The sequence below is a fragment of the Streptomyces daqingensis genome (assembly GCF_014645895.1).
In the GTDB taxonomy this organism is placed as follows: domain Bacteria; phylum Actinomycetota; class Actinomycetes; order Streptomycetales; family Streptomycetaceae; genus Streptomyces; species Streptomyces daqingensis.
The window spans coordinates 1-192813 of sequence record NZ_BMMP01000015.1 but is presented as its reverse complement, the minus strand read 5'-3'; the positions used below and the strand labels follow the sequence as shown (position 1 = coordinate 192813).

139 protein-coding genes and 4 pseudogenes are annotated in these 192813 nt (G+C 71.6%); 98 read left to right on the top strand and 45 right to left on the bottom strand.

Translation table 11 applies throughout. The features are described 5' to 3' along the window. The first annotated feature begins 242 nt into the window (after positions 1–242). The 4 genes from IEY56_RS22025 (at position 243) to IEY56_RS22010 (ending at position 7464) form a co-directional block, all read left to right on the top strand. A complete protein-coding gene (locus IEY56_RS22025) occupies positions 243–3170 on the top strand; it encodes an ATP-binding cassette domain-containing protein (protein ID WP_189038992.1) in 2928 nt (975 codons plus the stop codon). Positions 3171–3341: 171 nt separating this feature from the next. Continuing rightward, on the top strand, positions 3342–4364 hold the full coding sequence (locus tag IEY56_RS22020) for a FadR/GntR family transcriptional regulator (protein ID WP_308424170.1): 1023 nt from the start codon (positions 3342–3344) through the stop codon (positions 4362–4364). A gap of 404 nt (positions 4365–4768) precedes the next feature. Then, entirely contained in the window at positions 4769–6370 is a 1602-nt protein-coding gene (locus IEY56_RS22015) for an RNA polymerase sigma factor (RefSeq protein WP_268241341.1), read from the top strand. A 155-nt stretch (positions 6371–6525) separates the two neighbouring features. Next, positions 6526–7464 carry a serine protease gene (locus IEY56_RS22010; protein ID WP_189038989.1) on the top strand — a complete coding sequence of 313 codons (939 nt, stop codon included), beginning with the start codon at positions 6526–6528 and terminating at the stop codon, positions 7462–7464. Positions 7465–7726: 262 nt separating this feature from the next. Here the strand turns inward: IEY56_RS22010 and IEY56_RS22005 are convergent, their stop codons facing one another. Further along, the gene (locus IEY56_RS22005; protein WP_045866205.1) at positions 7727–7954 is read right to left on the bottom strand and encodes a DUF7455 domain-containing protein; all 228 of its coding nucleotides are present in this window, start codon (positions 7952–7954) and stop codon (positions 7727–7729) included. A 427-nt stretch (positions 7955–8381) separates the two neighbouring features. Here IEY56_RS22005 and IEY56_RS22000 point away from each other — a divergent pair, with 427 nt between their 5' ends. From IEY56_RS22000 to IEY56_RS21985, 4 genes and pseudogenes are all read left to right on the top strand, one after another. Continuing rightward, a complete protein-coding gene (locus tag IEY56_RS22000; RefSeq protein ID WP_308424169.1) occupies positions 8382–10562 on the top strand; it encodes a DNA gyrase/topoisomerase IV subunit B in 2181 nt (726 codons plus the stop codon). A 108-nt stretch (positions 10563–10670) separates the two neighbouring features. Further along, positions 10671–11117 (top strand): annotated as a pseudogene (locus tag IEY56_RS21995) (DUF485 domain-containing protein); the annotation flags it as partial. A gap of 125 nt (positions 11118–11242) precedes the next feature. Beyond that, positions 11243–12847, top strand: coding sequence for a monocarboxylic acid transporter (locus tag IEY56_RS21990; protein ID WP_189038987.1), 1605 nt, complete (start codon positions 11243–11245; stop codon positions 12845–12847). Positions 12848–12974: 127 nt separating this feature from the next. After that, positions 12975–13829, top strand: coding sequence for a glycoside hydrolase family 16 protein (locus IEY56_RS21985; RefSeq protein WP_189038986.1), 855 nt, complete (start codon positions 12975–12977; stop codon positions 13827–13829). A 41-nt stretch (positions 13830–13870) separates the two neighbouring features. Here IEY56_RS21985 and IEY56_RS21980 read toward each other — a convergent pair whose 3' ends face one another. Beyond that, the gene (locus IEY56_RS21980) at positions 13871–15586 is read right to left on the bottom strand and encodes an ATP-binding protein (protein ID WP_189039021.1); all 1716 of its coding nucleotides are present in this window, start codon (positions 15584–15586) and stop codon (positions 13871–13873) included. A 401-nt stretch (positions 15587–15987) separates the two neighbouring features. Between IEY56_RS21980 and IEY56_RS21975 the strand changes: the two genes are divergently transcribed. Further along, on the top strand, positions 15988–17208 hold the full coding sequence (locus tag IEY56_RS21975; RefSeq protein WP_189038985.1) for a CobW family GTP-binding protein: 1221 nt from the start codon (positions 15988–15990) through the stop codon (positions 17206–17208). Between the two features lie 77 nt (positions 17209–17285). Here IEY56_RS21975 and IEY56_RS21970 read toward each other — a convergent pair whose 3' ends face one another. Then, positions 17286–19730, bottom strand: coding sequence for a DNA gyrase/topoisomerase IV subunit A (locus IEY56_RS21970; RefSeq protein ID WP_189038984.1), 2445 nt, complete (start codon positions 19728–19730; stop codon positions 17286–17288). Between the two features lie 294 nt (positions 19731–20024). On the opposite strand from IEY56_RS21970, the gene IEY56_RS21965 reads away from it, so the two are divergent. From IEY56_RS21965 to IEY56_RS21955, 3 genes are all read left to right on the top strand, one after another. Beyond that, complete coding sequence (locus IEY56_RS21965; protein ID WP_189038983.1) at positions 20025–21362, top strand: M16 family metallopeptidase; 1338 nt, start codon at positions 20025–20027, stop codon at positions 21360–21362. 62 nt (positions 21363–21424) lie between these two features. Further along, complete coding sequence (locus IEY56_RS21960; RefSeq protein WP_189039020.1) at positions 21425–22795, top strand: M16 family metallopeptidase; 1371 nt, start codon at positions 21425–21427, stop codon at positions 22793–22795. A 533-nt stretch (positions 22796–23328) separates the two neighbouring features. Continuing rightward, positions 23329–24156, top strand: coding sequence for a M23 family metallopeptidase (locus tag IEY56_RS21955; protein WP_189038982.1), 828 nt, complete (start codon positions 23329–23331; stop codon positions 24154–24156). A 314-nt stretch (positions 24157–24470) separates the two neighbouring features. Here the strand turns inward: IEY56_RS21955 and IEY56_RS21950 are convergent, their stop codons facing one another. After that, positions 24471–24755: an HPr family phosphocarrier protein gene (locus tag IEY56_RS21950; protein WP_045866196.1), complete on the bottom strand. Its 285-nt coding sequence runs from the start codon at positions 24753–24755 to the stop codon at positions 24471–24473. Positions 24756–24897: 142 nt separating this feature from the next. Between IEY56_RS21950 and IEY56_RS21945 the strand changes: the two genes are divergently transcribed. The 4 genes from IEY56_RS21945 (at position 24898) to IEY56_RS21930 (ending at position 30192) form a co-directional block, all read left to right on the top strand. After that, complete coding sequence (locus IEY56_RS21945) at positions 24898–27630, top strand: bifunctional acetate--CoA ligase family protein/GNAT family N-acetyltransferase (RefSeq protein ID WP_189038981.1); 2733 nt, start codon at positions 24898–24900, stop codon at positions 27628–27630. A gap of 28 nt (positions 27631–27658) precedes the next feature. Next, positions 27659–28243, top strand: coding sequence for a DUF5998 family protein (locus IEY56_RS21940; protein ID WP_045866281.1), 585 nt, complete (start codon positions 27659–27661; stop codon positions 28241–28243). Beyond that, positions 28243–29436 carry an alkaline phosphatase family protein gene (locus tag IEY56_RS21935; protein WP_189038980.1) on the top strand — a complete coding sequence of 398 codons (1194 nt, stop codon included), beginning with the start codon at positions 28243–28245 and terminating at the stop codon, positions 29434–29436. The genes IEY56_RS21940 and IEY56_RS21935 overlap by 1 nt, the downstream gene beginning before the upstream one ends. A 63-nt stretch (positions 29437–29499) precedes the next feature. Continuing rightward, entirely contained in the window at positions 29500–30192 is a 693-nt protein-coding gene (locus IEY56_RS21930) for a thymidine kinase (RefSeq protein ID WP_189038979.1), read from the top strand. A 47-nt stretch (positions 30193–30239) separates the two neighbouring features. Here IEY56_RS21930 and IEY56_RS21925 read toward each other — a convergent pair whose 3' ends face one another. Next, positions 30240–31052 (bottom strand): VOC family protein, encoded by an 813-nt coding sequence (locus IEY56_RS21925; protein ID WP_189038978.1) that lies wholly within the window; start codon positions 31050–31052, stop codon positions 30240–30242. Between the two features lie 181 nt (positions 31053–31233). Between IEY56_RS21925 and IEY56_RS21920 the strand changes: the two genes are divergently transcribed. Further along, positions 31234–32073, top strand: a complete 840-nt coding sequence (locus IEY56_RS21920; RefSeq protein WP_373292153.1) for a sulfurtransferase — start codon at positions 31234–31236, stop codon at positions 32071–32073. 101 nt (positions 32074–32174) lie between these two features. Here the strand turns inward: IEY56_RS21920 and sepH are convergent, their stop codons facing one another. Together sepH and IEY56_RS21910 are read right to left on the bottom strand one after the other, a co-directional pair. Next, on the bottom strand, positions 32175–33269 hold the full coding sequence (sepH, locus tag IEY56_RS21915) for a septation protein SepH (protein WP_189038977.1): 1095 nt from the start codon (positions 33267–33269) through the stop codon (positions 32175–32177). A 556-nt stretch (positions 33270–33825) separates the two neighbouring features. Further along, positions 33826–35172, bottom strand: a complete 1347-nt coding sequence (locus tag IEY56_RS21910) for a D-arabinono-1,4-lactone oxidase (RefSeq protein ID WP_189038976.1) — start codon at positions 35170–35172, stop codon at positions 33826–33828. Between the two features lie 131 nt (positions 35173–35303). Between IEY56_RS21910 and IEY56_RS21905 the strand changes: the two genes are divergently transcribed. Then, the gene (locus tag IEY56_RS21905) at positions 35304–36467 is read left to right on the top strand and encodes a ferrochelatase (protein ID WP_189038975.1); all 1164 of its coding nucleotides are present in this window, start codon (positions 35304–35306) and stop codon (positions 36465–36467) included. A gap of 75 nt (positions 36468–36542) precedes the next feature. After that, positions 36543–37352 carry an inositol monophosphatase family protein gene (locus IEY56_RS21900; protein WP_189038974.1) on the top strand — a complete coding sequence of 270 codons (810 nt, stop codon included), beginning with the start codon at positions 36543–36545 and terminating at the stop codon, positions 37350–37352. Between the two features lie 152 nt (positions 37353–37504). On the opposite strand, the gene IEY56_RS21895 is transcribed toward IEY56_RS21900, so the two are convergent. Next, positions 37505–37738, bottom strand: a complete 234-nt coding sequence (locus IEY56_RS21895; RefSeq protein WP_139131739.1) for a hypothetical protein — start codon at positions 37736–37738, stop codon at positions 37505–37507. Between the two features lie 270 nt (positions 37739–38008). Between IEY56_RS21895 and IEY56_RS21890 the strand changes: the two genes are divergently transcribed. The 4 genes from IEY56_RS21890 (at position 38009) to IEY56_RS21875 (ending at position 41539) form a co-directional block, all read left to right on the top strand. Then, positions 38009–38662 carry a response regulator transcription factor gene (locus IEY56_RS21890; RefSeq protein WP_045866185.1) on the top strand — a complete coding sequence of 218 codons (654 nt, stop codon included), beginning with the start codon at positions 38009–38011 and terminating at the stop codon, positions 38660–38662. A 5-nt stretch (positions 38663–38667) separates the two neighbouring features. Then, positions 38668–39945, top strand: a complete 1278-nt coding sequence (locus IEY56_RS21885) for a sensor histidine kinase (RefSeq protein ID WP_189038973.1) — start codon at positions 38668–38670, stop codon at positions 39943–39945. A gap of 404 nt (positions 39946–40349) precedes the next feature. Further along, positions 40350–40649: a DUF4193 domain-containing protein gene (locus tag IEY56_RS21880; protein ID WP_016470291.1), complete on the top strand. Its 300-nt coding sequence runs from the start codon at positions 40350–40352 to the stop codon at positions 40647–40649. Positions 40650–40669: 20 nt separating this feature from the next. Beyond that, a complete protein-coding gene (locus tag IEY56_RS21875) occupies positions 40670–41539 on the top strand; it encodes a hypothetical protein (protein ID WP_308424168.1) in 870 nt (289 codons plus the stop codon). A 49-nt stretch (positions 41540–41588) separates the two neighbouring features. Here IEY56_RS21875 and IEY56_RS21870 read toward each other — a convergent pair whose 3' ends face one another. Beyond that, on the bottom strand, positions 41589–42104 hold the full coding sequence (locus IEY56_RS21870; RefSeq protein WP_189038972.1) for a DUF3093 domain-containing protein: 516 nt from the start codon (positions 42102–42104) through the stop codon (positions 41589–41591). Positions 42105–42254: 150 nt separating this feature from the next. Here IEY56_RS21870 and IEY56_RS21865 point away from each other — a divergent pair, with 150 nt between their 5' ends. The 5 genes from IEY56_RS21865 to IEY56_RS21845 all read left to right on the top strand — a co-directional run bounded on the left by IEY56_RS21865 (position 42255) and on the right by IEY56_RS21845 (position 45559). After that, positions 42255–42827: a PaaI family thioesterase gene (locus tag IEY56_RS21865; RefSeq protein ID WP_189039016.1), complete on the top strand. Its 573-nt coding sequence runs from the start codon at positions 42255–42257 to the stop codon at positions 42825–42827. Next, positions 42824–43345, top strand: coding sequence for a dUTP diphosphatase (gene dut / locus IEY56_RS21860; protein ID WP_045866181.1), 522 nt, complete (start codon positions 42824–42826; stop codon positions 43343–43345). Before IEY56_RS21865 ends, dut begins: the two co-directional genes overlap by 4 nt. 1 nt (position 43346) lies before the next feature. Beyond that, positions 43347–44135 carry a DUF3710 domain-containing protein gene (locus IEY56_RS21855; protein WP_189038971.1) on the top strand — a complete coding sequence of 263 codons (789 nt, stop codon included), beginning with the start codon at positions 43347–43349 and terminating at the stop codon, positions 44133–44135. 128 nt (positions 44136–44263) lie between these two features. Then, positions 44264–44671: an OB-fold nucleic acid binding domain-containing protein gene (locus IEY56_RS21850; RefSeq protein WP_189038970.1), complete on the top strand. Its 408-nt coding sequence runs from the start codon at positions 44264–44266 to the stop codon at positions 44669–44671. A 3-nt stretch (positions 44672–44674) separates the two neighbouring features. Further along, positions 44675–45559, top strand: a complete 885-nt coding sequence (locus tag IEY56_RS21845; protein ID WP_189038969.1) for a DUF3159 domain-containing protein — start codon at positions 44675–44677, stop codon at positions 45557–45559. Positions 45560–45697: 138 nt separating this feature from the next. Here the strand turns inward: IEY56_RS21845 and IEY56_RS21840 are convergent, their stop codons facing one another. Further along, the gene (locus IEY56_RS21840; protein WP_074467975.1) at positions 45698–46363 is read right to left on the bottom strand and encodes a potassium channel family protein; all 666 of its coding nucleotides are present in this window, start codon (positions 46361–46363) and stop codon (positions 45698–45700) included. Positions 46364–46397: 34 nt separating this feature from the next. Next, entirely contained in the window at positions 46398–47066 is a 669-nt protein-coding gene (locus IEY56_RS21835) for a potassium channel family protein (protein ID WP_189038968.1), read from the bottom strand. A 69-nt stretch (positions 47067–47135) separates the two neighbouring features. Here IEY56_RS21835 and IEY56_RS21830 point away from each other — a divergent pair, with 69 nt between their 5' ends. Further along, positions 47136–49190 carry an APC family permease gene (locus IEY56_RS21830; protein ID WP_189038967.1) on the top strand — a complete coding sequence of 685 codons (2055 nt, stop codon included), beginning with the start codon at positions 47136–47138 and terminating at the stop codon, positions 49188–49190. A gap of 253 nt (positions 49191–49443) precedes the next feature. Here IEY56_RS21830 and IEY56_RS21825 read toward each other — a convergent pair whose 3' ends face one another. Together IEY56_RS21825 and IEY56_RS21820 are read right to left on the bottom strand one after the other, a co-directional pair. Next, positions 49444–50961: a class I adenylate-forming enzyme family protein gene (locus IEY56_RS21825; RefSeq protein ID WP_189038966.1), complete on the bottom strand. Its 1518-nt coding sequence runs from the start codon at positions 50959–50961 to the stop codon at positions 49444–49446. Positions 50962–51200: 239 nt separating this feature from the next. Continuing rightward, a complete protein-coding gene (locus tag IEY56_RS21820) occupies positions 51201–51542 on the bottom strand; it encodes a VOC family protein (protein ID WP_189038965.1) in 342 nt (113 codons plus the stop codon). Positions 51543–51857: 315 nt separating this feature from the next. Between IEY56_RS21820 and IEY56_RS21815 the strand changes: the two genes are divergently transcribed. Next, positions 51858–53120: an MFS transporter gene (locus IEY56_RS21815; protein WP_189039014.1), complete on the top strand. Its 1263-nt coding sequence runs from the start codon at positions 51858–51860 to the stop codon at positions 53118–53120. Between the two features lie 112 nt (positions 53121–53232). On the opposite strand, the gene IEY56_RS21810 is transcribed toward IEY56_RS21815, so the two are convergent. Further along, on the bottom strand, positions 53233–53565 hold the full coding sequence (locus IEY56_RS21810) for an antibiotic biosynthesis monooxygenase family protein (protein WP_189038964.1): 333 nt from the start codon (positions 53563–53565) through the stop codon (positions 53233–53235). A 248-nt stretch (positions 53566–53813) separates the two neighbouring features. On the opposite strand from IEY56_RS21810, the gene IEY56_RS21805 reads away from it, so the two are divergent. After that, a complete protein-coding gene (locus IEY56_RS21805) occupies positions 53814–55034 on the top strand; it encodes a Clp protease N-terminal domain-containing protein (protein WP_189038963.1) in 1221 nt (406 codons plus the stop codon). Positions 55035–55095: 61 nt separating this feature from the next. On the opposite strand, the gene IEY56_RS21800 is transcribed toward IEY56_RS21805, so the two are convergent. Continuing rightward, complete coding sequence (locus tag IEY56_RS21800; RefSeq protein ID WP_189038962.1) at positions 55096–55473, bottom strand: DUF4267 domain-containing protein; 378 nt, start codon at positions 55471–55473, stop codon at positions 55096–55098. Between the two features lie 114 nt (positions 55474–55587). Between IEY56_RS21800 and IEY56_RS21795 the strand changes: the two genes are divergently transcribed. Then, the gene (locus IEY56_RS21795; protein WP_189038961.1) at positions 55588–56172 is read left to right on the top strand and encodes a TetR/AcrR family transcriptional regulator; all 585 of its coding nucleotides are present in this window, start codon (positions 55588–55590) and stop codon (positions 56170–56172) included. Positions 56173–56193: 21 nt separating this feature from the next. On the opposite strand, the gene IEY56_RS21790 is transcribed toward IEY56_RS21795, so the two are convergent. Continuing rightward, positions 56194–56700, bottom strand: a complete 507-nt coding sequence (locus IEY56_RS21790) for an ATP-binding protein (protein WP_189038960.1) — start codon at positions 56698–56700, stop codon at positions 56194–56196. A gap of 160 nt (positions 56701–56860) precedes the next feature. Here IEY56_RS21790 and IEY56_RS21785 point away from each other — a divergent pair, with 160 nt between their 5' ends. The 14 genes and pseudogenes from IEY56_RS21785 (at position 56861) to IEY56_RS21720 (ending at position 71781) form a co-directional block, all read left to right on the top strand. Further along, positions 56861–57715 carry a helix-turn-helix domain-containing protein gene (locus tag IEY56_RS21785; RefSeq protein WP_189038959.1) on the top strand — a complete coding sequence of 285 codons (855 nt, stop codon included), beginning with the start codon at positions 56861–56863 and terminating at the stop codon, positions 57713–57715. Beyond that, positions 57712–57897, top strand: a complete 186-nt coding sequence (locus IEY56_RS21780) for a DUF397 domain-containing protein (RefSeq protein ID WP_189038958.1) — start codon at positions 57712–57714, stop codon at positions 57895–57897. The genes IEY56_RS21785 and IEY56_RS21780 overlap by 4 nt, the downstream gene beginning before the upstream one ends. A gap of 586 nt (positions 57898–58483) precedes the next feature. Continuing rightward, the gene (locus tag IEY56_RS21775) at positions 58484–59515 is read left to right on the top strand and encodes a 2,5-dihydroxypyridine 5,6-dioxygenase NicX family protein (protein ID WP_189038957.1); all 1032 of its coding nucleotides are present in this window, start codon (positions 58484–58486) and stop codon (positions 59513–59515) included. A gap of 57 nt (positions 59516–59572) precedes the next feature. Further along, positions 59573–60841 carry an FAD-dependent monooxygenase gene (locus tag IEY56_RS21770; RefSeq protein ID WP_189038956.1) on the top strand — a complete coding sequence of 423 codons (1269 nt, stop codon included), beginning with the start codon at positions 59573–59575 and terminating at the stop codon, positions 60839–60841. A 107-nt stretch (positions 60842–60948) separates the two neighbouring features. Then, positions 60949–62370 carry an MFS transporter gene (locus IEY56_RS21765; protein WP_189038955.1) on the top strand — a complete coding sequence of 474 codons (1422 nt, stop codon included), beginning with the start codon at positions 60949–60951 and terminating at the stop codon, positions 62368–62370. Positions 62371–62541: 171 nt separating this feature from the next. Next, positions 62542–63411 (top strand): FAD binding domain-containing protein, encoded by an 870-nt coding sequence (locus tag IEY56_RS21760; RefSeq protein WP_189038954.1) that lies wholly within the window; start codon positions 62542–62544, stop codon positions 63409–63411. Then, positions 63408–65777, top strand: a complete 2370-nt coding sequence (locus IEY56_RS21755) for a xanthine dehydrogenase family protein molybdopterin-binding subunit (protein ID WP_189038953.1) — start codon at positions 63408–63410, stop codon at positions 65775–65777. Before IEY56_RS21760 ends, IEY56_RS21755 begins: the two co-directional genes overlap by 4 nt. Beyond that, positions 65774–66277, top strand: a pseudogene (locus IEY56_RS21750) ((2Fe-2S)-binding protein); the annotation flags it as partial. The gene IEY56_RS21755 and the pseudogene IEY56_RS21750, both read left to right, overlap by 4 nt. Positions 66278–66387: 110 nt before the next feature. After that, positions 66388–67134, top strand: a complete 747-nt coding sequence (locus IEY56_RS21745) for an SRPBCC family protein (RefSeq protein ID WP_189038951.1) — start codon at positions 66388–66390, stop codon at positions 67132–67134. Further along, the gene (locus IEY56_RS21740; RefSeq protein ID WP_189038950.1) at positions 67131–67841 is read left to right on the top strand and encodes an isochorismatase family protein; all 711 of its coding nucleotides are present in this window, start codon (positions 67131–67133) and stop codon (positions 67839–67841) included. The genes IEY56_RS21745 and IEY56_RS21740 overlap by 4 nt, the downstream gene beginning before the upstream one ends. A 76-nt stretch (positions 67842–67917) precedes the next feature. Next, positions 67918–68772 (top strand): alpha/beta fold hydrolase, encoded by an 855-nt coding sequence (locus IEY56_RS21735; protein ID WP_189038949.1) that lies wholly within the window; start codon positions 67918–67920, stop codon positions 68770–68772. A 59-nt stretch (positions 68773–68831) separates the two neighbouring features. Continuing rightward, complete coding sequence (locus IEY56_RS21730; RefSeq protein ID WP_189038948.1) at positions 68832–69314, top strand: MarR family winged helix-turn-helix transcriptional regulator; 483 nt, start codon at positions 68832–68834, stop codon at positions 69312–69314. A gap of 147 nt (positions 69315–69461) precedes the next feature. Continuing rightward, positions 69462–70214, top strand: a complete 753-nt coding sequence (locus IEY56_RS21725) for a maleate cis-trans isomerase family protein (protein WP_308424167.1) — start codon at positions 69462–69464, stop codon at positions 70212–70214. Between the two features lie 217 nt (positions 70215–70431). Continuing rightward, on the top strand, positions 70432–71781 hold the full coding sequence (locus IEY56_RS21720) for a class I SAM-dependent RNA methyltransferase (protein WP_189038947.1): 1350 nt from the start codon (positions 70432–70434) through the stop codon (positions 71779–71781). Between the two features lie 176 nt (positions 71782–71957). Here the strand turns inward: IEY56_RS21720 and IEY56_RS28965 are convergent, their stop codons facing one another. Next, the gene (locus IEY56_RS28965) at positions 71958–74279 is read right to left on the bottom strand and encodes a DUF1996 domain-containing protein (protein ID WP_308424166.1); all 2322 of its coding nucleotides are present in this window, start codon (positions 74277–74279) and stop codon (positions 71958–71960) included. A 1136-nt stretch (positions 74280–75415) separates the two neighbouring features. Further along, positions 75416–76306, bottom strand: a complete 891-nt coding sequence (locus IEY56_RS21710) for a universal stress protein (RefSeq protein WP_189039009.1) — start codon at positions 76304–76306, stop codon at positions 75416–75418. A 785-nt stretch (positions 76307–77091) separates the two neighbouring features. Here IEY56_RS21710 and IEY56_RS21705 point away from each other — a divergent pair. Genes IEY56_RS21705 through IEY56_RS21690 form a run of 4 tightly spaced genes read left to right on the top strand, consistent with a single transcriptional unit; the run spans position 77092 to position 89427 of the window. Continuing rightward, complete coding sequence (locus tag IEY56_RS21705) at positions 77092–78384, top strand: MFS transporter (protein WP_189038946.1); 1293 nt, start codon at positions 77092–77094, stop codon at positions 78382–78384. Continuing rightward, the gene (locus tag IEY56_RS28900) at positions 78381–81764 is read left to right on the top strand and encodes a type I polyketide synthase (RefSeq protein WP_189038945.1); all 3384 of its coding nucleotides are present in this window, start codon (positions 78381–78383) and stop codon (positions 81762–81764) included. The genes IEY56_RS21705 and IEY56_RS28900 overlap by 4 nt, the downstream gene beginning before the upstream one ends. Beyond that, complete coding sequence (locus IEY56_RS21695) at positions 81761–87772, top strand: non-ribosomal peptide synthetase (RefSeq protein ID WP_189038944.1); 6012 nt, start codon at positions 81761–81763, stop codon at positions 87770–87772. Before IEY56_RS28900 ends, IEY56_RS21695 begins: the two co-directional genes overlap by 4 nt. Next, positions 87769–89427 (top strand): condensation domain-containing protein, encoded by a 1659-nt coding sequence (locus tag IEY56_RS21690; protein WP_189038943.1) that lies wholly within the window; start codon positions 87769–87771, stop codon positions 89425–89427. Before IEY56_RS21695 ends, IEY56_RS21690 begins: the two co-directional genes overlap by 4 nt. 15 nt (positions 89428–89442) lie before the next feature. On the opposite strand, the gene IEY56_RS21685 is transcribed toward IEY56_RS21690, so the two are convergent. Next, complete coding sequence (locus IEY56_RS21685) at positions 89443–90273, bottom strand: nucleotidyltransferase domain-containing protein (RefSeq protein WP_229712096.1); 831 nt, start codon at positions 90271–90273, stop codon at positions 89443–89445. Positions 90274–90464: 191 nt separating this feature from the next. Between IEY56_RS21685 and IEY56_RS21680 the strand changes: the two genes are divergently transcribed. Further along, entirely contained in the window at positions 90465–93353 is a 2889-nt protein-coding gene (locus IEY56_RS21680; protein ID WP_189038941.1) for an AfsR/SARP family transcriptional regulator, read from the top strand. A gap of 120 nt (positions 93354–93473) precedes the next feature. On the opposite strand, the gene IEY56_RS21675 is transcribed toward IEY56_RS21680, so the two are convergent. Next, positions 93474–94052: a M23 family metallopeptidase gene (locus IEY56_RS21675; protein ID WP_229712095.1), complete on the bottom strand. Its 579-nt coding sequence runs from the start codon at positions 94050–94052 to the stop codon at positions 93474–93476. Positions 94053–94355: 303 nt separating this feature from the next. Here IEY56_RS21675 and txtE point away from each other — a divergent pair, with 303 nt between their 5' ends. Beyond that, a complete protein-coding gene (gene txtE / locus IEY56_RS21670) occupies positions 94356–95585 on the top strand; it encodes a 4-nitrotryptophan synthase (protein ID WP_189038940.1) in 1230 nt (409 codons plus the stop codon). A 40-nt stretch (positions 95586–95625) separates the two neighbouring features. Here the strand turns inward: txtE and IEY56_RS21665 are convergent, their stop codons facing one another. After that, positions 95626–98364, bottom strand: coding sequence for a SpoIIE family protein phosphatase (locus IEY56_RS21665; RefSeq protein ID WP_189038939.1), 2739 nt, complete (start codon positions 98362–98364; stop codon positions 95626–95628). A 291-nt stretch (positions 98365–98655) separates the two neighbouring features. Between IEY56_RS21665 and IEY56_RS21660 the strand changes: the two genes are divergently transcribed. After that, complete coding sequence (locus IEY56_RS21660) at positions 98656–99321, top strand: HAD family acid phosphatase (RefSeq protein WP_189038938.1); 666 nt, start codon at positions 98656–98658, stop codon at positions 99319–99321. 218 nt (positions 99322–99539) lie between these two features. Here the strand turns inward: IEY56_RS21660 and IEY56_RS21655 are convergent, their stop codons facing one another. Further along, positions 99540–99980 carry a subtilase-type protease inhibitor gene (locus tag IEY56_RS21655; protein ID WP_189038937.1) on the bottom strand — a complete coding sequence of 147 codons (441 nt, stop codon included), beginning with the start codon at positions 99978–99980 and terminating at the stop codon, positions 99540–99542. Positions 99981–100457: 477 nt separating this feature from the next. On the opposite strand from IEY56_RS21655, the gene IEY56_RS21650 reads away from it, so the two are divergent. From IEY56_RS21650 to IEY56_RS21615, 8 genes are all read left to right on the top strand, one after another. After that, positions 100458–100715: a hypothetical protein gene (locus IEY56_RS21650; protein ID WP_189038936.1), complete on the top strand. Its 258-nt coding sequence runs from the start codon at positions 100458–100460 to the stop codon at positions 100713–100715. A gap of 359 nt (positions 100716–101074) precedes the next feature. After that, complete coding sequence (locus IEY56_RS21645) at positions 101075–101626, top strand: hypothetical protein (protein WP_189038935.1); 552 nt, start codon at positions 101075–101077, stop codon at positions 101624–101626. 196 nt (positions 101627–101822) lie between these two features. Next, the gene (locus IEY56_RS21640) at positions 101823–102608 is read left to right on the top strand and encodes a hypothetical protein (RefSeq protein WP_189038934.1); all 786 of its coding nucleotides are present in this window, start codon (positions 101823–101825) and stop codon (positions 102606–102608) included. A gap of 17 nt (positions 102609–102625) precedes the next feature. After that, positions 102626–103573, top strand: coding sequence for a transporter substrate-binding domain-containing protein (locus IEY56_RS21635; RefSeq protein ID WP_189038933.1), 948 nt, complete (start codon positions 102626–102628; stop codon positions 103571–103573). Positions 103574–103639: 66 nt separating this feature from the next. Continuing rightward, a complete protein-coding gene (locus IEY56_RS21630; RefSeq protein WP_189038932.1) occupies positions 103640–104230 on the top strand; it encodes a DedA family protein in 591 nt (196 codons plus the stop codon). A 331-nt stretch (positions 104231–104561) separates the two neighbouring features. Further along, positions 104562–105464, top strand: a complete 903-nt coding sequence (locus tag IEY56_RS21625; protein ID WP_373292152.1) for a S1 family peptidase — start codon at positions 104562–104564, stop codon at positions 105462–105464. Between the two features lie 445 nt (positions 105465–105909). Continuing rightward, complete coding sequence (locus IEY56_RS21620) at positions 105910–107121, top strand: molybdopterin-dependent oxidoreductase (protein ID WP_373292155.1); 1212 nt, start codon at positions 105910–105912, stop codon at positions 107119–107121. Beyond that, entirely contained in the window at positions 107085–107663 is a 579-nt protein-coding gene (locus IEY56_RS21615) for a hypothetical protein (RefSeq protein WP_373292151.1), read from the top strand. Before IEY56_RS21620 ends, IEY56_RS21615 begins: the two co-directional genes overlap by 37 nt. A 23-nt stretch (positions 107664–107686) precedes the next feature. Here the strand turns inward: IEY56_RS21615 and IEY56_RS21610 are convergent, their stop codons facing one another. After that, positions 107687–109765, bottom strand: a complete 2079-nt coding sequence (locus tag IEY56_RS21610; RefSeq protein ID WP_189038929.1) for a hypothetical protein — start codon at positions 109763–109765, stop codon at positions 107687–107689. A 395-nt stretch (positions 109766–110160) separates the two neighbouring features. Here IEY56_RS21610 and IEY56_RS21605 point away from each other — a divergent pair, with 395 nt between their 5' ends. From IEY56_RS21605 to IEY56_RS28635, 8 genes are all read left to right on the top strand, one after another. Further along, positions 110161–110667, top strand: a complete 507-nt coding sequence (locus IEY56_RS21605) for a DUF6328 family protein (RefSeq protein ID WP_229712103.1) — start codon at positions 110161–110163, stop codon at positions 110665–110667. 354 nt (positions 110668–111021) lie between these two features. Then, complete coding sequence (locus IEY56_RS21600) at positions 111022–111885, top strand: peptidoglycan DD-metalloendopeptidase family protein (protein WP_189038927.1); 864 nt, start codon at positions 111022–111024, stop codon at positions 111883–111885. A 403-nt stretch (positions 111886–112288) separates the two neighbouring features. Next, on the top strand, positions 112289–119491 hold the full coding sequence (locus IEY56_RS21595) for a type I polyketide synthase (RefSeq protein ID WP_189038926.1): 7203 nt from the start codon (positions 112289–112291) through the stop codon (positions 119489–119491). 5 nt (positions 119492–119496) lie between these two features. After that, complete coding sequence (locus tag IEY56_RS21590) at positions 119497–124089, top strand: type I polyketide synthase (RefSeq protein WP_189038925.1); 4593 nt, start codon at positions 119497–119499, stop codon at positions 124087–124089. Then, on the top strand, positions 124079–124429 hold the full coding sequence (locus IEY56_RS21585) for an acyl carrier protein (protein ID WP_189038924.1): 351 nt from the start codon (positions 124079–124081) through the stop codon (positions 124427–124429). The genes IEY56_RS21590 and IEY56_RS21585 overlap by 11 nt, the downstream gene beginning before the upstream one ends. Before the next feature lie 5 nt (positions 124430–124434). Then, positions 124435–125241: an alpha/beta fold hydrolase gene (locus IEY56_RS21580; RefSeq protein WP_189038923.1), complete on the top strand. Its 807-nt coding sequence runs from the start codon at positions 124435–124437 to the stop codon at positions 125239–125241. After that, complete coding sequence (locus IEY56_RS21575; RefSeq protein WP_189038922.1) at positions 125238–126434, top strand: nucleotide disphospho-sugar-binding domain-containing protein; 1197 nt, start codon at positions 125238–125240, stop codon at positions 126432–126434. Before IEY56_RS21580 ends, IEY56_RS21575 begins: the two co-directional genes overlap by 4 nt. A 31-nt stretch (positions 126435–126465) precedes the next feature. After that, entirely contained in the window at positions 126466–128568 is a 2103-nt protein-coding gene (locus tag IEY56_RS28635) for an ABC transporter ATP-binding protein (protein ID WP_229712093.1), read from the top strand. A 105-nt stretch (positions 128569–128673) separates the two neighbouring features. Here the strand turns inward: IEY56_RS28635 and IEY56_RS21565 are convergent, their stop codons facing one another. Together IEY56_RS21565 and IEY56_RS21560 are read right to left on the bottom strand one after the other, a co-directional pair. Continuing rightward, positions 128674–129474, bottom strand: coding sequence for an SGNH/GDSL hydrolase family protein (locus IEY56_RS21565; protein ID WP_189038921.1), 801 nt, complete (start codon positions 129472–129474; stop codon positions 128674–128676). 494 nt (positions 129475–129968) lie between these two features. Further along, positions 129969–131222, bottom strand: coding sequence for a PP2C family protein-serine/threonine phosphatase (locus tag IEY56_RS21560; RefSeq protein WP_229712092.1), 1254 nt, complete (start codon positions 131220–131222; stop codon positions 129969–129971). Between the two features lie 255 nt (positions 131223–131477). On the opposite strand from IEY56_RS21560, the gene IEY56_RS21555 reads away from it, so the two are divergent. The 7 genes from IEY56_RS21555 to argF all read left to right on the top strand — a co-directional run bounded on the left by IEY56_RS21555 (position 131478) and on the right by argF (position 138428). Then, the gene (locus tag IEY56_RS21555; protein WP_189038920.1) at positions 131478–132758 is read left to right on the top strand and encodes an AAA family ATPase; all 1281 of its coding nucleotides are present in this window, start codon (positions 131478–131480) and stop codon (positions 132756–132758) included. An 83-nt stretch (positions 132759–132841) separates the two neighbouring features. Next, the gene (locus IEY56_RS21550) at positions 132842–133177 is read left to right on the top strand and encodes a nucleotide pyrophosphohydrolase (RefSeq protein ID WP_229712100.1); all 336 of its coding nucleotides are present in this window, start codon (positions 132842–132844) and stop codon (positions 133175–133177) included. A gap of 119 nt (positions 133178–133296) precedes the next feature. Continuing rightward, positions 133297–133746 carry a DUF6099 family protein gene (locus tag IEY56_RS21545; protein ID WP_308424165.1) on the top strand — a complete coding sequence of 150 codons (450 nt, stop codon included), beginning with the start codon at positions 133297–133299 and terminating at the stop codon, positions 133744–133746. A gap of 116 nt (positions 133747–133862) precedes the next feature. Continuing rightward, positions 133863–134786 (top strand): LLM class F420-dependent oxidoreductase, encoded by a 924-nt coding sequence (locus IEY56_RS21540; RefSeq protein ID WP_189039003.1) that lies wholly within the window; start codon positions 133863–133865, stop codon positions 134784–134786. Between the two features lies 1 nt (position 134787). Further along, the gene (mmuM, locus tag IEY56_RS21535; protein ID WP_189038918.1) at positions 134788–135714 is read left to right on the top strand and encodes a homocysteine S-methyltransferase; all 927 of its coding nucleotides are present in this window, start codon (positions 134788–134790) and stop codon (positions 135712–135714) included. Between the two features lie 94 nt (positions 135715–135808). Continuing rightward, positions 135809–137041, top strand: coding sequence for an arginine deiminase (locus tag IEY56_RS21530; protein ID WP_189038917.1), 1233 nt, complete (start codon positions 135809–135811; stop codon positions 137039–137041). Positions 137042–137417: 376 nt separating this feature from the next. Then, a complete protein-coding gene (gene argF, locus IEY56_RS21525) occupies positions 137418–138428 on the top strand; it encodes an ornithine carbamoyltransferase (RefSeq protein WP_189038916.1) in 1011 nt (336 codons plus the stop codon). Positions 138429–138459: 31 nt separating this feature from the next. On the opposite strand, the gene IEY56_RS21520 is transcribed toward argF, so the two are convergent. Continuing rightward, positions 138460–139230 carry a sulfite exporter TauE/SafE family protein gene (locus IEY56_RS21520; RefSeq protein ID WP_189038915.1) on the bottom strand — a complete coding sequence of 257 codons (771 nt, stop codon included), beginning with the start codon at positions 139228–139230 and terminating at the stop codon, positions 138460–138462. A gap of 236 nt (positions 139231–139466) precedes the next feature. On the opposite strand from IEY56_RS21520, the gene IEY56_RS21515 reads away from it, so the two are divergent. Next, a complete protein-coding gene (locus IEY56_RS21515; RefSeq protein WP_189038914.1) occupies positions 139467–140294 on the top strand; it encodes an enoyl-CoA hydratase family protein in 828 nt (275 codons plus the stop codon). 31 nt (positions 140295–140325) lie between these two features. Beyond that, positions 140326–142614 (top strand): bifunctional salicylyl-CoA 5-hydroxylase/oxidoreductase, encoded by a 2289-nt coding sequence (locus IEY56_RS21510; protein ID WP_189039002.1) that lies wholly within the window; start codon positions 140326–140328, stop codon positions 142612–142614. Between the two features lie 47 nt (positions 142615–142661). Here the strand turns inward: IEY56_RS21510 and IEY56_RS28630 are convergent, their stop codons facing one another. Beyond that, a complete protein-coding gene (locus IEY56_RS28630; RefSeq protein WP_268241340.1) occupies positions 142662–143207 on the bottom strand; it encodes a DUF3099 domain-containing protein in 546 nt (181 codons plus the stop codon). 673 nt (positions 143208–143880) lie between these two features. Between IEY56_RS28630 and IEY56_RS21500 the strand changes: the two genes are divergently transcribed. Further along, a complete protein-coding gene (locus IEY56_RS21500) occupies positions 143881–145212 on the top strand; it encodes an HNH endonuclease signature motif containing protein (RefSeq protein WP_189038913.1) in 1332 nt (443 codons plus the stop codon). Between the two features lie 498 nt (positions 145213–145710). Here IEY56_RS21500 and IEY56_RS21495 read toward each other — a convergent pair whose 3' ends face one another. Further along, positions 145711–146574: a PaaX family transcriptional regulator gene (locus tag IEY56_RS21495; RefSeq protein ID WP_229712091.1), complete on the bottom strand. Its 864-nt coding sequence runs from the start codon at positions 146572–146574 to the stop codon at positions 145711–145713. A gap of 9 nt (positions 146575–146583) precedes the next feature. Continuing rightward, positions 146584–148458 (bottom strand): AMP-binding protein, encoded by a 1875-nt coding sequence (locus IEY56_RS21485; RefSeq protein ID WP_229712090.1) that lies wholly within the window; start codon positions 148456–148458, stop codon positions 146584–146586. A gap of 220 nt (positions 148459–148678) precedes the next feature. Here IEY56_RS21485 and IEY56_RS21480 point away from each other — a divergent pair, with 220 nt between their 5' ends. The 3 genes from IEY56_RS21480 (at position 148679) to IEY56_RS21470 (ending at position 151183) form a co-directional block, all read left to right on the top strand. Continuing rightward, entirely contained in the window at positions 148679–149806 is a 1128-nt protein-coding gene (locus IEY56_RS21480) for an acyl-CoA dehydrogenase family protein (RefSeq protein WP_189038912.1), read from the top strand. Continuing rightward, positions 149803–150246: a RidA family protein gene (locus IEY56_RS21475; protein WP_229712089.1), complete on the top strand. Its 444-nt coding sequence runs from the start codon at positions 149803–149805 to the stop codon at positions 150244–150246. The genes IEY56_RS21480 and IEY56_RS21475 overlap by 4 nt, the downstream gene beginning before the upstream one ends. Positions 150247–150355: 109 nt before the next feature. Further along, complete coding sequence (locus IEY56_RS21470) at positions 150356–151183, top strand: GNAT family N-acetyltransferase (RefSeq protein ID WP_189038911.1); 828 nt, start codon at positions 150356–150358, stop codon at positions 151181–151183. Here the strand turns inward: IEY56_RS21470 and IEY56_RS21465 are convergent. The 6 genes and pseudogenes from IEY56_RS21465 to IEY56_RS21440 form a co-directional block, all read right to left on the bottom strand. Next, positions 151131–151994, bottom strand: a complete 864-nt coding sequence (locus tag IEY56_RS21465; RefSeq protein ID WP_189038910.1) for an isocitrate lyase/PEP mutase family protein — start codon at positions 151992–151994, stop codon at positions 151131–151133. The two genes, IEY56_RS21470 and IEY56_RS21465, sit on opposite strands and share 53 nt — an antisense overlap. Next, positions 151991–152773, bottom strand: a complete 783-nt coding sequence (locus IEY56_RS21460) for a helix-turn-helix domain-containing protein (RefSeq protein ID WP_189038909.1) — start codon at positions 152771–152773, stop codon at positions 151991–151993. The genes IEY56_RS21465 and IEY56_RS21460 overlap by 4 nt, the downstream gene beginning before the upstream one ends. A 77-nt stretch (positions 152774–152850) precedes the next feature. Further along, complete coding sequence (locus IEY56_RS21455; RefSeq protein ID WP_189038908.1) at positions 152851–153636, bottom strand: ferritin-like domain-containing protein; 786 nt, start codon at positions 153634–153636, stop codon at positions 152851–152853. Between the two features lie 945 nt (positions 153637–154581). Then, a pseudogene (locus IEY56_RS21450) lies at positions 154582–155007 on the bottom strand (RNA polymerase sigma factor); the annotation flags it as partial. A gap of 34 nt (positions 155008–155041) precedes the next feature. Then, a complete protein-coding gene (locus IEY56_RS21445; protein WP_189038907.1) occupies positions 155042–156400 on the bottom strand; it encodes a hypothetical protein in 1359 nt (452 codons plus the stop codon). Between the two features lie 262 nt (positions 156401–156662). Further along, positions 156663–158192 carry a helix-turn-helix domain-containing protein gene (locus IEY56_RS21440; protein ID WP_189038906.1) on the bottom strand — a complete coding sequence of 510 codons (1530 nt, stop codon included), beginning with the start codon at positions 158190–158192 and terminating at the stop codon, positions 156663–156665. Between the two features lie 513 nt (positions 158193–158705). Between IEY56_RS21440 and IEY56_RS21435 the strand changes: the two genes are divergently transcribed. From IEY56_RS21435 to IEY56_RS21385, 11 genes are all read left to right on the top strand, one after another. Then, positions 158706–161546: an aconitate hydratase gene (locus IEY56_RS21435; protein ID WP_189038905.1), complete on the top strand. Its 2841-nt coding sequence runs from the start codon at positions 158706–158708 to the stop codon at positions 161544–161546. 332 nt (positions 161547–161878) lie between these two features. Beyond that, positions 161879–163300 carry an N-acetylglucosamine/diacetylchitobiose ABC transporter substrate-binding protein gene (gene ngcE, locus IEY56_RS21430; RefSeq protein WP_189038904.1) on the top strand — a complete coding sequence of 474 codons (1422 nt, stop codon included), beginning with the start codon at positions 161879–161881 and terminating at the stop codon, positions 163298–163300. Between the two features lie 47 nt (positions 163301–163347). Next, complete coding sequence (locus IEY56_RS21425; protein ID WP_189038903.1) at positions 163348–164271, top strand: carbohydrate ABC transporter permease; 924 nt, start codon at positions 163348–163350, stop codon at positions 164269–164271. 35 nt (positions 164272–164306) lie between these two features. Then, on the top strand, positions 164307–165215 hold the full coding sequence (locus tag IEY56_RS21420; RefSeq protein WP_189038997.1) for a carbohydrate ABC transporter permease: 909 nt from the start codon (positions 164307–164309) through the stop codon (positions 165213–165215). A 189-nt stretch (positions 165216–165404) separates the two neighbouring features. Next, positions 165405–166712, top strand: coding sequence for an ROK family transcriptional regulator (locus IEY56_RS21415; protein WP_189038996.1), 1308 nt, complete (start codon positions 165405–165407; stop codon positions 166710–166712). Positions 166713–166920: 208 nt separating this feature from the next. Next, positions 166921–168012 carry a substrate-binding domain-containing protein gene (locus tag IEY56_RS21410; protein WP_189038902.1) on the top strand — a complete coding sequence of 364 codons (1092 nt, stop codon included), beginning with the start codon at positions 166921–166923 and terminating at the stop codon, positions 168010–168012. A gap of 100 nt (positions 168013–168112) precedes the next feature. Then, the gene (locus tag IEY56_RS21405) at positions 168113–168910 is read left to right on the top strand and encodes an ATP-binding cassette domain-containing protein (RefSeq protein ID WP_045865694.1); all 798 of its coding nucleotides are present in this window, start codon (positions 168113–168115) and stop codon (positions 168908–168910) included. Continuing rightward, positions 168907–170217 (top strand): sugar ABC transporter permease, encoded by a 1311-nt coding sequence (locus tag IEY56_RS21400; RefSeq protein WP_189038901.1) that lies wholly within the window; start codon positions 168907–168909, stop codon positions 170215–170217. Before IEY56_RS21405 ends, IEY56_RS21400 begins: the two co-directional genes overlap by 4 nt. 412 nt (positions 170218–170629) lie before the next feature. After that, a complete protein-coding gene (gene dxs, locus IEY56_RS21395) occupies positions 170630–172540 on the top strand; it encodes a 1-deoxy-D-xylulose-5-phosphate synthase (protein ID WP_189038995.1) in 1911 nt (636 codons plus the stop codon). A 92-nt stretch (positions 172541–172632) separates the two neighbouring features. Further along, the gene (locus tag IEY56_RS21390; RefSeq protein ID WP_189038900.1) at positions 172633–174126 is read left to right on the top strand and encodes a glycosyltransferase family 39 protein; all 1494 of its coding nucleotides are present in this window, start codon (positions 172633–172635) and stop codon (positions 174124–174126) included. Positions 174127–174240: 114 nt separating this feature from the next. Further along, positions 174241–174906 (top strand): DedA family protein, encoded by a 666-nt coding sequence (locus tag IEY56_RS21385; protein ID WP_189038899.1) that lies wholly within the window; start codon positions 174241–174243, stop codon positions 174904–174906. A 101-nt stretch (positions 174907–175007) separates the two neighbouring features. Here IEY56_RS21385 and IEY56_RS21380 read toward each other — a convergent pair whose 3' ends face one another. From IEY56_RS21380 to IEY56_RS21355, 6 genes are all read right to left on the bottom strand, one after another. Next, a complete protein-coding gene (locus IEY56_RS21380) occupies positions 175008–177137 on the bottom strand; it encodes a 3-hydroxyacyl-CoA dehydrogenase NAD-binding domain-containing protein (RefSeq protein ID WP_189038898.1) in 2130 nt (709 codons plus the stop codon). Beyond that, positions 177134–178375 carry a thiolase family protein gene (locus IEY56_RS21375; protein WP_189038897.1) on the bottom strand — a complete coding sequence of 414 codons (1242 nt, stop codon included), beginning with the start codon at positions 178373–178375 and terminating at the stop codon, positions 177134–177136. Before IEY56_RS21375 ends, IEY56_RS21380 begins: the two co-directional genes overlap by 4 nt. Before the next feature lie 149 nt (positions 178376–178524). Then, positions 178525–178860: a hypothetical protein gene (locus IEY56_RS21370; RefSeq protein ID WP_229712088.1), complete on the bottom strand. Its 336-nt coding sequence runs from the start codon at positions 178858–178860 to the stop codon at positions 178525–178527. Between the two features lie 54 nt (positions 178861–178914). Further along, positions 178915–180219, bottom strand: coding sequence for an HRDC domain-containing protein (locus tag IEY56_RS21365; protein WP_189038896.1), 1305 nt, complete (start codon positions 180217–180219; stop codon positions 178915–178917). Positions 180220–180413: 194 nt separating this feature from the next. After that, positions 180414–181088 carry a response regulator transcription factor gene (locus IEY56_RS21360; RefSeq protein ID WP_045865701.1) on the bottom strand — a complete coding sequence of 225 codons (675 nt, stop codon included), beginning with the start codon at positions 181086–181088 and terminating at the stop codon, positions 180414–180416. Between the two features lie 184 nt (positions 181089–181272). Further along, a complete protein-coding gene (locus tag IEY56_RS21355; protein ID WP_189038895.1) occupies positions 181273–181956 on the bottom strand; it encodes a DUF3000 domain-containing protein in 684 nt (227 codons plus the stop codon). 228 nt (positions 181957–182184) lie between these two features. On the opposite strand from IEY56_RS21355, the gene hemE reads away from it, so the two are divergent. Beyond that, entirely contained in the window at positions 182185–183264 is a 1080-nt protein-coding gene (gene hemE / locus IEY56_RS21350) for a uroporphyrinogen decarboxylase (protein WP_189038894.1), read from the top strand. 12 nt (positions 183265–183276) lie between these two features. Here the strand turns inward: hemE and IEY56_RS21345 are convergent, their stop codons facing one another. Beyond that, entirely contained in the window at positions 183277–184683 is a 1407-nt protein-coding gene (locus IEY56_RS21345; protein WP_189038893.1) for an FAD-dependent oxidoreductase, read from the bottom strand. A 136-nt stretch (positions 184684–184819) separates the two neighbouring features. On the opposite strand from IEY56_RS21345, the gene hemG reads away from it, so the two are divergent. Continuing rightward, positions 184820–186268: a protoporphyrinogen oxidase gene (gene hemG, locus IEY56_RS21340; RefSeq protein WP_189038892.1), complete on the top strand. Its 1449-nt coding sequence runs from the start codon at positions 184820–184822 to the stop codon at positions 186266–186268. Positions 186269–186273: 5 nt separating this feature from the next. After that, a complete protein-coding gene (hemQ, locus tag IEY56_RS21335) occupies positions 186274–186990 on the top strand; it encodes a hydrogen peroxide-dependent heme synthase (RefSeq protein ID WP_189038891.1) in 717 nt (238 codons plus the stop codon). A 22-nt stretch (positions 186991–187012) separates the two neighbouring features. Here the strand turns inward: hemQ and IEY56_RS21330 are convergent, their stop codons facing one another. From IEY56_RS21330 to IEY56_RS21320, 3 genes and pseudogenes are all read right to left on the bottom strand, one after another. After that, a complete protein-coding gene (locus tag IEY56_RS21330; RefSeq protein WP_189038890.1) occupies positions 187013–188647 on the bottom strand; it encodes an alpha/beta hydrolase in 1635 nt (544 codons plus the stop codon). A 264-nt stretch (positions 188648–188911) separates the two neighbouring features. After that, positions 188912–190253, bottom strand: a pseudogene (locus IEY56_RS21325) (multinuclear nonheme iron-dependent oxidase). A gap of 185 nt (positions 190254–190438) precedes the next feature. Then, positions 190439–191170, bottom strand: a complete 732-nt coding sequence (locus tag IEY56_RS21320) for a peptidyl-tRNA hydrolase (protein WP_229712087.1) — start codon at positions 191168–191170, stop codon at positions 190439–190441. Between the two features lie 58 nt (positions 191171–191228). Between IEY56_RS21320 and IEY56_RS21315 the strand changes: the two genes are divergently transcribed. Further along, a complete protein-coding gene (locus IEY56_RS21315; protein WP_189038888.1) occupies positions 191229–192074 on the top strand; it encodes an ATP-binding cassette domain-containing protein in 846 nt (281 codons plus the stop codon). Continuing rightward, a complete protein-coding gene (locus tag IEY56_RS21310) occupies positions 192071–192739 on the top strand; it encodes an ABC transporter (RefSeq protein ID WP_189038887.1) in 669 nt (222 codons plus the stop codon). Before IEY56_RS21315 ends, IEY56_RS21310 begins: the two co-directional genes overlap by 4 nt. Positions 192740–192813 lie beyond the last annotated feature (74 nt).

Below are 192813 nucleotides of genomic sequence, written 5' to 3'. Positions count from 1 at the left end.
CGCTTGAAGCAGTGGCGAGGCATCGCCACCCGCTACGAGAAAACCGCCGAGTCCTACAAGGCAGCCGTCACCCTCGCGTCGCTCCTGATGTGGGCGTGACATTTGAAGACAACCCCTAGGGCACGGCCTCGGCGCAACCGCAGGAGAACGGACCTGGCCGGGTGGAGCGCATTGCCTGGAAAGCCTGGTATGTCGCGTTATGTTGCATCAATGCGTCCCCCAGGCGTCTCGCGGGAGAAGCGATGATCCAGGCCATCGGGCTGACCAGCCTGCCTCGCCGACACCAACTCAAGCCCACCGTCGACGACCTCACCTTCGAGGCACGTCCCGGCCGCGTCACCATCCTTCTCGGCCCCAGGGGTTCGGGAAAGACGACCGCCCTACGGCTCATGCTCCAGTTGCAGCCCGGTCGCGGCGTCGCCCTGTTCCGTGGACGGCCCGTGCAGAAGATCGTGCATCTCGCCCGCGAAGTGGGCACGTTGCTCGGCGACGTGCCGGGCCACCCGGCCCGCACGACACGGGGACACCTGCGCATGCTGTCCGCGGCCGCGGGCGTACCGGTGAGCCGCGCCGACGACGTGCTCGACGTCGTCGGGCTCAGCGGCCTCGCCGACAAGCGCATCGGGGAACTCTCGCGCGGAATGGACCGACGTCTCGCGGTGGCCTGCGCGTTGCTCGGCGACCCGCACACGCTGGTGCTGGACGAACCGGCGCAGGACCTGTCGCCACGCGAGACCAGTTGGCTCTACTCGCTGCTGCGCGGCTACGCGAATGAAGGCGGCACCGTCCTGGTGACGTCGCGCCGTGCCGATGAGGCGGCGGACCTGGCCGACCGGGTGGTGAGCGTCGACTCAGGCCGCCTGATGGCGGACCAGGAAGTCACGGACTTCGTACGCACTCGGCTGCGGCCCCGCGTCGCCGTCCGTACCCCGCACGCGGACCGCCTGGCGGCGGTCCTCACCGAGGAGGCCCGAAGGTCCGGCCCAGGGCGCGACAGCGGCCCTCTGAAAGTCGTCCGCGAGGACGGCAACCACCTGTCCGTGTACGGCAGCAGTTGCGCCGAAGTGGGTGAATACGCCTATCGGAACAACATCCTCGTCCATCAACTCACCGACGAGAACGGCGATGTGGGGGACGGCGGAAGTCCTGAGGCGCTCGTTCGAGCAGACGGTCGCCGGCCGGGCTGTTCGACGGCCTCGCTACGACGAACCGACCGGACCTCGGCCCTGTCGGCCTCGACCGACTCGCCGGCCGTTCCCGCCGCTGCCGATGCGGCGACTGTCGCCGTGGACTCGGGCGCCGCGTCGCAGGGCGGAAAGCCCGAGAAATTGCCGGAGGCGGGCATCGAACTGGAGGCAGATGGCGCCGCCCGCACGGCGTCCGGCACTCACGACGACGAGGCCCCGGCGTTGTCCGGCGAATCGATCTCGACGTCTGCGACTTGGGAAGAGGCGTCGCCGACCACCGACCCACGGCCCGGGGCGACACCGGAGCACGCCTCGAACGGACCCGGGACTGCGGCGGCCGCCTCCTCCGCCGTGAACGCCAACGCCCCGGCGCGTTCCGGCACCGGCCGCCCTCCCGCTTCCGACACCGAACCCAACCCCGAACCGGAACCCGACCCCGGACCCGAACCGAAACCCGAAACGGGACCGAACCCGGTCGAGGAACCGGACGACGACCACGAATCACAGCGCCAGGGGGAGTTCGCGGAAGCCGAACTCGCATCCGGCTCGAGGTCGATGTCCCAGCGGCGTTCCGAACCCGCCGCAACATCCTCGGACGACCACGCGGTGGCCGAGAGCTCCTCGCCGGAGCACGGCTCACTGGAGCGCTCTTCGGCGGACGCATCACCGGTAATGGCGCTGTCCGCAGCGCTCACCCCTGTCAGCCAGAGCGAGGGGAACCACTCGTCCGCGGAGGATCCGGGCCACCTTCACCTTCACGCCAACTCGACCCCGCCCCAAGCGGACGTCGACGTCGAGGCGCCCGCCCGCGCAGGGAAATCCGAGGCTGGTTCTTCCGGTGGCGTCGGTCCTTCCGGGACGTCTCCAACTCCGCACACATCTCCGGAAGATCCGACCGTCGTGATCAGTGTCGTCCCCCTAGTCGACCCTGATGCCGCGTCCAGCGGATCGAAACATCGCGCCGCGGCTGCCTCTGCCGCCCGCTCCGAGGCCGGCACAGCTACCGCGCCGTCCCCGAGTTCTGAGTCCGGCTGGTCCCCCTCGTGTCCTCCGGTGCCTGCTGCCGCGGAACTTCCGCCACCCCTCCACGCAGTCGCACGCCCAGGCCCTGTGGCTCCCCTGAGTTACGAGCTGCGCCGCCTCTTCGGCGTCCGCACCAGGTGGATCGCCGTGGCCGCGGCCGTAGCGGCTGCGCTCTGTCTCTCGCTCGTCATGGCCCGGACGGGCCTGGGCCTGCCCTCGGCTTCGAGCAGCACCGTCGCGCCCGCAGTGCGTCTCCTCTCCGGCTGGCCGTCGGGCGGCTTCTTCCTGCTCCCTCCTGTCGCCCTCGCGGTCGGGGTCCTCGGGGCGCTCTCGTTCGGCGAGGAGTTCCGGTTTCCGGCGCTCGTCCCCGCGCGTCCGGCCGTCCCTCACAAACTGAGCCTGCTCGCCTCGAAACTCGCGGTGTCGGCCGCTCTCTCCGTCGTTCTCTGCCTACTCGTGGCCGGGCTCAACGTGATGGCGCTGACTGTCCTCTTCGGTTCCGAGGTCTTCGCTTTCGATTCGTCGAACGCGGTGGATTCCTCTGCCGGTTCACTTTCCGGTTCACTGTTCGCGGGCGCGGGCGCACCGATCGGCGGCACTCCCTGGCAGCTGCACTCCGCAGCGCTCGTCGCTTTCACAGTGGGGTGTGGCTGGACGGGACTTCTCGCCGCAGGTGTCTTCCGTTCCGCAGCCGCCGGCGCGGCCGTGGTGCTGGCGGTGCCGCTGCTCGTCTCACCCGCGCTGCGCGAGTTGTTCAGTGAATCCGGCGGGCGGTCGCTCGACGGCCTTTCCGAGCGTCTGGAAGCCGCGCTGCTCGTCCCCTGGCCTCCCGGGTCCGAGCGCTGGGTGTCGGCCGCTGTCGAGCTGGTGTCCCAACCCGCGGGTCCCGCCTTGGGGTTGGTTCTCGTGGTGCTGTCGTTCGCCTATCTCGTCACCGCGGTACGCAGCCGCGCGCGCTGAGACTTGAGTGGACGCGGGTCCGGGACGCAGGGGGCCTCCGGCTTTGCGCGTCGGGCCACGCGCGGAGGGAGAAGTGCCAACATCTCGCATATGACAGGTAGATGGTCTCCGGGCATCGATGCCTTTCCGATAAGGCGTCAATTGCGAGGAGGTTAACGATCACCCTTTCGTGTGCTTTTCACCAAAGCCCTCAAGGCGCCGCGAAGCCCCGCCGACAAGAAATGCGTGACTACCCTTGCGCACACCATGATGACCGCGGCTCGTTCAGCCGACTCCGGGCTCACCGGCCCGGGAGAAATCGACCGTTACGCGTACGCCGAGTCCTCCGGCTCGGCACGCACGACCAGCAACGTCCCCGCCTGGCAAGGCTCCGAGGCCGACATCAACCGCGTCGGCCGCCGCGCCACCGGAAACCGGGGGCGCGGTCTGCACGGCCAACTCGTCCAGCAACTCGGCCAGATGATCGTCTCCGGCGACCTCGGAGCCGATCGTCCGCTGGTCCCCGAGGAGATCGGCCACCGCTTCGAGGTCTCCCGCACCGTCGTCCGCGAATCCCTCCGCGTCCTGGAGGCGAAGGGCCTCGTCAGCGCGAGGCCCAACGTGGGGACGAGGGTGCGTCCCGTCAGCGACTGGAACCTGCTGGACCCCGACATCATCGAATGGCGCGCCTTCGGGCCGCAGCGGGAGGACCAGCGGCGGGAGCTGCGTGAACTGCGCAGCACAATCGAGCCGTTGGCCGCCCGCCTCGCCGCCGGACAGGTGCGGGACGAGGTTCAGCAGCGCCTCGCGGACATGGTCGAGATCATGACGCACGCACTCGCCCAGGGTGACACCCTCACCTTCTCGCGTGCGGACGCGGAGTTCCACGGGCTGCTGCTGCAGGCGGCGGGGAACCGCATGCTCGAGCACCTCTCGGGGATCGTCTCCGCCGCCCTCCAGGTCTCGGGCGGCCCGGCCACCGGGTGCGACCGGGCGTCCGAGGCGTCGATCGCCCACCACAAGCGGGTCCTCGACGCACTCGCTTCGGGTGAGTCCGCGACCGCCGAGTCGGCGATGCGTCAGCTGCTGGGTGTACGCCCGGAGGCCGCGGCGGCACCCGCGGTGCCTCAGCCGGGCGGCAGTACGGCCGCCGGCACCGGCCCCGGTGGTACGGGCGGTACCGATCACGTCGTCCCGGCGCCCCGCGAGCACTGAGCGAAGTGCCCGAAGCTCCGCCGTCCCCGTACCCCGGGGGCGAGCCGGAGCGGGGGACGCGACCGACAAGCCGCGCCCGCGGCACATACGGATGCGCCGCCGGACATCGGCGGCGCATCCGTATCGCGTCCATAAGAGCGGTGCGGGGTCGCACAGGCGCCCCTCTTGTCCGTCTTTCAGGGATTTTTCACAGAATGCATGCGTGCAGGATGTGATCCGGGCCACGCGTATTGCCCGTAACGCTTCGCGGTGCAGCGCGATGACTCAAGAGGTGACAGCCGAGGAGGAATACGAAGCCCGAGCCCGGCGCTCAACCAGGCGCCGTATTCCTTCGATGCTCAGCCCGCGCCGTCGGTCCATCCCCACCGGCGGTTTGCCGTTTCCATCGTTCCGAGAGGTTGTTCGTGTCGGCCAGCACATCCCGTACGCTCCCTGCGGAGATCGCCGAATCCGAATCTGTGGTGGCGCTCATCGAGCGGGGAAAGGCTGAGGGGCAGATCGGCGGCGACGACGTGCGTCGGGCCTTCGAGGCTGACCAGATTCCGCCAACCCAGTGGAAGAACGTACTGCGCAGCCTCAACCAGATCCTCGACGAGGAGGGTGTGACGCTGATGGTGAGTGCCGCAGAAGCCCCCAAGCGCACCCGTAAGAGCGTCGCGGCGAAGACCCCGGCGAAGCGCACCGCCACGAAGACGGTTCCCGCCAAGACCGCTGCCGCGAAGCAGGTCAACGCCAAGCCGGAGACGGCCGCGGAGACCGGCGCGGTCCCCGCGGAGGTCGTCGACGCGGCCGCCGCCGAGACGGCGGCCGAGCCGGTCAAGAAGGCCGCGGCGAAGAAGACCGCAGCCAAGAAGACGGCCAAGAAGGCGACCGCCAAGAAGGCCACCGCCAAGAAGAGCGCAGGCAAGAAGTCCGTGGTCGACGAGCTCCTCGAGGGCTCGGACGAGGCCGCCGACGAGGCGCCGCCCAAGGTGGCGAACAAGCCCGGCGCGAACGACGGTCCCGCCGCGGAGGTGAAGAACGAGAACGAGGGTTTCGTCCTCTCCGACGACGACGAGGACGACGCGCCCGCGCAGCAGGTCGCGGCGGCCGGTGCCACGGCCGACCCCGTCAAGGACTACCTGAAGCAGATCGGCAAGGTGCCGCTCCTCAACGCGGAGCAGGAGGTCGAACTCGCCAAGCGGATCGAGGCCGGCCTGTTCGCGGAGGACAAGCTCGCCCCCGCGGCGGACAAGCTCGCACCGAAGCTCAAGCGCGAGCTGGAGATCATCGCCGAGGACGGCCGCCGGGCCAAGAATCACCTGCTGGAGGCCAACCTCCGTCTGGTGGTCTCCCTGGCCAAGCGCTACACGGGCCGCGGCATGCTCTTCCTGGACCTGATCCAGGAGGGCAACCTCGGTCTCATCCGCGCCGTCGAGAAGTTCGACTACACCAAGGGCTACAAGTTCTCGACGTACGCGACCTGGTGGATCCGGCAGGCGATCACCCGCGCGATGGCCGACCAGGCCCGCACCATCCGCATCCCGGTGCACATGGTCGAGGTCATCAACAAACTCGCGCGTGTCCAGCGGCAGATGCTCCAGGACCTGGGCCGCGAGCCCTCGCCGGAGGAGCTGGCCAAGGAGCTGGACATGACGCCCGAGAAGGTCGTCGAGGTCCAGAAGTACGGCCGCGAGCCGATCTCGCTCCACACGCCCCTCGGTGAGGACGGCGACAGCGAGTTCGGTGACCTCATCGAGGACTCCGAGGCGGTCGTTCCCGCCGACGCGGTCAGCTTCACGCTCCTCCAGGAGCAGCTGCACTCGGTTCTGGACACGCTCAGCGAGCGTGAGGCGGGCGTGGTGTCGATGCGCTTCGGCCTGACGGACGGTCAGCCGAAGACCCTGGACGAGATCGGCAAGGTATACGGCGTGACCCGTGAGCGGATCCGCCAGATCGAGTCCAAGACGATGTCCAAGCTGCGTCACCCCTCCCGGTCCCAGGTCCTGCGCGACTACCTGGACTGAGGCGGCCGCAGGCACGCGGTACGGCAGGGGCCGGCGATCCTTCCACGGATCGCCGGTCCCTGCCGCGTGTGCGCTGCACGTCTCCGGATGCGGGACTGCGCCATGCGGCTCACCCTTGGTGCTCCGGATAGCCGCTCCACGGGTCTGGAGGCTGCATGCGTCACCTGCGTGCGATCCCGCTGTTCCTGCTCACGGCTGCCCTGCTCGCCGGGCTGCCCGCGGCGTCTGAGCGGCGGCTCCCGGACGACGCCCCGCGTGACCAGGCGCGGGCGCCTGCGCGGGTCGCCGGCACAGCCGACAACCGGGCCGGCGGGCATGCCCCGGCCGCCCGTACCGGAGTGCGGGGCGGGGCGGTGGTCGGCGGGCATCCCGTCGACGCCGCGGATCATCCCTGGGCGGTCGCGCTCTCCAGCAGGGAGCGCTTCGGCCCGGAGCGCTCGGGGCAGTTCTGCGGGGGTGCGCTGGTGGACGTACGCACCGTGGTCACGGCGGCACACTGCCTCGGCCCGGAGGTGCTGGGCTCGGCCAATGGCGAGGTGCGGGATCTGCACGTCATATCGGGGCGAGGGGACCTGGGGTCCCGGTCGGGGCGCGAGGTGCCGGTGGCTTCGGTGTGGGTGGATCCGGCCTACGACTCCGCGACGAATGAGCGGGACATCGCTGTGCTCGCGCTCTCAGATCCGCTGCCGGAGGGCCACCCCGTACCCGTGGCAGCGGCTCAGGACGCCGCGTACGCCCCTGGGACCGCCGCGGAGGTCTACGGCTGGGGTGACACCAGCGGCAGCGGAGCGTACGCCTCAGGCCTGCGCGCAGCCGGTGTGGAGATGGTGGAGGACTCGGAGTGCGCCCGGGCGTATCCGCGCAGCGCCTCCGGCACCTTCGGAGGGGTCTTCGAGGAGCGGTCGATGGTGTGCGCGGGGACTCCGGCGGGCGGCAGGGACGCGTGCCAGGGCGACAGCGGCGGTCCGCTCGTCGCGAAGGGCCGTCTGGTGGGGCTGGTGTCCTGGGGCGTGGGGTGCGGAGAGGAGGGGCGTCCCGGGGTCTACACGCGGGTCTCCGCGATGACGGACGCCATACGGGCGCACAGCGGCTGAGCGGACCGCGGGGAAGTCCGCTCACCGGCTGCCGGGGGCGGAGGAAATTCGAAGGTTTGAAGCGGCCGGGAAATGGGTTGGAGGAAGTGGTTCGCTGAGAGCGAAATCCTTCGGCCACTTACCCGAGAAACCGGATCGGGCGCGGGACAGGGAAAGGCGGCCACCCGGTGTCACCGGGTGGCCGCCCACCGTTTCCGGCTCTGAGCCGGACCGAGCTCGTCGGTTCGGGACGTTGCTTGCGTCAGTTCCAGGACGCTCGGGATTACTCGCCGGTCTCCGCATTCGCGGGAGACGCGGTGAGCTTCTCCGTCTCGTCCTGTATCTCCGCGGCGATCTTCTTGAGCTCGGGCTCGAACTTACGGCCGTGGTGGGCGCAGAACAGCAGCTCTCCGCCGCTGAGCAGCACGACGCGCAGGTAGGCCTGAGCGTTGCAGCGGTCGCAGCGATCGGCGGCCGTCAACGGAGTCGCGGGGGTCAGAACAGTAGTCACGTCGCCTCTTCTCTAGCTCGACGAGCTGTCGTACCAGGGTCAACATCCAACCAGGTCGAAAACGTTCCCGCTCTCGACGATTCCCTTGGAGGTTTCTCCGCGGGGGCGGCTGCATGTTGCCGGGTGGCGGCGAATGAGCCGTATTACGTGGGTTGCTTCGTCGTCATGTCGCTTGGTTGCTGTTGTCCAGTTGTTGTCTGTGCAGTGTTCCCGTTGTTGAAGGGGACGTGCCCGGAGCCTAAATGGTTCATGCGCCAAAGGGAACGTGATGTGTGCGTCACCCGCTCGTGTTATCGAACACTCTATCGAGCATGGGCTAGCATGAACCCCCTTCCTGGGTGGCGCGGCGCGCCCTCTCCTGCACTCTCGGTACCCTCTGACGCGGCAGCCAGCCACCCCCAGCAGAATTCAGCGAGGAGCGAACCGCGTGACCGCCGAACCTTCCCTGGCCACCGGCACGGGGAACACCAAGCCGTCCGCCGCACTGCTCACCGGCGCAGACCGGGACGGCGGCTCCAACTACACCGCGCGGCACCTGCTGGTTCTCGAGGGGCTCGAGGCGGTGCGGAAGCGCCCCGGCATGTACATCGGCTCCACCGACAGCCGCGGGCTCATGCACTGCCTCTGGGAGATCATCGACAACTCCGTGGACGAAGCCCTCGGCGGCCACTGCGACCGCATCGAGGTGATCCTCCACGAGGACGGCTCGGTCGAGGTCCGCGACAACGGCCGGGGCATCCCCGTCGACGTCGAGCCCAAGACGGGCCTCTCCGGCGTCGAAGTCGTGATGACGAAGCTGCACGCCGGCGGCAAGTTCGGAGGCGGCTCCTACGCCGCCTCCGGCGGTCTGCACGGGGTCGGCGCCTCGGTCGTCAACGCACTGGCGTCGCGGCTCGACATCGAGGTCGACCGCGGGAGCCGCACGCACAGCATCAGCTTCCGCCGCGGCGTCCCCGGAATCTTCACCGAGTCGGGCCCCGACGCGCCGTTCGACCCCGCCAGCGGCCTGCGCAAGGGCAAGAAGCTGCCGAAGAACCGCACCGGTACGCGCGTGCGCTACTGGGCGGACCGCCAGATCTTCCTCAAGGACGCCAAGCTCTCGCTGGAGACGCTGTACGCCCGCGCCCGCCAGACCGCCTTCCTGGTCCCCGGGCTCACGCTGGTCGTACGGGACGAGCGCGGGCTGGAGCAGCCGGCGGGATCCGGGGGGCAGGACGCGTCCGGCTCCGGGGTCACGGAGGAGGTCTTCCACTACGACGGCGGCATCAGCGAGTTCTGCGAGTACCTCGCGCAGGACCGTCCCGTCTGCGACGTGCTGAGGCTGCAGGGCAAGGGCCAGTTCAAGGAGACGGTGCCCGTCCTCGACGACCGGGGCCACATGATCCCCACCGAGGTCCAGCGCGAGCTGGGCGTGGACATCGCGCTCCGCTGGGGCACGGGGTACGACACCACGCTGAAGTCCTTCGTCAACATCATCGCCACCCCCAAGGGCGGCACCCACGTGTCCGGGTTCGAACGCTCTGTCACCAGGACCGTCAACGAGGCGCTGCGGGCCACGAAGATCCTCCGGGTCGCCGAGGACGACGTCGCCAAGGACGACGCCCTCGAGGGCCTGACGGCGGTCGTGACGGTGCGGCTGGCCGAGCCGCAGTTCGAGGGGCAGACCAAGGAGGTGCTGGGCACATCGGCGGCCTCACGGATCGTCGCGCAGGTCGTCGCCTCGGAGCTGAAGACCTTCCTGACCTCGACGAAGCGGGACGCAAAGCAGCAGGCCCGTGCCGTCCTGGAGAAGATCGCGGCGGCGGCACGTACGCGCATCGCCGCCCGGCAGCACAAGGAGGCGCAGCGGCGGAAGACTGCCCTGGAATCGTCCGCGCTGCCCGCCAAGCTGGCCGACTGCCGTAGCGACGAGGTCGAGCGCAGCGAACTGTTCATCGTCGAGGGCGACTCGGCGCTCGGCACCGCGAAGCTGGCCCGGAACTCCGAGTTCCAGGCGCTGCTGCCGATCCGCGGCAAGATCCTCAACGTCCAGAAGTCCTCCGTCGCGGACATGCTGAAGAACGCCGAATGCGGCTCGATCATCCAGGTGATAGGAGCCGGGTCCGGGCGGACCTTCGACATCGACCAGGCGCGCTACGGCAAGGTCATCTTCCTCGCGGACGCGGACGTCGACGGCGCGCACATCCGCTGCCTGCTGCTCACCCTCTTCCAGCGCTACATGCGCCCCATGGTCGAGGAGGGCCGCGTCTTCTCCGCCGTGCCGCCGCTGCACCGGATCGAGCTGACCAGCCCCAAGAAGGGGCAGGCCAAGTACATCTACACCTACTCGGACAACGAGCTGCGGCAGACGCTGATGGACCTGCAGCGCAGGAACGTGCGGTACAAGGACTCGATTCAGCGCTACAAGGGGCTGGGCGAGATGGACGCCGACCAGCTCGCGGAGACGACGATGGACCCGCGGCACCGCACGCTGCGCCGGATCAACATCAGCGACCTGGAGTCCGCGGAGGCGGCGTTCGACCTGCTGATGGGCAGCGAAGTGGCGCCGCGCAGGGAGTTCATCAGCTCCTCCGCCGCGACGCTGGACCGCTCGCGGATCGACGTCTGACGGACAACGCCGCGCCGCCCGGACCTGGCTGTCTGGTACGTCACCTGAAGGGGTGAACAGTCCGGGATGCCCCATCCGTGATCTTCTGCGCGTGCCCATCCTTGGGCCATGCGCACCGAAGACCCCTGGTACGACGACGCCCTGACCTCAGGCTGGGGCGAGCACGACGGACTCCCCGCCGCACCGGGCCGCCCCGCGGAGGCACGGCCCGGGCGCGGTGAGCCCGGTGATCCGCACGCGGCCGTCTACCTCACCGTCCAGCGCAGTCCCGCGTTCCAGCAGGTGCGGCGCCGGTACCGGCGTTTCGTCCTCCCGGCCACCGCGGCGTTCCTCGTCTGGTACTTCGCGTACGTCGTGACGGCCACGGTCGCTCCGCAGCTGATGGCCCGGCCCCTGGTGGGGGTCTTCAACGTGGCGATGGCCGCCGGTCTCGCGCAGTTCGCCACCACCTTCCTGCTGACCTGGGCGTACGTCCGCCACGCCCGGTTGCGCAGGGACAGGCCGGCGCTCGAACTGCGGTGGGAGACGCAGGACATGGCCCGCACAGGTGCGGCGGCAGCGGGCCCCGGGCGTGATCGCGGCGACGCCCCCGCGCAGAGTCGCGGGGACGCCCGAAGCGGGCGGCGGGCCGAGGCCCTCGCCGATTTCCCGGGTCCGCGCACCGCTCGGGAGGGCACGCTGTGACTGGCGACCACCGGACACTGACGCTGCTGCTCTTCAGCGCCGTCATCGCCGTGACGCTGGGCATCACGAGCTGGGCGAGCCGGCGCCGGCAGGGGTCGCCCGAGGAGTTCTACGCGGGCGGCCGCCTCTTCAGCCCGATGGAGAACGGGTTCGCCATCGCGGGCGACTACATGTCGGCCGCGTCGTTCCTGGGCATCTCCGGGGTCATCGCGCTGTTCGGGTACGACGGCATCCTCTACGCCGTCGGCTTCCTCGTGGCGTGGCTGGTGGTGCTGCTCCTCGTCGCGGAACTCGTGCGCAACTGCGGCCGGTTCACGCTGGCAGACGTGGTCGCCGCGCGGATGCGCGAACGGCCGGTGCGGATCGCCTCGGGCATCTCCTCCGTCACCGTCTCGGTCCTCTACCTCGTCGCGCAGATGGTGGGCGCCGGCAGCCTCGTCGCGCTGCTGCTCGGCAGCGGAAGCGGGCAGGCGCGGTCGTGGACGGTGATCGGGGTCGGAGCACTGATGATCGTCTACGTCTCCTGCGGGGGCATGCGGGCGACGACGTGGATTCAGATCGTGAAGGCGGTGCTGCTCCTCGGAGGAGCCCTCTCGCTGACGGTGCTCGTGCTGCTGCGGTTCGGCGGCGACGTCGGCGCGCTGCTCAGCAGCGCCGCCGAAGGCAGCGGCCACGGGCGGGACTTCCTCGCCCCGGGGCTCCGGTACGGCGGGGAGTGGACTCACAGGCTGGACTTCGTCAGCCTGGGGCTCGCGCTCGTCCTGGGGACAGCGGGGCTGCCGCACATCCTCTCCCGCTTCTACACGGTGCCGACCGCGCGCGCCGCACGCCGCTCGGTGGTCTGGTCGATCGGTCTCATCGGCGGCTTCTACCTGATGACCGTCGTGTTGGGCTTCGGCGCCGCGGCGCTGCTGGGCAGCGATGCGGTACGGGCGTCCGACCCGGCGGGGAACACGGCGGTACCGCTGCTGTCGCTCGAACTGGGCGGGGGAGCCGAATCGGCGGGCGGGCAGGCGCTGTTCGCGATCGTGGCCGCCATCGCCTTCGCCACGATCCTGGCGGTGGTCGCCGGCATCACCCTCGCCTCCTCCGCGTCCGTCGCGCACGATCTCTACGCGTCGTTCAGCCGGCGTGCCCGGTCCGTCGGGGGCAAGGGGTGGAGTGAGGTCGGGGTGGCGCGGGTCGCCGCGGCCGTGGTGGGTGCGGCGGCAGTCGGACTCGGGCTGCTGGCTCAGCAGTTGAACGTGGCCTTCCTCGTCGGGCTCGCCTTCGCGGTCGCGGCGGCGGCCAACCTGCCCGTGCTGCTGTACGCGCTCTTCTGGCGCCGGTTCACGACGAGGGGTGCGGTCTGGTCGGTCTACGGGGGTCTGATTCCGGCCATCGCCCTGGTCGCCCTCTCGCCGGTGGTGTCAGGGGCGCCGGGGGCGCTGTTCCCTCATGCCGACTTCGCGGTCTTCCCCCTGGAGAACCCCGGGCTGGTGGCCATCCCGCTCGGTTTCCTGGCGGGCTGGCTCGGCACCGTCACGTCGCGCGAAGCGGCCGACGAGGCCAAGCACGCGGAGACGGAGGTCCGTTCACTTACCGGTGCGGGCGCTGTCTGAGTGCCGTCAGGGCGTGAAGAAGATGGTCCAGACCTATTGACATGTACGCGGTGACGCCGGACATTGTCTTCAACAAATTACGGCATGCCAGTTCCGTGTGATCCGTCCACAGGAAGGCAACCGCTCGATGAAACCCCGGAGTTCCTTCACAGCCGGCCTGCTCGCGGCCGTCGCCCTCGCCACCGCCCCCGTACTCGTGACGCCCGCAAGCGCGGCGGAGCCCCCGCAACCGGACCGCGCTGTGGCCTCGTTCAGCGACGACTTCGACGGCCCGGCGGGCAGCCCCGTCGACGGGTCGAAGTGGCAGCTGGAGACAGGCGACAACGTCAACAACCACGAGCGCCAGTGGTACACGAGCGGTACGGACAACGCCGCACTCGACGGCCAGGGCAACCTCGTGATCACCGCGAAGAAGGAGAACCCCGCCGGCTACCAGTGCTGGTACGGCGCTTGCGAGTACACCTCCGCCCGGCTGAACACCGCGAGCACGTTCAAGACGACCTACGGGCACGTCGAGACCCGCCTGAAGGTGCCCGAGGGGCAAGGCATGTGGCCCGCCTTCTGGATGCTGGGGGAGGACATCGGCAGCGTGGGATGGCCGGAGTGCGGCGAGATCGACGTCATGGAGAACGTCGGCTTCGAACCCGGGACGGTCCACGGCACGCTCCACGGGCCGGGCTACTCCGGGGGCGGCGGGATCGGTGCCGGATACACCCTGCCGGACGGGCAGAAGTTCTCCGACGGCTTCCACACCTTCGCCGTCGACTGGTCCCCGGAGAAGATCACGTGGTCGGTGGACGGCAACGTGTACCAGACCCGTACCCCCGCGGACCTCAACGGCAACCGGTGGGCGTTCGACCACCCCTTCTTCCTGATCCTGAATCTCGCGGTCGGCGGCGACTGGCCCGGCGATCCGGACGGCAGCACCAGCTTCCCGAAGCAGCTGGTGGTCGACTACGTCCGCGTCACCGGAGGCAACTGACCGGGGGAGGGGGCGGGGTCGCTCTGCTCGGCGCCCCGCCCCTACGCCCTCTCCCGCTCCGCCTTCTCCGGCGCGGACGCCTCGGCCGACCCGGGTGACGCCGCCCCTGCTGAGGCGGCGGCCGTCCCCGGGTGGAGGGCGTGCGGCAGTACGACAGTGAACTCCGCACCGCCCAGCTCGGCTTCGCCGACTCGGGCCGTGCCGCCGTGCCGCTCGGCGAGCCGCCGCACGAGGGCGAGTCCCAGCCCCCTCTGCCGGTGCGCGGGCGGTTCCTTCGTGGACCATCCCTCGGCGAAGACGAGATCGCGCTGGTCGGCGGGTACGCCCGGGCCGCTGTCGGCGACCCGCAGGACGATGCCGGTACCGGCGCCGTCGTCCTCCCTGCCGGCTGTGGACGCGCTGGCGCAGAGGAGCCCCTCCGGGCCCTCGCGTAGCCCCTCCCGGTCCTCCCCGTCCTGAGGGCGCAGCTCGACCGACACCCGGGGATCCGCTGAACCGGCCGCCGCGTCCACGGCGTTGTCGACGAGGTTGCCGAGCACGGTCGCAAGCTCCCGCGGGTCGACCAGCCGGTCCGGCAGCTGTGTGGCCGACGTGGTGTGCAGGACGACGCCGCGTTCGGCGGCCACCGTCGCCTTCCCCACGAGCAGCGCGGCCAGCAGCGGATCCCCCACGCGTTCGGTGATCTGCTCGGCTGTCGCGCGGTGCACTCCTACAGCGGCGCTGAGGTAGTCGACCGCTTCGTCGTACTGGCCGAGCTCCAGCAGCCCCAGCAGGATGTGCATCCGGTTGGCGTGCTCGTGGTCCTGGGCGCGGAGGGCGTCGATCAGGCCGCGGGAGCCGTCGAGTTCGCGCCCCAGCAGCTCGAGCTCTGTCCGGTCGCGCAGCGTGGCCACCGCGCCGCCGTCGCCCGTGGGCATGCGGTTGGCCACCAGTACGCGGCCGCCCCGGACGGTGAGCAGGTCCGAACCGGTGACACTCCCGCACAGAACATCCGCGGTGCGGCCCGGACCGAGGGCCTCCGCCAGGGGCCGTCCGGTGTCCTCGGGGCGGAGTTCGAGGAGCCGCTGCGCCTCGTCGTTGATCAGCCTGAGGCAGCCGCGAGCGTCGAGGGCGACGACGCCCTCGCGGATTCCGTGCAGCATGGCCTCCCGCTCGTCCAGCAGCGCGGAGATGTCGGAGAAGGCCAGGTCATGGGTCTGCCGCTGGAGCCGTCGGGAGACGAGCACCGCGGCGAGCACACCGACGGCCAGCGCCCCGCACGCGTACGCCAGCAGCTCCGGCACCGCGCCCAGCAGTCTGTCCTGTACGCCGTCGTAGGCGATGCCCACGGAGACCGCGCCGACGAGCCGGCCCCCCTCGTCGCGCAGCGGCACCTTCCCGCGTGCGGACCGGCCGAGGGTCCCCTCGTCGATGTGCCGTACCTCGCGTCCGGCCAGTACGGCGCCCGGATCGGTGGAGACGTGCTCGCCGACGCGGCGGCGCTCCGGGTGCGACCAGCGGATGCCGTCGGTGTCCATGACGACGACGTAGCCGGCGCCGGTGGACTTGCGTATGCGTTCCGCCTGGGCCTGCACCTGGCCGTCGGCGGAGGGCCCGGTCTCCGAGCCGAGCCGGCGGGCGAGACCGGGGCTGGCCGCCGTCGTCTGCGCGATGGCCAGGGCGCGGTCCATCGCGCGGTCGTCCAGTTCGTCGCTGAGCGGGGCGAGGAAGAAGGCCGTGACCAGCGCGGTGACGCCGGTCGCGATGGCCAGCTGCATCAGCAGGACCTGCGAGAACACGCGCTGCGGCCACCGGACCCGGCTCAGGGGGGCGCGCAGGCGTTGCCGCACATCGGTCGGGGCTGTGCCGGGGGCGGAGGCGTCGGGTGGGTTCACGGGGTCCTCGTTTGCGGTGCACGACGGGACGGGCGGGAGCCAACAGGGGGCCCGTACCGGGGCGGAGGGGGAGAGGCGGGCGGGGCCGCTCCCGTGCGTGTGTGCGAGACGGTAGCCCGTTCCGGGCGCTGTCCGCTGTGACGTGCGCGATCCCCGGGCAGCGCACCCCGAGGCCCGGCGCACCTGTCACCGTCACGTCCGGTCCGGACTCGCGGTGAGAGCACGCGCCGCCCTCCACTACGATCAACAGCCGTTCAGACGGCACCACGCTGGAGGCACCGCCCGTGACCACCCGCCGCGTCCCGGTCATCGTCCTGGCAGGGTTCCTCGGTTCCGGCAAGACGACCTTGCTCAACCATCTGCTGCGGAACAGCCGCGGCACCCGCATCGGCGCCGTCGTCAACGACTTCGGCAGCATCGGGATCGACGCCATGGCGGTGGCCGGCCAGGTCGACTCGATGGTCGCCCTCGGCGACGGCTGCCTGTGCTGCGCGGTGGACACCAGCGACCTGGACGAGGTTCTCGACAAGCTGGCCCGCCCGTCCGTGGACATGGACGTCATCGTCGTCGAGGCCAGCGGGCTCGCGGAGCCCGAGACGATGATCCGCATGATCCTCGCCGCGCGGAGCGAGCACACCGTCTACGGCGGGCTGACAGAGGTCGTCGACGCCGCCGAGTTCGACCGCACGCGCGAACGCCACCCGGAGCTGGACCGGCATGTGCGGGCCGCCGACCTCGTAGTGCTCAACAAGACCGACCGGGTCTCGGAGCCGGTACGGCAGGCGCTGCGAGAGGAACTGGCCAGGCTGAGCCCGGGCACGCCGGTCGTCACCGCGGCGCACGGACGGATCGATCCCTCGCTGCTCTTCGACCCGGCGCGGCGGGAACGTCCCCCAGTCGAACAGCTCTCCTTCGAAGACCTGCTGCGAGACGAGCGAGACGAGCGCGACGGGGCGAGCAGGGACGTCGCGGAAAGCAGCGACGGCGATGGCCCCGAGGGATGCGGGCAGGACGATCACACAGGGCATCTGCACGCCGCGTACGAGAGTGTGTCGTTCACCTCGGAGCGGCCGCTGCACCCCGGGCGCCTCATGGACTTCCTGGACAGCAGGCCGGCCGGTCTCTACCGCATCAAGGGCCACGTCGACCTGGGGCCGGCCGACCCCGCGAACCGCTACGGCGTGCACGCCGTCGGCGGCTTCCTGCGGTTCACGCCTGAGCGGTGGCCGCAGGACGAGGAGCGGCTCACCAGGCTGGTGCTGATCAGCGCGGGCGCCGACACGGCCGCACTGCGCGAGAAGCTGGAGGGCTGCGTCGCGGACGGGGCCGGGGACGACGATCCGAACGCGCTGTGGGGCGTGCTGCGTTACGTCGAGGAGCCCGGTGAGGGCGGCTCGGACGATGGCCGCACCGGCGACGGCTCCCTGGCTGACGGCGCGGAGGACGGCACGCCCTGGTACGAGCCCGACGCCGAGGACGAACCGGTCGCGGGGCCCGGTCTCTGACCCGACCGGGCCCGGCCGCCGGAACGCCCCGCCGCCCGGCGGAGCGTCCGCCAGCGGGTCTGTGCGCCGAACCGTGCCTACACAGGCCCCGCGACGACCGCCACCGGCTTCTGCAGCGGCACCCCCGACCCGTCGCGGCGCGGGTCGATCTCCGGAAGCTCCACCGGTGTGCCGTTCTTGGACGCCGCCTTTGCAGGCGCGGGACCGGCCCAGGCCAGCGCAAGGCAGTCCTCGCCCTTGAGGAACCGCTGGCAGCGCACGCCGCCTGTCGCGCGCCCCTTCCGCGGGAACTGGTCGAAGGGGGTGAGCTTCGCCGTGCTGATCGAGTCGTCCAGAGTGCCGTGCGAGCCGGAGAGCGTGAAGACCACCGCGTCCACGGACGGGTCGACGGCGGTGAAGGAGATGACCTTCGCCTCACCCGTCAGTTTGATCCCGGCCATGCCGCCCGCGCCCCGTCCCTGCGGACGGACCTGCCCGGCCGGATAACGCAGCAGCTGAGCCTCGTCGGTGATGAAGACCAGGTCCTCCTCGCCCGTCCGCAGCTCCGCGCCGCCCACGATGCGGTCGCCGTCGCGCAGCGAGATGACCTCCAACTCCTCCTTGTGAGCCGGGTAGTCGGGCACCACCCGCTTGACCACGCCCTGTTCGGTGCCCAGCGCCAGGCCGGGTGAGGACTCGTCGAGAGTGGTCAGGCAGATCAGGTCCTCGTCGTCTTCCAGGGAGAGGAACTCCGAGACCTGTGCGCCGCCCGCGAGATGGGGGGCGGAGGCCGACTCCGGAAGCTGCGGCAGGTCGACGACGGTGAGCCGCAGGAGCCTCCCGGCCGAGGTGACGGCGCCCACCTCGCCGCGCGTCGTCGCCGGCACGGCGGAGACGATCACATCGTGCTTGGCGCGCTTCGCGTCCTGGTCGAAGGCGGGTTCGCCGTTGGCGGTACGGGCGAGCAGGCCCGTCGAGGAGAGCAGCACCCGGCACGGGTCGTCGGCGACCTCCAGCGGGACAGCGGCCACCTGCGCGCCCGCCGACTCCAGCAGCTCCGTACGCCGGGGGGTGCCGTACTTCTTCGCGACGGCGGCGAGTTCGCCGGAGACGAGCTTGCGCAGCTCCGCGTCCGACTCCAGGATCCGCGTCAGATCCTCGATCTCGGAACGCAGCCGGTCCCGCTCGCTCTCCAGCTCGATGCGGTCGAACTTGGTGAGCCGGCGGAGCGGGGTGTCGAGGATGTACTGCGTCTGCACGTCGCTGAGCCCGAACCGGGCCATGAGCGATTCCTTGGCCTGCGCCGAGTTCTCACTCGACCTGATGATCCTGATGACCTCGTCGATGTCGATGAGGGCCACCAGCAGCCCCTCGACCAGGTGCAGCCGGTCCTTCCGCTTGGTGCGGCGGAACTCGCTGCGCCGGCGCACCACGGTGAACCGGTGGTCGACGTAGACCTCCAGGAGCTCCTTGAGGCCGAGCGTGAGCGGCTGGCCGTCGACGAGCGCGACGTTGTTGATGCCGAAGGACTCCTCCATCGGCGTCAACTTGTACAGCTGCTCCAGTACCGCTTCCGGGTTGAAACCGTTCTTGATCTCGATGACCAGGCGCAGCCCGTGGGCGCGGTCCGTGAGGTCCTTGACGTCCGCGATGCCCTGCAGGCGCTTGGAGTTGACCAGGTCCTTGATCTTGGAGATGACCTTCTCCGGGCCGACGGCGAAGGGCAGCTCCGTCACGACGAGGCCCTTGCGCCGGGGCGTGACCTGCTCGACGACGGCCGTGGCGCGCATCTTGAAGCTGCCGCGGCCGCCCGCGTAGGCGTCCTTGATCCCGTCCATGCCGACGATCCGGCCGCCCGTCGGCAGGTCCGGTCCCGGGACGAAGCGCATCAGCGTCTCCAGATCCGCACCGGGGTGCTTGATCAGGTGCCGTGCGGCGGCGATCACTTCGCCTAGGTTGTGCGGCGGCATGTTGGTGGCCATGCCGACCGCGATGCCCGAGGAGCCGTTGACCAGCAGGTTGGGATAGGCGGCCGGAAGCGCGCCCGGTTCCTGCTCGCTGCCGTCGTAGTTGGGTGCGAAGTCGACCGTCTCCTCGTCGATCGACTCGACCATCAGACCGGCCGCGGGCGCTGAGCGGCACTCCGTGTACCGCATCGCCGCGGGCGGGTCGTCGTTGCCCAGCGAACCGAAGTTGCCGTGCCCGTCGACCAGCGGCAGCCGCATGGAGAACGACTGCGCCATGCGCACGAGCGCGTCGTAGATGGCGCTGTCGCCGTGCGGGTGCAGCTTTCCCATCACCTCGCCGACGACCCGGGCGCACTTGACGTAGCTCCGCTCCGGACGGAGGCCCATCTCGTGCATCTGGTACAGGATGCGCCGCTGTACGGGCTTCATCCCGTCGCGGGCGTCGGGAAGCGCACGCGAGTAGATGACCGAGTAGGCGTACTCCAGGAAGGAGCCCTGCATCTCGTCGACGACGTCGATGTCGAGGATGCGCTCTTCGAAATCTTCCGGTGGAGTCTTCGTACTGCGGCGGGCCATCGCGGCTGGCTCTCCTTAGGGTGCGTACCGGTGCGGGCGGCTGCTGTCGAGCCGGGTACGGATGCGGAACTCGACGCGGACCATTGTGGACCGCGCCGCCGACAGCCGGTTCCCCGGCCCGTTCGGCCGGGGTGCCGCCGGGCGCCGCTCCGTCGGAGGACGGCCCGCAGCGGGCCGGGTCCCAGGGCGTACCGTACGGGAACTCCGCATGCTGTCGGCGCGGTTGCATAGGGTGACAGGACCGCTTGCCACGACGTGCACGCAACTGACGCGATCGAAGGGACTCCACAGCCCATGGGTCACACGGCCACGCCCCCGCCATCCGTCGGCGGGCTGACAGCGACCGAGCACAGGCTGGCCAACGGCCTGCGAGTGGTGCTCTCCGAGGACCACCTCACCCCCGTAGCGGCGGTCTGCCTCTGGTACGACGTCGGCTCGCGCCACGAGGTCGCCGGGCGCACGGGCCTCGCCCACCTCTTCGAGCACCTGATGTTCCAGGGCTCGGCGCAGGTGCAGGGCAACGGCCACTTCGAACTGGTCCAGGGCGCCGGCGGTTCGCTCAACGGCACCACCAGCTTCGAGCGCACCAACTACTACGAGACCATGCCCGCCCACGAGTTGGAGCTGGCTCTCTGGCTCGAGGCGGACCGCATGGGGTCGCTGCTCGCCGCCCTGGACGAGGAGTCCATGGAGAACCAGCGCGACGTCGTGAAGAACGAGCGCCGCCAGCGCTACGACAACGTGCCGTACGGCACCGCCTTCGAACGGCTGACGGCGATGGTCTTCCCGGAGGGCCACCCCTACCACCACACGCCGATCGGCTCGATGGCCGACCTGGACGCGGCCTCGCTCGAGGACGCCCGTGAGTTCTTCCGCACGTACTACGCGCCGAACAACGCCGTGCTGAGCGTCGTCGGCGACATCGATCCGGAGCAGACGCTGGCCTGGGTCGAGAAGTACTTCGGCTCCGTGCCGGGCCACGAGGGCAAGCGGCCGCCGCGCGACGGCACCCTGCCCGACGTGATCGGCGAGCAGAAGCGCGAGGTGATCGAGGAGGACGTCCCCGCCCGCGCGCTGATGGCCGCCTACCGGCTGCCGCACGACGGCACGCGCGAGTGCGACGCGGCCGACGTGGCGCTCACCGCGCTCGGCGGCGGCGAGTCCTCGCGTCTCAACAAGCGCCTCGTGCGCCGCGACCGGCTCGCTGTCGGTGCCGGCTTCGGGATCCTGCGCCTGGCGGGCGCGCCGTCGCTGGGATGGCTCGACGTGAAGGTCTCGGGCGGCGTCGAGGTCTCCGCCGTCGAGGAGGCCGTCGACGACGAACTGCGCCGTTTCGCCGAAGAGGGGCCCACGCCCGAGGAGATGGAGCGTGCGCAGGCCCAGCTGGAGCGCGAGTGGCTGGACCGGCTGGCGACAGTCGGGGGCCGTGCGGACGAACTGTGCCGCTACGCCGTGCTGTTCGGCGACCCGCAGCTCGCGCTGACCGCGGTGCAGCGCCTGCTGGAGGTCACCCCTGAGGAGGTCAGGGCCGTGGCCGCCGCCAGGCTCCGCCCGGAGAACCGCGCAGTGCTCGTCTACGAGCCCACCGAGCAGAGCGAGCCCACCGAGCAGAGCGAGGAGCCCGCCCAGTGAGCGACGCCCCCAACCCCGCACAGTCCACCGATCCGGGCACGACGAGTACGGCAGGTAAGTCGATGGAGTTCCACCCCCGGCCCCAGGGCGGACGGCCCAAGCCGTGGGCGTTCCCCGCCCCCGAGCGCAGCCGCCTCGACAACGGGTTGACGGTGCTGCGCTGCCACCGCCCGGGTCAGCAGGTCGTCGCGGTCGACGTCTCCCTGGAGGCCCCGCTGTACGCCGAGCCCAAGGGACTCGACGGCGTCGCGACGATCATGGCCCGGGCCTTCTCCGAGGGCACCGACAAGCTCGACGCGGAGCAGTTCGCCGACGAACTGGAGCGGTACGGCGCCTCGTTGGACGCCTACGCCGACCACGCCTCCGTGCGTGTCTCCCTGGAGGTCCCGGCGTCCCGGCTGCACAAGGCGCTGGGTCTGCTCTCGGACGCGCTGCGCGCTCCTGCCTTCCCCGAGGGGGAGATCGAGCGGCTGGTCGGCAACCGCCTGGACGAGATTCCGCTCGAAATGGCGAACCCGACCCGGCGAGCCGCCAAGGAACTCGCCCACGAGCTGTACCCGGCCGACGCGCGAATGTCGCGCCCGCGCCAGGGCACCGAGGAGACGGTGGCGCGCATCGACGCGCAGGCGGTGCGCGCGTTCTACGACGCGCACGTACGCCCCGCGACGGCCACGGCGGTCGTCGTCGGCGACCTGGAGGGCGTCGACCTGGACGCGGCTCTGGCCGGCACCCTCGGCACGTGGCAGGGCTCGGCGGCCGAACCGCGCCAGGCGCCGCCCGTCACGGCGGACGACACCGGGCGGGTGGTCATCGTGGACCGTCCCGGTTCCGTGCAGACCCAGCTGCTCATCGGCCGTATCGGCCCGGACCGGCACGACCGCGTCTGGCCCGCCCAGGTGCTCGGCGCGTACTGCCTCGGCGGCACGCTCACTTCGCGTCTGGACCGCGTGCTGCGCGAGGAGAAGGGCTACACCTACGGCGTGCGGGCCTTCAGCCAGGTCCTGCGTTCCTCCGCCGACGCCACGGGCGCCGCGCTGCTGGCCATCTCCGGGTCGGTGGCGACGGACGTCACGGGGCCGGCGCTGTCGGACTTGTGGAACGTGCTGCGCACGCTGGCGGCCGACGGGCTCACGGAGGAGGAGCGGGACGTCGCCGTGCAGAACCTCGTGGGCGTGGCGCCGTTGAAGTACGAGACGGCGGCAGCGGTCGCCGACACCCTCGCGGAGCAGGTCGAGCAGCAACTTCCGGACGACTTCCAGGCGCGCGTGTACACGCAGCTCGCGGAGACCGGCACCGTGGAGGCCACCGCGGCCGTCGTGAACGCCTTCCCGGCGGACAGGCTGGTGACGATCCTCGTCGGCGACGCCTCCCAGATCGCCGATCCCGTACGGGAGTTGGGGATCGGCGAGGTGAAGGTGGTCTCCGGCGGCTGAACCCTGAGGCGTGCCGGGCCCCTTTCGCCCGGTGCGCCGTGCGGGAATCGGACGCGGTGCGGCCCCGGTTCGGGAAGTCTCCGGACCGGGGCCGTCGCGTTGTGCCGCCCCTATGTCCGTATTGGCGTGAGTTGCCCCGGTCGCTTGTGTGGTCTGCGCGACAAATCAAGGGTTTGGTTTGGCAGTTGGCAGATGCCCCATTTAGCGTCGATCCGGCTGTTCGTCAGAAGTGACCGCGACCGCGGCCGACGCTCAGCATCGCCGAGTCCCCCGTACCACCACGTACCCGGGGGAGCCGGGGATCCTTCCCTCGGCGCCGTTCGCGGCGCGAGAGGGTCCCTTCGCAGGCCAACCGGTTCCGGCCGGGGCCGCCAGCGAGGGGATGGGGTGAATCGGAGCGCCTCGCGAGAGGCGGTCCGTAGGAGACCTTCCTGCTCCGAACCGACTGGGGATCCCTTGCCGGCTGGACACCACGTCCAGAGGCGGAGGCAGACCCGGTAGGCGAGAAGGAAGGAAAGGAGTCACGCCAGCCCATGGCGTTCACCCATGCCTCGGGGAAGCACCGTCGTCCCCGCCGCATACCGCGCCGCGGCGCCAAGGCGGTCGGCATCGCCGGCCTCACCGCCGCAGGCGTCGTCGGTACCCTCGCCACACCCTCGATGGCCGCGGGCGACCAGAAGCCCCAGGCCGCGGACGAGAGCACGCAGGCGCCCGGAGGCGGCCGCGCCGTACAGGCCGCCGGCGGGTCCGGAAGCGAGACCGGTCTGACCCGTGCCGTCGGCTTCGGCGACTCGATCGCCGACACCGTCGGCGACCAGGCCCGGGCGCAGAAGGCCGCAGCCGCCCAGGCCAAGGCCGAGCGGGAGGCCAAGCGCAGGGCCGCCGCCGAGAAGGCCGAGCGGGAGCGCGAGGCCCGCGAGAAGGCGGCGAGGGCCGCCGAGCGGGCGAAGCTCAACGCGTACAAGGCCCCGGTGGAGAACCCGTCGCTCTCCACCTCGTACCAGTCCTCCGGCGGGCTGTGGTCCTCCGGCAGCCACACGGGCATCGACTTCCAGGCCAGCGAGGGCACGAAGGTGCAGTCCGTCGCGGCCGGCGAGGTCGTCGAGGCGGGTATGGACGGCTCGTTCGGCAACAACGTCGTCATCAAGCACCGGGACGGCACGTACACGCAGTACGGCCACCTGTCGTCCCTCAGCGTCTCCGCGGGGCAGTCCGTCACGCCCGGGCAGCAGATCGGCCTGGCCGGCTCGACGGGCAACACCACCGGCCCCCACCTGCACTTCGAGGCGCGCTCCGGACCGGACTACGGCACGGACATGGACCCGGTCGCCTACCTCCGCGAGCACGGCGTCGACCTCTGACGCCGTAGAGGGCGGCGGGCGGGACGCCCCGCAGCGCCGCCGGCCCCCGGCGCCACTCAGCCCGGCACGAGCCCCCGATCGCAGTCACGCGGTCGGGGGCTCACCCGTGCGTCCCGCCGGCCCCACGGGGTCACCGGCCACGCACCGTCCGCAGGCCTGTGCGCACTGTCCCCGGGAGTCTGAAGACCCCAGGAAAACACCGAAAGGACGGAACCCCGGAGTCGTCAGCAGGGATGCCGTCCGCGTGTGAAAGTGCCCCCTCCGTCTCCGGACAGGGGGCGGGTCGTCTCGGTGTTGGGTCAGAGAGCCACAGGTCAGACCGTTTCCGGAAGCTCGTCCAGACCCTCGGAGACCAGCGTGGCCAGCCGCTCCAGCGCGCCTTCCGCGTCCACGGCCTCGGAAGCCAGCACGATCTCCTCGCCCGCCTCCGCGCCGAGGCCGAGCACACCGAGCATCGAGGCGGCATTGACCGGAGTGCCGTCCTCGCCCTTCTTCACCGTCACGGGGACCCCCGCGGCCGCCGCGGCACGGCAGAAGATCGAGGCGGGGCGGGCGTGCAAGCCCTCGGCCCAGCCGACGGTCACGCGGCGCTCTACCATGGTTGTTGCCCTTCGATTCGTACTCGGCTTCCGGCCACGAACCAGTCTCGCATGGGACCCCTGCCGGTCGACCGCACCCCCGTGACGTGCACTGGCGTACGGGAAGGCACGCCATGGCGCGTACGGCCTTACCCTGACACCCATGCGTACCCCGGAGGAGCCCTCCTACCCGGCGCACTGGGAAGCCGACGTGGTGCTGCGCGACGGCGGGACCGCCCTGATCCGCCCCATCGCCCCGGACGACGCCGAGCGCCTCGTGAGCTTCTACGAGCGGGTCTCGGACGAGTCGAAGTACCTCCGCTTCTTCGCGCCCTACCCCCGGCTCTCCGACCGTGACGTGCGGCGCTTCACCCATCACGACTACGTGGACCGTGTCGGCCTCGCCGCCACCGTGGGCGGCGAGTTCATCGCCACCGTCCGCTACGACCGGGTGGACGACTCCGGCCGGCCGTCCGGCACCCCCTCCGCGCGGGCGGAGGTCGCCTTCCTCGTACGCGACGACCATCAGGGCCGCGGAGTGGCGTCGGCGCTCCTGGAGCACATCGCCGCCGTGGCCCGCGAGCGCGGCATCCGGCGGTTCACGGCGGAAGTCCTCCCGGCGAACACCAAGATGATCAAGGTGTTCACGGACGCGGGGTACTCGCAGAGCCGCAGCTTCGAGGACGGCTCCGTCCACCTCACCTTCGATCTGGAGCCGACCGAGCAGTCCCTCGCGGTGATGAGCGCCCGGGAGCAGCGGGCCGAGGGCACCTCCGTGCGGCGGCTGCTCTCTCCCGGTTCGGTGGCCGTGATCGGAGCCAGTCGTTCACCGCGCGGAGCGGGGCGAGCGGTCCTCGGAAGCCTCCGCAGCAGCGGCTTCACGGGGAGCGTGTACGCGGTCAACCGCGCCCTGCCGGAGGGCACGGACGAACTGGACGGCTTCCCCGCCCGCCGCTCCGTGCGCGACGTGCCGGAGCCTCTGGACCTCGCCGTCGTCGCGGTCCCCGCCGCGGAGGTGGCGGAAGTGGCGCGGGAGTGCGGTGAGGCGGGAGTGCGCGGCCTGGTGGTGCTCACGGCCGACTTCGACCGGGACGAGCAGCGCGAACTCGTCCGGCTCGCCCGCTCGTACGGCACACGCGTCGTCGGGCCCAACGCGTTCGGGCTGATGAACACCGCACCCGGCGTACGCCTCAACGCCACGCTCTCTCCCGAGACGCCGCGGCGGGGACGCGTGGGCCTCTTCACCCAGTCCGGCGCCATCGGCATCGCCCTGCTCGCCGGGCTGCACCAGCGCGGCATCGGCCTGTCCAGCTTCGTCTCCGCGGGCAACCGCGCGGACGTCTCCGGCAACGACGTCCTGCAGCACTGGTACGAGGACCCGGACACGGACGTCGCGCTGTTCTACCTCGAATCCATCGGCAACCCGCGGAAGTTCACGCGGCTCGCCAAGCGCACGGCCGTACGCAAGCCCATGGTGGTCGTGAAGGGAGCGCGGCACAGCGGCAGCGCCCCGCCGCGCGGCCACGCCGCCCCCGTCTCCCGGACGCCTGCCGGGACCGTCACCACGCTGCTGCGGCAGGCCGGGATCGTCATGGTCGACACGGTCACCGAACTGCTCGACGCAGGGGCGCTCCTCGCCACGCAGCCCCTCCCGCAGGGACGGCGCGTCACCATCCTCGGCAACGCCGAGTCCCTCGGGCTGATCAGCTACGACGCCGCCCTCGCCGGCGACCTGCGTCCCCATCCCGTCCAGGACCTCTCGACGTCCGCCACCCCCGGCGACTACCGCGCCGCGGTGCGGGCCGCGTTGGAGGACACCGGGACGGACGCCGTCGTGGTCACCGTCATCCCCTGGGTCGGCGACACCCCCGTCGCGGAGCTGGCCGACGCCCTGCACGAGGCGTCCGAGAGCGCGGAGAAGCCGCTGGCCGTCGTCCACTTGGCGATCGAGGGGCTCGACGACGCGCTGTCCGAGCGGGGCATCCCCTCCTACCCGGCGCCCGAGCGTGCCGTCCGCGCGCTGTCGGAGGCGTCCCGGTACGCCCGCTGGCGGCAGGACGCGGAGAACCCCGGCCGGGTGCCGGAGATCGACGTCGACGAGGCCGCGGCGTCGGCGCTGCTGGAGCGGGTCACCGCCGGTACGGCGGACGGCGCGGACAGCGCACGCTCCCATGACGCCGCGGACAGCGCCCGCCCCCCGGCCGCCTCGGGCCCCTCCCTGACCGCCGAGGACACCGAGGCGCTGCTGGCCTGCTACGGGATCGCCGTCCAGCCGACCGTCCCCGCCCCCGACGCCGACGCGGCCGTCGCCGCCGCCTCGCGGCTGGGCTACCCCGTCGCCCTGAAGACGACGGCACCGCATCTGCGCCACCGGGCCGACCTGGGCGGCGTGCGCCTCGACATCGCCTCGGAGACCGGTCTGCGGCGTGCGTACGCCGAGCTCACCGAGGCGTTCGGCGAGCCGGAGGAACTGCGCCCCGTCGTGCAGGCGATGGCCGCGCGCGGAGTGGACACCTCCATCACGGCCGCCGTCGACCCATCGATCGGCGCGGTGCTCTCCTTCGGTCTGGCCGGAACCCCGTCCGAGCTGCTCGGAGACGTCGCGCACCGGCTCGTCCCCGTCACCGACAAGGAGGCCGCCGGGCTGGTGCGCTCACTGCGCAGCGCCCCCATACTCTTCGGCTGGCGCGGTGCCCGGCCCGTGGACACCGGCGCGCTGGAGGATCTGCTGCTGCGCGTCTCGCGGCTCCTGCACGACCATCCCGAGATCGTCGCCGTGGACCTGGAACCGGTGGTCGTCGCCACGCGGGGGGCGACCGTGCTGGGAGCGGCCGTCAGCGTCGCCGAGCCGCCCCCGCCGACCGACCTCGGCCGTCGCAGCCTGCCCGCCTACTGAACGCACCCGGCCCCGTAGGATGGCCCGCATGGCGAAGACCGGTACGACGACGCAGGGGCTGCGCGCGGCGATCGAGCGCAGTGGCTACTACCCGACCCTCGTGGCCGAGGCCGTCGAGGCGGCGGTGGGCGGCGAGCCCGTCGTCTCGTTCCTCGTGCACCAGGAGACGACGTTCGACTCCAACGAGGTGCGCCGCCATGTCACGGTCCTCGTCCTGACGGACACCCGGTTCATCGTCAGCCACACCGACGAGCAGCCCGCCGACGGCACTTCCACGTCGTCCTACGCGACGACGTCGACCGAGTCGGTCAAGATCCAGCGCATCTCCTCCGTCGTCCTCTCCCGCGTCGTCGCAGACCCCGAGTCCTACACGGCCGGCACGCTGCCCCGCGAGGTCGTGCTCACCATCGGCTGGGGCGCGGTCTCCCGGCTCGACATGGAGCCCGCCACCTGCGGCGACCCCAACTGCGAGGCGGACCACGGCTACACGGGCTCCTCCACCGCCGACGACCTGTCGCTGCGGGTCAGCGAGGCCGCCGACGGCCCCGACACGGTGCGGCAGACGCTCGCCTTCGCGCAGGCCCTGTCAGAGGCCACGGTGACCCCGTCCTGATGGCACAGGCCGCCCCCGCGCATCAGCAGGAGCCCGTTCCGCTGGATCCCCGTTCGGCACCCGTGCCTCGCTACGGCCAGGCGTCGCTCTCGGACCTCCTTCCCGCAATCGCCTCCGCACAGGGCGTGGGGGGCCTGACGACCGCTCTGGAGCTCGAACCGGCCGACCGCGTCTGCGTGTTCCTCGTCGACGGCCTGGGCTGGGAGGCGCTGCGAGCGCATCCGGAGGAGGCTCCGTTCCTCACGTCGCTGCTGCCGAGCTCGCTGAACGGCACCGGCGCCCCCCTGACCGCCGGGTTCCCCTCGACGACGGCGACGTCGCTCGCGTCCGTGGGGACGGGCATGCCCCCCGGGCGGCACGGCCTGCCCGGCTACACGGTGCGGAACCCGGAGACGAGCCGGCTGATGAACCAGCTGCGCTGGCAGCCCTGGACGGATCCGTACGTGTGGCAGCCGTACCCGACCGTCTTCCAGGCCGCCGACGCCGCCGGGATCTCGGCGAGCCAGGTCTCGGCGCCGCACTTCGAGCACACTCCGCTGACCCGCATCGCGCTCTCGGGCGGTACGTTCCACGGGGTGCTCAGCGCCGAGGAGCGCATGGACAAGGCCGCCGGCTGCCTGGCCGCCGCGGACCGCGCCCTCGTCTACACCTACTACGCCGAGCTGGATTCCAACGGCCACCGCTACGGCATGAACTCCGACGCCTGGCGCGGCCAGTTGATGTACGTCGACCGCCTCGCGCAGCGCCTCGCAGAGCAACTGCCGCCCCGCTCCGCGCTGTACGTCACGGCGGACCACGGCATGGTGGACGTGCCGGCCACGGCAGAGGCCCGCTTCGACGTGGACGAGGACTGGGAGCTGAACGCCGGGCTCGCCCTCCTCGGTGGTGAGGGCCGCATGCGCCACCTTTACGCGGTCCCGGGCGCCGCACGCGACGTCCACTCGGTGTGGCGCGAGGTCCTGGCGGACCAGGCGTGGGTGGCGTCGCGTGAAGAGGCCCTCGAACTGGGCTGGTTCGGCCCGGTCGTCGACGAGCGGGTACGGGCACGCATCGGGGACGTCGTCGCCGCGATGACCGGGAACGCGGCCGTCGTGGCAACCGACCGCGAACCGAAGGAGTCCGCGCTGATCGGCATGCACGGTTCGGCCACCCCCGCGGAGCAGTTCGTGCCGCTCCTCGAAGTCCGCACGTAGCACGCACGCACCGAGCCGGCGACAACGCTCCGACCGCCACGCGCAGAAAGGCCCGAAGTCCCCATGCCAGAGCTGGTCTTCTTCTCCGGAACGATGGACTGCGGAAAGTCGACACTGGCGCTCCAGATCGAGCACAACCGCTCGACGCGCGGCCTGCAGGGCATGATCTTCACGCGGAACGACCGGGCGGGGGAGGGGCGGCTCTCCTCGCGGCTCGGCCTGGTCACGGACGCCGTCGAGGCCGGTGAGGGACTCGACTTCCACTCCCACCTCGTCAAGCACCTCACCGCGGGCGGGCGTACGGACTACGTCATCGTGGACGAGGCGCAGTTCCTCACACCCGACCAGATCGACCAACTGGCCCGCATCGTCGACGACCTCGGCATGGACGTCTTCGCCTTCGGCATCGCCACCGACTTCCGCACCCGGCTCTTCCCCGGCTCCCAGCGCCTGATGGAGCTCGCGGACCGCATCGAGGTGCTGCAGGTCGAGGCGTTGTGCTGGTGCGGGGCCCGTGCGACCCACAACGCCCGCACGGTGGGCGGGAAGATGGTCGTCGAAGGCGCCCAGGTCGTCGTGGGCGACGTGGGGGAGCCCAAGGGCGAGGTGGGGTACGAGGTGCTGTGCCGCCGCCACCACCGCCGCCGGCTCACCGCGACCGCGGCACGGGCGGGCGCCCTGTCCCCGGACGTGCTGCCCGTCGACGCGCCGTCCGCGCCGCGGCAGGCGGAGAGGGCGCCCCACTCGGCGCGGTGAACCGGCCCGCCGCCGGCGCGGCGCGCGACGCGCGTAACCGCCCCCGCCTAGGCGGCGGTTGCGATCACGCTGAACTGCGCGCCTTCCGGGTCGGCGGCAGTCGCCACCCGTCCGTGCGGCGAGTCGCGCGGGGGATGGACCACCCGTCCGCCCAGTTCGCTCACGCGCCGCGCGGTGGCGTCGGTGTCGGCGACGGAGAAGTACGTCTTCCAGTGCGGTCCGCGCTCCCGGGGCAGGGCCCGTCCGACCCCCTGGACTCCCGCCACGGGCCTGCCCTCCAGGTGCAGCGTCACGTAGTCGGTGCCGCCCTCGGCGGCGGCCTGGCCGCCCTCCGCCGCCGGCTCGTAGCCGAAGACGGCGGGATAGAAGTGGGCCGCTGTCGAGGAGTCGCGGGTGACGAGCTCGTACCAGACGGGAGCACCCGGTGCGCCCTCCTCGGGCGGGTTCAGTCCTTCCGGCTGCGGCATGGTCTGCCACACGCCGAAGTTGGCCCCCGAGGTGTCCGCCGCGATGGCGAGCCGTCCCACGTCGTCGGCGTCCAGCGGCCCCACGGCGACGGTGCCGCCCCGTTCCCGGATCAGGCCCGCGGTCGCGTCCGCGTCGTCGCACGCCATGTACGGCAGCCAGGCGGAGTCCAGGCTCCGGCCCGCCGCGATCTCCCCCAGGCCGGCGACTTCCCGCCCGTCCACCATGGCGCGTACGTACGGGCCCAGGTGCTGCGGGCCGGAGTAGAACTCCCAGCCGAACAACCCGTGGTAGAACTCCTGGCTTGCGGCCAGCTCGTGCACGAGAAGACTCGCCCAGCACGGTGTACCGGGGATCTGTCTGGCGAGCGGATTGCGAACTGCTGCTGATTCCATCTGGCTTCTACTCCCTCATGACCGTCGTCGATGCGGTCGCGTCGTGTCGGCTGCTGTGAGCCGCTTCGGATTCAGTGCCCCTGCGCATGCTCGCACCACCTTGGTCACCTTGCTCCCCGACAACGCCGGTTAATTCCTTTTCGGTGCGGTCTGTTCGGAACGGCTGAGCGAAAATGGCGGGATGACAGCCGTGACTCCCATCACCTCCGCATCCGCCCTGGCCCGCGAACTCTCCGAAGGGCGGCCGCCCGTGCTCCTCGACGTGCGCTGGCAGCTGGGCGGACCGCCCGGCCGCCCCGACTACGAGAAGGGGCACCTTCCCGGTGCCGTGTACGTCGACCTCGACACGGAACTCGCCGCGCCGCCTGGCGACGGCGGCCGCCATCCCCTCCCGGACACGGCGCACTTCGAGAAATCGATGCGGCGCGCCGGGGTCGGCGACGGACGTCCGGTCGTCGTGTACGACGGCGGCAAGGGGTGGGCGGCGGCCCGCGCATGGTGGCTGCTCCGGTGGGCCGGGCACGGGGACGTGCGCGTGCTGGACGGCGGTCTGGCCGCCTGGGACGGGCCGCTGGAGAGCGGCGACGTGGCGCCGGAGCCGGGCGACTTCACCGCCCGGCCCGGTGCGCTGCCGCTGCTCGACGCGGACGGCGCCGCGGCGCTCGCCAGGCGCGGCCTGCTGCTGGACGCGCGGGCCGCCGAGCGCTACCGGGGAGAGGTGGAGCCGATCGACCCCGTCGCCGGCCACATCCCGGGAGCGGTCTCGGCGCCGACTTCGGAGAACGCCGCCGAGGGGAGCGGGGTTCTGCGTTCCGCGGACGAACTCCGCGCTCGATTCGACGCGTTGGGCGTCACCCAGGACGGCGAGGTCGGCGTGTACTGCGGCTCGGGGGTCTCGGCCGCCCACGAGATCCTCGCCCTGGCGGTGGCGGGCTACGACGCGGCGCTGTACGCCGGTTCCTGGAGCGAGTGGAGCGCCGACCCTGGCAGGCCCGCCGCCACAGGCGCCGATCCCGGCTGACGTCAGGACGCCGGAGAGCCGGCCCCGGCAGCACGTGCCGGGGCCGGCTCTCCGATGCGTAGCTCAGGCCCGAGGTTCCGGGGCTCCCGCCCCGGAACCCCTCAGGAGTCCTTCTTGCGCCTCGTGCCGAAGACGATCTCGTCCCAGCTGGGCACCGCCGCACGGCGCCCCGGACGTACGCCGTCCGCCTCCGCCTGCCGGTCCGTGGTGCCCTTCAGACGGTCGCGGTGGGCGCTGACCGAACGCGGCATCAGCACGTCCGCGTAGGCGGAGCCGGCGCCCGCAGCCGTCGCCGGCGGCTCGACGGGCTCCTCCTGCTGCTCGGGCTCGTCCTCGTCGTCCGTCGCGGAGCCGGCGTCCGGGGCAGTGGACTGCCCGGCCGAGGCCGCGGGCCCCTGCTGCTCCGGCACGACCATGTCGCCACGGAAGCTGGGGACCGCCTCCAGCAGGCTCGTCAGGGAGTCCGGTTCGTCGTTGCTCTCGACGTCCGCCTGACGGGCGTCACCGGAACCTGCGCCGCCCGAGAAGCCCGCGGGCTCCAGCTCCCCGCGGTCGTTGCGCTCGCCGCGCTCCCTCGGGAGGCGGGCGATGCGCGGCACGAACGGGAAGCTGGGCTCCGGGGTGTCGTCGGTCTCGCCGATGAGCGCCCGCGCCTCGTCGTCGACGGCCTGGACGAGCCGCCGCGGCGGGTCGTACGTCCATGTCGCCGAGTGCGGCTGGCCGGCGACCCGGTAGGCGAGCAGCACCTCCCAGGTGCCGTCGTCACGCCGCCAGGAGTCCCAGTGCACCGCGTCCCGGTCGGCCCCGCGCAGCAGCAGCCGCTCGTTGACGGCCTCGCCGAGGTGTGGTCCGGCGTTCTCCCCGGGACGGCGCACGGGCGTCTTGCGGGCGCGCTCGGCCATGAACGCACGCTCGGCGAGCACAGGGCCCTCGAAGCGGCGCACACGGTCGACGGGGATGGCGGCGAGCTGCGCGACCTCCTCCGCGGAGGCACCGGCCCGTATACGGGCCTGGATGTCCCGGGGCCGGAGGTGGCTCTCCACCTCGATCTCGATCTGGCCGAGCCGAGCACGGTCGTTGCGAACGGCGGCGCGCAGCCGCTCATCAATCGGAAGTGTGTATTCCGTGCTGTCGGCAGCTTTGAGCACCAGTCGTGTGCCGTCGTTGCTGACGGCCACGACACGCAGTTCGGGCATGTGTACCTCCCGGGTGGTGCCTGCCGACGTCGCGTGCGTCGCTGCTCCCGCTGGACGAGTGTGGCCTGCCCGGCTGGGACCTGCCACAACCTTTCCGACCGGCCCGGAGGTCCGGGACCTTCCCGGAACCGCCGTTCGGCACGGTTATCACTCCGCAACGCACGGTGACCGTCCGCGCCACCTGTGCTGCCTGCGCCGGGCCTGAGCCGAGGCCAGGGCTCGTCACACTACTCCATATGGACCACGGTGGTGGGCCGCCGCGCCGTTCAAGTTCGTCGAGGGGAAGGGACTTTGGGGTCCGGACAAGCCTAGGAAGACCACTCGCGAGTGGCAAGGGTCACAGATCCGCCCGGAACGGAACCTTTGCCTTCGGTTATTGCCCGGTTGGTCACCTGCGATGAACGGATTCCGCCACAGGCTGTGCGGGCCGACGGGAGCGGCAAGCTCCCCGTGACGGCGACGATTTCGCACGCGCGAGCTGCTCGTGTGCGCGCCGGGGGCGGACAGAGGCAGATTCGCGGCGAACGGGCTCCGCGCGTGCGCCCCCTGGCTGCTCTCACTCGCCCAGTACGCGTCGCAGATAGTCGTTGGCGAACATCCGGTCCGGGTCCAGCCTGTCGCGGACGCGCACGAACTCCTCGAACCGCGGATAGACCGATGCCAGGTAGCCGGCGTCCCGCGAGTGCAGCTTGCCCCAGTGCGGGCGCCCCCCGTGCGCGGTCATGATCCGCTCGGCGGCGGTGAAGTACTCCTCGTGCGGCGAGCCGCGGTACATGTGCACGGCGACGTACGCCGTCTCCCGCCCCTGCGCCGTGGAGAGCGGGATTCCGTCGGCGGGCGCCGTGCGCACCTCGACGGGGAAGCTGACCTGGAAGCGGGAGCGCTCGACGAGCTCCTTCAGCTCCCGCAGCGCCCCCATCGCCGCCTCTCGCGGAAGCGCGTACTCCATCTCCACGAAACGCACCCGCCGCGGAGTCGTGAATACTTTGTACGGGATGTCGGTGTACGTACGCGCCGAGAGCGCCCGGCTGGAGATCTTCGCGATGGAGGAGACGACCGCCGGAGCCGCTGCACCCAGCGAACAGACGGCCTGGAAGACGCCGTTGGAGAGCAGTTCGTCGTCCACCCAGCCACGGACGCGGGGCAGCGGCTGGGCGGGGCCCGCGGCGCGGTTGTTGCGCTTGGTGTTGCAGCCGTCCGTGTGCGGGAACCAGTAGAACTCGAAGTGCTCGTTCTCTGCGACGAGTTGGTCGAAGTCGGACGTCACCTGATCGAAGGACATGGGCTCTTCTCGGGCCGTCAGCAGGAACTCCGGCTCCACCGCGAAGGTGAGTTCGCTGATGACGCCCAGGGCGCCGAGCCCGAGCCGGGCGGCCGCGAAGACGTCCGCGTTCTCCGCTTCCGAGCAGCGCATGACGGACCCGTCGGCGCACACCAGTTCCAGACCCGTGACCTGCGCGGCCAGCGACGCGGAGGTGCGGCCGGTGCCGTGCGTGCCGGTGCTGACGGCGCCCGAGACCGTCTGCTCCATGATGTCGCCCATGTTGGTCAGCGACAGCCCGGCGGCGGCCAGCGTCTCGTTCAGGTGCTTGAGGGGCGTTCCGGCGGCCACGGTGACGGTACGGGCCTCGCGGTCCAACTCCCGTATGCCGACGAGGTGTTCAGGCCGTATCAGCATCCCCTCGGTGGCCGCCGCGGCCGTGAAGGAGTGCCCCGTGCCGGCTGCCTTCACGCTCAGTCCGTCCTCGGCGGCGCGCCGCACGGCCTCGGCGAGACCGGCGGTGGAGGAGGGGGAGACGGTGCGGGCGGGAGAGGCGGTGACGTTCCCCGCCCAGTTCTGCCACGTCGTTCCGCCTCTGCGGGACGTGCGGGCCGTACGGCTGCTCGGCGGCTGCGCGTTCATCTAGGCCTGTCCCCTCTCGCGATGAGATCGGATCATACTCACGCAGTGGGGCCCGCAAACGTGGGGCTGCCACCGGGGCGGCTGGGAGGGCGCAGCCGCCCGGCGCCCGGCCGGGATGCGAGGATCGCCGCATGTCCGATGCGTTCCCTGCCGCCGGCCCCGCCGACGGGCCGCCCCCCGCCGGTGCCCGCCCCTACGACGCCCTGCTGCTGCTGTCCTTCGGCGGGCCGGAGGGGCCCGACGACGTCGTCCCGTTCCTGGAGAACGTCACCCGCGGGCGCGGCATCCCGAGGGAGCGCCTGGCCGAAGTGGGCGAGCACTACTTCCAGTTCGGGGGCGTGAGCCCCATCAACGACCAGTGCCGCCGGCTTCTGGAGGCGGTGCGCGAGGAGTTCTCGGCGACGGCGGTCGACCTGCCCGTCTACTGGGGCAACCGCAACTGGAAGCCGTACCTCACCGACACGCTGCGCGAGATGGTCCACGACGGGCGGCGGCGCGTGCTGACGCTCGTCACCAGCGCCTACGCCTCGTACTCGGGCTGCCGCCAGTACCGGGAGAACCTGGCGGAGGCCCTGGAGGCGCTCCGCTCGGAGGGCCTGGAGCCGCCGCGCGTCGACAAGCTGCGGCACTACTTCAACCACCCCGGCTTCATCGAGCCCGTCGCCGACGGCGTGGTGGCCGCGCTCTCCGAGCTGCCCCCCGGAGTGCGGGACGGCGCCCGTCTCGCGTTCACCACCCACTCCATCCCCGTCTCCGCGGCCGACACGTCGGGACCGCCCGAGTCGCACGGCGACGGGGGCGCCTACGTCGCGCAGCACCTCGACGCGGCCCGGCTCGTGGCGGAGGCGGTACGGGAGCGGACCGGCGTGGACCGGGAGTGGGAGCTCGTCTACCAGTCGCGCAGCGGTCCCCCGCAGATCCCCTGGCTGGAGCCGGACGTCTGCGACCACCTGGAGGCGCTGCGGGACAAGGGCGCGCCCGCGGCGGTGATGGTGCCGATCGGCTTCGTCTCGGACCACATGGAGGTCCTCTACGACCTCGACACGGAGGCCGCGGCCAAGGCGGCCGGACTCGGTCTGCCCGTGGCGCGCTCCGCGACGGTCGGCACGGACCCGCGTTTCACGGCCGCGATCAGGGAACTTGTCCTGGAGCGGGCGGCGCTGGAGCGTGGCGCGCAGCCGGAGCGGTGCGCGATGGGAATGCTGGGACCGAGCCACGACGTGTGCCCCGTGGGCTGCTGCCCGGCAAGGGCGCCGAAGCCCGCGGCGGCGGGGGCGGACAGCCCTTTCCCGTGACGGGCTCCGGAGCGGGCGTACGAGGCCCCGCACCGTCGCCGCAGGACAAGCACAGCCAGACGAGCAAGGAGAACCGTGACCGCGCAGCTCGACCAGCTCAAGGCCGAACTCCTCGAACTCGCCCTGGAGGCCGCCCACCGCGCCGGCGCCCTCCTCCTCGACGGGCGCCCCGCCGACCTCGGGGTCTCCGCGACCAAGTCGAGCGCGGTGGACGTCGTGACGGAGATGGACCTGGCGTCGGAGAAGCTGCTCACCGGCTACATCTCCGAGCACCGGCCCGACGACGGCTTCCTCGGCGAGGAAGGGGCGTCCTTCGAGGGCTCCTCCGGGGTCCGCTGGATCGTCGACCCCCTCGACGGCACGGTGAACTACCTCTACGGGCTGCCGAGCTGGGCCGTGTCCATCGCCGCCGAGTTCGAGGGCGAGACGGTCGTGGGCGTCGTCGAGTCCCCTCCGCGGGGCGAGACGTTCCGCGCGGTCCTCGGCCACGGCGCGTTCCGCAACGCCCAGCCGCTGCACTGCCGTCCGGCGCCTCCGCTGGACCAGGCCCTGGTGGGCACCGGCTTCAACTACGTCGCCGAGCGGCGCGCGGCCCAGGCGGAGCTGGTGCGGCAGCTGATCCCGAGGGTGCGCGACATCCGTCGCTCGGGCTCCGCGGCCGTCGACCTGTGCGACGTGGCGGCCGGCCGGCTCGACGCCTTCTACGAGCGCGGCCTGCACGCCTGGGACCTCGCCGCCGGCGATCTCATCGCGCGCGAGGCGGGCGCCCGTACGGGAGGAAGGCCGGGCCTGGACGCGGACGGCGATCTCGCCATCGCGGCGTCTCCCGGCGTCTTCGAACTCCTCCAGCCGCTGCTCGACCGGCTCGGCGCCTGGCACGACTGAGCGGCCGGACGCCCCCGGGCCCCGCTCTCCGCACTCCCGGGTGGTACGCACGGCTGAGCCCCGGGTGCCGACGGCACCCGGGGCTCTGGAGAAACCGGGGGATCAGGGGGCTACGGACTGCCGACGGCCCGGACGGGCCGCGGCGGGGGCTGTCAGGCCGTGGTGGCGCCGATCTCGACGCCGTGCTCGGCGGCGATGCGTCGGAGGTCTTCCAGTTCGGCCTGCTCGACGTCCACGAGGAAGTCGTCGCCCGACTCACGAGCGCGGGTCAGGTCGGTCTCGGTGTTCTGTATACGCTGGAGAAGTCCAGCGGTGAACGCGTCCATGTGCGCCCCCTCGTCATGGGTCGGTGGCACGGGGTGGGTGCCGAGGGTCCTGTCGATCATGATCACGGCGTGCTCCCTGGCTGGACGGTCGGCAGCCGTGACACGGGTCGGTCGGGTGGCTAGCCGCCTACAGGGCGTGATCCGGGGTGTGCCCCTCGTCCTCCCCGCTCGCTACCTCAGGAAAACCTCAAGTTCTGAAAAATCTCGCGGCAGCGGCACCACCGGCTCTTACGGCCGGTTTACCGAGGCGCGGGGGAGGATGAACGCCTTGCGGCCTCCCGTCCCGGGCGGGACCGCAGGAGACTCGTGACTGAGGGAAGGATTCACGTCGTGCGCGTACTCGTCGTCGAGGACGAGCAACTGCTGGCCGATGCCGTGGCCACAGGGCTCCGCAGGGAGGCCATGGCCGTGGACGTGGTCTACGACGGCGCGGCGGCCCTCGAACGCGTCGACGTCAACGACTACGACGTCGTCGTCCTCGACCGCGACCTCCCGCTCGTACACGGCGACGACGTCTGCAGAAGGATCGTCGACCTGGGCCTGCCCACGCGCGTTCTGATGCTCACGGCCTCGGGCGACATCAGCGACCGCGTCGAAGGGCTGGAACTGGGGGCGGACGACTACTTGCCCAAGCCGTTCGCCTTCGCGGAGCTGACCGCACGCGTGCGCGCCTTGGGACGCCGCACCACCTCGCCGCTGCCGCCCGTGCTGGAGCGGGCCGGCATCAAGCTCGACCCCAACCGGCGCGAGGTCTTCCGCAACGGCGCTGAGATCCAGCTCGCGCCGAAGGAGTTCGCCGTCCTGGAGGTGCTGATGCGCGGTGAGGGGACCGTCGTCTCCGCCGAGCAGCTGCTGGAGAAGGCGTGGGACGAGAACACCGACCCGTTCACGAACGTGGTGCGCGTGACGGTGATGACGCTGCGCCGCAAACTCGGCGAACCCGCGGTGATCCACACCGTTCCCGGCGCCGGATACCGGATCTGAACGCGATGGCCGCCTCGACGACGCCCCCCGGTTCCGCTGAGCCCTCCCGCCCCCGCACGCCGGCGCCCGCACCCCCGAAACCGACGTGGGACCCGCAGGACCAGTCCCGCCAGCCTCCCTGGCTCCGTCCGACGATCCGTATAAGGCTGACGCTGCTCTACGGCGGCATGTTCCTGATCGCCGGCATGCTGCTCCTGACGATCATCTACCTGCTCGCGGCCGAGGCGCTGCACGAGGGCAGCAAACTCCCCTTCCGCATCCTCAACGCCAACGCGCAGCTCACCTCCGACAGCTGCCCCGGCCTGACGGGCACGCTGCCCAGCGGCCAGTTCATGGAGCGCCTGGAGGAGTGCACCGACGCCCAGCGCGCCGTCGCCCTCGACGAGCTCCTGCAGCGCTCCCTGATGGCGCTGCTCGGGCTCGCGGTGGCCGCCTTCGCCTTCGGCTACGTGATGGCGGGGCGGGTGCTCTCGCCGCTCGGGCGCATCACGCGCACCGCGCGCCAGGTCGCCAGCTCGGACCTGCACAAGCGGATCGAACTGGAGGGACCGGACGACGAACTGAAGGAGCTCTCCGACACGTTCGACGAGATGCTCGACCGCCTGGACCGCGCCTTCACCGCGCAGCAGCGCTTCGTGGCGAACGCCTCGCACGAGCTGCGCACACCCCTCGCCATCAACCGCACCCTCCTCGAGGTGCAGCTCTCCGACCCGGAGGCGTCACCGGAGCTCCAGCAGCTCGGCAAGACGCTGCTCGCGACGAACGAACGGAGCGAGCAGCTGGTGGAGGGACTGCTGCTGCTGGCGCGCAGCGAGAACGAGATCGTCGACCGCAAGCCCGTCGATCTCGCCGAGGTGGCGGGACGGGCCGTGGAGCAGGCGCGCGCGGAGGCGGAGGGCAAGAGCGTCGAACTGCGCGGGGTCCGGCAGCCGGCGTACGTACAGGGCAACGGCGTGCTTCTGGAGCGTGTGGCGCTCAACCTCGTGCAGAACGCGGTGCGTTACAACCAGCGGGACGACGGATGGGTCGCGGTCGGTACGGAGGCCGTCGCGGGGCACGCCGTGATGGTGGTGGAGAACACAGGCCCGGCCGTCCCCGCGTACGAGGTCGACAACCTCTTCGAGCCCTTCCGGCGGCTGCGCAGCGACCGCACGGGGAGCGACAAGGGCGTCGGACTGGGGCTGTCGATCGTGCGGTCGGTCGTCCGCGCTCACGGCGGCACGGTGACCGCGGAGCCGCGGGAGGAGGGCGGCCTGGTGCTGCGGGTCGTGCTTCCGGTCTGAGATCGTCCGCGGCGCAACGTTACGGGTGCCACGCCGTGTTCGCCATATGCGGAATTTTGTCCGCGCGTGCGCATCCACAGCCGCTGTGATCGATCACACACGCGATTTTCCCCGCCGTCCACCCTGGGTGATCTCAGTTAGCGAAGAATTACCGGAAAATCCAGGTTTCCGCAGGTGGAGATCGTGGGCAGTACCCGGGGTGCGTGCGCACAGCGCGACCGGTGGACCGTTTAAGGTCCTCCTCGGCAGTCGCCGCGATCACCTCTTCAGGGGTGCGGTTGGGTGTCGATTGAGTAACAGACCTTGATGTGAGGCAAAATCTCCGCCTCAGGTCGGGCACAAGTCCGGCCTCTCACGCGTTACGTGCGCTGAGACACCAAAGAAACCCAGAGGGGGAGAGCGAAATGGCAACGGACTACGACACCCCACGCAAGACCGATGACGACGTCAACGAAGACAGCATCGAGGAGCTGAAGGCCCGGCGGAACGACAAATCCGCGTCCAACGTCGACGTGGACGAGTTCGAGCAGGCCGAGGGCCTGGAGCTCCCGGGGGCGGACCTCTCCAACGAGGAGCTGTCCGTCCGTGTGCTGCCTCGCCAGGCGGACGAGTTCACCTGCATGAGCTGCTTCCTGGTCCACCACCGGTCCCAGCTGGCCGCCGAGAAGAACGGCCAGCCGATCTGCCGCGACTGCGCGGCCTGAGGCCTGGTGGGGATGTCGTAGTGGCGGACGGCGAGCGTGACGACGAGCGGGGCGGGCCTGACCAGCCGTTCCCGCTCGTACCACTGCCCGCGAAGCCGCGCCCGCGCCTCCGCGTTCCATGGCCGCGCGGGGGACGCGGCACTGCGGAACGCGGGGGAGACGGGCTGGAGGGTGGGGGAGACCGCTCCCCCCTGCCGCTCGACGAGGAGATGGGGAGCGGCGAAGCCGGGAAGCAGCGCGGAAGGCTGCGCGGCTTCATCAGCGTGGTCGCCGACCGCGTCATCGAGGTCGCGCCCCGTGTACCGGTACGCGACCTCGCGACGTTGCGTGAGCAGTTCCCGGGCCTCGGCCCGGAAGAGATCGCCGACAAGCTCGTGGCGGGAGCGGCCCGCGGATCCGCCACGGTCGGCGCCGGTGTGGGCGCCGCGGCGATGATGCCCGTACCGCCCGCGATGCCCGCGGAGCTGGCCGCCGAGATCGTCGGCGTCGCCTCGGTGGAGCTGAAGCTCATCGCCGAGCTGCACGAGGTCTACGGACGCCGTCCGCCCGGCAACCTCAGACAGCGCACGGCCGCCTACCTCGGGGCGTGGACGTCCGAGCGCGGCATCGACGTCACCCGGCCCACGACGCTCAACGCGGCGCTGGGCGGCCAGATGAAGCGCGAACTGCGCCAGCAGCTGCTGAAGCGCACGGTGCGCAACCTCCCGAACCTCACGCCCTTCATGGTGGGCGCAGCGGTGGGCGCCGTGATGAACAGCCGCGACACCCGCAAAATCGCGGAGAAGATCCGCGCGGACCTCCGTACGTCCGGCGACGGCTGGGAAGCGCTCCCCGCCGGCTCCTTCGAGGACGGGCCGGACCTGGACGGTCCCGCTCTTCCGCCCGTCTGATCACGTCCCGCGCGTCAGACGCGAGCGACACCCCTCACGACGCGCCCCCTCACTCCGCGCCGGCCTGCGGTTCCGGCTGACGCTCCGGCTCCGGTTCCGGCTGCTGCTCGGCCTGCCTCGCCGCGTCGAGAGAGTCCGCGAGGCGCTGCGGGGAGCGCGTGGAGAGATACACGTACGGCGTGGGATCGGCTGGGTCGGACACCTCCACGCGCACCGCCGTGGCGATGTAGCTGCGCAGCAGCATGTGAGCGCGCGGGTCCGCCCTGTGCGTGCGCCAGGCGAAGGCCTCTTCCTCGTCGAGCACATGGACGGGGCCGAGCGCCGAGACGGGGATACGGGAGTCGCCGGCGACGAGGGAGCCCGCCACGACGCGGATGCGCGCCGAGCCGTACGCGGAGACCAGGACGGCCGCGAGCGCCGTTCCCGCGACCAGCCCGCCCAGCATCGCCAGCGTCCCCAGCGGCAGCATGACCAGACCCGTCGAGCAGCCGACGAGGGCGGTGATGAACCACCACGCGCGGGGAGCGTGGAGACGTTCGTCGTAAGGGCGTTCCGCAGCAGCCATGCGACAAGCTTGGCACGGCCGGCGGCGGTTGCGGGCCCCGTGCGGTGTCCGTGCAGGCAGCTCCCGACTGACGCGGGGGTAAGGTCTGCACACGTGAGTGAACGACAGCCGAAGGTGCCCGACCCCGCGGACGGACAGCGGGTCCCCCCGATGAGATCCCTGACGCCGCCGCCCGGCGCCGCCGCCGCGGAACGCCATCCCGACGCGCCCGCCCCGGGCACCCTTCTCGGCTCCCACTACCAGCTCTGCTTCGGCTGCGGCAGCGGCCAGCCGCACGGGCTGCACCTGGAGACCAGGGCGGGTGAAGGGGTCAGCGTCACCGCGGAGTTCACGGTCCGCCCCGTCCACCAGGGGGCCCCGGGGCTCGCCCACGGCGGCGTACTGACCACCGCGCTCGACGAGACGATGGGCTCGCTGGGCTGGCTCATGCACGTGATCGCGGTGACGGGGCGGCTGGAGACCGACTTCGTGCGTCCGGTGCCGGTCGACACCGTCCTGCACCTGAGCGCCAGGGCGACCGGCGTGCACGGGCGGAAGATCTTCACCAGCGCGGAGGGCCGCATCGGCGGATCCGAGGGCCCGGTCGCCGTGCGGGCCGAGGCCCTTTTCATCCAGGTGAAGGTCGAGCACTTCACCGACAACGGACGGGACGAGGAGATTCAGGCCGCGATGGCCGATCCCGATCAGGTCCGCCGTGCCCGAGCATTCGAGGTGAACCCGTGACCAGGCAGCCCGTCGACGTACTCCTGCGGCGCCTCGACCCGGACGTCCCGGTGCCCGGCTACGCCCACCCCGGCGACGCCGGCTGCGACCTCGTGACCACCGAGGCCGCCGAGCTGGCGCCGGGGGAGCGCACCGTTCTGCCCACGGGTGTGTCCATCGCGCTGCCCGACGGGTACGCGGCGTTCGTGCACCCCCGTTCCGGTCTCGCGGCCAGGTGTGGCATCTCTCTGGTCAATGCACCCGGAACCGTGGATGCCGGGTACCGTGGGGAGATCAAGGTGATCGTGGCAAATCTTGATCCGCGCGAGACGGTGCGGTTCGAGCGACTCGACCGCATCGCCCAACTCGTCGTCCAGCAAGTGGAGAAGGTGCGTTTCCACGAGGTGGCAGAGTTGCCGGGCTCGGCGCGGGCCGCGGGGGGATTCGGCTCCACAGGCGGCAGCACCGCGGCCGCCGCACATCAGAATGACTACGTTCCGGTCGGAGCCGACCGGCATTCCGACCTGAGAGGACAGTGACGTGTTCGGACGTCGTCGCAAGAAGAGCGAAGAGCCTGAGACGGGCGCCTCGGACGACTTCGGGACGGACGGGCAGGACGCCGCCCGGAGCTCCGACCCCGCCGACTCCGTCACCGACGCCCAGGCAGCGCGAGTGAAGCTGCCTCCGGCGCCCCGGCCCGACGGGCCCTGGGACGTCAGCGAGGTGACCGACCCCAGCAACGGCAGGGTGAACCTCGGCGGGCTCTACGTCCCCGGTGTGGAGGGCATGGAGCTGCGCGTGGAGGTCGCGGGCGAGTCGATCGTCGCGGCGACCCTCGTACTGCAGGACAGCGCCATCCAGCTCCAGGGCTTCGCCGCTCCCAAGCGCGAGGGCCTGTGGGACGAGGTGCGCGAGGAGATCGCGACCGGCATCACCAAGCAGGGCGGTGTCATCGACGAGGTCGAGGGCCGGCTCGGCTGGGAGCTGCGTGCGCAGGTCCCGGTGCAGCTGCCCGACGGCACCAACGGCGTGCAGGTGGTCCGCTTCGTCGGTGTCGACGGACCGCGCTGGTTCCTGCGGGGCGTGATCTCGGGCCAGGGCGCCGTCCAGCCCGAGTCGGGCGTGCTGCTGGAGCAGGTCTTCCAGGACACCGTGGTCGTCCGCGGCGACGCTCCCATGGCTCCCCGCGACCCGATCGTCCTGAAGCTGCCGGACGATGCGCAGATGGTGCCGGACGGCGTCCAGCAGGAGACCGTCGAGGAGGGCTCCCGCTTCGCGGGCGGCCTCGACAAGCTGCAGCGCGGACCGGAGATCAGCGAGGTCCGCTGAGCACCAGTGCATTCCGGCCGTGGGGGCCGCCGAACCGGCGGGCTCCACGGCCGTCGCGTGTCCGCGGATCCCGGGAACGACGGGGTCCTGGGCCGTTCGGGGCCCGCTCTCCCCGGTACGCTGGCACCATGACAGGCGCCATCCGAGCAGAGCAGGGACCGCGTGGCGGGGGGCGTTTCAAGCGCTTCCTGGAGCGGCTGTCCTCCTCCGAGGAGGATCTGCACTCCCAGGAGCTGCGCGAGGAGGCGGACAGCAAGGGCTGCACCCGCATCGCCGCCTGCCAGGACCGCGAGACAGTGCGCGTCACGGGTACCCTGCGCACCGTCACCCTGCGCCCGCGGGCCGGGGTGCCGACGCTGGAGGCGGAGCTGTTCGACGGTTCCGCCGCCCTGGATGTGATCTGGCTCGGCCGCCGTGCCATCGCCGGCATAGAACCGGGCCGGAGCCTGATCGTCTGGGGACGGGTCTCGCTCAACCACGGCCGTCCAGTGATGTTCAACCCGAAGTACGAGTTGCGACCCCTGGGACAGGAGTAGCGGGTGACCCCCCTCGACAAGCCGGCCGCCGACGGAACCGGCCGACGGACCGGTGCCGACCCGGCATCCGACAGCGGAACGCAACCCGACGGCGCGGCGGCCCCGCGTGCCGTGACGGAGGCAGCGCTCTTCGAAGCCTTCGGCGGTGTGCGCGGCCTGGTGGAGACGACCGTTCCGGGCCTCGTCTTCATCACCATGTTCACGATCAACAAGGACATCCACGCGGCGGCGCTGACGGCCCTGGCTCTCTCCGCCGTGCTGGGGGTCTTCCGGCTGATCCGCAGGGACACCGTCAAGCACGCCTTCAGCGGCGTCTTCGGCGTGGCCTTCGGCGTGATCTTCGCGATGATGACGGGCGACGCCAAGGCCTTCTACCTGCCGGGCATGCTCTACACGCTGGGTCTCGCCCTGGCGTACATCATCACCGCGGCGGCGGGCGTCCCGCTGCTGGGCCTCGTCCTCGGGCCGGTCTTCAAGGAGAACCTCTCCTGGCGCAAGCGGAACCCCGGCCGCAAGAAGGCCTACACGAAGGCCAGTTACGCGTGGGGATTCATCCTGCTCGGCAAGTGCGCGATCCTCTTCCCGATGTACTTCGCGGGAGCGGACGCGACGCGCTTCGGCTGGGTGACGGTCGCGCTGAAGATCCCGCCCTTCCTGCTCGCGGTCTACCTGACGTGGATCTTCCTCGCGAAGGCGCCCGCGCCCATCAACGTCATCGCGGAGATGGAGGCCGAGGAGCAGGCGGAGCAGGAGCGGGAGCAGCAGAAGAAGAAGCTCGACGCCATCGGCGAGGGTCTTGCGGACGACGCCGCACGGGCGTTGCTCGCGGAGTCCGAGCGGACGCAGGAGCCGGGCGGGGGTCAGCAGCCGGGGCGTCACCGACGCTGACGGCCCGGGCGCCGGCGGCGGAGCGCCGCCGGTGCCTGAACGAGCGGAGCAGTGCGGACGGCCCGGCCCTCCAGACCGGCCCAGCGCGGCGGCCCGGTACAGCGGCCCGCCAGTCGAAACAGCCGCTGCCCCGGGGCGTCACTCGCCGCGGACGGAGAGCAGGTCCTCCAGCTGGGCCTCGCGGGCGGGCGCGGCGACGAACAGCAGCTCGTCGCCGACCTCCAGCGCGTCGTCGCTGTCCGGGACGAGCACGCGGTTGCCGCGGATGATGGTGACGAGGGCGGTGTCCTCGGGCCAGCCGACGTCCCCCACCCGTGTGCCCGCCAGGGCCGCCTCCGGCGGAAGCGTCAACTCCACCAGGTTCGCGTCCCCTTGCGAGAAGCGCATGAGCCGCACCAGGTCGCCGACGCTGACGGCCTCCTCGACGAGGGCCGACATCAGCCGCGGAGTGGAGACGGCGACGTCGACGCCCCACGACTCGTTGAACAGCCATTCGTTCTTGGGGTTGTTGACGCGCGACACCACGCGCGGCACCCCGTACTCCGTCTTGGCGAGCAGCGAGACCACCAGGTTGACCTTGTCGTCGCCGGTGGCCGCGATGACCACGTTGCAGCGCTCCAGGGCGGCCTCGTCGAGGGATGTGATCTCACAGGCGTCCGCCAGCAGCCACTCCGCCTGCGGTACCCGCTCCACGGAGATCGCCGTCGGCGCCTTGTCGATGAGCAGCACCTCGTGCCCGTTCTCCAGCAGCTCGCCCGCGATGGAGCGGCCCACGGCGCCCGCACCCGCAATAGCTACCCTCATCGGCCGCGTCCCCTGTTCGCTGTGCCTGCACCGTTCACGAGCGCCCCTCCTCGGGCCCCCTCGAGAAGACGGCCTCCACCTGGTCGACCTGGTCGCAGCGCATCATCACATGGACCAGATCGCCTTCCTGGAGCACCGTCTCCGACGTCGGAAGCATCGCCTCGCCGACCCGCGTGAGGAAGGCCACCCGCACTCCGGCCTCCTCCTGGAGCCTGCTGACCCGGTGCCCCACCCACTTCGTCGAGGTGTGCACCTCCGCCAGCTGGACGCCGCCGCTGGGGTCCCGCCACAGCGGTTCCGCACCGGAGGGCAGCAGGCGCCGGAGCATCTGGTCGGCCGTCCAGCGCACGGTGGCCACCGTCGGGATGCCCAGACGCTGGTAGACCTCGGCCCGCTTGGGGTCGTAGATCCTCGCCGCGACGTGCTCGATGCCGAACATCTCCCGGGCCACGCGCGCCGCGATGATGTTGGAGTTGTCGCCACTGCTGACAGCCGCGAACGCGCCGGCCTCCTCGATGCCGGCCTCCCTGAGGGTGTCCTGGTCGAAACCGACCCCGGTCACCCTGCGTCCGCCGAAGCCTGAGCCCAGGCGTCGGAAGGCCGTCGGGTCCTGGTCCACGACCGCGACCGTGTGGCCCTGCTGCTCCAGAGCCTGTGCGAGCTCGGCACCTACCCGGCCGCAGCCCATGATCACAACATGCACGCCCGTCCCTCTCGTCACTTACAGCGGGCCGCCTCAGCATCGCACGGCTGACCGCATACGATCCTCCCCGTGTCCAGGATTACCCATCTGCCCAAACGACTTCTGCTCGGGAGGGCGCTGCGCAGCGACCGGCTCGCGGAGACTCTGCTGCCGAAACGGATCGCGCTGCCGGTCTTCGCGTCCGACCCGCTCTCGTCCGTGGCCTACGCCCCCGGTGAGGTGCTCCTGGTCCTGTCCGTCGCCGGCGTGTCCGCGTACCACTTCAGCCCGTGGATCGCGGCGGCGGTCGTCGTCCTGATGTTCACGGTGGTGGCTTCCTACCGGCAGAACGTACGCGCCTACCCCTCCGGGGGAGGGGACTACGAGGTCGCCAACACCAATCTGGGCCCCCGGGCCGGGCTGACCGTCGCCAGCGCGCTGCTCGTCGACTACGTCCTGACCGTGGCCGTGTCGATCTCCTCCGGCGTGGAGAACCTGGGGTCGGCGGTCCCCTTCATCGTCCAGAACAAGACGACCGTCGCCGTCGTCATCATCGTGCTCCTGACGCTGATGAACCTGCGCGGCGTACGGGAGTCGGGCAAGCTGTTCGCCGTCCCCACCTACTGCTTCGTGGCCGGCGTCTTCGGGATGATCCTCTGGGGAGCCATACGCGGGGGCCTGCTCGGCGAGGAGATGCGCGCCCCCACCGCGGACTTCGAGATCGACGCCGAACACAGCGGCGGGCTCACGGGTTTCGCGCTCGCCTTCCTGCTGCTGCGGGCCTTCTCCTCCGGCTGCGCGGCCCTCACGGGGGTCGAGGCGATCAGCAACGGCGTACCGGCCTTCCGCAAGCCCAAGTCGAAGAACGCCGCCAACACCCTCGCGGTGATGGGCCTGATCGCGGTGACGATGTTCTGCGGTGTCATCCTGCTGGCGCTCGCGACGGGCGTGAAGATGGCCGAGAACCCCGCGACGGAGCTGATCGTCAACGGCGAACCGGCAGGCGCCGGTTACCACCAGGACCCCGTCATCTCCCAGGTCGCGGCTGCCGTGTTCGGGAGCGGGTCCCTCCCCTTCGTCTTCCTCGCGGCGGCGACGGCCCTCGTGCTCTTCCTCGCGGCGAACACCGCCTACAACGGCTTCCCGCTGCTCGGCTCGATCCTCGCCCAGGACCGCTACCTGCCCCGCCAGCTGCACACCCGCGGCGACCGGCTGGCGTTCTCCAACGGCATCGTGGTGCTCGCCGGAGCGGCGGCCATACTGGTCGTCGCCTACGAGGCCGACTCCACGCGCCTCATCCAGCTCTACATCGTCGGTGTCTTCGTCTCCTTCACGCTCAGCCAGATCGGCATGGTCCGGCACTGGAACCGGCTCCTGGCGACCGAGGGGGACGCCGGCGCGCGGCGCCGCATGCACCGCTCCCGGGTGATCAACACCTTCGGCGCCTTCTGCACGGGGCTGGTGCTCCTCGTCGTACTCGTGACGAAGTTCTCGCACGGCGCGTGGGTCTCGCTCCTCGGCATGCTGCTCTTCTACGGCGTGATGACCGCCGTCCGAAGGCACTACGACCTCGTCTCCGAGGAGCTGGCCGCCGACGATCCGGACGAGAAGCGCGTGAAGCCCTCCCGCGTGCACTCCATCGTGCTGGTCTCCAAGACGCACAAGCCGACCCTGCGGGCGCTGGCGTACGCCCGGCTGATGCGCTCCGACACGCTGGAGGCGCTGACCATCAGCGTCGACGCCGAGGAGACCGCGCAGCTGCGCAGGGAGTGGGAGGAGGCGGGCATCGACGTACCGCTGAAGATCCTCGACTCGCCGTACCGCGAGATCACGCGGCCCGTCATCGAGTACGTCAAACGGCTGCGTTCGGAGAATCCGCGCGACGTGGTGAGCGTCTTCATCCCGGAGTACGTCGTCGGCCGCTGGTACGAGCAGCTGCTGCACAACCAGAGCGCGCTGCGTCTCAAGGGCCGCCTGCTGTACACGCCGGGCGTCATGGTCACGTCCGTACCGTGGCAGCTGGAGTCGTCCGAACTGGCGCGCAAGCGCGCGAAGAAGCGCGCCGAGTGGGACGCGCCGGGGTCGGTGCGGCGGGGGCCGGTGGCCGGCGCCGCGGGCCGGAAGAAGGACGAGCGGCGGAAGTAGCGCGGCGGGAGTGCGCTAGGGGCTGTCTGACAAATGGCGCCTGGCTCGCGCCGCCTGGCACGCACGTCTGCTGCGTTGTCGGACCGACCGAGTAGCCCACTACGAGGACAGACCTCCGCCTTGCATCCGCACGCACCAGACGACGCGAGCCCCGCCCTCCGGGCGAACGGCGCCATTTGTCAGACAGCCCCTGGGGAAGCGGACCAGCGCGTTGCGGAGTTGTGCGGCCTGCCGGTGCCAAGTGGCCGTGCGATCAGAGCAGTTGACGCAGGTCGCTGTGGTCGATCTTGCCGCTCGCGGTCAGCGGCAGCCGGTCGAGGAAGTGGATGCGGGCGGGCAGCTTGTATGCGGCGATCCTCTCGCGCAGGTAGGCCATCAGGCCTTCCGGCGTCAGTTCGCGTCCGGGCGAGGGGACGACGAAGGCCACCGGAACCTGACCCTCGTCGGCGTCGGGTGCGGCCACCACGGCGCTGGCGGCCACGTCGGGATGCCCGTTGATCGCCGCCTCGACCTCTCCGGGCGTGATCTTCGAGGTGCGCCGTACGATCAGGTCCTTGATGCGCCCCTCGAACCACCACGCGCCGTCCGGGTCCTGGGTGCCCAAGTCACCCGTGCGGAACCAGCCGCCGGTGAAGGAGTCCTCCGTCAGCCTCGGGTCCTCCCAGTACCCCGTCATGAGCATCGGGCCGCGCACGAGCAGCTCGCCGGTCACGTCGGTGCGCACTTCGGCGCCGCCGACCGGGACGCCGACGCACCCCTCGCGGTCCGGCCCGGGAGTGCGGTCCACGGTCAGCCAGATCGCTTCCGTCATCCCCCAGCCGACGCCGACGGCCAGACCGGTGAGGTCCCTGAAGTCGCGCTGGAGCGCGGCGGGGAAGGTGTCGCCGCCGGCGTAGACGCCCCGCAGCGAGGAGAACCATCCGCCGCGGGCGCCCGGGGCATGGACGAGTTGCGCCAGGACGTCGAGGTGGGTGCAGATCAGGGTGGGGCGGTGCGTGAGCAACCCCGTTACGAACGAGTCGAGTTCGAAACCGTCGAGCAGCACGACCGTTCCTCCGGCGGCGAGCGTCGTCATCGTCTCGATGAAGCCGCTCACGTGGGCCAGGGGGTCGCATACCTGCGTCACGTCGCGGGAGCCGACGTCTCCCATCGCCTCGGAGGTGCTGCTCAGCATGGCGGAGGCCGAACGCTGACTGTGGAGGACACCCTTGGGCGGGCCCGTGGACCCCGAGGTGAAGAACAGCAGAGCCGGTCTGTCCGGTCCGGGGCGTGGCGCGGTGGGCCTCGCTCCGGAGGCGCAGAGCGGCGCCAGGGGTTCCAAGCCGTCGCCGCGGCCCGCCAGGGGAGCTCGGCCGCGGTCCGTCACGGGGACTTCGCCGCTGCCCGCCACGAGGACGCGGACTCCCGTCAGGACCTCCTGCTGTACCTCCTCCAGCTTGCCGAGGAGGCTCTCGTGGACGATCAGCCACCGGGGACGGGCGCGCCGGAGGGCCGCTTCGACCTCGGCGGGCGCGTACCGGGTGTTGAACGGTGCCGCCACGGCTCCCGAGCGGAAGCAGGCCAGGTACACCGTCACCGCTTCCGGGCAGTTCGGCAGCATGAACGCCACGCGCTCACCTGACACGGGGGCCATCTCCGCGGCCAGGGCGTCCGTGGCGGCGGCCAGACCGGAGTACGTCCAGCGCCGGTCCCCGAAGATCAGGCACTGCGCGTCGGGCGCGTGTGCGGCGAGCAGGCCGCTGAGCGGAACCGGACCAGCTTCGGTGGACATGGCGTCCTCCCAGGCCGTCGTCGGAGGCCCGCACCGAGCGGATCCGGCCGCCCGAAGCCGGCAGGGGCAGGCGAGCGGGCCGGGACGGTTCTCGGTGGCGGACGAGGGTCGGAACCCGCAGGCGGGCGACATGGGAAGCGTAAGCCCGCGGCGGACGGCGCGCCTGTCCGTGCCGCGTGACGGGACGCCCGCCGCCTCCCGCCCCCCGCGGCCGTGGCCCCGGGGGGCGGGAGGCGGCGTCAGCCTGGTCCGCCGCCGAGGCTGATCTCGTTGCCGTCCGCGTCCCGGTAGATCACTTTGGTCACGCCGCCCTCGTACGTCTCGCGCTCCGCGGGCTCGATGCCCCGCCGGGCGATACCGGCGACGCGGCCGTCGAGATCGTCGACGAACGTCAGCACCAGGGCGTTCCCCGCCCTGACCGGGTCTTCCACGATGTAGACGTAGCGGCTCTCGGCGACCTCCCACACGGCCTCGACGTCGTTCGGCAGGAACGACGGCTTCCCGCCGAAGAACCGCTCGTACCAGGGCAGTGCCGCCGCGTAGTCGGCGACGGGGACGCCTGCGAAGAGTTCCCGGGCCATGCCGGCCTCCGTGTGTGCGTGTGCGGTGGGTTGCTGTTGGGGTCGGTTGCTGTGGGGGATGGGGGTGTTCGGGGTGGTGCCGATGTCGACTCCGGCGGAGCCGGGAACTCATCGCCACCCTGCACCCCGTCGCAATCCTGGCCGCGCCGGGACCGCCTGGCGGCGCGACACGGACGGCATCGTCGACTGCGGGCCCGCGGCCCCTCGCACTCGCCGGAAATAAGCAGTTGACCGGGGACAACGGGAGGAACCACACTCCGCCCTGGTCCGACATAACGGCATAGTGGGGGACGGTGAGCGGTGGCTGCCTCGGACATGGCCCATGACCTGCAGGTCGAAGGGACGACGTCTGAACCACCGTTGTGGACGCGGGAATTCAGGCTGTTCTTCGCCGCCCGCACCACCTCTCTGCTCGGTGACGCGATGCTCCCCGTCGCGATCACGGCCGCCGTGCTTCGTGCGGGATACGGTGCGAGCGGGGTGGGCTACGCCCTCGCCGCGCTCGTGGCACCGTTCGCAGCCCTGATCATCTTCGGCGGGGTGCTGTCCGACCGCTTCGGCGCCCGCCGGCTGATGATCCTCTCGGACGCGGCCCGGCTGTGCTCCCAGGGAGTGCTCGCGCTGCTGTTCCTGCTGGGTACACCCCAGTTGTGGCAGATCCTGGCGCTGCTGGCCCTGATCGGGGCGGGCAGCGCGATCTTCCAGCCCGGAGTCGCCAGCATCACCCCGCTCACCGCCCGGGACGTGCAGAAGGCCAACGCCACCCTGCGTATCTCGGAGTCCGTCACCGTCGTCATCGGCCCCTCCCTGGCCGGCCTGCTGCTGGCGGTCGCCTCGCCCGCGGCGGTCGTCGCGCTCGACGCGCTGACCTACGCGGTCAGCGGCGCCTGCCTGCTGCTGCTCCGCGCCGTACCCATGGGCCCGGCCGCGCGGGAAGGCGTGTCGACGTTCCGCGCCGATCTCGTCGAGGGATGGAGGGAGTTCAGCGCCAGGACCTGGCTGTGGAGCGTCATCGTCGTCTTCATGCTCTGGCAGCTCGCGGGCTCCGGACCGACCATGACCCTCGGCAACAGCGCGCTCGTCACCGACCACGGGGCGTCCGTGTTCGGCCTGGTCATGTCCTCCCTCGGGGCGGGAAGCGTGCTCGGCGGGATCATCGCGATGAGACTCCGGCCGCGGCATCCGCTCCGGGCCGGTGCGCTCTCGATGATCCTCTGGACGTTCATGCCGCTGGGAGTCGCGCTCGGCCTCTCCGCCCCGCTGGTCGCCGTCTGCTACGGCGTGAGCGGCGTGGGCATGGCGTTCTGGATCGTCATGTTCCATACGAGCGTGCAGACGCACATCCCCCAGGAGGTCCTCGGCCGGGTCCACGCTTACGACGCGGCGGGCTCGCTGGTGATGAAGCCGGTCGGGCAGGCGCTGGCGGGGCCGCTCGCGCTCGTCGTCGGGGCGACACCGGTGCTCTACGTGTCCGCGTCCACGGCGCTGGTCGCCTGCGCCCTGCTGCTGGCGATCCCGGCGGTGCGAGGTCTGAAGCGGGTGGAGCGCCAACCGTCGGCGCCCCCGACGGCGGAGTGATCGCGGTTCCGCGCCGGTCGGCCGAACCGTTGCCGGTGCGGCCCGAGTTCAGCCCCCGGCTGCCACGTCCCGATCGACGCACCAGCCTGCCCGCGGCAAGGGTCACGGCGACTCATGCGGGGCGCGTGGCCTCCGGCGTCAGCAGCGTGTCGTAGTGGGCGGACCGCTCGTCGAACCGTGCCAGGACGGCCCTTGCCTCGTCCGGGACGTGTGCGACCTCGTATTCCGGCCCGATGAACTCCCGTACGGCGTCGAGCGATTCGAACAGCATGACGGTGGAGAACTCGACCTCGCCCCCGTCGAGCGGACGCCGAAGCAGGTAGGCGCCGTGATAGCCGGGGAGCTTGCGTTCGGCGATGGCCGGCAGAACACGGGTGCTGACGATCGACTCGTATGCGTCGGCATTCTCGGGTGTCGTCCACCCTCGCCAGATCCGGACAATCATGCACTCACATTACAGGCGACAACGGGCGATCCGCGGGAATCGGCAGTGACTCCAGGCGCCTCGCGGGGCCTCGATGCCTGAAGCCCAAGTGGTCGCGTAACTGAGGTGAGTTGAGGGGCACGGGCCGTCGTCGGCCGGATGAGACCCTTCCAACCCGCCCCGGAAGCATGGCCGTTCAGTCGAAGTGGAGCCGGAGAGCGCTCACCGGCGTCCTCTATGGCAAGTAACACCACGGAGGAGAGAAGACGATGGATCAGCGGAAGTCCGACCGCAACGTCGGCGTACCCACCGAGTTCGAGAGGGACGTCGTCATGCTTCTTCTGGACGCGATGCGTGCGGTGGCCAAGCAGGAACGCGAGGACGTCGGTACGGAAAGTGTGCTGAACGCGCTCGTGTCGGGCGACTCGGCCGCGGGTTCCGCGATCGCTCCCGGGATAAGGGCCGCCGGATCGCTCGGCGGTTCGATCGGATGTCGGGAGACGTCCGTGTGGGTCAGCAGGGACGCGGATGACGGCACAGCGGGAAGCCCGGAAGACGAGGCAGAGATCGACGCCCTCTGGCGGGACGTCCGGCACGAGGAGGCCAAGAGGCTGCGCTGGATCAACCGGAAGAAGAAGGAGCAGCAGGGGAGCCTTGAACTCCCGCCGATGACGGGTGCGTTGCGGTCCGCTCTGCGCAAGGCGCTGGAGACCGCGCGGGAGGAGGGCACCGTCGCCGTGCGCGTCCGCCATGTGGCGCGCGCACTGGTCGAACTGCCCGATACGCGTGCACGCGAGGCCATGGTGCTGGAGAAGGTGGATGTCTCGGCCGCCTCGACCGCACTCGACGCGTTGCGTGGGACCGAGGAAGTGCCGGAGCCCACCTCGGTGTTGATGCTGCGCAAGGCCGGGACGTTCGGGAAGAGTGGAAATCCGCTGACAAGGAAGTTCACCGCCTGGGTATTCGGCGGTGGTGCCGGGTTCGGCTCCGCCGTCGTGGGCGGGGTGCGCTCGGAGTCGGCACGGGGGGCGGTGCGGCGCGGGGCGTCGGAGGTGGAGCCCGTCGATCTGCTGCTGGGCATCCTTGCGCTGGACCGGTCGTTGACCGTCGCCGGGCGTGAGCTGCCCGAGAAGCTGAGGGGAGCGAACCGGGGGGCGGAACTCCTGCGACGGTACGGCGCACGGCAGGATGCCCTCGCCCGTGCACTGCTTCCCACCACCGGGGTCGCGGAGGAGGAGCCCCCGGAGGTCCGCGGAGCCGCCGATTTCGAACGGCGTCTCCTGCACGTCGCACAACTCACCGCCTCCGCTCAGGGCTCGTCCACGGTCGGCACGACCCACCTGCTGGCCGCGCTGCTGAATGAGGCAGGGACGGACGCGCAGTCCGCTGCGGAGATCGAGCGTGTGCTGACCGAGTGCGGGGCGGACGTCGCCGGGCTGCGGGCGGAGCCGGAGCTCCGGGTCCCGGGAGGGACGGCTCAGGTCTCCTGACGCCGGGCAGTCCTCTCAGGGCGCGCAATGGCCTGCCCGGCGGCCGTGCAGACGGTTACGGCTACGCGACGAGCAGGAGCACGCTGATCACCAGCATCGATGCGGCAGTTGCCCCGTGGATGCCGTAAACGGCCGTCCTGGGCCCGTTGTTGCGCAGCACGATCAGGGCGTCGCCGGCGGGGATGACGGTGGCAGCCAGCATGAACCAGCCGAGGAGGTGGGGTGTCGCCCCGGCCAGCAGGATGAAGAGGAAGAGTCCCGAGGCGATGTCGCGTACTCCCTTGACCGACAGCCAGGCCCGGAAGGTCCGGTCGTCGGTCGGCGTGTCCGGGATGCCGAAGTCCACCGCCGCACGTGGTGCCCACAGGGCGCGCGCGCCGATGAAGAGGATGCCTGCGCCGATCATTCCGGCGAGCACCTGAGCGACGTTGGTGAGCATGGCTTGCTTCCCCTCTCGGTGGCAGCGCCCGCCCGCGATATCTAGCGGCGCTAGAAGTGATAGCGACGATAGACCTAGCTGCGGCAGGATGTCTAGCGCCGCTAGAATGTCGTCATGTCCGCCATCAATGAGCGCCGTGAACGTGAACGCGCCCGTCGTCATCAGCTGATCGTCACGGCCGCGCGTGAACTCGCAGAGGTAGAGGGCTGGGAGGCGGTGACGACGCGGCGGCTGGCTGAACGCGTCGAGTACAGCCAGCCGGTGCTGTACAGCCACTTCAAGGGCAAGGACGCCATCGTGGGAGCCGTCGCCCTCGACGGCTTCAGTGAACTCGCCCCCCGTCTGCGCCGCGCGAGGGAGGCCGCCGCCCCGGAGCCGGGGGACGCGCTGCGCGCCGTCTGCCTCGCCTATCTGGAGTTCGCGACGGAGAGGCCCGCCCTGTACCAGGCCATGTTCGTCCTGCCCACCGACCTGAAGTTCGCGAGCGACGAGACGCCGCCCCCGCTGCGGGCAGCCTTCGACGAGTTCGTCAACTGCTTCAGTCCGGACGACGACCGGCGCGAACTGTTCGCCGAAGTCACCTGGAGCGCGCTGCACGGCATGGCGGTCCTCTCCGGCAGCGGGCGCATCCCGCCGGGCAGCCAGGACGATCGGCTCGACTTCCTCGTCAGCCAGATCGCAGGTACTCCGGCGGACTGACGGCGCGGGCCGGAGTGGCCGTCAGGCCATGGACGAGTCGGGCCGTCGGCCGTCCGCACTCCCGCCGGTCGGCCGGGTGGAGGCGTCCATGCAGGCGGGACCCGAGTCGAGCTCAGCCCACACCGTCTTGCCGCCCGGAACGTACAGGGATGTGCCCCAGCGGTCGGCGAGGGCGGCGACGAGAAGGATGCCGCGGCCGGACTCGGCGTCCGGCTCCGCGTTCGGACGGTGGCCGGGGAAGCGGTCTCCGCGGGCGTCGGTGACCTCGACGCGGAGGGTGCCGGCGGAGGTGTCGAGAGCGAGGTCGAGCCGGAAGTCGCGACCGCGTACCCGGCCGTGGAAGAAGGCGTTGGCCGCGAGTTCGGCGACGATCTGCTCGGCACGCTCCGCGACGTCCGGCGCGACCTCCCAGGCGGCCAGTTCTCCCGCCGTCAGCAGCCGGGCCAGGCGCGCGCCTCGCCGGGTCGATGACAGCAGCTGAGTGAACGTACGTACGGTAGCGGGAAGTTGGGGAGCGCTCGGCGTCATGGGAGCCAGACTGGCCGTTGCGAGGGGCGTTTCACCAGCAGGTCGTCCCGTACGGATGGTCAGCGTACGGGCACGAAGAGTGGACGGTACGCCCACTTCCCCGTCACTCTGGGTGAGTTGCGGACGCGGAACTTTTCACGCGGGGTACGGAGGGGCGCGTATGACGGCCGAGGGTGTCGAAGTCATCGCCGGCGAGGGGGAGCGGGAGCCTGATCCGTCGGACAGTCTGCGGACGTTCGGAGCGGTCGTCCAGGCCCTGAGAGAGCACGCGGGGCTCAGCCGGGTGGACTTCGCGGCGCACGTCCGGTTCTCCAAACACACCGTCGAGTCCGTGGAGTTGGGGCGGCGCATGCCAGACCCGGCGTTCGTGGAGCGAGCCGAGGACGCGCTGGGAGACACGGGCGCGCTGCGGAGGGCCGCCAGGCATCTGACGCGGGGCGAGCCCGGACTGGCGGCCTGGTTCCGGCGGTGGGCGCGGCTGGAGAAGGAGGCGGTGAGCCTGTGCACGTACGAATGCAGGCTCGTACCGGGCCTGTTGCAGTCCGAGGGTTACGTGCGGGCGCTGTGCGAGAACGAGATCCCGCCGCTGACGGACGGCGAGTTGGAGGCGACGGTAACGGCGCGAATGAACCGTCAGCGGCTGCTACGCGACAGGCCCCACTCTACGTTCGACTTCGTGGTCGAGGAGGCCGTGCTGATGCGTCGTCTTGGGGGAGTCGATGTCACCTGTGAACTGCTCGACCACATGCTGGACTTGTGCTTGCTGCGAAACACCACGCTTCAGATCATGCCTGCGGACTGCGAATTCCATGCGTGCCTGGCAGGCCCCGTGTGTGTGCTGGAAACGCCCCATGGGCAGCGGCTTGCTTACTCCGAGGGGCAGGAGAACGGTCGTCTGATCGCCGAACCGAAAGAGGTCAGCAGGATCCAGATGCGCTATGCCAGACTGCGCTCGCAGGCCCTCTCGCCGAACGACTCCCTGGGCCTGTTGAAGCGGATGCTAGGAGAGCTATGAGCACGTCTCGACTCAATTGGTTCAAGTCGAGCTACAGCACCGCCCAGGGCGACAACTGCGTCGAGGTCGCTGTCACCGAACAGGCCGTCCACGTAAGGGATTCCAAGGACGTAGCGCGTCCGTACTTCGCCGTCGGCCGTGAAGGATGGGACCGGTTCCTGAGGTTCGCCGCGCGAAGCTGAGCTTCGCCGGGGGTCGAGTCGCGCGGTGCGGCAGGGAACCCCTGAGGGGTGCGAGCGGCTGCTGTCCGTGAGAGAGCGCCCTTCCCGTCAGAGGCGTCGAGCGCCGTCCCTGGCTGGACCAATATCGCACCTTTCGCCCTTTTTGCCCGTCGCTCTTCCCCGTCTCGGGGAGGCCGCGACGGGTTTCTGCCGCCCCTGTGGGTGTGTCGCCCGCGGCGCAGCCGCCGCCAGGCGCCGGGTCAACGAGCGCTGTGAGGAGGCGAGTTGAGCCTCGTCTCCTCACTCCTGTCCGGCCGTGAAGGCCGCCCGCGGCGACGGTGATCGATCGCCCGCTGGCGAAAAATCGGCGTTAAATCTGGGGCTAACCCTTGCCAAGCAGAGTTCGTACGTGTTCGGATTAATTCTCACCGGGCCGGAGAGCTCGCGTATCTCTGCTGGTCAGAGCTGAAGCGGAGGGCTGTATTCGGCCTGTTCGCGTATCCCGTGACCCCAATGCGACGCCCTGTCACCGACGAGAACACGCCCACAGCCGGGCGTCGTCGTCCGTGGCCCACATCTGAAGCGAAGCCTCCTTGGAGGGACACCCATGTTCGATCTCTCGTCCGTCGACCTGCTCGGCGCCTTCCGGCGCGAGCTGGAGCTGTGCAAGGTGAAGGAGGACGAGCACGTCGTCGTCCTCTCCGAGCCGGACAGCCGCGGCGACTACGTCGCCGCCGCCTTCGGAGCCGCGAAGTCGCTGGGAGCCCACGTCATCGCCGCGACCGTGCCCGGCGGGAGCGCGGCCCCGGCGGACAGCACCCGTACCGGGTCCGGGCCGGGCCTGACCTCGGTGCTCAACGACGGCGCCGCCCAGGACCTGCTGAAGTCGGCCGACCTCGTCGTCGACCTCACCCAGGAGGGCTTCATCCACGCCCCCGTGCAGCAGGAGATCCTCAAGACGGGCACCCGCATCATCTTCGTCTGCGACGCCCCCGACGTGCTCGTCCGGAACCTGCCGCAGGAGGGCGACAAGGAGCGGGTCCTGGCGGCGTCCGGCCTGCTCAAGCGGTCGGAGACGATGCGTGTGACGTCCGGTGCGGGCACCGACCTGACCGTGCAGCTCAAGAACGCCCACCCCGAGTTCCAGGTCGGCTTCGCCGACGACCCCGGCCGCTGGGACCACTGGCCGAGCACGATGGTGCTGTGCTGGCCGGAGTTCTCCGACGGCCAGCTCGTACTGGCCGAGGGCGACATCCTGCTGCCCTTCAAGGAGTACGTCCGTTCGCCCGTGACGCTGCAGGTCGCCGACGGGCACATCGAGAAGATCTCGGGCGGAGCCGACGCCAAGATGCTGGAGACCTTCTTCGAGGACGCCGACGACGAGTGGGGCCGCAGCCTCTCCCACATGGGCTGGGGGCTGATGAAGAGCGCCGACTGGTTCGCCACGGCCCTGTACGGCAAGAGCGAGCTGATGGGCATGGACGCCCGTGCGTTCGCCGGGAACTTCCTGTGGTCGACCGGACCGCACCCCGTCCTCGGCCGCGAGTCCTACGCGCACGTCGACATCGCGATGCGCGGCTGCACGGTCTCCGTCGACGGCACCGACGTCGTCGTGGACGGCCGGCTCGTCGAGGACTGATCCGGGCACCACAGGCCCGCGGTCCGACTGTTCACTGATCACGCCCTTGGAGGAGCCTTGGCGGCCAGCCAGTCTTTCGAAGTCACCGTCGTCGGAGGCGGTCTCGGCGGTGTCACCGCCGCTCTCGCCCTGCGGCAGCGGGGCATCCGGGTCACCGTCCTGGAGCAGGCGCCCGAGCTGGGCGAGGTGGGGGCGGGCATCCAGACAGCGCCCAACGCCAGCCGTATCCTGCTCGGCCTCGGCCTGCGGAAGCAGCTGGAGGCCATCCACACCGAGCCGCTGGACCAGGTGCGGCGCAGGTGGAAGGACGGCAGCGTCGTCGGGCTGACCAGCCTGGGCGAGTTCTGCAAGGAGAAGTACAACGCTCCGTACTGGCACTACCACCGTGCGGACCTCCATCGCGTGATCATGGACGCCTGCACGGACCCGGAGGGTTCCGGGCCGGTCGTGCAGATCCGCACCAACAGCAAGGTCGTGGAGCTGGACCGGACCGACCCGCTGCGGCCGGTCGCCGTCACCCAGGACGGCGCCCGGTTCGCTGGGGACGCCCTCATCGGTGCGGACGGCATCCGCTCCCGCGTCCGTGACCTGATGGGTCTGGAGGACACCCTCCGCTTCTCCGGCGAGATGGCGTTCCGTGCCCTCATCCCGGGCGACCTGATCGCCGCCGACCCGGCCACGCGCTGGCTCGTGGACAGGTTCCAGTCCACGATCTGGTACGGCCCGGACCGGCACCTCGTCCACTACATGATCCGCGGCGGCGAGTACCTGAACGTCGTCGCCTGTGTCCCCTGCACAGACGAGGTCGCGGAGCGGTGGGTCGCCCCCTCGAGCGCCGAGGAACTGGCCGAGACCTTCCCCGGCTGGGACGACCGCGTCCCCGCGATGCTGTCGAAAGCCAAGGAGGACGTGTCCTGCTTCGCCCTCTACTACCGGCGTCCTGACCCTGTGTGGCTGGACGGGAACGTCGCGCTTCTGGGCGATTCCTGCCACGCCATGCTTCCCTATCAGGCACAAGGCGCATCCCAGGCCATGGAGGACGCCGCCGTCCTAGCCGAGGAACTCGGCGCTGTCACCACCAGCGGAATCCACGGAGCGCTGCGCCGCTACGTGGACCGGCGGGCGAAGCACGCCGGCATGGTGCAGCAGGCGTCGCTGCGCAACAAGACCTTCTACCACTTCCCCGACGGGCCCGAGCAGCGGGAACGCGACGCGAAGCTCAAGCGCTTCGACGGGGAGTCCGACGTCTCCTACGACTGGCTGTGGGGCGGTACGCCGCTCAACGACCCCGACCTGGGGTCCTTCTCCTATCAGTTCTCCCGGTGAGCCGCGCGGGTGCGTCTTCTCGGCGTCCCTCTGACAGGCGAGCGAACCGGCGGCTGTAGTCCGTTGCCAACACCGCGCACGTGCGCTACCGAACCGTGGAGCAAACCGTGAAGACAGGCGATCAGATAGTCCAGGAACTCCCATGGAAATGGGGTGTCCAGGGCAAGATTTTCATCATCGGTGGTCTCGGCTACCTGTTCGACGCTTGGGACATCGCACTCAACGGTTTCCTGATGCCGTTGCTGAGCAAGGATTTCGACCTCTCGGTCAGTGAGAGCGGCCTCGTGGCCACGGCGAACCTCGTGGGCATGGCCGTCGGCGCCGTCGTGTGGGGCGGCATCGCCGACCGCATCGGCCGCAAGAAGGCGTTCAGCGCGACGCTGCTGATCTTCGCGCTCTTCTCCGTGCTCGGAGCGCTCTCTCCCGAGTACTCGGTCTTCCTGGTCCTGCGCTTCCTGGCGGGCGTCGGCCTCGGCGGCTGTATCCCCGTCGACTACGCCCTGGTCAGCGAGTTCTCGCCGCGGAAGCACCGCGGCCGGATCCTCACGGCCCTCGACCTGTGGTGGCCGATCGGCGTCACGCTGTGCGGCCTGGTCGCCACCTCGATGGTGCCGCTGCCGGGCAACTGGCGGTGGATGCTCGCGACGATGGTGCTGCCGGCCCTGCTGCTCTTCTGGGTGCGGCGCGGAGTGCCGGAGTCGCCGATCTACCTGGCCAAGGTCGGCAGGGAAGAGGAGGCGCGCCGTGTCATCGACGGCCTGGTCGCCCGTACGGGAGCGCTGCCCGAGCCGTATGAGATCCCCGTCCCGGCGCCCGGCGAGGGCTCCGACCGGCCGAAGGGCCTGCGGGCCGGGCTCGACCAGTTCCGCAAGCTGTGGAAGTACAACCCGCGCATCACGTCCGTCTCGTGGGCCCTGTTCATCACGATCATGATGGTCTACTACGCGGCTCTCACGTGGATGCCCTCGATCCTGAAGGAGGAGGGCTACAACGACACCGCCTCCTTCATGGGCCCCACGCTGATGAGCGGCGTCGGCATCCTCGGCGTCCTCACCTCGACGTGGCTCGTCGACGTCGTGGGCCGCAAGTGGCTCATCGGGGTCTCCGCGCCGGTGGCGACCGCGGCGCTCGTCGCCTTCGCGGCGATGCTCAAGGTGGAGACGGTCGCGCTGATCTGGATCGCCGCGTTCGGCTTCCTCATCCAGCTGACGATCCCCGTCCTGTACGCGTACGTCGCCGAGCTGTACCCGACGACGCTGCGGGCCAGCGGGTTCGGCTGGGCCTCGTCCGTCAGCCGGGTCAGCACCGGGTTCGCACCGATGCTCTTCGGCTCGGTGATGTGGCCGCTGCTGGGGCTGCCCCTGACGTTCGCCGTACTGGGAGCCGTCGTGGTGCTGGCCGTGATCTGGATGGCGTTCGGCGCTCCGGAGACCAAGGGCAAGTCGCTCGACGACATCGACGGCGAGGAGGAGCCCGACGTGGCCGGTGCGGACCTGCCGCCGGTCGCCAAGGCGCCCGTCCAGAGCTGAGGCTCCGGGGGCGGGGGCTGCCGGGCCCCCGCCCCCGGACAGCGGCCGGATGCCGCTGCCCGCCCGCCACGGGCGGCAGCACACCGGCGCGACGTCTCGGGTGGCCCGGAGGAATCCGGTAACGAGCCCGGAGAGATCCGGTACGAGCCCGGAGGGAGAGGAAAGCGTCAGATGAAGCCCGCCGCATTCACGTATCACCGCGCGCGCGACGTCGAGGGGGCCACGCGCCTGCTCGCGGAGCTCGGTGACGAGGCGAAGGTCATCGCGGGAGGCCAGAGTCTCGTCGCGATGATGAACTTCCGCCTGGCCCGCCCGGGCCACCTCGTCGACATCGGCGGGCTGGCGGGGCTGGCCGGACTGCGCACGGACAGCGGCGGGGGACTGCACATCGGCGCCCTCACCACGCACCACGCCGTCGAGACGGCACCGGCCGACGCGCTCGGCCCCGGCTTCGCCGTGCTGCGGGACGCCATGCGCTGGGTCGGGCACCTTCCGATCCGCACGCGCGGCACCGTCGGCGGCAGCCTCGCCCACGGCGACGCCACCGCCGAGTGGTGCCTGCTCGCGGTGCTGCTCGACGCGGAACTGGTGGCGCACGGGCCGGACGGTGAACGTCGCATCGCCGCCGCGGAGTTCTTCCACGGCTACTACACCACCGCCCTCGAACCCGACGAGATCCTCGTCGAGGTCGTCTTCCCGAGGCCCGCACCGCATGCCGCGCTCACCGAATTCGCGGAGAGGCAGGGCGACTTCGCCACGGTCTCGGCCGCCGTCGATCTCGAACCCGCCGACGGCGGCGGGCACTTCACCGCCGCGCGTGTCGCGCTGGGCGGCGTGGACGCCATGCCCGTGCGGGTGCCGGAGGCGGAGGATGCGCTGGTGAGCGGCGGCGCGCCCGGTCCAGAACTGTACGCACGGACCGCCGCGGTGGCGGCTGAGTCCGTCGACCCCCCGAGCGACGGCAACGGCAGTGCCCACTACCGGCGGGTCCTCATCCGCACGCTCGTGGCACGCGCATGCGAGGAGGCGATGGCCCGATGACGACCGAATCCGCCCGACCCGACGGGGACCGCCCGTGGATCGGTGCGTCCGTCGGCCGCCGCGAGGACCCCAGGCTCCTCAGCGGCAACGGGCGCTTCACCGACGACATCGCACTGCCCGGCATGCTCCACGCGCGATTCGTACGGAGCACCGTCGCGCACGCCGAGGTCACCGGCCTCGACCTGACGGCCGTACGCGAAGTGCCGGGCGTCGTCGCGGCGTTCAGCGCCGACGACCTCGGGCTCGCCGACATCACCGCGCGACTGGGCCGTCCCGTCAGCGAGTTCGTGCCCACCGGGATGCCGGTGCTGGCCCGGGAGAAGGTCCGGTACGCCGGGGAGCCGCTCGCCGTGGTCGTGGCCCGGGACGCGTACGCCGCCGAGGACGGCGTGGAGGCGGCGAAGGTGAGCTACGAGTCACTGCCGCCCGTCGTCTCCGAGGAGCAGGCACTCGCCCCCGGCGCGCCTCTCGTACACGGTGAGGCCGGCGGCAACACACTTCTCGACGTCTCGATGTTCGCCACGGAGGGCATCGACGGGACCTTCGACGAGGCACCGTGCGTCGTGCACGTCGAGACCAGGACGGGCCGCCAGAACGCGCTCCCCCTGGAGACCAGGGGAGTGGTGGCGAGCTGGGACCACCGCGAGGAGCAGCTGCTGCTGCAGACGTCCACGCAGGTACCGCACCAGGTACGTACGACCGCCGCACGCTGCCTGGGGCTCGATGAACGCGCCGTCCGGGTCGTCGTACCCGACATGGGCGGCGGCTTCGGCCAGAAGTGCGTCGTCGGCCGTGAGGAGATCGCCGCGGGCGCGGCGGCGCTGCGGCTGGGCCGGCCCGTGAAGTGGGTCGAGGACCGCAAGGACGCGCTCACCGCGTCCTTCCTCGCCCGCGAACAGCACTACGACGTGCGCGCCGCGTTCGACGCCGACGGGCACATCCTCGGGCTGGACGCGGCGATCGTCTGCGACATGGGCGCCTACTCGTGCTACCCGTTCACCGCCGGCATCGAGCCGCTGATGGCCTCCGCCGAGATGCCCGGCGTCTACAAGGTCCCCGCCTACCGGGTGAGGGCGCGGGCGATCACCACCAACAAGGCGCCCACAGCGCCGTACCGGGGGGTGAGCCGGCCGCAGTACGTGATGGTCATGGAGCGCCTCTTCGAGCGTGCCGCGCGGGAACTGGGCCTGGAGCCCACGGAGATCCGCCGCCGCAACCTCATCACGCAGTTCCCCTACACGGGCGTCAACAACGTGACGTACGACCCGGGTTCGTACCTGGAGTCGCTGAACCTGTGCGAGTCGGTGCTGAAGGAGGAGGGCTGGTACGCCGCGAAGGAGAAGGCTTCCGCCGAGGGCAGGCACATCGGCATCGGTTACTCGTGCTTCAGCGAGCGGACCGGCTACGGCTCGACCGCCTTCGCGCAGCGCAAGATGGAGGTCGTGCCCGGCTTCGACATCTCCGAGGTGCGGATGGACACCAGCGGCGCGCTGGTCGTCACCACCGGGACGATGAGCCACGGGCAGAGCCACGAGACGACGCTGGCGCAGATCGCCGCGGACGAACTCGGCCTGGACATCGGCAAGGTGCGCATCCACCAGGGCGACACCGACCGCATCACCTACGGCTGGGGCACCTTCGCCAGCCGCTCCATCGCGATCGGCGGCAGCGCCGTACGGCTCGCCTCGGGCAGGCTCGGCGAGAAGCTGATCGCGATCGCCGCTTCCGTCCTCGAAGTCCCGCCGGAGGACCTGGAGCTGGGGCAGGGCCTGGTCCGGTGCCCCGCCGACGGGCGCACCGTGCCCTACGAGGAGCTGGCCGACATCGCGTACCTCAAGTCGCATCTGCTGCCCAAGGACACGGAGCCGGGCCTGACCGCCACCGCGTCGTTCGACGTCCTGAACGACGGGACCTTCTCCAACGCCACCCACGGCGTCGTCACCGAACTCCACGAGGGGACGGGGCAGGTGGAGATCCTGCGCTACGTCTGCGTCGAGGACTGCGGCGTCGCGATCAACCCCAAGGTGGTCGAGGGGCAGACGCGCGGGGGCATCGCCCAGGGCATCGCCGGCGCCCTCTTCGAGCAGGTCACCTACGACGAGCAGGGCGCGCCCTCGGCCGTCAGCTTCATGGAGTACAAAGTCCCCACCGCGCTGGAGATCCCCGAGGTGTCCATCCACCACCTCGAGACGCCGTGCGCCTTCACCGAGACCGGAGCCAAGGGCGTCGGCGAAGGCGGCACCATCGGCGCGCCGGCAGCGGTGCTCAACGCCGTCAACGACGCGCTGCTCCCCACCGGAGTGGAACTGGACGACACCCCCATCACACCGGAGACGGTGGTCAGCGCCCTGGAGCACACCCGATGACCGACAACGCCCCCGAACACACGGCCCAGCAGCGGCAGTTGCTCAGCCTCGACGTCAACGGCGAGACCCACGAGCTGCTGACGGAGCCCCGCCGCACCCTTGTCGACGTCCTCCGCCACGACCTGCGGCTCACCGGCACCCACGTCGGCTGCGAGCACGGCATCTGCGGCGCGTGCACCGTGCTGCTCGACGGCGCGCCCGTACGCGCGTGCCTGATGTTCGCGGCGCAGGCGGAGGGCAAGGAGATCCGCACGGTGGAGTCGCTCGCGGACGGCACGCGGCTCAACGACCTGCAGCAGGCGTTCTCCGAGCACCACGGACTTCAGTGCGGCTTCTGCACGCCCGGGTTCCTGATGCTCGCCGAGGGGTTCCTCGCGGAGCGCCCCGAGGCGTCGAAGGAGGAGATCCGCGAGGTCGTCGCCTCCAACCTGTGCCGCTGCACGGGCTACCAGACCATCGTCGAGGCGATCGACGACTGCGCGGCGCGCCGCCGCGCCGCTCTCCGCTCACGGCTGGAGGGCACGGCGCACCACAACGGGGACAGCAGGGACAGCGAGGACGAGAACACCAGCGAGACGGTGCCGCCCGGCGCGGCATGCGAGGAGGTTCCATGCGGATCGACAACGCGGTCACGGTAGCGGCGAGTCCGGACGAGGTGTTCGCGCTCGTCAACGACGTGGAACGCGTCGCCTCCTGCATGCCCGGCGCGACACTCGAAGGCAAGGACGGCGACGCCTGGAAGGGGCGGGTGAAGGTCAAGGTCGGCCCCATCACCGCCGCCTACGCGGGCACCGTGCGGTTCCTCGAAGTCGACGAGGAGAAGCGGCGGTTGCGGGTGCAGGCGCGCGGCGCCGACACCCACGGCAGCGGCGACGCCGAGGCGGAGGTCGGCCTGGAGGTGGCCGAGGCGCCCGGCGGCGCGGAACTGCGCCTGGCCACCGACCTCGTCATCCGCGGCAAGATCGCCCAGTTCGGCAAGGGTGCGGTCGCGGCGGTCTCCGACCGGATCCTCAAGCAGTTCGCGAGGAACCTCGGCGGCCTGCTGGAGCAGGACCGGGCGGCCGCGCCGGCCCTCGCCGGGGACGGTCCGGGTGCCGCGGTCTCCCCGGAAGCCGCCGCAGCGGCGCCCGGCGCCACGGGCGTCCGGACCCCGGCCGCGCCGCAGCGCTCCGGGAACGCCGAAGTCTTCACACCCGAGACCGAACTCAACGGCCTCTCCATGCTCGTGCCGCCCGCGGTGGCCAAGTACGGCCCCATAGCGGGCGCGTTCGCCTTCGGTCTATTCGAAGGCTGGTTGCTGGGACGGGTCCTGGGCCGGGAGAAGGCACACTGCTGCACGCGGGGAGGCCGCCAGTGACCACCACCGAGCACGCTCCGCCGGTCCCGCAGGACGGGCAGCAGCCCGGCCGGTACGGGCAGGACACCGACGCGACCTACCAACGCGCCGGGTTCGGGGCCGCCGTGCGCCGCGGAACCCGTCCGGTGCTCGTCGTCGTCGACCTCACCCGCGGCTTCACCGAGGACTCCTTCCCCTCGGGCGCGGACCTGACCGAAGTGGTCGGGGCGACGGCGGAGTTGGCGGAGGCGGCGCGCGCCGCGCAGGTGCCCGTCGTGTGGACGGCCATCTCCTACACGCCGGCGGAGGCCGAAGGCCGCTCCGTCACCTGGCTGGACAAGGCCCCGGGAATGCGCGCGCTCCTCGAAGGCAGCGACGCGGTGGCGCTCGACCCGAGGCTGCCGCAGCGCCCCGAGGACCATCTGGTGATCAAGAAGGGCGCGTCGGCGTTCTTCGGCACCTCCCTCGCGGCCACGCTCACCGGCCTGGGATGCGACACCGTGCTCGTCTGCGGCGCCACCACCAGCGGCTGTGTCCGGGCCACCGCGGTGGACGCCGTGCAGTCCGGCTTCCCCGTGCTGGTGCCCCGCGAGTGCGCGGGCGACCGCGCCCAAGGGCCGCACGACGCCGCGCTGTTCGACATCCAGGCCAAGTACGGAGACGTCGTCGCACTCTCCGACGCCCTCGCCTACCTCTCCGGCCTGCCCGCGCGGGAGGCCACCCAGTGAAGACCCCCGCCGCGGCCACTGCGCGCGCCGCGGACCACCGACTCCCGCTCCCGCCAAGCGACTTGAGGACCACCGCATGACCGAGCGCTACATCACCCAGCCCGCCCTCGCCGACCTGTCCGACGTCCCCGCCACCAGCCGGTGGATCCGCAACGGGACGCTGCGGCTGCACGCCCTCGACTACGGAGACGCCCCGGGCGACGAGCGCGTGCCGCTGCTGCTCCTGCCCGGCATCACCTCACCCGCCGTGACCATGGACTTCGTCGCCCGCCGCCTCACCGACCTGGTGCGGCCGATCGTCCCGGACATCCGCGGCCGCGGCTTCTCCGACGACGGCGACGGCTACGGCCTGGAGGCCTACGCCGAGGACACCGAGGCGTGGATCGACGGACTCGGACTGGACCGTCCGCTCCTGGCCGGGCACTCCATGGGCGCCCGCATCGCCGCCGTCACCGCCGTGCGCGCCAAGGCCGCGCTGCGCGGCACCGTCCTCGTCGACCCGCCGATGAGCGGCCCCGGCCGGGACCCGTACCCCACCACGCTGCCCGCCTTCCTCGGGCAGCTCGAGCAGGCCCAACGGGGCACCGACGCCGACGAGGTGGCCAAGGCGTGGCCCCGCTGGCCGCGCCGCGAGCAGGAGTTGCGGGCCCGCTGGCTCGCCAGCTGCGGCGAGGCGGCGCTCACGGAGACCCACCGGAGCTTCGAGAGCGAGGACTTCTTCGTCTGGTGGCCCTCCGTGCCCGCCCCGACGGAGCTGATCTACGGCGCGGACAGCCCGGTCGTCACCGAGGCCGGCGTGAGGGAGGCGGCCCGCACCCATCTGGGGGCGCGGCTGACTCCGATTCCGGACGCCGGGCACATGGTGTTCTGGGACAATCCGGAACCCGCTCTCGACGTTCTCAGGGACGCCCTGCGTGCCCAGCTCGACTGAGCGCCGGGCGTCAGGAGGCGCGCCACGAACCCCGCGACGGCCGTGCTTTAGTGGGCCCCATGGCTGACAAGACCACCCCCTCCACGGGTCCCGCCGCGCCTCCCGCCGCCCTGCTCCAAGCTCCCGGATACCAGGTCCGGCGCCTCTACCAGGCGTACCTGGCGGCATGGCTGCGCAGCGTCGACTCGACCCTCACGGGCCCTCAGTTCGCCGTCCTCACGGCGGTGAACGCCGCCCCCGGACGTGACCAGAGCGCGATGGCCTCGGCGGTGGCGCTGGACACGTCCACGATGGCGGACGTCGCCAGACGCCTGGAGAAGCGCGGGCTCATAGTCCGCCGTACCGCGGCGGACGACGGGCGCCGCAAACTGCTCTTCCTCACCGACGAGGGCGAGGAGGCCCTGAGCAAGGCGGACGACCGCGCCCGCGCCCTGGACGAGCGGCTGCTGGAGCCGTACGGCTCGGCGACGGAGCGTGCCCGGCTGATGCGTGAACTGACGGCTCTCGCCGACCACTGGGAAGGGCTCTCCGAGGAGCGCTGACCAGGAGCGGGGGCCGCCGGCCGAAGCCCCGGATCTCCGGTGAACGGACTCCTCGGGGCTCTTGTGCCGACAGATAGTACGTGTTCGGATTAACTCGGCGTGCGGAGGAACCCTCCTCACCGCACGCGGCAACGACAGGAGGCCCCCGTGACGGACCACCACATAGGCATGATCGTCCCCAGCTCCAACCTCACGATGGAGACCGAACTGCCGCGCATGCTGCGCGCACGCGAGGAGGCAGCACCGGAGGACCGCTTCGTCTTCCACAGCAGCCGCATGCGGATGCAGAAGGTCACCCCCGAGCAGCTGAAGGGCATGAACGCCCAGACGGAGCGCGCCTCCCTCGAACTCGCGGACGCCAGGCCCGACGTCGTCGCCACCGCCTGCCTCGTCGCGATCATGGCGCAGGGCCCCGGCTACCACTGCACCGCCGAGGACGAGATCACGAGGGTGCTGCGTGACCAGGACGCCGACGCCCCCGTCGTCTCCAGCGCGGGCGCGCTGCTCAGCGGCATCGAGGCGCTGGGAGCGAAGCGGGTCGCCGTCATCACGCCGTACATGAAGCCGCTCACCGAGACCGTCGTGAACTACATCGAGGACGCCGGCACGGAGGTCGTCGACTCCCTCAGCCTCGAAGTCGCCGACAACCTGGCCGTGGCGCGGCTGAACCCCGACGACCTGCGGGAGCACTGGAAGCGCCTCGACCTCGCCGGAGCCGAGGCGATCGTGCTCTCCGCCTGCGTGCAGATGCCCTCGCTCTCGGCCGTCCAGCACGTCGAGGACGCCTCGGGCCTGCCCGTACTGTCCGCGGCCACGGCGACCGCGTACCGCATCCTGTCCGAACTCGGGCTCAAGGCGACCGTGCCGGACGCCGGCCGGTTGCTGAGCGGCGGCTACTGACGGGCACCGGCCGGCGGCCGGAGGGGGAACCCGGGGGTTGCGGGCCGGGGGCCGGGGGTCGTGTGCGGGCCGGTACCGGCGGCGGGCGGCCGGGCGGCGCGAGGCACGTAGACTGAAGGACTGCCCGGCACCGCCACGCCCCCGTGCACGAGGGGCAACGCCGCCGCCGGGCTTCCGCCTCCCACGCACCGCCGTCACCCTGGAGCTGTTCCCCGCCATGCCCGAAGCCTCCGCAGACGCCCTCGCCCCTTCACTGGCCGGTGAGGAGTACGAGGTCGAGATCGGCCCCGTCGCGCACGGCGGGCACTGCGTCGCCCGTACCGAAGAGGGGCGGGTGCTCTTCGTCCGGCACACGCTGCCCGGCGAGCGTGTGATCGTCCGCGTCACCGAAGGCCGTACGGACTCCCGCTTCCTGCGGGCCGACGCCGTCGAGGTGCTGGAGGCGTCCAAGGACCGCGTCCCCGCGCCCTGCCCCTTCTCCGGCCCCGGACGCTGCGGCGGCTGCGACTGGCAGCACGCCAAGCCCGGCGCGCAGCGGCGCCTGAAGGGCGAGGTCCTCACCGAGCAGCTCCAGCGGCTCGCGGGCATGACCCCGGAGGACGTCTCCTGGGACGGCACCGTGGAGCCCGCGCCCGGTGACAAGGTGCCCGCGGGCGAAGTGCCCTCCTGGCGCACCCGCGTGCAGTTCGCCGTCGACGACGAGGGACGGCCGGGCTTCCGCCGGCACCGCTCGCACGACGTGCAGCCCGTCGACCACTGCCTGATCGCCGCGCCCGGGGTGGAGGAACTCGGCGTCGAACGCCGCGAATGGCCGGGGATGGCGGGCATCGAGGTCACGGCCGCGACCGGCTCCCAGGACCGCCAGGTCGTCCTGACGCCGAAGCCCGGCGAGCGGCTGCCGCTCGTCGAACTCGACAAGCCCGTCTCTGTGTTGAGGGCGGGGGAGAAGCCCACCGACAAGGGACGGCTGCACCGCGTCCACGGCCGGGACTTCGTCCGGGAGCGGGCCGACGGCCGCACCTGGCGCGTCGGCGCGGGCGGATTCTGGCAGGTGCACACGCAGGCCGCCGAACTCCTCGTCGACGCTCTGATGCGCGGACTCACGCCCCGCAAGGGGGAGATGGCCCTCGACCTGTACTGCGGGGCGGGCCTCTTCGCGGGAGCGCTGGCCGACCGCATCGGCGACAGCGGCGCCGTGCTGGGCATCGAGTCCTCCAAGAGGGCCGTGGAGGACGCCCGTCACAACCTGGCCGGCTTCGACCGGGTCCGCGTCGAGCAGGGCAAGGTCGAGACCGTCCTGCCGCGCACGGGAATCACGGAGGCCGACCTCGTCGTGCTGGACCCGCCCCGGGCGGGCGCCGGCAAGCAGACGGTCCGGCACATCGCCGGGCTCGGGCCGCGCCGCATCGGGTACGTGGCGTGCGATCCGGCGGCGCTGGCACGGGACTTGGGCTACTTCAAGGAGGCGGGCTACGTGCCGCGCTTCCTGCGCGCCTTCGACCTCTTCCCGATGACGCACCACATGGAGTGCGTGGCGATCCTGGAGCCCGCGGCGAAGAACGCCTGAGCGGGGGGTCTCGCGGGGTCTCGGTGAGCCCGACTGGCGCATGACGGCGCGCAGTTAAAGTCCGGGCTGTCGAGCGCGGCTCCCGCGAGGGGGTCTCGACGCCGGGCTTGAACGCGACGGGCCCCGTACCCGCTCACGGAGAGCGGGTACGGGGCCCGGGCGTTCACAGCGAACTGTTACGGCAGGTCGCGGGCGAGGTGCCTGCGGCGCAGCCACCACACCTGAGCGCTGCCGGCGGCAAGGACCGCCAAGCCGATCCCCACGATCAGACCGACCGGGGTGTCGGAGCCGGTCGTGGCGAGGTCGCTGTCCTCTTCCTTCGCCAGCTGAGTCGACCGGTCAGGCTCTCCCGAGGGGTTGTCCTCGTCCACAGCCGCGCCGACGGCGTCGTCCTCAGACTTGTCCGACTTGGACTCCGACTTCGAGTCCGAGGACTTCTCACCCGAGTCCGAGCCAGCCGGGGCCGAACCGTTGTCCTTCGACTCCGGCTTGTCCTTGCTGGAGTCCGAGCCCGCCGGGGCGGAGTCGTCGTCCTTCGAGTCCGGCTTCGATTCAGGCTTCTCCGCCGGCTTGTCCTTGTCCTTGTCGGAGTCGGAGGCCGAGCCGTCGTCGTTCGAGTCGGGCTTCTCCTCCGGCTTGTCCGGCTTCGAGTCCGACTCGTCCGGCTTCGACGGCGACTCCTCGGGCTTCTCGTCGGTCCCCTCGCCCTCGTCGGGGTCCTCCGCGCTGCCCGGGCACTCCTTGCCGTCGTTGATGCAGTCCACGGCCTCCTTCATCAGCTCATTCGGCATGACGTTGATGAAGTCGCTGTGGTCGGTGATGGGCTTGTGCAGCTGCTCCGGGAAGGAGTCCACCGCGAACGGAGTGTCAGCGTTGAGCAGGTTCTGCTGAGGGACGTCGTACTTGATCTTCTGCTGAAGCTGCGGGATGTTCACGAAGCCCTCAGGGCAGTTGCCCTGGTCGTCCGAGAACTTCATGTGGTCCCGGTGGTTCCCGCTGTCCGTGTTCTCGCCGTCCCAGCAGTTCTGGAACTTGAAGGTACGGATCATCTTCTTGCCCTCAGGGCAGATCGGGTACTTGTCCTCGAGCTGACGGTCCTCGAAGCCCTCGCAGCTCCACGACGCGTTGGCGTTCTCGACGCCGTTGGTGAAGGACTTGGCGTCACCCGTGATGATGCGCAGGAAGCGCGGCATCGCGACGACCTGCTCGGCACCGCCGGAGGTGAACTTCAGCTCGGGGTCGGGCTGGAGGATCGTGCCGATGTTGAGGTCGTTGGATCCACCGTCACCCGGCTGGGCCTCGGCACCTTCGCCGCCGCCGACCTGGTCTTCCTCGCCGTCGCCTTCACCTTCGCCGCCGTCACCCTGGCCCTGGTCCTGTCCCTGGTCCTGGCCCTGGTCCTGGCCTTCGGCGGGAGGCTGCTCCTCGCCGTCGCCCTGGCCCTGGTTCTGGCCCTGGTCCTGGCCTTCGGCCGGGGGCTGCTCCTCGCCGTCGCCCTGGCCCTGGTCCTGGCCCTGGTTCTGGCCCTGGTCCTGGCCTTCGGCGGGAGGCTGCTCCTCGCCGTCACCCTGGCCCTGGTCCTGACCCTGGCCTTGGTCCTGGCCCTGGTCCTGGCCCTGGTCCTGACCGGCGTCATCGCCGGAACGCTGGCCCTGCGGCTTCTCCTGACCCGCGGGCTCCTTGTCGATGTCGCCTTCCTGCACGGCGCCCCGCTGGTCCTCCTGGCCGTCCAGTGAACGGATCACGGGCCAGTAGTGGGTGGACTGGTCGCCCTTGGCGCAGGTGGTGTTGGCCGCGGCGAGGGACTCGTCGCTGGACTCGCTGCTGGTGTCCGCGTTGCCCACGTAGTCGTGCACGTGGTGGGCGCCGTTCAGCACACCGGGAGCGGCGATCACGTTGTCCGAGTTGAAGTGCTCTTCCTCGTTGTTGCCGCACTTCGTCTCGAAGCTGCCGCCCGGGTCCTCTTCGTCAGAGGCGTTGGGCGCGACGTCCTCGATGTTGACGAAGTCGTCGGCGACCGGGCCCTGTACCTGCTGGCCGCCTTCGTTCCCGCCCTCCTGGCCTTCCTGGGTGGCCTGGTCCTTCAGCATCTGGCACTGGGCCATGGACTCCAGGTCACCGGGGGCCTGGCCGCCGGCCTTCTGGATGTCCTGGCTCATGCTCTCGATGGTCTCGGAGCGCTGCTGCTTCAACTGGCCGAGAGTCTCGTCGGCGCTCTGCTCCTGCGAGTTCCACTGGCCGTAAGCCTGTGCGACCTGCTGGTCGAGAGCCGCGAGCTTCTGGCCCACGGGCTGCTTGGCGCCCTTGGGCACCTGATTCAGCGCAAGGCTCACATCGGGGCAGTCGATGGTGCTCGCGGCGGGAGTGGGGGCCTCGCTCGACCCCGCGAAGGCGCTGACGCCTATCGCCGCCGCGCCACCACCGCCGACCACCAGCGCTGCGACGATCGCAATGGTTCTGTTCGCCGTGCGCGAGCGTCTATGGCCCTTTATTCGCATATTGACTTCACTCCACTCATTTGCGTCATGCGACGCCCCGAATTTCACGAGCCCGGTGCCCTCCAGGGCTGTGCGACGATCGAGGACAATGGCGTTGGCTGAGTCGTCGCGAACGACAACATCTTGGAATTACGGGTCAATCGCGTGCTAGGTCTAGGCCTATGAGGCCCGAAGGCGGCCCGAGCCTAGCGCAGCGAGTCCGCGAGGATGGCGCTCTCGTACCGACGGGACAACTTTGCTGTCGTCTCGCGCCACCGCACCCCGTTCTCCTCTCTGAGTGCCGGCTCGATCGGTCGGCTGCGAGGGCAATTTGCGGCGAAATGATGAGAGATTCCCGCGACTTGGCGTCGTGCCCCTCTCGTGTGCTTCCGGCAGTTCGAGCCCTGCGACCGGCGGCCGGTGCGCGGCCCCCGCGGGAACGGGTATGGAGCGGGGATCGCCTTCACCCCGTGGCCGATTCGGGCGTCTGAGTGGTTCGCACCTGTGCGTACCGGTACGCGGCTTCTGGTCTGATGGATGCGGAACACGGCCGGTTGCCGGTGGAGTTGAGGGGGACGAGCGGTCGGTCGAGTCGGCTCGCGCACGTGCCGGGGCCGGTCTGTCCGTATTGCGGTCGAAGGGGCCAGGCCGCCGGAGCTGACGGGAGCGCCGCACTGTGAACCAGTTGGTGCCCGCCTGGCACCGTCAGTCTGTCGCTTTTGTTGAGGGGCCGGCGGTCAAACTGCATTGCCTGTCACGCAATTGAGCGCGAGCTCCTTCGAGTGAGAACTCGAAGTCCCCCGCAGCGGCATGGGCCGACCGTGGCGAGTTCGCCGGCCCGAGACGACAAGTTCACCCGGGCCTGAGGAGATTCACCGGGTGCGTCGTGCACGTCGGACGCTCGCGAATAGGCCGCCGATGACGCTTGCAGCCTGCGCGAATCTGCGGCAGCCGAGAATTCAAGGAGAAGCATCTCGCGAACGGCGAACCCATCCGGCGGGTCGTGCGCGTAGCGGAGGACGAGATACTCGCGGGGTGGCGGCCGAGTGGGCTGACGAACTAGGGATGCGGTCATCGGCGTAGGGCTCGCTACGCATGCGGCCGCTCATGCGGCGCAGGGCGCGTTGCCGGACGTGGCTGAGGTATGACCGCCGTGGTCAGCGGCTGTGGCGGGCGACGACGACCGGGCATCGCGCGTGGTGGAGCGCCGCCTGGCTGACGGAGCCGAGCAGCAGGCCGGAGAAGCCGCCGCGCCCGCGTGCTCCGACGACGAGCAGTTGTGCGCTGTCGCTGGCCTCGATGAGCTTCTCCCGCGTCGCGCCCCGCACGCAGCGGTGCTCGACGGTGACGTCCGGGTACTTCTCCGGCCGGCCGGCCAGGGCCTCGCTGAGGAGGCGTTCCTCGTCTTCGCGCAGGGAGCCGGGCCGGCGGGCGTACGGCATGGACTCGTCCTCGGGGGGCGAGAGCGGAACGCTCCATTCGGAGAACACGTGCGTCGCGGCGAGACGCGCTCCGCGCAGGGACGCCTCGTGGAAGGCGAACTCGGTCGCCAGTTGTGCCGCTGGTGACCCGTCGACGCCCAGGACGATGTCGCCCGAGGGCTTCGGTGTGCCCCGCAGAGCCATGACGGGGCAGTGCGCATGGGCGCTGAGGTGGAGGCCGGCGGACCCGAGGAGCAGGCTGGCGAAGCCTCCCAGGCCTCGGCGTCCCACGACCATCAGGGATGAGGTCTCCGAGGCGTCCACCAGCACGGACAGCACTTCGCCTTGGACGACCTCGGTGGAGACGTCGATCTGCGGCGCGGCGGCCCGGGCCCGCTCCTCCGCCTCGGTCACGTACCTCTCGCCCATTTCGCGCAGGGCTTCTCCCGCCGGGCCGAAAGGCAGGGCTGTTGCGCTGAGGGGAGCGGGCGGCAGGACGTACGGGTGGGTGTACGCGTGCAACAGTCGCAAGGTCGCTCCGCGCAGCCGTGCCTCTTCGGCTCCCTGCTCGACTGCCTTGATGCTGGAGGGTGATCCGTCCACGCCGACGGTCACGGGTCCGTCCACCATTGCCGTCCCCTCTCACTCGCTCGCCTCCGCGCGCCCAGCGAGAGTCGTCCCGCTGGACCTCCCGGTTCCAGCGGACCACTCGGAACCGGGCGGCGGCAGGGCCCATCGGGGCAGTGCGGCGGCCCGGAGGGGCCATTCCGTCGCACGAGCAGCGGGGAGAGGGGTGACGGTTCGTGCCGTGACGCCGGACCCTGTGATCGGCCGTCGTTGTTCGCGTCACTCTGCGTCTTCCGCGAATGCGATATCCAAGAGGAGTGGGCCGCTCTCGTATCTCCGGACGACTCTCGCAGGGAGTGTAATCGTCAGCGGCGCCGATTCCTGTTCCGGATAACACGGGTGCATCGAATACCCCGGGAAATCGGGACTCGGGGTGAAGCGCATGGCGAAGCGGTTTCCGAGACCTTTCGCGGTCGCGTTCCGGATCCCGCGGCGGTGGAAGGCGAGGCCCTTTCGAGGGTCCGCGTTGCGGGTCGCTGGCCCTTCCGAGGGCGTGGCAGGGCGGTGCCTGCGACCGCCGGTAAGCGCCGCTCACCTGTGCTTTCACAGTGGTAGACCACCGACAGAGAATCGGAAGAATTTCTTCCACTTTCGCGTCTGCCATGGTGATATCGCTGTGCCGCCTGACACGAAGTCGCCACATCGCAAGGAGTCCGGGCCAGGGGTCGAAGCCTTCTTCCGGGAGGACCTTGACGGACCGCAAACCGGCTGCAAGACTCACTGCGATTTCCAGACGCCACCGGAGGCGCGGGCTCGTGACAGCCATTCGTGACAGCGTTTCCGCTGTGCGTTCTTTCAGATTTCTGGCGGCCGGCAATGCCGCTTCCGCATACGGCGTCTATCTCAATCTCGTCGCCTTCAATCTTTTCGTCTACGAGGTCACCGACAGTGCGTTGCAGACCGGCCTCGTCATGGCGGTGCGCCTTCTCGTCGGGCTGATAGGCGGAGTGCTCGCGGGCAAACTGGCGGCCCGTCTCGATCTGAAACGCATGATGATCACAGCCGAGTCGGTCCAGGCCCTCGGATTGATCACTCTGGTGGTCTTCCACCGCTTCACGGGCGTCTGGCTGCTGTACGCGGTCGTGGTCGTCGCGGGCCTCTGCTCCAACTCCAACGGCGTCGCCCTGCGGACCGCCGTGCCGGCCATTGTCGGGGCGGACAGGCGCGTGTGGGCCAACGGTCTGCTGGCGAGCTGCCGTTCGGTGGCGATGGTCGCCGGTTTCGCCTCGGCGGGCGTCGTCGTCTCGCTGCTCGGGCACACGGCGGCGTTCCTCGTCTCCGCGAGCACGTTCGCGCTCTCGGCCGCCAACCTCGCCTGGCTTCCGCTCCGTACGCGTACGGACTCCGCGGAGACCGGGGCGGAGGGGCGCGCGCCCTCGGCTGGGGGAGGCGTCAAGACGGACGAACGGCCCACGAGGGCACGGCGGATGGCGGCGCTCGCCTTCGGAATGCTGCCTCCGCTGGTGCTGATGCTCGTCGCGGTCCGGGCCGTGGACGGGTTCGGTTCCTCGGCGCACAACGTCGGCATGCCGATCCAGTCCCGTGCCGTGGACCCGGACAACCCCGCCGTGTTCATGAGCCAGTTCTGGACGACGTGGGCCGTCGGGAACCTCATCGCGCAGCGGCTGACGACGCGGTACGCGAAGCGCCGAGGGGCCCCGTCCGACACCGCTTTCGCCGTGGGCGTCCTGGTCATGTCGGCGGCCTTCATCCTCGCCTTCGCAGGGCTGCCGGTCTGGCTGGCCCTCCCCGTCATCGTGCTGGCCGGCATGGCCGACGGGTTCACGGAGAACGCCTTCGTCTCGCGCCTGCAGACCCTCCCCGAGAAGGGCCGGGCCGCCGCGTTCGGCCTCGCCGCCACGACGGAGAACACGGCGTTCGGTCTCGGAATGGTCATCAGCGCCTCGCTGCTCGAACGCTTCTCGCCCTTCGGGGTGGTGGGGGCCATGCACGGTGCGGCACTCGTGCTGGGGCTGGCCTTCCTGCTCGTACGCCGGCGCCTGGCGGCAGCGCCGCGCGATTCCTCGCACAAGACCGCGGACGCCGCGCCGGAGCGGGAGCGGGAGGTCAACCGATGACTGCCTCGACGGACAGCCGTACAGCGGTCGTCGGCATCGCGTTGCGGATGCCGGGGGCCGGTACTGCGGGCGAGTTCTGGCGGACCATCCGCTCGGGACGGTCGCACATCCGCCGCTTCACTCCGGACGAGTTGGAGGCCGCGGGGGTCGAACCCGCTCTCGCCCGGTCTCCCGGTTACGTCGGGGCGACAGCCCCGCTCTCCGGGATCGCCGAGTTCGACGCGCCGTTCTTCTCGATGAGCGGCCGGGAGGCGGCACTGACGGACCCGCAGCACCGCCTGTTCATGGAGTGCTGCCATCACGCCCTGGAGGACGCCGGATACGCGGGCGAGCAGAGCGGTGTCCGGACGGGTGTGTACGCCACCAGCGGCTTCCACCTCTATCCCTTCCGGTCCTACCTGCACAGCAACGTCCTCGAAAGCCTCGACGGCAGCTTCCTCTCAGGCCTGCACCGCACCGTCGGCGGGCACACCGACTTCATCGCCACCCGCACCGCGTTCCGGCTCGGTCTGAAGGGTCCGGCCTTCGGCCTCCAGAGCGCCTGCTCCAGTTCGCTGGTGGCGGTGCATCTCGCACGGCAGGCGCTGCTGACCGGCGAGGTGGACCTCGCCGTCGCGGGTGCCGCGGCCGTCCACGTGCCGCAGATAACGGGCTACGAGCACGCCGGCGGCTCCGTGCTCTCCGGCACCGGCCGGTGCCGTCCCTTCGACGCGTCGGCCGACGGCACCGTCGGAGGCAACGGTGTGGCCGCCGTCGTCCTGAAGAGGCTCGACCGCGCCCTCGCCGACGGCGACACTGTGCACGCCGTGATCCTGGGCAGCGCGGTCAACAACGACGGCAGGACGAAGCAGCACTTCACCGCGCCCTCGGGCGAGGGGCAGCGGGACGTGATCCGTCAGGCCCTGGCCTCCGCCGAGGTGTCCGCGGAGACGATCGGCTATGTGGAGACGCACGGCACCGGCACCTACAAGGGCGACCCCATCGAATTCGGCGCCCTCAGCGAGGCGTTCGCCGAGGACACCGACCGCACCGGCTACTGCGCGATCGGCGCGGTCAAGGCCAACATCGGCCATCTGGACGTGGCTTCGGGGCTGGCCGGGCTGATCAAGGCCGTACTGGTGCTGCGGCACGGAACCGTCCCGCCGCTCGCCGGACTCGCCTCCGCCAACCCACTCCTCGCTCTGGAGGGCAGCCCGTTCTACCTGCCGACGGAGCCGGGCCGGTGGCCGCGGGACCTCTCCCCGCGCAGGGCGTCCGTCACCTCCCTCGGCGTGGGCGGCACCAACGTGCACATGGTCGTCGAGGAGGCCCCCCGCTCCCGGAGCCGCGGCCGCGCCCCGGCGCCGAGTGGCGGCGGTGCCGGGGAGCGCACGCCCACGCTGCTGCCCGTGTCGGGGCTCGGACGGCAGGCGCTGCTGGCAGCCGCGACCCGTCTGCGCGGGCACCTCGCCCTCCGTCCGGCAGCGCGCCTGGAGGACCTGATGACGACCCAGGCCCTGGGCCGCCGTCATCTGCGCCACCGCCTCGTGGTGTTCGGCCGCACGCGTACCGAACTGGCCCACGCGCTGGACGACTTCATCTCCTCGGCCGAGGAACAGCAGGCCGATGAACCGTCCACGGCACCGTCCCGGGAGCAACCGTCCCGCGAGCAAGGGCCGCAGGGGGAGTGGGAGCGGCCGGGGGCCGGGCGTACGTCCGCCCGCCGCCGGTGGACCGAGGGCGTGGTGCCCCGGACCCGACTCGCGCCCGTGGGCTGGATGTTCAGCGGCCAGGGCGACAACCGCCCGGGCATGGCAGGGGAGTTGTACGCGCGCTTCACGCCGGTCCGCAGAACGCTGGACGCCTGCGAGGAGCAGTTCAGGGACGAGCACGGGCGGTCGCTGCTCGTCCAGCTGACGGGCGCCGGCTCGCAGGCGGACCGGGTTGCGGAGCAGGTTCCGGAGGACGGGCAGGCGGTCCTCTTCGCCCTGCAGGCCGCGCAGTGCGAGCTGTGGCGGGCGCTGCACGGGGAGCCTTCGGCCGTCGCCGGCCACAGCGTGGGTGAGTACGGGGCCCTGTACGGAGCGGGAGCGCTGTCCCTCGAGGACGGTCTGCGCCTCACCGCCGAACGGGGCCGGCTGATGGAGACGGGCTGCGCCGGCGGCGCCATGCTCGCCGTCTTCGCCGGCGAGGAGGCCGTGACCCGAGTGCTCGCGGAGTGCCGGGGCCTCGAACTGGCAGCGGTGAACGGGGAGCGGCACCAGGTGGTCGCCGGTCCGGTGGAGGAGGTCGAACGGGCCGCCGCCCTCCTGGCCGCGCGTTCGGTGCGCGTCCACCGGCTCGCCGTCGGCCGCGCCTTCCACAGCCACCTGGTCGAGCCGGTTCTCGACGAACTCGAGGCGCTGGCCGCACGGGCAGGGCTGCGTCCCACGCGGCTGCCCTTCGTCAGCGCGGTGGACGGCGCGGTACGGCCGGCGGACTGGGTGCCCGATGCGGCGTACCTGCGCAGGCAGGCCCGGGAGGCCGTGCGATTCGACCGCGTGCTCGAGCAGTTCGCCGGGTTGGGCTGCGCAGTCCTCCAGGAGCTGGGGCCCGGTGCCGTACTGAGCGGCCTCGCCGCGCGTGCCGGTCTGTCCGTCACGGCGCTGCCGACGGTGCGGGCGGGCGGGCAGCTGACGCCGCTGTGGACGGCCGTCGCGGAGATGCACTGCCGGGGCTACGCGCTCGACTGGCGGGAGGCCGTCGGCTGGAGCGGCGGCGGGCGGGTGCCCATGCCGGGCTATCCGTTCCAGCGCAAGTCCTATTGGACGGGGCCCGAGCTCGTCGAGAGCCCGGCGCCCGAGAAAGCCGAAGAAGACGAAGGGGGACCTGTGATGACGAGGGCGGAAGAGGAAGCACTGGCTCACGTGATACGGCTGACGGCCGATCACCTGGGCATCGACGAGGCCGAGTGCGAGGCGGAAGTACCGTTCTTCGACCTGGGAGCCGACTCTCTGCGGATGATCAATCTGCTGCAGGACGTCGAGCACCTCTACGGCGTGAAGGTCGCCGTGCGCGAGGTCTTCGAGGGGGTCGACACGCCGCTGCTGCTGGCACGACTGGTGGCCGAGCGCTCCGGAAGTGAGGCCCGCATGCCGGCCGAGGAGACGCCGTCCCCCGCGGACGGGCCGGACACGCCCGGCCAACTCCCGGCGCCCACCGCCGAGTCGGGGTCAGCCGACGGCCCCGCGCCCGCCGCGGCAGCTCCCTACGCCACCCAGGCGTCGGTCGACGCCCTCACCGCGCAGGTCAACCAACTCATGCAGATCCAGATGCAGTTGATGCAGCAGGTGTCGGAGCTGCTCGCCGCCGGCCTGCAGGCGGCACCGTCGGACGGCCGGACCGCGGGCGTGGCCCGATGAGCGCCTCCGGCAGTCCTGGCCTGACGCAACTCACCGCTCTCGCAGCGAAGATCACCGACCAGATCGCGCAGCTCAAGGCCACGGAGCACGCGAGGCCGGAGCACACGGGGCCTGAGCACACGGGGCCTGAGCAGGCGGGGCCGCGGCCCGCACCCGGATCCGTCCCGGAGTCCCGCCCTGCCGCCGGGGCCGGAGCCCGGGTCCACGGGCCGCGGGTGACGGTCTCCCGGGACGCGTCCATGGCGTCGGCGGTGCCCGGATCACGAGGTCATGTCGACGAGCTGGTCGAGCGGTTCACCGCCCGCACGGCACGTTCCAAGGCGCTCGCCGGCCGCTACCGGCCCGTGCTCGCCGACAGCCGCGCCACCGTCGGCTTCCGCAACTCCACCAAGGAGATGCTGTATCCGCTGGCCGCACGGCACGCGAAGGGCGCCCGGCTGACGGACGTCGACGGCAACGAGTACGTCGACATCACCATGGGCTTCGGCACCCTGCTCTTCGGCCACGAGCCGGACTTCCTCACCGAGGCGGTGAGCGGTCACCTCTCCCGCGGACTGCGGCTCGGCCCCCGCAGCCCGGAGACGGGCGAGGCCGCGGAGCTTCTGACGGCCATGACCGGCCTGGAGCGCGCGGCCTTCGCGACGTCCGGCACCGAGGCCAACGCGTCGGCCTTCCGCCTGGCCCGCGCCGCCACCGGACGCTCCAAGATCGTCGTGTTCCACGGTGCCTACCACGGGCACGCGGACGCCACCCTCGGCCGCAGCGTCGGCAAGGGCTCCGACCGCCGGACCGTCCCGCTGTCGCCGGGCGTCCCCGAGGGCGCCATGGCCGACCTGATCGTGCTGGACTACGGCGCGCCGGAGAGTCTCGACACCATCGCCGAGCACGCCCACGAGATCGCGGCCGTGGCGGTCGAGCCCGTGCAGAGCCGCAACCCCTCGCTCCGGCCCGTGGAGTTCGTGCGGGAGCTGCGCGAGCTGACGAGCCGCACGGGCATCGTCCTGCTCTTCGACGAGATGCTCACCGGGCTGCGGCCGCACCCGCGCGGTGCGCAGGAGCTGTACGGGGTCGTGCCCGATCTCGCCACCTACGGGAAGCTGCTGGGCGGGGGCTTCCCCGTCGGCGCCGTCGCCGGCCGGGCCGACCTCATGGACGGTGTCGACGGCGGGCAGTGGCAGTACGGCGACGACAGCTACCCGGAACGTGAGACGACGTTCTTCGGCGGCACCTACCTCCAGCATCCCCTCGCGATGACTGCCGCCTGCGCCGTGCTGCGGCGTCTGAGCGAGGAGGACGGCGAGGTCCAGAGGAGCCTCAACTCCCGTACTGAGCAGCTCACCGACAGGCTCAACCGCTTCTTCGAGGACGAGGAGTTCCCGCTCAGGGCCGTCCGCTACGGCTCCATGTTCCGCTTCGAGCACCGCGCCGACATGGAACTCCTCTACCACCACCTGGTGTTGCGGGGCGTCTACGTCTGGGAGTGGCGGAACTTCTTCCTCTCCACCGCGCACTCGGACGACGACATCGCCTTCGTCGAGCGGGCTGTCGCCGAGTCCCTGCGGGAGCTGCGCGGGGCGGGCTTCTTCCCGCGCCGGAGGGCAGGGCGGGCGCCGGCGCGGACGAGCACCGTCTCCCCGCCGCAGCGTCCCCGTGCCGCACCCGAGGTGAGCCTGTACTTCTTCGGCGACTATCCGGAGCAGGAGTCCGCCGCCGACGCCTACGACACGATCACGGAGGCCGCCCGCTTCGCCGACGAGCAGGGCTTCCACGCCCTCTGGCTGCCGGAGCGCCACTTCCACTCCTTCGGCGGCGTCTTCCCCAACCCGTCGGTGCTGGCCGCCGCGCTGGCACGGGAGACCGAACGGATCCGCATCAACGCCGGTTCCGTCGTGCTGCCGCTGCACGATCCCCTGAGAGTCGCGGAAGAGTGGTCCGTGGTGGACAACCTCTCCCGCGGCAGGGTCGGCCTGGGCTGCGCCAGCGGCTGGAACGCCCACGACTTCGCCTTCTTCCCCGAACGCTTCGGCAGTCACCGGGAGTCGATGTACGAACAGGTCGCGGACGTGCGGGCGTTGTGGAGCGGTCGGGGCCTGCGGAGGCGGACGGGCGCCGACGAGGCGGACCTGAGGATCTTCCCCCGTCCCTTCCAGCGCGAACTCCCCATGTACACGGCCATCGTGGGCAACCCCGCGTCGTACGAGAAGGCGGGCCACCACGACCTGGGCGTCGTCACCAACCTCATGGGGCAGAGCCCCGAGCAGCTCGCCGAGAACATCGCGCTCTACCGCCGGGCCCGGGCCGAGCGCGGCCTCGATCCGGACGCGGGCAGGGTCGCCGTGCTGCTGCACACCTACCTCGCGGACGACCACGCGAAAGCCAGGGCCACCGCGTACAAGCCGCTCTTCCGCTACATGCGCTCCTCCCTGTCGCTGTTCGGGCAGATGACGAGCAGCCTCGGCCGGCGCGTCGACCTGGCCTCGCTCAGCGAGGACGATCTCGACGCCGTCTTCAGCCGCGCGTACGAGCGGTACTGCGACCAGCGGGCGCTCATCGGCAGCCCGCAGCAGTGCCTGCCGGTCGTGGACGCCCTCCGCGCGGCCGGCGTCGACGAGGTCGCCGCCCTGCTCGACTTCGGTGTGCCGCATCGCGCGCTCCTGGACGGGCTGCCCCGTCTGAACGCCCTGCGGCAGTCGCTGCACGGCGACGGACCGCAGCCCGGCCGTGAAACAGTCGAGGTGCGGCAGCCCGCCCGGCGAAAGTCCGGCAGTCCGCCGCCAGTCGAGCCGTCCGGCGAGCTCTCGGAGGGCGCTCCGCTCTCGCCCGGCCAGCGCCGTATCTGGATCCTGGAGCAGCTGCTGCCCGGCCGCTCCGCGTACAACGAACCCGCGGCGATCCCGCTCGACGGCCCCCTGGACACGGACGCGCTGCGCGAGGCGCTGAGCCGGCTGACGGAACGCCACGAGGTGCTGCGGACGGTCTTCCGCACCCAGGGGAGCGGCGAGCCCATGCAGTACGTCATGCCGCATGCCGCTCCCGAACTCCCCGTCGTCGACTGCCCGGGGAGCAGCGAAGCGGCAGTCGTGCGCGAGGCGCTGGCCGAGGAGAGCGAGCGGCGCTTCGACCTCGAACGCGGGCCCCTCTTCCACACCCGGCTGCTGAGGCTGGACGAGCAGAGGCATGTGCTCGTCCTCTCCTTCCACCACATCGTCGTCGACGGGGTCTCCGCGGGCATCGTCACGCGCGACCTGTCCGCCCTCTACCGCGCAGCGCGGTCCGGTTCGCGGGCAGAACTGCCCGAACTGCCGTACAGCTACCGGGACATCAGCCGCCGTCAGGCGACGGACGCGCGTACGACGGGCGACGACCGCGACGGGGACCTCGCCTACTGGAAGGAGACGCTGAGCGGCGAACTGCCGGTGCTGGACCTCCCGGCGGACAGGCCGCGGCCGCCGAGACCGTCGGCACGGGGCCGGTCCCTCCACCGGACCCTTCCGCCCGAACTCGTCGCAGGGCTGCGGAAGTCGGGCCGCAGCGCGCGGGCGACGCTGTTCATGACGCTTCTGTCGGGGTACGCGGCGATGCTCCACGAGGTCAGCGGCCAGGAAGACATCGTCATCGGCACGCCGATCTCCGACCGCCCCGAGGGCACCCACGACATGGTCGGCTTCTTCGTCAACACCCTCGCCCTGCGCCTGGACTTGGGCGGCACCCCCACATTCCGGCAGTTGCTGGAACGGGTGAGGAGCACGACGCTCGACGCGTACGACCACTCCGGGACGCCTTTCGACAGCGTCGTCAACGCGGTCGCGCCGCCCAGGGAGGACACCTCCCGCACACCCGTCTTCCAGGTCATGGCCGAGTACGAGAGCGGACCGCCGTTCCTCCTCGACCTTCCCGACGTCACCGCACGTCCCGCAGCTGTCGGAGCGGACAAGGCGCTGGTGGACCTGACGGTGTACTTCTCGGTGACGGGCGACGGGGTCGAGTGCCGCTTCGAGTACAGCACCGACCTCTTCGACGAGGCGACGGTCGCCGGCTTCGCGGCACGGTTCGAGCGCATCCTCCGCGCTGCCGCGGCCGATCCTTCCGCGCGGCCGGCCGCACCCCGCACGGGAGCCTCGGCGGAGGGCACCGCCCGGCCCGTCGAGGACACCACCGTGCACGAGCTCTTCGCGAGGCAGGCCCGGCGGGCCCCCGGACGTCCCGCTGTCAGCGCGGCGGACTGCTCGCTGAGCTACGGCGAACTGGACGAACGTGCGGAGCGTCTGGCGGACTCGATACGCGGGCTGCCGGTGCAGGACGGGCCGCCGGTCGCGCTGTGGCTGCCGCGCTCCGCGGGGTTCGTCGTCGCCGCGCTGGCCGTCCTCAAGGCCGGACGCGCCTGCCTGCCGCTCGATCCGGCGCTCGGGCCTCAGCGCGTGACCGACGTCCTCGAGGACAGCGGGACCCGCATCGTCCTCACGAACGGTGGCGCTCCCGCCCTGCCGCCGCTCCCCGAAGGCGTCACCACGCTCGACACCGGCGCGGCGGCCGGCTCCGCCGGGCACGGTCCCGCATCCCGTACGGCCGCGTCGGGAGGGCCCTCGGAGACCTGCTGCCTGATCTACACGTCGGGCTCCGAGGGCAGGCCGAAGGGCATCGAACTCAGCCACCGCGGACTGGTGAACCTCGTCCAGTGGCATCACAGCCGCTTCGGCGCCGGCCCCGGCACCCGCGGAGCCGTCGTGTGCAGCCAGAGCTTCGACGCGTCCCTGCTGGAGATCTGGCCCGTGCTGACGGCGGGCGGCAGCCTCTCCGTCGCCGGGGACGACGTGCGGCTCGACCCCAGGGCCCTGAGCCGCTGGTACGCACGGGAGGGCATCACCTTCACCATGCTCCCGACGGCGCTCGCCGAGGAGGTGCTCGCCCTGCCCCCGGACCAGCAGCCTCCGCTGCGCCATCTGGTGTGCGGCGGCGAGCAGTTGACAAGGCGCCCGCACACCGGAGCGCCGTACGAGACGGTGAACATCTACGGGCCCTCGGAGGTCACCGTCCTCGCCACCGCCCACGCCGTACCGGCCGCTCCGGCGGGCGGCGGCGACGGGCCGATCCCCATCGGGTACCCGATCGACAACACCCGGCTGGACGTGCTGGACGCAGAGGGACGGCCCGTCCCCGCAGGAACTGTGGGGGAGTTGCACGTCACCGGGCCGGGGGTGGCGCTCGGCTACCACTCGGACCCGGAACGGACCCAGGAGCGGTTCGTGCCCACCACCGGAGGAGTCCGCTACCGCACGGGCGACCTCGTCGAGGCCCGTCCCGACGGAGCGCTGGTCTTCCGCGGGCGCGCCGACGACCAGGTCAAGATCAGCGGGTTCAGGGTGGAGCCGGCCGAACCGGACCGGGCGCTGCGCGGACTTCCCGGAGTGCGGAACGCGGCCGTGGTGGCCCGCCGCGACCCGCTGCGCGGCAGCCGGCTGGTCGGATACGTCGTCCCCGAGGACGCGGGCAGGGCGGCGGATCCGTCCTATCCGGCCGGGCTGGAGCGGCAGTTGGACGCGAGGCTGCCGCACTACATGGTTCCCCGGGAGTGGGCCGTGCTGCCCGAACTCCCCCTTAACGTGAACGGAAAGCTGGACCGCTCCGCCCTGCCGCCGGGCACGGTACCGGCGCTGGCGCAGCCGCGTACGGACGGCCCGGCAACCGGAGCGAGCGGCCCGGACGTCGAGGCGACGCTGCGCAAGCTGTGGGCGGACGCCCTCGGCGCGGACACCGAACACCTCGCCGACGACGTGTCGTTCTTCTCCGCCGGCGGCGACTCCCTCAGCGCGATCCGCCTGGTGGGGCGTGCGGGGGAGGAGTTCGGGACCGACTATCCGGTGGTGTGCTTCTTCGAGCAGCCCACGCTCAGGGCGATGACGGGCTACTTCACGGGCAGCCCCGGCCATGACACCGAGCCCGACCCCGACCCCGACCCCGACCCCGGCTCGGGTTCGGGCTGGGACGAGCGTGTCCGGGGGGAGGTATGACGCTCACGGCAGACTGCTCGCTGGAGACCCTGCTGTCGTATGTGGCCCGGGAGGACGTCCGGCTCAGCGCGAGCGGCGGCGCCCTTCGCTACGACGCGCCCGCCCGCAGCGCAGGACCCCTGCTGGAGGCGGCACTTCGGCGCCACAAGCCGGCGCTCCTGGCCCGTCTCGCGGCCGGCACCGCCGAAGCCTCCCGGGAGGACGCCGACGACGCCGAGGACGGCGTCCCTGCCGATCCCGAGGCGGCCGATCCCGAGGCGGCCGATCCCGAGGACGCCGGCACGGTCGAGGAACGCGCACCGGCCACGCGGGAGCAGTCCGGCATGGTGATGCGTCACGAGCAGACCAAAGAGCCGCAGGTCTGGAACGTCGCCCTCAGACTGCGGTGCGAAGGCCCCCTGGACGTACCGGCCCTGCGGCGCGCGCTGGAAAAGCTGGTCCACCGTCACCACGCGCTGCGCAGCCGGTACGCGTGGGAGCAGGCCATGGCGAGCACCGGCACCGGCGGCACCCGCTCCGCGGCCGCAGAGCCGTCGCCCGGACGGAAGCTGTGGCAGGAGGTGCTGGCGCCCCGTCCGGTGTCCCTGCCGGTCGAGGACCTGCGCGAGGTGTCCCCGCCCGAGCGTGCGGAACGCCTCGAAGCCGCGTGCGACCGGATCGCGCAGACGCCGTTCGACGTCGCGAGAAGCGTGCAGCCCCGCGTGAAGCTCTTCCGCACGGGAGACGAGAGCCGCACGCTCATGTTCGTCCTGCACCACATCTCGTGCGACGGGTGGAGCGTGAGCGTCCTGCTGAAGGAACTCGGCACCCTGTACGGCAACGAGGCGGGGCACCTTCCTCTGCGGCCGCTGCCCCCTCCGACCTCCCAGTGCACCGACTACGCCCGCCTGCAGGCGAGTTCGGCCCTACCGGAAGAGGAACACCGCCGCCGGGTGGACTTCTGGGCGGACCGGCTCGCCGGCTGCCGGCCGGACAGCGGACTGCCCGCGGACCGCCCCCGCCCCGCCGTGCTGTCCGGGCGGGGAGCGACGGCCCACGCGGTCGTCCCGGCCGAACTCTTCGGCGCGCTGCGTGACTTCGCCCGCGAGACCGGGACGACGCCCTACGCGGTGATGCTCGCGGTCCTCGTCCGGCTGCTCCACCACCTCAGCGGCAGGGGGGAGGCCGTGCTGAGCACGGCGTACGCCAACCGCGCGCATCCCAGCACGGACACGCTCGTCACATGCACCGCCACCATCGTGATCCTCCGGCTGCGCACCGACGGGGACGAGACGCTTTCCGAACTGTGCCGTCAGGTGACGGCCGGGCTCGCGGAGGGCATCACCAACTTCATCCCGTACGCGCGGATCCGGGAGGGCCTGTCACGGCATCACGGCGTCGAACTGCCCAGCAGCATCCCGTTGGGGGCGACGTACCAGAACTCGGTCGATCTGAGCGTCGACCTGCCGGGCGTGAGCACCACCGTCACCGACCAGACGGGACTGACGGCCCGCCGCGACTGCAGCTTCAGCTTCCTTCCGTGCGCTGACGGGACCGCCGAGATCCACACCGAGTTCTCGACGGACCTTTACGAGCCCGCAACGGTGGAGGGCTGGCTCGCCGAGTACGCCGGCCTGGCCGGTGCCATGCTGCGCGAAGCCCGCGCCGTCCCGTGAGCGCGACGCGGCCGCTCAGCCGCCCGCCGTTCCCGGGCCGTCAGCCGCGGCTGCGCCTTCCTCGACAGCCTGCTCGACGCGTTCGCGCACCCACATGAGGAAGTCCCGTACGGCGGCGCCGGGGAGGGGGTCGGGCGAAGAGCGCGGCCGCTCGAAGCTGCGCACCGCCGCTTCGAGGAGCGGCCGGAACTCCTCCTCGTCCGCCGCGACTTGGCGTGCCGCGGCACGCTTTGCCGTCCAGCGGCCAGTGCGGCAGAAGACGACCGAACGGCTGCCGTTGAGCACACGGTTGTCGGCGAGGTGCCCCTCGCCGTCGCTGTGCTCGCGGACGGATGCGAGGAGCGCGGCCAGCACTTCGGAGGGCTCCGGTTCGGCGATCACTTCCCGAGCGGGACGTCCGTACAGCCGGAGCCCGGACTGTCGGGCGACCGAGCGGTCGATGACGTACCAGAACGCGGGGGACCGCGAGGGGTCGAAACCCGCCCGGTTCGGCAGCAGGGGACCGGTGTTGAGGTCCAGCAGGTACCCGGCCCCGCCGGAGGGCCGGCTCACGGCGTCCGCACCGTAGACCACCAGTTCCAGGCCGGGTGCAGGGCAGTGCAGACCAGGGTGGGAGAGGGCACCGGCGAGGTCGCGCAGCGCGGATGCGGGCAGCGCGGGCTCCACGACGACCGTGACGTCCACGTCGCTGCGGCCGTGCCGGTAGTCGCCGAGCGCGAGGGAGCCGACGGCGAAGACGCTCACCAGCCGCTCCCCGCACACGCTGCGGGTACGGGCGACGAGTTCGTCCAGGTAGTCGCGGATCCCTTCCGGGAGGGGCCCCGGTTCTTCGATGCTGCCGGTCACCCGCCCAGTATCCACACCGTGACCCGAGCCGGCGAAGGCGGCGACCGTACGGGCGGAGCGCTCCGGTTCGGCGGGACGAAACGGGGCCATGTCGTGCAAGCGGGCCACGCCATCGCCCGTAACCCTGTTCGGTGCCCGCCGTGCACCGGTACGCTGCGCCGCAATTGCTGAGCATCGCGGAGGCGTGCGGTATGGGGGAGCCGGCATTCGGAGTGCTGGGGGCGCTCAAAGTGCGGACGGACGGTGTCGCCGTCCGCATCGGCGGGCCCAAGCCACGAGCCGTCCTCGCCACGCTGCTGCTGCAGCCGGGCGGGTTCGTCTCGCTGGACCTGCTGACGGAAGTGCTGTGGCCGGGAGGCGCGCCGCGGTCCGCGGTCGCCAACGTCCGCACCTACGTCCGCACGCTGCGGCAGGCGCTGTCCGAGGCGGGCGTCGCGGCTGACGGGTTCCGGACCGAGGCGTCCGGCTACGCGTTCGACGTCGAGCCCGGCGAACTCGACCTGCTCCTCTTCGAACAGCGGCTGGAGCTGGCCCGCGCCGAACGCGAGGAGGGCGACGACGCCGCTGCGCTGCGCGCCTACGAGTCGGCGCTCGGCCTGTGGCGCGGCAGCGTGCTGCAGGACGTGCCGTCGAGCGTGGTGTGGGACCCGGAGATCGCGAGGATCGAAGGGCTGCGGTCGGTCGCCGTCGACGAGTGCCTGGAGGTCCGGCTGCGGCTGGGAGACTACGCGTCCCTCGTCGCCGATCTGCGGTCCCGGCTGGCCGAGGACCCGCTGCGGGAGGACCTGTGGCGGATGGTGGTGCAGGCGCTCCGCGACTCCGGCCGCACCGCCGAGGCCCGCTCCGCGTACGCCGAGGCGGAGCGCATCATCGCGGCGGAGCTGGGGATCGAACCGAGCGCCCCGCTGCGCGCCATGGGAGAGGAGATCAACGGGTACGCCGCCCGCCGCCGCACCGCCGAAGCCGTGCCGGTGTGCCAACTCCCCATGGACGTACCGGACTTCACCGGGCGCGCCGACGAGATCGGCCTGCTGGAGCGCTTGCTGTCGGCCGCCGGGCGCCAGCCCGTCGTCGTGGTCGTCTCGGGCCCTCCGGGGTCCGGGAAGTCGACGCTGTCGCTGCACGTGGCGCACCGCGTCCGCGAGTCGTTCCCCGACGGCCAGCTCTTCGTCGACCTGGGCGGGACCAGCGGCCGGGCGCGCGAACCCGGCGACGTGCTGGCGGAGATGCTGCGCGGTCTCGGAGTCATCGACAGCACCATCCCGTCCGAGACGGGCGAGCGGGCGGCGCTGCTGCGCTCGCGTCTGGCGCAGCGGCGTTTCCTCATCGTCCTGGACGACGCCGCCGCCAGCTCGCAGGTCCGCCCCCTGCTGCCCGGCACCGGGGGCTCCGCGGTACTCGTCAGCTCCCGCCGGCGGATGCCGGCGCTGCCGGCGCACCACACGCCGCTGGGCGTGATGGACCGCGACGACGCCCGCGCCCTCTTCGGCGCGATCGTCGGGGAGGACCGGGTGCGCCTCGGCGGGGACGACGTCGACCGGGTCATCGCCGCCTGCGGTTCGCTGCCGCTGGCCGTGCGGATCGCGGGCGCCCGGCTGGCGAACCGTCCCGGCTGGGCCGTCGGCGCGCTCGCCGACTCCCTGCACGACGAGCGGGGGCGCCTGGACCGGCTGCAGACGGGCGAGATGGAGGTGCGGGCCAGCGCGGAGCTGAGCTACCGGCAACTCCCCGCCCCCGCCATGAGGATCTTCCGCGCCTTCGGGCAGCTCGCCGACGTCGCTGTGGCGGGCTGGACGGCGGCGGTGGTGACGGGCAGCACCGACGAGGCGTCCGCCGCTCTGGAGACGCTGCTCGACGAGCATCTGCTCGAACTGGTGGGGACGGACGGTGTCGGACTCCAGCGCTACCGCATGCACGAACTCCTGCGCTGCTACGCCCGGGAGCTCGCCGTGGCGGACGGCCGCGAGGAGCGGAAGCGGCAGCAGTTGCTCGTCACCGACGCGCTGATCGGCCTCGCGCGCACCGCCAACTCCGCGATGCCCAACCGCTTCCTCGGGGTGCTCGGCGAGCCCGAGCCCCTGACCGGGCCGGAGGCCGCGCTGGCGGAGACCGTACGCGCGCGGCCCGTCGAATGGTTCGAGAGCGAACGCCGCCTGCTCGTCATCGCCGTCGGCGCCGCCGTCCGGCTCGGCGATACCGACAGGGCCGCCGACCTCGCGATCGAGATGGCCAGCTTCTTCGACATGCGCGGCTACTACGGCGACTGGCGCAGCACCCACCAGCTCGTCCTCGAGGCGATGCCCGAAAAGTCCTGCGTGCGTGCGGCGGCGCTGCTGCGCAACATCGGCCAGCTCCACCTTTACCAGGACCGGTACGCCGAGGCGCTGGAGTGCTTCGACCGGTCGCGCGCGATCTTCGCGGAGCTCGGGCATCTGCCCGGTGAGGCGGTGGCGGCGGCCGGCGCCGGATCGGTGCACCGGGTCGTCGACGACCTGGACGCCGCGCTCGACGCGTTCGTCGACGCGCTGCGCGGTTTCGGCAAGGCCGGTGACCGGCACGGCGAGGCGGTGGCCCACAACGCGATCGCCTCGGTGTGGCTGGAGCGCAAGGACCCCGAGGCGGCGGCCGGCTGGCTCGACGGTGCGCTGGAACTCTCCCGGGAGGTCGGCGACAGGCACCGCGAGGCGCAGGTGCGCCGCCGGATCGCCGAACTGCACGAGCTGCGCGGCGAACCGGGGGTGGCGCAGGCCGAACTGGAGCGTGCGCTGGGCATCTTCGACGATCTGGCCGACACGCACTGCGCGGCCTACGTGCAGCAGAGCATCGGGGAGCTGTGCCTGCGTCAGGGCAACGCCAGGGAGGCGTCGGCACTGCTGACCGGTGCCCTGGCGGTGCAGCAGCAGCTCGGGGACCGGCGCGCTGAGGCCCGGGTGGCGTGCCTGCTGGGCGAGTTGCACCACGCGACGGGACGGGAGCAGACCGCCCGGCGCTACTTCCACCGCTCCCTGTCGACGTGGCGCCGCCTCGACGCGCCCGACCAGGCCGAGCTGGTGGACGCGAAGCTGCGGTCGCTGCGCTGACGGGCGCCGCGGAGACAGGCGCGGTGCGGACGCGGCTCGTCGGCCGTGCCCGCACCGCCGGCTCCCCGCCTGCCCGTCCTCCGCGAGGTGCGGCGGCGGGCGGTCAGTGGACGCGGGAGGTCAGCACCCGTTCTTGCTGACCTGGAAGCGCGTGGTGAAATCGGGGTACTTGACGCCCTGGAGCACGGAGACGACGACGCTGCCGCTGTGTATCTGCTCGTAGTGCAGGTGCGGCGAGAGCTCGTACTTCGCGGAGGTCTTCCCGACCTTGCCGATGACCTGCCCCGCCTTGACGGATGCGCCCTTACTCACGGCACGGGTGTGCAGGTGGGCGTAGCGCGTCTGCCAGCCGTTGCCGTGGCCGATCACGATCGTGTTGCCGTAGCCGGTCGTCTTGGAGTAGTAGGAGTTCAGGACCTTGCCGCCGGCGCTCGCGAGCACCTTGCGGCCAAGGTCGTCGGGGGTGCCCGCGGAGTTGTAGTGGTTCCAGTCGACGGAGTGCCCCGGGCTGTGGCCGTTCCAGTTGGCGCCGCGCCATCTCTGGCCGCACTTGAACGGCATCTTGAAGGCCGGCCGTGCCGCCAGCGTCTCTTCCGAAGAGGTGGTCTCCCCCGCCTGCGCGACGGCGAGCGGAGCCGTGACCACCACGGCGGCGGCCACACTGACGGCGGCCAGCATGCGGCGCGTTCGCTTCTGCATGTTCTCTCCTTCTCGGCTGGTGACGGCTGATTGAAGGAGGCGGGCATACAAACCGGATACAACCCAGGAACAGGGCGGGGAGCCGGGGGCCCGGACGGCGCGGGCTCCAGGGGCCGCGGCTGCGGCGCGTACGCCGGCCGCCCCGGAGCCGAGGAGAATTGCGCGGCATTCGCTTGAAATCACGTGGCCCCGACACCGCGACCGGTGGCCGCTTATAGCCTGCGAGAGAAAAGGGAATTGCGGCCGAACTCGCTTTGCCGGGGAATCCGCAATTCCGCCAGGGGGGAGTCGAAGGGGTTTTTCATGGTTGAACAACGTGAAGCGTCGCCGTTGTCGGATCCGGGTATCGTGTCCGATCCCTATCCGGTTTATGCCGATCTCTCGGAGCGCGAACCGGTGCACTGGTGCGAGGAGTTGGACGCCTGGGCCCTGCTGAGGCACTCCGACTGCGCCGCCGCGCTCATCGACCCCCGCTTCAAGGCGGAGCGCATGGGAAACGTCCTCGGTGCGAAATATCCGGGCCGGTCGCTGCCGCCCGACAGCATCTACCACCGCTTCACCAAGAACGTCATGATGTACACCGATCCGCCTCTCCACGACGCACTGAAGAAATCCACGCTTCCGGCATTCACGCGCGCCGCGCACGAGCATTACAGCCGGGTCGTCGAGAGCGTGGCGTCCGAACTGGTGGCCTCTGTGCCGAGCGGGACGTCGGAGCTCGACGCCGTTCCCGCGCTCGCCGCCGAGCTGCCCGTACGGGCTGCCGTGCGTGCCTTCGGAGTGCCCGAGGAGGACCTTGAGTTCGTCATGCCGCGGGTCGGCACCGTCATGACGTACTGGTCGGGGCCCCAGGACCAGCCCGTCGGGCTCGACGAGCTGCTGAACGTGCTGGACGGGCTCCACGACTACGCGGAGGAGCTTCTGCTGGGGAGGCGGGGCCGGGTGGTGCCGGAGACGGTCATCGCCCGTCTCGCGCAGAACGCACCGGACGACACTGACTGCACGCCGCAGCAGACGGTCCACCAACTGGTGCTGCTGCTCATCGCGTTGTTCGCGCCCACGACCCCGGGTTCCGCGAGCAGCGGCATGCTCGCCTTCGCGTCGAACCCGGTGCAGATCGACCGGTTCCTCTCGGACCCGGCGTGCGCCGCCAACGCGGCCAGTGAAGTGGTCCGCTACAACGCCTCGAACCAGTTCACCTGGCGCGTGGCGTCGAGCGCCGTGGACGTGGGCGGCGTGCGCATCGAGGAGGGGCAGAGCGTCGCCCTGTTCCTGGGAGCGGCCAACAGGGACCCCCGGGTGTTCGAGCGGCCGGACTCCTTCGAGCTCGACCGGCCGAACAGCGGCAAGCACCTGTCCTTCGGTGCGGGCCTGCACTCGTGCCTCGGGAAGCAGATCGCCGCTCTCGAACTCAAGTGGTTCTACACGGCGTTGCTCGCCCGGTACCCGCGGATCCGGCTCGCGGGCGAACCGGTCTGGAACCCGAACCTGGAGTTCCGGTCCCTGAGTTCGCTGCCCGTCAGCCTCAACTGACGCCCCTGGGCAGGGCTTTCGGGCGACGGCGCCACCGGGCTCACTCCTCCGGCGGCAGCGCCTGCTCGGACCAGATCACCTTGCCGTCCCTCGTGTAGCGGGTGCCCCAGCGCTCCGCGAACTGCGCGACGAGGAAGAGGCCGCGTCCGCCCTCGTCCGTCGTCGCCGCGTAGCGCAGATGCGGCGAGGTGCTGCTGGTGTCGGAGACCTCGCAGATCAGGCTGCGGTCGCGCAGCAGGCGGACGCGGATGGGGCCGGTCGCGTAGCGGATGGCGTTGGTGATCAGTTCGCTGAGGATCAGCTCCGTGACGAACGCGACGTCGTCCAGCCCCCATTCGGCGAGCTGGGCGGTGACCTGCCCGCGCACGCCCGCCACCGCCGCGGGGTCGGACGGCACGTCCCACTCGGCGACGCGCCCGGGCTCCAGCACCCGCGTACGGGCGACGAGCAGGGCGATGTCGTCGCTCTGGCGCTCGGGACGCAGGGCGCCGAGGACCGCGTCGCACGTCTCCTCCGCCGACTCCCGCGCCTGGGCCAGGGCGTCGCCGAGCTGCCGCAGCCCGGTGTCGATGTCCTGCCCGCGGCGTTCCACCAGGCCGTCGGTGAAGAGGACGAGCCTGCTGCCCTCCGGCAGCCGCAGCTCCGTCGACTCGTACGGGCGGCCGCCGATGCCGAGGGGCAGCCCGGGAGGCACGTCGGGGAACTCCACCGTGCCGTCGGGCCGGACCAGCGCCGGCGGCGGGTGGCCCGCGCTTCCCAGGACGCAGTTGCGCGAGACGGGGTCGTAGATCACGTAGAGGCAGGTGGCGCCGGTGACGGTCTGGTCGTCGCCCGCGGTCACCGAGTCCTGGTCGATGCGGACGACCAACTCGTCCAGGTGGACGAGCAGTTCCTCGGGCGGCAGGTCGAGGGCGGAGAAGTTGTGTACGGCGGTGCGCAGCCGCCCCATGGTGGCGGCGGCGTGCAGGCCGTGCCCGACGACGTCGCCCATGACGAGAGCGACGCGGGCACCGGGCAGCGGGATGACGTCGAACCAGTCGCCGCCGACGCCGGCCTGCGCCGGGAGGTAGCGGGAGGCGACCTCGACGGCGGTCTGCTCGGGAAGCGCCCGCGGCAGCAGGCTCCGCTGCAGGGCGACGGCCATGCCGTGCTCCCGCGTGTAGCGGCGCGCGTTGTCGATGGACACCGCGGCGCGGGCGGCCAGTTCGGCGGCGAGGGAGCGGTCGTCCTCGTCGAAGGGCTCGGGCTTCTCCGACCGCCAGAACGTGACGACGCCCAGCAGGACGCCCCGCGCGCTCAGCGGTGCCGCGATCAGCGAGTGGATGCCGTAGTCGACGACCTGCGCGGCACGCGCGGGGGCGACCGCCTGCCATCCGGGGGAGTCCGCCAGCCGCGGTTCCAGCACGGCCCGGCCGCTGCCGAAGCTGCGGGCCTGTGGCGAGGTCGGGACGAAGGTGATGACCGAGTCCACGGGGAAGAGCGGCGGATCGGTGCGGATCCCGCCGAAGGCGGTACGGCGCATCCGCATGCCGCTGCTGCCGGCCTCCCCTTCGCCGCCGCGCGAATGCGGCTCGTCCCCCCGGAGGACCAGCTCGTCCAGGTCGACGGTGACGTAGTCGGCGAAGCCCGGGACGGCGACCTGTGCGACCTCCTCGGCTGTGCGGACCACGTCGAGGGTGGTGCCGATGCCGCCGCTGGCCTCGTACAGCAGCCGCAGCCGCTTGCGCACCATGTCGACGCGGCGCGAGAGGAGGCGCAGCTCGGTGGAGTCGCGGAACGTGGCGACCCAGCCGGGCGGCCCTCCGCCGCGGTCCGTGGGGCGGCTGTTCACCGACAGCAGCCTGTCCCCGGCGGGCAGCACCTCGTCGGTGGCCATCCGCCCGGAGGCCAGCAGCTCGCTCGTCCGCGGCTCCAGGCCGAGCTCGCCGACGGGGCGGCCCTGCGCGCCGGGCGGCAGGCCGAGCAGCCGGACAGCCTCGTCGTTGGCGAGGAGCAGCCGCCCGTCGCCGTCGATGATGACCACGCCCTCGTGGACCGCGTGGAGGACCGCGTCGTGGTGTTCGTACATGCGGGTCATCTCGAGGGGGCCGAGGCCGTGCGTCTGCCTGCGCAGCCGCCGGCTCACCAGCGCCGTCCCTCCCGTGGCGAGCAGCAGAGCCGCGGCGGCCACTCCGAGCACCAGCGGAAGCTGCCGGTCGACGATGCCGCTGACCTTCTCCACCTTGATCCCCGCCGAGACGAGCCCGACGACGGAGCCGTCCGCGTCGGTCACGGGGACGACCACCTGGACGATCCGCCCGATGGTCCCCTCGACGGTCTCCGAGTGGACCTTCCCCCGGAGCGACGGCCCGATGTCGCCCACGAACTTCTTGCCGATCCTGTTCCTGATCGGGTGGGTGAAGCGGATGCCGTCGGTGTCCGTCACGACGACGAAGTCGACTCCCGAACCCTTCCGCGCCGCCTCGGCACGCGGCTGGAGCAGGGCGGTCGGATCGGATGAGCGGAGGGCGGAGACGATCCCCGGGGAGTCGGCGAAGCCCTCGGCCACGGCGAGAGACCTCTCGCGGGCGGCCACCGTGCCGTGCGTGCGGGCCTGCAGCACCAGCGCGCCGACCGCGGCCAGGACGAGCAGCAGGATCACCGCCACCTGCAGGACGAACACCTGCCGGGCGACGCTCCCCTCACTCAGGGGCGACCAGCGGCCCGGCGAGCGGGGGCCGGCCGCGTCGTCGCGTGCCGGCGGGGACAGGGACCGGAGACGTCTCAGCGGCCCGGCCATCCCGATCCCTCCACCTGTCCCTCTTCTCCGTCGAAGGTGATCCATCCCCCATGCTGGCTGGCGAAACCGTGCCGGGCCAGTCCTGTGAGAGGTGACCTCCGCCCTGCGGCGTGGCCGGAGCCTGCCTCCGTACATCTCCGGATAAACGCGGCGGTGGGGGAGAGATCGCCGCTACCGACCAGTAGCCGAGAGTCGCTCTTCCGGTCATGATGAGACGCGAGCATGCGAAGGGCCCTTCGCCGACCCGGAGTTGGGCCTTCCCAGCCGGTCCTGCGACTCAGGAGTGCCCCCATGCATGGACGCAATCGGAGAACGCGCGTCGCGGTCGCCCTCGCCGGGGTGACCGCGACCGTCGTGACGGCCCTGACGGCCGGTGCGGCGCCCGCAAGCGCCACAGGCCCGGACGGGTCCGCGAAGCCCGCCGTGCAGACGGCGCCCCGCACCGCAGCCGCCGCCGCGGACGTGGACTACGAGACCTGGAAGCGCGACGTCTCCGCCGTCACCGACGAAGCGCGCCCGTACCTCGAGGACCGCATCGACAAGGGCTCCGGCGAGAAGATGGCCGTCGTGCTCGACATCGACAACACGTCGCTGGAGACGCACTTCCACCCCATCTGGGAGTACCCGACGCCGCCCGTCGAGCAGACCCTCGCACTCGCCCGCTACGCCGACTCCCGCGGTGTGGCCGTGTACTTCGTGACCGCGCGCCCCGGCATCATCTACTCGCTCACCGAACACAACCTGAAGGAGGCCGGGTTCCCCATCGCCGGCCTGTACGTGCGGGATCTGCCCGACATCTTCGACGAGGTCAGCAAGTACAAGACCGCGAAGCGCGCGGAGATCGAGGCCAAGGGCTTCACGATCATCGCCAACATCGGCAACACCCCCACCGACATGGCGGGCGGCCACGCCGAGAAGACCTTCAAACTGCCGGACTACGACGGCAAGTTGAGCTGACGTCAGGCGTCTCGCCACACGCCCGCCCGGGCCCCTGCGCGTCACCGGAGAGGTTGCCGGTGACGCGCAGGGGCCCGTCCTGCTTGTGAAGCCCGCCTCTTGCGGCGAACTTCTTGTCACGGCCGTCTTGCGACGACCGTCCTGTCGCGCTTTGCCGGCGGCGCCTGCCAGGAGTGCACTGTGTCCGTCGCTCCCGGCGGCTGCCCTCGGGGCGCCCGTCAGAAGGCGAAGAGGCTCCGGCCGGACTTGTTCAGCATGCAGGAGTTGGAGAAGGAGTGCTCCCAGGAGACCCGCTTGCCCTCCCACACGCCGTCAGCGGTGACGACGACCGGGTCCCAGATCCTGGTGCACACCGGCCCTGAGGCGTCACTTCCGACGAGCTTCCGCAACTCTCCGTCCACGGAACGCACTTCGTCACACGCCGCCGCGCCGGCGGGGTGGGTGCCGCTCGCCGAGGGAGCGCAGTTCAGTACGACGGCGCGCTGGACCCCCGCGCTCGCCGCGTCCGTGCCCTTGCCCACCGTCAGCACGAGAGCGGAGGGGGAGTAGAGGCTCTTCGCTCCGGCGGAGTCGGCGTGCGCGACACCGCTCCCGGCGCTCGCCAGGCAGCCGGCGGCGAGGGCGGCGGAGGCTGCCAGAGCTTTGACGGTGAACCGCATTTCGAACACTCCTTGGATCGATGTGACGAATATCGGACGGCGTGGACTCTTGCGCAAGTTGTGCGCGGATGCACACCGGGCGATCACTTTCCGGTCGCCGGGGGTGTGCGGGCCCCCGGCAGGCCGGCGATCGGGGCAGTTCGGAGGGGGTGTGAGGGTCATCAGGGACATGTCCCTCATGTGGAGGAAATGCGGGTCGTTCAACGGGAAACGACCTTCTGAGCTGCGGCCGGTGCTTCGAGGACGCCTCTCCGGGTCGTCGCGGGGCGTCACATCTCGGCTGGAAAGCACTGCTTCCGGGTGGTTCTTCGACAGTGCGTTGACGCCGCTTCCGGGTGCCGGGTGCCGCCGGGGGCCTTCGTCAACCCGCGGGGCGCCGCCGTCCCGTGGTGGCCCGCCGGTGCCGAAATCGAGTGGGACCGGGCGGCGCCGGCGCTTACTCTCCCGTTCACGAGACCAGGAGAGGGCGGAGGGGACATGTCCGAGGAGCAGGGTGTCTTCGAGGTGCGGCTGGGAATCTACGCGACCCGGGAGCAGGCCGAAGAGGTCAAGGAGCGCATCGTCCGGATGCTCTGCCCGGATCCCGGCCACCCGCCGCCCTGTCCGATCCCCTGGTCGGTGATGCTCAGCGACGGTCCCGAGCTGGAGGAGGACGGTCTCTACGACGACCTGCTGGAGCAGGCCCGTATCGAGCAGCCCGGGGCGGGTTCCGGAGCCGGGCCCCGGACCGGGTAGCGGGGCCGGCAAGCAGGCGGCGGGAGCGGTCCGCGTCCACGCCGGGTCTCCCGCGGGTTCGCGCGCGCCGTTCAACGTCGTTCTCCCGGGGCGCAGTTGTGCCGTTCCGGGTGAGGGTGGCTGCCGAATCGCGCCTCGGCGCGGGCTCGTCGGCAGCTCACCGGTCATGTCCGGCCTGACGGGGGTTCCTTGAGTGTCCGTAAATCAGCCGACCCTTATGGACGTGCGACGAATCCGCGAGTACCGTCCTCGCGTTCGGTCGTAAGGGCTTGCGGTTCGAGCCCGAGGTATCGCGACGGTGTTCCCCGCGGGTGTCCCCGGAAGGGCACGCGTCGCCCCCCACAGAGGAGATACTTGTCATGACCACGATCTTCCGAAGACTGGCCGGTGCCGCCGCCGTCGTCTTCGCCCTGGTCTTCGCCTTCCCCGTGTCGGCCAGCGCCGCCGAGGCGGCAGACACGGCCCGCCCGGCAGCCCAGGCCCTGCAGCTCGCGGCCGACCCGACGCCGTCGGAGGGCTTCAAGACCGGCGACCTCACCGACGCTCCGGCGCCGGACGTCAAGGAGCGCGACGCCCGGGTCCCGGCCTGGAGCTACCACATCACCGCCTCCTGCGCGGGCTACGAGGGCGCGATACGCCAGGGCGCCAACTTCTGGGGCAGCGGCACCGAGACCTCCGGCAGCGGTACGCCCGTCGAGTGCACCGGCGGCTACATCGAGGGCTGCGGCGGCGCCGGCAACGTCGTCGGATGCAACTGGGGACAGGGGCAGCGGATCATGCTGTCCACCATCGTGAGCGACTTCGGTCTGCTCGCGGCCCACGAGTTCGGCCACAACTGGTACGGGCACTCCGACCCGGGTTGTGCGAACTGGGCGAGCGCATACGAGGTCATGCGACCGACCATGTGCTGACCGTCCGATCACGGAGCGGGCCGGACGCGCGTCACGCGGGTCCGGCCCGCTCTGTCTGTGCCGGCGGGTCGGCGGGACCGCCCGCGGGCCGGCCCGGGTACGCGGTACGCGGGCACGCGCGGAAGCCGCCTGCTCCTGGCCGCTCCGCGCATGGCATTCTTGTCTGTCACGCACATTTCGCGCCGGGGGGTGCCGTATGGATGCGCGAGCCACGTCGCCCGCGGGCGGCGAGGGGAGGCCGCGGACTCCGGGAGAGGAGCCTCGGGCCACCGGGGAGCAGCCTCGTTCCGCCGGGGGAGGGCCGGACGGTTCCGGTGAGGCACCGCGGCGGGAGCCCGGGCAGGGACCGCGGCAGGAGCCCGACGGGAACAAGCGCTACCTGCGCATCCTCTTCGCCGTCTACGCGGCGCTGCTGACGATCGCGTTCTGCGTGGCCGTGTGGGCCCAGCGCGTCGAGCACGACTTCGCGGCGGCCGTGACCGCGCTGGGCGCCGTCTTCCTGCTCGTGCCGACGGTCGAGGTCGCCGCAAAGAGGGACGAGCGGCACGACACGACGCAGCACAGGCTGGAGTTTCTCAAGGCCCTGACGACGGCGGTACTGGTGGCCGGCCTCGTGTGGTTCACCCTCGCGGCGCTTCCCGAGGACGTCACCCGCAGCACTGAGCTGAAAGGCGGTCAGGGGCTCCGGCCCGGCGGCACGGCGCAGCTGACGGTGGACGCGAAGCCGCGCGGGCACGACGAACTGAGCGTCACCCTGGCGGCCCGCGACGAGACGGCGGGCGCCACCTCGTGCCTCCCCGGCAGCCGGCTGGAGTTCGGCGGGGAGGACCTCGCGCGGCCGGTCACCGTCCGGCTCGCGGGCGAGGTGACGGCGGTGCTGCCGCTGGACGCGGCCGGGCCGGGCGTCGACGTCGACGTCACCCTTCTCGCCGACGACGGCTGCCAGTTGACGCTCACCGGCAAGCAGGCCCGTTACAAGTGACCAGAAGGAGCTTCCCGATGTCCGCTGCCTCCCGACGTCTGCCCGCCGCGCTCTTATGCCTCGCGGCGCTGGCCACGGTCGCGGCCTCCTGTGACGGAGGCGGGCCCGGCGGAGCCTCCGGGGGCCCCGGCGGGACGCCTTCCCAGTCGGCTTCCTCGATCTTCGACAAGCCCTCGGTGACGGTCGCCGTGAAGAAAGGGCAGCCGGGGTTCAACACGCGCAGCGGCGAGGAGTACGAGTACGCGGGCTTCGAGACGGACCTGCTGAACGCGCTCGCCGACGACGTCGGGTTCAAGAAGTACACCCACGACATCCCCTCCCTGCGGCGCGAGGACATCCTGCTGGACCAGGGCGCCGACCTGGTCATCGCCACGTACACCATCACCGACGCCCGGGACGAGAAGATCGACTTCACGGCCCCGTACATGAAGACCTATCAGGGCATCCTCGTCCAGAAGGGCGACTCGGAGATCAAGAAGCTGAAGGACGTCGACGGCAAGCGCGTGTGCAGCGCCTCCGGTTCGACGTCCGACCCCGGCAGCGTCGAGGGGGAGCAGGCGCAGAAGTCCATCAGGGAGACGCTCGGCCAGAACGTGAAGCCCGGTTTCCGCAAGGACTACAAGACGTGCGTCAAGGAGCTGGCCGACGGCAACTTCGACGCCGTCTGGACGGACCGGCTCGTGCTGGAGGGCTTCGCGCACCAGAAGCCGTACGAGGACCACGTGAAGGTCGTCGAGGACATCAAGATCGACAAGCAGCAGTACTACGGGATCGGGATCCGCGAGAAGCACGGCGCCGACTGCCGCAGACTGAACCGCTCCCTGAAGAAGTTCCTCGACACGCGCTGGCGGATGACGTTCCAGCAGCACTTCCCGGACCTCGACGAGGGGGACTTCGAGCAGAGGTACAAGCCGTCCGACCCCGAGTTCGAGAACTACAGGGCGACCTCCTGCGGAGCGAAGTGAGGCGGCCCCGCCCGCCAGCCTGGGTATGAAGCTGACTGGTGGGGCCGGGTCGGAGGGACAGGCGGCATGGACGGTGGGTACTGGATATACGCGGTTCTCGTGCTCGTCACGGTGCCGCCGATGGTGCCGAACTCCGCTCTGCTGGCAGGTGCCGGTGCCATGGCCGGCTCCAGCGGCGGGCTCAGCCTTCCGCTGCTGTTATGCGTTCCCCTGGTGGCTGCGACGGTCGGAGATCTCGCGGTCTTCTCGCTGGGGCGCAAGGCGCAGCGCCCCGCGATGGCGTGGCTCTCGCGTGACACGCGACGCCTGACGGCGATGGAGCGGCTGTCCGGGCTGCTGCGGCGGTACGGCGTGCCGTCGGTGATCGCCGTGCGGTTCGTTCCGGCCGGGCGTGGCCTGGGAGCGCTGACGGCCGGTCTGGTCGGCTTCCCCGTCCGCAGCTTCCTGCTGGGGGCGGTCGTCGCGGAAGCGATCTTCGTCTCGTACACCGTGGGACTGGGTTACGCGGGGGGCCGCCTGGTGACGGACGGTTCGGCACCCTTCTTCATCGGCCCCGCGGTGTCGCTGCTCGTGGCGGGATTCTTCCTGGCGGCGCAGCGGATATGCGGCCGCCAGGGGAGCTCGCAGGGAGAGGACTCGCTCTCAAGTCGCGTATGACGCAATGAAGTTGAGGGCAGGGGGGCTCGCCGGGCCGCGGCGGGGTGCCCTCCCCGGCGGTCTCGGTGCCCGCTGCCGGTAGGTGGTGAGGGCACTGGGTTTCAGTGCTGTCCGCTTCTCCCGTTATCAGGGGGATCAAAGTGACATATCGTCCCGGCGCTGAAGTTTCCCTTTTTCGAGTCCGAAACAGAGTCTTGCGCGGACGGTGGGCGACGAACGAACATTCCCTCCAGCGCTTGTCAGGGACACGGCGGATTTGGTCCGTCGTGCCGCTGACCGCGCGCGCTCGGGCTCGAAGAAGGGCCCTCCGTTCTCCAACTGGAGGAAATCAGTGAGGATCACGCGCACTACCCCCCATCGCACTCTTGCGAGACGCGTGCGGCTCATAGCAGTAACGTCCGGCCTCGCCGCTGCGGCAGCACTCGCCCTCCCGGCGAGCGGTGCCTCGGCCGCCGAGCCGGCACCCTCGACGTACAGTGCCGCCGCGCTCCAGGACGCGTCCGACGCTCTGCGCACCGCCCATGTCGGCGGTGCCGCCTGGTACACGGACACGAAGGCCGACAAGGTCGTCGTCACCATCGACAGCACGGTCTCCAAGGCCGACCTCGCGAAGATCAAGAAGGAGGCCGGCAAGAACGCCGGTGCCCTCGAGATCAACCGCACCAAGGGCAAGTTCACCAAGTACATCGCCGGCGGCGAGGCCATCACGACGGGCGGCGCACGCTGCTCGCTCGGCTTCAACGTGCAGGACAGCTCCGGCACCAAGTACGCCCTGACGGCCGGCCACTGCACCAACATCGGCAGCTCCTGGTCCATCGGCACCACGGTCGGCAGCAGCTTCCCGGGCAACGACTACGGTCTGATCCAGCACTCCAACCCGAGCGCCGCCGACGGCCGCGTCTCCCTCTACAACGGCTCCTACCAGGAGATCACCGGTGCGGGGAACGCCACGGTCGGCCAGTCCGTCCAGCGCAGCGGCAGCACCACCGGGCTGCACGGCGGATCCGTCACCGGCCTCAACGCAACCGTGGACTACGGTCCTGACGGTGTCGTCACGGGCATGATCCAGACCAACGTCTGCGCCGAGCCCGGCGACAGCGGCGGCGCCCTGTTCTCCGGCAGCACCGCTCTCGGCCTCACCTCCGGCGGCAGCGGCAACTGCTCCTCCGGCGGCGTGACGTTCTTCCAGCCGGTCCCCGAGGCGCTCTCCGCCTACGGTGTGAGCATCATCTGAGCCCAGCGCTCTCCGTGATGTGAAGCGCCGGCCTGCGCATCCCTTCCGAGGGGCGCGCAGGCCGGCGTCTTGCGCTCGGCGCACTCCCCGCCCGCCCGCCGCCCGTGGCCCGCCGCCCTCACCGGGCGAGCGGCCCGCAGATCGAACAGTCCGGTGACGTGCCGCCGCGACGACGGAGCTGCTCACACTCCGCGGCATACGGTCGTCCTGACGCGCAGCCAGGCGGTCGAGCACGCGGAGGGACACGGGCATGGGCAGCAGCGAGCGAAGCCGGAGTCCCCGGCCCGCACCGGGACGGCGCGACCGTGCCCGGCACGGCCCGGGGCAAGGGGAAGGCGAGGGAACCCCGCCCGGAGCCCCGCCAGGAACCCGGCCCGCTGCGGGCCGCGTTCCCCCCGGCCCCTCGCGTCCCGGTTTCTGGCGCAGCCCGCTGCGCGGACCCTGGCTGACGTCCGTGCTCGGAGCCGTACTGCTCGCCGGCGTCACAGCGCTCATCGTGACGGGCCTGCTCTCGTACGCCGCGTACAACCCGGGGCTGGGCACGCCCAACGACAAGACACCGGACAAGGGATGGCTGGGCTTCTACCTCTTCGCCTGGCCCACCGACCCGCCCTGGCTCTACCGCCTCACCCAGGGCGTGCACGTGACGCTGGGAGTGGCGCTCGTACCGGTGCTCCTCGCGAAGCTGTGGTCGGTGATCCCCAAGCTGTTCGCCTGGCCGCCGCTGCGGTCCCTCAGCCATGCGCTGGAGCGCGTCTCGCTGCTGCTGCTCGTGGGCGGCGCCCTCTTCGAGTTCGCGACCGGGCTGCTCAACGCGCAGCTGCACTACATCTTCCCCGGCTCCTTCTACCCGCTGCACTTCTACGGCGCGTGGATCTTCATCGGCGCCTTCGTGGTCCACGTCGCCTTCCGCATCCCCCTCGCGTGGCGGACCCTGCGGGGCGGCCGGCTCCGCGCGGAGCTGCGCACCCCCCTCGCCCGGACGGAACCCGAGCCGCCGGACGAGACCGGCCTCGTCACGCCCCGCCCGGCGCCCCCGACGATCTCCCGGCGGGGCTCACTCGGCCTGGTGGGCGCCGGATCGCTGGCGCTTCTCGCCGTGACGGCAGGCCAGAGCATCGGCGGCCCGCTCCGCGAGACGGCGCTGCTCGCACCCCACAACCGCGACCCCGGACCGGGACCCAACGGGTTCCAGATCAACAAGACCGCCGCCGCCGTGGGCATCCGGGCCCGCGACATCTCGGACCGGTGGCGGCTGACCGTCCGTTCCGGCGACCGCGAAGCGGTGCTCAGCCGGGCGGAGTTGCTGGAGCTCCCGCAGCACACCGCCGCGCTGCCCATCGCCTGCGTCGAGGGCTGGTCCACGGAGGACCAGCAGTGGAGCGGCCCGCGTCTGACGACTCTCGCCGCGCTCGTCGGGCTGCGGGAGCGTCCGCCGGGAGTCTTCGCCGAGTCGGTGCAGCGCCGCGGCTCCTTCCGCTCCGCCGCGCTGCGGGAGAACCAGGTACGCGATCCGCGGTCGCTGCTGGCGCTGCGGGTCAACGGGGCCGACCTGTCGGCGGACCACGGCTTCCCGGCGCGGATCATCGTCCCCGCCAACCCCGGCGTGCACAACACCAAATGGGTCACCAGGCTGACGTTCGGGGCGGAGTCGTGAACGCCCGGAGCAGCCGCGGCGCGGGCTCACGCTACGGCGCCTCCCCTCTTCATCTGCTCCTCGTGCTCGCGTCCTTCGCGCTCACCGGGTACGCCGGCATCCGCCTGCTGCAGGGCGACGTCCTCGGCATCGTCCTGTGGTTCGCCGGCTCGGCCCTGCTGCACGACCTCCTCCTGCTGCCGCTCTACACGGCCGCCGACCGCACCCTCCAGACGCTGGCGCGGCGCCGCCACGCCCGGCGGGGCCCGCACGCCGGCGGCGAGGTGCACGCCGCCGACGAGCCGGGGCAGGACGGCCATGGGCGGGGACGGGTCAACTACGTGCGCGTGCCCGCGTTCATCTCGCTGGTGCTGCTGCTCGTCTGGTATCCGCTCGTTCTCGGGCGCGTGCACCACTACACGGCCTACACAGGGCTCGACGCCGGCGTCTTCTGGGGACGCTGGCTTCTGGTCACCGCCGCCCTCTTCGTGCTCTCCGCGCTGTGCCTGGCCGTACGGACGCTGCGTCCGCGCCGCCGGCGCGCGGACGCCGGGACGGCGTAGGCGCCGCCGAGGGCGGCCGGGACTCAGCCGCGCCGGAGGATCGCGAACCCCCTCGCCGGGACGGTCACCCGGGTCGGGCCGCCGCTGTCCGTGTGGTGTCCGGCGGGGCGCGCGCGGTCGTCGTACAGGTCGGCGGCGACGGGGCCTTCTCCCGGCAGGGACACCTCGACGGTGTGCGCGCGCTCGTCGGCGTTGTGCAGCAGCGCCAGGGACCTCTCCGGCCCGCTCAGCACGAGCCGCGACACCACAGGCCGCACGAGCAGCGCGTCCACCCGCAGCGTCCCCTTCTCCACTCCCTCCGCGCGGGCCCGCAGGCGCCCACCCGCGCGTACGGCCGCGGGCAGCGGGACGGGCGTCAGCGCCCCCGGTGCGGCGCTGATCCCCTGCGGGCCGCCGGCGCCGTGGTCGATCCGGCCGAGCCTCTCCGAGCCGGCGCTCCAGACGGTGGTTCCGGCCTGCGGCCGGCCGACGAGGTCGACGACGGGGGAGACGAGCAGGGGCAGCTTTCCCTCGGGCAGCCGCCAGGAGAGCCCGCCCCCTTCGGGCAGCCGCACGTACGCGTCGCCGCTGTACTGCGATTCGCCGGTCCAGGGGGAGTCGGGACGTACGACCTCCGCGGAACCGGAGGGCTCCGCCTCTTCCGCCTCCAGGACGCGCAGCCCGTCGTGCTCGGCGACGCGGTCGAGTCCGGACGGCGCGAGACGCACGCCGCGCTGTGCGAGGGCGTCCAGGGCGAGCATGGACAGCTGGCCGTGGATCGTGGACTCCGCCCCGGAGTTGCGGTTGATCTTCCCGTCCGGGCCGACGCCGTCGAAGGTGACACCCGTCTCCGGATCGTAGACCGCCTCGCCCGCCCGGTTCGCGCCGAAGTACCAGGCCGCGGTCAGGGCGGCGAGCGGGTACAGGCCGGGCCGGCGCGCGTGCTCGGCGACCGTCAGCAGCGACTGGAGGCGGGAGTCGACGCCGTAGGCGATCTGGTTGCGGTCCGTGGGAGCCGGCAGCCACCCGTTGTCGCAGCCGCCCGCTGTCAGCAACTCCGGTGTGAATCCGGCCGCGTCGTCGAGGGCCGCGTCCAGCAGCCGCGGGCGCTCGAGCGCGTCGGCGGCCTCGGCCACGGCCGTGGGCATCTGCGCACCCCACGCGTGCCACTGCGACACGGACGTCGCCGTGGGCAGCATCGCGCCGTAGGGCCACCGTCCGGCGGAGCCCGAACCCAGAGCGGCGATGCCCTCCGCCAGCCGGGCCTCAGCACGCCTCGCCCGCCGCCCGCCCCCGGCCCGCACGTACGCGGTGAGCCCGAGGACCGCCTCCGAACTGGCGTCGGCTCCATGGGTGATCAGCCAGCCGGGCACGCGGCGGCCGTCGGCCGTCTCCCACGTTCCGTACCGCGAGAGGACGTCACGCTCCAGAGCGTCCAGGGCGAGTTCGAGGCGGGCCCGCAGGAAGGCGGCGAAGGGCGGCTCCGCGTGGCGGAAGAAGGCGTACCCCTCGCCGAGCGCCCACAGGAAGCGGGCCAGCCAGTAGGACGGGCCCGAGTCGGAGGGGTCGGGGGTCTCGGGAGGCAGGGCGCTGCGGTTCAGGGTCCCGTCGGCCTGCTGCCACAGCACGACGTTCCCGGCGTGCTCGCCCCGGGTGGTCTGCAAGTAGCAGAGCCCGCGCAGGAGTTCGCGGGCCGAGCGGGCACCGCGGCCGGCGCCGGTGAGAGCGTGGTGCCGCAGGTGGACGACGGCCGCGCGGGCCATGTCGTCGGCGTTGTACGCGCCTTGCTCGTAGTGACCGGTGTCCGGGTCGAGAGTGCCGCCGCCTATACGGCGGTACGTGCCGTCGGGCCCGCGGTCGGCGTACGTCCACAGCGCGCCCAGCGCGGGCTCCTCGCGCAGCCGGTAGGTGTCGTGCCCGGGGATCAGCCGCGGACTCACCGTGTCGCCCAGGAACTCGAGATGGGCGAGGTTGGCGAGCGGCCCGCCCCTCTCCGCCGGCGCCCCGGCGCTGCTTCCTGCCTGCCCGCCGGTGCCGGTCGCGGCCGCGGCGGGTGTGCCGAGTCCGGCCGCGAGCGGTACGGCTGCTCCCAGGGTGAGGACGCTTCGGCGGGGGAGTGGCATGGCGGGCTCTCACCTTCGGTTCGGATGCGGTGCGAAGCAGCGGGAGCTGCGGGCTCGGGAGGCACGCACCCTGCCCGTTTAAATCGGTTTAGACAAGCCTTCGCACGCGGACGCCGCAACTCCTCGCGCGCGGACGGCCGTCCGGGAGGGCAGGTCACGCAGGCATGTTCCGGGGCGTACGGGACACGAACACCAGAGTGACCCGGGAACGTCCGCCCGGCGTCACGGGTACGCGATGACGGCTCGCCCGGGCGGTGCGGGCCGGACCAGGAGGTGCGGCGGTGACGACGGCCGACGAACGCGAACGCGGAGGCGCGCAGCACAGCGGGGCGCAGCACGGCGACACACAGCACAGCGGAACGCAGCACGGCCGGACGGCCGACGCCTCCAGCCGCGTGCTGCCGGGCACCGGCGAGGCGGTGGAGCGGGAGAGTCCCCGGGAGCGGGTCAACCGGCAGTGGCACGAGATCCTGCAGGAGACGCGGGTCGCCCAGACCGGCGTGCAGATCCTCTTCGGCTTCCTGCTGAGCGTCGCGTTCACGGCGCGCTTCGACGACCTCGGCGAGTTCGACCGGACCGTTTACGTGGTCACGGTGATCCTCGGGGCCGGCGCGACCGGGGCGCTGATCGCCCCGGTGTCGATCCACCGGTTCCTGTCGGGGCAGCGCATGAAGGACGAGGTCGTGGTGGTGGCCGGGCGTCTGATGATGTGCGGCATGGTGCTGCTGGCGCTCACCGTCGGCTCGACGCTGCTGCTGATACTCCACGTCGTGATCCCCGGCCTGCTCGCGGAGGTCCTGGTGGGGCTCGTCATGCTGTGGTTCGTCTGCTGCTGGTACGTCCTCCCGGTGTGGCTGCGCAACCGCGCCGAGCGGAAGGGCGGGGCGCCGCAGGGCGGTTGAGGGCGGGGAGGGGATCCGGCGTCCGCTCGTCGTCGTCCCTTGTCAACGCCCCTGCTTCTAACGCGACTTGGCCCGGTTGTCCAGGTCGATTTCCGAAGAGGCGAAAAACAGCGCCAGGTTGACGCCGTCGAGGCCCTCGACGGTGGCCTGAAGAGCGCTCAGACGGCCGAAATCGCGCTAGAACGACACTCGGGCAGTCGAAATGGCCACACGTAACCAGCAGTTACACCTGAATCCGTGGCAGGTAATTGCCATTGCCTGCGGGCCTCTTGTGACTCGTGAGTACGAGGCGTTTAATTTCTCCGCGCGTAGACATTCCGACCCCCACCGGGACAGTCGCCGAGGAGGCCCCCCATGATCGACTCCAGTCCGGATGCGAGACCCAGACTCAGCAGACGCTCGCTGATGCGAGGCACTGCGGTGACACTGGGCCTGGCCGCAGGTGGGGGCGGCCTGCTGGGAACGGGAACCGCCCACGCGGCGGCGTCGTTCCACAACCCGTTCGCCGGTTACGAGATCACCGGCACCTGGCAGGAGCACATCGACCGGGGCTCCCTGGGCGGCATCGACTACGGCATGGGTGTCGGTACGGACCTCCCGGCCGCGGGCGCCGGGACCGTCACCAACATCCCGGAGAACGGCACCGGCGGCCACACCGTCACCATCCAGCACGGCAACGGCTACCGCACCCAGTACATGCACCTCTCGGAGTTCCTGCTCGCCGACGGGACCGCGGTCGCCGCCGGCGGCATCGTGGGACGCTCCGGAGGCGAGCCCGGAGCGCCCGGTTCGGGCTCCTCCACGGGGCCGCACGTGCACTGGCACATGATCGACCCGAACGGTGTGCGCATCGACCCGCTCGTCTTCCTCGGGGGCTCCGGCGGTGGGGGAACTCTGCCGAAGACCACGACGGAGCAGGACGGCGTGCCGGGTGTCGTCATGTGGAAGCGGGCCCAGAAGTGGCTGTCGCTGGAGTCCGGTTACCAGGGGCCCGTCGACGGAGAGCCAGGCGTGCGGACATACGCCGCACTTCAGCGCAACATGCGCGACCACTACGGGTACACGGGCGTCGTCGACGGTGCTCCGGGGCCGCTGACCTGGTCCGCTGTGCAGCGGCTGGCGTCCGAGTATGGTTACGGCGGACCGGTCGACGGGGTCATGGGAACCGAATCGTGGCGCGGTTTCGCCCGGTTCCTCAACAAAGACCGCTGGGACTAGCACAAATTCGCGGACCGACCGGAGCACTCGGCCTACAGTGCCGCACAGCAGCTCACTGGCGACCCGAATCACCGGCTACGTGTGGTGAGTTGCCGACTGCGAAATGTGCTTCCTGGTTGCTCCTCAGAGCTGTGATCTGCCACACAGTCACGGTGTGGCATGTAAGCGGACGGTTACATGGCCATGACAAACGTAATGTCCATTGCGTTGAGTCTGGATTACGCGCGGGAGAAGGCCCTGCTTGCTGCGCCACAGAGGGCGAAATGCCCGGTCGTGGCAGCGTTGCTCTCGACTGACTGAGAGTGACGGACAGGCAGGGAGGAGTCAGTTGACCGCATGGAAAACCGTCCCGTCTACTACGCATGGTCAGCTGACCTAGGTGATCGTGCAGTCGGGAGAAATCATGAGGATGCTGGATACGGGCGCGTCCGACGTGTCCTCGCGTTCGAGTCTGGTCATCGCGGTCAACCCCGTGCACCGGCCGTCACCGCGGCTGACCGCTGCCGCCTCGGCGGCGGGCGCACTCGGCGTGCTGGAACTGCCCACGGGTGACCCGCGCGCCGCCGCAGAGAACCTGGAACGCACAGACCGCTGGTCGAAACGCCCGTTCGGCGTCCGCATACGGCCGGGCTGCGGCATCACCGTCTCCGACCTCCCCGCGCCGGCCGGCACCGTCCTGCTCGCCGACCCGGGCCGCTCGCCCGAGGAGTTCGCCGGACGCCGGGTGCTCGTGGAGGTCACCGACCGGGCCGAGGCGCTCCGCGCCGCCGGAACCGGTGCGCACGGCCTCATCGTCCGCGGAACCGAAAGCGGCGGCCGGGCCGGCGAACTGAGCACGTTCGTACTGCTCCAGCAGGTACTCGCCGACCCCGACATCGACCTGCCCGTGTGGGCGTGGGGCGGCATCGGCCCCCACACCGCCGCGGCCGCCGTCGCCGGCGGAGCCGAAGGCGTCGTGCTCGACACCCAGCTCGCCCTCCTCGACGAGGCGGGACTGCCCCTGGACGTCGCCGAGGCCCTCGACGGCCTGGACGGCTCCGAGACCGTCCTGCACCACGGCATCCGCGTCCTGCGCCGCCGTGGCCCCGGCGTCCCCGAACTGCCGCAGGACGCCGCCGAGTTCGCGTCCCGCATCGGCGGACACGACCTGCGCACCCAGTTCCTGCCCGTCGGCCAGGACGCCTTCCTCGCCGCCTCCTTCGCACGGCGCTGGAGCAGCGTCGCCGAAGCCGTCCGCGGAATCCGCGAAGCCGTCGTGACCGCCGTCGAGGACGACGAGCCCGCGACCGCGCTCGGCGAGGGCTCACCCGGCGCCCTCGCACTCGGCACCCGGCTCCCCGTCGCGCAGGGCCCCATGACGCGGGTGAGCGACCAGCCGGAGTTCGCCGCCGCCGTCGCCGCCGACGGCGCGCTGCCCTTCCTGGCCCTCGCCCTCGCCCGCGCGGAGCAGACCAGGACGATGCTGGAGGCCACCAAGGCGTCGCTCGGCGACTCCCCCTGGGGCGTGGGCGTGCTCGGTTTCGCCGACGAGGAGATCAGGTCGGCGCAGCTCGACGTCGTACGCGAGGTCCGCCCCACCCACGCGATCATCGCGGGCGGCCGGCCGGCACAGGCGGCGGCGCTGGAAGCCGAGGGGATCTCGACCTTCCTCCACGTGCCCTCGCCGGGCCTGCTGCGGCAGTTCCTCGCCGCCGGAGCCCGCAAGTTCATCTTCGAGGGCGCCGAATGCGGCGGCCACGTGGGCCCCCGCAACAGCTTCCCGCTGTGGGAGGCCCAGGTCGAGGTGCTGCAGGAGTTCCTCGACAAGGAAAGACCCGGGGCGGCAGGTGAACTGACCGTCCTCTTCGCCGGGGGAGTGCACGACGAACGCTCGGCGTCGATGGTCGCCGCACTCGCCGCCCCCCTCACCCGGGCCGGAGTCCCCACCGGCGTACTGATGGGCACCGCCTATCTGTTCACGGAAGAGGCGGTACGGGCCGGCGCCATCCAGCCGCTCTTCCAGCGGCACGTCGTCGCCGCGGAGCGCACCGACCTGCTGGAGACCGCACCGGGGCACGCCACGCGCTGCGCGCACAGCGCCTTCACCGCGGACTTCGCCGGACTCAAGGAGCAGCTCGGCGCGGCCGGCGTCCCGGACCGGGAGATCTGGGAGCAGCTCGAGAAGTTCAACGTCGGCAGGCTGCGCGTCGCCAGCAAGGGCATCGAGCGGGTCGGCCCCGAACTGCGCAGCGTCGACGAGGAACGCCAGGGCGCCGAGGGCATGTTCATGGCCGGTGAGGTCGTGGTGCTGCGCGACGCCGTCACCACCGTCTCCGCCCTCCACGAGTCGGTCGGCGCGCACGCCGCCGACCGGTTCCGTGCGCGCGCCGCGCGGCTGCGCGCCGAACTCGGCGCCGGGGGAGCGGCGAAGGAGGAGCCCGCGGCCGATCCGCTGCGGATCGCCGTCGTCGGCATGGCGGGAATGTTCCCGGGAGCGCAGGACCTCGCCGCGTTCTGGGCGAACGTGCTCGCCGGCAAGGACTGCGTGACCGAGGTCCCCGGCGAGCGCTGGGACCCCGAGATCTACTACGCGGAGGACGGGGACGGGGAGCGCACCCCCTCACGCTGGGGCGGCTTCCTGCCCGAAATACCCTTCGACCCGCTGAGCTTCGGGATACCCCCCGCCTCGCTCGCGGCCATCGAGCCGGTGCAGCTGCTCGCCCTGGAGGCGGCACGCCGCGCCCTGGCCGACGCCGGCTACGAGGGACGGCCCGCCGACCACTCCCGCACGTCCGTGGTCTTCGGCGCCGAGGCGGGCAGCGATCTGTCCAACGCCAGCGCGCTCCGCGCGGTGCTCCCCGCCTACGTGGGCGACCTGCCCTCAGCGCTCGACGAGCAGCTCCCGAAGCTCACCGAGGACTCCTTCCCCGGCATGCTCGCCAACGTGATCGCCGGACGCATCGCCAACCGGCTCAACCTCGGCGGCGCCAACTACACGGTGGACGCCGCCTGCGCGTCGTCCCTGACCGCCGTCGACGTGGCGTGCAAGGAACTCGTCACCGGGACCAGCGACGTCGTGCTCTGCGGCGGCGCCGACCTCCACAACGGCATCAACGACTACCTGCTGTTCTCCTCGGTGCACGCCCTCTCTCCGACGGGCCGCTCCTCCACCTTCGACCAGAGCGCGGACGGCATCGCGCTCGGCGAGGGCGTCGGGTGCGTAGTCCTGAAGAGGCTGGCCGACGCGGAGCGCGACGGCGACCGGATCTACGCCGTGATCGACGGCGTCGGCAGCGCCAGCGACGGCCGGGCCCTGGGCCTGACCGCGCCGCGCCCCGAAGGCCAGCGCGCGGCGCTGACCCGCGCCTACCGCAACGCGGGGGTCTCGCCCGCGCAGGTCGGACTCATCGAGGCGCACGGCACGGGCACCGTCGTCGGCGACCGCACGGAACTGGCCACCCTCACCGAGGTGTTCACCGAAGCCGGTGCGGACCCCGGCAACTGCGCCATCGGCTCCGTCAAGTCGCAGATCGGGCACACCAAGTGCGCCGCCGGCCTGGCCGGACTGATCAAGACCACGCTCGCCCTCTACCACGGCATCAAGCCGCCCACGCTCCACATCGAGCAGCCCAACGCGGCCTGGAAGGCCGACAGCAGCCCGTTCTACTTCCATGAGGCGGCGCGTCCCTGGGCGGCCGAGCCCGCCGAACGCGTCGCGGGCGTCAGCGCCTTCGGCTTCGGCGGCACCAACTTCCACGCGGTGCTGCGCGCCTACGACCAGGCGCCCGCCGTGCACGCCAGCGACGAGTGGCCCGTCGAGCTGTTCACCTTCCGCGGCAAGGACGCGGCGGCGGCGCAGCGCGCCGTGCGCAGGCTGCTGGAGAAGCTGGAGCAGCCGGGCGGCGACTGGCGGCTCCGCGACTACGCCCGCGGTGCGGCACGCGTCAGCGACTCGGCCGCCGTCCGCGGCGAGCCCGTCCGCGTCGCGGTGCTCGCCGAGAGCGTCGAGCAGCTGAAGGCGCTGCTCCACCGCGCGGCGGACGGCGTGCACGACCCCAAGCAGGGCATCTACGCGGCCCCCGCCGAGGCCGACGGCGCTGACGGCGCCGAGGGGCGGGGAGCGCTGGCCTTCCTCTTCCCCGGCCAGGGCAGCCAGCGTCCCGGCATGCTCGCCGACCTCTTCGTGGCCTTCCCCGAGCTGCAGCGCTACCTGCAGCTCGGCTCCCGCTGGGCCGACGTGCTCTACCCGCCCGCCGCGTTCGACAAGGAGACCCGGGACGAGCAGCTGGCGCGCATCACCGACACGGCGGTCGCCCAGCCCACCCTGGGCATCGTCGAACTCGCGGCCGCCGACCTGCTCGGCTCGCTCGGTGTCCGTCCCGACATGGCGGCGGGCCACAGCTACGGCGAACTCGTCGCACTCGGCGTCGCCGGAGCCATGGCGCCACAGGACGTGCTCACCGCGAGCGCGGCACGCGCCGAGGCCATCCTCGACCAGGTCAGGGACGGCGACGCGGGCTCCATGGCGGCCGTGACCGCCGCTCCCGGGAAGGTCGAGGAGGTGCTCGCCCTCGCGGGACTGGACGGCGAGGTCGTCACCGCCAACCGCAACTCGCCCAAGCAGACGGTGATCTCGGGACCGTCGGACGCCGTCACCAGGGCCGTCGGCCACCTCCGGGACGCCGGTTTCTCGGCCAAGCCGCTGCAGGTGGCGTGTGCCTTCCACAGCCCGCTCGTCGCGGGCGCGGGCGAGACGTTCGCCGGGACGCTGGCCACCATGGACGTGCACGCGCCCGCATATCCCGTATGGGCCAACAGCACGGCCCGGCCCTACGACACCGACCCCCATGCGGTGCGCGCGGGACTGGCCGGGCAGATCGGGGCGCCCGTCCGGTTCGCCGACCAGATCGAGGCGATGTACGAGTCGGGCGCCCGGGTCTTCCTCGAGGTCGGCCCCGGCAAGGTCCTGACCAGGCTGGTCTCGGCCGTTCTCGGTGACCGTCCACACACTACGGTCACACTTGAGGACGCGCGGCGCGGAGGACTGTACGGTTTGCTCTCCGGCGTCGCACAACTCGCCGTCGCCGGTACGGACGTACGCACCGGAAAACTCTTCCAGGGGCGCGACGCCGTCGACCCGGAGACCGCGACCCCGGTCAAATCCCCCGGCTGGACCGTCGACGGTCAGCTCATCCGCCTCGCCGACGGCACCATCCCGCCCAACGCCCTCCAACCAGCCCGCCCAGTCACGGAGCTCATCGTGCCGGAATCCCCCACTCAGGACGGCGTCACGCTGTCCGGTCCGGACGCTCTCATAGCCGAATTCCTGCGTACCAGCAGAGAGATGGTGACGGCGCAGCGCGACGTGCTGCTGCGCTACCTGGGAGCCACCGAACTTCCCCCCGTCGCAGCCGGAGACCACGCGCTGCCGTCCCCCACGGTGACGCTGCCGGCCGCCCTCCCCGCCGGCACCGCTGCTCCGGCCGCTGCGGCCCCGGCTGCTCCGGCTGCTGCTGTCCCTGCTGCTGTCCCTGCTGCTCCCGTGCTGGATGCGGATGCGGTGCTGGGTCAGGTGCTCGCGGTGGTGGCGGAGCGTACGGGTTATCCGGTGGACATGATCGAGCCGGGCTTGGATCTGGAGGCGGATCTGAGTGTGGACTCGATCAAGAGGGCTGAGATCGCTGGTGAGTTGGCGGTGCGGCTGGGTCTGCCCGTCGATCAGGACGCGGATCTGGACGAGTTGAGCACGGCTCGTACGGCTGCCGGTATCACCGAACTCCTCACGACCCGCCTGAACTCCGCCCCGCAGGCGGCTGCTCCGGCTGCCGCTGCTCCGGCTGCTGCTGTCCCTGCTGCTCCCGTGCTGGATGCGGATGCGGTGCTGGGTCAGGTGCTCGCGGTGGTGGCGGAGCGTACGGGTTATCCGGTGGACATGATCGAGCCGGGCTTGGATCTGGAGGCGGATCTGAGTGTGGACTCGATCAAGAGGGCTGAGATCGCTGGTGAGTTGGCGGTGCGGCTGGGTCTGCCCGTCGATCAGGACGCGGATCTGGACGAGTTGAGCACGGCTCGTACGGCTGCCGGTATCACCGAACTCCTCATGACCCGCCTCGGCGGCGGCGCCTCCGCGGACGAGACGCCCGCCCCCGCCGAGCAGGCCGCACCGGCCGCCGACGGAGGCGAAGCCGTCGTCGTGGCGCCGCAGCGCCTGGAGTTCACCGAGACCGAGCTGCCCGCGCCCGACGCGGCGCTCCCCGCGGGCGCCGAGGTGACGCTGCTCGGCGGCGGCCCGCTCGCCGGCCTCCTGGCCGAGAAGCTGACGGCTGCCGGCGCGGTACCGCGGACAGTGGCCGAAGGGCAGTCGCCCGAGCGGTTCGGCGACGCCGTCGTGCACCTGCACGCCTTCGAGTCGCCCGACGCCCAACTCCCCGAGATGTTCCCGCTCTTCCAGTCCGTGCTCGCGGCCGGGCCCAAGCGCCTGCTGGCCGTCGACCGCCGCGCCGAGGGCGCCGCGACGGGTCTTCGCGGATTCTTCCGCAGCGTCGCCCGGGAGTACGAGGAGCTCGCGGCGTCGCTGGTCGAGGTCGGCTCCGACGACAGCCTGGAGAGGGTCGCCGAGACCGTCGTCGCCGAACTCGGCGCCACGGAACGCGAACCGGTCGTCCTCGCGGACGGCGGACGCCGCCGGGCGCTGCGGCTGACCCGCACCGACCTGGGCGCCGTCGCCGCCACCGGTGCCGGCCCGGCGGGCGACGGCGTCTCCGAGGCGGCCGCGGCCGGACTCGACCGCGACTCGGTCGTCCTGCTGGTCGGCGGAGCCCGCGGCATCACCGCACGGTTCGCCCGCACCATCGCCGACGCCAGCCGCTGCCGCATCGAACTCCTCGGCCGCACGCCCGTGCCGGACGGGGACGAGGATCCGGCCACGGCCTCGGCCCGCAACCGCGACGAGCTGCGCGCCGCGTTCATCGGCTCCGGCATGAAGTCGCCGGCGGAGATCGAACGCGCCGTCGCCGCCGTCCTGTCGGAGCGCGAGGTACGCGAAACCCTTGCCGCCCTGCGCGAGTCGGGCAGCCAGGCGCGCTACCGCTCGGTCGACGTGAAGGACGAGGAAGCAGTACGCGCCGCCGTGAAGGAGATACACGCCGAGCACGGCAGGCTCGACGGAGTCGTCTACGCGGCCGGAGTCATCGAGGACAAGCTCATCGCCGAGAAGACGCCGGAGTCCTTCCGCCGTGTCTTCACCACCAAGGCCGACGGCGCCCGGGTACTCCTCGACGCCGTGTCCGCGCTGCCCGAAGGCCCGCGCTTCGCGGTGCTCTTCGGAAGCATCGCGGCGGCACTCGGCAACCGTGGGCAGTGCGACTACGCCTCGGCCAACGACGCCCTCGAGGAGCTGGGACGCAGGTGGTCCACCGAGGACCGCCGCGGCCTCACCGTCCACTGGGGCCCGTGGGCCGCGTCCGAGACCAACAGCGGCATGGTGACCCCGGAGCTCATGCGCTCCTACGCGGCGCGGGGCATCAAGCTCATCGACCCCGAGGAGGGGCCGCTGAGCCTGCTGCGCGAACTCGCCTGGGGAGCGCCCACGGTGCACGCGGTGGTCTCCGCTGCATCAGGGTGGTGACACCCGTGGCAACCCCCTCGCGCACGCCGGTCGCCGTCGTCGGGATGGCCGCGCTCTTCCCGGGCGCGGCCGGCCTCGACGGCTACTGGCGGAACATCCTCGGCGGCGTCGACGCCATCACCGACGTGCCGGCCGGGCGCTGGGACGAGGGGTTCTACGCGGCGGACGGGCCCCCGCGGGCCGACCGGGTCTACTGCCGCCGCGGCGGCTTCGTCGACCAGGCCGCCGAGTACGACCTGACCCGCTTCGGCATCATGCCCAACTCGGTGCCGGGCACCGAACCCGACCAGCTGATCGCGCTGGACGTGGCGCACCAGTCCATCGAGGACGCGGGCGGAGAGGCGATCCTCCCCGCGGACCGTCAGCGCGCGGGCGTCGTGCTGGGCCGCGGCGGCTACCTGACGCCCGGACTGGTCCGGCTCGACCAGCGGGTGCGTACCAGCAACCAGATCATGCGCACCCTGCGCGAGCTGGTGCCGGAACTCGACGACGACCGCCTGGAGCAGGTGCGGTCCGCCTTCGCCGAGCAACTCGGCCCGGAGGCACCCGAGTCGGCGATCGGGCTGGTACCGAACCTGGCCGCATCCCGTGTCGCCAACCGGCTCGACCTGCGGGGACCGGCGTACACCGTCGACGCCGCCTGCGCGTCGTCACTGGTGGCCGTCGACCACGCGGTGCGCGAACTCGACGCCGGACGCTGCGACATCATGCTCGCCGGCGGCGTCCACCACTGCCACGACATCACCCTGTGGAGCGTCTTCAGCCAGCTCGGCGCGCTCTCCCGCAGCCAGCGGATCAGGCCCCTGCACCGCGACGCGGACGGGGTGCTGATCGGTGAGGGCACCGGCGTCGTCGTGCTGAAGCGGCTGGCGGACGCCGAACGCGACGGCGACCGCGTCTACGCCGTCGTCGCCGGAACCGGCGTGGCCAGCGACGGGCGGTCCGCGAGCCTGTTCAACCCGGACCCCGGCGGGCAGGTACGGGCCGTGCGCCAGGCGTGGGACGTGGCCGGGCTCGACCCGCGCGCCGCCGACGCCGTCGGCCTGATCGAGGCGCACGGCACCGCCACCCCCGCCGGTGACGGCGCCGAACTGACCACTCTCGGCGAGGTGTTCGGCGAAGCCCCGGACGGCTCGCCCGCCGCCATCGGCTCCGTGAAGTCGATGATCGGCCACACCATGCCGGCCGCGGGGATCGCCGGATTCATCAAGGCCGCGCTCGCCGTCCACCACGGAGTGCTGCCTCCCACGCTGCACTGCGACGACCCGCACCCCGCGCTGGAGCGCACCCGCTTCCGTCCGCTCGCCGAGGCCCAGCCGTGGCAGCAGCCGGAGTCGGGAGCGCCGCGCCGGGCCGGTGTCAACGCCTTCGGCTTCGGCGGCATCAACGCCCACGTCGTACTGGAGCAGCCCGCCGGCCGCGCAGCAGCCGCGACCACCCCCGCGGCCGACGCCACGGCCCCGGCCCGGGCAGCCGTCACCGTCACCGAACCGGAGCGGGTGCTGCGGCTGGCGGCGGAGACGCCCGAGGAGCTCGCGGCCCTCCTGGACCGGGAGGACTCGGCCGTCCTCGCGTCCGGACTGGACGAGCGGTCCAGGGTCACGGAGCCGTGCCGCCTGGGCGTCGTCGACCCCACGGCACGCCGCCTGAAACTGGCACGCAAGGCCGTGGGCAAGGGCGCGCCGTGGCGGGGACGCAGCGACGTGTGGTTCAGCCCCAGCCCGATGCTCGGCCCGGCCGGCGGCCGCACCGCGTTCGTCTTCCCCGGCCTGGAGGCCGAGTTCGAGCCCCGCGTGGCCGAACTCGCCGAACGGTTCGGCCTCGAATGGCCGCACGGCGGCGAGGAGAACGGCGCGAAGGTCGGCGACGTCGGCCGCCACGGCGCCGCCGTCTTCCAGCTCGGCAGGGTGCTGGACGCCGCGCTGCGCAGGCTCGCGGTCGTCCCCGACGCCGTGGCAGGCCACAGCGTCGGCGAGTGGACGGCGATGGCGTGCGGCGGGATCCACTCCGCCGACGAGGTCGACGCGTTCCTCGCCGGGTTCGACCCGGACGCTCTGCGGGTCCCGGGCGCCGTCTTCGGCGTGCTCGGCATGCCCGCCGAGCAGGTGCTCGCCGAACTGGACGGCCGCGGCGACGTGGTGCTCTCCCACGACAACGCGCCCAACCAGTCGATGATCTGCGGCCCCGAGGACGCGGTGGAGGCCGTCGTCGTGCGCATGCGCGCCCGCGGCGTCATCGGGCAGGTGCTGCCGTTCCGATCCGGCTTCCACACCCCGATGCTCGCCCCGTACCTCGGCCCCATCCGCGCCGCCGCCGAGAGCTACACGCTGCACCCGCAGACCACTCCCGTGTGGTCCGCGACGACGGCGTCGCTCTACCCGGAAGAGCCGGAAGCCGTACGGGAGTTGTTCGTGCGGCACCTGCTGGAACCCGTGCGGTTCCGGCTGATGGTCTCCGCGATGTACGAAGCGGGACACCGCGCCTTCATCCAGCTCGGCGCGGGACAGCTCGGCTCCCTCATCGACGACACCCTCTCCGGACGGGACCACCTCGTCGTCTCCGCCCACGCCGGGAACCGCGACAGCCTCGCGCAGCTGCGCAGGGTCGTCACCGCGCTGTGGGTGGACGGCGCCGAGCCCGACGTCGCGCCCCTCCTGCAGCGGGACGACCGTCCGGCGGCCGCAGCCCGTACCGCGGCGCAGCCGGCGCCGGGCAAGACGAAGCGGCCCGGCGTGCGCCTCGACCTGGGCGGCGCGCTGATCTCCCTGCCCGAGTCCGTACGGGGATCGCTCGCGGGAGCGGCCGCGGACACCGCCGCAAGGCCCGCGGTCGCGGCGTCCTCCGCCTCCCTCACCCGCCTCGACCAGGCAGGTGCGCGCAACCCGCTGGCAGCGGAACTCTCCGCGCTCCTGAACGACACCGCGTCGGCCGCGGCGGACCTCATCGGCGCCGGCGCCGCCCGGCGGGCCGCACCCCCACGCGGACCGGTGCGGCGCCCCGCCGTACCCGCGCCGCGCGCCGCCGAGCCCCCGGCCGCGGACGTGCCTCCGGTGCTGCGGGTGGGCGTCGAGGAGATGCCCTACCTCCTCGACCACTGCTTCTTCCGGCAGCGCCCCGGCTGGCCCGACCCCGCCGACCGCTGGCCGATCGTCCCGGCCACGACCGTCATCAAGCACCTCATGGAGTTCGCCGAGCGTGCAGCCCCGGGGATGCGCGCCGTCGGGCTGCGGGAGGTGCGGCTGCTGAAGTGGATCGAGGCCGTGCCCTCGGTCGACGTCCCGGTGACGGTGCGTCGGATCGCTCCCGACGAGGTCGAGGTGGCCCTCACCGGTTCCTCGCAGGCCGTCGTCCAGCTCGCCGGGCAGCACCGACCGCCGCCCGATGCCTGGACGTTCGACCCGGCCGCGGAGCGCGTCCCCGAGATGCGCGCCGAACAGCTCTACACGGAGCGGTGGATGTTCCACGGACCCCTCTTCCAGGGGGTCAGCGAACTGACCGCCATCGGCGACCGCCACGTGCGGGGCGTCCTCACCGCGCCCGAGGCGCCGGGCTCCCTGCTGGACAACGTGGGGCAGCTGCTGGGCTACTGGATCATGGCGACGCTCACCGAGCGCACCACGGTCTTCCCCGTCAGCATGGACCGCATCCGCTTCCACGGTCCCGAACCGGGCCCCGGCGAGCGGCTGGAATGCTCGATCCGCATCACCGGGCTCACCCACAGCACGCTCACCGCCGACATGCAGCTGCTCCACCGGGGCCGCGTCTGGGCGGAGCTGCACGGCTGGACGGACCGCCGGTTCGACACCGACCCCGGCATCCGGGCCGTGGACCGCTTCCCCGGCTCCAACACGCTCTCCACCCGGCACCCCGAGGGCTACGCGCAGGTGCACGAGCGCTGGCCCGACCTGGCGACGCGCGAGCTGATGATGCGCAACGTCCTCGGCAGCGCGGAGCGCACCGGCTACGGCGAGCTTCCGCCCGTCCGCAGGCGGCAGTTCCTCCTCGGCCGCATCGCGGCGAAGGACGCGGTGCGCGACGTGCTGTGGTCGGAGGGGGCGGGCGACGTCTACCCGGCCGAGATCGCGGTGCACAACGACGACGAGGGCCGCCCCTTCGTGCGGGGCGTGCACGGCCGCGAACTCGGCGACGGCCTGGTGGTGTCGATCGCGCACCGCGCGGAGTGCGGTGTCGCCATCGCGCGGCGCGGGCCGTGCGGTATCGACGTCGAGGAGATCACCGAACGTCCGCGCGCCACTGTCGAGACGGCGTGCGGCCGGGAGGAGCTCGCCTTGCTGCGCGAAGTGTCCGAGGGCGCGGGCGGCGCAGAGCCCGGCCAGGACGGTGAAGCCGTCTGGTTCACGCGGTTCTGGGCGGCCAAGGAGGCCGTCGCGAAGCTGCGCGGAACGGGACTGCGGGGACGTCCGGCCGACTACCGCGTGGTGGCGGCGGAGACCGGCCGGCTCCGCGTGATGTACGGGGGCCATTCGCACGACGTGCGGGTGCGCGTTACATCCAATCCGCCGGGCCTGCCCGAGCGGCAGTACGTGGTCGCCTGGACGACCGCATACGAGGAAACAGGAGTGCGAAATGACCACTGACGCGACCGGGTTCGCACCGGTGCAGCCCGTCGGGCAGGCGCCGTCGGGAACCGACGAGGGGGCCGTGCTGGCGGACATCTCCGGCATGCTGCGGGCGCTGCTCGAGGACTACGGACTCGACGAGGCCGAGATCGGCCGGGAGACCACCTTCCACGACGATCTCGAGCTGGAGAGCATCGACCTCGTGGCGCTGTCCGGGTCGCTGCGCGAGCACTACGGTGACCGCGTCAACTTCGCCGAGTTCGTGGCGGAGCTGGAACTCGACGAGATCATCGCGCTGACCGTCGGGCAGCTCGTCGACCATGTAGTGGAATCGCTGCGCGCCACGGAAGCGGGCTGATCCGGATGAAGATCTCCACGGGAGAGATCACCACCCACGTGCAGAGACTGCCCGCCGCCGGCCGCGACGAGGCGCTCGGCGAGCCGCCGGTCGTGGTCTTCGTGCACGGCCTGCTCACGGACAGCCTGGCCAGCTACTACTTCACGCTCGGCCCGGCCTTCGCCGCCGAGGGCATCGACGTGATCATGTACGACCTGCGCGGCCACGGAAGGAGCGACCGGCCCGAGACGGGCTACCAGCTCGAACGCTTCGTCGGCGACCTCGCCGGGCTGCTCGACGCGCTCGGAGAGCACCGCCGCGTCCACGTCGTCGGCAACTCCTTCGGCGGCACGATCGCCGCCGCTGCCGCCGCCTGGCACCCCGACCGCGTCGCGACCGTCAGCATGATCGAGTCCGAGCCGCCCGTCGTGGAGTGGACCCAGCACATGGCCGAGGGGCTCGCCGACGCCAAGGACCGGCTGAAGCACGAAGAGGTCATCGGCTGGATCAAGGACAACCACGGCGCGCACACCGCCCGCCTCTCGCGCGGTGCGAGCCGCATCCTGCAGACCACCACCCTCGCCGAGGACGTCCCCAGCGGACGCGTCATATCCGACGACCTCTCCGCGATCGGCTGCCCGCTGCTGGCGATATTCGGCGACGAGTCGGGGCTGTCGGCCCAAGTGCCGTCCCTGGAGGCCAAACTCGACCGCTGCCGCACCGTGGTGCTGCCCGACCAGGGGCACTCCGTCCTCGTGGAGCGCACTGAGGACACCCGCGACATCCTCCTGGCGTGGGTACGGGAGCACGAACTGACCGAGGCAGTACGGTGACTCGCTTCCTCCTCGTCGTCCCCCCTCTGGTCGGGCACATCAACCCGCTGCTCGGCGTCGCGGACGAACTGGCCCGGCGCGGGCACCGCGTGGCGTGGGCGGGCTACCCCGAGCAGATCCACCGCCTCGCCGGAGCGGACGCCGTGGTCTTCGAGACGCGGATGCCGGACGTCGGACTGAAGCGCCCCGCCAAGCTCACCGGGCCCGCCGCGTTCCGCTTCCTGTGGGAGGAGTTCTTCGCCCCGCTGGCCGAACTGATGGCCCCGGGCGTCGAGTCGGCCGTCGAGGCGTTCGGCCCGGACGTGATCGTCCACGACCAGCACGCCGTCGCGGGCGCCCTCGTCGCCGAGCGGCGCGGCATCCCCTACGTGACGTCGGTGAGCACCTCGGCCGAACTGACCGACCCGCTCTCCTCGATGCCCAAGGTCGACGCCTGGCTGAAGGGCATCTTCGCCTCCCTGCGCGAGAGCTTCGGCGACCCGCGGAAGACGACCGACCCCCGCTACTCGCCGCACGGAGTCATCGCCTTCACAGGGCGCGCGCTACTCGGCGACGCACCGCTGCCCAGCGACCGTATCGAGCTGGTCGGGCCCGCGATCGCCCCGCGCGCCGCGCAGAGCGACTTCCCGTACGGGGACCTGGACCCGCGCCGCCGCAAGGTCCTCGTCACGCTCGGCACCGCCAACCTCGACGCCGGTACGCGCTTCCTCACGGAGGCGGTCGGCGCGCTCCACGCGCTGCGCGAGCGGGTGCAGGGCATCGTCGTCGACCCCGGAGGCGTCCTCGACGGAATGCCCGGCGGAGTTCCGGAGAGCGTCCTCGTGCGCGAGTACGTGCCCCAGCTCGACCTGCTCCCGCACCTCGACGCCGTCGTCTGCCACGCCGGCCACAACACCGTCTGCGAATCCCTGTGGCACGGGGTTCCGCTCGTCGTGGCCCCCATCCGCGACGACCAGCCGATCGTCGCCGGGCAGGTGGTCGACGCGGGCGCCGGCGTGAGGGTGCGCTTCAACAGGGTGGACGCCCCACGGCTGGCCGCGGCCGTCGAGTCCGTCCTCGGCACAGAGGGAGGACACCGGGCGGCAGCCGAGGCGATCGGGCGCTCCTTCCGCGACGCCGGCGGGGTGCTCGCCGCCGCCGACCATCTCGACCGCATCGCAGCCCGGCCGGCGGACGCCCAGGCAGCACGCTGAACCCGTCCGAATGCGACCTGAGGACTCCCACATGACGACGGCTCCGAGAAGTCCCGAACACTTCGGGCTCTTCCAGGGCTCCCAGCCCCCTCCCGCACCCCCGCAGCCGACCGTGCCCGGCACCGCAGGGCACCCACGGGCCAGCATCCTCCGCATCGACCACCGCAAGCGTGCGCCCCTGCGGGTGCTGATGGGATACGCGCGCCCCCACCGCCTGGTGCTTTTCGCGACGCTGCTGCTCGTGCTGGCCGCGAGCGGGGCGGGACTGGCGCAGCCGCTGGTGGCGCAGCAGGTGCTGAACTCCCTCGCCGACGACGGCGACGTGGTCGGCCCCGTCATCGTGCTGGGCGGTCTCGTCGTGGCGGGCGCCGGCCTCACCGGCCTGCAGTCCTGGTGGCAGCAGCGCACGTCGGAGCGCGTCGTCCGCCGGGTGCGCCAGGACCTCGTCTTCCGCCTGATCCGGCTGCGCATCCCGGAGCTGGACCGCCGTCCGCCGGGCGACCTGATCGCCCGTGTCACCTCGGACAGCACGCTGCTGCAGAACGCGGCGACCGAGGGTCTGGTGATGATCGCCAACGGCGTGCTCAGCATCCTCGGCGCGGCCGTGCTCATGGGAGTCGTGCACCTGGGGCTGCTGGGCGTCACGATCGGCGTGCTGCTGACGGTGGGTCTGGTGATGGGCGGCATCCTGCCCCGCATCCGCAAGGCCGTCTCCCGCGCGCAGGAGTCGATCGGTGCCGTCGGCGCAGCGCTGGACCGCACGCTCGGCGCCGCGCGTACCGTCAAGGCCAACGGCGCCGAGGACCGTGAGACGGAGGTCGCCGAACGGGCGATCGACGGCGCGTACCAGGCGGGCCTGGTGGGCGCCCGTTACGTCGCCGTCGTCAAGATCCTCTCCGGCGTCTCCATCCAGGCCGCCTTCCTCGCCGTCCTCGGCGTGGGCGGCGCGCTCGTGGCCTCCGGCGACCTCGAGACGCCCGAACTGATCGCGTTCCTGCTCTACGTCTTCTACCTGGCCAGCCCGATCGGCTCCCTCGTCGCGGGGCTCGGCATGCTCCAGCAGGGTCTCGGCGCGGTGGGCCGCATCGAGCAGATCAAGCGCATGGCCGTCGAGGCGGACGTCGACGAGGAGCCGATCCTCCCCGCGCTTCCCGCGGCCGGTGCGAACGCGAACGGCAACGGCAACGGCAACGGCAACGGGACGGCGACGGGGCCGCTGCCCGCGTACGGAAAGTCCTACGTCCCGCCGAACGCGCACACGAACGGTCAGGGCTTCGAGGTGCCGGGCCAGGCCGCCCCCGCGAGTGGCCAGGACACCGGCATCGACGGCCCGTCCACGCTGAAGCTGAAGATCCCCGGCCCGCCCACCATCCAGTTCCAGGACGTGCGGTTCTCCTACCCGGGGCGCGGCACGGCGCTGAAGGGCATCGACATCACCATCCCCGGCGGCACGCAGACCGCCCTGGTGGGCCTGTCCGGCGCGGGCAAGACGACCATGTTCGCGCTGCTCCAGCGCTTCTACGACCCGACGGCCGGGCGCATCGTCATCGACGGCGTCGACATCGAGACCATGCGCCGTGCCGAGGTGCGCAGGCGCATCGCGTACGTCGAGCAGGACTCGCCGGTCATGGCCGGAACCCTGGAGGACAACCTGAAGTACTCGGCGACGAACGCCTCGGAGGAGGACATCGCCGAAGCCCTGCGCGTGACGCGGCTCGACGCGCTGATCGCGCGGCTCCCCGACGGCCTGCGCACCGAGGTGGGCAACCGCGGCGTCTCGCTGTCCGGCGGTGAGCGCCAGCGCCTCGCGATCGCCCGCGCGCTGCTGCGCAAGCCCGAGGTGCTGCTGCTCGACGAGGCGACGGCCCAGCTCGACGCCCGCAACGAGCAGGCACTGCGGGAGGCCGTCGACCAGGCGGCCCGCAAGTGCACGGTGATCGCCATCGCCCACAGGCTCTCGACGGTCACGCACGCGGACCAGATCGTCGTCATGGAGCACGGCGAGGTCCGCGCGTTCGGCAGCCACAAAGAGCTGGTCAAGTCCGACCCCCTCTACCGGGAACTCGCCGCTTCCCAGATGCTCGTGGGCGAGGACGACGACTCGTCGGACAAGCTCGCGAAGGCCGGCCGCTAGTCCCCCCGGAGACCGGCCCCCGAGGCGGGCCCGGCCAAGCGAAGGGCGCCCGTCACGAGGACGGGCGCCCTTGCTGTCCGCCGGAGACCGGCGGGCTCAGATCTGTCAGCCCATCAGGGGGTTGAGGGCGGCGAGGTAGCCGTCCCTGTGACCCTCGACGTTCGGGTGGTAGGACTCGTTGAGCTTTTCCCACTCGAGGCTGGTGACCCATTCCGAGTTGCCGGAGCAGATCGTGTGCGGGTCGAACACAGGACGCGCGTCGAGGAAAGTGAAGCCTGCTTCCTTCGAACGCGCGGACATGATCTCGGCAAGCGTGTCGGCCGCGGAGTTCAGAGCGGTGCGCTCCTTGTCGCTGAGGCCGAGAATGCCGCAGTCACCTCCAATTGTGTAGAGCCGGGGATATCCGACGACGATGACTTTCGCGGACGGCGCGGCAGCGCGAACGGCCGCGTACGTCTTCGAAAGCTGCGGGGACAGCTGGCTGTTCGCAGCTGCCTTTGCCGCTTCGACCCCTGCCAGGCAGTCGTCGTCGTCCGCGGTGAGAATGCAGTTCTTCAGAACGTCGACGAAACCGACGTCGTTGCCGCCGACCTGAACAGTCACCAGGGACGTGTCCGCGGTCAGCTGGCCGACCTGCGTGCTGAGCACGTCTGCCGTGGTCGCGCCGGAGCACGCCGCTTCCACGAAACCGACGTTCGGGTGCGCGGCGGCCCACAGCCTGGTGTAGGAGGTGGGGCCGCGCCGGCAGGCGTCGTCCGGGTTGTCGTAGGTATTGGTGCCTACCGCGACGGTGTACGAATCTCCCAGAGCGACATATTTACCCTCGGCCGCATGTGACCCTGGTGCTGTGAAGGCCACGGCCACGAACGCCAGCACGGCGGCGAACAGCAGCTTTAATGTGCGCATGAAGTTGTCTTCTCCGAAGGTGTGGGGGATGTGAACATCTAAGAATTAGCAGGTGAAGGACCAGATGAGTACATGTCAACTAGCAGATTTTTGGTCACAGTTCGATAAACGCAGGCTCCGGAAATCATGATCGCGGTGCCGCGCCAGTAGCAATTCCCGCCACTTTCGGATCGCCTCTCCGGTGACATTTCCTCAGGCCTTTCCGTCAAAATTGCGGGAGTTATCGGCTGCCCGGATGTATGCGCTTCCGCAAGTGCGGGGCGCCCCGTTCGCGAAGCCGGGGGCGGGCACCGCGGCTGCCAGCCGCGTCCCGGTTCGGGACGGCCTCCCCGCTCCTGCCGCGGTGCCGTCGCACGGCTTCTGACGGTGAGTCGGTTAGCGAACGCAACTCCTGCTGCGGCCGCCGCGCGGCCACGCACCCCGCCGCCGCCATCACGTTCGCGCCAAGCGCCGGAGCCCCGGGCCCCGGAGCCGAACCCGGGCCGAGCCCTGCGTCAGAGATCCGGCGTCGCCAGGACGGAGACATCGCCTCCACGCCACTCGACGAGGAAGAGCGTCGCGTCGTCGCTCGTGGCGCCGCCCCGCTCCTGCATCAGCGTGTAGGACAGGTCGCGCACCATCGCGTGCACGCCCTGCCCGAGCGGCAGGATCCGCTCGACGATGTCGACGAGGCGTTCCTCCCCGAACAGCTCTCCGCCGCTCTCGTGCTCCTCGACGAGCCCGTCGGTGTAGAAGAGCACGAGGTCCCCGGGGTGAAGCTGCGTCGAGGCGACCTGCGGCGTGCCGCCGCCGAAACCCACCGGAAGCGTCGTGGGGCTCTCCAGCGTCCCGACGACCCGGTGCCCGCGGATCAGGAACGCCGGCGGATGCCCCGCGTTGCACCACTGGAGGTGGCCCGTCCCCACGTCGAGCCGCATCATCTGGGCCGTGACGAACTGGTCGGGGCCGAACTGCGCCACGATGGCCTCGTCCATGAACGCGTACAGCTCGTCCAGGCCGACGTCGCCCCTGCGGGCGTGGCGGTAGGCGCCCACCGCGACGCTCGCCAGCGTCGCGGCGTTCAGGCCGTGCCCCATGGCGTCGATGATGGCCAGGTGCAGCGTCTCGTCGTTGAGCGCGTAGTCCAGGCTGTCCCCGGCCACTTGGTAGGCCGGCTCCAGGACGCCCGCGAGCGCCACCTGAGGAGTCTGCATCGACAGCGGCGGGAGCAGGGCCCACTGGATCTCGGCCGCGAGCTGCATCGGCTTGCACCTGCGCGTCTGGAAGAAGACGTCCGTGTAGTTGTTCTTCGTGACGATCATGTCGGCTACGAGCCCCGCGAGCCGGCCCAGCAGGCGCCTGTCGTGCTCGCCGACCGAATCGAGGGTGACGGTGAGGATGCCGACCTCGTCGCTGCCGTCCAGCAGGGGCAGGTACATGCGCACGCCGTCCCCGTGCGGCTCCTCCAGACTCCTCCGCCGGAGGAAGGCGGAGCCGGCCGTGGAGTCGTCCATCGCGAGCGGTTCGCCCGCCACGAGGCCCGCTCCCCGCAGCGGCATCAGATGGAGCTGCTCGTAGCACTGCAGATGGATGGAGACGTCGCGTCCCCCGATCCTGTGGATCTCCTCCGCCACGAGCGGGGCGATGAGCTGAGGGGGCATCTCGTGCGCGCGGTCGAGCAGCTGACCCAGCAGCCGTTCGCCGAACCCCTCGGACAGATCCACGGGGACCTCGCCGTCGTGGGCCTGCTCGTTCCCGTCCACCGGCACGCCTACCTCCCGCGATCAGTGGCGCAAGACTCCGTCGGGCAGCCCGAGCGTGGCACCGATCCCTCCGGGCGGCTCCGCGAAGCGCCGAGCGGGCGGGGGAGTTCACCGGTACCGAGGGCGGCCAGCCGGGTCGGCGGGCGAGGGCCGCCGGGACCGGGCTGAAGGTCCCTGGTGTGCCGGGGCCTGTCGCTCGTTCGGTGGGCCCGCGGAGAGACGGAACGGTTCAGCGGCCCGGAGGTTGCATAGCGTCCGTTCATGCACGCCACGAGCAACCCTGTTCCCGCCCCGGCCCCCGTCTCCGGTCCTGCCCCCGCCCCCGCTCCCGTCTCCGCCTCGGCTCCTGCCGCGGAGCACTCCCCGCCGTCCCAGGACGAGGGCGCGGCGCGTCCGTCTCCGGCCACCGTCACCCGGCTGCGGCTGTCCGCCTTCCGTGCGCTGAAGGAGTGCACCGTCCCGCTCGAGCCCGTGACGCTGCTGACGGGCCCGAGCGGCAGCGGCAAGTCCAGCGTGCTGGAGGCCTACGAGGCTCTGGCGCGGCTCGGCGGCGGGGAGGCGCTCGGCGAGGTCTTCGGGCGGTGTGCCGGGGGAGCGGCATCGTACGTGCCGTGCACGGCGCGGCCGGACGCCCAGGGGCGCCGCGGCTTCAAGTTCGGCTGCACCGTCGACGGGCCCGCCGGCCCGGTCCGTCTCGACCTGGCGGTGCAGGCCGAACCGTCGCTGCGCATCGCCGGCGAGCGCCTGACCGCCGCCGACGGACGCACTCTGCTGTCCACGGCGCTCCGCGATCCGTCGCACTCCGCGGTGCAGGCCGAGTGGCACAGCGCGGGGCCGGGCCGCGTCACCCGCGCGCGCCTGCCCGCCGACCGGCTCGCGACCGCCCTGCTGCCCCTGCGCGTCGCGGGCGGCAGCAAGGAGGAGCAGCGCGTGCTGGCCGCGGCGGAGCAGGTCGTTGTGGCGCTCCGCGCCGCTTTCGCCTGCGACCCCCGCCCGGAGAACATGCGCGATCCCGTCTCGGCGGCCGACAGGCTGCTGCGGGGCGGCTGCGACAACCTGGCGGCGGTGCTGCGCCGCACGCGCATGGAGTGCACCACCCGGTACGGCCTGCTCGTCGCGGCGGTGCGGGCCGGATGCGCGGGTCCCGTCGCCGATCTGGCGTCGGACGTCGAGGACGGCGGACGGGACAGGGGCATGCTGCGCGCCCTGCTGGTCCGCGGACCGGACGGGCCGCGCACGCCGCTGGAGTGGCTGGGCGACGGGGAGTTGCGTTACACGGCTCTGGCTCTGGTGCTCCTCACCGGTCCCGGCGTGCTCTCGATGGATCCGGCGCAGGAGGTGCTGCCCGCGCGGCAGGCGCTGACCGTGCTGGCGGACGGTCTGGACCGCGGACTGGACGTCCGCCAGACACGCGAACTGCTGTCGCTGGCAGTGCGGATGGGCGAGCGGGGGCATGTGCGTCTGCTGGGCGCGGTGGGCGATGCGGGAGCGGCGGTACGGGAGGCGGCCCCCGGAGTCCGCCTGGTAGACCTGGGGACGTGAGCGAACCCTCCAGCCGTCCCGCACCGGGCACCAGCCGGCCCGCCCCCGCCGCCCCGTCCTCTCCGGCTTCGCAGTCGGGCGACCTGACGGTCGCCCGACTGCAGCGGAGGCTGGCCGAGTTCGCCTCCGCGCGCGACTGGGGGCAATACCACACGCCGAAGAACCTCGCTGCCGCGCTGAGCGTGGAGGCGGCCGAACTCGTCGAGATCTTCCAGTGGTTGACGCCCGAGGAATCGGCCCGTGTGATGGCCCGTCCGGACATGGCCCACAGGGTCGAGGACGAGGTGGCGGACGTGTTCGCGTATCTCCTGCAGTTCTGCGAGGTGTTGGGCGTCGACGCGCTGCAAGCGCTGTCTTCGAAGATCGATCGGAACGAGAAGCGTTTCCCGACCACCGGAACCGGTCACTCTATGGAGTGAGGACCGTGTTCATGCAGGGCGAAATGTCCAAAGTTTCCACAAACTCCCTGGTTCATCAGCCCCTTGATGGTCACTCTGCGTAGCGAGAACCGTGAAGGGAGGTGGTGACATTGGATGCCGTGCATCTCATCAAGGCCACCCGGCATGCGCTTGTGGAGTGTTCGTCGGTGCGGGAGATCCTCGCCGAGGCGTGGCAGGCGCAGGCGCTTGTCGAGGCAGTAGGACGTCATCTGGCCGAGAGCGGCCCGCAGTTGGTGCGTCCCGAGGCGATGGCCCTGAGCGAGGTGGGCGGCCGGGCCTGCCGTTCGCCGGAGCACCTCGGGCCGTCCCCGGGCGCCGCCCGCGCCGCCAGGCTGACCGATGTCCAGGACCCGAGGTGTGTGCTGGTCGATCTCGCCGGACTGCTCGTCGAGGCCGGTGTGGCGCTCGTCCTCGTGGCCGTCACCGCGGACCAGCAGGGGCTGTACTGGCACGTCCTCGAAGCGATCGACGCGATGGACGAGTCGGAGGACAGGGTGACCGCCATGCTCCGCCGTCTCGCGGTGCACGAGCACGGCGGCGCGGCGTAGCCCGGCCGGGCCGCAGCGGCACTCAGCGCAGCGCGTGCTGCGGCCGCTCTGACGTGGGTGCCTGCCGCCGCCCGCGTCAGAAGCGTGAAGCCGCGCAGGAAGGCAAGATGAGGAACATGAAGCTGCGCATCTTCACAGAGCCCCAGCAGGGGGCGAGCTACGACACGCTGCTGCAGGTGGCGAGGGCCGCCGAGGAGCTGGACTTCGACGCCTTCTACCGGTCCGACCACTATCTGGCCATGGGCGGGGCGGACGGACTGCCCGGCCCCACGGACGCCTGGATCACCCTTGCCGGGCTGGCCCGTGAGACGAGCACCATCCGGCTGGGCACCCTGATGACGGCCGCTACTTTCCGGCTGCCCGGCCCCCTCGCGGTCCAGGTCGCCCAGGTCGACGCGATGTCCGGCGGCAGGGTGGAACTCGGCCTCGGAGCGGGCTGGTTCGAGGAGGAGCACACCGCGTACGGCATCCCCTTCCCGAAGGAGAAGTTCGGGCGGCTCCAGGAGCAGCTGGAGATCGTCACCGGGCTGTGGTCCACCCCCGTCGGCGAGAAGTTCGCGTACGACGGCACCTACTACCGGCTGGCCGACTCGCCGGCCCTCCCCAAGCCCGTCCAGTCGAAGGTGCCGATCCTCGTCGGCGGCATGGGCAAGGTCCGCACGCCCGCCCTGGCCGCGCGCTTCGCCGACGAGTTCAACATCCCCTTCGCGTCCGTCTCCGACAGCCGGACGCAGTTCGGCAGGGTGCGCGCGGCGGCGGAGGAGCGCGGCCGCAGCCCGGAGGGCCTCGTCCTGTCCAACGCGCTGGTCGCATGCGTAGGGAAGGACGACGCCGAGGTGGCCCGCCGCGCGGCGGCCATCGGGAGGGACGTCGCGGAGCTGAAGGAGCACGGCCTGGCGGGTTCCCCCGCCGAAGTCGTCGACAAGATCGGGCAGTACGAGCAGGCGGGAGCCTCCCGCGTCTACCTGCAGATCCTCGACCTGCACGACCTCGACCACCTTCAGCTGATCTCCGAACAGGTGCGGACCCAGGTGGCGTGAGGTGAGCCGCCCCGCAGTCCCGCTGGGCGACGCACTGGCCCGCGGCCCGCTCGTACTGGACGGCGGGCTCTCCAACCAGCTGGAGGCCCAAGGCTGCGACCTGCGTGACGAGTTGTGGTCGGCGCGGGTGCTCGCCGACGATCCCCGGCAGGTCCAGGAGGCGCACGCGGCGTACGTACGGGCCGGTGCGCGGGTGCTGATCACGGGCAGCTACCAGGCGTCCTTCGAGGGCTTCGCCCGGGCGGGCGCGGGGCGGCGCGAGGCGGAGGCCCTCTTCCGCCGCAGCGTGGAGCTCGCCCGGGCGGCCGCCGCTGACCGGCCCGTGTGGGTGGCCGCCTCCGTCGGCCCGTACGGCGCGGTCCTCGCGGACGGCGGCGAGTACCGCGGCCGCTACGGCCTGAGCGTCCGCGAGCTGGCAGCCTTCCACCGGCCGCGGATCGCCGCCCTGGCGGCGGCCGAGCCGGACGTTCTGGCCCTGGAGACGGTGCCCGACGCGGACGAGGCGGAGGCCCTGCTGCGAGCGTCGCGGGAGTTCGGCCTCCCGGTGTGGCTGAGCTACACCGTCGACGGCCCGCGCACGCGGGCGGGTCAGCCGCTGGCCGACGCCTTCGCGGTGGCGGCCGGCGAGCAGCAGGTGGTGGCGGTGGGCGTCAACTGCTGCGCCGCCCGCGACGTGAGCGACGCCGTCGGGGCCGCCGTGGCGACGACGGGCAAGCCGGTCGTCGCCTACCCCAACAGCGGTGAGAGCTGGGACCCGGCCACCCGCGCCTTCACCGGCCCGGCGGGCTACTCGGCCAGGCCGGAGGCGTGGGCCGCGGAGTGGGTCGCCCGTGGGGCGCGGCTGGTCGGGGGCTGCTGCCGGGTGGGGCCGGACGTCATCGCCCGGCTGGCCCGCGACCCGGCCCTGGGCGGTGCCGCAGCCCTGTGATCACCGTCGTCACGACCCCGCGGTCAGCGCCGAGACCTTGAGGATCTTCGACAATCACGGCGCACTCCGCCGCCGCCTCGGTAAGGATGGAGGCATGGGATTCCATGTCGACTCCGAGGCCGGGCGGCTGCGCCGCGTCATCCTGCACCGCCCCGACCTGGAGCTGAAGCGGCTCACGCCCACCAACAAGGACGAGCTCCTCTTCGACGACGTGCTGTGGGTGCGCCGTGCGCGCCAGGAGCACGACGCTCTCGCGGACGCGCTGCGCGACCGCGGTATCGCCGTCCACCTCTTCGGTGACCTGCTGACGGAGACGCTGGCAATCCCCGAGGCCCGCACCCTCGTACTGGACCGGGTCTTCCACGAGAACGAGTACGGACCACTGGCGACCGCGCACCTGCGCGCCGCCTTCGACCGGCTCCCCGCGCGGGAGCTGGCCGAGGCGCTGGTGGGGGGCATGACGAAGCGGGAGTTCCTGGAGGCGAACCCGGAGCCCGCCTCGGTGCGCTTCCACGTGCTCGACCTCGACGGGTTCCTGCTCGCCCCGCTGCCCAACCACCTGTTCACCCGCGACACCTCCGCGTGGGTCTACGACGGCGTCTCCATCAACGCCATGCGCTGGCCGGCCCGCCAGCGCGAGACCGTCCACTTCGAGGCGATCTACCGGCACCACCCGCTCTTCACCAGCCCGGAGAACACCGGCTTCCACGTCTGGTCCGAGGGGCAGGGCGCCTACCCCTCGACCATCGAGGGCGGGGACGTGCTCGTCATCGGCTCGGGCGCCGTGCTGATCGGCATGAGCGAGCGCACCACGCCGCAGGCGGTGGAGATGCTCGCCCGCGGCCTGTTCGCCGCCGGGTCCGCCACCACGATCGTGGCGCTCGACATGCCCAAGCGCCGTGCCTTCATGCACCTCGACACCGTGATGACCATGGTCGACGGCGACACCTTCACCCAGTACGAGGGGCTGGGCATGCTGCGCTCGTACACCATCGAGCCGGGCGGCAGCGCGAACGAGCTGAAGGTCACGGACCACCCGCCGGAGCACATGCACCGCGCCATCGCGGCGGCTCTGGGCCTGGACCACATCCGCGTTCTCACGCCCACGCAGGACGTGCACTCGGCGGAGCGCGAGCAGTGGGACGACGGATGCAACGTGCTCGCCGTCGAACCGGGTGTCGTACTGGCCTACGAGCGCAACGTCACCACCAACACCCACCTGCGGAAGCTGGGGATCGAGGTGCTGGAGATCCCGGGCAGCGAACTGGGCCGGGGCCGGGGCGGCCCGCGATGCATGAGCTGCCCTGTGGAGAGGGACCCGGTCTGAGCCGGGCCGGGACCCGGTGTGAGCCGGACCGAGCCCGGGGTCGAACAAGTTTGTGGCTGGACGGTGCTGCATGAGCTGCCCTGTGGAGAGGGACCCGGTCTGAGCCGGGCCGGGACCTGGTGTGAGCCGGACCGAGCCCGGGGTCGAACAAGTTTGTGGCTGGACGGTGCTGCATGAGCTGCCCTGTGGAGAGGGACCCGGTCTGAGCCGGGCCGGGACCCGGTGTGAGCGAGGCCGGGACCTGGTGTGAGCGGGGCCGGGCTTGGCCGGGCCCGGCCGGGTCGGGCGGCCGGTGGCGGACGGCGCCTGTATAAGCATTCATAGGGCGGTATAGAATTCCAGGGTTGTCGAACGAGCCTGCGACCTAGGAGTCCTCATGGCGACAGACCTCACGGGCCGCCATTTCCTCAAGGAGCTGGACTTCTGCCCCGAGGAGTTCCGCTTCCTGATCGACCTCGCAGCCGAGCTGAAGGTGGCCAAGAAGGCGGGCGCCGAACAGCAGCGGCTGCGGGGCCGGACCATCGCGCTGGTCTTCGAGAAGACCTCGACCCGCACGCGCTGCGCGTTCGAGGTCGCCGCCGCCGACCAGGGCGCCGGGACCACGTACCTGGACCCGGCGGGATCGCAGCTGGGACACAAGGAGTCCGCACGCGACACCGCCCGTGTCCTCGGCCGCATGTACGACGGGATCGAGTACCGAGGAAGCGGCCAGGCCGTCGTGGAGGAGCTGGCCGCCTACGCCGGGGTGCCCGTCTACAACGGGCTGACCGACGACTGGCACCCCACGCAGATGCTCGCCGACGTCCTCACCATGACCGAGCACTGCGCGAAACCCCTCGACGAGACGGCGTTCGCCTACCTCGGGGACGCCCGGAACAACATGGGCAACTCGTACCTCGTGACCGGAGCCCTGCTCGGCATGGACGTGCGGATCGCCGCCCCGCGCAGCCTCTGGCCCGAGGAGGCCGTCGTCCGTGAGGCCCGCGCCCTCGCCGAGCGCACCGGTGCGCGCATCACGCTCACCGAGTCCGTGGAGGAGGGGGTGGGAGGCGCCGACTTCGTCGCCACCGACGTGTGGGTGTCGATGGGGGAGCCGAAGGAGGTCTGGGACGAGCGCATCGCGCTGCTGCGCCCGTACGCCGTCACCATGGACGTGCTGCGCGCCACCGGCAACGCGGACGTGAAGTTCCTGCACTGCCTGCCCGCGTTCCACGACCTCGGGACGTCCGTGGGGCGGGAGATCCACGCCAGGCACGGTCTGGACTCCCTGGAGGTCACGGACGAGGTCTTCGAGTCCGCCCACTCGGTCGTCTTCGACCAGGCGGAGAACCGCATGCACACGATCAAGGCCGTCCTGGTCGGGACGCTGGCGGCCGCCGGCAGCTGACACGCCGCGTCCTGGGTGAGCCGGCCCGCTCTCAGCCGTGCAGGGCGAGATAGGGCGCCAGAGCCATAAGCGTCGCCGCCAGCGCGTACTTGAGCTTCCGTACGGGCACGACGCGGGCGATCTTCCAGCCGATCATGACGCCCGCGAGTTCGGGGAGGCCGACGACCAGGGCGAGCGTCCAGTCGATGGAGCCGTGGACCGCGTACCCCACCGTCCCGGCCGCCGCGATGATCACCGACTGGGCCTGGGCGGCGGCCAGCGCGGGCAGCAGCGGCAGCCCGCAGAGCACCAGCAGCGGGACGCTCAGCATGGGGCCGCCCAGCCCGAACAGCCCCGCCGCTACGGACACCGCGAAGCCCACCGCCCCCGCCGTCGCCGGCCGCAGCCGCACCGGCCGGTCCTCGCTGTCCGGGACGGCCCGCCGCTCACGTACCCAGACCAGGAACCCGGTCACGGCGACGGCCGCGGCCAGGAGGACCGCGAACCCCTCGCCGCTCACGAGGGTGTTGAGGAAGACCCCCAGCGGCGCGCCGGCCACCGCGACCGCAGAGAGGGCCAGCGCGATCCGTCTCGTCCCCGGCTCACGCAGCTGTCCGGAACGCGTGTAGGCGGCGGTGCCGAGCGCTCCGGTGGCGATGTGCGTGGCGATGGCGGTGCCCGCCACGCCGGCGGGCGGGAGTCCCGTCAGCAGGAACATGCCGATCGTGGGCAGCACGCCGCCCGGCCCGACCGCCGTGATCCCGATACCGCCCAGCAGCCCGAAGAGAGCCAGCAGCGCGAGTATCAGCGGGTCGCCCTCCATGGGACCGGTTCCTTTCCGGGGTACGGGCGTCCGGCCCGCGGGCCGGACGCGTCTCCTCCCCGCACGCTATCCGCACCCGTGGACCCCTCCACCGCTGCGTCTATCGCGCACCCGTGACGGCAGTCACGAAGCGGTGATACTTTCGCAGGGCCGGCGCCGCGAGGGAGGGCCCTGTCCATGAGCGAGCCAGTGACCGAGCCAGCGAGCCACACGCCGAAGGGTGAGGGAGCAGTCTCATGAGCCCGTACACGGGGTCCGCCCGCCGCACCGACGACTGGCAGCACATCCAGGTGACCGAGGACGACGGAGTCGTCACGGTCACCCTCGCCCGCCCCGCCCGCCTCAACGCCCTCACGTTCGGGGCCTACGCGGACCTGCGCGACCTCCTCGCGGAACTCTCCCGCGAACGCCGCGCACGCGCGCTCGTGCTGGCGGGGGAGGGGCGCGGCTTCTGCTCCGGCGGCGACGTCGAGGAGATCATCGGTGCCACGCTCGACACCGACACCGCCGGACTCCTGGACTTCAACCGCATGACGGGCCAAGTCGTACGGGCACTCCGCGAAGCGCCGTTCCCCGTCGTTGCCGCCGTGCACGGGGTCGCCGCGGGCGCGGGCGCGGTGCTGTCGCTCGCCGCCGACTTCCGCGTCGCGGACCCGACAGCCCGGTTCTCCTTCCTCTTCACCAAGGTCGGCCTCTCCGGCGGCGACATGGGAGCCGCCTACCTGCTGCCGCGCGTCGTCGGCCTGGGACACGCCACCCGCATCCTGATGCTCGGTGAGCCCGTACGCGCTCCCGAAGCCGAACGCATCGGCCTCATCAGCGAGTTGACGGACGAGGGCGGGGCGCACGACGCCGCCTCGCAGCTCGCGCGCCGCCTCGCCGACGGCCCCGCCCTCGCACTCGCCCAGACGAAAGCGCTGCTCACCGCGGAACTCGACCTGCCCCTGTCCGCCGCCGTCGAGATGGACGCCTCCACCCAGGCGCTCCTGATGCACTCCGAGGACTACGCCGAATTCCACGCCTCCTTCACGGAGAAGCGCCCACCGAAGTGGCAGGGGAAGTGAGTTGAGCGCGTCGGAGGAGACCGGCGGGGGCATGCGCGTCGCCGTCGTCGGCGGCGGGCCGGGCGGACTGTACGCCGCGGCGCTCCTCAAGCGCCTCGACCCGTCCCGCACCGTCACCGTCTACGAACGCAACGCCCCCGACGACACGTTCGGCTTCGGAGTCGTCCTCTCCGACGAGACCCTCGGCGGAATCGAACACGCCGACCCGGCCGTGTACGCCGCGCTGCAGCGCGAGTTCGTCCGCTGGGACGACATCGACATCGTGCACCGCGGCACCACGCTCACCTCCGGCGGCCACGGCTTCGCCGCCCTGGGCCGACGGCGCCTCCTCGCCGTACTACACGACCGCTGCCGTGAGTTGGGCGTCGAGCTGCGCTTCCGCACCGAGGCACCGCCGGCGCGCGAGCTGGCACGCGTGCACGACCTCGTCGTGGCGGCCGACGGCGTGCACAGCGCCACGCGCGAAGCCCACGCCGACGTCTTCCGCCCGCGGACCACGACGCACCGCTGCCGCTACATCTGGCTCGCGGCCGACTTCGCCCTCGACGCCTTCCGGTTCGAGATCGCCGAGACCCCCCACGGCGTCCTGCAACTGCACGCCTACCCCTACGAGAGCGCCCGCGCAGGGCACCAGGGCGCCTCCACCGTCATCGTCGAGACCCGCGAAGAGGTCTGGCGCGCGGCGGGCCTCGACCAGCTCGACGAGGAGGAGTCCGCCCGGCAGTGCGCCGAACTCTTCCCCGAGACCCTCGCCGGACGGCCGCTGCGCGGCAACAAATCGCAGTGGATCGCGTTCCGCACCGTCGTCAACGAGCGCTGGTCCCACGGCAACACCGTGCTGCTCGGCGACGCCGCGCACACCGCGCACTTCTCGATCGGCTCCGGCACGAAACTCGCCGTCGAGGACGCCCTCGCCCTCGCCGCCTGCATCGAGGAGCAGCCCGGTCTGCCGGCCGCGCTCAAGGCATACGAGGCCGAGCGGCGCCCCGTCGTGACGTCCACGCAGCGCGCCGCGCGCGGAAGCCTCGAATGGTTCGAGGACCTGGCCACGTATGCCGCCCAGCCCTCCCGCCAGTTCGCGTTCAACCTGCTCACCCGCAGCCGCCGGGTCACGCACGACAACCTGCGGCTGCGCGACGCCGGTTTCGTCAGAGCGGTCGAGGACGAAGCCGGCGTGCCCGAGGACACGCCCCCGATGTTCACGCCCTTCCGGCTGCGCGGGGTGGAACTGCGGAACAGGGTCGTGGTCTCCGCGATGGACATGTACTCCGCGGCCGACGAGAACGGAACTCCCGGCGATTTCCACCTCGTTCACCTCGGCGCGCGGGCGCTGGGCGGCGCGGGACTCGTCATGACGGAGATGGTCTGCGTCTCACCCCGCGGCCGCATCACACCCCGGTGCACGGGACTGTGGTCGCGGGAGCAGGAACAAGCCTGGCGCCGCATCACCGACTTCGTGCACGCGCAGGCACCTGGCACCGCGATCGGCGTCCAGCTGGGCCACTCCGGCCGCAAAGGCTCGACCCGCGTGATGTGGGAAGGCATCGACCAGCCGCTTCCGCAGGGCAACTGGCCGCTCGTGGCGCCCTCCCCGCTCCCGTACCGCGAGGGCGTCAACCAGGTGCCGGACGAGCTGACCGCGAGCCAACTGGACGACATACGGCAGCAGTTCGCGGAAGCAGCCCGCAGAGCGGACCGCGCCGGATTCGACCTCCTCGAACTGCACTGCGCACACGGCTACTTGCTCTCCAGCTTCCTCTCGCCCCTGACCAACCGGCGTACCGACCACAACGGAGGCGGCATCGCGGCACGGCTCCGCTTCCCCCTGGAAGTCTTCGACACCGTGCGCGAGATCTGGCCGCACGACAAGCCGATGACGGTCCGCATATCCGCAACCGACTGGGCCGGAGGCGGCATCACCCCGGACGACGCCCTCGCCGTGGCCGAAGCCTTCGCCCAGCACGGCGCCGACGCCCTCGACGTCTCCACCGGCCAGGTCGTCCCGGACGAGCAGCCCGACTACGGACGCTCGTACCAGACCCCGTACGCCGACCGCATCCGCAACACCGTCGGCGTTCCCGTCATCGCAGTCGGCTCCATCTCCTCCTGGGACGACGTCAACTCTCTGCTGCTCGCCGGCCGCGCCGACCTCTGCGCACTGGGCAGGCCCCACCTCTACGACCCCAACTGGACCCTGCACGCCGCGGCCGAACAGGACTATGAGGGCCCCGGAGCGCCCTGGCCCCAGCCCTACCGCGCGGGCAGCCGCCGCCCGCCGACCGGCCGCACGGACGCACCCAAGCCGCGCCTCGCCCTGTAGGGGCCCGGCAGCGAAAGTGCCGCGGGGACGGCTGGAGCCGGCCCGCGTCAGTGAGTAGCCGCGCCACCGCGACCTGAGCGCCTCCTCAGCAGCCCTCGACGGACGCGGGAGGAGCCACCGGAGCCGCCGGGGCCACTGGAGCCATCGGACCCGCCGGGGCCACTGGAGCCACCGGAGCCACTGGCGCGCCCCGCGCCTCGCCTACCCGGCCATCGTCCGGCCCCTCGCCGCCCAGCCCCGCGCCGACCGGTCCCGTTCCGACCGGTCCCGTTCCGAGCGGTGCCTTCTCGGCCGGGCTCTGCATGGCCGGGTTCGTCTCGGCCGGGTTCGTCTCTGCCGGTCCTCTGCGGGTTGTCGAAGCGAGGGTCCTCAGACCCGTCGAAGGGGCCCTCGTCGGGCTCGTCGAACCAGCGGTCGTCCGGCTCGCGACGGTTCCCGATGATCGCAGCGACCGGCGGGATGACCATGGCTACCAGGCACATTCCGATCGCGGCGGGGACGGACAGCAGCCGCACGAAAGTCCAAGCGCTGATGAAGAGCACCAGACACGTGGTCATCAGCACCAGATAGCGCCTGCGCCGTCGCGCGTACATACCTCCAGCGTATTACTCGGGTCGCACAGGCGAGGCCGGCAGCTTGGCTGGTCGGTGCGGGGCCGGTGCCTGCCTGGGGGCGCGCAGGGCTTGGGCCGAGGGTGCCTGTGTCTGCTGGGGGTGGGGTGCGGGGGTGGGTTTCGTTGGTGTGGGGGCGGTGTGCCGGGTGGTTGACGGCTGGGGGGTTGCGGTGGCCTGGCGGGCTACGGGGGGTGGGGTCGGGGCTGGTGGTGTGTGTGGGTGTGGTTTGGGGGTGGTGGGTGGTTGGGGTTCACACCTCGGTGTGGGGTTGCGGTGGGGAGTGTTGTTGAGGGTGGTGGGGTTGCTGTGGCGGGCTGCTGCCGCGTGGTGGCCGGGGCGTGTGGAGGTAGGTGCCGGTAGTGGCACCGCGACGTCCGGCCTCGGACCAGCCCTGGCACACGCACAACGGTTCGAGGATTGACGTCCCGAGGCGGTGCTCGGCTCTCGACATGGGTTTTCGTCAGCTCGAGGCCGAGCTTTGCGCGAGGTCGCCTGAGCCGAGCTGGAAGAGCGGAGTTCCCGCTTCCTCAGATGCGTCTTCGTTCGAGAGAAAACCAAGCCTGAGCTGGGCTTTTATCGATTCGTTCGAGATAATGGAAGGGTGCTGGAAGCCCGTCGGGGGACGGGAGTCGGGGCTGGAAGGGGGGCGGCTGTGGGCGAGCGCGGGGACACATCAGAACCGGGAACGCCGGACGAGTGGGCTTCGTATCTCACGCAGGCAGTGCCGGGCGCCGACACGGCAGTTCTGCTCGACGTGCTCAGCGCGGAGAAGCTCTCGCACGAAGGCCGCATCGACGCCTTGAAGGCGCTCGAACGCCATGTTTCGTGGATCCACGCCATGCAGGCACAGCTTCTGGCGGCCCTGCACGATGACGCTGAGGAGGCCCTTCCGGGGGGCACCTGGAACGAGGACGTGGCCGGGCAGTGGAACTTCGCGGCCGAGGAGGTCGCGTGCGCTCTGAAGCTTTCGGGGGCGACCGCCGAGGACCGCCTCCATGTGGCGCGGGAGCTGGACGCGCGCCTTCCGACGACGTTCGGTCTGCTTGAGGCCGGAGAGATCTCCTGGATGCAGGCCAAGGCGATGGTCGAGATCACGGACGTTCTCGACCCGGAGGTCGCCGCATCGGTCGAGGCGGATGTGGTGCCGAAGATGCCGTCGCTGGCGTGCGGTCAGACGCGCCGCGCCCTGCACCGGTCGGTGGCCCGGCTGGACCCGGAGGGTGTGGAGGTGCGCCACACGCACCGCAAGCGGGGCCGGGAGATCACGCACCGCGAACTCGGTGACGGGATGGCGCACTGGGGCGCCTACCTTCCGGCCGAGCAGGCCGCCCGGCTGGATCAGGCCGTCGACGCCCATGCGGAGACCCTGCTCGAGACGAGTGGGCGAGAGCGCACGGAGGAGTGGACGCTGGCGCAGCGCCGGGTCGACGCTCTGCTCGACCTGGTTCTCAACGGCTCCGGTCAAGGCGCTGGTTCTTCCGGACGTTCGGCGGCAGTGGTGCAGGTGACGGTCCCGCTGGACGCACTGATGGGAGTCGGGCAGCAGCCGGGCGAACTGAAGGGGTACGGACCCATCACCGCGTCACAGGCCCGCACGATCGCGTTCGCTGAAGACAGCGTGTGGCGGCGGCTGTTGACCGACCCGGACTCGGGAATGGTCGTCAAGACCGATCCCGCCACCTACAAGCCGACTGCCGAGACAGCGCGACATGTCATCGCCCGCGATCGGGTGTGCATGTTCCCCTCCTGCCAGATGCCTGCCCACCGCTGCGATCTGGATCATGTCGAGCCGTTCGACCAACTCAGTCCACACCAGGGCGGGGAGACGACGCCGAAGAACCTCATTCCACTGTGCCGACGACATCACCTGCTCAAACACCGCGCCGGATGGGGAGTTGAGAGGGAGGAGACAACCGGAACAGTCACCTGGACGACTCCCACCGGCCATCACTACACGAGCCACCCGCATGACTACCGTGAGTAGTTGATCTCGCGCGTCAGCCACTCCGCCGATCCCAGCAGCGTGCTGTCCTACTCGGGACCCGGCGGGGAATTACTCCTGCGCGCGGCGGCAGACGGCTTCGTCGGCCGCCCGATTGTTGTGCGTGTGCCAGGGCTGGTCTGAGGCCGGACGTCGCGGTGCCCCTACCGGCACCTACCTCCACACGCCCCGGCCACCACGCGGCAGCAGCCCGCCACAGCAACCCCACCACCCTCAACAACACTCCCCACCGCAACCCCACACCGAGGTGTGAACCCCAACCACCCACCACCCCCAAACCACACCCACACACACCACCAGCCCCGACCCCACCCCCCGTAGCCCGCCAGGCCACCGCAACCCCCCAACCGTCAACCACCCGGCACACCACCCCGACACCAACGAAACCCACCCCCGCGCCCCCACCCCCAGCACCCCCAGGCACCCTCGGCCCAAGCCCTGCGCGCCCCCAGGCCTTGCGCCCCAAGACTTGCCCCCGGGCTACACCCTGGCCCCAGCCTCCGACCCGACGGCCCCCGGCCGCCCCACGGCGTGCTCCCGGGCGGGGCCGCTCAACTTGCCGTGCAGTGCGAAGAACACCTCCGCCGACCGTTCGCCTGGCCATGGGGCGGGCAGCAGGGACGTCGGCAGCCCCGGGTCGGCGTAGGGAAGCCGGCGCCAGGCGTCGAGGGCGGGCAGGTAGTCGCTGTACGCCTCTTCGGGCGGTACTCGGCGGCGCTTCGACCAGGAGCGGAGCACGGGTTCGTGGACGTTGAGGAAGGAGTGGTGCAGCGCGGCCAGCGCGTCCAGGTCCCACCAGCGCGCAACGGCTTCCGCGGTCGGCTCGAAGCCCTCGTGCGTGCCGCTGAAGAGGTCCACGTACGCGGAGAGGCCGAGCCTTGTGAGGCTGTGCCGGGTCTCCTCCTCCAGGTGGGACGGCGCGATCCAGATGCCCGGGGCGGCGTTGCCGAAGCCCAGCCGGGCGAGCCGGGACCGCAGTATGTGGCGGCGTCCGCGTTCGCTCTCGGGGACGGAGAAGACGGCGAGCAGCCAGCGCCCGTCCGGCTGCGGCTTGGCGTACACGCGGCGGTCTCCGTCGTCCAGGAGCTGGCGGCCGGCCGCCGAGGGGGCGTACCCGGCGGCTTTGCTGCCGGGCCGGTCTGCGGTGAGCAGCCCGCGTCGTTTGAGCCGGGAGACCGCCGAGCGTACGGACGGGGCGTCGACGCCGACGGCGCCCATGAGCCGGACGAGGGTGGCGATCGGCACCGTGCCGTCGGGGTAGTCGCGTCCGTACGCGCCGTAGAAGGTCAGGATGAGCGAGCTCGGCGACGGCTTGGGCACGGTGGGGGGCGGCTGCGCGTTCACGCCGTCACTCTAGATCGGCCTTCGGGGGCTTCCTCCGTCCTCCGCGGCGGCCTGCCGCAGCAGGAAGCGCTGGAGTTTGCCGGTGGGCGTGCGCGGCAGTGAGGAGACGAAGACGATCTCCCTGGGACACTTGTACGGCGTGAGGTGCGAGGTCACGAACTCCCGGAGTTCTTCAGCTGTTTCGTCCCGCGCCGGGCCCGTCGCCCCGCCTGCCTGATCTGCTGCCCCTGCGCTTGCCCCTTCCGTCTCGGCAGTCGCGCCTGTCGCAGCTCCTCCCTCCGCTTCCTCTACCCGGTTGCGCTCCTCTACCCGGTTGGGCTCCGCCCTATCTGCCTCCTCCGCGTCCTCTTCCCCGGAGTGCTCCGCGGGGCCGGCTGCCGGTTGTTCGGCGCCGTCCCGCATCACGACGTATGCCACGGCGACCTGGCCGCGCAGCTCGTCCGGCCTTCCCACGACGGCGGCTTCGGCGACGCCCGGGTGGCGCAGCAGGACGTCCTCGACCTCGGGGCCCGCGATGTTGTAGCCGGCCGAGACGATCATGTCGTCGGCGCGGGCGACGTAACGGAAGTAGCCGTCGGCTTCGCGTACGTAGGTGTCGCCGGTGAGGTTCCAGCCGCCGTGTACGTACTCGCGCTGCCGCGGGTCGGCGAGGTAGCGGCAGCCGACGGGGCCGCGTACGGCGAGGAGTCCGGGTTCGCCGTCGGGCGCGGCCACGAGCTCGCCTCCGTGGCCGGTGTGCACGACGCGGGCCTCGAAACCGGGCACGGCGACGCCTGTCGTGCCGGGCCGTATCGCCTCGTCGGCGGCGCTCACGAAGATGTGCAGCATCTCCGTCGCCCCGATGCCGTTGATCAGGCGCAGCCCCGTCGCCTCGTGCCATGCCGTCCAGGTGGCCGCGGGGAGGTTCTCGCCGGCCGAGACGCATCGTCGCAACGAGCTGACGTCGTACGGGCGTTCACGGCCGGGGCCTGCCTGGCCGAGCGCGGAGAGCATGCCGCGGTAGGCGGTCGGGGCGGTGAACAGCACGGTGACGCGGTGCTGTTCGACCGCGGCGAGCATCTGCTCGGGGCCGCTCCACTGGCCCAGCAGGGCTGAAGCTCCCGCTCTCATCGGAAAGATGACGAGTCCGCCCAGTCCGAAGGTGAATCCCAGGGGCGGGCTGCCGGCGAAGATGTCGTCGGGCCGGGGGCGCAGCACGTGGGCGGAGAAGGTGTCGGCGACCGCGAGTACGTCGCGGTGGAAGTGGACGCAGCCCTTGGGCCGTCCGGTGGTGCCGGAGGTGAAGGCGATCAGGGCGACGTCGTCCGCGGCGGTCCGTACCGCCTCGTACCGGTCGGGCTGCTCCTCGCACAGGGCGAGCAGGTCGTCGGGGGCCTCGCCGCCGAACACCGTCACGTCCAGCCCCGGCACTTCGGCCTTCGTCAGCTCGTCGACGGAGCGTATGTCGCACAGTGCGTGGCTGACCTGGCCGATCGAGCAGACGGTGCGCAGTTCGTGGGCGCGCTGCGCGGCGAGGACGGTCACGGCGACAGCGCCCGCCTTCATCACCGCGAGCCAGCAGGCGGCGAGCTGCGGGGAGTTGGGGCCGCGCAGGAGGACGCGGTTGCCGGGTTCGACGCCCAGGACGGTGGTGAGCACGTGGGCGATCCGGTCGGTGCGGCGCTGGAGTTCGCCGTATGTCCAGGTCTCCCCGTCGGCGGCGCGGAAGGCCGGACGCGCGGTGCCGAAGCGTTCGACGGTGCCGTCGAGCAGTTCCGCTCCGCAGTTGACGTGCTGGGGGTACCGCAGCTCGGGACGGTCGAAGACCAGCTGCGGCCATTCCTCCGGCGGGGGCAGGTGGTCCCGGGCGAAGGTGTCGGTATGTGCGGACGGGCTCAGGTGCATGACGCTGCCCCCTAGCGGCCGTCCCGCCTCCGGACGGGCGAGGCGGGCCTGGAATGCCGGTGTCGCCGGTGTGCCGTTGAGCGTAACGTGTTGGTGACGACAGTCAACGGTCCGCGATACAGCGATCTGTGTCCGGCGCCTCGCCGGCCGCAGCCGAGTGGTCCACGGCCGGACGGCCGCGGCCGTACGCGTGCCGCGTGATCTGGGAGGAGACCCGCCGATGCCCGCCTTCGCACTGGACCCGGAACAGCTCGCGTGGTGCGAGGAGTTGCGGGCCCTGGCCGCCGACGAACTGCGTCCGCTGGCGGACGCCGGCGAGGAGGGCGCCCTCAACCGCGAACTGCTCGCCGCGCTCGGCCGGACGGGCCTCCTCGGCCGCCTCTTCGCGACGGACGGTCGGCCGGCGAGCGCACTCGACCTGTGCCTGCTGCGGGAATCGCTCGCCTACGCCTGCACAGAGGCGGAGACCGCCCTCGCCCTGCAGGGACTGGGCGCGGGCCCGCTCGCGCTCGCGGGCACGTCCGCGCAGCGCGAGCGATGGCTGGGCCGGATCGTCGAAGGCCGCGCCGTGGCCGCCTTCGCGCTGAGCGAGCCGGACGCGGGCAGCGACGCGGCGGCGCTCGCCCTGCGGGCGGAGCCCGACGGCGGGGGAGGGTGGCGGCTGACCGGCACCAAGAAGTGGATCTCCAACGCGCCGTTCGCGGACGTCTACTCCGTCTTCGCGCGGACGACGGAGGACGCCGGGGCGCGCGGCGTGACGGCCTTCCTCGTCCCCGCCGACCGCGCCGGACTGTCCGGTGAGGCACTGGAGATGCTGTCGCCGCACCCGATCGGCACCCTCGTCTTCGACGGGGTGCCGGTGACGCGCGACGACCTCCTCGGCGAGCCGGACGGCGGCTTCGGCGTGGCGATGAGCACGCTGAACCTGTTCCGGCCCAGCGTCGGCGCCTTCGCGAACGGCATGGCGCAGGCGGCACTCGACGCGGCGGTCCGACACGCGGGCAGCAGGCCCGCGTTCGGCGGCAAGCTGCGTGATCTGCAGGCCGTCTCCCACCAGTTGGCCGAGACGGCCACGCGGATCGAGGCGGCGCGGCTGCTCGTCTACTCCGCTGCCGCCGCCTACGACAGGGGCGAGCCGGACATCGCGCGGCGCGCGGCGATGGCGAAACTGCTGGCCACGGAGACGGCGCAGCGGGCAGTGGACGCCGCGGTGCAGATCCACGGCGCCGCCGCGCTCCAGCGCGGCCACCTCCTGGAGCATCTGTACCGCGAGGTGCGTGCTCCCCGGATCTACGAGGGCGCCAGCGAAGTGCAGCGCTCGATCATCGCGAAGGAGCTCTACAGGTGACCGACGCCGACGCCACGACCGGCTCCCGTCAGCCCTCCGGCCCGCACCTGGAGCGGATCAACCCGACTGAGCTCTCCCCGCCCACCGGGTTCTCCCACGCGGTGACCGCCACCGGCTCCCGGCTCGTGTTCCTCGCGGGGCAGACGGCCCTGGACTCCGGGGGAGCCGTCGTCGGCGACACGCTTCCCGAGCAGTTCGAGCAGGCTCTGGCCAACCTGCTGGAGGCTTTGAGCGCCTCCGGGGGCACCCCGTCCGATCTCGCTCGCGTGACTGTCTACACCACGGACGTCCCCGCATACCGCGCCCACGCACGGGAGTTGGGCGCCATCTGGCGGCGGCGGGCCCGCCGTGACTACCCGGCGATGGCGGTGATCGGCGTGGTCCGCCTCTGGGACGAGCAGGCCATGGTCGAGCTCGACGGCATCGCGGCCCTGCCCTGAGCGGCACGCTCGGCACCCCGGCTGGACGGGCTGACCCGTCTCGGGTCGGCTCTGGCCGGTCGAGCGATATTCCGTTGCCGTGTGGTGGCTGTGGTGATGGGCTCCGGCGATGGACCTGGAATTGGACGCGGAACTCGACCGGGACGCCGTGCTGGCGGCCTACGACGACGAGATGCGCCGAAACGCGCCGGCCGACGGGCCTGGCGTGCGAGTCGAGCAAGTCGGCGGTGTCGTGCGGCAGTCGGGGGTGGCCGCGGACTGGCCGGGCTGGACGGGAGTTCTCTGGTCCGACCTGGACGAGGAGACAGCGGACGGCGCGATCGCCGAGCAGATCGCGTACTTCGCCGCCAGGGGGCTGGAGTTCGAGTGGAAGCTGTACGCCCACGACCGTCCCGGCGACCTCGCGTCCCGGCTCCTGGCCGCCGGTTTCACACAGGGCGAGGACGAGACGCTGATGGTCGCCGAGTCGTCTGCGCTCCGCACCGACGTGGAGCTTCCCCGCGGCGTCCGGCTTCGCGAGGCGGCGGACGCGGCGGGCGTCCGGCTGATGGCGGACGTGCACGCGGCGGCCTTCGATGCGGACGACCCGGGTTTCCGCGCCCGCCTGGAGGCACAGTTCGCCGACAATCCGGGCGCGCTGGCGGCGGTCGTCGCGATGGCGGACGACGAACCCGTCTGCGCCGCACGGCTGGAGCTACCGCCGGGCGCGTCGTTCGCCGGGCTGTGGGGCGGCGGCACGGTGCCGGAGTGGCGCGGACGAGGGCTCTACCGGGCCCTCGTCGCGTACCGCGCGGGCGTGGCCGTACGGCGGGGCTACCGCTACCTCCAGGTGGACGCTTCCAGCGACAGCCGTCCGATCCTCCGGCGGCTGGGATTCACGGCACTCACCACGACCACTCCCTACACGTACCGGCCCGGTGCGGGTCCGCTCGGCTGAACTCCTCGTGCAGGGACTGGACTTGGGCGTAACCGGGGACGGGTGACGGGACGGGCGCGCCGTCCGGGGACCCGCCGTCAGCCGTGGCGATCGTCCAGGCAAGGTCCACGGCGTGCTGCAGGGCCGCCCGGAACGGCAGCGAGCCGAGGCCGACACGGCTCACGCCCGCGTCCGAGAGCCGGCGGGCGGAGGCGAGGCCGGGGGAGTGCAGAACGTTCAGCGGGACGGGCAACTCGCGTGCCACCGTGGCGATTTCGCCCAGCTCCACCAGCCCCGGGACGAACACCCCGTCGGCTCCCGCCGCCACGTACGCCGCGCACCGCCGCAGACAGCCACCGGGCGTGGCGTCCGTCCCGAGCCAGTAGGCGTCGGTGCGGGCGTTGACGAACAGTTCCGGAGCGGCGGCCTTCACCGCCCTGATCTTCGCCGCGTGCCGCTCCGTCCCGGTGAGCGTGCCGTCGGCGCGGCCGTCCTCCAGGTTGACTCCGGCGACACCTGCCTCCGCCAACTGCGAGGCGAGCAGGGCCACTTCTGACGGATCGTCGCTGAAGCCGCCCTCGATGTCGACGCTCACCGGCACCGGCAGGCGGGCGATCCCCATGCCGAGTGCCAGCGTGTGCGAACGGGCCGCGCCGCTGCCGTCCCGGAGGCCCGCGGCGGCGGCGACACCCAGGCTCGACGTGGCCACAGCGGGGAAGCCCCGCCGGTACAGCGCGGCCGCTGTCGCGTGGTCCCAGGCGTTGGGCAGCAGCAGAGGCCCCTCGTCTGCCCCGCGGTGGTGAAGCCGCCGGAAGGTCTCGAACTTGCTCATGCCGTCCCTGCCGTGTGCGACAGAGTGGCGCCGACGTCCATACCGAGCAGCTCCGCGAGTGCCTCGCGTCCCGTGGCCGTGACGCGCAACGCCCGCCTGCTGCCGACGCGTTCGCACCAGCCGCTCCCCAGCGCGTGCGTGCACAGGGCCGCCCCGGCGCGGCCTGCCAGATGCGGCCGGCGCTCCGTCCAGTCCAGGCAGGACCGCGCCATCGGACGTCGTCCGGACCGCTCCGACAGGTCCATGCCGAGATCCGCGAACCAGGCCACGCCGGTGTCCGTCACCGCGAAACCGGTCGACTGCTGCAGCAGCCCGCGCTCCAGCAGCGCGTCCGTGACGGCCACGCCCAGGGCGCCCGCCAGATGGTCGTAGCAGGTACGGGCCCGGGCCATCGCCGCTCCGGCCGAAGCGGACCGCAGGGAGGCGCGGGGCCGCGGCGGCGGTCCGGCATGCACCGAGAGATCCTCGATGAGCTGCGCGGCATCGGGCCCGGCCAGCCGCACATAGCGGTGCCGCCCTTGCCGCACCTCGGCCAGCAGCCCGCCGGCCACGAGCTTGTCCAGGTGGCTGCTCACCGTTGCCGCCGTCACGCCGACCGCCCGGGCCAGCTCCCCCGCCGTCCAGGCGCGGCCGTCGAGCAGCACCAGGCAGACGGACGCGCGGGTCCCGTCGGCGAGCAGCCCGGCCAGCGCCGCGAGCGGGCGGCCGTCGCGGGCCGGGCCGGGTCTGCACGAGCGTCCCGTATGGCCGGCGTGTTCCGTGCGGCTGGTGAGGTCCATACGGCCATGATGCGCCGCGGACGTTTCGGCGGCCGTCGAAGTGAGGGGCCGCGGCGCACCGGCCCGGCGGGTGAGGGCTACAGGACGGGTGCTGCGCTCGCGGGCTCGCCGAGGGCGTTGCGCATCTCGGGCATCTTCAGCTCGGTGTGGCGGCGCCATCCTCCGGCACGCTCGAAGGCGTACAGGGCGTGGATCGCGGCTGCGAGCGCGGCCGACTTGGGGGCGGGCCACTGCAGGATGTTCCCCATGTGCGACATCACCGCGAGGCTGACCTGGCGGTGCACGGAGATCTCCGCCAGGGCCGACTCCCGCAGGTGGTGACCGACGGCCTCGCCGTGTCCCAGCGCGATGAGGCGTAGCAACTCCTCGTGGCAGTAGGCGAGATGGGCGTCCTCGTCGTTGCTGATCATCCTGATCGCCCGGCTCGTCTCGACGTCGTCGCCGCAGGCCGTCAGCAGCATCGCCATCTGGGCGGCGGCCCGGTCCTCGGTGACACGGCTGTGCGCGAGGTAGATGACGATGTCCTCCTCGCTCAACTCCCGGTCGCGGCGCAGCTTCTCGTGCATGAGCCCGATGCCGCGGCGCTCCAGCAGCATGGTGTAGTCCGTCTCCGGCGGCACCTCGACGGGCTCCAGACCGCGCTTCTTCAGCAGGGCGTTGAAGATCCGGCCGTGCTTCTCCTCGTCCTTGCCGTGCTTCGTGATCTTGGGGACGAGGGGACGCATGCTCTCGGGGACCAGAGCTGCGATCCGGGCGTTCTCCCAGCCTCCTTGCGCCTCGCCGCTCGCGGCGATCGAGCAGAACAGCTGGAAGGAGCGGTCGTTGTCCAGGATCTCCCTGAACAGGCTTCGGGACGAGAGCATCGATGGCACCTCCGTACGGACGTTCCGCACAACCGAGTCAAAAGGGAGCGCGGGGAACCGGCAACAGCAGCGCCGGTTCCCTGCGCCAAACGCGGGAGTCGGTTCCCTGCGCCGAACGCGGGAGGTGCCGCCCCGGCCCCGGGTGCGGGGCCGGCTGCGGGACCGTGCTTCGCGTCAAGGGGCCTTGATGCGGTCAGGGCGGCAGTCCCGTACGGCGGCGAAGTAGTCGCCCAGCCAGGCGGTGCGCTCGCTGCCGGACATCGCCTTGAGACGGCGGACCGTCTTCCTGGAGGGGTCGCCGCCCCATGAGCCGTCCGGGTCAGCGCTCAGCCACGCCGAGACAGCCGAGGTGTACTTCTCCGGAATAGGTGTCTCCTGCGTCGCCGGCGACTTCGGGGGTGTGTCGAGCGCGGCCTCGTTCGGCCGGGGACGTGGGCGCCGGGGGCCGGGTGACCGTAGCCCGCCAGGGGCACCTCGACGAGCCGGTCCGGCGCGTTCGGGATGCCGTGGAGCCGTGCCTTCACGTCCTGCAGAGCCCGGGAGACGGGCGACACGAACGAACGGTGGAGGTTGATCATGCGCACCTTGGGGCTTCCGTCGCTGCACCTCAGCGCGAGCGCGCCGGGGTCCGTCCGCCACAGGCTGCCGGCGGTGCCGACGAGGACGCCCCCACCGGTCAGCGCGACCGCCAGGGCCACCTCGACGAGTCGTCGCCGCGCGGCGTAGGCGAGCAGAGCCGCGGCCGCCACCCCGCCGGACCACAGCGCCGACGCCGGTCCGAACCACCACGCGGGGGCGTCCCAGGGCAGCCAGTGCGTGGAGGCCGCCCCGAGCGGGCTGAGGGAGTCGTGGATGCTGACGCCGAAGGGGAAGAGGTCGTCCTCGGCGAGGCTGAAGAGGACGAGGCAGGTCAGACCCCCAGGAGGGGCGAGGCGAGGGGCAGGGGGAGCGGGTCTTGACGGTGCCCTCGGGTATGCCGCGCAGGTCGGGCGAGAGGCGGTCCAGCGCCGTTCCCAGGTCGCCGTACTCGAGGCCGCCGGAGAGCACACGCTCCTCCGCGGACGGTGCCACGGTCCGTACGGCGTCCGGCTCGCGGCTGGCGTGGGCCTGCTGGATCTCGGCGGCGCGGAGCTGACTCCGCTGGGCGTCCACGAGCCGCCGCGAGGCGATGACCCACAGCCAGCCGCCGGCTTCGCCCTTGTGCCGGCCGGCGGCGGACCGCCACGCGGTGACGAGGGTGTCCTGCAGGACTTCGGTGACGGTCTCGGGGTCCGCGCAGCGACGGCTCAGACGCGCGTGCAGCCAGCCCGCGTGACGGTCTCAGAGCGCGGCGAGCGCGTCCGGTTCGCCGGCGGCGACGGCACGCAGCAACTGCGCGTCGCCGCCGGAGGTGCGCGGCCAGCGGCTAGAAGCCTCCGCCGCCGAAGTCGCCTCCGCCGAAGCCCCCGCCGCCGAAGTCGCCTCCGCCGCCGAAGTCCCCGCCCCCGAAGTCGCCTCCGCCGAAGTCGCCGCTCCCGTCACCGAATCCCGCGCCGTACGCACCCGGCAGGAGCGCGTTGCCGAGCAGCGTGCCCGCCAGCAGTCCCGGCAGGAGTCCCCCGCCGAAGTAGCCGCCGGCCCAGGGGGCGTAGGCGGGACCGGCCTCCCAGTAGGGGCGGCGGCCCTCGGGGGTGTCGACGGTGCGGGTCATGGGTTCGTCGCCGTCGGCGAGGCGTGCCGCGTCGGCCGCACAGACCGGCACGGGACGCGGAGTGCCGCCGGGCGGTGCCCATTCGACGTCCTTCACGGACGGCCCGTGCCGGGGGTCGAAGAAGCACGGCACGTGGCGTTCGGGCAGCGGCCGGCCTTCGCGCCGCGCCTCCAGCGTCGCCAGGGCGAACCGCCCCTCCTCCAGCGACTCGGTGACCGGCCGTACGTCCTTGGGGCCGCGGGCCTGGGACATGCGCCGCTTCGCCTCGTCGTAGCAGTCGATGGCCCGGGTGTAGTCGTCGCGCATGACGTCGTCGGAGTCCCGGGCGTTCGGATCGAAGGCGATGCGGTCCAGCTCCTCGCCGAACGCCGTGATGTCCTCGTCCACGACGGGCCGCAGCTTCTCCAACTGCGCCTGCTCCTGCGCGACCTGGCGCTTGCGGGCCCTGTTCCTCGCGACGAAGCCGGCGCCCACGCCCACCACGAGGAGCGCGAGGAGCACCGTGAGGACGATGCTGCCGTCGCGGCCGACCTGGGAGCCGCCGTCCCAGGAGGCGGGGGCGCGGCCGTCCGCGTCCTTCACCGCGCCGTCGACGAAGCGGTCGAGCAGCTTGTCGGTGTCGCCGTCGGCGGACCGCTGGGCCGACTCGTCGAGGTTGCGGACCGTGCTCTGCGAGAGGACCGACCGGTCCGAGGCTGCGGCGAAGTCGTCACCGAGCGCGACCGCGTAGACGCCCCTGTCACCGACCTGGGCGCGCAGGTCCCGCAGGAGTGTGGAGGGCGGGAACTCGTCGGCCTTCGGGAGGACGGCGACGAAGATCGGCTTGTCGGCGTTCTCGATCTTGTCGGCGAGCGCCTCGGCGTCGGCGTCGGAGAGCCTGTCGGAGGCGCGCGGGTCGACGAAGACCGGGCTTTCGCGCAGCGCGTCCGCGACTTCCTCGACGCTGTCCGCTCTGGGAGCTGCGGAGGCGTCACCGGACGCGCCGGGCGCCATCGTGACCGCCACCGCTGCGAGGACGGCGGCCACCAGGAGCAGGAACGGCCGGAAGAGTCCGAATCGCCTGGTGGTACCCATACGCCATTTGTACCCCAATTCGAACAGGATGACCTGTCCGGGAGAGGGTCCGACGCTCGGGGCTGCCCGGCGGCCCTTGTCCTGCGGCGCGCGACACGGCACCGCTCCCGGGCCCGTGGGGGCCGGGAGCGATGCCGGTGTTCCTCGGACGTGCCTGCTGTTCAGATATCTCCGGTGCTCAGATGTCTCCGGTGCTCATGTGTCCTCGACGCTCAGCTGTCCCTGAACGTCTTTCCTCGGGTCCTCCGGCGTGCCCGGTGCCTCAGATGTCCCTGAACGTCTCGATCTGCGCGCCCACTTCGTTGAGGCGCTCCGCCAGGTCCTCGTAACCGCGGTTGATCACATAGACGTTGCGCAGCACCGACGTGCCCTCGGCCGCCAGCATGCCGAGCAGCACCACCACGGCGGGCCGGAGCGCCGGCGGGCACATCATCTCCGCGGCGCGCCAGCGCGTCGGGCCCTCCACCAGGACGCGGTGCGGGTCGAGGAGCTGGAGCCTGCCGCCGAGGCGGTTGAGGTCCGTGAGGTAGATGGCGCGGTTGTCGTAGACCCAGTCGTGGATGAGGGTCTGGCCCTCGGCCGAGGCGGCGATGGCGGCGAAGAAGGGGACGTTGTCGATGTTGATGCCCGGGAAGGGCATGGGGTGGATCTTGTCGGCCGGCGCTTCGAGCTTGGAGGGATGCACCGTGAGATCGGTGAGCCGGGTGCGGCCGTTGTCCGCCGCGTACTCGGGGCTCCGCTCGGCCTGCAGGCCCATCTCCTCCAGGACCGCCAGCTCGATCTCCAGAAACTCCACCGGCACCCGGCACACCGTCAGTTCAGAGCCGGTGACGACCGCGGCGGCCAGGAGGCTCATCGCCTCGACGGGGTCCTCGGAGGGCGAGTAGTCGACGTCGACGTCGATCTCCGGGACGCCGTGCACGGTCAGCGTGGTCGTGCCGATGCCCTCGACCTTGACGCCGAGCTCCTCCATGAAGAAGCACAGGTCCTGGACCATGTAGTTGGAGGACGCGTTGCGGATCACCGTGACGCCGTCGTGGCGTGCGGCGGCGAGCAGCGCGTTCTCGGTGACGGTGTCGCCGCGTTCGGTGAGGACGATCGGACGCTCGGGCGTGACGGCCTTCTCGACGACGGCGTGGTAGAGCCCCTCGGTCGCGGTGATGTCCAGTCCGAAGCGGCGCAGGGCGATCATGTGCGGCTGCACGGTGCGCGTGCCGAGGTCGCAGCCCCCGGCGTAGGGGATGCGGAAGCGGTCCATCCGGTGCAGCAGCGGGCCGAGGAACATGATGATGCTGCGGGTGCGGCGGGCGGCGTCGGCGTCGATGGCGTCGAGGTCGAGCTGTGCGGGCGGAACGATCTCGAGGTCGGCGCCGTCGTTGATCCAGCGGGCCCGCACGCCGATGGAGGAGAGCACTTCCAGGATCCGGAAGACCTCTTCGATGCGGGCGACCCGGCGCAGCACCGTCCGGCCCGAGTTGAGCAGCGAGGCGCACAGCAGCGCGACGCAGGCGTTCTTGCTCGTCTTGACGTCGATGCTGCCGGACAGGCGCCGCCCTCCGACGACGCGCAGGTGCATCGGGCCGGAGTAGCCGAGCGAGACGATCTCGCTGTCCAGCGCCTCCGAGATGCGGGCGATCATCTCAAGACTGATGTTCTGGTTGCCCCGCTCGATGCGGTTGACCGCGCTCTGGCTGGTCCCGAGGGCCTCCGCGAGTTTCACTTGCGTCCAGCCCCGGTGCTGGCGGGCGTCACGGATCAACTGCCCGATGCGGGCGAGGTAGTCATCAGTCATGCAGACGACGGTATCTCACATGTGAGATGACTTCGTGCCGAGAGTGTGGCGGCGAGTCGGCGGAAGCCGGTGGATCCGCGGCGTCCCGCCGCGTGGCGGCGAGGGCGCGTGCCGGTCCGGGACGGGGGCCGGACGCCGCGTCCGCCTGCGGATTCCCGGGGTGGCGTGGCCGCCCCGCCCATGCCTGCCGCGCCCGCCGCGGCGAGGCGGGCCGCCCCTCCCGCGTCCGGCCGGAGCTGTCCGCTTGTTGCGGAGTTGTCGAAAAACCCCGGGCGCCCGGCCCCGTGCCCAGCGAGACGTTTGCCGTCTTTTCCGGGGAGCACTTCGGCAGAGCCGGGGGATTGGGCATGACCGGCCGACGGTCGTGTACTAGAGTTATCTCGACATCGAGATAACTGCCGAAAGCGCACATACGACCGCTGCCGAGCAAGGCTTGCCTGCTCTCACAGCGCCCGTCCGGGGTCCCCGGCACCGTCCGGGGAGATCGGCAATGACGTACTGAAGGAGACTGTCGTGTCGGCGAACAGCTTCGACGCCCGCAGCACGCTGCAGGTGGGCGACGAGTCGTACGAGATCTTCAAGCTGGACAAGGTGGAGGGCTCGGCCCGTCTCCCGTACAGCCTGAAGGTCCTGCTGGAGAACCTCCTCCGCACCGAGGACGGCTCGAACATCACCGCCGACCACATCCGTGCGGTGGGCGGCTGGGACGCCAAGGCCCAGCCCAGCCAGGAGATCCAGTTCACGCCGGCACGCGTGATCATGCAGGACTTCACCGGCGTGCCCTGCGTGGTGGACCTGGCGACGATGCGCGAGGCCGTCAAGGAGCTCGGCGGCGACGCGGACCGCATCAACCCGCTCGCCCCCGCCGAGCTGGTCATCGACCACTCCGTGATCGCGGACAAGTTCGGCACGCCCGGTGCCTTCGCCGAGAACGTGGAGCTCGAGTACGGCCGCAACAAGGAGCGCTACCAGTTCCTGCGCTGGGGCCAGACCGCCTTCGACGAGTTCAAGGTCGTACCGCCCGGCACCGGCATCGTCCACCAGGTGAACATCGAGCACCTGGCCCGCACGGTCATGGTCCGCAACGGTCAGGCCTACCCCGACACCCTCGTGGGCACCGACTCGCACACCACGATGGTCAACGGCCTCGGCGTCCTCGGCTGGGGCGTCGGCGGCATCGAGGCCGAGGCCGCCATGCTCGGCCAGCCCGTCTCGATGCTCATCCCGAGCGTGGTCGGCTTCAAGCTGACCGGCGAGCTCCCCACGGGCACCACCGCGACCGACCTGGTCCTCACGATCACCGAGATGCTCCGCAAGCACGGCGTGGTCGGCAAGTTCGTCGAGTTCTACGGCGAGGGCGTCGGCGCCGTGCCGCTCGCGAACCGCGCCACGATCGGCAACATGTCGCCGGAGTTCGGCTCCACCGCAGCGATCTTCCCGATCGACGAGGAGACCATCAACTACCTGAGGCTCACCGGCCGTTCGCAGAGCCAGCTCGCGCTGGTCGAGGCGTACGCCAAGGAGCAGGGCCTGTGGCTCGACGCCTCGCGGGAGGCCGAGTACAGCGAGTACCTGGAGCTGGACCTCTCCACGGTCGTGCCGTCCATCGCCGGCCCGAAGCGCCCGCAGGACCGCATCGCCCTCTCGGACGCCAAGCAGCAGTTCCTCACCGACCTGCCCGACTACGTCTCCGAGTCCGTGACCGGCGGCGACGACCGCAAGCCCGGCGTCCCGCAGCAGGAGAAGCCGCACGGCGTGGCCTCCCCCGTGGACGAGGCCGGCTCGGAGTCCTTCCCCGCGAGCGACGCTCCGGCCTACGGGCACGACGAGAACGGCGAGGGCAAGCCGCGCTACACCGTCGGTGACTCCGCGGCGGGTGAGGGCCCGAGCAGGAGCGTCACCGTCACCGGTCCCGACGGCAAGTCCTACGAGATCGACCACGGCGCCGTCGTCGTCGCCGCGATCACCTCGTGCACCAACACGTCGAACCCGTACGTCATGGTCGGCGCGGCGCTCGTGGCGAAGAAGGCCGTGGAGAAGGGCCTCACCCGCAAGCCGTGGGTCAAGACCACCCTCGCGCCCGGTTCGCAGGTCGTCATGGACTACTACGACCGGGCCGGCCTCACCCCGTACCTCGACAAGCTCGGCTTCAACCTCGTCGGCTACGGCTGCACCACCTGCATCGGCAACTCCGGCCCGCTGCCGGAGGAGGTCTCCAAGGCCGTCAACGACAACGACCTCGCCGTCGCCGCCGTCCTCTCCGGCAACCGCAACTTCGAGGGCCGGATCAACCCCGACGTGAAGATGAACTACCTCGCGTCCCCGCCGCTGGTCGTCGCCTACGCCATCGCGGGTTCGATGAAGGTCGACATCACGACCGAGCCGCTCGGCACCGACCAGGACGGCAACCCCGTCTACCTGGCCGACCTGTGGCCCTCCGAGCACGAGGTGGAGGAGGTCGTGGCCTCCGCCATCGGTCAGGAGATGTACACGAAGGGTTACACCGACGTCTTCGCGGGCGACGCCCAGTGGCAGGCGCTGTCCGTGCCGACGGGCAACACCTTCGAGTGGGACCCGGAGTCCACGTACGTGCGCAAGCCCCCGTACTTCGACGGCATGGGCCGTGAGCCCTCGCCGGTCGGCGACATCTCGGGTGCGCGCGTGCTGGCCAAGCTGGGCGACTCCGTCACGACCGACCACATCTCCCCGGCCGGTGCGATCAAGGCGGACACCCCTGCGGGCCAGTACCTCACCGAGCACGGTGTGGCCCGCCGCGACTTCAACAGCTACGGCTCGCGGCGCGGCAACCACGAGGTGATGATCCGCGGCACCTTCGCCAACATCCGGCTGCGGAACCAGATCGCGCCGGGCACCGAGGGCGGATACACCCGGGACTTCACCCAGCCCGACGCTCCGGTCTCCTTCATCTACGACGCGTCGCAGAACTACCAGGCCGGCGGTGTCCCGCTGGTCGTCCTCGCCGGCAAGGAGTACGGCTCCGGCTCGTCCCGAGACTGGGCCGCCAAGGGCACCGCGCTGCTGGGCGTGAAGGCCGTCGTCGCCGAGTCCTACGAGCGCATCCACCGCTCGAACCTCATCGGCATGGGCGTGCTGCCGCTGCAGTTCCCCGAGGGGCAGAGCGCCGAGTCGATGGGGCTGACGGGCGAGGAGACCTTCGACATCACCGGGATCACCGCCCTCAACGACGGCGGCATCCCCGGGACGGTCAAGGTCACCACGGACAGCGGGGTCGAGTTCGACGCCACCGTGCGCATCGACACCCCAGGTGAGGCCGACTACTACCGCAACGGCGGGATCATGCAGTACGTGCTGCGCTCGCTGCTGCGCAAGTAGGCAGCGGCACAGCCGCGGAAGGCAGGCGCCGAGGCGGGTGCCGGGTACGTCCCGGCGCCCGCCTCGGCGTGCTCCGAGGCGGCGGGGACCGGGAGGTCTCAACTCGGGAAAGACTCACCATTCGGGTTGCTTTGATCTTGCCCTGTTGACGCCAAGTGGACTATACCTGTCGGCACCTCACGAGGGCCCCGTGCGCGCGGCGCTCATGGCGGTAGCGAGAAAAAGAGCACCACTCAGCTTCAACTGACCCGCGGTGTCGGGCCCTTCGCCGGTCGGCGAACGTCGGGAGACCGGAACACCGCCTGAGTCCTGGAGAAGGCGAGGACTTGAGCATGGGATCAACCAACGTCAACCGCCGTGATCTGATCAAGCGATCTGCCGCAGCCGGCCTCATAGCCGTCCCCGCGGTGGGCGCGCTGACCTCGTGTGCCAGCGGCAGCGGCGAGGACAACAAGGTCGACAAGGGCAAGAAGACCAAGGACAACCCGCTCGGCGTGAACAAGAGCGCGCCCCTGGAGATCTACATCTTCGACGGCGGCTTCGGCACCAAGTACGCCGAGGACGCCCAGGCCGTCTACGAGAAGAACTTCCCCAAGGCCAAGACCAAGCTGAAGTCGACCCAGAAGATCCAGTCGGTGCTCCAGCCGCGCTTCAACGGCGGCACGCCCCCGGACCTGATCGACAACTCGGGCGCCGAGCAGATGGACATGGGCGTCCTGGTGGGCAAGAAGCAGCTCACCGACCTCACGGAGCTGCTGGACGCGCCTTCCATCGACGACCCGAACAAGAAGGTCCGCGACACCCTGCGCCCCGGCGTGGTGGAGATGGGCCAGTTCGACGGCAACCCCGTCTGGATCCTGTACTACGCGTACACCGTCTACGGCGTCTGGTACTCGCAGAAGGCGCTGGACAAGCTCGACGTGGAGTACCCGGAGACCTGGGACGACATGCTCTCCGTCTGCGCCAAGGCGAAGAAGAAGGGCATCGCGGGCTGGACGTACGCGGGCAAGCACCCCTACTACCTGCCCTTCAGCCTCTACCCCTTCATGGCCAAGATCGGCGGCACGAAGGTGCTGGAGGCCATCGACAACCTGGAGCCGGACGCCTGGAAGCAGCCGGCCGTCAAGGCCGCCCTCGAGGCGTACTACGAGCTGTACAAGAAGGGCTACGTCCTCGACGGCACCCCCGGGCTGGACCACATCGAGTCGCAGACCGCCTGGAACGAGGGCAAGGCGCTGTTCATCCCGAACGGCTCCTGGGTGGAGAACGAGGCGAAGAAGACGACGCCCAAGGACTTCGACATGCGCGTCGCCGCCCCCTCCGGTCTGGACAGCGGCGACGAGCTGCCGTTCGGCACCCTGTGGGCCTCCGGCGGTGAGCCGTTCATCGTGCCGGCCAAGGCCAAGAACCCCACCGGCGGCATGGAGCAGCTGCGGATCATGCTCGGTGAGAAGTCCTCGAAGAACTTCACCAAGCAGGTCTCGTCGCTGACGTCCTTCGACGGCGGCACCGACGGCCTGGACCTGCCCCCCGGCCTGAAGTCGGCCGTGGGCGCCCTGGACAAGGCGGGCAAGAACATCGTCAACCCCCGCATCCAGGACTGGTACGTCGCCCTGCAGAAGGAGAAGATCGGCGTGGCCTGCCTGGGCGAGATGATGGCCGGCCGGATGACTCCCGCCGAGGCCATGAAGAAGGCCCAGCAGTTCACCGACGAGGCGCGTGAAGACGACTCCATCACGCACTACAAGCACTGAGCGAGCGTGACCAGCGGCGGCAGCACTTCGATCGGAGTCGGTGAGTAATGGAGCACGGCAAGTACCGGTTCATCGTGGGGTTCTTGATCGCCCCCCTCACGATCTACGCGGTCTTTGTCATCTGGCCTTTTGCCCAGTCGATCTACTATTCGTTCACCGACTGGACCGGCCTGAGTCCCGACTTCAAGATGGTCGGCTTCGACAACTACGCCAAGCTGTTCGGCGACGACGTCTTCTGGAAGTCGTTGCAGCACAGCCTGCTGTTCCTCGTGCTGCTGCCGCTGGTGACGATCAGCCTCGCGCTGTTCTTCGCGTTCATGATCAACGTCGGGGGACGGCGGCGGAAGAACTCCGCCGTCTCCGGCGTGCGCGGGTCCGGCTTCTACAAGATCGTCTACTTCTTCCCGCAGGTCCTGTCGATCGCCATCGTCGCGCTGCTCTTCCGTTTCGCGTACAACCCGCGCAGCGGCTCGCTCAACGCGGCGCTGGACGCTGTGGGCCTCTCCTCGCTGAAGACGGCGTGGCTGGGCGACCCGGAGACGGCCCTGTGGGCCGTCATGGCCGTGATGGTGTGGAGCACGGTCGGCTTCTTCGTCGTCCTCTTCTCGGCCGCCATGACGTCCATCCCGCGTGACTACTACGAGGCCGCGCTGCTGGACGGCGCGGACCGCATCACCACGTTCTTCCGGATCACGCTGCCGCTGCTGTGGGACACCGTGCAGTCCGGCTGGATCTACATGGGCATCCTGGCGCTGGGCGCCGAGGCGTTCGCGGTGGTGCAGATCATGACGACGGGCCCCGGCGGCCCCGCCTACTCGACGACCGTGCTTCCGCTGTACGTGTACTTGAAGGCGTTCCGCGACGGCCAGGCCGCCTACGCGACGACGATCGGCGTGGCACTCCTCGTGGTGACCCTGGCCTTCGCGGCCGTCGTGCTGAAACTCGGTCGCCGGGAGAGGTTGGAGTACTGATGAAGAGCGCCGGCACCCTTCCGGAGGAACCGGAGATGACGGAGACGCAGTCGGTGGGCAAGGCACTCACCGCCGACCCGTTGCGCGGCTCCGCCGACAAGGAGAGCGCACGGGGCAGCGAGGGGAGGACCCTCAACGTCTTCTCGCACGGGATGCTCGTCCTGTGGGCCGTGATGGTGGTGATGCCCCTGCTGTGGGCGGTGATGACGTCCTTCAAGGACGACAAGGCCATCTTCACCTCGCCCTGGTCGCTGCCGACTTCGCTCAGCTTCGACAACTGGTCGCGCGCCTGGAGCCAGGCGCACATGAGCGAGTACTTCTTCAACACCCTGCTGGTGGTGGGCGGTTCGCTGTTCGGCACCATGCTCCTGGGCAGCATGGTGGCGTACGTTCTCGCCCGGTTCGACTTCCCCGGGAACCGCTTCTTCTACTTCCTGTTCATCGGCGGGATGAGCTTCCCGATCATCCTGGCCCTCGTGCCGCTCTTCTACGTCATGAGCAACACCGGGCTGCTGAACACCCGGCATGGCCTGATCCTCGCCTACATCGCGTACTCGCTGCCGTTCACGACGTTCTTCCTGACGTCCTTCTTCCGCTCGCTGCCGACGTCGGTGGCGGAGGCGGCGCTCATCGACGGGGCCTCCCACACGAGGACCTTCTTCCAGGTGATGCTGCCGATGGCGAAGCCCGGTCTGATCAGCGTGGGCATCTTCAACTTCCTCGGCCAGTGGAACCAGTACATGCTGCCGACGGTGCTCAACACCGACCCCGACCAGCGGGTGCTCACCCAGGGACTGGTCGAACTGGCCGCCAGCCAGGGCTACAAGGGGGACTGGTCGGGCCTGTTCGCGGGGCTGGTGATGGCGATGCTGCCCGTGCTGGCGGCGTACATCATCTTCCAGAGGCAGGTCGTCGCCGGTCTCACGGCGGGCGCGCTGAAGTAGGTTCGCGCTTGCGCTCACGCTCCTGCGGGCCTCCACAGGTGAGCGCAATACCTCGCTCAAGGTCTTGACGGGAGAGATCCCCTCGGGCTCTGCTTAGAGTTCATATGTTGGAGGCATGCCGTTCCATTGACGCGGTGCGGCGGACGGTCCGATGGTCGCGCCGGCCGTCGAGGCGGGAGTGGATCAGTGGTGGAGACTCCGGGGTCGCAGTCCTCTCTGCACCGGGCCAATCTTGAACGGGTCGTGCGCGCGGTGCGGATGGCCGGCTCGCTGACCCAGGCGGAGATCGCCCGTACGACCGGGCTGTCCGCGGCGACGGTCTCCAACATCGTCCGGGAGTTGAAGCAGAGCGGCACCGTCCAGGTGACCCCCACCTCCGCCGGCGGGCGCAGGGCGAGGGCGGTCTCCCTCAGCGGTGACGCGGGCGCCGTGGTCGGCGTCGACTTCGGCCACTCCCATCTGCGGGTGGCCGTCGGCAACCTGGCGCACCAGGTGCTCGCCGAGGAGGCCGAGCCGATCGACGTGGACGCCTCCGCCGACGAGGGCTTCGACCGCGCCGAGCAGCTCGTCCACCGCCTCGTCGCGGCCACCGGCATCAGCCGCGAGAAGCTGATCGGCGTCGGACTCGGCGTCCCCGGCCCCATCGACGTGGAGACGGGCGAGCTGGGCTCGACGTCGATCCTGCCGGGCTGGGCCGGCACCCACCCCCGGCAGGAGCTGGCCTCGCGCCTGGGCGTGCCCGTCTACGTCGACAACGACGCCAACCTCGGCGCGCTCGGCGAGCAGGTGTGGGGCAACGGCCGCGGCGCGGGCGACCTTGCGTACATCAAGGTCGCCAGCGGCGTCGGCGCGGGCCTCGTCATCAGCGGCCAGATCTACCGCGGCCCGGGCGGCACGGCGGGCGAGATCGGGCACATCACCCTCGACGAGTCGGGGCCCGTCTGCCGCTGCGGCAACCGCGGCTGCCTGGAGACGTTCACCGCCGCCCGCTACGTCCTGCCGCTGCTGCACTCGAGCCACGGCACGGACCTGACGATGACGCGCGTCGTCGAACTGGCACGGGACGGCGACCCGGGCTGCCGCCGCGTGGTGGCCGACATCGGCCGGCACATCGGCAGCGGCGTCGCCAATCTGTGCAACCTGCTCAACCCCAGCCGCGTCGTGCTCGGCGGCGACCTCGCCGAAGCGGGCGACCTGGTTCTGGGTCCTGTGCGGGACTCGGTGGCGCGGTACGCGATCCCCAGCGCCGCACGGCAGTTGACCGTCGTGCCGGGGACCCTCGGCGGCCGCGCGGAGGTGCTGGGCGCGCTGGCGCTCGTGCTGAGCGAGATGGGCGACGCGACGCTGCTGGACCCGGCGGGCGGCTCCTCGCACGGCGCTCAGGTCAAGGGCGAGCCGGGGACGAGGCGGAACAGATCGGCGTCGGCGCGTGCCGGAGCCTCCCCAGAGGGCGGCCGGCGGCGGACGCCCGTCGGCGCGGTGGTGGGATTCTCCTGACGCGTCGCGCGTCGCGCGGCGGGGCGCTTCCGACTCCGTACCGGGCCCGGACGGTTACCTAAAGTACCGTTTTGGGTTCACGGAGATAACGGATGGCATCGTTGCCGTCTCGTTAATGATTTACTTCTTGACGCTTGACTTCCCTGAGAGTTGACTTCCGACCACCTCGGCCGCAACGACGCGGCCTCGTCAGGGAGGTTGGAACCCCATGAACGCAAAGGTGCGTCGCGTCGTCATAGGTACGGCGGCCGTCTCGATGGCCCTGTCGCTCGCCGCGTGCGGCAAGGCCGGCGGTGGCGACGGCGGCGGTGGCGGAGACGACAAGACCATCGGTCTTCTGCTGCCGGAGAACAAGACCACTCGCTACGAGACGTTCGACCGTCCGTACATCGAGAAGAAGATCAAGTCACTCTGCTCGGAATGCAAGGTGAAGTACAACAACGCCTCGCAGGACTCCGAGACGCAGAAGAAGCAGTTCGACGCGCTCATCGCCCAGGGCGTCAAGACGATCATCCTCGACGCCGTGGACGCGCAGGCCACCAAGTCGTGGGTGGACCGGGCCGCGAAGAAGGACGTCAAGGTCGTGGCGTACGACCGCCTCGCCGAAGGCGACATCTCCGCCTACATCTCCTACGACAACGAGCGGATCGGCGAACTGCAGGGCCAGGGCCTCGTCGACGCGCTCGGGGACAAGGCGAAGGACAGCAACGTCGTCATGATCAACGGGTCGCCCACGGACCCGAACGCCCCGCTGTTCAAGAAGGGCGCGCACAGCGTGCTCGACGAGAAGGTCAAGAAGGTCGTCTACGAGCAGGACATCCCGGACTGGTCGCCGGACGAGGCGAACAAGAAGATGGGCGCCGCGATCACCAAGCTCGGCAAGGACGGCTTCGACGGCGTCTACGCCGCCAACGACGGCATGGCCGGCGGCGTCTCGACCGCCATGAAGAAGCAGGGCGTCAAGGACGTGCCGCTCGGCGGCCAGGACGCCGAACTCGCCGGTCTGCAGCGCATCATCAAGGGCGACCAGACGCTCACGATCTACAAGGCGATCAAGCCGCAGGCCGAGACGACCGCCGAGATCGCGGTGGCTCTCCTCAAGGGCGAGAAGATCGACGAGTTCACGCCCAAGAAGGTCGACAGCAAGAGCAAGAAGGGCGTCCCGTCCCAGCTGTACGACGCCAAGATCGTGACCAAGGACAACATCAAGGACACGATCCTCAAGGACAAGGTCTACAAGGTCGACCAGATCTGCACGCCGCAGTTCGAGAAGGCGTGCGAGGCAGCCGGTCTGCAGTGACCCCCCGGGCCACGGCGAGTGGCCCGCAGCCATCGGGAAGTAAAGGCCGCCGCCCCCGCCCGCCGGGGGCGGCGGCCGACGGAAGATCGGAGTTGGCCCAGTGGCGAAGGAAGCCGTACTGGCGCTGCGCGGGATCTCCAAGCGGTTCGGCGCCGTGCAGGCGCTCACCGACGTGGATCTGGAAGTACGACCCGGCGAGGTGATCGCCCTGGTGGGCGACAACGGCGCCGGCAAATCGACCCTGGTGAAGACCATCGCCGGAGTCCACCCCATCGACGACGGCACCATCGAGTGGGAGGGCAGGGCGGTCGCGATCAACAGGCCGCACGACGCCCAGGACCTCGGTATCGCCACCGTCTACCAGGACCTCGCCCTGTGCGACAACCTGGACGTCGTCGCCAACCTGTTCCTCGGCAACGAGGTGCGCAGCGCCGCGGTCCTGGACGAGATCGCCATGGAGAAGCGGGCGATGGAGCTGCTGGACACGCTCTCCATCCGCATCCCCAGCGTCCGCATCCCCGTCGCGTCGCTCTCCGGCGGCCAGCGGCAGGTCGTCGCCATCGCCCGCGCGCTCATCGGCGACCCCAAGGTGGTCATCCTCGACGAGCCGACCGCGGCGCTCGGCGTCGAGCAGACGGCCCAGGTCCTCGACCTCGTGGAGCGGCTGCGGGAACGCGGCCTCGCCGTCATCCTCATCAGCCACAACATGGCGGACGTCAAGGCCGTCGCCGACCGTGTGGCCGTGCTGCGCCTCGGCCGCAACAACGGCGTCTTCGACGTGGCGAGCACCTCCAACGAGGAGGTCATCGCGGCGATCACAGGCGCTTCGGACAACGCGGTCACCCGCCGCCAGGCACGCACCGCGACGGCCGGCACCGACAAGGAGGTGGCCAAGTGAGCGACACCGTCGACAAGGAACGCGGCGAGAGCGGTCCGGCGTCGGACGCGCTGACGAAGACCCCGGACGCGGCCGCCACCGGCGACGGCGCCGCGGTAGACCCGAGGCTCCTCGTACGCGAACAGGGCTTCGCGGGCTACCTGACGGACTTCAAGCGTCGGCTGAAGGGGGGCGAGCTCGGCTCGCTGCCCGTCGTGCTCGGGCTGATCATCATCGCCGTCATCTTCCAGTCGCTGAACGAGAACTTCCTCTCCGCGGGCAGCGTCAGCGACATCGGCGTCTACATCGCCGGTACAGGCATCATGGCGACCGGCATCGTCTTCGTGCTGCTGCTCGGCGAGATCGACCTGTCGGTCGGTTCGGTCGCCGGCGTGGGCGCCGCCGTCTGGGCGGTCCTCAGCGTCACGAACGGCGTGAACGACTGGCTGGCGGTGGTCATCGCCATCGGCTCCGGCCTCGCCATCGGCACCCTGCACGGCTTCTTCTTCGCCAGGGTCGGCGTACCCGCCTTCGTGGTCACCCTCGCCGGGTTCCTCGGCTGGAGCGGCCTGCAGATCTGGCTGATGGGCTCCGAGGGCAGCATCAACACGCCCGAGGGCAGCGTCGTCGAGGACCTGACGGGCTACTACTTCGAGGACATCGCCGCCGCCTACGGCCTGGCACTGGTGGCCGTACTCGCCTACGGGGCGGCCCTGCTGACGGACGCCAAGCGGCGCCGGGCGGCCCGCCTGCCGTTCAGGCCCGTCAGCGAGATCGTGGTGCGCACGGCGGTCGTGGCGGTGGTGGCGTTCGTCGCCGCCTACGTGCTGAACCAGTCGCGGGGGCTGCCCCTGGCGCTGGTGCTCTTCCTCGCCGTGCTGGTCCTCGCCGACTTCGTGGTGCGCCGCACCACCTACGGTCGGCAGATCTTCGCGGTCGGCGGCAACGCCGAAGCGGCACGCCGGGCCGGCATCAACGTCGAGCGGGTCCGCATCACCGTCTTCGGCATCGCGGGCATGCTCGCGGCCTTCGGCGGGCTGTTCATCGCCAGCCTCTCCGGCGGTGCCACGAAGAGCCTCGGCGCCGGCAACACGCTGATGAACGTGATCGCCGCAGCCGTCATCGGCGGTACGAGCCTCTTCGGCGGCCGCGGCAAGATCTGGTCGGCGCTGCTGGGCATCCTCGTCATCCAGTCGATCCAGCAGGGCCTGAACCTGCTCGGCATGGCGAGCGAGATCCAGTACATGATCACCGGTGCGGTGCTCCTGGCCGCCGTCGTCATCGACTCCGTCTCCCGCCGTACGCAGAAGACGGCCGGACGTACTTAGCGGGCCCAGGCGACCGCCCGGACCAGTCCGCGGTGAGAGCCGACGTGAGGCGCCCGGCCGGGGTTTCCCGGCCGGGCGCCTCACGCGTTCCCGCCGGGCCGGGCGCCTCGTGCGTCCCCGCGCAGCCTCACCACTTCCGTACGCCCGGATCAGTGAAGTCCGGCCCGCGGCCTCTTCCCCGCTCGTGGCCGCCGGGAGCCCGCCGGCCCGCTGCCGCCGCGCCCAGTCGGGTGACCCATCTCGCACGGCCAGAAGAACCCGCCTCCGGTAGGAACATTAGACTCGTCTGAATCAGCACAGTCGAGATGCTCGACAGCAAGGAGGCACCGTGGATAAGGGGCCGCGCTCCGCGCGTCATCCCGGGTCGGGGGCGGTGGAGTTCCCCAGGGCACAGCGAAGGGGAAGGTGGGACCTGCTGACCCGTGTGAAGGGTCCACGTGACCTCGACGAACTCGCGCCCGAGCAGCTGGAGCAGCTTGCCGGGGAGATCCGCTCGTTCCTGGTCGACTCGGTCGCCAAGACGGGCGGGCACCTGGGGCCCAACCTGGGCGTCGTCGAGCTGACCATCGCGCTGCACCGCGTGTTCGATTCCCCGAAGGACAGCATCCTCTTCGACACGGGCCACCAGAGCTACGTGCACAAGCTGCTGACCGGACGTCAGGACTTCTCCCGGCTTCGCCTCAAGGGCGGCCTGTCCGGATACCCCTCGCGTGCCGAGTCCGAGCACGACGTCATCGAGAACAGCCACGCCTCCACCGTCCTCGGCTGGGCCGACGGCCTCGCCAAGGCCAACGAGGTGCGCCAGAAGGACGACCACGTCGTCGCCGTCATCGGCGACGGCGCGCTGACCGGCGGCATGGCCTGGGAGGCGCTGAACAACATCGCCGCCGCGAAGGACCGTCCGCTCGTCATCGTCGTCAACGACAACGAACGCAGCTACGCGCCCACCATCGGCGGTCTCGCCAACCACCTCGCCACGCTGCGCACCACCGACGGCTACGAGCGCTTCCTCGCCCGCGGCAAGGAGGTCCTCAACCGCACCCCCGTCGTGGGCAAGCCGCTCTACGAGACGCTGCACGGCGCGAAGAAGGGCCTGAAGGACTTCATCGCCCCGCAGGGCATGTTCGAGGACCTGGGCCTGAAGTACGTCGGCCCGATCGACGGGCACGACGTCGCCGCCGTCGAGTCGGCCCTGCAGCGGGCGAAGCGTTTCGGCGGGCCGGTACTGGTGCACTGCCTGACGGAGAAGGGCCGCGGCTACCAGCCCGCGCTGGAGGACGAGGCCGACCAGTTCCACGCCGTCCCCGTCATCCACCCCGACACCGGGCTGCCGGTGAAGACCTCGGGCGCCGACTGGACTTCGGTCTTCGGCGAGGAGATGGTCAAGCTCGGCAGGGAACGCGAGGACATCGTGGCCATCACGGCCGCGATGATGCGCCCCACGGGACTTCACGCCTTCGCCGAGGAGTTCCCCGAGCGCGTCTACGACGTCGGCATCGCCGAGCAGCACGCCGCGGTCTCCGCCGCGGGACTGGCCACCGGCGGGCTCCACCCCGTCTTCGCCGTCTACGCGACGTTCCTCAACCGCGCCTTCGACCAGCTGCTCATGGACGTCGCGCTCCACGAGTGCGGCGTGACGTTCGTCCTCGACCGGGCCGGAGTCACCGGAACCGACGGGGCCTCCCACAACGGCATGTGGGACATGTCGATCCTGCAGTGCGTCCCCGGTCTGCGCCTGGCCGCCCCGCGCGACGCCGACCAGGTGCGCGCCCAGCTCCGCGAGGCCGTGGAGGTGGACGACGCCCCGACGGTGGTGCGCTACTCCAAGGGCGCCGTGGGGCCCGCGGTGCCGGCGGTCGGCCGCGTCGGCAGGATGGACGTGCTGCGCAAGGCCTCCGACACGGCGCGCCCCGACGTGCTGCTGGTCTCCGTCGGTGCGCTCGCCCCGATGTGCCTCGAGATCGCCGACCTGCTGGACAAGCAGGGGATCTCCACGACGGTCGTGGACCCGCGCTGGGTCAAGCCCGTGGACGAGGAGCTGGCGCCGCTCGCGGAGCAGCACCGCGTCGTGGTGACGGTGGAGGACAACAGCCGTGCGGGAGGCGTCGGTTCTGCCGTCTCGCAGGCGCTGCGCGACGCCGGTGTGGACGTGCCGCTGCGTGACTTCGGCATCCCGGAACGCTTCCTGGACCACGGCTCGCGGGCCGAGGTCATGGCCGAGATCGGGCTCACCGCGCCCGACATCGCCCGGCAGGTCACGGGTCTCGTGGCGAAGCTGGACGGCCGGTTCGAGACGCAGGCAGCGGAGGCGGCCCGCGACTGAGGCATTCGCACGCGACATGCCGCTGAAGGGCCTGACGGATCCCGCGAGGGACCGGTCAGGCCCTTCGCCGTCGTGCCCGCTAGCTTGAACGCATGCCGACCTCCCGCCCCTCCGCCGCCCCGACGCCGGTGCCCGCACGAGGTGCGCCGCCGCAGCGGGCGGCGGCCCGGCTGCTGCCGGGGGGCTTCTGGGGGCGGCTGCTGCCCGTACTGGCGCTGCTGGCGCTGGTGACCCGCGCGCCGTCGTTCGCGCGTCCGCTGTGGAATCCGGACGAGGGCTTCCTCGCCACGCAGGCACGGCAGTTGGAGGCCGGCGGCGTCCTGTACGAGACGGTCGTCGACCGCAAGCCGCCGCTGCTGCCCTGGCTCTACGAGGGCGCGTTCGCGGTCTTCGGGGACGGTTCGCTGTGGCCGCTGCGGGCAGCCGCCGTGGCAGCGGTGCTCACCGGCGCCGTGCTGCTCGCGTCGCTGGCGCGCCGCCGCTGGGGAGACCGGGCGGGCGTGCTTGCGGGAGTCTGCTATGTGCTGGTGTCCGTGGGGCTCGTCCCCGAGGACACGCAGGCGGCGACGTTCGAGGTCTTCATGCTTCCGTGGACCGTCCTCGCCATGTGGTGCGCCGACCGCGGCCGTTGGGCGGGAGCGGGCCTCGCGGTGGCGGCGGCAGCGCTGACGAAGCAGACGGGAGGCGCCGTCCTGCTGCCGGTGCTGTGGCTGCTGTGGCAGTCGCGGGGCGGCGGACGTGCGGCCGTGCGGCTCCTCGGGGCGGCGGCGCTTCCCGTCGCGGCCGCAGCGCTCGCGCTCGGTCCGGGACGGCTGCTGTTCTGGACGGTGACCGGCTCCGGCGACTACGCGTCGGTCGACGGCGCCGCCGCTCACGCCGCGCTGCGGGCAGCCGCCAACTCGGCACTGCTGGTGGGGGGTTGCCTGCCCGTCGTCCTCGCGGCGCGGTACGCGCGGCGCCGCCCGGGCGGGGCCGCCGACGTGTGGGTGTGGCTGGCGGCGTCAACTGCCGCCGTGACGGTGGGCTTCCAGTTCTTCGGCCACTACTTCCTGCAACTCACCCCCGCCCTGGCGCTGCTGGCCGCCTCAGCGCTCCAACACCTGCGCAGACAGGCGCTGTCGGCAGCTCTCGTTGTCCAGGGGCTGGTCACGGCGGCCTTCCTGCTGTGGGCGATGCTCGCCCCGTACGGCGAACTCGCCCACCAGCAGCGGCTGGCGGCGGAGATCCGCTCCCGCACCGTCCCGTCCGAGCGGGTGCTGCTGTGGGGCATGCACCCCGAGACCTACTGGCTCGCCGACCGCGCACCGGCGTCCCGCTACCTGACCGCCGGGTTCCTCACCAACTTCAGCGGCGGACGCGGCGGCGTCCGGGTGGGGGAGCGGTACGCCATGGACGGCGCCTGGCCGTACTTCGAAGGCGAGCTGCGGCGCGATCCGCCGGCGCTCGTGGTCGACGACTCGCGCGGCAAGCCCTACGCCGTGCGGCACACGCCGACGCTGCGCGAGTTCCTCGGGCGGCACTACGAGCGGGCGGGCACCGTCGGCGGCGCCGTCCTGTACGTCCGCGCACAGCCGCCCGCGGGCTGAGCGCGGCCCGGCCCTGCGACCCGGCCCGGTTCCGCCCCTTTGTAGGGCGGGGCCGGTTCCGGGGTAGGCGGGCAGGAGCGGCCGAGTCCGCCTGTCGACGCCGGAAGGTGGCACATGCAGTCCTTGAACCTGGCCTCGGGACAACAGCCCGCGGGGGGCATCGCGGGCTGGGCCGGCGACCTCGTGGAGACCATGGGCGGGCCCGGAGCGGGCCTGGCCATCGCCCTGGAGAACCTCTTCCCTCCTCTTCCCAGCGAGGTGGTGCTGCCCCTCACGGGCTTCGCGGCAGGACAGGGCGTGCTGTCCCTGGCCTCGGCGCTCTTCTGGACGACCCTGGGCTCGGTGGTCGGCGCGACCGCCCTCTACTGGCTCGGCGTGCTGCTCGGCCGTGAGCGCCTGCACGCGATCTGGGCGAAGCTGCCGCTGGTGAAGGCCGGGGACCTGACCCGGACCGAGGAATGGTTCGCCAAGCACGGGACGAAGGCCGTCTTCTTCGGCCGTATGGTCCCCGTCTTCCGCAGCCTGATCTCCGTGCCCGCCGGGGTCGAGCGCATGAGGCTGCCGGCCTTCCTGCTCCTGACCACCGCTGGCAGCCTGATCTGGAACTCCGTGCTGGTGCTGGCCGGTTACTGGCTCGGGGACCGGTGGAGCACGGTGGGAGAGTACGTCGGCCTGTTCTCCAAGGCCGTCGGGGCGCTCCTCGTGGTCGCGCTGGTCGTCTTCGTCGTGAAGCGGGTCTCGCAGCACCGCTCCGGACGCACCGGGGACCACCGCTCCTGACGCCGCGCCCTGCCGCGCCCCCTCTTCCGCGCCGCACGCGAAGGCGCCCGCCCGCGAAACCCTCGCGGACGGGCGCCTTCCGGCAGCTCCCGGAGCGTCCCTTAGGCGGGGACGCTCGCGACACCCGGCTCCAGGAAGCGGCGCCCGGTCGCCCGCTCGCTGACGCCCTCCCGGTCCAGGTACGGGGTGATCCCGCCCAGATGGAAGGGCCAGCCGGCACCGGTGATCAGGCACAGGTCGACGTCCTGCGCCTCGGCGACGACACCCTCGTCGAGCATGAGGCGGACCTCCTGCGCGATGGCGTCCAGCGCCCGCTCGCGCACCTGCTCCTCCGTGAGGACCGTGTCCCCGGTCTGGAACAGCGCCTCGACCTCCGGGTCCAGCTCGGGCTTGCCCGAGTCGTAGACGTACAGGTTGCGCTTGCCCGCCTCGACGATCCGGCCGAGGTTCTCCGAGACGCCGAAGCGGTCGGGGAACGCGGCGTGCAGCGTCTCCGAGACGTGGTGGGCGACGGCGGGCCCGACCAGCTCCAGCAGCACGATCGGCGACATCGGCAGCCCCAGCGGCGCGAGCGCCCTGTCGGCGACCTCGACCGGAGTGCCCTCGTCGATGGAGCGCAGCACCTCGCCGAGGAAGCGGGTCAGGACCCGGTTGACGACGAAGGCGGGGGCGTCCTTCACGAGGACCGCCGTCTTCTTCAGCGACTTGGCCACGGCGAAGGCGGTGGCCAGCGACGCGTCGTCCGTGCGCTCCGCGCGCACGATCTCCAGCAGCGGCAGGACCGCGACGGGGTTGAAGAAGTGGAAGCCGACGACCCGCTCGGGGTGGTTGAGCTGCGAGGCCATCTCTGTGATGGACAGCGACGAGGTGTTGGTGGCCAGGATGGCGTGCTCCGGCACGACCGCCTCGACCTCGGCGAAGATCCGCTGCTTGAGGCCCATCTCCTCGAAGACGGCCTCGATGACGAAGTCCGCGTCGGCGAACGCCGTGGCCTTGTCCAGCGAACCGGTCACCAGCGCCTTCAGCCGGTTGGCCTTGTCCTGGTTGATCCGGCCCTTGAGCAGCAGCTTGTCGATCTCCTCGTGGACGTAGCCCACGCCCTTGTCGACGCGCTCCTGGTCGATGTCGGTCAGCACGACCGGCACCTCCAGGCGGCGGGCGAAGAGCATCGCCAGCTGCGAGGCCATCAGGCCCGCACCCACCACGCCGACCTTGGTGACGGGACGCGCCAGCGACTTGTCGGGCGCACCGGCCGGCCGCTTGGCGCGCTTCTGCACCAGATTGAACGAGTAGATGCCGCTGCGCAGTTCGCCGCCCATGATGAGGTCGGCCAGCGCCTCGTCCTCGGCGTCGAAGCCGGCGCCCAGGTCGCCGCTCTTGGCCGCGGCGACGATGTCGAGGGCGCGGTAGGCGGCGGGCGCCGCACCGTGCACCTTGCCGTCGGCGACCTGCCTGCCCCGGTCCACGGCCTGGTCCCACGCCTCGCCGCGGTCGATCTCGGGCCGTACGACCTCGATCTCGCCCTTGAGGACGGACGCCGTCCAGCGCAGCGACTGCTCCAGGAAGTCGGCGCCCTCGAACAGGGCGTCGGCGATGCCCAGTTCGTAGACCTGCGGGCCCTTGATCTGCCGGTTCTGGTTCAGGGAGTTCTCGATGATGATCGAGACGGCCTTGTCGGCACCGATGAGGTTAGGCAGCAGCGCGCAGCCGCCCCAGCCCGGGACGAGCCCGAGGAAGACCTCGGGAAGCCCGAAGGCGGGCACTGCCTGCGAGACGGTGCGGTAGGTGCAGTGGAGACCCACCTCGACACCGCCGCCCATCGCGGCGCCGTTGTAGTACGCGAACGTCGGCACGCCCAGGTCGGACAGGCGCCGGAAGACGGCGTGCCCGCCCTGCCCGATGGCGAGGGCGTCGTCGCGCTCCTTGAGCAGCTCGACGCCCTTCAGGTCGGCGCCGACGGCGAAGATGAACGGCTTGCCGGTCAGCCCGACACCGACGATCTCGCCCTCCGCCGCCTCCTTCTCCACCTGATCGAGGGCCGCGTCCAGGTTGGCCAGCGAAGCGGGCCCGAACGTGGTCGGCTTGGTGTGGTCGAATCCGTTGTCCAGCGTGATCAGCGCGAACCGGCCGGCCCCGCCCGGAAGGTCGAGGTGGCGCACGTGCGCCTGCGTCACGACCTCGTCGGGGAACAGCTCCGCAGCGCCCTTCAGCAGCTCAGCTGTGTTGCTCACTTGCCTGCTCCCTCGTGTCCGTCGGCCGCGCCGCTCCAGTGCGGGTTCTCCCAGATGACCGTTCCGCCCATGCCGAAGCCGACGCACATCGTCGTCAGCCCGTACCGCACGTGCGGCTGCTCCTCGAACTGCCGGGCCAGCTGCGTCATCAGCCGTACGCCGGACGAGGCGAGCGGGTGGCCGTAGGCGATGGCGCCGCCGTACTGGTTCACGCGCGGGTCGTCGTCGGCGATGCCGTAGTGGTCCAGCAGGGCCAGCACCTGCACGGCGAAGGCCTCGTTGATCTCGAACAGGCCGATGTCGTCGATGGACAGCCCCGCCTTGGCGAGGGCCTTCTCGGTGGACGGCACCGGACCGACGCCCATGACCTCCGGCTCCACGCCGGCGAAGGCGTAGCTGACCAGCCGCATCCTGACGGGCAGGCCCGCCTCCTGGGCGAAGTCCTCGGCGGCGATCAGCGACGCGGTCGCGCCGTCGTTGAGGCCCGCGGCGTTGCCCGGCGTGACGCGGCCGTGCGCGCGGAAGGGCGTCTTGAGCCCGGCGAGCTGCTCCAGCGTGGTCCCCGGACGCATCGGCTCGTCCTGCGTGGCCAGGCCCCAGCCGGTCTCCCCGGCCTCCTCGTTCGAGCGCCGGACCGAGATCGGCACGAGGTCCTGCTGGATCTTGCCGTTGGCGTAGGCCTTGGCGGCCTTCTCCTGGCTGCGCACCGCGTACTCGTCGGCGCGCTGCTTGGTGAGGTGGGGGAAGCGGTCGTGCAGGTTCTCCGCGGTCATGCCCATGAACAGCGCGGACTGGTCGACCAGTTTCTCCGAGACGAAGCGCGGATTGGGGTCGACGCCCTCGCCCATCGGGTGCCGGCCCATGTGCTCGACGCCGCCCGCGACGACGACGTCGTACGCGCCGAAGGAGATGGATCCGGCGGTGCTCGTCACCGCCGTCATCGCACCGGCGCACATGCGGTCGATGGAGTACCCGGGCACGGTGTTGGGCAGCCCGGCGAGGATGCCGGCGGTGCGGCCCAGCGTCAGGCCCTGGTCGCCGATCTGCGTGGTGGCGGCGATCGCCACCTCGTCGATGCGCTCCGGCGGCAGGTCCGGGTTCCTGCGCAGCAGTTCACGGATGCACTTCACGACCAGGTCGTCGGCCCGGGTCTCGTGATAGATGCCCTTGGGGCCCGCCTTGCCGAACGGTGTACGGACGCCGTCGACGAAGACGACGTCCCTAGCGGTACGAGGCACTTTGGCTCTCCTCCAGGTGCGGTACAGATACGCCGGACGGCGCGCTTCCCACAGGCCATGCTACCCATGGGTAACTCAGGGGCAAGGCCCGCCTCCGGCGAGGGGTACACGTCACACTCCGGCCGGTGCGCGGCAGGCGCCACGGGGCTTCAGCGCCCGCCTCCGCGGAGCCGCCGTACGCGCCGGGCGAACCGGCCGGGAGTCCGCCGCCCGCGCCGGGGCAGCGGCAGGCCGGACGCCCGGGCGAAGGCCCCCGGCTGGTCGCCGGGCGAGGGGACCGGCGCCTTCCGTGCGGCCTGCGCCTTCACCTCGTGGTGCGATTCGTGGGCGGTCACGTAGAAGGGTTCGCAGACGACCGACGTGGCGTCGCTCAGCGCCCGTCCGGCGACGCCTCGGCGCCGCGCCACGGCGGCGAGCCACCCGAAGAACGCCATGACCGCCGCCAGGGACGCGGCGACCGCGAGATAGGCCACGAACTCCCCCACGGGCACTCCCCAGCTCTGCCTTTGACCGCGTCCCTCGCCCTGCGCCGGTTCTGGCTAACCGCGTCCCTCGCTCTGCGCCGGTTCCTCCGAGGGCGCGGGCGCCGCCAGGGCCTCCGTCAGCAGCCTGGCGGTCTGCTCGATCTGCCACTCCCGCGCACCCAGCGCCCGCAGCGCGGAGACGACCTCGGCCTCGGTGCGCACCCGGGGCGGCTGCCAGCACAGCCGGCGCACGCTGTCCGGAGTGAGCAGGTTCTCCTGCGGCAGCCGCAGCTCCTCCGCGCGGGCCGTCACCGCGGAGCGGGCGGCGGCGAGCCGGGCCGCGGCCGCGGGGTCCTTGTCCGCCCACGACCTCGGCGGAGGCGGCCCGTTGGTCGCCTGGCTCTGCTGGGGGAGCGCGGTCTCCGGCAGGGCCTTCGCCCGCTCGACGGCCGCCTGCCAGTGGTCGAGCTGCTTGCGTCCCATGCGGTGGCCGAAGCCCGGCAGCGCGGACAGGGCGCGGGCGTCCGAGGGCATCGCGAGCGCGGCCTCGACGATCGCCGCGTCGGTGAGGACCTTGCCGGGCGAGACGTCGCGCTTCTGCGCGATCTTGTCGCGGGCGGTCCACAGCTCCCGTACGACGGCGATCTGACGGCGCCGCCGCACCTTGTGCATGCCGGAGGTGCGCCGCCACGGGTCCTTGCGCGGCGGGGCGGGGGGAGCGGCGGCGATGGCCTCGAACTCCTGGCGGGCCCAGGGGAGCTTGCCCTGACGGTCCAGGTCCGCCTCCAGCGCGTCCCGCAGATCGACGAGGAGCTCCACGTCCAAGGCCGCGTAGTGCAGCCAGGGATCGGGGAGCGGACGCGTCGACCAGTCGACGGCGGAGTGGCCCTTCTCCAGGGTGTATCCGAGGACGTTCTCGACCATGGCGCCCAGCCCGACCCGGGCGTGGCCGGCCAGCCTGCCCGCGAGTTCGGTGTCGAAGAGCCGCCGCGGGACCATGCCTATCTCACGGAGGCAGGGCAGGTCCTGGCTCGCGGCGTGGAGCACCCACTCGGCGTCGGCCAGCACGTCTCCCAGCGTGGAGAGGTCGGGGCAGCCGACGGGGTCGATCAGTGCGCTCCCCGCCCCCTCACGCCGCAGCTGGACGAGGTACGCCCGCTGCCCGTACCGGTAGCCGGAGGCACGCTCGGCGTCGACGGCGACGGGGCCCGAACCGGCGGCGAACGCGGCGATGACCTCCGCGAGACCCGCCTCGTCCGCGACGACGGGCGGAACGCCCTCGCGGGGCTCCAGCAGAGGGACCGGCGCCGGACCCGTGTCCGGCTCCTCGGGCGGGGCCTGAGCTGCGTTTGCTGATGCGGTCTCTTGGGCGTCGGTCACCGGTCAAGAGTATCTGCGAGCGCAGGGTGGTTGTCCGAATGTCCGGGCAGACGGTTGCCCATACCACCGGAAACACCGCAGCCCGGTCTCGCGAGCCGGGTGTACTCGCCTGCGGCGCCGGGCACGGCAGAGGCGCCCGCCGACGGAACGTGCCGCCGGCGGGCGCCTGTGGGGGAGGGTTGCGGGGTGCGGTGTCAGTGGATGATGCCGGTGCGGAGCGCCACCGCGACCATGCCGGCGCGGTCGCCGGTGCCCAACTTGCGGGCGATGCGGGCGAGATGGGACTTGACCGTCAGAGCCGAGAGGCCCATCGAGACGCCGATGGCCTTGTTGGACTGGCCCTCCGCGACCAGCCGCAGCACCTCGACCTCGCGTCCGGACAGTTCGCGCTGCCCGCCCGGGTGGCCCGGACCGCCGGGCCCGCCGCCGGGGCGGCGGTGCATGCGCGCGGCGGCGGCACCGATGGGGGCGGCGCCGTGCCGGGTCGGCATGGCGCCGAGGTTGTTGCGGGTGCCGGTGACGACGTAGCCCTTCACGCCGCCGGCGAGGGCGTTGCGTACGGCTCCGATGTCGTCGGCGGCGGAGAGGGCCAGGCCGTTGGGCCAGCCCGCGGCTCGGGTCTCGGACAGCAGGCTGAGGCCGGAGCCGTCGGGGAGATGGACGTCGGCAACGCAGATGTCGCGCGGGTTGCTGACTCGGGGACGTGCCTCCGCGATCGACGACGCCTCGATGACATCCCGTACGCCGAGAGCCCAGAGATGTCGGGTCACGGTGGATCGGACTCGGGGGTCTGCCACGACGACCATTGCGGTCGGCTTGTTCGGGCGGTAGGCGACCAGGCTTGTGGGGTGCTCAAGAAGAACAGACACCGGGCCTCCGAGGGCTGGCTGCGGACGGAACGATTCCGGTGACCGTGCGGGGTGATCCGGGGTGTTCCGTGTTGAAGGGGTCATAGACTCCTTCGGCAGGTCGGGGGCCTGCCTTTAGGGAATGATCACCAATTGGTGACCGATATTTCCCGATTCGGACAGTCGCTCGACCTGCCGCCGGCCGTCAGAGCGGCTGGGGCCCGCGCCTCTTCGGCAGGGAGACCACGGAGGCGCCGTCGCCCTGCTCGGGCGGCAGTCCCGCGCACTGGCACAGCAGCTCCGCCCACGCCGCGAGATGGGCCGCCATGTCGGGCAGCGCGTCGGGTGCGGCGGGGTCGTCGGGGCGGGGCGTCCAGCTCGCGCGGATCTCCAACTCGCTCTGCGGGGGACGCTCTTCGAGCCCGCCGAAGTACGACGAGCCGGAGCGGGTCACCGTGCCGCTCGGGTCGCCGTACGTCGCCGAGCGGGTCTCCAGCGCGCCGGTCAGCCATGACCACGTGACCTCCGGCAGCAGCGGGTCGCCCGCCATCTCCGGCTCGAGGTCGGTGCGGCCGAGGGTGACGACGCGGAACGTGCCCTGCCAGGACTCCTGCCCCGACGGGTCGTGGAGCAGGACGAAGCGGCCGTCCGCGAGCTCCGGGGGGTCCCCGTCGGCGCCTTCGGCCGCCGGGTCCGTGACGCTGGCCGAGAGGGCGAAGGTGTAGGGCGCCAGGCGCTTGGGAGCGGGCAGCGCGGAGAGCTGCACCTCCGGCCGCGTGCGTGCGGCGTTCAGGGCCGCCACCGCGCGCTGAAAGGGCAGCGGGGCGCTGTCGCCTCCGCCGCCCGAGCTGCCGGAGCCCTCCGTCATCTGTGGTCGAGCCGCTGCCATGGGCCGAAGAGTAGGCCGCGGCGGCGGCGCAGACCCGTAGGGACACTCGCAAGTGGCCGAAGAGTGGTGGGTGTTGAGGCCGGACGTGGCGCCGGAGGGGGCCGTGAGCCGGGCGTGGGACGGGTACGGGCGCCGAGGAGCGGCGGCGAGAATGGCCGACAAGTGCGGGCCCGCTGCGGGGCCCGTACCGCGCGCGGGGGACCGGCCGGGGCGTGGGAGACTTCCTGCGTGAGTGCCAACGACCGCGCGACGGGCCAGCCGACAGCTTCCGGGGACCTGCCCCGCGACTCCGTCTTCCTCAAAGCGTGCCGGCGGGAGCCCGTGCCGCACACCCCGGTGTGGTTCATGCGGCAGGCCGGACGCTCGCTGCCCGAGTACCGCAAGGTGCGGCAGGGCATCGCGATGCTCGACTCGTGCATGCGGCCAGACCTCGTCACCGAGATCACGCTGCAGCCGGTGCGGCGCCACGGCGTGGACGCGGCGATCTACTTCAGCGACATCGTGGTGCCCCTGAAGGCGATCGGCATCGACCTGGACATCAAGCCCGGTGTGGGCCCCGTCGTCGAGTCGCCCGTCCGCACCCGCGCGGACCTGGAGCGGCTGCGCCCCCTGGAGCCGGGGGACGTCCACTACGTGACGGAGGCCGTCCGGCTGCTGACGCGCGAACTCGGCGGCACTCCGCTCATCGGCTTCGCCGGCGCGCCGTTCACGCTGGCCAGCTACCTCGTGGAGGGCGGCCCCTCGCGCAACCACGAGCACACCAAGGCCATGATGTACGGCGACCCGGAGCTGTGGGCGGCGCTGCTGGACCGGCTCGCGGACATCACCTCCGTTTTCCTGAAGGTGCAGATCGAGGCCGGGGCCTCGGCGGTGCAGCTCTTCGACTCGTGGGCCGGTGCTCTCGCCCCGGCCGACTACCGGCACTCCGTGCTGCCCGCGTCCGCCAAGGTCTTCGACGCCGTCGCCGGGTACGGGGTGCCCCGTATCCACTTCGGCGTCGGCACCGGCGAGCTGCTGGGCGCCATGGGTGAGGCGGGCGCGGACGTCGTGGGGGCGGACTGGCGGGTGCCGCTGGACGAGGCGTCCCGCAGGATCGGCGCGGGCAAGGCCGTACAGGGCAACCTCGACCCGGCGGTGCTCTTCGCGCCGCGCGAGGCGGTGGAGGCTCAGGCGCGGCGGGTGCTCGACGCGGCGCGCGGCCTGGACGGGCACATCTTCAACCTCGGCCACGGCGTGCTGCCCGACACCGAGCCGGACGCCCTGACCCGGCTCGTGGAGTACGTCCACGAGCAGACCGCGACGGGCTGAGGGGCCGGGCGCCTACTCCCGGCGCTCCTGCCGGACCGCTGCCGCCGCCTTCCGTGCCGCCACCAGGACCGGATCCCAGACGGGAGAGAAGGGCGGCGCGTAACCGAGGTCGAGGTAGATCATCTGCTCGACCGTGAGTCCGGCGGTCAGTGCGACCGCGGCGACGTCCACGCGCTTGCCGGCGCCGGTGCGTCCCACGATCTGCGTGCCCAGCAGCCGGCCGGTGCCGCGTTCGGCGAGCATCTTCACGCGCATGGACTCGGCGCCCGGGAAGTAGCCCGCGCGTCCAGTGGCGTCGGCGGTGACCGTCACGAACTGCAGCCCGGCCTCGCGGGCCTGCGACTCCAGCACGCCCGTGCGGGCGATCTCAAGGTCGCAGACCTTGCTGACCGCGGTGCCGACGACGCCGGGGAAGGTGGCGTAACCGCCGCCGATGTTCGCTCCGATGACCTGGCCGTGCTTGTTGGCGTGGGTGCCCAGCGCGACGTGGCGGGTGCGTCCGGAGACGAGGTCGAGGACCTCGACGCAGTCGCCCCCGGCCCAGATGTCCGTGTGGCCGCGTACCCGCATGGCCAGATCGGTCAGCAGCCCGCCGGACTCGCCGACGGGCAGCCCGGCCTCGCGGGCGAGCGACGTCTCGGGGGCGACGCCCAGGCCCAGCACCACCACGTCCGCGGGGTAGGTCCGCTCCCCGGCGGTGACGGCGCGGGCGCGTCCCTTCCCGTCGGTCTCGACCGCGGTGACCTCGGCGCCCGTGACGACCTCCATGCCCATTCCGCACATCGCGTCGCGCACCAGTGCGCCCATGTCCGGGTCGAGAGTGGTCATCGGCTGTTCGGCCTGGTCGAGGACCGTGACCTCGTAGCCCCGCAGGGTCAGCGCCTCGGCCATCTCCACGCCGATGTAGCCGGCGCCGACGACGACGGCCCGCCGCCGCTCGCCGCCGGACCCGGACTCCACGCCGCCCAGGGTGCCGAGCAGGGCCTCGCCGTCCTCCAGGGTCTGCACGGCGTGCACGCCCGGGGCGTCGATGCCGGGGAGCGGTGGACGCAGGGGGGCGGCTCCCGTGGCGACGACCAGTTCGTCGAAGCCGGTCCACTCCTCACCGCCGTCCCCCGACAGGCCGCGGGCGAGGACCCGTCCGCCGTCCACGTCGATCCGCGTGACCTCGGTGCGCATGCGCAGGTCGATCCCGCGTTCGCGGTGCGCTTCGGGCGTACGGGCGATGAGGTCGTCGCGCGAGTCGACCGACCCGCCGATCCAGTACGGGATGCCGCACGCCGAGTACGAGGTGAAGTCGCCGCGCTCGAACGCGATGATCTCCAGCTCGTCCGGGCCCTTGAGCCTGCGGGCCTGGGACGCGGCCGACATCCCCGCCGCGTCACCTCCGACGACGACCATCCGGCGTGCAGCGGCCATGGTGCGTGCTCCCTCCGTCTCGTGGGCGCGGGCGCCGTGCCGAGGGCGTGTCCGGGACCCGTGCCGGTGTGAGCGGGTGCCCCGGTACGCCGGTCCCCACTGCCTTGCGGGTCGTACCCCGTGCAACAGTTTCCGCATGCATGTGATCGTCATCGGCGGCGGTGTCTCCGGGCTCGCCGCGGCACACCGGCTGCTCGCCGGCGGCGCGTCCGTGACCCTGCTGGAGGCTTCGCCGCGGCTCGGCGGGAAGCTCCTGACCGGGGAGGTGGCCGGGACGGCCGTCGACCTGGGCGCGGAGTCGATGCTCGCCCGCAGGCCCGAGGCTGTGCGGCTGGCGCGGGAGGCCGGACTGGGCGACGCGCTGCAGCCGCCGGCGGTCGCCGGCGCGGCTGTCTGGTCGCGGGGCGAGATGTGCGCCATGCCGAAGGGGCACGTGATGGGCGTGCCGGGCGAACCGGAGGCGCTGAGCGGTCTGCTCTCCGAGGCCGGCCGCGCCCGCGTCGCGGAGGACGCCCGGCTGCCGGCGACGGAGGTCGGCGAGGACGTCGCGATCGGCGAGTACGTCGCCGCCCGTGTGGGACGCGAGGTCGTGGACCGGCTGGTCGAGCCGCTGCTGGGCGGGGTGTACGCGGGAGACGCGTACCGCATCTCGATGCGTGCGGCGGTGCCGCAGCTGTACGAGGCGGCGCGGGGCGAGCCCTCGCTGCTGGCGGCGGTACGCGGACTGCTGCGGGCACAGGCGGAGACACAGCGCCAGGCACAACCACGAACGCAGGGTTCTGCCGGGGCCCCCGCGGGGTCGCCGGTGTTCATGGGGCTGGAGGGCGGCGTGGGGCGCCTGCCGGGAGCCGTCGCCCGTGCCTGCCGCGACGCGGGCGCCGAGATCCGCACCGGTGTCGCCGTACGCACGGTCCGCGGTCCCCGGACGGGCACCCGCTCCGGCCGGGAGGTCGTCACGGAGGCCGGCGAGGTGTTCGCCGCCGACGCCGTCGTGCTCGCGGTGCCCGCCCCTCGGGCGGCGGCGATCCTCGCGGACGAGGTGCCCGCGGCGGCTGCCGAGCTGGACGCCGTCGAGTACGCGTCGATGGCCCTCGTGACGATGGCGTTCCGCCGCCCCGACATCGGGGCGCCGCCGCAGGGCAGCGGCTTCCTCGTGCCTCCCGTCGACGGGCGCACCATCAAGGCGTCGACCTTCTCCAGCAACAAGTGGGGCTGGGTCGCCGCGAGCAGCCCCGGACTGTTCGTGCTGCGGACGTCCGTGGGCCGGTACGGCGAGGAGCGGGTGCTCGAGCAGGACGACGCGGACCTCGTCGAACTGTCGCTGCGCGACCTGCGGGAGGCGACGGGGCTCTCGGCCGCCCCCGTCGACAGCGTGGTGACCCGCTGGGACGGCGGCCTGCCGCAGTACCCCGTCGGGCACACGGAGCGGGTGGAGCGCGTCCGCCGTGCCGTCGGGGAGGCCGGCGGTCTGGCGGTGTGCGGAGCCGTCTACGAGGGCGTCGGCATCCCCGCCTGCGTCGGCAGCGGCGTGCGTGCCGCCGAGCAGACCCTCGCGCGGGCCGTGCCGGAGGACGAGCGAGAATAGGCCGCATGACTGCTGCACCGGACAAGGCGCCCAACGCGGGCAAGAAGGCCAAGGACCTCAACGAGGTCATCCGCTACACCCTGTGGTCGGTCTTCCGGCTGCGGGACGTGCTCCCCGAGGACCGCACCGGATACGCGGACGAGGTGGAGGAGCTGTTCGGCCAGCTCGCCGCGAAGGACGTCACGGTGCGCGGCACCTACGACGTCTCCGGGCTGCGGGCCGACGCGGACGTCATGATCTGGTGGCACGCCGAGTCGTCCGACGCCCTGCAGGAGGCCTACAACCGCTTCCGGCGCACGCGGCTGGGCCGCGCCCTGGAACCGGTGTGGTCGAACATGGCGCTGCACCGTCCCGCCGAGTTCAACAAGTCGCACGTCCCGGCCTTCGTGGCAGGGGAGGAGCCGCGGGCGTACGTGAGCGTCTACCCGTTCGTGCGCTCCTACGAGTGGTACCTGCTGCCCGACGAGGACCGGCGGCGGATGCTCGCCGACCACGGCAAGATGGCTCGCGGCTTCCCGGACGTACGGGCCAACACCGTGCCGTCCTTCTCACTCGGCGACTACGAGTGGATCCTCGCGTTCGAGGCCGACGAACTGCACCGCATCGTCGACCTCATGCGGCACCTGCGCGGTTCGGAGGCGCGGATGCACGTACGCGAGGAGGTGCCCTTCTACACGGGGCGGCGGAAGCCGGTCGCGGAGCTCGTGGCCGGGCTGGTCTGACGGCTCACGCGGCCGCTGCCGGTCAGCTCCCGTCCGGGAGCGGCCGCGGTGCCGGACGGGCCGCGCACTCGGCTGCCCGTCCGGGCGTCCTGCCGTGCAGCAGATACGCCGTCAGACGGCGGTCCACGCACGTGTTGCCGCCGGCGACGCCGTGTGTCCCGGCGCCCCGCTCTGTGACGAGCGACGAGCCGGGCAGCCGCAGCCAGGTGCGCACGGCGCCCTCGTAGGGAGTGGCGGGGTCGCGGGTGGCGGCGAGCAGCAGGACGGGGGGAAGGTCGCCGGGCCGGGCTCCCACGTCCACGGGCCGTGACCGCTCGCCGTGCCAGTACGCGCAGGGCAGGTTCGTCCAGGCGTTCTCCCAGGTCTGGAACGGCGCCCTGCGGGCGACGGCCGTACCGTCCCGGTCCCAGCGAGCGAAGTCGCGCGGCCAAGGGGCGTCGGAGCACTTCACCGCGTTGTAGACGGCGTCGCTGTTGGCCCGGGCCGCTGCTCCGTGGCGGTCCGGGGCGGCCTCCGCGACCAGGGGCCGCGGGTCGCCGCGGCGGAACGCCGACAGGGCCGCCGCGTGCCGGGGCCAGGTTCCGGCGTCGTAGCCGACGCGGACGTAGTCGGCGAGCAGTTGCCTGGAGCCGACGCCGCGTCCCGCCGATCCGCCCACGCGCCCGGCGTCGAGGGTGGCGCGCACCTTGTCGAACTGGCGCTGCACGGCACGCGGGGTGCGGCCGAGCCGGTAGACGGAGTGGTGCCGGGCCACCCACCGCTTCCAGTCGAGCCAGCGGCGTTCGAAGGCGATGTTCTGTTCCAGGTCGGAGCGGTACCAGACGCGGCCGGGCCGGGGGTCGACGACGCTGTCCAGGACGAGGCGGCGCACCCGCCCGGGGAAGAGCGTCGCGTAGACGGCGCCCAGGTAACTGCCGTACGAGGTGCCGACGAAGTTGAGCTTGCCGCTGCCCAGCGCGGCACGCAGGACCTCGAGGTCGCGCGCGTTGTCAGGGGTGGTGAAGTGGTCGAGCCGGTCGCCCGCCCGTGCGGCGCAAGCCGCCGCGTACGCCGCCGCTTTCCGCCGCATCGCCCGCTTGTACGCCGCGGAGGGGTCGCGCGGGGAGCGGGCGGGGCGGGCGGCTGACCGGCCGCGGGCGCTCTCCCCGCACGTGAGCGGGGCGGACCGGCCGACGCCGCGGGGGGCGTAGCCCACGAAGTCGTACGCCTTGTTGAGCTTCCTCCATACGCGGTCGCCGAATGCAGACGCGTACATCGGGAAGCTCATGCCGTTGCCGCCGGGGCCGCCGGGGTTGTAGAGCAGCGCTCCCTGGCGTGCGGGGCCCGTCGCTCTGCGCCTGCTGACGGTCAGCCGGATCTTCTCGCCCCCGGGGCGCGCGTAGTCGACGGGGACGGTGACCTTCCCGCACTCCACCGGCGCGGGAAGCTGCTCGGCGGCGGGACAGTCCGTCCAGTCGATCCCGGCGGCCGCGGCGGCGGAGGCGGCCGATGCGGTGCCGGCGGCTGACGCGGTACCGGTGGCCGACGTGGTGCCGGCGGTCGACCGGGCGTCCCGGAGGGGGAAGGGCGCGGCTACCGGTGCGCTGCCGGACGGTACGACGGAGGCGGCCGTCAGCACCAGGGCGCCGAGTGCGCCGTGGAGTGCAACTGAGCGCACAGGGAGGCTCGTTCCTACTCGTCCGCGGGGGCTGACGCTGCCCGGAGGGGCTCCCGCCCCGGAAGGGAACGGAGAGTGGGCAGTCGTGAGCGTTGAGTGACAAGTCGGATGCTCAGTGCGGGAGTTGGCGAAGTAAAGGACCTCGCAGCGGTGTCGGCGTGATGCGCTCGATGCAGCGACATCCCACGCTTCTGTGCGGGCGGCGGGGGAGGTGCGGGCGGCGGCAGCAGGTGCGGCGCCGCCCGCGTCGCGGGGCGTGGGCCGTCAGCCCGCCTGCCGGGCGGCGCGCAGCCGGTACAGGGCGCGGCGCACCCGGCCTTCGGGCGGCGGCGTCGCACCGGAGCGTTCGAGCCACCAGCGGCGCACCTTCAGCCGGGTGGCCCGGTCGACGGCCCTGCCCTCCTCCGTCAGACGGCGTGCGAAGTCCAGGGCGTCGCGCCGGTAGCCGCCCTCCATCGGGCGGCCGCGCGCGTAGGCGGCGAACTCGGTGCGGAAGGTCTTCTCGCCGAGGATCTCCGGGAGTTCGGGCGCGACCTTCGCGACGACGTCGGCCCGCTTGCCGATCAGCGCCCGCCGCTGCACGGCCAGCCGTTCCGCGTCGAAGCCGTCGGGCACGGGTCCGTCCGCGACCAGCGCGGCCAGCAGCGCGGTCTGGGCACGGGCGAGCCGCTCACGAGCAGCGGAGGTGCCGTCGCCGGGGTGGGTCTCAGCCATGCCGGGCCTCCGCTTCCGCGCCGCCGCCCGCGAGGACGGCGCGTATGCCGTCCAGTTCGGCCGCCAGCTCGGCGACGGGCGGGAAGTTCTCGTCGCGTTCCAGCAGCACTCCGGGCGGCGCGGTCCGGGCACACAGCTGCGCGAGCACGTCCAGGACGGGCTGCGGCACCGGGTGGCCGTGGCTGTCGTGCCAGACGCCGTCCCGCTCGAACCCGCCCGCGACGTGCACGTACGCCAGCGCGTCGAGGGGGAGTTCGCCGAGCGCGACCGCCGGGTCCTCGCCGCGGTTGACGTGGTTGGTGTGCAGGTTGGCGACGTCGATGAGCAACTGGACGCCCGTACGCTCCACTAGTTCGGCGAGGAAGCGTCCCTCGCTCATCTCTTCGCCCGGCCAGTTGACGAGCGCGGCGATGTTCTCCACGGCGAGCGGCACCGGCAGCGCCTCCTGCGCTGCCGCGACGTTCTCGCAGAGCACGTCCAGCGCGTCCCGGGTGCGCGGCACGGGCAGCAGATGGCCCGCCTCCATGCGCGGCCGGCCCGTGGTGCCGCCGCCGGCCCGTACGAAGGCGATGTGCTCGGTGACCAGCGGGGCCTGGAGCGCCTCCGCGCGCTCGGCGAGCGCCGCGAGCTTCGCCGGGTCGGGGCGGTCGGCTCCTCCGAGGCCGAGTGAGACGCCGTGCGGGACGATCTTCGTTCCGCGCTCGCTCAGACGCAGCAGCGGCTCGGGAAGATGGTCCGGGCAGACGTTCTCGGCGACGACCTCGACCCAGTCGATGCCCGGCTGCGCCTCGATGCCGTCCGCGATCTCGGGCCGCCAGCCGATGCCCGTACCGAGCCGGACCCGCGTGTCGGCGGCACGCGTGCCGGTGGCCCTGATGTCCGTCGCCCCCATGTGCGTTCCTCCCCCGTGGAGCCGTCAGCGCGACGGCTCCGGTCGTCCTGCGGACCGGCCAGTGCGATCCGGTGCCCGCGCCTGCTGTGCCGCTCTACGGGCTACTGCCACGCAGCGCGCGCCCGAATCCCGGGCACCGGGTTTTCAGAGCCCTGCTTGAGCTTTCACCCCTCGCGCAGGCGGGATCAGCGGTCCAGCGCCGGGTGATCGGCGACGACCGTGCAGGTGCCCGGGGCGATCTCGGTGTGGCCCGCGTCCTGTACGACGGGGAGGCCGCTGCGCACCAGGCTCTCCCACTCCGCCGTGTCCGCCGCCCTGCGTACGGCGAGGGCGAAACCGGCTGCCGACCAGGCCGCACGGCCCTCCGACTCCAGCCGCCACCAGGCCAGTTGGGCTCCGTGCGCGGCCTGCGCCATCGCCTTGCCCGCGGACATCTCCAGCCCGGGAGGCATCCACAGCACCGCAGTTCCCGCCGCGGGCCGCGCGGGCGGCTGTGCGTCCTCCAGGACGGTGCCCGAAACCTGCAGCCGTGACAGGTCCTTGGGCCATCCGTCGACGGGGACAGGCGGGAAGACGCGGACGGACGCCGTTCCGCCGGTGACGGTGAGGCCCGGCAGCGCCTCCGCGCGGCGCCACTCCGCTCCGCGTGCCCGCCGTACGACCTTGCGGATGTCGCGCTGCTCCCACCGCCGCACGGCCTCCGCCCATTCCCCGGCGGTACCGGGTTCCCCTTCGACGGCGCCCGGCTCCGCGAAGTCGCGGCCGGGGGTGCTGCGTTCGTCAGCGAGGAGGGCGAGGACGGCGCGGGCAGCGGTCTCCAGGGCGTCGGTCAGGGCGGGCGGAGCGTCTCGTTCGAGCCGTACCACCAGCGGTAGCGCGTAGTCCTCTGCCTTCTGTGCGTCCTGTGCGTCGATCACCCACCGAAGTCTGCCAGCACGGGCTAACGTCGGCAGACATGAGATCGGACCAACTCTCATGAGGCTGGACGGGGTCGGCCGCCGGTACGGCTTGCGCGGAGACTGGGTGCTGCGCGAAGTGGACCTCTCCCTGCCCGAACGCAGCCTGGTGCGCTTCGAAGGGGGCAACGGCAGCGGCAAGTCGACGCTGCTGCGGATGCTCGCCGGTGTCGAGACCCCCACGGAAGGGCAGATCACGGGGCGGCCATCCTGCGGCTACGTACCGGAACGCTTCCCCGCCACCATGCCGCTCACGACGCGCGGCTACCTGACCCACCTGGGCCGCGTGCACGGCCTGAGCAGGACCGTCGCCGTCCGCCGGGCCGGCGAGTGGCTGGAGCGGTTCGGGGCCGCGGGCCACTCGGACACCCCGCTGTCGGAACTGTCCAAGGGGACGAGCCAGAAGGTCGCCGTCACGCAGGCGCTGATGGCGCGCCCCGGCCTGCTCGTGCTGGACGAGGCGTGGACCGGGCTCGACCACGACGCCCGCACAGTGCTGGACCACGCCGTCGCCGAGCGGGTGGCCGAGGGGGCGACAGTCGTCTTCGTCGACCACGACCCCGGGCGCCTCGCCGGTGCGTCCGACGCGGCGTACAGGGTCGAAGGGGGGCGGTTGCGGCCCGTCGCCGAGAAGGACGGACCGCGCCGCCGCGGTGGGGCGGCGGGCGGGGGGAAGCGCGTGCGCGTCGTCGCCGAAGGGCCGCCCGGGCAGCCGCCGCCGGCGCTGCCCGCCTCGGTGATCGCGGAGCAGCTGCCGGGCGGCACGATCGTCCTGACCGCTCCGGTCGCCTACTCCGACGTGCTGCTCGGGAGCCTGCTCGAGCAGAACTGGTACATCCGGTCCGTACGCGAGGAATCCGCATGAGTGCCCTGCTCGGCTACCACACGGCGCTGCTGATGCGCTCCCAGCGCTGGCTCCCGCCCATGCTGCTCTACGCCGCCGTCATGGGGATCGGGGTGCAGTGGGGGCAGCCCGTGCTGGACGGACTCGGGTACGCGGCGGCCGGGCTGCTGCCCGTGACGGCCTGGGTCGTCCGCATCTGCCTGAACATCGAGCCCCTGGCCGCACGGCAGTGCACCGCCGCCGCCGCGGGACCCGCGCGGGTGCATCTGGCCGGCATCCTCGCCGCGCTGCTTCTGACGTGCGTCCTCGGCGCGGTGGGCGCCGTCTACGTCGTGGCCGTCAGCGACCCGAGGAGTTCGGCCGGGCACGTGGCGGTGCCGCTGCTGCCCGCGGTGCAGGCCGGGCTGCTGGCCGCGTTCACGTGCGCGTTCTTCGGCGCGGCCATCGGCGCGCTGTGCAACCGCCCGCTGCTGAGCAACTCGGGGGTCGCGACTCCGGCGAGCCTGCTGGCGGTGCTGCTCGTCCTCGTCGTGGGAGGCTCCCCGGCGAACGCTGCGGTCGCCGGCCTCGTGTCCGCCTCGCACGAGGGCGCGGTGACCCTGCCCTGGCTGCCGGCCGTGGCGTCCCTGGCCGTGGCGGCGCTGGCGACGTGGCTGGCCTGCTCGCAGGCGGGACGCCGGGGTTAGGTTCTGTCTGACAAATCCCGCCTGGTTGGCGGTGTCCGGCACGCGTCCTCACTGCGTTGTCGATCGTCGGCGCA

Coding starts and splice junctions, on each gene's coding strand:
- IEY56_RS22025 (WP_189038992.1), top strand. CDS start 243: ATGATCCAGGCCATCGGGCTGACCAGCCTGCCTCGCCGACACCAACTC.
- IEY56_RS22010 (WP_189038989.1), top strand. CDS start 6,526: ATGCGTCACCTGCGTGCGATCCCGCTGTTCCTGCTCACGGCTGCCCTG.
- IEY56_RS21985 (WP_189038986.1), top strand. CDS start 12,975: ATGAAACCCCGGAGTTCCTTCACAGCCGGCCTGCTCGCGGCCGTCGCC.
- IEY56_RS21980 (WP_189039021.1), bottom strand. CDS start 15,586: ATGCAGCTGGCCATCGCGACCGGCGTCACCGCGCTGGTCACGGCCTTC.
- IEY56_RS21970 (WP_189038984.1), bottom strand. CDS start 19,730: ATGGCCCGCCGCAGTACGAAGACTCCACCGGAAGATTTCGAAGAGCGC.
- IEY56_RS21965 (WP_189038983.1), top strand. CDS start 20,025: ATGGGTCACACGGCCACGCCCCCGCCATCCGTCGGCGGGCTGACAGCG.
- IEY56_RS21960 (WP_189039020.1), top strand. CDS start 21,425: ATGGAGTTCCACCCCCGGCCCCAGGGCGGACGGCCCAAGCCGTGGGCG.
- IEY56_RS21955 (WP_189038982.1), top strand. CDS start 23,329: ATGGCGTTCACCCATGCCTCGGGGAAGCACCGTCGTCCCCGCCGCATA.
- IEY56_RS21950 (WP_045866196.1), bottom strand. CDS start 24,755: ATGGTAGAGCGCCGCGTGACCGTCGGCTGGGCCGAGGGCTTGCACGCC.
- IEY56_RS21945 (WP_189038981.1), top strand. CDS start 24,898: ATGCGTACCCCGGAGGAGCCCTCCTACCCGGCGCACTGGGAAGCCGAC.
- IEY56_RS21940 (WP_045866281.1), top strand. CDS start 27,659: ATGGCGAAGACCGGTACGACGACGCAGGGGCTGCGCGCGGCGATCGAG.
- IEY56_RS21935 (WP_189038980.1), top strand. CDS start 28,243: ATGGCACAGGCCGCCCCCGCGCATCAGCAGGAGCCCGTTCCGCTGGAT.
- IEY56_RS21930 (WP_189038979.1), top strand. CDS start 29,500: ATGCCAGAGCTGGTCTTCTTCTCCGGAACGATGGACTGCGGAAAGTCG.
- IEY56_RS21925 (WP_189038978.1), bottom strand. CDS start 31,052: ATGGAATCAGCAGCAGTTCGCAATCCGCTCGCCAGACAGATCCCCGGT.
- IEY56_RS21920 (WP_373292153.1), top strand. CDS start 31,234: ATGACAGCCGTGACTCCCATCACCTCCGCATCCGCCCTGGCCCGCGAA.
- sepH (WP_189038977.1), bottom strand. CDS start 33,269: ATGCCCGAACTGCGTGTCGTGGCCGTCAGCAACGACGGCACACGACTG.
- IEY56_RS21910 (WP_189038976.1), bottom strand. CDS start 35,172: ATGAACGCGCAGCCGCCGAGCAGCCGTACGGCCCGCACGTCCCGCAGA.
- IEY56_RS21905 (WP_189038975.1), top strand. CDS start 35,304: ATGTCCGATGCGTTCCCTGCCGCCGGCCCCGCCGACGGGCCGCCCCCC.
- IEY56_RS21895 (WP_139131739.1), bottom strand. CDS start 37,738: ATGATCGACAGGACCCTCGGCACCCACCCCGTGCCACCGACCCATGAC.
- IEY56_RS21885 (WP_189038973.1), top strand. CDS start 38,668: ATGGCCGCCTCGACGACGCCCCCCGGTTCCGCTGAGCCCTCCCGCCCC.
- IEY56_RS21880 (WP_016470291.1), top strand. CDS start 40,350: ATGGCAACGGACTACGACACCCCACGCAAGACCGATGACGACGTCAAC.
- IEY56_RS21870 (WP_189038972.1), bottom strand. CDS start 42,104: ATGGCTGCTGCGGAACGCCCTTACGACGAACGTCTCCACGCTCCCCGC.
- IEY56_RS21865 (WP_189039016.1), top strand. CDS start 42,255: ATGAGATCCCTGACGCCGCCGCCCGGCGCCGCCGCCGCGGAACGCCAT.
- IEY56_RS21850 (WP_189038970.1), top strand. CDS start 44,264: ATGACAGGCGCCATCCGAGCAGAGCAGGGACCGCGTGGCGGGGGGCGT.
- IEY56_RS21840 (WP_074467975.1), bottom strand. CDS start 46,363: ATGAGGGTAGCTATTGCGGGTGCGGGCGCCGTGGGCCGCTCCATCGCG.
- IEY56_RS21825 (WP_189038966.1), bottom strand. CDS start 50,961: ATGTCCACCGAAGCTGGTCCGGTTCCGCTCAGCGGCCTGCTCGCCGCA.
- IEY56_RS21820 (WP_189038965.1), bottom strand. CDS start 51,542: ATGGCCCGGGAACTCTTCGCAGGCGTCCCCGTCGCCGACTACGCGGCG.
- IEY56_RS21815 (WP_189039014.1), top strand. CDS start 51,858: ATGGCCCATGACCTGCAGGTCGAAGGGACGACGTCTGAACCACCGTTG.
- IEY56_RS21810 (WP_189038964.1), bottom strand. CDS start 53,565: ATGATTGTCCGGATCTGGCGAGGGTGGACGACACCCGAGAATGCCGAC.
- IEY56_RS21805 (WP_189038963.1), top strand. CDS start 53,814: ATGGATCAGCGGAAGTCCGACCGCAACGTCGGCGTACCCACCGAGTTC.
- IEY56_RS21800 (WP_189038962.1), bottom strand. CDS start 55,473: ATGCTCACCAACGTCGCTCAGGTGCTCGCCGGAATGATCGGCGCAGGC.
- IEY56_RS21795 (WP_189038961.1), top strand. CDS start 55,588: ATGTCCGCCATCAATGAGCGCCGTGAACGTGAACGCGCCCGTCGTCAT.
- IEY56_RS21790 (WP_189038960.1), bottom strand. CDS start 56,700: ATGACGCCGAGCGCTCCCCAACTTCCCGCTACCGTACGTACGTTCACT.
- IEY56_RS21785 (WP_189038959.1), top strand. CDS start 56,861: ATGACGGCCGAGGGTGTCGAAGTCATCGCCGGCGAGGGGGAGCGGGAG.
- IEY56_RS21780 (WP_189038958.1), top strand. CDS start 57,712: ATGAGCACGTCTCGACTCAATTGGTTCAAGTCGAGCTACAGCACCGCC.
- IEY56_RS21775 (WP_189038957.1), top strand. CDS start 58,484: ATGTTCGATCTCTCGTCCGTCGACCTGCTCGGCGCCTTCCGGCGCGAG.
- IEY56_RS21760 (WP_189038954.1), top strand. CDS start 62,542: ATGAAGCCCGCCGCATTCACGTATCACCGCGCGCGCGACGTCGAGGGG.
- IEY56_RS21755 (WP_189038953.1), top strand. CDS start 63,408: ATGACGACCGAATCCGCCCGACCCGACGGGGACCGCCCGTGGATCGGT.
- IEY56_RS21745 (WP_189038951.1), top strand. CDS start 66,388: ATGCGGATCGACAACGCGGTCACGGTAGCGGCGAGTCCGGACGAGGTG.
- IEY56_RS21735 (WP_189038949.1), top strand. CDS start 67,918: ATGACCGAGCGCTACATCACCCAGCCCGCCCTCGCCGACCTGTCCGAC.
- IEY56_RS21730 (WP_189038948.1), top strand. CDS start 68,832: ATGGCTGACAAGACCACCCCCTCCACGGGTCCCGCCGCGCCTCCCGCC.
- IEY56_RS21720 (WP_189038947.1), top strand. CDS start 70,432: ATGCCCGAAGCCTCCGCAGACGCCCTCGCCCCTTCACTGGCCGGTGAG.
- IEY56_RS28965 (WP_308424166.1), bottom strand. CDS start 74,279: ATGCGAATAAAGGGCCATAGACGCTCGCGCACGGCGAACAGAACCATT.
- IEY56_RS28900 (WP_189038945.1), top strand. CDS start 78,381: ATGACTGCCTCGACGGACAGCCGTACAGCGGTCGTCGGCATCGCGTTG.
- IEY56_RS21695 (WP_189038944.1), top strand. CDS start 81,761: ATGAGCGCCTCCGGCAGTCCTGGCCTGACGCAACTCACCGCTCTCGCA.
- IEY56_RS21690 (WP_189038943.1), top strand. CDS start 87,769: ATGACGCTCACGGCAGACTGCTCGCTGGAGACCCTGCTGTCGTATGTG.
- IEY56_RS21680 (WP_189038941.1), top strand. CDS start 90,465: ATGGGGGAGCCGGCATTCGGAGTGCTGGGGGCGCTCAAAGTGCGGACG.
- IEY56_RS21675 (WP_229712095.1), bottom strand. CDS start 94,052: ATGCAGAAGCGAACGCGCCGCATGCTGGCCGCCGTCAGTGTGGCCGCC.
- txtE (WP_189038940.1), top strand. CDS start 94,356: ATGGTTGAACAACGTGAAGCGTCGCCGTTGTCGGATCCGGGTATCGTG.
- IEY56_RS21665 (WP_189038939.1), bottom strand. CDS start 98,364: ATGGCCGGGCCGCTGAGACGTCTCCGGTCCCTGTCCCCGCCGGCACGC.
- IEY56_RS21660 (WP_189038938.1), top strand. CDS start 98,656: ATGCATGGACGCAATCGGAGAACGCGCGTCGCGGTCGCCCTCGCCGGG.
- IEY56_RS21655 (WP_189038937.1), bottom strand. CDS start 99,980: ATGCGGTTCACCGTCAAAGCTCTGGCAGCCTCCGCCGCCCTCGCCGCC.
- IEY56_RS21650 (WP_189038936.1), top strand. CDS start 100,458: ATGTCCGAGGAGCAGGGTGTCTTCGAGGTGCGGCTGGGAATCTACGCG.
- IEY56_RS21645 (WP_189038935.1), top strand. CDS start 101,075: ATGACCACGATCTTCCGAAGACTGGCCGGTGCCGCCGCCGTCGTCTTC.
- IEY56_RS21640 (WP_189038934.1), top strand. CDS start 101,823: ATGGATGCGCGAGCCACGTCGCCCGCGGGCGGCGAGGGGAGGCCGCGG.
- IEY56_RS21635 (WP_189038933.1), top strand. CDS start 102,626: ATGTCCGCTGCCTCCCGACGTCTGCCCGCCGCGCTCTTATGCCTCGCG.
- IEY56_RS21630 (WP_189038932.1), top strand. CDS start 103,640: ATGGACGGTGGGTACTGGATATACGCGGTTCTCGTGCTCGTCACGGTG.
- IEY56_RS21615 (WP_373292151.1), top strand. CDS start 107,085: ATGGGTCACCAGGCTGACGTTCGGGGCGGAGTCGTGAACGCCCGGAGC.
- IEY56_RS21610 (WP_189038929.1), bottom strand. CDS start 109,765: ATGCCACTCCCCCGCCGAAGCGTCCTCACCCTGGGAGCAGCCGTACCG.
- IEY56_RS21600 (WP_189038927.1), top strand. CDS start 111,022: ATGATCGACTCCAGTCCGGATGCGAGACCCAGACTCAGCAGACGCTCG.
- IEY56_RS21595 (WP_189038926.1), top strand. CDS start 112,289: ATGAGGATGCTGGATACGGGCGCGTCCGACGTGTCCTCGCGTTCGAGT.
- IEY56_RS21585 (WP_189038924.1), top strand. CDS start 124,079: ATGACCACTGACGCGACCGGGTTCGCACCGGTGCAGCCCGTCGGGCAG.
- IEY56_RS21580 (WP_189038923.1), top strand. CDS start 124,435: ATGAAGATCTCCACGGGAGAGATCACCACCCACGTGCAGAGACTGCCC.
- IEY56_RS28635 (WP_229712093.1), top strand. CDS start 126,466: ATGACGACGGCTCCGAGAAGTCCCGAACACTTCGGGCTCTTCCAGGGC.
- IEY56_RS21565 (WP_189038921.1), bottom strand. CDS start 129,474: ATGCGCACATTAAAGCTGCTGTTCGCCGCCGTGCTGGCGTTCGTGGCC.
- IEY56_RS21555 (WP_189038920.1), top strand. CDS start 131,478: ATGCACGCCACGAGCAACCCTGTTCCCGCCCCGGCCCCCGTCTCCGGT.
- IEY56_RS21540 (WP_189039003.1), top strand. CDS start 133,863: ATGAAGCTGCGCATCTTCACAGAGCCCCAGCAGGGGGCGAGCTACGAC.
- IEY56_RS21530 (WP_189038917.1), top strand. CDS start 135,809: ATGGGATTCCATGTCGACTCCGAGGCCGGGCGGCTGCGCCGCGTCATC.
- argF (WP_189038916.1), top strand. CDS start 137,418: ATGGCGACAGACCTCACGGGCCGCCATTTCCTCAAGGAGCTGGACTTC.
- IEY56_RS21520 (WP_189038915.1), bottom strand. CDS start 139,230: ATGGAGGGCGACCCGCTGATACTCGCGCTGCTGGCTCTCTTCGGGCTG.
- IEY56_RS21515 (WP_189038914.1), top strand. CDS start 139,467: ATGAGCCCGTACACGGGGTCCGCCCGCCGCACCGACGACTGGCAGCAC.
- IEY56_RS21510 (WP_189039002.1), top strand. CDS start 140,326: ATGCGCGTCGCCGTCGTCGGCGGCGGGCCGGGCGGACTGTACGCCGCG.
- IEY56_RS28630 (WP_268241340.1), bottom strand. CDS start 143,207: ATGTACGCGCGACGGCGCAGGCGCTATCTGGTGCTGATGACCACGTGT.
- IEY56_RS21485 (WP_229712090.1), bottom strand. CDS start 148,458: ATGCACCTGAGCCCGTCCGCACATACCGACACCTTCGCCCGGGACCAC.
- IEY56_RS21480 (WP_189038912.1), top strand. CDS start 148,679: ATGCCCGCCTTCGCACTGGACCCGGAACAGCTCGCGTGGTGCGAGGAG.
- IEY56_RS21470 (WP_189038911.1), top strand. CDS start 150,356: ATGGACCTGGAATTGGACGCGGAACTCGACCGGGACGCCGTGCTGGCG.
- IEY56_RS21465 (WP_189038910.1), bottom strand. CDS start 151,994: ATGAGCAAGTTCGAGACCTTCCGGCGGCTTCACCACCGCGGGGCAGAC.
- IEY56_RS21460 (WP_189038909.1), bottom strand. CDS start 152,773: ATGGACCTCACCAGCCGCACGGAACACGCCGGCCATACGGGACGCTCG.
- IEY56_RS21455 (WP_189038908.1), bottom strand. CDS start 153,636: ATGCTCTCGTCCCGAAGCCTGTTCAGGGAGATCCTGGACAACGACCGC.
- IEY56_RS21445 (WP_189038907.1), bottom strand. CDS start 156,400: ATGGGTACCACCAGGCGATTCGGACTCTTCCGGCCGTTCCTGCTCCTG.
- IEY56_RS21440 (WP_189038906.1), bottom strand. CDS start 158,192: ATGACTGATGACTACCTCGCCCGCATCGGGCAGTTGATCCGTGACGCC.
- ngcE (WP_189038904.1), top strand. CDS start 161,879: ATGGGATCAACCAACGTCAACCGCCGTGATCTGATCAAGCGATCTGCC.
- IEY56_RS21425 (WP_189038903.1), top strand. CDS start 163,348: ATGGAGCACGGCAAGTACCGGTTCATCGTGGGGTTCTTGATCGCCCCC.
- IEY56_RS21420 (WP_189038997.1), top strand. CDS start 164,307: ATGACGGAGACGCAGTCGGTGGGCAAGGCACTCACCGCCGACCCGTTG.
- IEY56_RS21410 (WP_189038902.1), top strand. CDS start 166,921: ATGAACGCAAAGGTGCGTCGCGTCGTCATAGGTACGGCGGCCGTCTCG.
- IEY56_RS21390 (WP_189038900.1), top strand. CDS start 172,633: ATGCCGACCTCCCGCCCCTCCGCCGCCCCGACGCCGGTGCCCGCACGA.
- IEY56_RS21385 (WP_189038899.1), top strand. CDS start 174,241: ATGCAGTCCTTGAACCTGGCCTCGGGACAACAGCCCGCGGGGGGCATC.
- IEY56_RS21355 (WP_189038895.1), bottom strand. CDS start 181,956: ATGGCAGCGGCTCGACCACAGATGACGGAGGGCTCCGGCAGCTCGGGC.
- IEY56_RS21345 (WP_189038893.1), bottom strand. CDS start 184,683: ATGGCCGCTGCACGCCGGATGGTCGTCGTCGGAGGTGACGCGGCGGGG.
- hemG (WP_189038892.1), top strand. CDS start 184,820: ATGCATGTGATCGTCATCGGCGGCGGTGTCTCCGGGCTCGCCGCGGCA.
- hemQ (WP_189038891.1), top strand. CDS start 186,274: ATGACTGCTGCACCGGACAAGGCGCCCAACGCGGGCAAGAAGGCCAAG.
- IEY56_RS21315 (WP_189038888.1), top strand. CDS start 191,229: ATGAGGCTGGACGGGGTCGGCCGCCGGTACGGCTTGCGCGGAGACTGG.
- IEY56_RS21310 (WP_189038887.1), top strand. CDS start 192,071: ATGAGTGCCCTGCTCGGCTACCACACGGCGCTGCTGATGCGCTCCCAG.